The sequence below is a fragment of the Vibrio sp. Isolate33 genome, from assembly GCF_022397895.1.
Classification (GTDB): domain Bacteria; phylum Pseudomonadota; class Gammaproteobacteria; order Enterobacterales; family Vibrionaceae; genus Vibrio; species Vibrio pomeroyi.
In genome coordinates, this window is sequence record NZ_JAKEUP010000001.1 from 57,672 (window position 1) to 288,357 (window position 230,686).

193 protein-coding genes, 5 tRNA genes and 1 pseudogene (2 of these 199 only partly in view) are annotated in these 230,686 nt (G+C 43.0%); 112 read left to right on the forward strand and 87 right to left on the reverse strand.

Features of this window, described 5'->3' with window-relative positions:
• Nucleotides 1-1,251 carry the 5' portion of an endonuclease/exonuclease/phosphatase family protein gene (locus L1D37_RS00250; protein ID WP_239846450.1) on the reverse strand. The gene continues 120 nt to the left of window position 1, outside the view, so the window shows 1,251 of its 1,371 coding nt (coding positions 1-1,251); the start codon lies at nt 1,249-1,251; the stop codon falls past the left edge of the window.
• A gap of 279 nt (nt 1,252-1,530) precedes the next feature.
• Nucleotides 1,531-2,673 (reverse strand): fatty acid desaturase, encoded by a 1,143-nt coding sequence (locus L1D37_RS00255; protein WP_239846451.1) that lies wholly within the window; start codon nt 2,671-2,673, stop codon nt 1,531-1,533.
• A 166-nt stretch (nt 2,674-2,839) separates the two neighbouring features.
• Here L1D37_RS00255 and L1D37_RS00260 point away from each other — a divergent pair, with 166 nt between their 5' ends.
• Nucleotides 2,840-3,385, forward strand: a complete 546-nt coding sequence (locus L1D37_RS00260) for a GNAT family N-acetyltransferase (protein ID WP_017633065.1) — start codon at nt 2,840-2,842, stop codon at nt 3,383-3,385.
• 191 nt (nt 3,386-3,576) lie between these two features.
• Here the strand turns inward: L1D37_RS00260 and L1D37_RS00265 are convergent, their stop codons facing one another.
• From L1D37_RS00265 to L1D37_RS00285, 5 genes are all read right to left on the reverse strand, one after another.
• Nucleotides 3,577-4,602, reverse strand: coding sequence for a GGDEF domain-containing protein (locus L1D37_RS00265; RefSeq protein ID WP_239846452.1), 1,026 nt, complete (start codon nt 4,600-4,602; stop codon nt 3,577-3,579).
• A 274-nt stretch (nt 4,603-4,876) separates the two neighbouring features.
• Nucleotides 4,877-5,812: a ribosome biogenesis GTPase YlqF gene (gene ylqF, locus L1D37_RS00270; RefSeq protein WP_176679611.1), complete on the reverse strand. Its 936-nt coding sequence runs from the start codon at nt 5,810-5,812 to the stop codon at nt 4,877-4,879.
• 180 nt (nt 5,813-5,992) lie between these two features.
• Nucleotides 5,993-6,487 carry a hypothetical protein gene (locus tag L1D37_RS00275; protein WP_345779407.1) on the reverse strand — a complete coding sequence of 165 codons (495 nt, stop codon included), beginning with the start codon at nt 6,485-6,487 and terminating at the stop codon, nt 5,993-5,995.
• A complete protein-coding gene (locus tag L1D37_RS00280) occupies nt 6,478-7,137 on the reverse strand; it encodes a winged helix-turn-helix domain-containing protein (protein ID WP_239846454.1) in 660 nt (219 codons plus the stop codon). Before L1D37_RS00280 ends, L1D37_RS00275 begins: the two co-directional genes overlap by 10 nt.
• Before the next feature lie 300 nt (nt 7,138-7,437).
• Entirely contained in the window at nt 7,438-8,397 is a 960-nt protein-coding gene (locus L1D37_RS00285; protein ID WP_239846455.1) for a DUF2860 family protein, read from the reverse strand.
• 987 nt (nt 8,398-9,384) lie between these two features.
• Here L1D37_RS00285 and L1D37_RS00290 point away from each other — a divergent pair.
• From L1D37_RS00290 to L1D37_RS00310, 5 genes are all read left to right on the forward strand, one after another.
• Complete coding sequence (locus L1D37_RS00290) at nt 9,385-13,020, forward strand: transporter substrate-binding domain-containing protein (protein ID WP_239846456.1); 3,636 nt, start codon at nt 9,385-9,387, stop codon at nt 13,018-13,020.
• The gene (locus tag L1D37_RS00295) at nt 13,010-14,176 is read left to right on the forward strand and encodes an EAL domain-containing protein (RefSeq protein ID WP_239846457.1); all 1,167 of its coding nucleotides are present in this window, start codon (nt 13,010-13,012) and stop codon (nt 14,174-14,176) included. Before L1D37_RS00290 ends, L1D37_RS00295 begins: the two co-directional genes overlap by 11 nt.
• Nucleotides 14,173-14,760 (forward strand): response regulator transcription factor, encoded by a 588-nt coding sequence (locus tag L1D37_RS00300; protein ID WP_239846458.1) that lies wholly within the window; start codon nt 14,173-14,175, stop codon nt 14,758-14,760. The genes L1D37_RS00295 and L1D37_RS00300 overlap by 4 nt, the downstream gene beginning before the upstream one ends.
• Nucleotides 14,757-16,142 carry a diguanylate cyclase gene (locus L1D37_RS00305; RefSeq protein ID WP_239846459.1) on the forward strand — a complete coding sequence of 462 codons (1,386 nt, stop codon included), beginning with the start codon at nt 14,757-14,759 and terminating at the stop codon, nt 16,140-16,142. The genes L1D37_RS00300 and L1D37_RS00305 overlap by 4 nt, the downstream gene beginning before the upstream one ends.
• Nucleotides 16,143-16,324: 182 nt before the next feature.
• Nucleotides 16,325-17,209 (forward strand): LysR family transcriptional regulator, encoded by an 885-nt coding sequence (locus L1D37_RS00310; protein ID WP_176679619.1) that lies wholly within the window; start codon nt 16,325-16,327, stop codon nt 17,207-17,209.
• 97 nt (nt 17,210-17,306) lie between these two features.
• Here L1D37_RS00310 and L1D37_RS00315 read toward each other — a convergent pair whose 3' ends face one another.
• From L1D37_RS00315 to L1D37_RS00340, 6 genes are all read right to left on the reverse strand, one after another.
• The gene (locus L1D37_RS00315; protein WP_239846460.1) at nt 17,307-17,900 is read right to left on the reverse strand and encodes a response regulator transcription factor; all 594 of its coding nucleotides are present in this window, start codon (nt 17,898-17,900) and stop codon (nt 17,307-17,309) included.
• A gap of 174 nt (nt 17,901-18,074) precedes the next feature.
• Nucleotides 18,075-19,697 (reverse strand): response regulator, encoded by a 1,623-nt coding sequence (locus L1D37_RS00320; RefSeq protein ID WP_239846461.1) that lies wholly within the window; start codon nt 19,695-19,697, stop codon nt 18,075-18,077.
• A gap of 97 nt (nt 19,698-19,794) precedes the next feature.
• Nucleotides 19,795-20,049, reverse strand: a complete 255-nt coding sequence (locus tag L1D37_RS00325) for a hypothetical protein (RefSeq protein ID WP_239846462.1) — start codon at nt 20,047-20,049, stop codon at nt 19,795-19,797.
• 270 nt (nt 20,050-20,319) lie between these two features.
• Nucleotides 20,320-20,637 (reverse strand): cytochrome c, encoded by a 318-nt coding sequence (locus tag L1D37_RS00330; RefSeq protein WP_239846463.1) that lies wholly within the window; start codon nt 20,635-20,637, stop codon nt 20,320-20,322.
• Nucleotides 20,638-20,726: 89 nt separating this feature from the next.
• Entirely contained in the window at nt 20,727-21,731 is a 1,005-nt protein-coding gene (gene ltaE / locus L1D37_RS00335) for a low-specificity L-threonine aldolase (protein WP_239846464.1), read from the reverse strand.
• A gap of 17 nt (nt 21,732-21,748) precedes the next feature.
• Complete coding sequence (locus L1D37_RS00340) at nt 21,749-22,264, reverse strand: NUDIX hydrolase (protein WP_239846465.1); 516 nt, start codon at nt 22,262-22,264, stop codon at nt 21,749-21,751.
• Nucleotides 22,265-22,551: 287 nt separating this feature from the next.
• Between L1D37_RS00340 and L1D37_RS00345 the strand changes: the two genes are divergently transcribed.
• The 11 genes from L1D37_RS00345 (at nt 22,552) to cobA (ending at nt 32,089) form a co-directional block, all read left to right on the forward strand.
• Nucleotides 22,552-24,207 carry an ATPase RavA domain-containing protein gene (locus L1D37_RS00345; protein ID WP_017632334.1) on the forward strand — a complete coding sequence of 552 codons (1,656 nt, stop codon included), beginning with the start codon at nt 22,552-22,554 and terminating at the stop codon, nt 24,205-24,207.
• A 12-nt stretch (nt 24,208-24,219) separates the two neighbouring features.
• Entirely contained in the window at nt 24,220-25,665 is a 1,446-nt protein-coding gene (gene viaA / locus L1D37_RS00350) for an ATPase RavA stimulator ViaA (protein WP_132788140.1), read from the forward strand.
• Nucleotides 25,666-25,864: 199 nt separating this feature from the next.
• Nucleotides 25,865-25,938: transfer RNA gene (locus L1D37_RS00355), tRNA-Cys, on the forward strand.
• A gap of 37 nt (nt 25,939-25,975) precedes the next feature.
• Nucleotides 25,976-26,051, forward strand: a tRNA-Gly gene (locus L1D37_RS00360).
• An 80-nt stretch (nt 26,052-26,131) separates the two neighbouring features.
• A tRNA-Leu gene (locus L1D37_RS00365) sits at nt 26,132-26,218 on the forward strand.
• Between the two features lie 63 nt (nt 26,219-26,281).
• Nucleotides 26,282-26,368: transfer RNA gene (locus tag L1D37_RS00370), tRNA-Leu, on the forward strand.
• Between the two features lie 65 nt (nt 26,369-26,433).
• Nucleotides 26,434-26,507, forward strand: a tRNA-Cys gene (locus L1D37_RS00375).
• A gap of 678 nt (nt 26,508-27,185) precedes the next feature.
• Complete coding sequence (gene nirB, locus L1D37_RS00380) at nt 27,186-29,744, forward strand: nitrite reductase large subunit NirB (protein WP_086714084.1); 2,559 nt, start codon at nt 27,186-27,188, stop codon at nt 29,742-29,744.
• A gap of 15 nt (nt 29,745-29,759) precedes the next feature.
• On the forward strand, nt 29,760-30,083 hold the full coding sequence (gene nirD / locus L1D37_RS00385) for a nitrite reductase small subunit NirD (RefSeq protein ID WP_239846466.1): 324 nt from the start codon (nt 29,760-29,762) through the stop codon (nt 30,081-30,083).
• Nucleotides 30,084-30,206: 123 nt separating this feature from the next.
• A complete protein-coding gene (locus L1D37_RS00390; RefSeq protein WP_017062558.1) occupies nt 30,207-31,022 on the forward strand; it encodes a formate/nitrite transporter family protein in 816 nt (271 codons plus the stop codon).
• A gap of 296 nt (nt 31,023-31,318) precedes the next feature.
• Nucleotides 31,319-32,089, forward strand: coding sequence for a uroporphyrinogen-III C-methyltransferase (gene cobA, locus L1D37_RS00395; RefSeq protein WP_239846467.1), 771 nt, complete (start codon nt 31,319-31,321; stop codon nt 32,087-32,089).
• A 30-nt stretch (nt 32,090-32,119) separates the two neighbouring features.
• Here the strand turns inward: cobA and L1D37_RS00400 are convergent, their stop codons facing one another.
• Nucleotides 32,120-32,662, reverse strand: coding sequence for a DUF4174 domain-containing protein (locus tag L1D37_RS00400; protein ID WP_239846468.1), 543 nt, complete (start codon nt 32,660-32,662; stop codon nt 32,120-32,122).
• Nucleotides 32,663-32,928: 266 nt separating this feature from the next.
• Here L1D37_RS00400 and L1D37_RS00405 point away from each other — a divergent pair, with 266 nt between their 5' ends.
• The 3 genes from L1D37_RS00405 to L1D37_RS00415 all read left to right on the forward strand — a co-directional run bounded on the left by L1D37_RS00405 (nt 32,929) and on the right by L1D37_RS00415 (nt 35,530).
• A complete protein-coding gene (locus tag L1D37_RS00405; protein WP_004731130.1) occupies nt 32,929-33,402 on the forward strand; it encodes an NYN domain-containing protein in 474 nt (157 codons plus the stop codon).
• Between the two features lie 80 nt (nt 33,403-33,482).
• The gene (locus tag L1D37_RS00410) at nt 33,483-34,148 is read left to right on the forward strand and encodes a response regulator transcription factor (RefSeq protein WP_017630134.1); all 666 of its coding nucleotides are present in this window, start codon (nt 33,483-33,485) and stop codon (nt 34,146-34,148) included.
• On the forward strand, nt 34,145-35,530 hold the full coding sequence (locus tag L1D37_RS00415; RefSeq protein ID WP_239846469.1) for a sensor histidine kinase: 1,386 nt from the start codon (nt 34,145-34,147) through the stop codon (nt 35,528-35,530). Before L1D37_RS00410 ends, L1D37_RS00415 begins: the two co-directional genes overlap by 4 nt.
• Before the next feature lie 173 nt (nt 35,531-35,703).
• Here L1D37_RS00415 and L1D37_RS00420 read toward each other — a convergent pair whose 3' ends face one another.
• Nucleotides 35,704-37,008 (reverse strand): dicarboxylate/amino acid:cation symporter, encoded by a 1,305-nt coding sequence (locus L1D37_RS00420; protein WP_076651207.1) that lies wholly within the window; start codon nt 37,006-37,008, stop codon nt 35,704-35,706.
• A 560-nt stretch (nt 37,009-37,568) separates the two neighbouring features.
• On the opposite strand from L1D37_RS00420, the gene L1D37_RS00425 reads away from it, so the two are divergent.
• The 7 genes from L1D37_RS00425 to L1D37_RS00455 all read left to right on the forward strand — a co-directional run bounded on the left by L1D37_RS00425 (nt 37,569) and on the right by L1D37_RS00455 (nt 44,763).
• Nucleotides 37,569-39,665, forward strand: a complete 2,097-nt coding sequence (locus L1D37_RS00425) for a TonB-dependent siderophore receptor (protein WP_239846470.1) — start codon at nt 37,569-37,571, stop codon at nt 39,663-39,665.
• 178 nt (nt 39,666-39,843) lie between these two features.
• On the forward strand, nt 39,844-40,611 hold the full coding sequence (locus tag L1D37_RS00430; RefSeq protein WP_239846471.1) for a DUF3450 domain-containing protein: 768 nt from the start codon (nt 39,844-39,846) through the stop codon (nt 40,609-40,611).
• Nucleotides 40,611-41,987 carry a MotA/TolQ/ExbB proton channel family protein gene (locus L1D37_RS00435; RefSeq protein WP_239846472.1) on the forward strand — a complete coding sequence of 459 codons (1,377 nt, stop codon included), beginning with the start codon at nt 40,611-40,613 and terminating at the stop codon, nt 41,985-41,987. Before L1D37_RS00430 ends, L1D37_RS00435 begins: the two co-directional genes overlap by 1 nt.
• Nucleotides 41,987-42,547 (forward strand): MotA/TolQ/ExbB proton channel family protein, encoded by a 561-nt coding sequence (locus tag L1D37_RS00440; protein ID WP_010429842.1) that lies wholly within the window; start codon nt 41,987-41,989, stop codon nt 42,545-42,547. Before L1D37_RS00435 ends, L1D37_RS00440 begins: the two co-directional genes overlap by 1 nt.
• Nucleotides 42,544-42,948 (forward strand): biopolymer transporter ExbD, encoded by a 405-nt coding sequence (locus L1D37_RS00445; RefSeq protein WP_004739212.1) that lies wholly within the window; start codon nt 42,544-42,546, stop codon nt 42,946-42,948. The genes L1D37_RS00440 and L1D37_RS00445 overlap by 4 nt, the downstream gene beginning before the upstream one ends.
• A 19-nt stretch (nt 42,949-42,967) precedes the next feature.
• On the forward strand, nt 42,968-43,588 hold the full coding sequence (locus tag L1D37_RS00450; protein ID WP_008219721.1) for an energy transducer TonB: 621 nt from the start codon (nt 42,968-42,970) through the stop codon (nt 43,586-43,588).
• Entirely contained in the window at nt 43,585-44,763 is a 1,179-nt protein-coding gene (locus tag L1D37_RS00455) for a BTAD domain-containing putative transcriptional regulator (RefSeq protein ID WP_239846473.1), read from the forward strand. The genes L1D37_RS00450 and L1D37_RS00455 overlap by 4 nt, the downstream gene beginning before the upstream one ends.
• 130 nt (nt 44,764-44,893) lie before the next feature.
• Here L1D37_RS00455 and L1D37_RS00460 read toward each other — a convergent pair whose 3' ends face one another.
• Entirely contained in the window at nt 44,894-45,214 is a 321-nt protein-coding gene (locus L1D37_RS00460) for a hypothetical protein (protein ID WP_239846474.1), read from the reverse strand.
• 343 nt (nt 45,215-45,557) lie between these two features.
• Here L1D37_RS00460 and L1D37_RS00465 point away from each other — a divergent pair, with 343 nt between their 5' ends.
• The 9 genes from L1D37_RS00465 to L1D37_RS00505 all read left to right on the forward strand — a co-directional run bounded on the left by L1D37_RS00465 (nt 45,558) and on the right by L1D37_RS00505 (nt 52,263).
• Nucleotides 45,558-46,187: a PepSY-associated TM helix domain-containing protein gene (locus L1D37_RS00465; RefSeq protein WP_239846475.1), complete on the forward strand. Its 630-nt coding sequence runs from the start codon at nt 45,558-45,560 to the stop codon at nt 46,185-46,187.
• A 71-nt stretch (nt 46,188-46,258) separates the two neighbouring features.
• Nucleotides 46,259-46,777 (forward strand): DUF2271 domain-containing protein, encoded by a 519-nt coding sequence (locus L1D37_RS00470; protein WP_239846476.1) that lies wholly within the window; start codon nt 46,259-46,261, stop codon nt 46,775-46,777.
• A 118-nt stretch (nt 46,778-46,895) separates the two neighbouring features.
• Nucleotides 46,896-47,732 carry a DUF4198 domain-containing protein gene (locus tag L1D37_RS00475; protein ID WP_017062544.1) on the forward strand — a complete coding sequence of 279 codons (837 nt, stop codon included), beginning with the start codon at nt 46,896-46,898 and terminating at the stop codon, nt 47,730-47,732.
• Nucleotides 47,733-47,847: 115 nt separating this feature from the next.
• Nucleotides 47,848-48,183: a hypothetical protein gene (locus tag L1D37_RS00480; RefSeq protein WP_017062543.1), complete on the forward strand. Its 336-nt coding sequence runs from the start codon at nt 47,848-47,850 to the stop codon at nt 48,181-48,183.
• Nucleotides 48,180-48,776, forward strand: coding sequence for a hypothetical protein (locus L1D37_RS00485; protein ID WP_239846477.1), 597 nt, complete (start codon nt 48,180-48,182; stop codon nt 48,774-48,776). Before L1D37_RS00480 ends, L1D37_RS00485 begins: the two co-directional genes overlap by 4 nt.
• A 16-nt stretch (nt 48,777-48,792) precedes the next feature.
• Complete coding sequence (locus tag L1D37_RS00490) at nt 48,793-49,728, forward strand: zinc ABC transporter substrate-binding protein (RefSeq protein WP_239846478.1); 936 nt, start codon at nt 48,793-48,795, stop codon at nt 49,726-49,728.
• Nucleotides 49,728-50,462, forward strand: a complete 735-nt coding sequence (locus tag L1D37_RS00495) for a metal ABC transporter ATP-binding protein (RefSeq protein WP_239846479.1) — start codon at nt 49,728-49,730, stop codon at nt 50,460-50,462. Before L1D37_RS00490 ends, L1D37_RS00495 begins: the two co-directional genes overlap by 1 nt.
• The gene (locus tag L1D37_RS00500; protein ID WP_065206162.1) at nt 50,462-51,337 is read left to right on the forward strand and encodes a metal ABC transporter permease; all 876 of its coding nucleotides are present in this window, start codon (nt 50,462-50,464) and stop codon (nt 51,335-51,337) included. The genes L1D37_RS00495 and L1D37_RS00500 overlap by 1 nt, the downstream gene beginning before the upstream one ends.
• 2 nt (nt 51,338-51,339) lie before the next feature.
• Complete coding sequence (locus tag L1D37_RS00505) at nt 51,340-52,263, forward strand: ABC transporter substrate-binding protein (protein WP_239846480.1); 924 nt, start codon at nt 51,340-51,342, stop codon at nt 52,261-52,263.
• A 115-nt stretch (nt 52,264-52,378) separates the two neighbouring features.
• Here the strand turns inward: L1D37_RS00505 and L1D37_RS00510 are convergent, their stop codons facing one another.
• Nucleotides 52,379-52,588: a DUF2986 domain-containing protein gene (locus L1D37_RS00510; protein WP_239846481.1), complete on the reverse strand. Its 210-nt coding sequence runs from the start codon at nt 52,586-52,588 to the stop codon at nt 52,379-52,381.
• A 97-nt stretch (nt 52,589-52,685) separates the two neighbouring features.
• Here L1D37_RS00510 and L1D37_RS00515 point away from each other — a divergent pair, with 97 nt between their 5' ends.
• Nucleotides 52,686-53,201: a GNAT family N-acetyltransferase gene (locus L1D37_RS00515; protein WP_239846482.1), complete on the forward strand. Its 516-nt coding sequence runs from the start codon at nt 52,686-52,688 to the stop codon at nt 53,199-53,201.
• A gap of 2 nt (nt 53,202-53,203) precedes the next feature.
• A complete protein-coding gene (locus L1D37_RS00520; RefSeq protein ID WP_017060975.1) occupies nt 53,204-53,599 on the forward strand; it encodes a nitrous oxide-stimulated promoter family protein in 396 nt (131 codons plus the stop codon).
• A 102-nt stretch (nt 53,600-53,701) separates the two neighbouring features.
• Here L1D37_RS00520 and L1D37_RS00525 read toward each other — a convergent pair whose 3' ends face one another.
• A complete protein-coding gene (locus L1D37_RS00525; RefSeq protein WP_239846483.1) occupies nt 53,702-55,099 on the reverse strand; it encodes an MATE family efflux transporter in 1,398 nt (465 codons plus the stop codon).
• 50 nt (nt 55,100-55,149) lie between these two features.
• Here L1D37_RS00525 and L1D37_RS00530 point away from each other — a divergent pair, with 50 nt between their 5' ends.
• The 3 genes from L1D37_RS00530 (at nt 55,150) to L1D37_RS00540 (ending at nt 57,114) form a co-directional block, all read left to right on the forward strand.
• Nucleotides 55,150-56,043 carry an AraC family transcriptional regulator gene (locus L1D37_RS00530; RefSeq protein ID WP_132763437.1) on the forward strand — a complete coding sequence of 298 codons (894 nt, stop codon included), beginning with the start codon at nt 55,150-55,152 and terminating at the stop codon, nt 56,041-56,043.
• A 230-nt stretch (nt 56,044-56,273) separates the two neighbouring features.
• Nucleotides 56,274-56,618, forward strand: a complete 345-nt coding sequence (locus L1D37_RS00535; protein ID WP_076651188.1) for a winged helix-turn-helix domain-containing protein — start codon at nt 56,274-56,276, stop codon at nt 56,616-56,618.
• Between the two features lie 154 nt (nt 56,619-56,772).
• Nucleotides 56,773-57,114 carry a helix-turn-helix domain-containing protein gene (locus L1D37_RS00540; protein WP_017632411.1) on the forward strand — a complete coding sequence of 114 codons (342 nt, stop codon included), beginning with the start codon at nt 56,773-56,775 and terminating at the stop codon, nt 57,112-57,114.
• Between the two features lie 107 nt (nt 57,115-57,221).
• Here L1D37_RS00540 and L1D37_RS00545 read toward each other — a convergent pair whose 3' ends face one another.
• Nucleotides 57,222-58,373 carry an MFS transporter gene (locus L1D37_RS00545; protein ID WP_017632410.1) on the reverse strand — a complete coding sequence of 384 codons (1,152 nt, stop codon included), beginning with the start codon at nt 58,371-58,373 and terminating at the stop codon, nt 57,222-57,224.
• On the opposite strand from L1D37_RS00545, the pseudogene L1D37_RS00550 reads away from it, so the two are divergent.
• Nucleotides 58,363-58,542, forward strand: a pseudogene (locus tag L1D37_RS00550) (hypothetical protein); the annotation flags it as partial. The gene L1D37_RS00545 and the pseudogene L1D37_RS00550 overlap by 11 nt on opposite strands.
• Nucleotides 58,543-58,641: 99 nt before the next feature.
• Here the strand turns inward: L1D37_RS00550 and L1D37_RS00555 are convergent.
• A complete protein-coding gene (locus tag L1D37_RS00555; protein ID WP_239846484.1) occupies nt 58,642-59,667 on the reverse strand; it encodes an AraC family transcriptional regulator in 1,026 nt (341 codons plus the stop codon).
• 389 nt (nt 59,668-60,056) lie between these two features.
• On the opposite strand from L1D37_RS00555, the gene L1D37_RS00560 reads away from it, so the two are divergent.
• Together L1D37_RS00560 and L1D37_RS00565 are read left to right on the forward strand one after the other, a co-directional pair.
• A complete protein-coding gene (locus L1D37_RS00560; RefSeq protein ID WP_239846485.1) occupies nt 60,057-61,664 on the forward strand; it encodes a long-chain fatty acid--CoA ligase in 1,608 nt (535 codons plus the stop codon).
• Complete coding sequence (locus tag L1D37_RS00565) at nt 61,657-63,324, forward strand: GMC family oxidoreductase N-terminal domain-containing protein (RefSeq protein ID WP_239846486.1); 1,668 nt, start codon at nt 61,657-61,659, stop codon at nt 63,322-63,324. Before L1D37_RS00560 ends, L1D37_RS00565 begins: the two co-directional genes overlap by 8 nt.
• A 109-nt stretch (nt 63,325-63,433) precedes the next feature.
• Here L1D37_RS00565 and trxC read toward each other — a convergent pair whose 3' ends face one another.
• Nucleotides 63,434-63,868 carry a thioredoxin TrxC gene (gene trxC, locus L1D37_RS00570; RefSeq protein WP_239846487.1) on the reverse strand — a complete coding sequence of 145 codons (435 nt, stop codon included), beginning with the start codon at nt 63,866-63,868 and terminating at the stop codon, nt 63,434-63,436.
• 122 nt (nt 63,869-63,990) lie between these two features.
• Here trxC and L1D37_RS00575 point away from each other — a divergent pair, with 122 nt between their 5' ends.
• The 5 genes from L1D37_RS00575 (at nt 63,991) to L1D37_RS00595 (ending at nt 68,008) form a co-directional block, all read left to right on the forward strand.
• Nucleotides 63,991-65,088, forward strand: coding sequence for a ketoacyl-ACP synthase III (locus L1D37_RS00575; RefSeq protein WP_017097618.1), 1,098 nt, complete (start codon nt 63,991-63,993; stop codon nt 65,086-65,088).
• Between the two features lie 22 nt (nt 65,089-65,110).
• Nucleotides 65,111-65,575 carry a GNAT family N-acetyltransferase gene (locus L1D37_RS00580; RefSeq protein ID WP_239846869.1) on the forward strand — a complete coding sequence of 155 codons (465 nt, stop codon included), beginning with the start codon at nt 65,111-65,113 and terminating at the stop codon, nt 65,573-65,575.
• A gap of 97 nt (nt 65,576-65,672) precedes the next feature.
• The gene (locus L1D37_RS00585; RefSeq protein WP_239846488.1) at nt 65,673-66,905 is read left to right on the forward strand and encodes a glycosyltransferase; all 1,233 of its coding nucleotides are present in this window, start codon (nt 65,673-65,675) and stop codon (nt 66,903-66,905) included.
• A 210-nt stretch (nt 66,906-67,115) separates the two neighbouring features.
• A complete protein-coding gene (locus tag L1D37_RS00590; protein ID WP_239846489.1) occupies nt 67,116-67,577 on the forward strand; it encodes a YeeE/YedE family protein in 462 nt (153 codons plus the stop codon).
• The gene (locus tag L1D37_RS00595) at nt 67,577-68,008 is read left to right on the forward strand and encodes a YeeE/YedE family protein (protein WP_239846490.1); all 432 of its coding nucleotides are present in this window, start codon (nt 67,577-67,579) and stop codon (nt 68,006-68,008) included. The genes L1D37_RS00590 and L1D37_RS00595 overlap by 1 nt, the downstream gene beginning before the upstream one ends.
• A gap of 101 nt (nt 68,009-68,109) precedes the next feature.
• Here L1D37_RS00595 and L1D37_RS00600 read toward each other — a convergent pair whose 3' ends face one another.
• Nucleotides 68,110-68,985, reverse strand: a complete 876-nt coding sequence (locus L1D37_RS00600; protein ID WP_239846491.1) for an endonuclease/exonuclease/phosphatase family protein — start codon at nt 68,983-68,985, stop codon at nt 68,110-68,112.
• Between the two features lie 303 nt (nt 68,986-69,288).
• Between L1D37_RS00600 and nrdD the strand changes: the two genes are divergently transcribed.
• Together nrdD and nrdG are read left to right on the forward strand one after the other, a co-directional pair.
• Complete coding sequence (gene nrdD / locus L1D37_RS00605; protein ID WP_102435171.1) at nt 69,289-71,409, forward strand: anaerobic ribonucleoside-triphosphate reductase; 2,121 nt, start codon at nt 69,289-69,291, stop codon at nt 71,407-71,409.
• Nucleotides 71,410-71,565: 156 nt separating this feature from the next.
• Nucleotides 71,566-72,036, forward strand: a complete 471-nt coding sequence (nrdG, locus tag L1D37_RS00610) for an anaerobic ribonucleoside-triphosphate reductase-activating protein (RefSeq protein ID WP_012600613.1) — start codon at nt 71,566-71,568, stop codon at nt 72,034-72,036.
• Nucleotides 72,037-72,150: 114 nt separating this feature from the next.
• Here nrdG and L1D37_RS00615 read toward each other — a convergent pair whose 3' ends face one another.
• Entirely contained in the window at nt 72,151-73,536 is a 1,386-nt protein-coding gene (locus tag L1D37_RS00615) for an MATE family efflux transporter (protein WP_239846492.1), read from the reverse strand.
• A 132-nt stretch (nt 73,537-73,668) separates the two neighbouring features.
• Between L1D37_RS00615 and L1D37_RS00620 the strand changes: the two genes are divergently transcribed.
• From L1D37_RS00620 to L1D37_RS00635, 4 genes are all read left to right on the forward strand, one after another.
• Nucleotides 73,669-74,514 carry an AraC family transcriptional regulator gene (locus tag L1D37_RS00620; RefSeq protein WP_239846493.1) on the forward strand — a complete coding sequence of 282 codons (846 nt, stop codon included), beginning with the start codon at nt 73,669-73,671 and terminating at the stop codon, nt 74,512-74,514.
• A 222-nt stretch (nt 74,515-74,736) separates the two neighbouring features.
• Nucleotides 74,737-75,921, forward strand: a complete 1,185-nt coding sequence (locus L1D37_RS00625) for an amino acid aminotransferase (protein ID WP_239846494.1) — start codon at nt 74,737-74,739, stop codon at nt 75,919-75,921.
• A gap of 11 nt (nt 75,922-75,932) precedes the next feature.
• Nucleotides 75,933-76,619, forward strand: coding sequence for an ATP-dependent zinc protease (locus L1D37_RS00630; protein ID WP_048660146.1), 687 nt, complete (start codon nt 75,933-75,935; stop codon nt 76,617-76,619).
• A gap of 288 nt (nt 76,620-76,907) precedes the next feature.
• Nucleotides 76,908-78,515 (forward strand): ABC-F family ATPase, encoded by a 1,608-nt coding sequence (locus tag L1D37_RS00635; RefSeq protein ID WP_080967416.1) that lies wholly within the window; start codon nt 76,908-76,910, stop codon nt 78,513-78,515.
• A 91-nt stretch (nt 78,516-78,606) separates the two neighbouring features.
• Here the strand turns inward: L1D37_RS00635 and L1D37_RS00640 are convergent, their stop codons facing one another.
• The 3 genes from L1D37_RS00640 to L1D37_RS00650 form a co-directional block, all read right to left on the reverse strand.
• Entirely contained in the window at nt 78,607-80,493 is a 1,887-nt protein-coding gene (locus L1D37_RS00640) for a methyl-accepting chemotaxis protein (RefSeq protein WP_239846495.1), read from the reverse strand.
• Between the two features lie 310 nt (nt 80,494-80,803).
• Nucleotides 80,804-81,328 (reverse strand): hypothetical protein, encoded by a 525-nt coding sequence (locus tag L1D37_RS00645; protein ID WP_239846496.1) that lies wholly within the window; start codon nt 81,326-81,328, stop codon nt 80,804-80,806.
• Between the two features lie 110 nt (nt 81,329-81,438).
• Nucleotides 81,439-81,816: a NirD/YgiW/YdeI family stress tolerance protein gene (locus L1D37_RS00650; protein WP_239846497.1), complete on the reverse strand. Its 378-nt coding sequence runs from the start codon at nt 81,814-81,816 to the stop codon at nt 81,439-81,441.
• Between the two features lie 275 nt (nt 81,817-82,091).
• Between L1D37_RS00650 and L1D37_RS00655 the strand changes: the two genes are divergently transcribed.
• From L1D37_RS00655 to modC, 4 genes are read left to right on the forward strand one after another with little or no spacing between them, the layout of a single operon-like run.
• Nucleotides 82,092-83,558, forward strand: coding sequence for a cobyric acid synthase (locus L1D37_RS00655; protein ID WP_239846498.1), 1,467 nt, complete (start codon nt 82,092-82,094; stop codon nt 83,556-83,558).
• 56 nt (nt 83,559-83,614) lie between these two features.
• Nucleotides 83,615-84,373 (forward strand): molybdate ABC transporter substrate-binding protein, encoded by a 759-nt coding sequence (modA, locus tag L1D37_RS00660; RefSeq protein ID WP_239846499.1) that lies wholly within the window; start codon nt 83,615-83,617, stop codon nt 84,371-84,373.
• Nucleotides 84,374-85,072: a molybdate ABC transporter permease subunit gene (modB, locus tag L1D37_RS00665; RefSeq protein ID WP_239846500.1), complete on the forward strand. Its 699-nt coding sequence runs from the start codon at nt 84,374-84,376 to the stop codon at nt 85,070-85,072.
• Complete coding sequence (gene modC, locus L1D37_RS00670; protein ID WP_239846501.1) at nt 85,069-86,175, forward strand: molybdenum ABC transporter ATP-binding protein ModC; 1,107 nt, start codon at nt 85,069-85,071, stop codon at nt 86,173-86,175. The genes modB and modC overlap by 4 nt, the downstream gene beginning before the upstream one ends.
• Nucleotides 86,176-86,181: 6 nt before the next feature.
• Here the strand turns inward: modC and L1D37_RS00675 are convergent, their stop codons facing one another.
• Together L1D37_RS00675 and L1D37_RS00680 are read right to left on the reverse strand one after the other, a co-directional pair.
• Complete coding sequence (locus L1D37_RS00675) at nt 86,182-86,433, reverse strand: hypothetical protein (protein ID WP_239846502.1); 252 nt, start codon at nt 86,431-86,433, stop codon at nt 86,182-86,184.
• Nucleotides 86,434-86,477: 44 nt separating this feature from the next.
• Nucleotides 86,478-86,915 carry a DUF3069 domain-containing protein gene (locus L1D37_RS00680; protein ID WP_017632818.1) on the reverse strand — a complete coding sequence of 146 codons (438 nt, stop codon included), beginning with the start codon at nt 86,913-86,915 and terminating at the stop codon, nt 86,478-86,480.
• A gap of 131 nt (nt 86,916-87,046) precedes the next feature.
• Between L1D37_RS00680 and L1D37_RS00685 the strand changes: the two genes are divergently transcribed.
• Nucleotides 87,047-88,018, forward strand: coding sequence for a diguanylate cyclase (locus tag L1D37_RS00685; protein ID WP_176679666.1), 972 nt, complete (start codon nt 87,047-87,049; stop codon nt 88,016-88,018).
• A 77-nt stretch (nt 88,019-88,095) separates the two neighbouring features.
• Nucleotides 88,096-89,106: a Solitary outer membrane autotransporter beta-barrel domain gene (locus tag L1D37_RS00690; RefSeq protein WP_239846503.1), complete on the forward strand. Its 1,011-nt coding sequence runs from the start codon at nt 88,096-88,098 to the stop codon at nt 89,104-89,106.
• Between the two features lie 93 nt (nt 89,107-89,199).
• Here L1D37_RS00690 and L1D37_RS00695 read toward each other — a convergent pair whose 3' ends face one another.
• Nucleotides 89,200-90,441: a GGDEF domain-containing protein gene (locus L1D37_RS00695; protein WP_239846504.1), complete on the reverse strand. Its 1,242-nt coding sequence runs from the start codon at nt 90,439-90,441 to the stop codon at nt 89,200-89,202.
• Between the two features lie 394 nt (nt 90,442-90,835).
• Here L1D37_RS00695 and L1D37_RS00700 point away from each other — a divergent pair, with 394 nt between their 5' ends.
• From L1D37_RS00700 to L1D37_RS00740, 9 genes are all read left to right on the forward strand, one after another.
• Complete coding sequence (locus L1D37_RS00700; RefSeq protein WP_239846505.1) at nt 90,836-91,204, forward strand: late competence development ComFB family protein; 369 nt, start codon at nt 90,836-90,838, stop codon at nt 91,202-91,204.
• 39 nt (nt 91,205-91,243) lie between these two features.
• Nucleotides 91,244-91,525: an HlyU family transcriptional regulator gene (locus tag L1D37_RS00705; protein ID WP_239846506.1), complete on the forward strand. Its 282-nt coding sequence runs from the start codon at nt 91,244-91,246 to the stop codon at nt 91,523-91,525.
• A gap of 391 nt (nt 91,526-91,916) precedes the next feature.
• Nucleotides 91,917-93,467 carry a Re/Si-specific NAD(P)(+) transhydrogenase subunit alpha gene (pntA, locus tag L1D37_RS00710; RefSeq protein WP_239846507.1) on the forward strand — a complete coding sequence of 517 codons (1,551 nt, stop codon included), beginning with the start codon at nt 91,917-91,919 and terminating at the stop codon, nt 93,465-93,467.
• Between the two features lie 10 nt (nt 93,468-93,477).
• Entirely contained in the window at nt 93,478-94,875 is a 1,398-nt protein-coding gene (gene pntB / locus L1D37_RS00715; RefSeq protein ID WP_017632825.1) for a Re/Si-specific NAD(P)(+) transhydrogenase subunit beta, read from the forward strand.
• Between the two features lie 282 nt (nt 94,876-95,157).
• The gene (vxrA, locus tag L1D37_RS00720; protein WP_017632826.1) at nt 95,158-96,630 is read left to right on the forward strand and encodes a sensor histidine kinase VxrA; all 1,473 of its coding nucleotides are present in this window, start codon (nt 95,158-95,160) and stop codon (nt 96,628-96,630) included.
• Nucleotides 96,605-97,264 (forward strand): response regulator transcription factor VxrB, encoded by a 660-nt coding sequence (gene vxrB / locus L1D37_RS00725; protein WP_017632827.1) that lies wholly within the window; start codon nt 96,605-96,607, stop codon nt 97,262-97,264. Before vxrA ends, vxrB begins: the two co-directional genes overlap by 26 nt.
• Nucleotides 97,264-98,151 (forward strand): DUF2861 family protein, encoded by an 888-nt coding sequence (locus L1D37_RS00730; protein ID WP_239846508.1) that lies wholly within the window; start codon nt 97,264-97,266, stop codon nt 98,149-98,151. The genes vxrB and L1D37_RS00730 overlap by 1 nt, the downstream gene beginning before the upstream one ends.
• Before the next feature lie 50 nt (nt 98,152-98,201).
• A complete protein-coding gene (locus L1D37_RS00735) occupies nt 98,202-99,362 on the forward strand; it encodes a conjugal transfer protein TraF (RefSeq protein WP_239846509.1) in 1,161 nt (386 codons plus the stop codon).
• A gap of 41 nt (nt 99,363-99,403) precedes the next feature.
• Complete coding sequence (locus tag L1D37_RS00740) at nt 99,404-99,556, forward strand: YoaH family protein (RefSeq protein WP_004731009.1); 153 nt, start codon at nt 99,404-99,406, stop codon at nt 99,554-99,556.
• A 742-nt stretch (nt 99,557-100,298) separates the two neighbouring features.
• Here L1D37_RS00740 and L1D37_RS00745 read toward each other — a convergent pair.
• Nucleotides 100,299-101,567, reverse strand: coding sequence for a GGDEF domain-containing protein (locus L1D37_RS00745; protein ID WP_239846510.1), 1,269 nt, complete (start codon nt 101,565-101,567; stop codon nt 100,299-100,301).
• A 450-nt stretch (nt 101,568-102,017) separates the two neighbouring features.
• Between L1D37_RS00745 and L1D37_RS00750 the strand changes: the two genes are divergently transcribed.
• From L1D37_RS00750 to L1D37_RS00770, 5 genes are all read left to right on the forward strand, one after another.
• Entirely contained in the window at nt 102,018-102,281 is a 264-nt protein-coding gene (locus tag L1D37_RS00750) for a glycyl-tRNA synthetase subunit alpha (RefSeq protein WP_239846511.1), read from the forward strand.
• A gap of 618 nt (nt 102,282-102,899) precedes the next feature.
• Entirely contained in the window at nt 102,900-104,480 is a 1,581-nt protein-coding gene (locus tag L1D37_RS00755; RefSeq protein ID WP_239846512.1) for a site-specific integrase, read from the forward strand.
• Nucleotides 104,443-106,113 (forward strand): tyrosine-type recombinase/integrase, encoded by a 1,671-nt coding sequence (locus tag L1D37_RS00760; RefSeq protein WP_239846513.1) that lies wholly within the window; start codon nt 104,443-104,445, stop codon nt 106,111-106,113. The genes L1D37_RS00755 and L1D37_RS00760 overlap by 38 nt, the downstream gene beginning before the upstream one ends.
• Nucleotides 106,114-108,675, forward strand: a complete 2,562-nt coding sequence (locus L1D37_RS00765) for a hypothetical protein (protein WP_239846514.1) — start codon at nt 106,114-106,116, stop codon at nt 108,673-108,675.
• The gene (locus L1D37_RS00770) at nt 108,668-109,168 is read left to right on the forward strand and encodes a hypothetical protein (protein ID WP_239846515.1); all 501 of its coding nucleotides are present in this window, start codon (nt 108,668-108,670) and stop codon (nt 109,166-109,168) included. Before L1D37_RS00765 ends, L1D37_RS00770 begins: the two co-directional genes overlap by 8 nt.
• Before the next feature lie 66 nt (nt 109,169-109,234).
• Here the strand turns inward: L1D37_RS00770 and L1D37_RS00775 are convergent, their stop codons facing one another.
• Nucleotides 109,235-109,765, reverse strand: a complete 531-nt coding sequence (locus L1D37_RS00775) for a hypothetical protein (RefSeq protein WP_239846516.1) — start codon at nt 109,763-109,765, stop codon at nt 109,235-109,237.
• An 89-nt stretch (nt 109,766-109,854) separates the two neighbouring features.
• Between L1D37_RS00775 and L1D37_RS00780 the strand changes: the two genes are divergently transcribed.
• Nucleotides 109,855-110,061, forward strand: a complete 207-nt coding sequence (locus tag L1D37_RS00780) for a helix-turn-helix transcriptional regulator (protein ID WP_239846517.1) — start codon at nt 109,855-109,857, stop codon at nt 110,059-110,061.
• A 950-nt stretch (nt 110,062-111,011) separates the two neighbouring features.
• Here L1D37_RS00780 and L1D37_RS00785 read toward each other — a convergent pair.
• The 4 genes from L1D37_RS00785 to L1D37_RS00800 are packed head-to-tail and all read right to left on the reverse strand — an operon-like array spanning nt 111,012 to nt 117,016.
• Entirely contained in the window at nt 111,012-114,155 is a 3,144-nt protein-coding gene (locus tag L1D37_RS00785) for an AAA family ATPase (RefSeq protein ID WP_239846518.1), read from the reverse strand.
• A complete protein-coding gene (locus tag L1D37_RS00790; RefSeq protein ID WP_239846519.1) occupies nt 114,152-114,703 on the reverse strand; it encodes an ABC-three component system middle component 1 in 552 nt (183 codons plus the stop codon). The genes L1D37_RS00785 and L1D37_RS00790 overlap by 4 nt, the downstream gene beginning before the upstream one ends.
• On the reverse strand, nt 114,681-115,970 hold the full coding sequence (locus tag L1D37_RS00795) for an ABC-three component system protein (protein ID WP_239846520.1): 1,290 nt from the start codon (nt 115,968-115,970) through the stop codon (nt 114,681-114,683). The genes L1D37_RS00790 and L1D37_RS00795 overlap by 23 nt, the downstream gene beginning before the upstream one ends.
• Complete coding sequence (locus L1D37_RS00800) at nt 115,967-117,016, reverse strand: MBL fold metallo-hydrolase (RefSeq protein WP_239846521.1); 1,050 nt, start codon at nt 117,014-117,016, stop codon at nt 115,967-115,969. The genes L1D37_RS00795 and L1D37_RS00800 overlap by 4 nt, the downstream gene beginning before the upstream one ends.
• A gap of 690 nt (nt 117,017-117,706) precedes the next feature.
• Here L1D37_RS00800 and L1D37_RS00805 point away from each other — a divergent pair.
• The gene (locus tag L1D37_RS00805; protein ID WP_239846522.1) at nt 117,707-117,964 is read left to right on the forward strand and encodes a hypothetical protein; all 258 of its coding nucleotides are present in this window, start codon (nt 117,707-117,709) and stop codon (nt 117,962-117,964) included.
• Nucleotides 117,965-118,256: 292 nt separating this feature from the next.
• The gene (locus L1D37_RS00810; RefSeq protein WP_239846523.1) at nt 118,257-118,733 is read left to right on the forward strand and encodes a hypothetical protein; all 477 of its coding nucleotides are present in this window, start codon (nt 118,257-118,259) and stop codon (nt 118,731-118,733) included.
• Between the two features lie 400 nt (nt 118,734-119,133).
• Here L1D37_RS00810 and L1D37_RS00815 read toward each other — a convergent pair whose 3' ends face one another.
• The 3 genes from L1D37_RS00815 to L1D37_RS00825 all read right to left on the reverse strand — a co-directional run bounded on the left by L1D37_RS00815 (nt 119,134) and on the right by L1D37_RS00825 (nt 125,689).
• Nucleotides 119,134-123,399: a hypothetical protein gene (locus tag L1D37_RS00815; protein WP_239846524.1), complete on the reverse strand. Its 4,266-nt coding sequence runs from the start codon at nt 123,397-123,399 to the stop codon at nt 119,134-119,136.
• 1,606 nt (nt 123,400-125,005) lie between these two features.
• The gene (yciH, locus tag L1D37_RS00820; RefSeq protein WP_239846525.1) at nt 125,006-125,317 is read right to left on the reverse strand and encodes a stress response translation initiation inhibitor YciH; all 312 of its coding nucleotides are present in this window, start codon (nt 125,315-125,317) and stop codon (nt 125,006-125,008) included.
• Nucleotides 125,318-125,320: 3 nt separating this feature from the next.
• Nucleotides 125,321-125,689: a DUF3319 domain-containing protein gene (locus L1D37_RS00825; protein WP_102383143.1), complete on the reverse strand. Its 369-nt coding sequence runs from the start codon at nt 125,687-125,689 to the stop codon at nt 125,321-125,323.
• 100 nt (nt 125,690-125,789) lie between these two features.
• Here L1D37_RS00825 and L1D37_RS00830 point away from each other — a divergent pair, with 100 nt between their 5' ends.
• Entirely contained in the window at nt 125,790-126,758 is a 969-nt protein-coding gene (locus L1D37_RS00830) for a tyrosine-type recombinase/integrase (RefSeq protein ID WP_239846526.1), read from the forward strand.
• Nucleotides 126,759-126,910: 152 nt separating this feature from the next.
• Here the strand turns inward: L1D37_RS00830 and L1D37_RS00835 are convergent, their stop codons facing one another.
• Nucleotides 126,911-127,906, reverse strand: coding sequence for a D-alanine--D-alanine ligase (locus L1D37_RS00835; RefSeq protein ID WP_239846527.1), 996 nt, complete (start codon nt 127,904-127,906; stop codon nt 126,911-126,913).
• Nucleotides 127,907-128,086: 180 nt separating this feature from the next.
• Complete coding sequence (locus tag L1D37_RS00840) at nt 128,087-128,650, reverse strand: SPOR domain-containing protein (protein ID WP_017632853.1); 564 nt, start codon at nt 128,648-128,650, stop codon at nt 128,087-128,089.
• Between the two features lie 216 nt (nt 128,651-128,866).
• Here L1D37_RS00840 and L1D37_RS00845 point away from each other — a divergent pair, with 216 nt between their 5' ends.
• Nucleotides 128,867-131,551: a bifunctional acetate--CoA ligase family protein/GNAT family N-acetyltransferase gene (locus L1D37_RS00845; protein WP_239846528.1), complete on the forward strand. Its 2,685-nt coding sequence runs from the start codon at nt 128,867-128,869 to the stop codon at nt 131,549-131,551.
• Here L1D37_RS00845 and L1D37_RS00850 read toward each other — a convergent pair.
• Nucleotides 131,540-132,427, reverse strand: coding sequence for a LysR family transcriptional regulator (locus L1D37_RS00850; RefSeq protein WP_239846529.1), 888 nt, complete (start codon nt 132,425-132,427; stop codon nt 131,540-131,542). The genes L1D37_RS00845 and L1D37_RS00850 overlap by 12 nt on opposite strands.
• Nucleotides 132,428-132,653: 226 nt before the next feature.
• Here L1D37_RS00850 and L1D37_RS00855 point away from each other — a divergent pair, with 226 nt between their 5' ends.
• Nucleotides 132,654-134,789, forward strand: coding sequence for a TonB-dependent hemoglobin/transferrin/lactoferrin family receptor (locus L1D37_RS00855; protein ID WP_239846530.1), 2,136 nt, complete (start codon nt 132,654-132,656; stop codon nt 134,787-134,789).
• Between the two features lie 340 nt (nt 134,790-135,129).
• Here the strand turns inward: L1D37_RS00855 and galE are convergent, their stop codons facing one another.
• The 5 genes from galE to L1D37_RS23975 form a co-directional block, all read right to left on the reverse strand.
• Nucleotides 135,130-136,143, reverse strand: a complete 1,014-nt coding sequence (gene galE / locus L1D37_RS00860) for a UDP-glucose 4-epimerase GalE (RefSeq protein ID WP_239846531.1) — start codon at nt 136,141-136,143, stop codon at nt 135,130-135,132.
• An 81-nt stretch (nt 136,144-136,224) separates the two neighbouring features.
• Nucleotides 136,225-138,201, reverse strand: coding sequence for a diguanylate cyclase (locus L1D37_RS00865; RefSeq protein WP_239846532.1), 1,977 nt, complete (start codon nt 138,199-138,201; stop codon nt 136,225-136,227).
• Nucleotides 138,201-138,689, reverse strand: a complete 489-nt coding sequence (locus L1D37_RS00870) for a YfiR family protein (protein WP_345779415.1) — start codon at nt 138,687-138,689, stop codon at nt 138,201-138,203. The genes L1D37_RS00865 and L1D37_RS00870 overlap by 1 nt, the downstream gene beginning before the upstream one ends.
• Nucleotides 138,690-138,717: 28 nt before the next feature.
• Nucleotides 138,718-140,430 carry a TonB-dependent receptor gene (locus tag L1D37_RS00875; protein WP_275665422.1) on the reverse strand — a complete coding sequence of 571 codons (1,713 nt, stop codon included), beginning with the start codon at nt 140,428-140,430 and terminating at the stop codon, nt 138,718-138,720.
• Nucleotides 140,427-140,768: a TonB-dependent receptor plug domain-containing protein gene (locus L1D37_RS23975; protein WP_275665423.1), complete on the reverse strand. Its 342-nt coding sequence runs from the start codon at nt 140,766-140,768 to the stop codon at nt 140,427-140,429. Before L1D37_RS23975 ends, L1D37_RS00875 begins: the two co-directional genes overlap by 4 nt.
• A gap of 168 nt (nt 140,769-140,936) precedes the next feature.
• Between L1D37_RS23975 and L1D37_RS00880 the strand changes: the two genes are divergently transcribed.
• From L1D37_RS00880 to L1D37_RS00890, 3 genes are all read left to right on the forward strand, one after another.
• A complete protein-coding gene (locus L1D37_RS00880; protein WP_176679686.1) occupies nt 140,937-141,680 on the forward strand; it encodes a 5-oxoprolinase subunit PxpA in 744 nt (247 codons plus the stop codon).
• Between the two features lie 128 nt (nt 141,681-141,808).
• Nucleotides 141,809-142,570 carry a carboxyltransferase domain-containing protein gene (locus L1D37_RS00885; RefSeq protein WP_239846534.1) on the forward strand — a complete coding sequence of 254 codons (762 nt, stop codon included), beginning with the start codon at nt 141,809-141,811 and terminating at the stop codon, nt 142,568-142,570.
• Nucleotides 142,563-143,513 (forward strand): biotin-dependent carboxyltransferase family protein, encoded by a 951-nt coding sequence (locus L1D37_RS00890; protein WP_239846535.1) that lies wholly within the window; start codon nt 142,563-142,565, stop codon nt 143,511-143,513. Before L1D37_RS00885 ends, L1D37_RS00890 begins: the two co-directional genes overlap by 8 nt.
• A 143-nt stretch (nt 143,514-143,656) precedes the next feature.
• On the opposite strand, the gene L1D37_RS00895 is transcribed toward L1D37_RS00890, so the two are convergent.
• From L1D37_RS00895 to L1D37_RS00905, 3 genes are all read right to left on the reverse strand, one after another.
• Nucleotides 143,657-145,111: an FAD-dependent oxidoreductase gene (locus L1D37_RS00895; protein WP_239846536.1), complete on the reverse strand. Its 1,455-nt coding sequence runs from the start codon at nt 145,109-145,111 to the stop codon at nt 143,657-143,659.
• Between the two features lie 533 nt (nt 145,112-145,644).
• Nucleotides 145,645-148,083: an ABC transporter permease gene (locus tag L1D37_RS00900; protein ID WP_239846537.1), complete on the reverse strand. Its 2,439-nt coding sequence runs from the start codon at nt 148,081-148,083 to the stop codon at nt 145,645-145,647.
• A 1-nt stretch (nt 148,084) separates the two neighbouring features.
• Nucleotides 148,085-148,759, reverse strand: a complete 675-nt coding sequence (locus L1D37_RS00905; protein WP_004730959.1) for an ABC transporter ATP-binding protein — start codon at nt 148,757-148,759, stop codon at nt 148,085-148,087.
• On the opposite strand from L1D37_RS00905, the gene L1D37_RS00910 reads away from it, so the two are divergent.
• From L1D37_RS00910 to mrdA, 5 genes are all read left to right on the forward strand, one after another.
• Nucleotides 148,758-149,381: an arylesterase gene (locus L1D37_RS00910; RefSeq protein WP_239846538.1), complete on the forward strand. Its 624-nt coding sequence runs from the start codon at nt 148,758-148,760 to the stop codon at nt 149,379-149,381. The two genes, L1D37_RS00905 and L1D37_RS00910, sit on opposite strands and share 2 nt — an antisense overlap.
• A gap of 81 nt (nt 149,382-149,462) precedes the next feature.
• Complete coding sequence (fabV, locus tag L1D37_RS00915; RefSeq protein WP_239846539.1) at nt 149,463-150,662, forward strand: enoyl-ACP reductase FabV; 1,200 nt, start codon at nt 149,463-149,465, stop codon at nt 150,660-150,662.
• A 179-nt stretch (nt 150,663-150,841) separates the two neighbouring features.
• Nucleotides 150,842-152,749, forward strand: coding sequence for a GGDEF and EAL domain-containing protein (locus tag L1D37_RS00920; RefSeq protein WP_239846540.1), 1,908 nt, complete (start codon nt 150,842-150,844; stop codon nt 152,747-152,749).
• Nucleotides 152,750-152,869: 120 nt separating this feature from the next.
• A complete protein-coding gene (locus L1D37_RS00925; protein WP_239846541.1) occupies nt 152,870-154,525 on the forward strand; it encodes an ABC-ATPase domain-containing protein in 1,656 nt (551 codons plus the stop codon).
• 230 nt (nt 154,526-154,755) lie between these two features.
• Nucleotides 154,756-156,654 (forward strand): penicillin-binding protein 2, encoded by a 1,899-nt coding sequence (gene mrdA, locus L1D37_RS00930; protein WP_239846542.1) that lies wholly within the window; start codon nt 154,756-154,758, stop codon nt 156,652-156,654.
• Nucleotides 156,655-156,768: 114 nt separating this feature from the next.
• Here the strand turns inward: mrdA and L1D37_RS00935 are convergent, their stop codons facing one another.
• Both L1D37_RS00935 and L1D37_RS00940 read right to left on the reverse strand, forming a co-directional pair.
• Nucleotides 156,769-157,404 (reverse strand): DNA-J related domain-containing protein, encoded by a 636-nt coding sequence (locus L1D37_RS00935; protein ID WP_239846543.1) that lies wholly within the window; start codon nt 157,402-157,404, stop codon nt 156,769-156,771.
• Between the two features lie 163 nt (nt 157,405-157,567).
• Complete coding sequence (locus L1D37_RS00940; protein WP_239846544.1) at nt 157,568-158,407, reverse strand: 2OG-Fe(II) oxygenase family protein; 840 nt, start codon at nt 158,405-158,407, stop codon at nt 157,568-157,570.
• Nucleotides 158,408-158,606: 199 nt separating this feature from the next.
• Between L1D37_RS00940 and L1D37_RS00945 the strand changes: the two genes are divergently transcribed.
• Nucleotides 158,607-159,215: a DUF2238 domain-containing protein gene (locus L1D37_RS00945; protein WP_239846545.1), complete on the forward strand. Its 609-nt coding sequence runs from the start codon at nt 158,607-158,609 to the stop codon at nt 159,213-159,215.
• A gap of 107 nt (nt 159,216-159,322) precedes the next feature.
• On the opposite strand, the gene L1D37_RS00950 is transcribed toward L1D37_RS00945, so the two are convergent.
• The 5 genes from L1D37_RS00950 to L1D37_RS00970 form a co-directional block, all read right to left on the reverse strand.
• On the reverse strand, nt 159,323-159,574 hold the full coding sequence (locus tag L1D37_RS00950) for a hypothetical protein (protein ID WP_017632610.1): 252 nt from the start codon (nt 159,572-159,574) through the stop codon (nt 159,323-159,325).
• A 21-nt stretch (nt 159,575-159,595) separates the two neighbouring features.
• A complete protein-coding gene (locus L1D37_RS00955) occupies nt 159,596-160,504 on the reverse strand; it encodes a DMT family transporter (RefSeq protein WP_239846546.1) in 909 nt (302 codons plus the stop codon).
• A gap of 30 nt (nt 160,505-160,534) precedes the next feature.
• The gene (locus L1D37_RS00960) at nt 160,535-162,229 is read right to left on the reverse strand and encodes an SgrR family transcriptional regulator (protein WP_239846547.1); all 1,695 of its coding nucleotides are present in this window, start codon (nt 162,227-162,229) and stop codon (nt 160,535-160,537) included.
• Nucleotides 162,230-162,393: 164 nt separating this feature from the next.
• A complete protein-coding gene (locus tag L1D37_RS00965; protein WP_239846548.1) occupies nt 162,394-162,627 on the reverse strand; it encodes a DUF3389 domain-containing protein in 234 nt (77 codons plus the stop codon).
• An 88-nt stretch (nt 162,628-162,715) separates the two neighbouring features.
• Entirely contained in the window at nt 162,716-163,141 is a 426-nt protein-coding gene (locus tag L1D37_RS00970) for a hotdog fold thioesterase (protein WP_017074330.1), read from the reverse strand.
• 139 nt (nt 163,142-163,280) lie between these two features.
• Here L1D37_RS00970 and L1D37_RS00975 point away from each other — a divergent pair, with 139 nt between their 5' ends.
• Nucleotides 163,281-164,069 carry a M48 family metallopeptidase gene (locus tag L1D37_RS00975; protein WP_239846549.1) on the forward strand — a complete coding sequence of 263 codons (789 nt, stop codon included), beginning with the start codon at nt 163,281-163,283 and terminating at the stop codon, nt 164,067-164,069.
• 129 nt (nt 164,070-164,198) lie between these two features.
• Here L1D37_RS00975 and L1D37_RS00980 read toward each other — a convergent pair whose 3' ends face one another.
• Complete coding sequence (locus tag L1D37_RS00980) at nt 164,199-165,281, reverse strand: site-2 protease family protein (protein ID WP_239846550.1); 1,083 nt, start codon at nt 165,279-165,281, stop codon at nt 164,199-164,201.
• A 358-nt stretch (nt 165,282-165,639) separates the two neighbouring features.
• On the opposite strand from L1D37_RS00980, the gene L1D37_RS00985 reads away from it, so the two are divergent.
• The 3 genes from L1D37_RS00985 (at nt 165,640) to L1D37_RS00995 (ending at nt 170,127) form a co-directional block, all read left to right on the forward strand.
• Nucleotides 165,640-166,899, forward strand: coding sequence for an outer membrane protein transport protein (locus L1D37_RS00985; RefSeq protein WP_102352236.1), 1,260 nt, complete (start codon nt 165,640-165,642; stop codon nt 166,897-166,899).
• A gap of 13 nt (nt 166,900-166,912) precedes the next feature.
• Nucleotides 166,913-169,348: a VolA/Pla-1 family phospholipase gene (locus tag L1D37_RS00990; protein WP_239846551.1), complete on the forward strand. Its 2,436-nt coding sequence runs from the start codon at nt 166,913-166,915 to the stop codon at nt 169,346-169,348.
• A gap of 221 nt (nt 169,349-169,569) precedes the next feature.
• Nucleotides 169,570-170,127: a PhnA domain-containing protein gene (locus L1D37_RS00995; protein ID WP_239846552.1), complete on the forward strand. Its 558-nt coding sequence runs from the start codon at nt 169,570-169,572 to the stop codon at nt 170,125-170,127.
• An 83-nt stretch (nt 170,128-170,210) separates the two neighbouring features.
• On the opposite strand, the gene L1D37_RS01000 is transcribed toward L1D37_RS00995, so the two are convergent.
• From L1D37_RS01000 to aspT, 7 genes are all read right to left on the reverse strand, one after another.
• Nucleotides 170,211-171,362 carry a BamA/TamA family outer membrane protein gene (locus L1D37_RS01000; protein WP_239846553.1) on the reverse strand — a complete coding sequence of 384 codons (1,152 nt, stop codon included), beginning with the start codon at nt 171,360-171,362 and terminating at the stop codon, nt 170,211-170,213.
• Between the two features lie 309 nt (nt 171,363-171,671).
• Entirely contained in the window at nt 171,672-172,586 is a 915-nt protein-coding gene (locus L1D37_RS01005) for a LysR family transcriptional regulator (RefSeq protein ID WP_239846554.1), read from the reverse strand.
• 158 nt (nt 172,587-172,744) lie between these two features.
• Nucleotides 172,745-173,170: a hypothetical protein gene (locus L1D37_RS01010; RefSeq protein ID WP_239846555.1), complete on the reverse strand. Its 426-nt coding sequence runs from the start codon at nt 173,168-173,170 to the stop codon at nt 172,745-172,747.
• 16 nt (nt 173,171-173,186) lie between these two features.
• A complete protein-coding gene (locus tag L1D37_RS01015; protein WP_239846870.1) occupies nt 173,187-174,359 on the reverse strand; it encodes a patatin-like phospholipase family protein in 1,173 nt (390 codons plus the stop codon).
• Between the two features lie 225 nt (nt 174,360-174,584).
• On the reverse strand, nt 174,585-175,442 hold the full coding sequence (gene pdxY, locus L1D37_RS01020) for a pyridoxal kinase PdxY (RefSeq protein WP_239846556.1): 858 nt from the start codon (nt 175,440-175,442) through the stop codon (nt 174,585-174,587).
• A 201-nt stretch (nt 175,443-175,643) separates the two neighbouring features.
• Nucleotides 175,644-177,242, reverse strand: a complete 1,599-nt coding sequence (locus tag L1D37_RS01025; RefSeq protein WP_239846557.1) for a bifunctional aspartate transaminase/aspartate 4-decarboxylase — start codon at nt 177,240-177,242, stop codon at nt 175,644-175,646.
• Between the two features lie 152 nt (nt 177,243-177,394).
• A complete protein-coding gene (aspT, locus tag L1D37_RS01030; RefSeq protein ID WP_239846558.1) occupies nt 177,395-179,110 on the reverse strand; it encodes an aspartate-alanine antiporter in 1,716 nt (571 codons plus the stop codon).
• Nucleotides 179,111-179,582: 472 nt separating this feature from the next.
• Here aspT and L1D37_RS01035 point away from each other — a divergent pair, with 472 nt between their 5' ends.
• The 6 genes from L1D37_RS01035 to L1D37_RS01060 all read left to right on the forward strand — a co-directional run bounded on the left by L1D37_RS01035 (nt 179,583) and on the right by L1D37_RS01060 (nt 187,906).
• Nucleotides 179,583-179,795, forward strand: coding sequence for a DUF1656 domain-containing protein (locus tag L1D37_RS01035; RefSeq protein WP_010429574.1), 213 nt, complete (start codon nt 179,583-179,585; stop codon nt 179,793-179,795).
• Between the two features lie 10 nt (nt 179,796-179,805).
• Nucleotides 179,806-180,672 carry an HlyD family secretion protein gene (locus tag L1D37_RS01040; RefSeq protein WP_239846559.1) on the forward strand — a complete coding sequence of 289 codons (867 nt, stop codon included), beginning with the start codon at nt 179,806-179,808 and terminating at the stop codon, nt 180,670-180,672.
• A gap of 9 nt (nt 180,673-180,681) precedes the next feature.
• On the forward strand, nt 180,682-182,037 hold the full coding sequence (locus L1D37_RS01045; RefSeq protein WP_239846560.1) for an FUSC family protein: 1,356 nt from the start codon (nt 180,682-180,684) through the stop codon (nt 182,035-182,037).
• 326 nt (nt 182,038-182,363) lie between these two features.
• Nucleotides 182,364-184,022 carry a hypothetical protein gene (locus tag L1D37_RS01050; protein WP_239846561.1) on the forward strand — a complete coding sequence of 553 codons (1,659 nt, stop codon included), beginning with the start codon at nt 182,364-182,366 and terminating at the stop codon, nt 184,020-184,022.
• 130 nt (nt 184,023-184,152) lie between these two features.
• A complete protein-coding gene (locus L1D37_RS01055; RefSeq protein ID WP_239846562.1) occupies nt 184,153-186,360 on the forward strand; it encodes a carboxylesterase family protein in 2,208 nt (735 codons plus the stop codon).
• Nucleotides 186,361-186,448: 88 nt separating this feature from the next.
• Entirely contained in the window at nt 186,449-187,906 is a 1,458-nt protein-coding gene (locus L1D37_RS01060) for a phospholipase D family protein (protein ID WP_239846563.1), read from the forward strand.
• Between the two features lie 102 nt (nt 187,907-188,008).
• Here the strand turns inward: L1D37_RS01060 and L1D37_RS01065 are convergent, their stop codons facing one another.
• The 7 genes from L1D37_RS01065 to L1D37_RS01095 all read right to left on the reverse strand — a co-directional run bounded on the left by L1D37_RS01065 (nt 188,009) and on the right by L1D37_RS01095 (nt 197,177).
• Nucleotides 188,009-188,890 carry an amino acid racemase gene (locus L1D37_RS01065; protein ID WP_239846564.1) on the reverse strand — a complete coding sequence of 294 codons (882 nt, stop codon included), beginning with the start codon at nt 188,888-188,890 and terminating at the stop codon, nt 188,009-188,011.
• A 111-nt stretch (nt 188,891-189,001) separates the two neighbouring features.
• Nucleotides 189,002-190,720 carry an autotransporter assembly complex family protein gene (locus L1D37_RS01070; protein WP_239846871.1) on the reverse strand — a complete coding sequence of 573 codons (1,719 nt, stop codon included), beginning with the start codon at nt 190,718-190,720 and terminating at the stop codon, nt 189,002-189,004.
• A 198-nt stretch (nt 190,721-190,918) separates the two neighbouring features.
• Entirely contained in the window at nt 190,919-192,208 is a 1,290-nt protein-coding gene (locus L1D37_RS01075) for a DEAD/DEAH box helicase (protein WP_239846565.1), read from the reverse strand.
• 204 nt (nt 192,209-192,412) lie between these two features.
• Nucleotides 192,413-193,153, reverse strand: a complete 741-nt coding sequence (locus L1D37_RS01080) for a DUF1223 domain-containing protein (RefSeq protein ID WP_239846566.1) — start codon at nt 193,151-193,153, stop codon at nt 192,413-192,415.
• 151 nt (nt 193,154-193,304) lie between these two features.
• Nucleotides 193,305-193,493: a hypothetical protein gene (locus tag L1D37_RS01085; protein ID WP_017059812.1), complete on the reverse strand. Its 189-nt coding sequence runs from the start codon at nt 193,491-193,493 to the stop codon at nt 193,305-193,307.
• Nucleotides 193,494-193,805: 312 nt separating this feature from the next.
• Complete coding sequence (locus L1D37_RS01090) at nt 193,806-194,807, reverse strand: TerC/Alx family metal homeostasis membrane protein (protein ID WP_048662004.1); 1,002 nt, start codon at nt 194,805-194,807, stop codon at nt 193,806-193,808.
• 630 nt (nt 194,808-195,437) lie between these two features.
• On the reverse strand, nt 195,438-197,177 hold the full coding sequence (locus tag L1D37_RS01095) for a bifunctional UDP-sugar hydrolase/5'-nucleotidase (protein WP_239846567.1): 1,740 nt from the start codon (nt 197,175-197,177) through the stop codon (nt 195,438-195,440).
• A gap of 238 nt (nt 197,178-197,415) precedes the next feature.
• Here L1D37_RS01095 and L1D37_RS01100 point away from each other — a divergent pair, with 238 nt between their 5' ends.
• Complete coding sequence (locus L1D37_RS01100; protein ID WP_239846568.1) at nt 197,416-199,203, forward strand: ATP-dependent endonuclease; 1,788 nt, start codon at nt 197,416-197,418, stop codon at nt 199,201-199,203.
• A 184-nt stretch (nt 199,204-199,387) separates the two neighbouring features.
• Here the strand turns inward: L1D37_RS01100 and L1D37_RS01105 are convergent, their stop codons facing one another.
• Together L1D37_RS01105 and L1D37_RS01110 are read right to left on the reverse strand one after the other, a co-directional pair.
• On the reverse strand, nt 199,388-199,882 hold the full coding sequence (locus L1D37_RS01105) for a DUF1097 domain-containing protein (protein ID WP_017631155.1): 495 nt from the start codon (nt 199,880-199,882) through the stop codon (nt 199,388-199,390).
• A gap of 469 nt (nt 199,883-200,351) precedes the next feature.
• Nucleotides 200,352-201,257 carry a LysR substrate-binding domain-containing protein gene (locus L1D37_RS01110; protein ID WP_017631156.1) on the reverse strand — a complete coding sequence of 302 codons (906 nt, stop codon included), beginning with the start codon at nt 201,255-201,257 and terminating at the stop codon, nt 200,352-200,354.
• Nucleotides 201,258-201,530: 273 nt separating this feature from the next.
• Here L1D37_RS01110 and focA point away from each other — a divergent pair, with 273 nt between their 5' ends.
• Nucleotides 201,531-202,982 (forward strand): formate transporter FocA, encoded by a 1,452-nt coding sequence (gene focA / locus L1D37_RS01115; protein ID WP_017631157.1) that lies wholly within the window; start codon nt 201,531-201,533, stop codon nt 202,980-202,982.
• Nucleotides 202,983-203,346: 364 nt separating this feature from the next.
• Here the strand turns inward: focA and L1D37_RS01120 are convergent, their stop codons facing one another.
• The 3 genes from L1D37_RS01120 to L1D37_RS01130 all read right to left on the reverse strand — a co-directional run bounded on the left by L1D37_RS01120 (nt 203,347) and on the right by L1D37_RS01130 (nt 204,851).
• The gene (locus L1D37_RS01120) at nt 203,347-203,916 is read right to left on the reverse strand and encodes a YceI family protein (protein WP_132763107.1); all 570 of its coding nucleotides are present in this window, start codon (nt 203,914-203,916) and stop codon (nt 203,347-203,349) included.
• On the reverse strand, nt 203,913-204,452 hold the full coding sequence (locus tag L1D37_RS01125) for a cytochrome b (protein ID WP_239846569.1): 540 nt from the start codon (nt 204,450-204,452) through the stop codon (nt 203,913-203,915). Before L1D37_RS01125 ends, L1D37_RS01120 begins: the two co-directional genes overlap by 4 nt.
• 153 nt (nt 204,453-204,605) lie before the next feature.
• Nucleotides 204,606-204,851 (reverse strand): DUF2164 domain-containing protein, encoded by a 246-nt coding sequence (locus L1D37_RS01130; protein WP_017059821.1) that lies wholly within the window; start codon nt 204,849-204,851, stop codon nt 204,606-204,608.
• A gap of 290 nt (nt 204,852-205,141) precedes the next feature.
• Between L1D37_RS01130 and L1D37_RS01135 the strand changes: the two genes are divergently transcribed.
• Entirely contained in the window at nt 205,142-205,774 is a 633-nt protein-coding gene (locus L1D37_RS01135) for a hypothetical protein (protein ID WP_017631160.1), read from the forward strand.
• A gap of 577 nt (nt 205,775-206,351) precedes the next feature.
• Nucleotides 206,352-207,089, forward strand: a complete 738-nt coding sequence (locus tag L1D37_RS01140; protein WP_239846570.1) for an EAL domain-containing protein — start codon at nt 206,352-206,354, stop codon at nt 207,087-207,089.
• A 231-nt stretch (nt 207,090-207,320) separates the two neighbouring features.
• Here L1D37_RS01140 and L1D37_RS01145 read toward each other — a convergent pair whose 3' ends face one another.
• The 3 genes from L1D37_RS01145 to L1D37_RS01155 are packed head-to-tail and all read right to left on the reverse strand — an operon-like array spanning nt 207,321 to nt 212,520.
• The gene (locus L1D37_RS01145) at nt 207,321-210,380 is read right to left on the reverse strand and encodes an efflux RND transporter permease subunit (protein ID WP_239846571.1); all 3,060 of its coding nucleotides are present in this window, start codon (nt 210,378-210,380) and stop codon (nt 207,321-207,323) included.
• Nucleotides 210,377-211,432: an efflux RND transporter periplasmic adaptor subunit gene (locus L1D37_RS01150; protein WP_239846572.1), complete on the reverse strand. Its 1,056-nt coding sequence runs from the start codon at nt 211,430-211,432 to the stop codon at nt 210,377-210,379. Before L1D37_RS01150 ends, L1D37_RS01145 begins: the two co-directional genes overlap by 4 nt.
• Nucleotides 211,432-212,520, reverse strand: coding sequence for an efflux RND transporter periplasmic adaptor subunit (locus L1D37_RS01155; protein WP_239846573.1), 1,089 nt, complete (start codon nt 212,518-212,520; stop codon nt 211,432-211,434). The genes L1D37_RS01150 and L1D37_RS01155 overlap by 1 nt, the downstream gene beginning before the upstream one ends.
• A gap of 150 nt (nt 212,521-212,670) precedes the next feature.
• On the opposite strand from L1D37_RS01155, the gene L1D37_RS01160 reads away from it, so the two are divergent.
• Nucleotides 212,671-213,411: a TetR/AcrR family transcriptional regulator gene (locus tag L1D37_RS01160; protein WP_239846574.1), complete on the forward strand. Its 741-nt coding sequence runs from the start codon at nt 212,671-212,673 to the stop codon at nt 213,409-213,411.
• A 121-nt stretch (nt 213,412-213,532) separates the two neighbouring features.
• Here the strand turns inward: L1D37_RS01160 and L1D37_RS01165 are convergent, their stop codons facing one another.
• The 3 genes from L1D37_RS01165 to L1D37_RS23980 all read right to left on the reverse strand — a co-directional run bounded on the left by L1D37_RS01165 (nt 213,533) and on the right by L1D37_RS23980 (nt 215,773).
• Nucleotides 213,533-214,804 (reverse strand): DEAD/DEAH box helicase, encoded by a 1,272-nt coding sequence (locus L1D37_RS01165; protein ID WP_176679725.1) that lies wholly within the window; start codon nt 214,802-214,804, stop codon nt 213,533-213,535.
• Nucleotides 214,805-214,861: 57 nt separating this feature from the next.
• Nucleotides 214,862-215,473: an ACP phosphodiesterase gene (locus L1D37_RS01170; protein WP_239846575.1), complete on the reverse strand. Its 612-nt coding sequence runs from the start codon at nt 215,471-215,473 to the stop codon at nt 214,862-214,864.
• 171 nt (nt 215,474-215,644) lie between these two features.
• The gene (locus L1D37_RS23980) at nt 215,645-215,773 is read right to left on the reverse strand and encodes a hypothetical protein (RefSeq protein ID WP_017059831.1); all 129 of its coding nucleotides are present in this window, start codon (nt 215,771-215,773) and stop codon (nt 215,645-215,647) included.
• Between the two features lie 447 nt (nt 215,774-216,220).
• On the opposite strand from L1D37_RS23980, the gene L1D37_RS01175 reads away from it, so the two are divergent.
• The gene (locus L1D37_RS01175; RefSeq protein ID WP_239846576.1) at nt 216,221-217,444 is read left to right on the forward strand and encodes an aromatic amino acid transport family protein; all 1,224 of its coding nucleotides are present in this window, start codon (nt 216,221-216,223) and stop codon (nt 217,442-217,444) included.
• Nucleotides 217,445-217,592: 148 nt separating this feature from the next.
• The gene (locus L1D37_RS01180) at nt 217,593-219,017 is read left to right on the forward strand and encodes a methyl-accepting chemotaxis protein (protein WP_239846577.1); all 1,425 of its coding nucleotides are present in this window, start codon (nt 217,593-217,595) and stop codon (nt 219,015-219,017) included.
• A gap of 433 nt (nt 219,018-219,450) precedes the next feature.
• On the opposite strand, the gene L1D37_RS01185 is transcribed toward L1D37_RS01180, so the two are convergent.
• The 3 genes from L1D37_RS01185 to L1D37_RS01195 form a co-directional block, all read right to left on the reverse strand.
• Nucleotides 219,451-220,176: an HAD-IA family hydrolase gene (locus L1D37_RS01185; protein WP_239846578.1), complete on the reverse strand. Its 726-nt coding sequence runs from the start codon at nt 220,174-220,176 to the stop codon at nt 219,451-219,453.
• A gap of 289 nt (nt 220,177-220,465) precedes the next feature.
• On the reverse strand, nt 220,466-222,289 hold the full coding sequence (locus tag L1D37_RS01190) for an HD domain-containing phosphohydrolase (protein ID WP_239846579.1): 1,824 nt from the start codon (nt 222,287-222,289) through the stop codon (nt 220,466-220,468).
• Between the two features lie 60 nt (nt 222,290-222,349).
• Nucleotides 222,350-222,844, reverse strand: coding sequence for a hypothetical protein (locus L1D37_RS01195; protein ID WP_239846580.1), 495 nt, complete (start codon nt 222,842-222,844; stop codon nt 222,350-222,352).
• 248 nt (nt 222,845-223,092) lie between these two features.
• Here L1D37_RS01195 and L1D37_RS01200 point away from each other — a divergent pair, with 248 nt between their 5' ends.
• The 4 genes from L1D37_RS01200 (at nt 223,093) to L1D37_RS01215 (ending at nt 229,176) form a co-directional block, all read left to right on the forward strand.
• Nucleotides 223,093-223,572, forward strand: a complete 480-nt coding sequence (locus L1D37_RS01200; RefSeq protein WP_176679732.1) for a CreA family protein — start codon at nt 223,093-223,095, stop codon at nt 223,570-223,572.
• Nucleotides 223,573-223,701: 129 nt separating this feature from the next.
• Complete coding sequence (locus L1D37_RS01205; RefSeq protein WP_239846581.1) at nt 223,702-225,006, forward strand: inosine/guanosine kinase; 1,305 nt, start codon at nt 223,702-223,704, stop codon at nt 225,004-225,006.
• 271 nt (nt 225,007-225,277) lie between these two features.
• A complete protein-coding gene (locus L1D37_RS01210) occupies nt 225,278-227,026 on the forward strand; it encodes a formate--tetrahydrofolate ligase (protein ID WP_239846582.1) in 1,749 nt (582 codons plus the stop codon).
• A gap of 245 nt (nt 227,027-227,271) precedes the next feature.
• Nucleotides 227,272-229,176 (forward strand): diguanylate cyclase, encoded by a 1,905-nt coding sequence (locus L1D37_RS01215; protein WP_239846583.1) that lies wholly within the window; start codon nt 227,272-227,274, stop codon nt 229,174-229,176.
• Nucleotides 229,177-229,217: 41 nt separating this feature from the next.
• Here L1D37_RS01215 and L1D37_RS01220 read toward each other — a convergent pair whose 3' ends face one another.
• Nucleotides 229,218-229,823, reverse strand: coding sequence for a beta-phosphoglucomutase family hydrolase (locus L1D37_RS01220; RefSeq protein ID WP_239846872.1), 606 nt, complete (start codon nt 229,821-229,823; stop codon nt 229,218-229,220).
• A gap of 87 nt (nt 229,824-229,910) precedes the next feature.
• Here L1D37_RS01220 and arfB point away from each other — a divergent pair, with 87 nt between their 5' ends.
• Nucleotides 229,911-230,321 (forward strand): alternative ribosome rescue aminoacyl-tRNA hydrolase ArfB, encoded by a 411-nt coding sequence (gene arfB, locus L1D37_RS01225; RefSeq protein WP_239846584.1) that lies wholly within the window; start codon nt 229,911-229,913, stop codon nt 230,319-230,321.
• 69 nt (nt 230,322-230,390) lie between these two features.
• Here the strand turns inward: arfB and L1D37_RS01230 are convergent, their stop codons facing one another.
• Nucleotides 230,391-230,686, reverse strand: partial view of a helix-turn-helix transcriptional regulator gene (locus L1D37_RS01230; protein ID WP_017630398.1) — the 3' portion only. It continues 22 nt past the right edge of the window; the window shows 296 of its 318 coding nt (coding positions 23-318); the start codon falls outside the window, past its right edge; its stop codon occupies nt 230,391-230,393.

Here is a 230,686-nt window from a genome sequence, read left to right on the forward strand (position 1 = left end):
TGACCAATAAACACCAGATTCAACAATGTTTAAGGTAGCTGACGGCAGTGCGTAGTCTACAGCAAGCCCAAATGTCGAAGTGATCCGGTTTGGCTGTGGGTGAGGCAATGAATTATCTACCGCATGTTCATCGGCGCCAGAACTAGTAGGGTATAGACTGCCGTTGGTGACTTTTTGATTAACTAATGAGTCGTTATGCAGATCTTGCATTACAGAGCTAATGCCGTCGCCATCAACAGGATCTAGATTTTGGTCACCCATCATAACAAAGTGCTTACCTTGTTCTAGGCCGCCCGTTTTTCCAGAATCATCATAGATGAACGATTTGTTTTGGATGTATTGGTGCCAGAAGTCGACTTCTGCTGCATTTTGCTCAATGTTCTTACCCACATCAAAAGCCGGAGGAGTAGGGTGTGACATTAACAAGTGAACGGTTTCTGTTCCGTTTTTAGTTGGAATTAGGATCGGTGCGTCAACGTGGTTTTTTGACGATAGACGAACTTCTTCCCATTCAGCTGCTGTGTACCACTCGTCACCACAGTCCATGTCTGCAGGGAACTTACTAGGATCATCACACACTGTGATTGTTGGGATGGTAGCACCTTCAAGATCTTTCCATTTAAATTCTTGGAATGTGCGAGTGTTGGCCGTGTCGATTTCGTATTTAGACATCAAAGCGAACGCGTACTGGCCATGGTAGAAACCGAAGCCCCAAGCGTCACCGGGAAGCGTGCCAAAATTACCGTCATTGTCTAAATCAAAACCAAATTCGTTCAGCAAACCTGTATTGGTCGAATAGCTTTCAAAATATGGGTATGAAATTGGTTCTAGGTTCGCGTCACCACCCGCACCTTCAATACTTTGAGCGACAGAAAGGTAGTTCTTCTGGAAGCCTTCGAGCGCTGATTTGTCAGTACCTGTTCCGTCGTTGTTAAATTCAGCCATCATAAGCACATCAGGACGATTCTTTTGAAGCACGGCTGCAACGTTGCGGATCTGGATAACCTTGGCAGCTGTTACTTTGTCAGCGTCATCAATCGTGTTATCCAAATAGTCGGTCACTAATTTTGCTTGAGCGCTTGGTTCAATCTGCATTTCCGTTACAAGGTCTTCGAAGGTGGCACGATCAAAAGACAAGTTATAAGTCGCAATCTTTACTTCTTCAGGTTGAACGTAATCTGTGTCACTGCTGCAACCAATCAAAAGTGCTGAAGAGATGGCGAAAGCGATAGATGTTTTTAACAATTTCATAAAGTGGGTCCGCTAATTGCTGAAAGAAATTTGGGACGCGCATGTTATGAGATGGATATCATTCTGTAAGTGATTCTTGTCACAGGTGAGGTTCTGAATTGACATCATGTTGCATTGAAAATGTGACATTTGGAACTAATGTCTGCAATCAGAATAAAGACTTAAAATTCATGGATTTAATTAGAACTGTGAATTAAAAAAGCCCTCATAGCAATATGAGGGCTTTCGAATAATAAGCAAACAGCTTTGTTATTGGTGTGTTAAACGTATTGTTTTGCCTTAAGCATATTGCTCAACCGTCATCGCCCAATTTTTCTTCTGCTGTTCGAAGTTCATTTTGATTTGCTGATAACGAACTTTAAGTACAGAGTGTTCGTATTTTTTCACCACGTCTTCACGCTTGCTTTCAAGTAGCTGCTTTTTGACTTCGTAGTACTCGTTCATGTTTGACACTAGAGCATCGAACTCTTGTTGAAGCTTGTCTGCGATTTGTTGCTTGTCGGCACGGTGCATGATCTTTTGTTGTGTGCGCTTAAGTAGCATGGTCGCTTCGGCCTTTTCAATGCGGGCTTGAGGCGTTTTCTTTAGTTTGCTTGCTAAGCCCATCAATGAAGCACTCTTAATCAACCATTTCGTTGGATCGTATTGCCACCAGTAAATGCCATTACGGTAGTCGTTCTCAAAGATGTGGTGGAAGTTGTGGTAGCCTTCGCCGAAAGTGAGTACTGCTAGCACACCGTTATCACGTGCTGTGTTTTTGTCAGTAAAAGGTTGGCTACCCCAGATGTGAGCAAGAGAATTAATGAAGAATGTTGTGTGGTGGTTAAGTACCAAACGAACCGCACCTACGATTAACAACATGCCAATCACGTCACCGTATATCATGCCTAATGCGATAGGAACACCGAAGTTTATGATCAACGCCAGAAGAACATAGTGCTTGTGCTGCCACATTACGATCTTATCTTTCTTCAGGTCACGACAGTTTTCATAGTTTTCGTACATTGAAGTGCTGTAGTTACGAATCATCCAACCAATGTGCGAGTACCAAAAGCCGCGTTTTGCTGAGTACGGGTCTTTGTCATTGTTATCGACATGCTTGTGATGAACACGGTGATCAGACGACCAGTGTAGAGCACTGTTTTGCAGGGCAAAGGCACCACCCAAAGCAAATAGAAATCTTAGGCTTGAATGCGCTTCAAATGCCTTGTGTGACCATAAACGGTGATAACCCGTCGTGATCGACAGATTACAAAACGTAAAACAGATCGCTAGCCATACCCAGTGCTCCATTCCATAGCCAAAAAAGTAGCCATAAACGGGAGCCGCAACAACAGCAAGCAGCATACTAAACGAGAATACAAAGATATTGAGCCAGATTAACGGCGGCTTTTTTGTTGATGGTTTGTCGGCACTATTCATTAGCAATTTTCCATTGGGCTTACATCTGTGCGCTAGAATATCAGCGTACACGTGTAAGTCAATATTGAAAGTGTAAACGTGTATTAGTATGTTTTGCTTAAATATTGTATAAAGGTAGTGTGAAATGTAGTAGCAAGTCATAAATGGAAGTACTAAGGGCTAATAAATGGAAATTAAGGTAGCTGAATATAAAGATTATGAGCGGATTGCCCAATTACACGCGGATAGCTGGAAGCTATATTACCGTGGCATTCTTGCTGATGATTACCTAGAACATGATGTTTTGGAGGACAGATCTGTTATTTGGCAGACTCGTTTGATAAATCCTCCTTTCAACCAACATGTTTTACTGCTTGAAGAAGGCGGTTTACTGGTTGGTTTTGTTTGCGCGTTTGGTAATCACAACTTTGAGCGTGGGACGTTCATCGATGCGTTACATGTAGATAATAATTATCGCGGTCGAGGCGTAGGTAAACGTTTATTGTCTGAACTATCGAAGTGGTTGCAACAATATTACTCCGATTCAGGGCTCTACCTAGAGGTGATGTCTGAAAACCATCAAGCCATTGCATTCTATGAAGCGATTGGTGGTAAAGAAGAGTTGGAACAGGTTTGGAACGCACCGTGTGGTAGCCAAGTGAACGAAAAGGTCATCTCTTGGGGCTCTCCGGTCGAACTTGAACAGAAGACAGCCAGCGCAGCCTATTCTTAATAGCTTCTTATTGACTAAGAGTTTGTTGACTAAGAGTTGGCTGAATATAAGTTTGTTGCTTTAACGTAGGTTTCTCCTGAAGACACGATAAAGCTGAAACAAAAAATCAAAGCCCCGAGCATTTAATTGCTCGGGGCTTTTTAATAGCTGTAATCATTGTGAGAGGGAATAGTAGAGCTTGATAAAAACGGCTAATCACACCAAGTAACTTGGTTCCTACCGTTTTTCTTCGAAATGTAGAGCGCTTGGTCAGCATCGTCGATGAGCTGCTCGACAGAGCCAATAGCGAGTGGGGCATGCTTTACTCCTATCGAAATGGTTACTTCCAACCTAAGACGAGACGGGGAATCTAAAAGCGAGTCAACTAATGATTTTATTGATGTTTCCGTTTCACCTTGCACCATCACGAGAAATTCTTCACCGCCATATCGAAAACAGTTACTACTGCTTGGCAATCTTTTCTGAATCTCTGCCGCCAATTCTTTGATTACCATATCACCCATTTGATGACCGTAGGTGTCGTTAATTGATTTGAAATGGTCGATATCGATCATGATTGAAGTGATGGATAGCTGACGATTGATACTCGGTTCTATGACCTGGTGAAGATACAGGCGGTTGTAGCAACCCGTTAGTGCATCTTGATAGGAAAGGGCTTCAAACATATTAGATTGCTTACGAAGTTGTATCGCTTGTTTACGCAGTTGTTCTGATTGAGCGAAACGCTTATGCACTTCTAAGTCACGCCTAATACAAGCGGCCGAAATTAGGATGTAGGCAGAAAGGTAGACGGAAATAGTCTCTATCTCGTGTTTAGGCTCTGCGTCATAGAGTAAGGGAGCAAGGCCAATGAGATAGGAGGAAAAGATAAAGGAAAGCGTTGTGATGCTGTACTTGGCAGACAACCTTGAAAAGGTACCGATGTAGATCATGACGAGAATGATGCCACCTTGGTAATCGAAATTGTTTAGCTCAACAGCGAGTCGACCAACATAGATCAAAAACAGTGAGCTAATAACAAGAAATATGCTCTCGACAAGTTCTAAAACGTTGGGTTTGTTTTTTATGCAATAGCTGGCGACAGCCATCATTAATATAAAGAGTATGAATCGTGAAATGATGGGGCCGAGGCACTCTGTACCAAAATGGATGTAGTCGGTGACAATAAAAGCACAGAATATTGAGATCGGGATGTAGATGAAATTTATGTACGGCAAATAGATTTCATTATCGAAATAGGTTTTAAATCTCTGATTTTTGAACCCAGAATAGGAGCGCATTGAAAAGCTAGCCGTAATTGATACACAATAATTTGCGTAGTATGTCACAGTGTTTGTGATTGTAAACGGCAGTTTCTATAGATTTGTCAGTATGTTAGCTAGATCAACAAACCGTGGGGGCAATATTCACGTTCTAAAGTATATAGAACGTGAATATCTTAGAGGCTGGTGTGAGAGTGGTTAATAAAAACGCTTAGAAAGCTAATAGCGATTAACGCTTGTTCTTCAAGTAACGCTTACGACGCTCTTCTTTCTTCTTCGCTTGTTGTTCAGCTTTTAGTGCCGCCGCTTCTTCCACTTCAACTAATTCTTTAGTGATCATTTCAGGTAGCTCTAGAGTGACTTTACCTAGAGTACCGTTACGCAGTTCGTGAAGTAGAATCTCAGAACATTTGTGAAGGTCGATATGACCACCTGCACGAAGTGCACCACGCTTGCGGCCAATCGCTTCCATCAACTCGATGTCTGACTCTGGCAACTCTTCGATTTGGTAACGTTCTTGCAATAGGTGAGGGTATTGCTTTGCTAGATACTCAACGGTGTAGAATGCCACTTCATCATATTCCATCGCCGTATCTTTCACAGCGCCCGTTGCTGCTAGGCGGAAACCACTGTGTGGGTTTTCCACTTTAGGCCAAAGGATTCCTGGAGTATCTGAAAGGATCACGCCGTTCTGCAGGTTGATACGTTGTTGGCGACGAGTTACCGCAGGTTGGTTACCTGTTACCGCGATTGTACGTCCAGCCAAGCAGTTGATGATGGTTGATTTACCTACGTTAGGGATACCCATGATCATCGTGCGAATGTTTTTGCCCATCTGTTCGCGGTGCGGTGCAAGTTTGCGAACCAACTCCATGACGTGGTTAACTTCTTCTTTAACGCTGGTGGTGATTGCAATCGCTTTAACGCCTTGCTCTTTCTCGAAGTGCTCAATCCAACGTTGAGTCAGTTCAGGGTCTGCAAGGTCGCGTTTGTTCAACACTTTTACACAAGGCTTATCGCCGCGCAGTGAAGAGATCATTGGGTTTTCACTACTGAACGGAATACGAGCGTCCAGTACTTCGATGATCACATCAACCTGTGGGATAACTTCTTCGATTTCTTTGCGGGCTTTATGCATGTGACCCGGAAACCATTGAATAGACATAGAGATAAACCTTGATAAATATATTTGCTGCACATTGTAAAGGTTGGATAGGGCGTGTAAAGCCATATCTATAAAGGGACGATAAAGATTTAGGTTTATCGTCGCATCACTATGATTTTAGCCGATGTTAGATGGGCTGGGAGGGGGGATTAGGGAAGGATTAGTAACAAAGCTGATTACCTACTCTCTACGCTTAAGAATAACCCCCATCTTCTCGCCAAACGCGAGGGTTAAATACATGAAGATTTCATCATCATCGACTGCCCATGATTTGCCTGAAACTAGACTACCTGTTTGTGGTAACTGGCGGTTCAAGTAAGCTTCAAGTGCTTCTTTGTTAGTGTAATTCAATTCGGTTAGCGAGAAGGTGATCTTCGAGTCGACCCGCCCTTGAACTTGTATATTACTGGTGACGCTGGTTTGAAAAGGCGCAGCAGTGCTAGATTTTGGTTCGAACGTGGTAATTAACCGCGCACTCTCAGATTCGGGGCCATCAATGATGAGTTGAGTGCTGATGTTTAGTGAGCGCTCGCCATAGTCAACAGTCGTGTGACCGCTCCAAAACCCAGTAAATGGCTTCGTTGGTGTGTAGTTCAGCTGGAATAGCAAATAGCCAAGCACAACACATATCGTCCACATGGAGATCACTTTATAGTGCTTCGACTTTAATTGCATAACGTAACTTGCTCTCGATAAGCACAATGAACGGATTCTTCATCGTCTTTTAAATAGATCGCCACAACTTGTTGATTATTGTCGATAACCACTGTTGGTGTTTGGGATAACGTGTCTATGTGTTGAGCTTCTGCTTCGACCACTGAAACTTGTTCTAGATAACGTGCCGATGGAGCGAACCAAGAACCCAGTCCGTAACCTATGACTATCGCTAACAAACAGCCTATCACGGTCGCAGCGCCAAAACGTTGTAGGCGGCTTTCATCTTGCGGTTGAATAGAATGGGTGTTTACACGGTTCAGCTCTTCAACTTTGACATCATCAGGGTCGAAGTCTCCATGCTTTACAGCCAAATATTTTGCTGGTATTTCTGGTGAAGAATGAGGGTGTTTTTCGACTAATTTCGGTGCTATGGCTAACAAGTAACCTTGCTTTGGGGTTGTTCTAATCAGCGAGCGCTGGTCGTCTCCCATAGCCTTTATTAAACGTTTGACCAGTTGGTTGATCGTCGCATCTGTCGCATAGGTGTTTTCATACAGCTCTTGAACGATGTTCTCACGAGATAGAACGCCAGGAACTCGCTTAATCAATGCATTCAGCAAAGCCGATTCTTTTGCTATTAAACGAGTAAGGTTATCGTCCTTAGACAATACCCCTGATGTTGATGAATATAAGTATTCATCAACATCAGGTAAACAGGCGGTTCTAAAGTGAGTTTGGCCATAGGTAAATAACTGAATAGGAAGTGAATTTGTTATCGCATTTTAGTTACGTTATCGCCACCCATCGCCACTAAACCGAAATGTATCGCTGTAGCCCTTGTTTTGAAGCATTAGCCCACTATTTGTGCTCAAACAACAAGCAAGTAATAAAAAGCCGCTAGCTATGGAAGCTAACGGCTTGCTTAAAGTGAGTGTGATGTTGCTTAGGTTTGAAGTAGTTAAACTGGGTTAGAAAGCGTAGTTCAGTGACGCTGACAGTAGCCATTCACGGTGTGTGAAGAAATCGATATTAGATTCGTTTTTTCGTGTGCCAGTAAAGGTCGCAACGCTCCAGTTTTCCCAACTGCCAAGGTCTTTGTATTCGTAGGCGATAAACAATTTGTAGCTGTTATCTGCTCGGCTGCGTTCGAATACTGGATTGTCTGCACGGTAATCACTGTGCGCATAATTGCCTGTCACTGCTAATGCACAAGTAGAAGAAACAAAAAAGTATGAGGCTTCAACGGCATATCGATTATGTTGGTTGGCTTTACCTTCAGCATCATGAAAGGTGTAGCTCACTCCGTAGTTGATGCCAGATTGAGGGCTTAACATCGAGAGATATTGGGCTTTGATGAAATAAGCTTTGCTATCACGCTCTAGAAGCTCGTCAGGAACATGATCTTCTTCGACATCCGCGAAGGCATAAGCCATATCTAATGAAATGTTGGTTTGTGCAAGATTACTCAGTTTTACTCGTATCGCCCCTCCATCAACATCGGTTTTTTGTCTGGTTTCGTCCATGTTGTAAGGGTTTGTCCAAACTTCCCCTGGGATAACGGTTGGTAGATAGGCCAGATCAAAGGTGGTACCGGAATCCAGTTGTTTTTGGTAACCGAACTCGAATGCCAATGTACCGACGGATAAGTCATCACGAGAGGTACCCATGTATAAGCGGTGAGCTCGATCTTCGCCAAAATCAAAGTTAACGATACCAAGGGGAAACAACAGGGTTTTATCGCCGTTATCACCGCGGTTGGAATCTTCGCCTAGATTTGGGTTGCCCTCTGTGTAGAGGTTGGAATCAGAATGAGTATAGAGGGTAGCAAAAAGAATCTCGCCACTGAATTGGTCCCACTCTACAGCGTACGCGTTGTTTACTGTCGCTACAGAAATCAGGGAAATTAAAGACAATTTTATCGCGTTCATAACAATCTCAATAGTAGGCTTACTTTAATCGTCCTTGTTGGTGCTCGAGAGCATGCAGTCCTTGAAATCAATGCTTTATACACGTCACCCGGTGTTCTCGAAACCTCACGTTGATATTCATGCGCGTGACGAAACTGAAGGGTATTGGTGTGAATTCATGTGTTGGATGTGCATTATTCATAGGTGACGAAGGTAAAGCTAACAACAAAAAGTGACCTTACAAACTATGGTTAAGTATATGAATTTATGGGGTTATTATTTTTTGTCACTTTTGTTTATCGGTAGGGCTGGTGCATAATTTGAGATGATTTAGCTATTTTTAGATGCTTGAGAAAGAGAAAAAGTGCAGGTGGAGGAGATCCAGTAATTGCTGAGCGTCGTGCGGTGATTAGCGAAGATACTATTTAGGTACAGTGAGGTTATTGCAGAGTGAACCTAATATTTTACCACTTTACATATACGTATATTGTTAGCTTGTGATATAAGTTTAATATGCTTTAACTTTACTAATTGGTGATTATTCTGACGAGTTCTAACTAATACGGCTAGACAGATAACCCAAGAAAGAGCAAGTATGGTTTTGTACCTTAATGGATTAAGGAAGATAGTAGTTAAATATTCTTTGTTATTTTAATTTATGCCGATTTATACAGCATTTGTTGCTTTTGTCAGTTTTCGTTTTTGTAACAATACCGTACCAATTATGGTGTAATGGATTGTCGTTACCAATGTTGAGATCTTCATAAACTTGTATAATTACATATATTTTATTAATGAGTTTTTGAGTGCAGCTTTAATAGTATTGTTTCATGTCAAATCCTTAGAACCTTATTCGTAGTCCTTAGCGGAAAAGGTTGTGAGAATTTTCCTACTTATTCATATTAAGTTTTAAATAACAGTAACTTATTTTCACATGCGGGTTGTTGCCTAATTTGACAAATTAGATGTCAAGTTTAGGATGTCCGACCTGTTTTGTAGGAAAGTTACATGTTGAACTATAGAAATACAATCGCTTTTATTGCCATTACTTTGGTCTGTTTTGTCATTCCAGAGACCACTGTCGCATCTGAAGAAAGGGACGACAAAATTGTTGTGGGTGTGCTGTCAGATAATAGTCGTGATGAGCATGGTAACTTTGAGGCTATTTATGGTATCAGCTTAGATTACCTATCAAATATAAGTCACTTCTTAAATTTAAAATTAGAAATTAAGCACTACCAAAATATTCCTGAGCTGCTTGGCGATGTCGAAGCAAATAAAATTGATGGCGCATTAGGGTTTAGCAAAACAGCAGAACGAGAAAAGAAGTTTGCATTTTCGGCACCCATTTTTTCTACCACTTTGGCTGTTTGGTACCGAGATGCGTATCTGAAAAACAGTAACCAACAGCAACTGACTTGGGCGTGTGTCAACAAAAGCGTGTATTGCCAACTTATTGAGAAGCGTGGTGCGCAGCAAATCTATCAAGCTACGTCACGAGATGATGCATTCGAAGCAGTCTTGCAGGGTAAAGCCGATGCGCTTGCGACTACCTACGTTTCAATTAACGAATATCTCGATCATAAAGATGTGATGAGAGGTGCTGTTGATGTTCCTTCATGGTTACCTGAAGAGAAAATTCGTTTCATTTCCAGTAAGGATAACTCAGAGCTAATAGAAGACATCGACTCTATTCTTTTGTGGGAAGTCGAAGGGCGTGGTATTCGTTCGGTCGCCTCCAAGAACCCTTACCACGTTAGCGACAAGCTTATCTCGCAATTTAAAGCTCACCAGAACGGCAAAGATGTCATCACATACAGTTCAAATGGTGAGGCGTATCCGTTTCTTTTCGAGAATGAAAAGAGACAGCTCGATGGCATGCTGGTTGAGTATCTAGCGTTAATTTCTGCAAGAACAGGGTTGGGGTTTAATTATGTCGTCCCTGAGTTGAACCTAGAATCCAGTTACACCTCATACAACGCTGATATTGTTCCTGTGTTATATCGCGATAGGACGAAAACTAAAGCGGCCCAGTGGTTAATCACCAAACCATTTATGAGCGCGAGTTTTACCAAAGTAACCCATAACGAAGCCAGCACTCTGCCTAAAACAGAAAAGAAAGGCATTCTTCTGAGTGTCAGCAAGCAAGGCATCATTAATGTTGGTGAGCGTGAAGACAGAAACATCACACGCTATCGAGATATGAAAGAGATTCTGGATGACTTAAGAAGTGGTGAGCTCTCGGCTGCGTATGTGCCGAACGATATTACGTACTCTATGATTCTGAATGATTCGTCTGAAGGACTGACTTTTGATAAAGACGAGGGCATCACGTATTCAATCGCATTCGCAGTTTCTAAGAAAAATGTCGAGTTAAAGAATGTACTGAACAGCATCATTGATACGGTGAGTGTGGAAGAGATTGAAAAGCTTCGCCGTAACTATCGTAAATTCGATCTGGTCTATGGTTACGACAGCAGCAACGTGAACAAATTTGCGGCTTTGGTATCGGTAGTGTTCGTGACTCTGTCATACCTTGGTTATCTGCTTTTGGTGAATTTGCGCTACAAAGTCAAACTTGCGGAGTTGAATGCAGGTAATGAAGAGAAAGAGAAAATTTGGCTCTCTGAAATCATTCAAGAGATCAACAATATCGTTTTTATTCATAATGATAAGAACGAGATATTACTGAGTAACTGCCCTAAGTTCCAATCGAACGAATGTCAGGTTTGTACCATGAAGTCACAAGCGAGTGGGGCTTCATTGGTCGGAAATCAGATTGAGATCAAAACGATTCTTGATGGTAATAACCTCAACGATACTCACTTGGCCGAAGACTGCCGTCTAGATATCTCTCATGTTCACAGAGAGAGTAAAACGATTTCATCATCGAACAGTGATAAGCGCTTTATCCTGACGTCTCTGCTTGATGTATCTGCGCAAAAGAAACGTGAAAACGCGTTAATCAAAGCTGAGAAAGAGGCGAAACTTGCAGTTGAAGCAAGAGAGAACCTACTCACTACCATGAGCCATGAACTTCGCACGCCTTTATCTGCTGTGCATGGGTTGCTCGACATCATTAAGATCAATGCGGTTAACGATAAAGACAGCCATTTAGTCGACCAAGCTCTTCGTTCTCTCGATCACCTAAATAAGCTGGTGGATGGGGTACTTGATCTGTCGAAGATCGAATCGGGTGTGCTGTCTGTTAAAGCTGAAAAGGTCGAACTATTACCGCTTCTTTGTGATGTATTCAGAACCTTTGAACCGATTTCTAAAAGCAAGGACCTTCATTATCGTGTTGAGATTCATCCCTTTGCTGAACGATGGATCATGGTTGATGGCATTCGTGTGTCTCAAATACTCACGAACTTGCTGTCGAATGCAGTGAAGTTTACCTCAGAAGGTGAGATCAGTGTTGTGGTGGCGGCTGTCGATAATCAGTTAGTTGTCGAGATAACCGATACCGGTATTGGCATGACTTCAGCACAACAACAGCAAGTGCTGAAACCCTTCGTACAAGCTGATGACAGCATCACAAGACATTATGGTGGAACAGGGCTAGGGCTCAGCATTGTTGATCAGCTCCTGCAATGCATGGGAGGTGAACTGCACATAGAGTCTGAGTTGAGTCGCGGTACCACAATCAATGTTTCTATCCCGTTTGTACGATGTGGCGATGATGAGGGCTATTCCATCAGGAGCCTAACGTATTCGCGAGATCTCCCTGACAACTTAAAGGGTTGGTGTCATGAATGGAAGTTAACAGAGTCTGAGAATACACCTGATCTTTATATCACGGAGAGTTCGCAATCTAATCTTGTCAGCATGACGGTTCGCCGAAACTTGAATAACCAAATAACGATTGAACAAGAACAGTTGAAGTACCCAGACAGCTTGTTGAATTTGATCGTAAAACCAGATGAGAACACCGTTAATTTACTCACTCCAGACGCTGTGAGCGATTGGCAATATGGTGATGTTCTTATCGCAGAAGATAATCCAATTAACCAGAGTGTGATGACATTGCAAATGAACGAAATCGGCATCAAACCTGTGTTTGTGGATACCGGACTTCAGGCATGGGATTACATTAATCACAACTCGATTAAGATACTGCTTACTGATTTCCATATGCCCGAAATGGATGGTTATGAGTTGGCAAGCAAGATCAAAAACAGTGAACAATTTAAAGATATTGTCGTGATTGGTATCACTGCGGAAGACTCACGAGTAGCGCGTGAGAAAACCAAAGACATAGCGATCGATGACATTCTTTATAAGCCATACAGTGTGTCTAAGTTATTGGATATTTTGGAGAAGCACGCAACGCCTGCTGGCCGCGCTCCCAGTTGGTTAGAACGATTCGACAAAAATGACGCGATTGCGGTTGCCAATGTGTTTATCGATACCATGAGTGAGGATGTCGCGAATTTCGATTTCCATTCGCCAACCATCAACCGAACCGTTCACCGAATTAAGGGGGCGTTAAACGCAATCGGAGCGAGTGAAATATCTGCGCTATGCCAAGACGTTGAGTGTTGTGAACCAAAAGCGAATAAAGAAAAGTTAGAGAAATTGGTCGGGGCCATTGAGTCAGAAATTGAATTTACAAAAGCGTGGTTAGAAGCCAATGAACACTAATCTTAATATCATGATTGTCGACGATCATCCGATTCATCTGATCTTGTTAAAACAACTGCTAACCAAGTTAAGTTGCAAGGTTACCGTTTTCGACAACGCGTTAGAGGCTTGTGAAAGCGTTACTTCTACAAATTACGACATCATCTTTTGTGATATTCAAATGCCAGTCCATGACGGAATCGACATGATGTTTATGTTGGATGAAGCTAATTACCAAGGCAATGTTGTCTTTATCAGTTCCGTTGAACTGACGGTGATTTCTGCTATTCGTGCCATGTGTGAAGGCTTTCCATTTGATGTGTTAGACATCATTGAAAAACCCTATACCCAAAAGTCGATTGAAGATGTGTTAGCGATGAGGCTCAAGTCAGCCAACAAAGCTTTTCCTGCGAGAAAGAAAATCGAGGTTACCGACGAAGAGTTTCTGGTGGCATTAGCAAATGGCCAAATACAGAACTACTACCAGCCTAAAGTCGACTTTGTCACGGAGCATTTGTCTGGTTATGAAGCGCTGGCTCGATGGGTACACCCTGAATATGGCGTGCTCACACCAGATGTGTTCTTGCCTATTGTGACTCGATGTAAATTGTCAGCAGAGCTGTTTGATACTGTTCTAAATAACGCGCTAGACGACATCAAAATTCGAAATCTGGACAAGAAAATCGCCATTAATGTTGATCAGTTCAATTTAGAAGACAGCGACTTTGCGCAAACCTTTATTACTCGATGCCTAGAGCGAGACGTTAATCCTTCGGCGTTCATTATCGAGATTACAGAGCGTGACACTTACCGTAACAGTGTCTCTTTGTACAAGAACCTCACTAAGCTGAGGGTGAATGACGTGACTGTATCGATTGATGATTTTGGAACGGGTAATTCGACTTTGGAAAAGTTGGCTCAACTGCCGTTCAACGAAATGAAAATTGACCGTTCGTTTGTCTTTGAAATTAAAGATGACCAAAAGAAAAAGAATATCGTTTTATCAATATGTGGCTTAGCGAAAAACCTTGGCATTAAGCTTGTCGCTGAAGGGGTGGAAGACCACGAAACTTGGTCTTTGCTAAAGGAATACGGTGTAGAAGTGTGTCAGGGATATTTTGTCTCTAAACCGTTGCCGTTAGAACTAGTCAAACAAATAGATATAGATATCAAATGAACTGTTTAATTTTCGACGATCACCCTCTGGTTTGTATTGCGATCAAGTCACTTGTTGAGTCTTCACCTCATATTGATCAAGTCAACGTGGCTTCAGAGTTGAAAACTGCCAATGAGTTTGTTCGTAAATCAAACATCGACTTATTGATCTTGGATGTAAATTTGAATGATTGCGATGGCTTCGACTTTTATCGTCGCATTAGAGCGCATGGATTCAAAGGGCGAGTCGTGTTCTATTCTGCTGAAACCAGTGCTTACTACAGCGAAATGGCGTTCAAAGTGGGAGCTCATGGTTATGTGTGTAAGTCAGAGCATTACAACGTACTCAAAGACGCGATTGAAGCCATTGCAAAAGGCTACTCGTTTTTCAAAGAGATTAATGACCCACACAAGGCAAAACGAACGCTTAAGCTTTCTGCTCGTGAAGCCACGGTCGCTAAATTACTGCTTAAGGGAATGACGAACAAAGATGCCGCCGAGTTTCTCTCTATCAGTGAGAAAACAATCAGTACTTATAAAAGAAGGATGCTTACCAAGTACAGCGTTGACAGTATTGTCGAGTTGTCGAGAGTGATTGAATTATGACGACTAAACGAATCATCAAATTAATGCCAAAATTTAAAGTGGCGACGATCTCACTGACGTTTTCTTCCATGTCATTTCTCTTGTTTGTCGTCAGTTTTGGCACGGTAGCGATCAACAATGACATCAAAGAATTTGATCTAAGCACGTTGCAGTTAGATAGACATAAAGACAACTTAGTTCTGTTGGGCTTGTTTACGGAATCTCAGATCAATCAAACGTCTGACGTGGGTAGCCATGACTTCGACAGCGTTGATGAGATCAACTTTGTTGATAGCATTTATCCTCTTGGTGATCCTGAACTGAATAAAGCCGAAATCGCTGTTAGGCATTTAATGCATCAAATTTCGTTATACAAAAACCTCGGTGGTATCGACGATAATTTTGTCTATTTTTATCGTTCTTATTCGGGTTCAAAATACATATTCCCGAATAAATTTGAGAACTTCACTCCGTCAGAAGCGCATCTTTCACGAGATATTTGCCTTGGAAGTGAGGTGTGTTCGATCACCGCGAAAGAATACCAATTGACGGATAGGGTCATCATATCGCCGCCTCACATTGGGCTGATAAGCCAAAAGGAAATCATTTCGATTGTGACCCCAGTGTATGACGAGGGAAACATCATTGGTGATTACGTGTTAAACGTGAATATAGACCTTTATATAAGCGGTGGTTTAGATGTGGGTTACGAGACGAAGAATAACACCAACAACTTAATAGTCACGTATCCAGGTTACCCGTACTCCTACCTCAATTACAGTAAGACGACGGTTGCGGATAACCAGACCACTTATACGTATCGCTATCCATATTCCAAGTTGGTTATTGATTACTTTTGGGTGTTTGTTGTTTTGCTGCTCGCTAGCCTTAACTATCTCTTTTATGTCAATAAGGCCAGGATCGCTAAAGACGAATTAGTGGATGCGAAACACTCGGCGTTAAAAGATGAGCTGACAGGGTTGTACAACCGTCGAATTTATAACGAGCCATCTTTCAATCAAGCAGTGCAAGGAAAAGCGTGTTCGATTATCGCCATCGATGGTGATCGAATTAAAAAGATCAACGATAACCTTGGTCACAGTTGGGGAGATGAAGTGATTCAACACATCGCTCATTCAATGAAAGACGTTTTCCGCCGTGATGATTTCTTGATAAGAGTTGGTGGCGATGAATTTATCGTTATTATGCCGAATTGCAGTTTTGAAAATGCTAAGAAAGCTTCAGAGATCTTACAAAGGCAAGTGACAGAGTCTAAAGTCGCTTCATTGGGCTTTGATGTTTCCGTGAGTGTTGGCGTCGCCTTCAAAGGTGCAAGTGAGTCACTGGAAAGTGTGTTTCACAAAGCCGATGAAAAGCTATATGAGCAAAAAGCACAGCGCTAATTGGATGCTTACTTAATCTAACTTATCGATTTGATGCTTCGTTATGTTAGATGAACGTCAGATATAGCGGCTGGTGGAAAGGATAGCGTCAGCAATGGCTCGCTCCCTTGTATTGACTAAACTTAGATACTAACGTGTACATGTTAGCTAAGTTTATGAATTTACGATGAAGGGTTGTTGCTGTGAATAAAGATTTAGATCTAAATCTTCTACGTATCTTGGTGTTGTTGGATAAACACCAACAACTTAAGCCAGTGGCTAAGATTCTGGGCAAGAGCGAGGCTTCTATTAGTAAGTACCTTGCTCGCTTAAGAGAGCAGCTTGGTGATGAGTTGTTTATTCGACATGCACACCATTTTGAAAGTACGGATTTTCTTAAGAAACAGCTTCCCGTCATTCAGGCTGGATTAGACAGTCTTGAATCTTGTATGGGAACGAGTACTTTTGATCCGCTAACTTATGACAAACCTATCACTATCTCGATGCCCCAAGTTGCACAGTATTTTTTGGGTGAACTGATATTGAATGACCTGTTTGAACTGTTTCCTAACGCGCCCATTAGTATCGTTAGCCCAAGTGATCGCCCAATCGAAAGCATCTTAGATGGTAATGTGGACGTGTACATGCACAATTTTAATGAAGAATGTCCTAAGAGTATCTATCAACTACCTGTTGGTTCGTTACCAGTCGGCATCGTACTTCCTGATGATATGGAAGCAGACTCGTTAGAAACGGCATTGTCATTGCCCTTTATTTTCTTGGAGCTAAAAGGCTGGAAGGGCTCTAAGCAAGTGGTGCGAATGATTTTAGAGAAGAAAGGATTTGAAATTGAATCTAAGGTCACCGTCGGGGATGTTGGTCTATTACTCGGACTGCTAAAGCGTCGAAGATGCGCTACCATAATGATGAATTTTGGTCGCTCGATTGAAGGCTTTAAATCGATTGAAATACCAGAATCATATTATGCGACAGGTCGCCCCAAAATTGCGGCTTACATCAAGCAAACCCACCGCAACAACGCGTTACATCGATTGCTTATTGATGTGATGGAGAAGTACTTAAACTAGGCTCACTGGCTCAGCAGATAAGTAAATAGATCAATATCGCTGTAACTGATGAACGATCAATTATTTCAGCGAGGTTAAGTTAAAGTGAGCTAAGAGGCTAAAGTGCATCGTTCAGTTGGACCAGTTCAACGATGGAATTGGCTCTGTACTTGTTTAGGATTCGTGTTTTATAGGTACTAATAGTCTTGGCACTTAGAGACAGTTTTTCTGAAATAAGCTTGTTCGAGTGCCCTTGAATCAGATACTGAAACACGATCGCTTCTTTGTTCGAAAGCTTTGTGTTCTTGCCATTGTTCTTTTGGTCTGATTTGAACAACGAATAACCTTTCATGATGCTGGATAGAGCGAAGCGAATGGATTCATGGCTTTCGTTTTTACTCAGGAACCCATTGGCACCAAGTGATTGAGCCGCCTCTGACAAGCTTGAGCTATCTGAGGAAGAAACAAACAGTAGCTTTCCTTCATAACCGTGTGCTTTGATTATTTTAGCGAGGTTCATACCATCGTTGTTTGCCAAGGTCACATCAAGAACAATCAAGTCAATGCTTTGGCTTTTCACGAGCTTTAAAATTGTTTCGGTATCGCTGGTTTTATGCAGATCGTCTACCTCTAACGAGTCCATCACCAACTCTGCAAGGGCTTCACGATAAAGCGGTTGTTCATCTATGATTAGAACGTTCTGATTTTTCATAAGTCACCTAAAATATTGCTGTGTGACATCCTGTCTCTTTGAGTTCTAAGATTGTGATAGGCAATAATTCTATGTAAAAACAAAGTAGTTAGGGTGAAAATGACATTTTAATATTTTGAAAATCATGTTGTTTAAGTATGGGGTAGCTCATTGCTCTCCCGAAAACTAGCGTCACTAATAGGTGGCTCTACCACGGGCTTTATACAAGATTTGATTGTAATTGATACTATTTAGCTCTTCTTTTGTGTGTAAGTTAACCAATACGTCATTGCACTTGTTAATTTTGATACGAATATCGTGCTTGCCTTCATAGGGCGAGCTCAGCAAAGCTGAAAGTTTGATTATTGCCAAACAGGTCTTTTTTGAGTGTGGTAAAAGGTCGTGAATGTCTAAATAATAATCAAGGTGCTTGTCTTTCGTTAAACGATCTGACGATTTCATTAACACCATCTCTTTGCGGATATTACTCAATTGCTGTTGTGAGATCTGTAGGCGTTCCTTAAAACCATTAAGCATATGAATTTGGCTACGAATAATACTTGGGTGTTGGTCTTGATTAATGCTGTCTTCCAATCTTTTTACGAATGTTGGCGTTTCGCTCAAGAAAGAGCACTGTTCTAATAAGAAGCAGAGGTGGTAGAAGTCATAAAAGTGGAAATCAGAAGTATAATTCAACGCTTGTTTTATACTGAGTGTTGCTGTTTTTAGGTCGCCTTTGATCAATGCAATGTGAGCAGAAATCAGTTTGTCCTGAAGAATAAGCTCTGGTGTTTTGCTAATATCGTTGAGAATCGAATTGTACGAAGCAAGCTGCCTTTCAAAGAGGTTTATTGAACCACCAAGCGGTTGCTTGTAAAGAAACGTACGCATGTAGTTAATCTTGGTATAAAACCCACCACGGAACGTATTGATGTTTTTTTCGTAATACCTTTTCATATAGGTGAAGGCATCTTGATATGCTTCTGCAGCGATAGATAAATTCGCGATCACTAATTCACGGTGCGCCCCCGCATCCAGTAACATCGCTGACTGTTTTAAGTGGTCGATAGCGTTGGGTAGGTCGTCTTCAATCGAATATATGTTCGACATTTCGTCGTGAAAGTAGGGGTTGTTTTTCTTTGATTTAACTAGGCTGAGTATCTCTTTTGCTTCATCCACTTGGTCTGTTTCAATGAGCGTACTTGCAAGGCCTGTTTTGATCCAATCTAAGTCATCTTCTTCGAGCAGGCTTTCATACTCCTCCTGAGCCTTATTAAATTGCTTACTTTTCAATAAGGCAGAGGCTTTGTATTTTCGGATAAGCTTTGAGTATTCAGGATGAAATGGTTGGAGCTCATCGCACTCGCGTACAACGCCCGAAAAATCGAATTCAGTTAACTTTTCAAAGATTGGTGCAAGGACCAATTTTCGATTGAGGGCTGAAAATATTCGTTTGATAAAGAACTGCTTGTTAAACGGTTTAAGTAGGTAATCGTCGGGGTCAGAGTCAACGATTGAACGCACGACGTTGTAATCATTTTCGCCCGTGAGGAACATAAAAACCGTGGTCGACTTTAAGATTCGAGCGTGCTTGAGTTCTTCCAAAAGCTGATAACCAGTCAGTTGGGTTTGGAAGTTATAGTCACAGATAATAATATCAAACGCGTTCTGACGGCACTGATGAATCACGTCGAAAGGTTTGTATGCATAAGATATGGATTCAAAGCCGATTTGGCGCAAGATTGTGGTTACACTGCTTGTAACCAGACGAGAGTCGTCTGCAACCAATACCGTATATTTTTTAATATCTTTATTCATTATTTTAACTGTTGACCAAATTTAGCTAATTGTAACAAAACGGAAATAGTGAAAATCGATACTGAGTTAAAATAAGAAAAGTCCTACATCGATTCGATTAATTTCCTACGTTATGAATCTCTAGCCATTCTTCAACTAAATTAACGCTATGTGAAATTAATTTAATAGTGTTGAGGTTGGTTTCTTCAACACTATTATTTCCTAATTTCAATGCTGTCTCTTCTGCTTTTATTTGTTGCTCTAGCGAAAAGTGTCCGATTGATGAAAGGCCACCTTTCATACGGTGTATGACTTGTAAGGTCTTTGTGCGCTCAGGTCTTGCGCTCATTAGTTGCTCTAAGTCTTCGTTCATTACGCTCACGTAAACCTTCGCAAGGTAAGATCTTTGATCGTCAGGGTAGTTACTTAGCCAGTTAATTTCATGACCAATGTTAAGTTTGTTTTCCATGAAAAGGGGGTGTTGGTGAGTTATTTATTTATAGTAACGACAGGGTGGTATTAATAAAAATATCACCCACCTATTGGAGTTGGTTAATTCATATATCTAACAAACGTAGAGAGCTGATTAATTAACATAAAGATGATGGGTTTTATTTATTCGCTCTCGATATGGAATAGTTCGCTATTTGGACAATGAAGCGTAATAGGCCGCAATATCTTTTATATCTTGTTCAGAAAGTCGACTTAATTGAGCCTTCATCATGTCAGCATAGGCACCTTCACGTTGGTCGTTCTTATACATTTTCATTGCATTGAACAAATAGAGCGGATCTTGCCCTTTAAGGTCAGGGTAATTTTGATTCGTGTTGTCGCCGGTGACTGAATGGCAAAAAACGCAGCTCGGGGATTTCAGTTTACCGAGTTCTGGGTCGCCAAAGTCTTCTGCGTGAAGTGTGAAAGAGAGAGTAGCAATGAATAAAGCTAGAGACTTGTTGTACACGTATATACTCCTGTGAAAACAAGAGTGTAAAGCTTCCCCTTAGGGGAAGCTCAAGTATTAATAGCGATAGCTGAGAACTTTATTGAGAGTTACAGCGCTTTTTCTAATTCCGTTAGGAATCGAGAAATGTCTTCTGAGCTAATGTCACGGTGAGTAACAAAGCGCACTGGGTTACCTGGCGACATAGTAATGCCTTTTTCACCTAAATCTTGTGCGATGCGGTTGATATCAACAGACTCATCTAACTTAGCGAACACGATGTTCGTTTGGATGAAATCAGGGTTAACCGAGAAGCCCTCAAGCTTGCTTAGGCCAATCGCTAGGTTTTTCGCGTTCTCGTGGTCAGCTTTAAGTTGATTAACGTTCTCAGTCAGCGCCATTTTAGCTGCAGCAGCAAGGATGCCTGCTTGACGCATACCGCCACCGACCATTTTGCGTAGTCGACGTGCTTTAGCGATGTACTCTTTACTACCGAGTAGCAGAGAGCCAATCGGCGCACCTAAACCTTTTGATAAACAAATCGTCATCGAATCGAAGTGTTGTGCGATCTCTTTAACGTGAACGTCTAACGCTACTGCCGCATTGTATACGCGTGCGCCGTCTAAGTGCATTTGCAAACCGTGTTGGTTTACGAACTCGCGAGCTTCCGCTAGGTAAGACATTGGCAGTACTTTGCCATTAATCGTGTTTTCTAGACTCAAAAGCTTAGTGCGGGCGAAGTGGCTGTCGTCTGGCTTAATAGCAGCAGCAAGCTTTTTGAAATCAAGAGTGCCGTCTGGGTTGTTTTCGATTGGTTGAGGTTGAATCGAACCCAGTACCGCAGCGCCGCCAGCTTCGTATTTGTAGTTGTGCGCTTGTTGGCCACAAAGGTATTCATCACCACGTTCACAGTGTGCCATTAAGCCGAGTAGGTTGGCTTGCGTACCTGAAGAGGTGAACATAGCGGCTTCAAAGCCTGTTTCGTTGGCGGCCCAATGCTCAAGTTCGTTTACTGTTGGGTCGTCACCATATACATCATCACCGACTTCTGCGTTTGCCATTACATCGCGCATAGCTTGTGAGGGTTTAGTTACGGTATCAGAACGAAAGTCCATGTTTCTCTCCTAGAGTGTTATAGGTAGCCGCAGAGTTGGGCTTTACTTAAACAAGCGATAGTTTTTGTATCGGTGATTTGATCGTGTCGTATTTTGTCGTGCAGTTCTTCTAAGCTCAGTTCGATCACTTCTATGACTTCATCTTCGTCACATTCAAAGCGGGTAGTGAGGCTAAGGTCTTTTGCAACGAATAGATGCTGTATCTCATCGCAGAAGCCAGCTAAAGGCGTAACTTGCCCCAAGCTTTGAAAAGAAGTTGCACTGTAACCAGTTTCTTCTTCCAGTTCGCGCTGCGCGCATTCAAGAGGTGTCTCATCAATTTCCATGGTGCCCGCAGGTAACTCTAGAAGCCACTTTTTGAGAGAAGGGCGAAATTGGTTAATGAGGATAATCTTTCCAGACGAAGTGATAGGAAGAATAACGGCCGCGCCAGGGTGGTTGATTGTTGTATGTTTTACCACGACGTTCGTAGGGAGCGTCACGTTCTCTTCTATAAGAGAAATACTTTTCCATTTATGGATAACTTTACTCATGCAGTCTGGCCACATTCCTTGCCAATTTGTCGATAACTGAAGACGTGCACCACCATAACGTCTATGGTGTCGAAAATAAAAGAAAAATTGGGTTTAGTTTTAGATTTCGTTTTACGCCGTTCGTGATGTTACTCTCATATTTGGAATCTATGATTACATGAAAATTACGACCCTAACCATCTGATATAAATGCAACTCAATAATAAAATACACTTGTAACAAAGTGCTAACAAATGTATAAAAACATATCTACACTCTCAACAGTTAAAAGATTTCCGGAGTAACGCATGAACCCTTCTATTTCCTCACATGCTGACAAAGCGCTACTCTCTGAAAGAATCAATAAATTAGCGCATGCTCTATCCGATGGTGTCTATGAAAGAGAAGACACGATTAAGCTCTGTTTACTGGCGGCTCTCGCCGGCGAAAGTGTATTCCTATTAGGCCCTCCGGGCATCGCAAAAAGTCTTATCGCTAAACGCCTAATTCAAGCTTTTGACAATAGCAGCTATTTCGAATATTTGATGACACGTTTCTCAACGCCAGAGGAAGTGTTCGGCCCGTTAAGTATCCAAGAATTAAAAGACAACGGTCGCTATGTAAGGCTGACCGAAGGCTACCTACCAACAGCACAAGTTGTGTTCCTTGATGAGATCTGGAAAGCAGGCCCTGCAATCCTAAACACACTGCTTACTGTAGTGAACGAAAAAACCTTCAAAAACGGCAGCGACATTGAGCGTGTGCCAATGCGCTTGTTGGTTTCTGCCTCTAATGAACTCCCAGACGAAGACAGCGGCTTAGAAGCGCTTTATGACCGTATGCTGGTTCGCGTGTTTGTAAACCGTATTCAAAACAAGCAAAACTTCAAATCGATGCTGACGACTGGCACGTCTCAAGAAGCTGTGATTCCAAAAGGTTTGGCGATCACTGACATTGAATACCATCAATGGCAGAAAGAGCTCGACAAGCTAGAGCTGACCGATAACTCGTTTAACAAGCTGTATGAACTGAAAACCATGCTTGAGGAAACAGTTAAGAAGCAAGGTTCAGCATCAGAGTCTGATTTGTACGTATCGGATAGGCGTTGGAAGAAAGCCGTTAAGCTATTGAAAGCGAGTGCCTTCTTTAGCGGTCGAGACAGCGTAAACCCACTAGATATCATGCTTTTGCAAGATTGTTTATGGCACAGCCCTGAATCACGTGATGTGGTTCGTAGCGTGGTTAAAGACTTTGCATTGAACCGTGCGTTCGATCAGCAAGAATCAAAAGCGCAAATCGAAATGTCTCGTGAGGAGCTTGAAGAAATTCAGGACGACGTTGAATCGACGCTGTCTGTGTCTTTATCGATGGAGTCTACCAGTGGCTTGCTACGTAAAGACGTTTACCAGAACGATATCAAGAACGCGAAGATGTACAGCGTGGGTAGCGCGTACAACTTAGTGAAACTGGTTCTGCTGCAAAGCAACATGTCAGTGTCTGAATCTGAGAAAGGTGATAGTCGTTGGGTGTACGTCGCCAAAGACGATTTTGACCGTGTGCTTAAAGAAGGTCATGGCGACATTTACGGTTACGTGAACGAAAACAAAAATTTGTGTCGCTTGAAGTTGGATCTTGATGCATCGAACCAATTGGTTATTAAAGATATCGCGAATCGCTCGGTATTAGTTAGTGTGGTGACAACTGACGGTTTGGACCAAGAGCTTTACAACAAGTGGCTAACTGGCGCAGAGAGAGCGTTAGAGCAACTTACAGAGGCCGAGTTCAAGTTGAAACGAGTGCGTACTGAGTTCCATGATGCGTTACCTCATAACTACATTGACCCAGAGCTCCCTAAAGCGATGGAATCAAGCTTACAGGCGGTTACACAAGACTTAGAAACCACAAAGGTGAAGAGCAGCAAGATCGCACAACGCATTAAGTTTATGAGTCAGTACTTCGAGTAAGGGGAGACAAGTATGTTAGGAGCAGACGGCTTAAACCTTGCTTTAATGGTTGCTGACTCAGGCATCATAGATACAGCGATGAATGATCTCATCGCTCGTTCTCAGGTCATGATGGCGGCTGAGAATAAAGGCGTAAAAACGTCAGTAAAAAACCACTTGGTAAAATGGCGCGGTAAAGTTAAAAAACGCGTCACCAAGGTGTGTGAGACCGACCGATTCCAAGAAGAAATCGCACTTTACCAAGAAGTTATTCATTGGGATGAGCCTCAGTTTTTTGATGAGATTGATAGTGTCATCAAAAAATTGGAGTGGCACTCAGCGTTTTACCTTCAAGCCAGACGCCTGATGGAACACAACAAGGGCGTTTACAATGCGATGTTCCCGCACTATTTCTGCGATCAGTGGTATCAATCACTGTCCGACGCGATCAAGCAAGCGCAAGTTACCGAACTTGAAACCAGCAAAGAGAAAGTCTTAGCCGATCTATACCAGCGAATGGAAACCATGAAAAACATGGATAAAGTGACAGAATCTGGTGATGAAGGTAGCGTAGGGCGCTTGTGGGATATGGCATCGGCTAAGTTGAGTAAAACTGACTTAACAGTAATGAAGCGCCATGCTGAATTCTTAAATAAGCATAAAGGCCTACAAGAGATCGCCGAAAAACTTGGCCGTATGGCTGGTGAGGAAGATGATCCTTCGCTGCACAAAGCCCCTGTAGAAGAACTGCAGATGGTCGAAGAGAAAAGCGATGAAGCGGTTGATGATATTGTCGGGATTCACGAGAGTGATGACCTCAATAAGATGTTGCCAAATGAGACCATGTTCCTAGCTTATCCCGAACTCGAAGTTATCTTCTATAAGCATTTGGCCGACAAGCGCTTACTCAGCTACCGTTCGCAGGGTAAATCTCGCACGTTACGTAAAGTGAAGGCGCAAAAACCGGATAGCAAGAACGTTGATATCGAAAAAGGCCCATTTATCGTTTGTGTCGACGCGTCAGGCTCGATGAGCGGGTTCCCTGAGCAATCTGCCAAAGCAATGGCTTATGCTTTGATGCAAATCGCTCTCGCGGAAGAACGAGACTGCTACGTGATTCTTTTCTCTTCTGAGCAGATCACCTATGAGCTAACGCGACAAGATGGCTTGCGTGAGGCGAGTGATTTCTTAAGTTACTCATTCCACGGCGGTACGGATTTAGAACCTGTGCTGATGAAGTCGATTGATTTAATGACGGGTGATAAGTACAAAAACGCAGATTTGATTGTGCTTTCTGATTTTATTGCGCCTAAGCAGTCAGACGAGATGATCGCTCAAGTCGAAAAGCTGAAAGAGCACAAAAACCGTTTCCATGCAGTGAGCTTATCTAAGTACGGTAACCCTCAACTCATGACCATGTTTGACCATTGTTGGGCATATCACCCAAGCTTAGTTGGTCGTTTCATGAAGAAGTGGTAACGCCAATACACTTAAATTGAATCCATTTTGTTGTGTGTTTTTTGATAGAAGAGATCGAACATGCAGCAATTTGATTTAAATGTCAGCAAACGGAATTTAAATTCACTTTTTTGTTTGACTATCTCCTCTCAATCCGTAAAGTAGGCACCCGAACACAGCGGAGCAGCTTGCTTAAGTCTCTAAAGTGTTGAATTAAAAAGGCGCCTTGGCAGAGTGGCTATGCAGCGGATTGCAAATCCGTGGACCTCGGTTCGACTCCGGGAGGCGCCTCCATTCTCTCTTTCATTTTAGAAAGAAGCTGAATGAAAATGCGATACTAGCTCAGTTGGTAGAGCGCAACCTTGCCAAGGTTGAGGTCATCGGTTCGAACCCGATGTATCGCTCCAAATTTTGTAATGTTGATTCATTTCGACATTAAGATGGTGTTTTACTTTTCAGTAATCGGCATCGCAATAAAGAATTGCGTGCCCTGGTGGTGGAATTGGTAGACACAAGGGATTTAAAATCCCTCGACGTTCGCGTTGTGCCGGTTCAAGTCCGGCCCGGGGCACCATCTATTTGTAATTAAGATGGTGTTTTACTTTTCAGTAATCGGCATCGCAATAAAGAATTGCGTGCCCTGGTGGTGGAATTGGTAGACACAAGGGATTTAAAATCCCTCGACGTTCGCGTTGTGCCGGTTCAAGTCCGGCCCGGGGCACCATCTATTTGATTGTTACCTTTTATTGGTGATGCTCAAAAGAGTTGTTCTCTTAAAACACTATTGAAGGCGCCTTGGCAGAGTGGCTATGCAGCGGATTGCAAATCCGTGGACCTCGGTTCGACTCCGGGAGGCGCCTCCACTATTCAAAGTTGAAAGGCCAGCAGAAATGCTGGCCTTTTTGCTATCTGAAATGCCATTTCTTCCCGCTTCCTAATTTCTAACGCCGTCCATTCGTTGAATCCCACTTCTGGCTAGATGACTCAATCTGATAGCTCTGCTTTACGGAGTTCTGCGTTATCAAGGCGCTTTATTGCATAAGTTGTATGAGTTGGCCAAACGTATTTCTGAGAAGGTTGTTTGAAGAACACTGTTACTAACTCAGCAACACAACCCAAGTTAATCGAGTGTGCGATTTGTAAATGGAATTGATGGGGAGGGGAGCGGGACGACTGTATTTTTGGTCATCCAGTTCTTCACATTTATACACAGTTGCTCATGAACCTGTAACGCTTTCATGAGTTATTACACTTCTTATGACTGCAAATGAAAATGATTGTCATTTACTTGCGTTGTTGCTAGTCTATTGTGAAATATTACAACAAGCATACTTGTGTGTGAAATTGCCTATAAAACGCCTCTAAACCTTATCATACCTATGGTTATTCGTTTGCTATGGCGTAAAATTAGCCACTTCTACCTCTTTTGTTCTACCCCTTTTGGGTAGTTCGATTTCGTAATTGATTTACATCATATTTTCATTTTCTTTCATAATTCATTATTCGCTCAGTTAAGAAATATATAACCTTCAGGAATTCTTATGAGCAAGATGAAGCTAGTCGTAATCGGTAACGGGATGGTCGGTCATCGCTATATCGAAGATTTAGTCGAGAAGACAGATGTTGCTAACATGGACATTACGGTGTTCTGTGAAGAGCCTCGCGTAGCCTATGATCGTGTACACCTTTCTTCTTATTTTTCACACCATACTGCGGACGAACTTTCTTTAGTTAAAGAAGGCTTCTACGAGAAACACGGCATCAACATGCTGATCGGCGAACGTGCTATTAACGTTAACCGTGAAAAGAAAACAGTTTACTCAAGCACTGGTCGTGAAATCCAATACGACAAACTCATCCTTGCTACAGGTTCATTCCCATTCGTACCGCCAATCAAAGGCAACGAAGGTAAAGACTGTTTTGTTTACCGCACAATTGAAGATCTAAAAGCTATCGAAGCTACGGCTAAGAACTCTAAGTCTGGTGTTGTTGTTGGTGGTGGTCTACTTGGCCTTGAAGCGGCAGGCGCACTTAAAGCACTTGGTGTAACCACACACGTTGTTGAGTTTGCTCCTAAGCTAATGGCTGAGCAGCTTGACCAAGCGGGTGGCAACCAACTTCGTCAAAAAATCGAACGTATGGGCGTTAACGTACATACAAGCAAGAACACGCTTGAGATTGCTCCTGAAGGCACTGAAGCTCGTAACGTAATGCGCTTTGCAGACGGTACAGAGTTAGAAACTGATTTCATCGTATTCTCTGCTGGTATTCGCCCTCAAGACAAACTTGCTCGTCAAATGGGTCTAGGTATTGCACCTCGTGGCGGTATTGAAATTAACGATCACTGTCAAACGACAGACAAAGATATCTACGCAATCGGTGAGTGTGCGTCTTGGAACCAAACGTTCTACGGCCTTGTTGCTCCTGGTTACAAAATGGCGACAGTTGCTGTTGACCACGTTGTTGGCAACGAAAGCACATTTGAAGGTGCTGACATGTCTGCGAAGCTTAAGCTTCTAGGCGTGAAAGTAGGCTCTATCGGCGATGCAAACGGTCGTACTCCTGGCTGTAAGAGTTACGTTTACCAAAACGAAGAACAAGAAGTTTACAAGCGCCTAATCGTTTCTGAAGATAACAAGAAGCTTCTTGGTGCGGTAATGGTTGGTGATACATCTGACTACGGTGATCTTCTACAGCTTATGCTGAACGAAATCGACCTACCAGAACACCCAGATGCACTGATTCTTCCTGCACACGCTGGCGCTGAAAAGCCAACACTTGGCGCAGACTCGCTTCCTGAATCTGCAGTTATCTGTTCTTGTTTTGATGTGACTAAAGGCAAAATCGCTCAAGCGGTTGCTGAAGGTCACCACACCATTGGTGATATCAAAGCAGTAACAGGCGCAGGTACTGGTTGTGGTGGTTGTATTCCACTAGTGACTTCGGTACTAAACGCTGAGCTAGCTAAAGCTGGTGTTGAAGTGAAGAACGACGTGTGTGAGCACTTTGCGTACTCTCGCCAAGAGCTTTTCCACTTAATTCGCATCGAAGAAATCAAAACGTTCGATGAGCTACTAGAGAAATACGGTAAAGGCTACGGCTGTGAAGTATGTAAGCCTCTAGCGGGTTCTATCCTCGCTTCTTGCTGGGGTGAGCACATCCTTAAGCCTGAACTAGTGAAATTGCACGATACCAACGATAACTTCCTAGGTAACATGCAAAAAGACGGTACTTACTCTGTTATCCCTCGTATGGCGGGTGGTGAAGTAACCCCTCAAGCACTAAGCGTTCTTGCTGATGTTGCTGCAGAATACAACCTGTACACCAAAATCACGGGTGCACAACGTATCGGTCTATTCGGCGCTCAGAAAGATGACTTACCAGCTATCTGGAAGAAGTTAATCGCTGCAGGTTACGAAACAGGTCAAGCTTACGCAAAAGCACTTCGCATGGCTAAGACATGTGTTGGTTCTACTTGGTGTCGTTACGGCGTTCAAGATTCAGTTGGCCTAGGCGTAATGATCGAGAACCGCTACAAAGGCATCCGTACTCCTCATAAGATGAAGTTTGGTGTGTCTGGTTGTACTCGTGAGTGTGCTGAAGCTCAAGGTAAAGACTTAGGTATCATCGCAACTGACGCAGGTTGGAACATGTATGTGTGTGGTAACGGTGGTATGAAACCTCGTCACGCAGACTTACTGGCAAGCGACCTAGACCAAGAAACGCTGATCAAATACATCGACCGTTTCATGATGTTCTACATCCGCACGGCTGCTCCGCTACAACGTACTTCGGTATGGATGGATAACCTAGAAGGTGGTGTTGATTACCTACGTGAAGTGATTGTAGACAACAAGCTTGGTATCAATGATCAACTTGAAACTGACATTGCTGGCTTAGTAGATAACTTTGCTTGTGAGTGGACAGATACAATCAACGACGAAGCTCAACTTAAGCGCTTTGCACACTTCATCAACGCTGATGACCGTGATGAGAACGTTGTGTTTGTTGATGATGGCCGTGAACAACACCGTCCAGCGACATTCACTGAGAAACACCCTGAAGCGAAGGGCGATATCCTTCACGTTGAACTGGTTTAATTGGGAGACGACATCATGGCATTTACCAAAGTTTGTAAGATCGAAGACATTATCCCAGGTACAGGTGTTTGTGCGTTGGTTGGTGGTGAGCAAGTAGCTATTTTCCGCCCAACTAAGGCTGAAGAAGTATTCGCGATTAGCAACACAGACCCTTACTTCCAGTCTAACGTGTTATCACGTGGTCTGATTGTAGAGCACAAAGAAGAGCTTTGGGTGGCAAGCCCGCTCAAGAAGCAACGCTTCAACCTGACAACAGGTGCGTGCATGGAAGACGAGAACTTCAACGTAAAAGCGTACAAAGCTCGTGTTACCAAAGGTGCTGTAGAAATCTCTGCTTAATCTTTGGATGAGTAAGATTTGATAGTTCAAGGGTTCTAGTTCTCGATATTGCCTTAACTCGGTAACTAGAGCCTTTTCCTATCCAATTTTAACTTTTAATTTTACTTTTTTAAGGACAACATTATGTCTCCTGATTACAAACCAGCTGAATTCGTTCAAACGATGATTGATGTGGGTGAAGCGAAAACGAAAACAAGTACTCGCGATCTTCTGATTCGAAGCACTATGGCTGGTATCATCCTGTCTCTAGCGGTTGTTGTTGCTATTACAGCAATGGTACAAACAGGCATTGGCCTTGTTGGTGCACTAGTGTTCCCAGTTGGTTTCGTTATTCTAAGTGTTATGGGTTACGACCTAGTAACTGGCGTTTTCGGCCTTGCCCCTTTAGCTAAATTCGACAACCGCCCAGGCATTACTTGGGGCCGTATCCTACGTTGTTGGGGTATTGTTGGTCTTGGTAACCTTATTGGTTCTTTGATTGTTGCTTTCCTAGTGGCTGTTTCATTAACAGGTAACTTCTCTCTAGAGCCAAACGCTGTTGCTCAAAAGTTCATTGCTGTTTCTACAGGCCGTAGCTTAGGTTTTGAAAACATGGGTATGGACGGATGGATCACGTGTTTCGTACGCGGTATCTTCTGTAACCTAATGGTATGTCTAGGTGTGATTGGTAACATGACAGCGCGTACTGTGTCTGGCCGTGTAGCAATGATGTGGTTCCCAATCTTCATCTTCTTCGCACTAGTATTTGAGCACACAGTAGTAAACATGTTCCTATTCCCACTGGGTATGATTCTTGGCGCTGACTTCGGTATCGCGACATGGTTGAACTTCAACCTTATCCCAACAATCCTAGGTAACATCGTTGGTGGTCTACTAATGACATGTGTTCCTCTATACCTAACTCACGCTAAAACAGCTCCTTCTCTAGGCGCTAAGTAATTCTGAATACGGTGAAACGTAATTTAGTATGAGATTGAAAGCCCCAACGAAGTGTTTGGGGCTTTTTTAGTTCAAACGCCTTATCCATCACCAAGGTTTTGATTCTTATTGAGTAAAATACCTGCAATAGATCGTTTTGTTATAATTACTTCTATCTTCGTTAGTATTTAAACTGAATATTTATATCAACACCTGATAGTCTAAGGGTTAAGGATTTGGATAAGTCATCATGAATACAGTGACTTATCACATAGATTGAAGCTTGAGATAAAACAAGCAAACCTTCGGAGCACAGCATGTCAGAAGTATCGTCATCGAATGTTAAAGAAGTAAACAAAGGATTTGTTTCATTGGTAGGTGCAGGTCCAGGCGACCCAGACTTACTTACGCTAAAAGCAGCACGAGTGATTCAACAAGCAGACGTTTTGGTTTATGACCGCTTGGTATCAAAAGATATCTTGGCGATGGCTAACCCAGAAGCAGAAATGCTGTATGTGGGTAAAAAGCTTGATCATCACTGCGTGCCGCAAGATCAGATTAACCAATTATTGGTCACTAAAGCCCAAGAGAATAAGCATGTAGTACGCCTGAAAGGTGGTGACTCGTTTATCTTCGGCCGTGGCGGGGAAGAGTGTGAAACTCTGGCTGAGAATGATGTGAGATTTGAAGTTATTCCTGGTATCACGGCAGCCGCTGGTGCTACGGCTTATGCGGGCATCCCGTTGACTCACCGTGACCACGCGCAAAGCGTTCAGTTTATTACCGGTCATTTAAAGAAAGATGGCGAAGATATCGACTGGCAATCTCTTGCGCAACACAATCACACGATCGTGTTCTACATGGGTTTAAAAGAGAGCCCGAATATTCAGAAGAACTTGCTTGATAACGGTATGCGAGCAGACATGCCTGTAGCGATTATTGAAAACGGAACACGCCAAGAGCAGAAGGTGTATCGAGGTGGATTGAGTGATTTGGCTAACCTTGCGAGCGTCGCTAAAAGCCCGGCTTTGATCGTTGTTGGCAGCGTGGCTCAGCTTCATGAAAAACTCGATTGGTTTAACAAGTAACCAAGTCACACTTGATCGATTTGTATAGAGTTAAATACTGCAGCGGCTACTTTGCCGCTGCATTTCTTGTTGGCGCATGGGCATTTCGTCGATGATATTGGTGATTTTCTGCCAGTCTGTCTTACCGTTCCATCTGTGCTTCTCTTTTCCGTCTTTACCAATCAATACCGCAGTGTGTGACCCTTTAGGGATCTCATAAACGCTGGTTACTGCCTCTAAGTTAAACTCTTCTTCTAACCAAGTGGGTACGGTGTAGCCACTCTCTGCAATCACCATGATAACCACATCACGTTCGTCCAATTGGCAGTTGTTGATCAACACTTCGTTTAGAAACTCTTTGACCACTGAGTCTTCTGTTGGCGCGAAATATATGACGCTTCGGTGTGGGAGTGGACTGGAATGAGAATAAGCTGGGTAGGCAAGCACTGAGTTGATGGTTAAGCTCATGATTAACACCGTACTGATAGTTAGAACCTTTAAAACATGAGACCAAACGTTCGAGCGATTGACTGCTTGTGCCACTTTGGATGTTTCCATGCTTGTGCACGATTTGTGTGTTTGTCGGTGTAGCATAGCCAACCTCCTTTTAATACGCTAAGCCTGAGTACGATTCAGTTGTGACGAGAATGAAGCTCACGAAACAAGACGCCATCTAACTGCAGAAAAAATCGACTTGTTTTAAGCATAGTTAGGTTTACGCCAAAGGTGCTTAGGTCACCACTAAATATAATCAGATTTACGTTAACGATAGCCAACAGGTTCATTTTTATTGAGTAAAGCGACTCGCATTTTACAATTGAATAGAATAGGGTATACGGAAAATCTAAAGGTATGAATTTATGGAAAACATAGCAATTTTGGTCGACGTTCAGAACGTTTACTACACGACTCGCGATAAATACCGTTCTAACTTCGACTATAACCAGTTTTGGTATGTTGCCACGGAAGGGCGTAACGTGGTTGCCGCCAATGCTTACGCAATCTCTAGCCAAGATCCTAAACAGCGTCAATTTCATCATATCCTTCGAGGTGTCGGCTTTAATGTAAAGTTAAAACCATTTATCCAGCGCCGAGATGGCAGTGCAAAAGGTGACTGGGATGTTGGTATCGCTTTGGATGCTATAGAACTCGCTGAAACGGTTGATACGATCGTTCTGGTATCTGGAGACGGTGATTTTGAAATCCTCGTAGAGCGAATCAAGGAACGTTTTGGTAAGCCTGTCGAGGTGTACGGTGTTCCGGGATTAACTGCTCAAAATCTTATCGATTCTGCCTCAAAATTTGTACCGATTGAAAAAGATTTCCTTCTTTAGGGTTAATCTCTCATTTTATAATTGAAATCAATAATAACGATAATTAAAATGCAAACTATTATTATTTATCGGTTTGTATGATGTCGCGCGTTTTAGTTGTTGATGATGATATTCAGTTGTGTGAATTATTGGGTGAAGTGTTAGAAAATGAGGGGTATCACGTTGATACTGTTCACTGCGGTGAGTCCGCGCTTGAGTTTATTCAATCGAACCCTGTCGATTTAGTTTTACTCGATGTAATGCTTCCAAACCTAAGCGGTATTCAAGTAGCAAGACGCATTTGTCAGCGTTTTGCTACTCCTATTCTTATGTTGACCGCGCTTAATGATGACGCTTCAATGCTTGATGGCTACCAAGCGGGCGCCGACCAGTATATCGCCAAACCTTTCAATGTTCCTGAGCTCCTAACTCGTATTAAGGTGATTTTACGCCGAGTGGGCTTTGAGCGTCAGAGACAATCTTTAGCCTCATCAAACCATGGCTTGTGTGAACAGCTCTCTCGTTTACCGTTAACGGGCACTGAAAAAGATCTGCTTGATTATCTAATCAAAAATGACGGTATCGTTGTCTCTAAATCCGATCTTCAAATTCATGTTTTGAAGAAAGAGCTTTGCCCCTTTGACCGTAATTTAGACATGCACATCAGTAATATCCGTCGAAAATTGGTGCAAGCCGGCTTGTCTAAACAACACATCAAGACCGTTCGTGGTAAAGGTTACAGCTACCTAGAGTCTGTCGGCGCATGAGTGCCAAACTGATACGCTGCCCAGATTTTATCGCCAAGCGAAAAGATGGTTTAACCTTTCAACTGTTTAGTTACCTGACAGTGATTCTAGTGAGCATTTTGATCCTGCAAGGTGTGGCCGAAAGAGCCTTGATGAAGGCCTTACTGAAGGTGCCAGAATCCGTCAAAGCTGAAATGCTCGATCTCGCTTATCAAGCTAACGTGCTGATTGAAGAAGGTGACATGGATGAGCTTGCCGATTGGGGTAATGCTCAGCGCTATTATCTCTTTGTTATTGATAAAGATAACCGTCCAATCACACATCGACACATGCATCCGCACTTCGAATTTAAGCTTAAGTACCTGCGTACCTTAGATCATCAACTCAGTGATCGTGTGAGTAAGCCTATTTTTGGTTTGCCACTGGACAACGGTAAAACACTGGTGATTCAACTACCTCATCAATTTCACCCAGCTAAATCCTTTGCTCCGTATTCGTACATGTTGAAAGCCGTGATTGCTCTGATCGTGTTGTCGCTGTTCTCTATTATTATGGCGAAAAGCCTGCAACAGCCACTCGATCGTTTAAGAGAGGCCAGTCGAAGGCTCGCACAAGGGGACTTCTCGGTGAGTGTGGTCTCTGAACTCGACTCAACGACGAGAGAATTTAATGAACTCGCTCATGACTTCGACCACATGACGTTTGAAATCAAATCATTGGCCGAAAAGCAGCGCCGTTTGATTCGTGATGTTTCACATGAACTTAGAACGCCATTAGCAAGACAAAACCTCGCATTACATTTATTGCGAAGTAAGGTTGATGATAAGAGCATTGGATTACTTGAACGGATGGAAAGTGAAACAGAAGAGATGAATAAGCTGGTGGGGGAGATCCTCGAATTCAGCCGACTAGAAACGTCTCGTTATGATTCCAAATTAACTTTAATGCACCTTGAACACTATTGCTCGATGCTGATTGCTCAGATGCAAAGCGATTTGAAGCCGAACCAAACTCTAGTTGGTGATTTACTAACGCCAACATCGATGGTCAATGTTGATGAAAGGCTACTTTTAAGAGTGATTGGCAATCTGGTCGGTAACGCAATTAAATACGCAGGTGAACATGCTCATGTTGTCGTTACTACGTATGAACAAACGATAGATAAACGTTACAGTGTCATATCTGTAGAAGACGACGGTGACGGCATTCCTGATAACAAGATTGCAGGTATATTCGACCCGTTTACACGCATAGAGTCAGCTCGAGACAAACAGTCTGGTGGTTACGGCCTAGGGCTTGCGATTGTTAAAGAAGCGATGGGTGTGATGAATGGGCACGTTACTGCTGATAATAGAGAAGGTGGGGGACTCAGGGTCAATCTTATGTTCCCAATCGACGAGTAACTTAAGTACTTTTTTTAGAGATAGTTAATAGCGAATACAAATTAAAAAACGATACTCAATAAAAAACGCCACTGCATTTGCAGTGGCGTTTCTGTTTATGCGCTTTCTTGTGAGTTAAGGTGTAGCCATTAATTACATCTTAGCTCGAAGGCAAGAGCGTCAGAGAAGCAAGATTATGCCTGTTGGCGTGCTAGCTTAACTTCTTCTTCTTTCTCGCCGGCAGCTGGGTCGTTGAAGCGAGACTCATCAAGAGCACCTTCAGACTTCGCTACGATGATAGATACGGCACTATCACCTGTGATGTTTACAGCGGTACGAATCATATCAAGAAGACGGTCAACACCCATGATTAGAGCGATGCCTTCAAGCGGTAGACCAACTTGGTTCAATACCATCGCTAGCATAACAAGACCAACACCAGGAACACCTGCGGTACCTACAGACGCCAGTGTCGCCGTTAGGATAACCATTAGGTAATCACCCATTGAAAGGTCGATGTTGTATGCTTGTGCGATAAACGCAGTCGCAACACCTTGCATGATAGCAGTACCGTCCATGTTCACAGTTGCACCTAGTGGTACTGTGAAAGACGCTACTTTGTTGTCTACGCCCATGCGGTTTTTCGCCGTTTCCATTGTTACTGGAATCGTTGCGTTTGAAGATGCTGTTGAGAATGCAAACATGATTGCATCTTCCATCTTACGTAGGAACGTAATCGGGCTAAGACCTGTGAATCCTTTAAGCATTGCGCTGTAAGTAACCAGACCGTGTAACAGTAGGGTACCTGCAAGTACTAAGAAGTATTCTGCTAGGTTCCAAATCGCACCCAAGCCAAGGCCAGAGAACAGTTTCGCCATTAAGAAGAATACACCGTAAGGAGCAAGGTTCATTAGTAGCGCAACTAGCTTCATGATCACTTCGTTTAGATCAGAGAAAACTGCAGCGATACGTTCACCGGGTTTGCCCGCTGCACTGATTGCGATACCAAACAACACTGCAAATACGATAACTTGTAACGTTTTGCCCTCAGCCATCGCCTGAATAGGGTTGGTTGGGAACATGTCGATGATTACTTGGCCCAGAGAAGGGGCATCAGCTGATTTGAAAGAGCTCGCAGCAGTAAGATCCGCACCAGCTCCAGGTTGGAACAGGTTACCGATAGTAAGTGCTAGAGTGATAGCAACGGCTGTAGTACCGATATAAAGTGCAAGCGTTTTGCCACCCATACGGCCAAGGGTTGATAAGTCTTTAAGAGAACTTGTACCACACACTAGTGAAACGAAGACTAGTGGGACAACAAGCATTTTTAAACTGGCGACAAAAATTTGTCCGCCTACTTCAAAGAGTCCGTTAACGATGTAGTTATTAACAAATCCACTTTCTGCAAAAAGGGATTGAATGGCAAATCCCGTGAATATACCTACGACCATACCGAGGATTACTCGACCAGTCAGAGACATAGGTTTCTTGGTATTCATTTAGAACACTCCTTATTATTTATAACTTTGATACCTTTTCAAAGTGAGCAGGAGATTAGCAGTCGGATAATCAATTCGAAAAACAAAAAATGAGTTTGGAATTATAGATGTGATCAAAATCACTGATAATTGTGTAAATTAAACAAATAAAAACAAAATAATTCACCATTAATTTACATCTATCGAGGGTTTTATACATAAATTTGTCGTTTCAAAGGTAGTAAATAAGAAGAGATGATTTTCTTATCGATCTTCACGTCTTCAATTGACTGAACAAATACCGTTGTTTCAAAAAATTCGGTGAAGATAACCACTCGATTTATGTCCATGAGCCTTAACTATTTGTATTGAATTGGTTTTGTTGAACTCTCCAAATATGGCTCGCCGATAGGCCTTTACAAAACTTTACGAATGCAAAGAATGTAAATTTAATGCAAATGGTAATAGTTATCACTTATATTCACTCCCGAAATAATTCAGTGGTACCGGCAACGGTTCAGCGAACACATCGAATAAATAACAAAGTGTTCGTCTAAAAGAATAAAAGCGGAGTAAAGGACATGTTTTCAAAGAGCCCATTGGCTTTAGTGATCGGCGCAGTATTAGCTTCACCAGCAGTATTGGCAGAAACAGTAAAAACAGACGAGCACATGGTTGTTGAAGGTCGTGACTACGGTTACAAAGCCGACACGAACACAACAGCAATGCGCATGGAGGCGACTCAATTAGAGACTCCGGGACAAGTTTCAGTAATCGATGAGCAAATCATCGATGAACAGCGTGCAACAACGCTAGGTGACGTTCTTAAGAATGACGCGAGTGTAAGTGCGGGTGGTACAAGCCGTAACCGTGAGCGTTTCTCTCTACGTGGTTTCTCAGTAGAAAGCTCTTCAGGCTTCCTTAAAAATGGCCAGCAACATTGGTCTCACTATCGTCAGCCAATCGAATTACTTGAGCGTGTTGAAGTACTTAAAGGACCTTCTGGTCTTCTTTACGGTATTTCTGCACCAGGTGGTTTGATCAACATGGTAAGCAAAAAGCCTACTTATGATACACAAGTAAGCTTAAGCCAAGACATCGGCTCGAATGATCATACTCGTACAACTCTAGACGTAAGTGGCGCCCTGAACGATGCAGAAACGCTACGTGGTCGTGCAATTCTATCTAAAGAAAGCTACGGCTCTTGGAGAACATACGGCGACGGTACTGAACCACAAACAGAGCGTTTTGTTGGTGGTGTATTCGTTGATTACGATGTAACTGAAGACGTAATGGTTTCTGTTCACTACGACAAGACTAACGACGAAGGCAGCGTAGATTCTGGTGCACTATACACACTAGACGGCAACCGAGTGGGAAGCGACAAGCACATCTGGGATGCACAGTGGTCACAGATTGAAAACGATGTTGAGAACGTAGGTTTTGATATTGCTGCTAACCTGACTGACACATGGTCTTTAAAAACAGGTTTCAACTACCAAGATTTTGAACGTATCGATATGGAAAGCTACCCAAGCTTTCAAAATATGAACCCTGATGGTACCGGTACGGTAACTCAAGGTGGTAACTACCGTCACGATAAATGGCGTTTCAGAACAGCTTACGTCGACCTAACGACAACCGCTGATCTTGCTGGCACAGAGCACCAACTATTGTTTGGCGCGAACTGGTTAGGCTACAGCTACTATCGTGGTATGGATCGCTTTAGCAGCGGCGAATATGCACCAGATGCAACGGTACCAGCACCGTCAGTGGGTCCAACATCGCTAGGTAAGATGAGCACTTACGATACTTGGGGTTTCTACATTCAAGATCTGATTACTATCAATGACGAATGGCAAGTTCTTGCGGGCGCTCGTTTCGACCGTAAAGTAAGTGAAGGCGTTGCAGAAGAAAACGTAGCACCTAAGCTTGGCGTGATTTACCACCCAGCATCAAACGGTAGTATTTACGCTTCTTACTCTGAAAGCTTTGAACCACAAGGTGTTGTCTCTAGCGGTAGCCGTAACTACACCAACGATGGCGAACTTCTTGATGCCGCAACGGGTGTTTCTTACGAAGTTGGTACTAAGTGGGAACTGATGGACGAACGTTTATTCGTTTCTGGTGCGGTATTCGATATTACCCAAGAAAACATCTCAATGGATGTAGAAGACACTTCATCAGGCGATTGGACGAAGACACAAGGTGGCGAACAAGTTCACCGTGGTGCTGAGTTAGCCGCGCAAGGTTTTATCTCTGAAAAATTCTCTATGTCTGGCTCAGCAATGTACTTAGATGCTGAAATCACTAACCATGAAACATATGAAGGTAACCGCCCAGTTGACGTACCTGAGTTTGCAGCAAGCGTTTGGTCTACTTACGCAGCAACAAACGAAGTTGATGTTAACCTAGGCCTTATCTACGAAGGTTCTCGTTACGGTGACAGTGCGAACACTTTCAAGAAAGATGGCTATGCTCGTGTCGATATGGGTGCAGCGTATACGCTTAAGTACGACGATTCTCTAGACTTCGTTGCTCGTCTAACCGTAGAGAACGTATTTGACAAAGAATACCTAGCGGGTGGTGGTTCAACGTCTTCGAGCCACCAATTTGCAGAAGACGTAGTAATCGGCGAAGGCCGCAACTACATGGCGACTTTACAGGTAAAATACTAATTTGTTAGTAGGGTGCTATTGGTAGCCTAAATGCTAAGGGGAAAGTTTCGACTTTCCCCTTTCGTGATTCTGCTATTTGATAAAATATCCCTAGTAATGTGAGTGACTTTTAATGATAATGAGAGTGCTTATCAATAAAATTCATTTGACCTTCTTCTTATAGTAAATGACTACAATTATGAATCTTTTAAAATCTAGCCTAGCGCTTGCCATCAGTTTGGTTGCAACGTCTTCTATGGCAAACAGCTTGGATCAAGCTCAATCAATTCAAAACAAGACCAATAACGCGTCGGCTTCGAGTCAAAAGGTTATTGATAAAAGCTCACAAGCGACTTTAATGCTGCAAGCTGAGATTGAGCGTCTGCAAGAAGAAGTTAAAAACTTAGAAATTTATCACGATCACCTTGCTGCATTAGTTGAGAGCCAAAACCAAGAAGCTCAAAGCATTGAAGAGCAGATCGAAGAAATCAAATACACACGCCAAGGTGTCGTGCCATTGATGTATCAAATGATCGATGGTCTTCAACGGTTGGTAGAGAAAGACGTGCCGATTAAGAAAGAACAGCGTCTAGAAAGAGTAGAAAAGCTACAAGCAATGATGACTCGTGCTGACGTAAGTGATGCTGAGAAATACCGTCGCATCCTAGAGGCATACCAAATCGAGATGGACTACGGCATTAAGCTGGGTGTTTACCAAGGTCGTGTCGCTTTGGCGAGTGATAAAACAATCGAGGCAGATGTTCTGCACCTAGGTCGTATCTCTTTGGTTGCTCGTAACCTAAATGGCAGCCAATACTGGGCTTGGAATCAAACAGAAGCTCAATGGCAAGAACTTGATTCTTCTATGAAGTCAGAGCTAGATAAAGCGTACGATATTGCTGGCCAACAAGCTGCTCCAAGCTTGATTACTTTACCTGTTTCTTTAACTGTTGCGGAGGTTAAGTAATGAACTTAAAACCATTAGCAGCATTGCTTTGCATTACATCACTTTCATTTTCTGCTTTCTCAGCTTCAGACTCAACGGCTCAGCTCGTTAACAAAGCAAAATCAGAGAACCGTACTCAAGCTTCTCATAACGTAGTTCGTGAAGCGGACTTCAAAAAGACTGAACAAGAGCTTAAAGCGATCAAAGCAGAGCTTGAAGCGAAACGTACATCGGTTCAAAACGCAACAGACGTTCTTACTCAAACCTTCAGCGACAACGAAAACAAGCTTGCTCGTTTAGAAGAAAAATTGCGTTTAGAAACGGGTAGCCTTGGTGAGTTATTCGGTGTCGTTCGTCAAAACGCGAAAGAACTAGGCGCAGAGCTTAGCTCAACAGTAAATAGCGTTGATCGCGCTGAGCACACAGCGACCGTTGACCAAATTATCGATGCTAAATCCCTGCCATCAATGCCACAGCTTTCAGGTTTGTGGATGAGCATGGTTGAGCAGATTCAAGCGAGTTCTGAGCTTAGCAAATCTCAAATTGCGTTCATTAATGGTGAAGGTAATACAAATAAGGTTGACGCTTACCGCCTAGGTTCGATTGGTCTTGTTACAGAGCAAGGCTATGTAAGCTGGAACACTCAGCGTGAAGATGCGATCGCTTATCTTAAGCAACCACAAAATGGTCCAACGTTAGCGTCACTTTCTTCGTTAGCGAATGGTGAAGTATCTAACGTGGTTGTCGATCCTTCTCGCGGGTTTATGTTGGAGCAATTAGCACTTACGCCAAGTTTAACTGACCGCCTACAAGCGGGTGGTGTGGTTGGTAAAGTGATTCTTGGCCTACTAGCTATTGGTCTAATCATCGCCTTAGTTCGTGGTGTTTCATTAGCTATCGCACGCCAGAAAATCCGTGCGCAACTTAAGAACCCTGAGCAAGCGGGTAATAACCCACTAGGCCGTGTTCTTGCGGTGTACAACAAAGAACAAAACCAAACGGTTGAAGCATTAGAGCTGCGACTTTTAGAAGCGGTAGTTGATGAGCAGACTCACCTAGAGAAAGGCCTATCGATGCTTAAGCTATTGGCGGCACTAGCACCAATGTTGGGTCTTTTAGGTACAGTAACCGGCATGATCGAAACATTCCAAGTGATCACACAGTTTGGTAATGGCGACCCTAAAGTAATGGCGGGTGGTATTTCGATGGCGCTTGTCACTACGGTACTTGGTCTGGTTGCGGCAATGCCTCTTCTACTGGCACACAACATTCTTAGCACTCAAGCAGAGAACATTCGCAATATTCTTGAAAAACAAGGTATTGGTCTTGTAGCTGAGCAAGCTGAAAAGACCGTTGAATCAAACGCTGTTGTTTCACCAGTTGGGACTGCTGCGTAATGGATATTTTGTCGGGTTCTCTATTACCAGCGAGTTGGTTAACGAGTGACTGGCTGCTGTCTTTATCAAGCTTTATGGAGCAGGGCGGTTTCGTCCTGTGGTGGCTAGCGGCTGTTGTCCTAGTGTATTGGGTGCTTGTGGTAGAACGTGTGCTTTATCTTGCGTTTTACTTTCCTAAGCAACGCCAAGCTTGGATAGCGAAATGGCATGAAAGAGAAGATCACTCTTCTTGGCACGCCAAAGCCATTCGTGAAGGTTGGTTAGGGCAAGCGAGTATCTTGCTTAACCAAAACTTGAATTTTATTAAGCTGTTAGTCGCTATTTGTCCGATGTTGGGTTTGTTAGGTACCGTAACCGGTATGATCTCTGTTTTTGATGTCATGGCGACACAAGGCAGCAGTGACCCTAAATTGATGGCTTCAGGTATCTCGTTAGCAACACTGCCTACCATGGCAGGTATGGTTGCAGCGTTAGCGGGTATGTTCGTGCACGCTCGCTTAGCGAAAGTATGTAACCGCTTAGAATTAAAATTAGAAAAATCTTTAAGGAGTCAACGATGAGACTCGGTCGACGTCATTCTAAAAACGAAGAGGCTCAAATAGACCTTACTTCGATGCTTGATATTGTCTTTATCATGCTTATTTTCTTTATTGTGACCAGTTCATTTGTTCGTGAATCAGGGGTTGAAGTCAATCGCCCGCAAGCTTCTAACGTTGTAAGCCAAAAGGATGCGGGCATCTTTGTTGCGATTACTTCTGCGAACGACATTTTCATTGATAAGCGTGTCGTTGATGTTGAACGTGTTCAAGCAACGCTAGAGCACTTGTTGTTAGAACAACCTGATGCTTCTTTGGTTATTCAAGCGGATGAACACGCTTACAACGGTACCGTTGTTAAAGTGATGGATGCCGCGAAAGGTGCAGGTGTTAAAAACATTGCGCTTGCGGCTGATAAGCGATGATCTTGGAGGATCTTCATAAATGATTCGCCTATTTCTTGCTTTACCGCTCGCGGGTGCATTGGGTTTAGCTCTGTTTTCTTTCATGGCTTGGATGGTCGATAATGGTCACCAACGTTCACCGGATGATAGCGAGACGTTGAGTTTCAATATGGTGATGGTGGAACAAGAACAAGAAGTTCAAAGAAGACAACGTGCAGTTCCGGAAAAACCAGAAATGCCAGAGCCGCCACCGGAAGCGCAAACATCTCAGTCACAAGCTGAAGTTACGCCTTTGAATTCGATGTCTTCTTTACCTTCATTGGATTTGAATACATCCATTGATGGCTTAGCGATTAACGCACCTACATTCTCTGATTTTGGGTCAAACCAACAGGCAATGCCTTTGTATCGAGTAGAGCCTCGTTACCCAGCGAAAGCACTTAAGCGTGGAGCTGAAGGCCATGTGATTATGTCTTTTACTATCGATGAAACGGGACGCCCAATTGACATTCAAGTCACTGACGCAAACCCACGTCGTATGTTTGAACGTGAAGCGATGAGAGCACTTAAAAAATGGAAATATCAACCGAAAGTCGTCGATGGAAAAGCGATCGCTCAGGTTGGTCAAACCGTGAAACTAGAGTTTAAGTTGGCAAAATGATGAAACAGATATGGATATTAGTGGGCTTGTTGTTAATGCCCCTTACAACACAGGCACAAGAGCTAACCCAATATACTGCTATTCGTGTTCAAAAGGCGCATAAGCTTGCTCAAGATGAACAGGTTAAACAGGCCATTGACGTACTTGCAGGTTTAGATCTTTCTAAGGGCTACGACAAAGCGTACGTAGCTCGTATGCTGGGTGTTTTTTACTGGCAAGATGGCAAAACCGATAAGGCGATTAAGCAGCTTACATACGCCGTCGATACCAATTTGCTGGTGGATGAACAAGCTTGGATAACGAAGCGTATGCTTGCTGATCTGTTATTAAACGATCAACAGTTCAAAAACGCGCTTCCACATTACTACGAGTTAGTAAAAACAGCGCCAGAGGCAGAAAAGAAAGACGTGCTTTGGATGCGAATTGCACAAGCGGAATACCAAATCGAAAAATGGTCAAAAGTACTAGTAGCGATTGGTAATCGTGACAAGTTCAATGCGAAATCAGAACTGTCACCTCTTTCGCTAAAACTGGGTGCGCAACTACAGTTAAAGCAATGGAAGCAATCTATTCCAACACTGGAAAGCCTGATTGAACTTCAGCCAGAAAAAGACAACTGGTGGCGTCAACTTGTGGGTATTCAGTTAAGACTAGAGCGCAACCGCGATGCATTGAACACACTAGCGCTGGCTGATCTACAAGGTGTTGAGCTGAAAAACTCAGACCGCCGACTATTGGCTCAGCTTTATGCTAAACGTGGTATTCCAGAGCGTGCAGCACAAGAGATCGCTAAGTTAGATGATGCGAATAGCGATGTTCAACTTCTGGCTGAGCAAGCAACCTACTGGCAGTTAGCGAAAGAGTGGGACAGTGCTATTGAAGTGTGGACGTTAGCGTCTAAAAAAGACACGCAATATCATTGGAATGTGGCTCAGTTACTGGTTCAGCAAGGTTACTACGATCGTGCTCTGGTTGTTTTGGATAAAGTGAAAGACAAGAACAAGCAAGCCGATGTTGCTTTAGCGAAAGTACGTTCATGGTACAAGCTAAAGAATCTTGATAATGCTCTGGCTCAAGCGAAACGTGCAAACAACATTGAGCCTTCTTCTGAAGCAAAAGGTTGGATTAAATATCTGACTCAGCTAAGAACAGTGAGTGATAACGGCAACGTTTAACTGCTAATAGCACAACAGAAGACAAGAGAAAGTAATATAGAGAAAAGGGTGTCATTTGATGGTTCAAATGACACCCTTTTTAATTTTTGGCGGTTATAGCTTTTTAATGATTATCTTTCCAGTGTGTCGACTAAGGCTCGCACATTGTGCCGCGGGACGTCGCACTTTGAATCACGCCGCTGGTATCAGCAACCCAATTAATAGTGCAGTCACGATAAGGGTTTTTGAATGCGTGTACTGTATAACCATTGTCTAACGGCTTCTTGGTTTCAATCCAAGCATAGTTTCGAGACGCCCAAAAACTGATAGGGCGTGACCGTTCGGTGAGATAACGTTCTTGTACATCGGTTATGTCTGAACCGATGTATTGTTGAATATGTTCTTCCGTGTTGATTATTTGGCTGGTACACGCCGTCGCTAGCGCAGCAAAAGCCAAAACAAAAATACGCATTTCAAATCCTTTTAAGCTTCATTAGCTATCATCAAACCAGTGATCAAATAGTCCCAACTTTCTATCCTTAAAGCCACAACTGTTACCTTAAACCCATCTCAATCAAGCGTGTTGAGATTGAGCTTTTTTGAGTTTTGACCCTGTTATCGATAACCTCTAATAGAACGAATCAAATCCCTTTAGTACACGTTAGCAAGAATATGCATACAGTTCGATTACTTCTCATGTAATGTTATGTAAATTTCCTTACGCTACTCGGCAAACGTAAACAATGTAAATTGAATGCCAATACGAATGATTATCAACTAAATTGTCGCCATAAAATTTATAGGTATTGGTTTATATGTCGTTAAAAAGTAGGGCGGTTCAGTCATGGGCTCGTCGACTTCATGTTTATATTTCTATGGCACTTCTGTTCGTGGTTCTTTTTTTCTCAGTGACAGGTATCACTCTGAACCGACCTGAGTTATTTGAATCAAGCCAACCCAATATCCAACGCTCTACGCTAACGCTTCCTACAAGTTTATTTACGGTCCAAGACGGACGTTTAAAGGCTGACGAGACAGCCTTTGAAACGTTTTTGTTTGAAGAAGCCAACCTCTCCGGCGTTCCTTCAGGTTTGGACATCTACGCAGAGATTGAAGACGGTGAGTTGCTCATCGGTGAGGTATCCATGGACTTCAAGGGACCAGGCTACAACGCTTCCGTGTTTGTTGATGTCCCGTCTGAATTTGTAGAAGTCGAAACCACGAATTACGGCGTTATCGCATTGTTGAACGATCTACATAAAGGTCGTAACAGCGGTGAAGTATGGAAATGGTTTATCGATATCACTGCGCTATTGATGATCTTCTTTGTGCTTACTGGCGTGTGCTTACTGTTACCGAAGAAAAAGACACTTAATACTTCCATCAAATGGACGGTGTTTGGGTCTGCAATCTCACTAGTTATCTATTTTGTCGCCGTGCCTTAACGCTTGATTCGATTGATGAATCGGATTTAAGAACGAACTTAAGGTTAAACGGATTTAAAAGGTTGTTAAAAATGAAAAAAATGAACTGGAGCAAGGCGCTTCTTGCTTTATCTCTTTTGCCAAGCCTAGGTATGGCACAAGCGATTCCTGATACGGCAAAACTGGATGTCAGCTTTGAGCTTCCAAAGATTGATACCTCTATGTATGCACGTCCTTATGTGGCGGTGTGGGTAGAGAATAGCGAACGAAAGTCAGTGAAAACCATCGAGCTTTGGGTCGGTAAAGACGAATGGCTTAAGGATCTGCGTAGCTGGTGGAGAAAGGTTGGCCGTTACGATCGTGAACTGGTTGATGCTGTGACGTCTGCAACACGTCCTGCTGGTCAGTACCGTTTCGTTTGGGATGGCAAGAGCGACAGCGGTGAAACGCTAGAACAAGGCGAATACACGGTTCATATTGAAGTGGTTCGCGAACACGGTGGCCGTAACTACCTTCGCCAAAAAGTATCACTCACAGATTCAAACACATCTTACGAATTAAAAGCAACGGAAGAGACGGGTGAAATCACCCTGAACTACATCGTTAAATAGTAAGTGCGAACAGTAACTAGTAAGTACGAACTAAAACCAAGCTGAACAGAATAGACAGTGGTCATCGTAGGCTCAGATAGAGCGACACGGCTAACAATTATAAATAATGGAATTGAACATGATGAAACAGACAAAAATCAAAGCACTTGCTCTAGCGGGTGTGATGGCATTCGGCCTAGCTGCAACTACAACGGCACAAGCTCACCCACGTTGGATTTTGCCGTCTCACTTCACTGTATCTAAAGAAGGTGGTGATTGGCTAACGTTCGACGTTACTGCGTCTCACGGTACGTTTGTTTTTGATAAGCCTGCTGGCAGCGAAAATGCGCATGTCATCATGCCTGATGGTCGCAGCGAGCGTCCTAACTTTGTTATTCGTGGCAAGCGTCGTTCAATCTTCGACTTCTATTTTGAAGAAGAAGGTACACACAAAGTGGCGATCAACAACCAGCCGTCTTACTACACGCAATACAAGGCCGGTCGCCGTGACACGGTGAAATGGATTAAAGCAAACAAAGCCGAGCGTGATTCTGTTCTGCCTGAAAAGTCACGTGACGTGGTAACGCAGATCAGCTTCACTCGCGCAGAAAGCTACATCACAGTAGGTAAGCCAACGGATTCGGTGTTCAAAATTGAAGGCAAGCTTCTTGAAATGAAGCCTGTGACGCACCCTTCAGATATCGTTGAAGGCGAACCAGTAACATTCCAGTTCTTCTACAACGGTGAAATCCAGAAAGACGTGAAAGCCGAGATTACTCGTGAAGGTACGCTTTACCGCAACCACCAAGAGCAGATTGATGTGGTGAGTGATGAGAACGGTGAAATCACGTTTACTCCAGACGTAGCAGGTCGTTACGTGATGAAAGCGAACTACAAAGGTGAGTTGATTGACAACCCACTGGCAGACAAAGCAAGCGCGAACGTTCACCTAACGTTCGAAGCACTGCTTCAATAGTCTGTGATATCGGGGCTAGAGCCCTGATTAAGAACCAAAAAACTTAAGGGCTCATTTGAGCCCTTTATCGCTCAGTTTACTTCTGAGAATTTGCACTGTGGCTAGGGTACGAACCATGACAATAAAAACAAAACTTAACGCTTTAATGACTCCTTGCTTAGCACTGGGACTTGGTTTCGCTGCATTACCTGCGCAAGCACACTTTCCTCTGATGAGCTGCTGGTTTGAAGGCAAGACCGTTGCTTGTGAAGCGGGTTATTCGGATGGCAGCAAAGCGATTGATTACGCGGTTGAGATGTACGATTACGAAGACAACTTGATTGCAAAAGAGATGACAGATAAACGTTCTATCGTTGAATTCCCACACCCTGACACTGAGTTCTACCTTGTGTTCGATTCAGGCCATGAGTTTCCCGTTGAAGTTGATGTTGTTGAGATCAGCGAAAAATGATGATTCAAAGCGTACGTGCTGATACGGGCGGCAGAGAGGGCAAATGGGTAGGGCTGATCATTGTGTTCATCCTTTGCTTTGCAACCGTCGTGATCCCATTTCATCAGGCAGAATCCCACGTTAACGCAGTGCTTGATCATCAAATTCTTGTGACTGATGTTGAACAAGAAAACTTGGCGATGCTATCAGAGCTGCGTTTAGCTCATGAAGAAATTCGAGATCTGCGCATGGACTCAGACGGTGAGTGGCCGAGTGTTGCATCACTTAAAGATGAATGGGTTGCCCCGTTTGTAGAAGATCAGAGTTGGAAGCGCAAAGGCTCTCATGCTTGGGTACTGGATGAGCGTGGTTACTATTTCTCTGCTCCAAGTGAATCTGCGACACCAAGTGAACAAGCTAAACCAACCGATCATGGTTCTGCGGATTCCTTTATTTTAAACGCGAACAGCGTTTCTCCTGAAATCTGGATCTTCTTGGGTGGTGTAGCGAAACAGCCAGCTACTTTTGACCAACACACGCTTGAGTCTACTGGTTGGAAAATGGTTGTGAACGAATCAGAAATTGAACAGCATCATGAAAGCGATGCTCACTAATAATAAGAGAATTACTATGCGAATTATGACTCTGTTCATGTCGTTATTAGCGGTGTTCATGGCACCTAATGCATTGGCAAAAGAATATGAGATCGATAGCGACAAGCTGACGATTGGTATCACGCTTCAGCCTTACTACAGCTACGTGAAAGCCGTAGTAGGAGACAAAGTGAACATTCTTCCTTTGGTTGACGCAGGCTTCAACCCACATAACTATTTACCACAGCCCAATGATTTAAAGCGATTAAGCCAGATGGATGCAATCGTTGTAAACGGTATTGGTCACGATGACTTCGCGCTTAAAGTGATTTCAGCAGCGCAACGTGATGACTTAGTGGTGATCGAAGCAAACAAAGAAGTGCCTCTGCTTCCTGCTCTTGGTCAGTCTGTTGGTCAAGGTGCCGTAAACCCGCATACCTTTGTGGGGCTTTCGACAACGATTCAAAAGGTTTACACCATCGCCAGTGAAGTTTCTAAGCTCGACCCAGACAACGCTGCGTTTTATCGCAAGAACGCGCGTAAGTACGCTAAGCAATTCCGCTTTATGAAGCGTGACGCGATGCTGTCACTGGGCGAACTCGATACATCAGGTATGAAGGTCGCGACTACACATAATGCTTATGGCTACATCCTTCAAGAGTTTGGTGTGGATGTAGCTGCAGTAATCGAGCCGGCACACGGTGTTGAACCAAGTGCTAGCCAGCTGCAAGAGACGATCGAGAAGATCCGCGCATCAGGCATTGATGTTCTGTTCTACGAGCTAAACATGCCAAACCGTTTTGTTGACACGATTGAAGCGGAAACAGGCGTTCAGCTTTACCGTTTTTCTCACATGACGCACGGCGAATACGAAGACGATAAAGTAGAAGTTGAGATGAAGAAGAACCTTGAAACGCTAATTGAAGCCATGAAATTTGCGGCGGCGAACCAAGCTAAAAGCGGGAACGCATAATGTTAGGTCCATCAATCTCAATTAATAAACTCGGTCTGCAATACGACAACAACGTAATTCTTGATGATATCTCGCTCGAACTTAAAGCGGGTGAATGTCATGTGATCATGGGGCCAAACGGCGGTGGTAAAACTTCTTTGCTGCGCTCTGTACTTGGTCTTACGTCTTTCTCTGGTCAAATCAATATTCACTGGCCAGAAAAGCCGAGCATTGGTTACGTCCCGCAAAAAGCGACCTTCGAGTCGAGCTTACCTTTGACGGTAATGGACTTCGTACTGCTTAATCAAACGCGAATCCCGTTGTTCTGGCGTCGTAAATCTAAGCAATTGGATCTTGCACTCGCACAATTAGATCGCGTTGGCATGGCGACACGTAGCGACCGCCGCATGGGACAGTTGTCCGGTGGTGAGCAGCAACGTGTGTTGTTTGCCCAAGCACTGCTGGATAACCCAAGCCTACTCGTTTTAGATGAACCAACCACGGGTATGGACGAGCAGGGCGTTCGTTATCTTGAATCGCTGATTCGTGAATGTGTTAGTGAAGGTCGTACGATTCTTGCGGTACACCACGATGTGACGGCAGTGCGCCGACTTGAAGCGAACGTACATGTTGTGAATCGATTCTTGGTGGATAGTGGCCCACACGAAGAAGTCTTACATCCAAGTAAAATCGAGAGCCTATTCCAGCACTACAGCAGTGGCTCTGCCATGACCAAATCGAAGGAGGTTGCGTAATGGATTGGTTACGACAACTTGCCATTAGTGGTGTGGAAGCGGGCTGGTTATCAGACAGTTTCATGTATGCCTTTATGGTCAATGCTTTGGTTGCAGCGTTACTACTTGGTCCTCTGTTAGGTGGTCTGGGTACTTTGGTGATTGCCAAGCGTCTGGCTTTCTTCTCAGAGGCTGTCGGTCACGCAGCATTAACCGGTATTGCAATTGGTGTTTTGCTTGGTGAGCCGCCAGAAAACCCAATCATTGGCCTGTTTAGCTTCTGTATGATCTTCGCTCTGCTTCTTCACTTTGTAAGAAACAGAACCAACGTACCATACGATACCTTAGTGGGTGTTTTCCTTGCGTTAGCGTTAGCAGTTGGCGCGGCGTTACTGATGTACGTAGCGCGTAAGATCAACATCCACATGCTTGAAAACGTACTGTTTGGCTCGATTCTTACCGTAACAGACCAAGACTTAGCGATTCTTGCAGGTAGCTGCGCGATCATCATCTTGCTCTTGATACCGACGTTCAACCGCATTCTCTTGACTTGTATCAGCCCTGATATTGCTAAGGTTCGTGGTTACAACACCAGCTTTTACGATTACTTGTTTGTCATGATGATCACCTTAGTGACAATTGCGGCCGTGAAGATCGTGGGTGCAGTTTTAGTTGGCGCGTTATTGCTGATTCCAGGTGCGACAGCTCGATTGCTGACTAAACGTATGGGAAGCTTTGTACTGCTGTCGGCATTACTCGCAACCATCGCATGTTTGGTTGGAACAGTGTTGCCTATGGAGTTAAAACTGCCAGTGCCATCGGGCGCGTCAATCATCATCGTTTCTGCGACGTTTTTCCTAGCAGCAACGCTATACCGAATTGTAAGAAAGGCGTAATCATGACTTGTTTAATGAATCGTATCGCTAGCTCAGTAAAAGCAGCGGCTCAAGTGAGTGTACTTGGTAGTGTATTAATGGCTGGTTCTGTGATGTCACTGAACGTGAATGCAGAAGACATTCTAACCAGTACACCAGTGACTTATGCATTGGCGACAGAGCTAACCAAAGGCACGGACATTACGACCGAATATTTACCACCCAAGCGCTACGGTATTGACCGTCTGCCGAATTGGTTTGGTACCAAGGGTGCGAGTAAAGTGCTTCAATCGGGTGAAAAGGCGACCGTTGCGGTAACGTTGTCATCGATCTGGCAAGCGGATCCTACCTTTGTCTACGCAAGACAAGGCAATATCCGTTTGGTTGAAGTAGATGCGGCTCAAGCGATAACACCGCGTGCACAAGGTGTTGCAGCACTTACATTGTCGAATGGTGATGTGTCTAAATACGCGTGGTTAAACCCGACCAACTTAACGCGTATGGCGGCGATTGTGGCTGACGACTTTAAGTTGCTGTGGCCTGCGCAAGCTGAAACGATTGATAGCAACTTACAACGTGTGATGTTGGATGTTCGTGAACTGATCAACAAGCAGCAAGCAGTATTACTGGATAACGACGTAGATTCAGTATTGCTGCTTTCAGAAAGCTTGGAAGATTTTGCGTCTGGCAGTCAACTGTTTGTTGAAGAGCGTATGTTCAAAGCCGAGCTTGAGTGGACAGACGAAGACAAAGCCAAGCTTAAAGAGATGTTCTCAGAAGACGATGCTCTATGGTTAGTTACAGCGAAAAAGCCAAGTAACTTGATTAAATCATTGGTACCGAATGAGCGTATCTTAGTGGTGGATTCTGTTGATCGTTGGGGTAGAGCTGGGATTAATGGAAAAGCGCCGTTTGCCCGTTGGGAAGTGCAGCCATTCAAAGGTTAATCAGCGCGATTACAAATGGTAGGATCAAAAAAGCAGCCCAAATAAAGGCTGCTTTTTTTGTTCTTGCCTGTTGGCTCTGAAAAGAGTGTCAGACAAGAGGACTGCGAGTATAAACTTACTCTGCAGCTTTTGTCTCTTCAGCTTCAACAGTTGTTTCTACGGCACCTTCAGCTTGCTCTTGAGCTGCTTTCGCTTGTTCTTCAGCTTCCATTTTTGCACGGTCAGCTTTAGAAATGTAGCGAGGCTTGTTGCTACTATGCAGTTTAGAATTCGCCTGTTTCTGCTTCTTTTTTAGAATTTGATTGATTTTTTTCTTACGGTTCATTGCTGCATAGCCTTGTATTTAGTTTAGGCGGTGGAGGATAATCATTTTAGCTCTAGAACTCAATATTTACATGGTATTCAGCAAGGAAAATATCACTATGCAGGCAGTCGAGACCGAACGTTTAAGATTAAGAATGATCACACCTCAAGATGCGGCGTTTATTCAACGATTATACAGCTCAAAAGATTTCCTGCGTTACATTGGTGATAAGGAAATCAGCGACACTGACAAGGCTGTCGAGTACATCGAAAACAACATTCTTAAGATGCACGAAGAGAAGGGTGTTTGTTTGTTGATGGTTGAAATCAAGGAGACTTCAACGCCAATTGGTATCTGCGGACTAATAAAAAGAGACACCCTAGAGTCGCATGATATTGGTTACGGGTTTGTTCCTGAGTTTTATGGTCAAGGCTTTGCCCAAGAAGCAGCGGAGGCGATAATTGAACAAGCTAAGCAGAATGCTGATATCGATCATTTAGTTGCCATCACAACCTCTGATAACATTCGAAGCATCGCACTACTGACTAAGTTAGGCTTTGTGTTCGAGCGAGTTGAAGATGTGATAAGCGAAAGCGTTAATCTCAACTTGTACGGTTTCTCATTAGGTAATTAAACATGTTCCAACATAACAATATTCTACAAGGCGAGCTGGCAACGGAGTACAAAACCGTTATTGCGATGGTGCACATCTATTGCAAAGATCACCACGGTGAGGTTCGTCAGAATAACGCGTTATGTGAGGAGTGTGAGCAGCTGCTGCGTTATGCCGAAACACGGTTGGATAGATGTCCTTATGGCGAAGCAAAACCGACCTGTAACAAGTGTCCAATTCATTGCTATAAACCGGATCCGAAAGAGCAAATGCGATTGGTGATGCGCTATGCCGGGCCAAGAATGCTACTTAAGCATCCGATATTAGCGATCAGGCATCTGATTCATGAAAAACGAAAAGTGCCGGAAAAGCCATTGCCGAATGTGTCGAACCGCCATATTCGAATGAATAAGAAGTAACTTGCGCTTTAAAGTTGTTGCTGAAGAAGCGAAAAAGGTCTGATTTCTCAGACCTTTTTGTTTTTCTATCTTATTGTTCAGAGGGCAGTTAGCTTGATGAGGTTAAGCCGCTTGTGGTTCTTCGTAGGTCACGGTTAAGTTGTTGATCCAGCGTCTGCTCAGGTAACGGTGTGAACAGATGGCTAATTTCACGACTTCTTCTACTAACATCAGTCCATAGATGTATTTGAAGTCCCATCCAGCGACAAACGCGCCGTAAACACATACTGGAATGCCCACCATCCACATTGCGATGAAATCCATGCGAAGGCAGAACGCATTATCACCACCAGCACGAATAATACCGTTAATGATCACCATGTTGAGCATACGAATCACAACCGCAAAGCACATGATCATCATCGCTGGCGAAGCGAGCGGGTATAAAGCGTCTGTGGTCAGGTTTAGCCATGATAGAACATGCTCTTTACCCATAAACAGCATCAAACCGACAACCGCACCAAAACCAATCACGGCTTTGATGAAGGTCAGCCCCATACTCATAGCGTCATCAAACTCATCTCGACCGAGTGAGTGACCAAGCAACACTGAACACGCTACAGAAATACCAAAGAATATCGAGTAACACAGCGACTCAAAAGGCGCGAGCATTGAGAATACCGCGAGCTCCGTTGTGCCCATATGACCAAAGATCATTTGGTAAGCCATGGTACCCATTGCCCATAAAACGGCATTCATGGTCAATGGCAGAGCAATACGACGGTAAGACAACCACAATGACGGACGATGCGGTGAACTCGGCGTGGTTAACAGCCAGTGGTTACGCATACGCATGTAGCCATACATCAAGCCCACTTGAATCAAGCGCGCCAAAGTTGTTGCCAATGCCGCACCTGCAACACCCATCGCCGGAATACCGAAGGCACCTTTGATGAGCACGAAGTTAAGTGCGATGTTAAGAGCAATGGTCACCGCACCAAGTAATAGTGGTGTTACGGTGTCACCTGATGAGCGCATGCTTGCTTCTACCACGACCACAATGTGAGTCAGCAGCAGAACTGGGAATCCATACCAAAGGTAAGTTGCGCCAAGTTTAATCACGGTTTGATCGCTGGTTTGCAACATCATCAAAAACTGGGAACCAAGAGTGATGATTGCAGTCACAGGCAGCAGAACTTTTAAGCCAAATACCATCGCGATAGACGATACTGTGCGCGCGCTTTTACGGTCGTTCTTTCCCCAATATTGAGCGACTAATGTTCCGTTTGCTGAGGCCAACCCTGCCATAATCATAATAGCAACGAAGTGCCATTTTGATGCAATTCCCACAGCAGCAGCTGCTTCCATGCCAAAATCACTGACCATTAACACGTCAGCAAGGGCAAGAATAGCAACCAGTGCGCTTTGCAAAGCAACAGGCAAACCAAGTTTAACGATACGAGGTAAGATGCTCTCTGGCTTGTTATTCATAGATGAGTTAGGGTTGATGTTAGTTGTCATAAGCTCTCCGATTTATGGCAGAACTATAGTGATTTGAGCGAAGTAACAACATGTTTAAAAAACAACAAAACCTGTGCGAATCCGTCATTGATACCATGAAGCCTAAATCAACGTGGCAAGATGATGTTTTTCTCGCGGAACAATGTAAAGAACGTTTTTTGACCGTTGAAGATATCCCAGAGATGAAAAGCTGTGGTGTCTATATGGGTGGTATGGCAAAGCTGCATGACGCGTATTGGGTTGAACGTGAATCTGTCAATGTTCATACGTTGATTTTTACGCAAGAAGGGGGCGGAATCCTAACCACCGCAACCTCAGTACAAGCGATTACGCCATACACGCTGGTGGTTCTTCCTGCTGGAACCCCATTTCGCTTTGAACTCGATCCTCAATATAATTATTGGAAAATGGCGTGGATGCTGACGCCTGATACCCCACAGTGGCAACATATCGCGAGTTTAGGTCAGAGCATTGTCCCTTTCGGCGAGTGCGAACAAATCTGGTCGCTGATGAACTTGGTTCACTTTGAAATTGGTGGTAGGGCAAGTTACAGAAAGCTATTGATGAGCGAAATCATTCGCACGTTAACAGGGTTTGAACCTAAATCGACCAGCACCACGGCACGTGTTCAGGCGTTATACAACGAAATCGAAAGCAGTCTACATTTAGCGTGGACAGTAGCAGGCATGGCTGAGCGTGTGTTTATTAGTGAAGAGCAGTTAAATCGAGTCACGAAGTCGCTGTTCAATGTTTCTCCGCGCAGTAAATTGATTCAGTTGAGAATGGACAAAGCGACCAGTTTGTTGAAGCAACAAGATTGGTCGGTGTCGATGATAGCCAATCGTCTGGGTTATAAAGACCCATATAACTTCTCACATCGGTTTAAGAAGCATTTTGGATTATCTCCGAGCCAATATCGTAAAAGCCACCGCCTGACACGCTAACTTATTGATCTGAAAATCAAAGTAAAAGGTCGGTAGAAATGTGTCTGATATTCGGCCGAAATTTAACTTAAAATCCAATATAAAACAGTGTTCATTTACGATGTCTGATAACTGAAGAATGCAGTAGATTTACTGTATTGTTAACGATCGGGGTTATGTACTTTTCTCTTACTTTTATGGTCATGCCTATGCAAATCGGTATGGCTGATTCACAAAATAAGAGGTAAGTGATGCCACAAGATATAACGGACATGCCGGACTTTAGTTCTGAACGGGTAATCGTTCTTAACAGGCGAGAAGTGAATACTAAAACGAAATTGGTCCGAAAGGAAGAGAACGGGTCAATCGTCGGGACGCTATCTGAACCACACCGTAAGGTACTTTTCTATCTTTACCAGAACAAAGGCGTGGTCATCAGCAAGAATATTCTCAAGCGCGTAGGGTGGCCTGGTAAGTCTGTGACATCCGCTTCAGTGCTTGTTGCCATTTATGAAATTCGCAGAATGATAGACTGTAAATGCATCTATACCATACCGAATGAAGGCTATTTGTTAGAGCCCAGACCCTGCTGTTGATATTCTGTTCATATTCTTATAATAAAAATTTAATCTCTTTACCGTATACGCTGCTTTCATTATCTTCGATTTTAAGCGTCCATTTATAAGTGACGTTATTAAACACATCTCTTAATAAAGTTGTGTCGTTGGTTGCTCTATTAGGGAATATTATATGAATACGGACTCTTCCCCTGTAATTGAAGGTAAACGTGTAGAACAAAACGAGGTATTGGAGGTAAACGGAAAGGTTATTGAGCTGAACACAAAGCTCATACGCAATCTGGAAAATGGTTATATCGTTGGAACGATGCCATTAGCTTACAGAAAAATGATTCTCTCTATGAATCGTCATCGTGGACAACTATTCAGTGTCCGCCAGTTAAAAAATATCGGTTGGGAAGGTGAGAAGGTCACTAACTCTTCGGTGATTGTCGCTATTTCAGAGATACGCTCAATTCTTGGTGATGGATTGATCTTAACGATCACGGGAGAAGGCTATGTGTTTCAACCATAGTGTTCACCACTAAGTATCGCGTATAAAAAAGGGCGCTTCCTTGAGACTTATCGTCTTTGGTGAAGAGCCCCTCAGTGTATCGTTCAACCTTACGTGATTAGAACTGATTATTCGCCAGCGATTTGTAGTGGAGAGCGTTTTAGGCTTGCGATCAGCATGTAGATCGTTGTCGCTAGCAGAGACGCGAACAGGTAAGTGAATAACCCTGCTTGAGAATCCATGAAGCTGTCTGCCACAATTGGACCCGCAACTGAACCGATGCTGTAGCAAAGCAGCATGATTTGAGTCACTGACACCAAGTAGCTTGGATCTAAGTTACGGCAGCCCAAGTTAATTGCAATTGGGTAAAGTGCGAACGTCGCCATGCCTAGCACGAATAGGCTCATGCCTAGTACGTAGAAGTCATGATTGATCGTTAGTACACCAATGCTTGCCACACCTAGTAGGCAGAACAAAGCCATTAACAACACTTGTCCTACATGGTGAGATAACCACGTCACCATCGGCTGTACAGCCATCCCACCCATGATCACTAAAGCCATCAAACCGCCAATGTCTTCATGCGCAATGTTACGTTGAGCAAGCTCTACTGGCATTAAACCGTAAATAGCACCCAGTGTAAGCCCAGAAACGATGCAGCCGATTAAAGCGCTGTGGCTTAACTTGCTGACTTGTTTTAGAGATAAAGACTGAGCATCGTGGATCTGTGGTGGAGTCGCTTGCCCGTACATCAGCACAATGATCGCACCAAATAGCAGAGTGAACATCGCAATAAAAGGTACGCCACCAGTGATACCTAGGTAACCAATACCTAGCTGACCAACCGCAGAACCGCCGTACAGAGAACACATGTAAATCGCTAGGCGTTTAGCACGCTGTGATTCGTCACCGCTCATAAGCCATGATTCAACAATTACGAAGATACCTGCTACCGCCACACCAGCAACAAAACGAGCCAATAGCCATACTGCTTGATGTGGAATCAATGGTAATACAAGGATCGTTGCAATGAACACGCTCAGTGCCACTACGAATGCGTCTTTATGACCAATACGAGCAATGGCGCGCTCAATCAATAACGTACCCGCTAGAAGACCTGCATAAAAGGCACTCGCCAACCAACTCGATAGATTACTGTCTAGGCCATATTCAGACAGCATTAATGGCAAAGAGCTCATTAAGTAGCCTGAAGCGATCGCGTAGAAAGACAGTGCAATAACTGGAACGGTTATGCGAGTTGTTGGTTGGATGTTGTCCAATGCAGGAGCCTCCGATAGTGAAAGAAACGATGAATTTTCCGCGACTATGGGGGAGAAACTGAATTGGGTAAAACGAATAAAAATGGTCGTTAAGATAAAAGAAATTTATCGACTAGCGAAACTAAAATACCGTTGCGATATTTGGTTATTTCACGAGATTTTATGTGGTCAAAAAGCCGTTAAACCTTTGTTCATCGGTGATTTAATAGATAAGGCGACAGCATAATAATTCCTGCGACCAAAATTTAATTAAATGCGTGATTTTCTGTTAGACCGCCTCTTTACGGTATTGGTGTGGCGAGCTTCCACTCCACTTACGGAAGGCATGACGAAAGTTCGCGCTATCTGAAAATCCCACACGCTCAGAGATCTCCTCAATGCTCATTTTGGTCGAAGACAGATAGTGTCGAGACAGATGAAAGCGGACATGGTCGAGTATCTTCTGATAGCTGGTATCGGCCGCTTTAAGGTGTCTACGCAGTGTGCGAGAAGACATCCCCAATTCTGAAGAGATAGATTCTATCGATGGGTAACTTCCTGGTCTCTCAAGCAGCATTTGCGAGACCTTTTCTTTAAGGCTGGTGGACGCACTGACTTTTGCCAACATGTCATCACATGATTTAAGACACATCTGTAACGTGATGGTATTGGCCGTAGGAAGAGGCGAGTACAAGCTGGTTGCATCAAACTGCCATTCAAGGCGGTCACTATTAAATTCAACAGGACAACGGAAAATCTCGGTATAGAGGTCACCGTATTCTGGCTTCGGGTAAGGGAAGCGGATCACTTGGGATGGAAAGGGCTGTTGCAGGACTTCTTCACACAGGCTTTGAATTGCCGCGAACCAATATTCGCAACAAAATGGCAGCAGAGAGTCCAAGTCGATCAGCTGTTCTGCTCTAAAGTACCCAACGTTATCTTCTACCGACATAGTTTTTCTAAGTACCGGTCCGGCAAGTTGCAGGTATTTAAATCCAATCAATAAAGCATCTAATAGCGTTTCGCTACTGAAGACTGCATAACCTAGAACACCAAAGTCGCTAAACCGTGCTTGTTGCCCGACTCTTAACCCTAAACCGTCTTCATCACTGTTCGCTAGTGCATTGCTAAATACCGCCAACTTTTGCGCCAAGGTAATGTGCGTGTCTGGCGTGTTGAGCTGAAGGTCATCAATGTTACTGCCTTCCAACAACGCTTCGATATTAAGCGCGGGTGACATATAGCGATGCAGTAGTTGAAGGTCAAGAATACCGAATGCTTGCATATCGGGTTCGTAGACTGCGGTGTATTCCATAGGATGCCTCTTGTTGAATATCGTCATCTTAACCGAACTTTTAACATTTACGCCTGTTGCTTGTTCTCACTTTCCTAAGCTTGTTCAAACTTTTGCTTGATGTGTGCAAGGTTTTACAAGGTCTGATTGAGCTGTGTCCGAATATCACCGGTTTTTGTCTTTTTGAAACCTGTTCGATATGTTATCAAAATGTTGTAATTTGATGGGTTGCACATTGGAGCGTCTCAAACATTTTGCTCAATACCTACTGCTTCGCTCAATAAGTACTTTTACCTACATGACACGCCAATGTGCAGGCTCTGATAGCAATAAAGACAACACTTATTACAACGATTAAAACGTCTAAGGCGAATGTGACCGCTAGGTCTAGCCAAATAAGGAGATCATGGATGCACAATCTTGCTGTTAACTTGGAACGTAGCGCTTCGCTGTTTCCAACTAAAGCCGCTCTGCGTATGGGCACGGATGAAGTCAGTTTCGCTCAGTTGGAACAACTTGCTGGGAAGGTAGCTACGAATCTAGAGCGACTTGGCTTAAAAAAGGGCGATAAGGTCGCATTGTCATGCCCGAACGTGATTTATTTCCCTATTGCTTATTACGGCATTCTAAAAGCTGGCTGTGTCGTTGTGCCTTTAAACGTGTTGTTTAAGGCTCGAGAGATCGCTTATCACCTTAATGATTCTGACGCGAAAGCTTATTTATGCTTTGAGGGCAGTGAAGAGTTACCTATTGGGCGCTATGGATTACAAGGTTTTGCGCAGGCCGATAACTGCGAACATTTTGTGTCTATGCCAATACCAAATGGCGCAACATCCACACTCTCAGAAAACCATCAGCAGCAAGAAACGATTGCAGATTGGCTAGCACAACCTTTGGATACGTATGAGTCTGTAGCGTGTCATGGCGATGATACCGCGGTAATTCTTTATACGTCAGGTACCACAGGCCAGCCAAAGGGCGCTGAGCTTTCCCACACCAACATGCAAACCAATGCGATGTCGTCACAGTATCTTATGAGATTGGAATACAGCGACACGACCATGGCCACACTTCCTCTGTTCCATAGCTTTGGCCAAACCGTCATGATGAACGCGAGCGTGTTGACGGGGTCGACCATGGTTTTGATTCCGCGTTTTGAGCCGTCATTGGTGATCGACCAGATCATTAGCCATAAAGTGAGTGTCTTTGCTGGTGTTCCTACCATGTATATTGCGTTGCTAAAGGCGGGAGAAGAGTCTCCTGATAGTTCAGAAAAAACAAACAAACGGTCTGAACAGGTTAAACATAGCTTGAGGCTTGGCGTGTCTGGTGGTGCTTCCATGCCACTTGAGGTCATTCGTCAGTTTGAATCACGCTTTGAATTACCGGTATTGGAAGGATACGGGCTATCTGAAACGGCGCCAGTCGCGACTTTCAATCATATCGATGGTGATCGTCTGTCGGGCAGTGTTGGTCAGCCGCTGTGTGGTCACCTTATTAAAATTACTGATGTACAAGGCAACGCAGTGGCAATGGGAGAATTGGGCGAAGTATGCATTAAGAGCCCAAGTGTCATGAAAGGTTACTATCAAAGACCTGAAGCAACGGCAGAAGCGATCAGAAATGGCTGGTTTTTAACGGGTGATATCGGACGCGTTGATGAGCACGGTAACTTGTTCATTGTTGATCGTGTGAAAGACATGATCATCCGCGGTGGTTACAACGTTTATCCGAGAGAAATCGAAGAAGTATTGATGTGTCATCCTGACGTGGAAATGGTGGCAGTGGTCGGTGAACACCATGATCAGCTCGGTGAAGAGATTCACGCCCATGTGGTGCTTCACGAGCATACTCAATCTGACAGCAAAGCCTTGATGGCTTGGTGTCGTGAGCAACTCGCGGATTACAAATATCCTCGTAAAGTGTTCATTCGTAATGCATTACCCATGACGGCAACAGGTAAAATATTGAAGCGAGAGTTGCATCCTTTAGAAGTCGCGGAGGCAATCAATGGATAACTATGACTTTATTATCGTGGGCGGTGGCTCCGCTGGTTGTGTGATGGCTTCTCGGCTGTCTGAAGATCCAAATACGACCGTTTGTTTGTTGGAAGCTGGTGGTAAAGACACGAGCCCATTTATCCATACTCCAGTGGGTGTTGTGGCGATGATGCCAACCAAGCTCAATAACTGGGCTTTCGAGACGGTTGAACAGCCAGGATTAAATGGTCGTAAGGGCTACCAACCGAGAGGTAAGACACTCGGTGGCTCTAGCTCTATCAATGCCATGATGTACGCTCGTGGACATCGCTACGACTACGACACTTGGGAAAGCTTAGGTAATGTTGGCTGGAACTATGAATCGTGTCTGCCTTACTTTAAGAAAGCAGAGAATAATGAAGTCCACCAAGATGAGTATCATGGTCAAGGTGGCCCATTGAATGTGGCAAACCTTAGGTCGCCAAGCCCAATGTTGGAACGCTATTTAACCGCGTGTGAATCGATAGGTGTTCCTCGCAATGAGGACATCAACGGTGCCGCTCAGTTTGGTGCAATGCCGACGCAGGTGACTCAGCTGAATGGTGAACGATGCAGCGCAGCCAAGGCTTACTTGACGCCAAATCTCTCGCGTCCAAATCTCACCGTCGTGACCAAAGCAACAACACATAAGGTTTTGTTTGAAGGTAAGAAAGCGGTCGGGGTTGAATACGGCTCAAATGGCAAACGTTATCAGATCCGATGCAACAAGGAAGTCATTTTGTCTGCAGGTGCTTTTGGCTCTCCTCAGTTATTGTTGTTATCGGGCGTTGGCGCTAAAGATGAGTTGGCGGTTCATGGCATCGAGCAAGTTCATGAGTTACCGGGAGTGGGTAAGAACCTGCAAGATCATATCGACTTGGTTCACTCATACAAGTGCAGTGAAAAGCGCGAAACTTTTGGTATCTCGCTGCAAATGGCATCTGAAATGACCAAAGCTTTACCGCTATGGCATAAAGAACGCCGTGGGAAAATGAGCAGTAATTTTGCAGAGGGAATCGGCTTTCTTTGCTCCGATGATCATATTGCTGTACCGGATTTAGAGTTTGTATTTGTGGTCGCAGTCGTCGATGACCATGCGAGAAAAATTCATACTAGTCATGGGTTTACGTCACATGTCACCTTACTGAGACCTAAGAGCCATGGCACCGTGACTCTGAATAGCGCCGATCCATACGATCCGCCAAAGATCGACCCTGCGTTTTTCAGTCACCCTGAAGACATGGAGATAATGATTAAAGGATGGAAGAAGCAGTATCAAATGCTAGAGAGTGAAGCGTTCGATGATATCCGTGGCAATGCTTTTTATCCGGTTGATGCCAATGATGACAAGGCTATCGAGCAAGATATCCGTAACCGCGCTGATACTCAATATCACCCTGTTGGAACCTGTAAAATGGGTGTCGCTGATGATTCACTGGCGGTGGTGGATAGAGATCTTAAAGTCCATGGGTTGAATAACTTAAGAGTCATTGATGCGTCGGTTATGCCGACATTAGTCGGGGCCAATACCAATGCGCCAACCATAATGATTGCTGAGAAAGTCGCTGATCAGATTAAAAGCCAATATAACTTGGATAAGAAAGACAGTGTAAACGAGCAAGGCGCGAATGAAAGCGCAGAACATGGAATGACAGGTTAGAAGCACAGATTAGAGATAACAGGCGGATTTACAATAGGTTAGGGAGCCTTATCCATTAAGGGTCCTTAACCTATTTTGTTTGTTGATAACTCAAAGAGCCGAAACAAACTTACTTATTTAGAGCTTGATTAAGCCATTGATCAAATTGACCTTTGGGTAGCGCACCGTTGATCGTGTCGACACGTTTTCCGTCCTTAAATACCATCACAGTAGGGATGCTTCTGATTTGGTACATTGCGGCAAGTTGCTGCTGAGCTTCGGTATCAATCTTAACGAATCGAACATCTCCAGAACGTTCTTTTGCTACGTCGCTGAACACAGGCGCAAAGCCAACGCATGGGTTACACCATGTTGCCCAAAAATCGACAACCACAGGCTGTGAACTGTTCAAAATAGATTGGAAATTCAATGACGTGCCTTCGATTGGCGCACCGTCTAGCAATGCGTTTTTGCATTTACCACAAGTTGGGCTTTCTGAAATTCGTTCTGAAGGAACTCGGTTTACGCCACCGCAAGAAGGGCAACGTGTGTTGAATGTAGACATAACTTTCTCTTTTTATTGCAACTCCGTGTCTAACGCGATTTACGAATCACGCACGGAACGCTTATACTGTTTAAAACAAGAATACGATACTTAAATAAAAACAAACAATAAACAGGTAAATGATGACAAAATTTTACGCCGAGATTACTGGCTGGGGAAAGTGTCTGCCACCAGCCGTGCTGTCCAATGATGATTTAAGCACTTTCATTGATACGTCTGACGAGTGGATTCGTACTCGAACTGGTATCGAAAACCGTCGTATCAGTCATGTAAATACCTCTGAGCTAGCGACTGTTGCTGCTCAACACGCAATGGCGTGTGCTGGCCTTACTGCCGAAGATATCGACCTCGTGATCATCGCTACATGCAGCCCTGATTCTCTTATTCCAAATACTGCGTCTAAAGTTCAACAGAACCTAGGCATCAAGAGTGCAGCGGCTTTTGACCTTAATGCAGCATGTACTGGCTTCATTTACGGTGTTGAAACCGCGACTCGATTGATTCAAGCGGGTAACTACCGCAATGCGATCGTTGTGGGCGCAGAACGTCTTTCATTCTTCATTGATTGGACCAAGCGTGATACTGCGGTTCTATTTGGTGACGGCGCTGGCGCTGTGGTTCTATCTCGCACTGAAGAGCAAGTTGGCCTGCAAGAAGCGCAGATCGGTTGTGACGCCGAAGGCCGCGATATTCTAGCAGTACCAAAGTTCGGTACTTCTATGGATCGCTTCGCTGCTGACAACGGTTACTGGGACTTTGATTTCGTAGGTAAAGAGATCTTCAAACGTGCGGTTAAAGGCATGGGTGCGGCAGCACACACTGTATTGAGCCGTACAGGAATCTCAACAGACAACATCGATGTTGTGATTCCTCACCAAGCAAATATCCGAATCATTCAAACTCTGTGTGATATGGCGGGCATTGAACGTGAGAAAGCGTTCGTGAACATTCAAAACTACGGCAACACGTCGGCTGCGACTGTGCCAATTGCTTTATGTGAATCGTTAGAGCAAGGCTTTGTTAAACCGAACTCAAACATCCTTGTAGCGGCATTCGGTGCCGGTTTAACTTGGGGTGCTGGTCATATTAAATGGGGTAGCCGTGTTGAACCACTAGGTCAATCGGATGCTAAGCTACCAGAAGCGGATAAGTCGGCTTTAGAGCTTTTAGAAAGAGCCATTTTACACTGTAAAACGCGTCCTAATTCTGAGAACGAGTAGCAGCATGGTGCAAGTTCGTTTTATGACAGAAGCCGACCTTGATGGGGCGGCTTTAGTTCACCAAGCTACTTTTGTTCGACAGCAAAGCTCAAAAGTTTGGTTACAATGTAACTTAAATGCTGCGCCACGCTTTCTTAACTTCGTTGCCGAGAGCGAAGGCGAGATTGTCGGCTACATAATTTGGGTGCAAAAGAGTGGGTTTAGACCTGAAGCTGTTTTGGAACTAGAGCAACTTGCTGTGTTACCGAGCGCGCAGGGGCAAGGATTAGGCAAAAAGCTGATTCTAGAATCTTTGCCGCAAGTGAAGCAGAAACTTGCAGAGCAAGGCTCGACACTAAAATATGTATTAGTGACCACCAGAGCAGACAACTTTGCACAAAAGCTTTATCAATCGACGCTGGGTGCAGAAGTCGAAACCACGATTTCAAACCTGTACTCTGCGGATGAAGTGCTTATGATAGCTCGAAATGTGGGTGAACGAATCTGATCGCTGAGTTCTTAGAACAATTATTATCAGCGGCATAACTCGATTAACGTTTTATTAGGGGCTTCTGTGGCCCCTTTGTTATTTCTTAGGAAGTGTTTTGAAGAAAGTTTTAGCAATTGGCTACGTTTGGCCAGAACCGAATTCATCGGCGGCTGGCAGCCATATGATGTCTCTATTACGTCTATTTAAGAGACAAGGTTGGTCTGTTGAGTTCGCAACGCCAGCTCAAGAAACTGAGCACATGATTGATCTCTCTGAAGAGGGCATCACAAGCCAATCTATTCAGCTAAATTGCGATAGCTTTGACCAGTACATCGAAGAGCTACAACCTGATGTCGTGATGTTTGACCGCTTTATGATGGAAGAGCAATTCGGCTGGCGCGTCGAGAAGGTATGTCCGAATGCCTTTAAGCTACTGGATACTGAAGATTTACAGTTCTTACGCAATGCTCGACACGAAGCTGTTAAGAAAGAGAGTGAGTTAACGAAAGAGCACCTGTACAGTGACTTAGCGAAACGTGAAATTGCTGCGATTCTGCGCTGTGATCTTTCGTTGATCATCTCAAGCTACGAGATGGAATTGCTCCAATCTGAGTTCAATATCGATCCAAAGTTACTACATCATCTCCCGTTCATGGTTGACCTCAATACGCTGCCTGAAAGCACGAAAAGTTTTGAAGAACGTAAGCATTTCATGACGATAGGTAACTTTAGACATGCACCGAACTGGGATGCTGTACTTCAATTACAGAAGATTTGGCCAAAGATTCGTAAGCAGTTACCTGACACTGAACTTCATATCTACGGATCTTATCCGCCGCCGAAAGCAACGGCTTTGCATAACCCTAAAACCGGTTTCCATATCAAAGGTTGGGCGAAAGACGCTCAAGAAGTGATGGAAGATGCGCGTGTTTGTGTCGCGCCATTACGCTTTGGTGCTGGTATTAAAGGTAAGTTGCTTGATGCGATGAAGCTGCAAACTCCGAATGTAACCAGCGAGATCGGCAGTGAAGGCATGCTACCGCAAGGCGAACTGCAATGGCCGGGTGCGGTGGCAGATGATATCGACGAGTTTGTTGAACAAGCTGTCGCTCTCTATAAAGATGAAGAGAAGTGGATCAAGGCTCAAAGCCAATGTCACTCAATCCTTGAAGCGCATTACGAGCAGAATCAACTGGGCGACAAATTGATCGAGCGATTGACTACGCTAGATTCTGAACTTGAATCTCATCGACTGGATAACTTCTTTGGTTCGATGCTCAAGCACCACAGTATGGCGAGCACCAAGTACATGTCTCAGTGGATAGCTGAAAAGAACAAGACTAAGTAACTGACATACATACAGTTCAAATGAAACCATAAGCCCTTAGGTTAACGCCTAAGGGCTTTTTTTGTGGCTTTGTGCAGGCTGAGTAACAGGTCAAACACGCGTAAGGACAAGTAAGGTGATCTATATTAGCATTGACTAATTTATATTTATTAGTAAACTCTAATTTAAAGATTATCATGAGTTTATGATGTTTGTGGATAGGAGAGACCTGTGCTTAGTTTGATTCCTTGGGATGCTTTTTTCGGTGGCATGTTGTTAGGTGTGTCGGCCATTGTTTTAATGTTGGGCATTGGGCGAGTTGCAGGTATTAGTGGCATTGTTAGCCGTTTATTACCAGTTGGCACCAGCAACAAAGAAAGCGAAGGCGTGGATACCGATAAAACTGACAAGCATTGGCGTATTGCATTTGTTGTTGGAATGGTCGTAAGTGGTTGGTTGTTGATTCCTACCGGTTACCAGCTCCCTCAATTAGAAGAGATGAACCTCTTGGTAGTCGTTATTGCTGGCCTGTTAGTGGGTTTTGGCACTAAAACGGCGAATGGGTGTACTAGTGGACATGGTATTGTGGGAATGGCGCGTTTGTCTAAACGCTCGATTATCGCAACGTGTGTATTCATGGGTGTGGCAATAGCAACCGTGCTTATCAAGAACCTGATCGGGTTGGGGGCATAATGAGAAATTCTTCATTTACTATCATTGTCGGTTTGCTTGCTGGAATCTTGTTTGGCTCGGGTATGATCATTTCAGGTATGGTAGACCCGAACAAAGTACTTGGCTTCTTAGATGTGACTGGCGATTGGGACATCAGCTTGGCATTCGTCATGGGCGGTGCGCTACTGGTATTCGCTCCGTTTTATCACCTAGTCATTAAAAAGCGCGCTAAAGCATTCAATGGCGAGCCGTTAGATAGCCGTAACAACCCTCGAATCGACAGAAAACTGATTCTAGGTTCAACAGCGTTTGGACTCGGTTGGGGGCTGGCAGGCTTTTGTCCAGGGCCTGCGGTGACGAGTCTCAGTGGCGGTAACCCAACCGTGTGGGTGTTTATGATAAGCATGCTGGCGGGAATGTGGTTGGCAGGTCGAATGAATAAAACTTGCTAACGTTAAACCTACCGCTTATCGAGTAGGTTTGATATGAGCATTTGAGAGGCTGACGCGCTTTAGTTACAAAGCTAGTCAGCCTCTTTTTACATCTCTATCTACTATTTGATGGTCGTTGATACTGGGCAGTGGTCGCTGAGTTTGTAATCCAGCACATCTTGCGTTTCAAATACCTTCTGTTTCGCAGGTGACGCACTCAATGAGTCGCTAACCACAATGTGATCAATCACAGAGCGGAATTGGTGTGTGCGGTGGTTATTACGATTTGAGCGAACCTTACAATCCGCACGGGTCTTTCTTGTCGCCAAACGAGCATCCGTGTTTTCAGTTAAATCCTTCCACATCCAATCTCTTGAGTAGGATAGGTTATGGTTGAAGTCGCCAAGAATGGCGTAGTCTTCGTTATTGCGCTCTCTTTGCTTTATCCACTTGTTCAGTTGCTGAGCTTGGTCTTTTAGGCGTGAACAATCGCGGTTAGATTTATACGCCCCGCTGCAGCCTGCCTTTAAATGCACAGACAACATGTGAATTGGTTTTGAGTCAGTATCAACGACCACATAGCTGGCAAACCTAAGCTTGCTGTTAGAACTCGATTCAAGAGGAAAGTCAGCGTAGTCGGTAAGTGTGATTCCTTTACGAACTGCGAAGCCTGTGTATTGGTTCACTTCTTTGAACTGGCGGTTACTGTTTTCTGGTAATGCTCGGTCAGACATCAATATCTTGTATTGATCGCCAGCCACGCGTTGAATGGCATTTATGTCATCGACTTCTTGAAAGGCGACCACATCCGCATCTAAGGATTGAAAGTATTCTTCAAGTTTGTCGAAATCAGCTTGATCACGTTGGGCGGAAAACTTATTCACAGCCTCGTTGGTTGATAACCATTCGATATTCCAACTGGATATGGTCAAAGGTTCAGCAAATGCGTGGCTACTGAGTAAGCAACCCAACATTATCCAGTTTCGAAGTCGTTTCATGCCAAATATCCCTAATTTTGTCTTCCAATATTGATGAGCCGTTATCCTACAACACTTACCAAAAATTCAACTCTTTTTAGCAGTTTTTTTATTGTTACATTGTTTCTTTTCGACTTGAGAACTAGCGTAATAATATTGAATTGATCTTAGTCAGCGTTCTCTTTTTATTGATCCAAATCAATACTCAAAGTTGGTGGTTCTCGTTAAATACGCCACAATATCTAGTGTTAGTTAAACGATAAATCGCTCTATATAGTGTGTTTGTGGATAAGTCTGTGAATACCTCAAGAGTAAGGAGAAGTGGTGAAATCAATCGTAATCAAGCGTGATGGCTCAAGGGCTCCATTCAGTAGAGATCGCATCCAAGCTGCAGTGGAAGCAGCATCAGACAAAGCCGATAAGGAAATTGCTATTTATGCACTGAATGTGGCATTAGCAGTTGAGTTGAAGCTCGAAGACTACGATGAAGTTCATATCTCTGAAATTCAAACTATGGTCGAGAACGAGCTAATGCAGGGACCTTATAAGTCTCTGGCTCGTGCTTACATTGAATATCGTCATGACCGCGACATCGCACGTGAAAAGCAAAGTGCTTTAACTCGTGAGATCGAAGGTTTGATCGAAGAAAGCAATGTTGATCTGATCAATGAGAATGCCAACAAAGACGGCAAAGTGATCCCAACTCAGCGTGATTTGCTGGCGGGTATCGTGGCTAAACACTATGCGAAAACTCACATTTTGCCGCGTGACATCGTACAAGCTCACGAGTGTGGTGACATTCACTACCACGATCTAGACTATGCACCGTTTTTCCCAATGTTTAACTGTATGCTTATCGATCTGAAAGGCATGTTAACGCATGGCTTTAAGATGGGTAACGCAGAAATTGACACGCCTAAGTCTATTTCTACGGCGACAGCAGTTACAGCGCAGATCATTGCACAAGTGGCGAGCCACATTTACGGCGGTACAACGATTAACCGTATCGATGAGGTTTTAGAACCTTACGTAATGGCGAGTTACGAGAAGCATTTATCATTAGCGAAAGAGTGGGACATTCATAGCCCAGAAGCTTTTGCTATCTCTCGTACAGAGAAAGAGTGTTACGACGCATTCCAATCTCTGGAGTACGAAGTAAACACGCTGCACACAGCTAACGGTCAAACACCATTCGTAACGTTTGGTTTTGGTTTAGGCGAAAGCTGGGGTTCAAAACTTATCCAGCAATCTATCTTGAAAAACCGCATTGCAGGTTTGGGTAAGAACCGTAAAACAGCGGTATTCCCTAAACTGGTTTTTGCAATCAAAGATGGTTTGAACCACCAGAAGCAAGATCCAAACTACGACATCAAGCAACTAGCGCTAGAGTGCGCATCTAAGCGTATGTACCCAGACATTCTTAACTACGACAAAGTAGTAGAAGTGACAGGGTCATTTAAAACGCCTATGGGTTGCCGTAGCTTCTTGAATACTTACGAAGAAAACGGTGAGTTGATTCATGAAGGACGTAACAACTTAGGTGTAGTTAGCTTGAACTTGCCACGTATCGCGATTAACGCGAAGCAAGATATGGTTAAGTTCTACGAACTGCTTGATGAAAAACTAAAGCTAGCTCGTCGTGCTCTAGAAACTCGTATCTCTCGTCTAGAAAACGTGAAAGCGCGTGTTGCTCCAATCCTATACATGGAAGGTGCGTGTGGCGTTCGTTTGAAAGCAGACGACTCAATCGCTGATATTTTCAAGAACGGTCGTGCGTCTGTTTCTCTTGGTTACATCGGTATCCACGAAGCAATGACAGCCCTTTACGGTACTGACGTTCACTTGTACGACGATGGCGAAATGCGTACTAAAGCGCTTGAGCTGGTGGAGTACATGAAGCGTGAAGTGGAATCTTGGACGAAAGAGACAGGTTACGCGTTCAGCCTGTACGGTACACCAAGTGAAAACCTATGTAGCCGTTTCTGCAGCATCGATACCAAAGAATTTGGTGTGATTGATGGCGTAACAGACCGTGGCTACTACACAAACAGCTTCCACTTAGATGTACAGAAGAAAGTGAACCCATACGACAAGATCGATTTCGAGATGCCTTATCCTGAAATCTCTAGTGGCGGTTTCATCTGTTACGGTGAATTCCCGAACATGCAGAAGAACATCGAAGCACTAGAAAACGTATGGGACTACAGCTACACACGTGTTCCGTACTACGGTACCAACACGCCAATTGATGAGTGCTACGAGTGTGGATACAACGGCGAGTTTGACTGTACAAGTAAGGGCTTTACGTGCCCTAAGTGTGGCAACCATGACTCAACGAAAGTATCGGTAACACGTCGTGTCTGTGGTTACCTTGGTAGCCCAGATGCACGACCATTTAACTTCGGTAAGCAAGAAGAAGTTAAACGCCGAGTGAAGCATCTTTAGTCAGCTATAAGCTCATTAGCTAGCTTACATAGAAGAGCTAGGTTTCCAAGAAATATGATTGGTATCGGCGCCATGTCGATACCAATTCTTTCGTTTAAGTTGTGACAGCTTTTCACTTCAAACTATTAAACCATAACGAGTTTTCAATACTGCCTTATGAATTATCATCAATATCACCCAATCGACGTTGTAAATGGCCCAGGAACACGCTGCACCTTGTTTGTGTCGGGTTGTGTACACCAGTGCCGTGGGTGTTATAACCAGTCGACACAAAGGTTGGATTCTGGGCATTTGTTCACTCAAGAACTTCAAGACCACATTATTGCTGATCTGAATGATCCGCGAATTAAACGTCGTGGTTTATCGCTTTCTGGTGGTGACCCTCTGCATCCTGCGAATGTGTCTGAAGTGCTCAAGCTGGTTCAGCGTGTGAAAGCGGAATGTGAAGGCAAAGATATCTGGATGTGGACGGGTTATGAACTCGATGAGTTAGACGAAAAGCAAAAGCAAGTGCTTGAATACGTCGATACTTTGATTGACGGTCGCTTTGAGCAAGACAAAGCGGACCCGATGTTGGATTGGCGTGGCAGTTCAAATCAAATCATCCATCGATTTACTGACATATAACAGTTGTCGTGACTTCGCACACTCGTAAAACGAAAAAGGGCGTCATGGTTAGCGCAATGCAACCAATCGGCCCTTGGGTGTGAGTTCTTTTCGTTTATTCATTCAAACCGCCACTCAAGCAGCGATCTGATCTGGCTCTTCTATTAGGTTGTTGATCCATTTTTTAGAGTGAATCCGCTGGCTCGTTAAAGCGATCTTCACTAACTCCTCCAGTAACACAATCATCAACACCCATTCTAAAGACCAGCCCAGCACCAGAGCGGTGAAATAGGCGAGGGGAATACCAATGGCCCACTGGCCGAATATGTCGATGAAGATGCTGTAATTGATGTCTCCACCACTTTTTAACACGCCTCCGATGCCAACCATGTTGAATACTCTCAATATCATCCCAGCAGCCATGACTAACGCGACGTTGACCGCTGTATCTTTGAGTTTCAAGTGCGTTAAATCGATTAATTGAACAATGGCTGGCTTGGCGATAAAACACAGCACTGCCAATAACGTCGCAAGCGCACAACTCACAAGTACATAGCCCCAAGCGGTATTTTCAACACGTTGATAATTCTTTGCACCAATCTCATTGCCTAGAATAATTGAAGCGGCAACGGCAAAACCTAAGAAGGCAGAAATTAAGATGCTTTCTACTGGCGACAACAGTGAGATGATCGCCAGTTCGCCTACGCCAATCTGACCAACAATGACGTTGTATATCAGTATTCCACCAGCCCAAGCCGTATCATGAACTAACATAGGAATCGCGATCTTGAAGTACTTCTTTCTGTGCTTAGGTAAGATTGCGTCACGCCAACTGCTGATTGTAGGGAACAAATGTACATAGTGTTTTCTCGCCATAACAAGCAATGCAATCGTCTGAAAGAATCGAGAAACCGTGGTGCCAATCGCTGCGCCAACCACGCCGAGTTCTGGAAAGCCAAATAGTCCGAAGATCAGCAGGGCATTGAGAATCGCATTAACGATGATCGCCCAGATACTGATCTTGGTTGGCAATTTGGCTTCACCGACCGATCGCAATGCGCTTTCTAGCGGCACGACGATCGCGGTACCAATAAGGCTGGCTCCTGTTATCCAAAGGTAATCCGTTGCCAAGCGGACGTAATCAGGGTCTGAGGCCACTACAGATACGACTGATTCAGGAACCAATGTGTAAATCAAAACAAAAGGGATGATGGCAAAGATAGACAAAGCCCAAGATTGCGACAAGACACGTCGAATGCCATTGAAATCGCCCGCTCCAAAATATTGCGAAGCTAGCACACTGACTGCACCACTGATTCCCGATACCATGATCAAGTTAAAGAAGAAGATACGGTTGCCAACGCCGACTGCTGCGGTTGCTGCATCACCAAGCTGATTGACCATAAAAATATCGACCACGCCGAGCAATGAAAACAACATGGTTTGCAGTGAGACAGGTAAACCGATGTGTAATAGCTTTTGCCAAAATTCTTTGTCTAAATGACGATATGTCGAGAGCATCGCATTTCCCCTCTAGTGAATATGCGAAAAGTTTATCGGCATTTGTTTTAGCTGTATTGTTCAGGTTCATCACAAACTTTTGTCAAACTATCCACTTTAGTGGTTCGGCAACATGAACGAGCTAACAATGGTATGAGCGAGAAACAAGAACGGTATGAGATCTCTGAAAAGACCCATCAAGAGTTTGTCGATCAAAGCCATGTATTGGCATTCGAAGAGCTCGGTATCGTTCAATGTGGGACAGCATCGTGCCGCGATTTCTTTTCTGTTTATCGAAAGAACCAACAAAAGCACATGTTGCTGTACACCGTGAGAGGCAAAGGGTGGCTCGAAAGCGAAGGATGTCGATACATTCTAGAGCCGGGGTCATGCATCACTGTGCCAGCAGGCGTTGAGAATGGTTTTGGTATTGAAGAAGAAACATGGCAAATAGCGTGGATCTTTCTCTCGCCTGATAAGCAATGGGAGAATGTCGTCAGTGACGAGGTGAGTTATACGCTGTCTCCTGCAGCCGAAGTTGTTTCGTCTTGCATACATACCTTGCTGAGAAGTATTGCATTGCCGATTGATTTAGGCGGGGCGATTGCCATTCACAGCGTAGCCCAAATAGAGTTCATGATTAATGCGCCAGTCCCGCAGCAACAGTCTCGAAACTTGATTCGCTTGAGACGAGTGTTCGACAGTGTTCAAAAGCAGCTTCATAAAGAGTGGAATGTGCATGAGCTAGCAAACCTATTTCCTTGTTCAGAGCCGCACTTCCATCGCTTGTGCCAACGTTATTATTCTCATAGCCCGATGACTCATATTATGCGTATGAGAATGGAATACGCTGCAAGGCTGCTCAGATCGAGTGATTGGTCGATTCAACATATTGGTGAGATAGTCGGATATCCCAATGCCGCTAACTTTAGCACTCGGTTTAAGGCGTGGTCAGGAATGACACCAAGACAATTCAAACAGAGTGCTCAATCTCAATAGGGCATATGGCAATATAAGACGTATCGACACATAGAAATAAAGCGCTTTGAATTGTGCAATGGGTCATTAGGCGATTGAAATTTGCACTATTTATCCGTTTGAAACGACCAATCTCTGATTACTTATGGTAACTAAGCGCTTCTATTAAAAAATGTTTCTGATTTTAGTACGAAAATGTTAACGTGAAATCCATTACTTGAATTTCAAAGGGTTGTGACTTTCATGTTTTCACATCTACCAAAACCAACTTTAGATCCAATTCTATCTCTTTCTGTTGCTTACCGCGGCGATACTCGTACTGATAAAGTCGATTTAGGCATTGGCGTTTATAAAAACGACCAAGGCGAAACTCCGATCATGAAAGCCGTGTCTAAGGCTCAAAATATCGTTGTTGAGACTCAGAAAACCAAAGCTTACGTTGGCCTAGCAGGCTGTGAAGAGTTTAACCAGAGCATGGTTGATCTGCTGCTTAAAGGGACTTCTGCAATGGATCGCGTAGCAGCGATTCAAACACCGGGTGCAAGTGGTGCACTTCGTATGTTGGGCGACTTAATGAAAGTTTCTCAACCAGACACCACAGTTTGGATTTCAAACCCAAGCTACGTTAACCACAAACCGGTGATGGAAGCGGCAGGCTTAAAAGTTCGCTACTACAATTACTTCAGTCCTGAAACGAAGCAAGTTGATACTGAAAAAATGTTGGATGACCTTTCAAAAGCGGGTCCATCAGACGTGGTACTACTGCACGGTTGCTGCCATAACCCAACGGGTGCCGATATCGACTTTGAAGCGTGGCAGGAAATCACTAAGTTATCGCAAAAGAATGGTTTCTTACCGTTCGTTGATATTGCTTACCAAGGCTTTGGTGACGGCCTAGAAGAAGACGCGAAAGGTCTTCAACACATGGCGAATAACGTTGAAGAGATGCTGATCACAACATCTTGCTCAAAGAACTTCGGTTTGTACCGTGAAAGAACGGGTGCAGCAATCGTTATTGGTAAGAACAGTGAACACGTTGGTAATGCCAAAGGTAAACTGCTGACGCTTGCGCGTTCAACTTACACTATGCCACCAGATCACGGTGCGGCTTTGGTGAAAACAATTCTTCAGAATCAAGAGTTAACAACGATTTGGAAGCAAGAATTGAGTGAAATGCAGCAACGTCTGTTAAATCTGCGCCAAAGTTTATGTGATGAATTGCGAAATACTTATAACACGTCACAATTTGATTTCATTGAAAGCCATAAAGGTATGTTTACTGTACTAGGCTTTAAAGAAACTCAAATGAATCAATTACGTGAAGAATATGGCATCTACGGTGTTGGTGATGGACGCATCAATATTGCAGGTCTTTCTGAATCCCATATTCCTTATGTAGCAAAAGCGATAGCCAACGTATCAAAATAGAAGGTGACTGAATGTATAATTGGAAAGCGATTATTACCCTAATGTTAAGTGGCGGCTTGTTTGCTTGTTCGACGACGACTCAAGTTCCTGTCGAGCCAGAGCAAAAGCCTCAAATCGAACAACCTGTTGTAGATGACTCTTCAAAAACTGACGCAACAGAAGGCGAGAAAGTAACGGAACCTACTGAGAAGCCTGAAGAAGTAAAACCAACTGAGCCAGAAGTGAAACCTGCACCTGTTGAAAAACCAGTAGAGAAGGTTAGAAAAACAAGTGACGGCAAACTGATTCTTGGTGAAGAAGAGTGGGTGTTTGTTCCTGGTTTAAAAGAAGCGTTTAAAGCACGTGTCGATACCGGTGCCACAACCTCTTCAATCAGTGCAGTTGATATTGTTGATTTTGAACGTGACGGCAAAGACTGGGTTAAGTTCAAGATTGAACACGACGGCATCACAACTGAAGAGATCAGCTTACCAGTAGAGCGCTGGGTTAAGATCAAGCAATCAAGCGCAGAAGGTACACAACGACGCGCAGTGGTTGTGGCTTCAATTCAAATTGGTGACCTAAAAGACAAAACTGAATTTACGCTAGCCGACCGAACGCATCTTTCTTTCCCACTTCTGTTGGGTAGAAGCTTCTTTAGAGATGTTGCGGTTGTCGACGTAAGCAAAAAATACGTTCAGAAGAAAATCACTAAATAGATTTAAGTCTATGAGTTCTTACTCAATCTGACGTTTCTGTTTTGATAAATCGAATCCCTGCTAATGGAATTAGCGGGGATTTTTTCTATTTATGGCGTAATAACCGACGAAATGTATTTAATTGTGCATTGTTCGCTATCCGTTCAGTGTTTAACCTCGACAATGTGATCCTGATCTCTATATAATCCGCGCTTCGTTTTATGTTTAATCCATACTTTCGTACTTCTTATTTAGGCACGTCTTTCTGCCTAATAATTATCTGTCAGTACACGCTTAGGAATTAGTTCTTTGATATCTACCGCGAACATCACAATGCAATTTGGCGCAGAGCCGCTGTTTGAAAACATCTCTGCTAAATTTGGTAACGGCAACCGCTATGGTTTGATCGGCGCTAATGGTTGCGGCAAATCAACGTTCATGAAAATCCTAAGTGGCGCATTAACGCCAAGTTCGGGCAACGTTTCTATCACTCCAGGAGAAAAACTGGGTGTTTTGAGCCAAGACCAGTTCGCATTCGAACAATACAGCGTTATCGACGTTGTAATCATGGGCGACAGAAAGCTGTGGGAAGTAAAACAAGAACGTGACCGTATTTACTCTTTGCCAGAAATGAGCGAAGACGATGGTATGAAAGTCGCTGAGCTTGAAAGTGAATTCGCAGAAATGGACGGCTACACAGCAGAAAGCCGTGCGGGTGACATCCTGATTCAAGCGGGTATCGAAGAAGAGTTCCACTTCGGCCTGATGCAGCAAGTAGCTCCGGGTTGGAAACTGCGTGTGCTATTGGCACAAGCGCTATTTGCAAACCCAGATATTCTGCTACTTGATGAACCAACCAACAACTTGGACATTCACACGATCAACTGGCTGGCTGAAGAGCTAAACCAACGTAAATGTACAATGATCATCATCTCGCACGATAGACACTTCCTGAACTCTGTATGTACGCACATGGCGGACATCGACTACGGTGAGCTACGTATTTACCCAGGTAACTACGAGTACTTCCTAGAAGCATCTGGCTTGATTCGCGAACAACTTCTAGCAAGCAATGCTAAGAAAGCGGCTGAAATCAGCGAGCTTCAAGACTTCGTAAACCGTTTTGGTGCTAACGCATCGAAAGCGAAGCAAGCAAGTTCACGTGCTAAGAAAATGGACAAAATTACGCTTGATGAAGTGAAATCATCGAGCCGTATGAGCCCATCAATTGATTTCGGTGAAGGCAAGAAACTGCACCGTCAAGCACTTGAACTTCAAGAACTTGGTCACGGTTTCGATGGAGAAACACTGTTTGCTGGTGGTAATTTACTGCTTGAAGCGGGTACACGCCTTGCGGTTATCGGTGAGAACGGTGTGGGTAAAACCACGCTACTACGTTGTCTAGTTCAAGAGCTAGAGCAGAACGAAGGTATCGTTAAATGGTCTGAAAATGCCTCTGTAGGTTACTGCCCACAAGACAGCACTAAGGACTTTGATAACGACCTGAGCATCTTCGATTGGATCTCACAATGGCGTACAGCGAAGCACGATGACCTAATGGTACGCGGTATTCTTGGTCGTCTACTGTTTACGGCTGACGATGCGAACAAGAAAGCTCGTAACTGTTCTGGTGGTGAGAAGAACCGCCTGTTATTCGGCAAGTTAATGATGCAAGACATCAACGTGCTTGTGATGGACGAACCAACCAACCACATGGACATGGAAGCAATCCAAGCCCTTAACGATGCACTTAAGGTTTACACTGGCACGCTTATCTTCGTGAGCCATGACCGTGAGTTTGTATCATCATTGGCAACACACATCATCGATGTGAAAGACCAACAGCTAGTGAGCTTCCAAGGTACTTACGAAGAGTACCTAGATCACCAGAAAAAGATGTTGATGGTTAACCTATAACAGTTAACGCTTCATCGACATGAGAATATAAAAAGCCCCCGAACACATAAGTGGTCGGGGGCTTTTTGTTTGGGCTAGATCTAAATACCTACTAGTATTTGAACAACTGCACTTGGGTGTTCAACTGTTGGGCGATGCCGCGCAGCTCTTCAGAAAGTTGACGAGAGTTATCTGCCTCAGTCGACATATTGTCTGACACATCATTAACCAACTGAATATTCTTGCTCACTTCGCCAGTTACGGTTCTTTGTTCAGAAGCCGCGTTTGAGATGTGTGAAGCCATATCCGAGATCTGTTGGATCGATGTCGCGATCTCTTCAAGCGCTTTGGTGGCATTGTTCGCATCATCAACACTAGATTGAGCTAAGTCTTGGCTGCGTTGCATTGATTCCACGGCACTCACGCTGTTCTTCTGCAGAGTCTCAATCATTTCACGAATCTCGTCAGTTGAACTGTGAGTACGCTGAGACAGAACGCGAACTTCGTCTGCCACTACCGCAAAGCCACGACCTTGTTCGCCTGCACGTGCTGCTTCAATAGCCGCATTCAAAGCGAGTAGGTTGGTCTGTTCTGCAATGTCTGAAATTGTTGCCAATATCGCATTGATATCTAGCGCATTTTTCTCAACTTCTTGAATGATCCCTGATGCGTTCTCAACTTGCTGGGCGAGGTTGGTGATCGAATCTTGGTTACGAATGATCACTTGCTTGCCTTGTTCACAGTTTTCCGTAGAACCGATCGCGGAATCGGCCGTCATTTGAGCGTTGTTTGCCACTTCTTCTGCCGTTGCCGACATCTCGTGTACCGCTGTGGCAATTTGTGAAATCTCATGAAGTTGTACCGACAAGCCTTCACTGGTTTGGCGCGCAACATTGGTACTGACTTCAGATTGCTGATTAAGCTGATGAGAAGAATCTGCAATATCACGCACGATCTCTTGAAGCTTAGCGATGAAAGCGTTGACGTGATGCGCTAACGTGCCGATTTCGTCTTTGCTGTTTACCGTAATGCGCTGTGTTAAGTCGCCATCACCTTTAGACAGTGCTTCCATTGCCGAGCTTAGCGTCGTTAATGGTGCAAGAGCCTTCTTGATGATAAACATTGCCACAAAGGCGATAACGGCAAGTTGTATAAGGCCAAAGATCGCCGATTGACGAAGTAATGAACGGTAAGAGGCAAAAGATTTGGTTTTATCGATAACAACCGTGAAATACCAATCGGTGTGTGGGACTTTCTTTGCCGAGAGTAGAGATTCTGCACCGTCGATTGTCAGTTCTACAAATTCTGGGTCTCGAGCGAGTGATTGAATCTTTTGAGCTGATAGGTTGCTTGAAATGTTTGAAACCGATTTAAGCGTAAGATTGCGATCCCTATGGGCAACGATATTACCTTCGCCATCGACGAGGAATGCGTAAACGCCTGGCTGCTCGATACTCACGACATCTTTGATTAATGTATTGAGATTAAGGTCTGCGCCAATAACACCAGAGTAACCGTTAGTGTTAAATGGGCTAGCGATGGTCACCACAAGGTCATTGGTTGCCACATCAATATAGGGTTCTGTGACGACGGTTTGACCCGTTGCCATTGGTTTTTTGTACCAATCACGGGTACGAGGGTCGTAACCTTGAGGAACCGGCAAGTCTACACCTTGTAAAAAGCGGCCATCAGAAAGGCCAGCATAAGCAATTTGGAATTGACCTGCGTTGGTGCTTTGCGTGAAGTAACTGGTTGGGTCATCGGTGTACTTGAACGCATCTTTGGCGGCGTTAACCACGTTGATACGTCCTGCAACCCATTTTTCAATACCTGATACATTGGCATTGGTTAGGGTTGTCGAATACTGCTGAATAGAGCGGTAGGTTTCGTTAAGAAGTTGCTTCCCTGTTATATACGTTTGAATCATTGTCATCGCGAAAATAACGATGACAAACATCAATGTTAATTTGTTCTTAATTGAAATATTGCTAAAACCCATTTACGGTACTTCACTCTGTTTGAATTTCGGAAGAGAGTAGCAGTACGTCGTACTACCGTAAAGTGGTTTTATCAATTAGCTTTTATTAATAAATTTGTTATATAGAAACAACTTAAAAACAAAGAGTTAGTGCGGAGAAGGATCGAAAGGGTTTTAGGTTTTTGCATCAAAAAGATCGAAAGAAAGCAGGAGATAGTAAGAGGATAATTAAGGCTAATCAGTATCAAAATCGATTAGCCTTGAAGCTTGGTATAGTAATTTAACTTCAACTAAATTAACTACTTACCATACTTAGCTATTTGATTGGTTATTAGAAACCGAAGCGAGCGGACATTAGGATTTGGTGGCCGTAAGTACCGTTGTTTCGCATGTCTAGGCCAACAGAAAGTTGATCCGTAGAGTGGAAACGTGCACCAACACCAACAATTGAGCGCGTATCGTCGTTGTCGATCAGTTGACCTAGACGTGCGTTAACTTCTACGTTCGCCATTAACCAAGCTCTTAAACCGATGTTGATCTCAGTTTTGATGTGGTTGTCGTCATTACGTTCAATGTTGTGTAACAGCATTTGTCCTGTAATGTCAGCAAATTGACTAATTGGACCGTTAAATCCCATACCTACAGCCGCATCCCAATCGCTCTCAAACTCAGAATCGATACGTGCAACAAAGTGAGAGTTCTGGGTGAACATTGTCGTCACTTCACCACCGAAAGTACTCGGGCTTGTACCCATGCGTAGCTCGAATGTGTTGTAGTTAAAGTTGTTTGCAGACGCAGAGAATGAACACAGTGCAGCTAACCCCAGAAGGACAGTCTTGTTTGTGCGACCTAGCATGGTGACTCCATATAAATTGTATTTTCGGCAGTATATACAAAAAAGCCTGCAATATGCAGGCCAATTTATTGGAGCTCGTTATTTAAAGCGAGATCTTTGAGTTTTGAAGCTTACAACACTTGAATGTGGTCAACTTCGATCTCTGGTGTTTTACCACCTTCGTACTCACCGAAGATACGAACTTTAGTTTCTGCCGTTAGCGGTTGTGCTAGGTGGATATCGTCATCCAGCTCAATTTGAATTTCGCTCTGACCGTCAGAGAAGATAAACGTGTCATTCTTAAGCTGACGAACAATCTTACCGTCTACAATTGCGTCCTGCTCTGAGAACATGCTTGTGTCTGCAAGTAGTGTAGCAACAGATACGGTTTCAATTGGTCCAGTGTAAGCAATAGGGCTCTCGTGTTTGTTATCTTTGTGGTCACCAGCCATTGCGAAAGTAGGAGCAAGAATAATAGTGGTTGCGATAGCTAATACAGTTTTTTTCATGATGAATCCCTTAATGTTGTTTTTGTTAGAAACGTTGTTCTGAATTTGAAACATTTCTTTTCGTTAGTAAGTTGTTTGTTGGTGCGCTTATTTTCGTTAGTAAGCTGCGTTTCGATGGAGCTATTAAACAACACTAGGGTTGAATCCAGAGTGAGTAAGGTATTCATTTTCCATTCATTTTATTGAGCATCTACTCGGCAATGGCGTTAAGATGGTGGAAGTGAAAGATTGCCTATCGCTATAAATTGAATAAAACATTAAGGATTGAAGTACGAATGCGAGCACCATTAAGCGCCCTTATGGTTCAAGGGACAACGTCAGATGCCGGGAAAAGTGTTTTGGTGGCAGGTTTATGCCGTGTCTTGGCCAGAAAAGGCATTAAAGTGGCACCGTTTAAGCCACAAAACATGGCTTTAAACAGTGCAGTGACAAAAGATGGTGGAGAAATTGGTCGCGCGCAAGCGGTTCAGGCGCAAGCTTGTAATATCGAACCGTCGGTTCACATGAACCCTGTATTGTTGAAGCCAAACTCAGACACGGGCGCACAAGTAATTCTTCAAGGCCGTGCACTGAGTAATATGGAAGCGACGGGTTATCACGATTACAAGAAAGTCGCGATGAATACGGTGATCGATTCATTCGACCGACTTTCTGCTGAATACGAAAGCGTGATGATTGAAGGCGCGGGCAGCCCAGCTGAAATCAATCTACGTGAAAATGATATCGCTAACATGGGATTTGCTGAGAAAGCGGATATCCCAGTCATCATCGTAGCGGATATCGACCGTGGCGGCGTGTTCGCGCATCTCTACGGCACATTAGCTTTGTTATCTGAATCTGAACAAGCTCGCGTAAAAGGCTTTGTTATAAATCGTTTTAGAGGCGATATAGCGCTGCTTCAATCAGGTCTCGATTGGTTAGAAGAGAAAACTGGCAAACCTGTGATTGGTGTATTGCCGTACCTGCATGGTTTTAACTTAGAAGCGGAAGATGCCATTACCTCTGCTCAAGAGTCTGATGGAGAAGCTAAGCTTAAGGTCGTGGTGCCAGTGCTAACCAGAATCAGCAATCACACTGACTTTGATGCACTAAGACTCAATCCTTCGATTGATTTACGTTATGTGGGCAAAGGCGAGCGTGTTAACAACGCGGATTTGATCATCCTACCGGGTACAAAGTCAGTAAGAGCCGATTTGGATTACCTAAAAGAGCAAGGTTGGGATAAAGACATTCAACGTCACTTACGTTTAGGTGGCAAAGTGATGGGCATTTGTGGTGGTTACCAAATGCTAGGAAACATGATTCACGATCCCGATGGTGTCGAAGGCGAACCTGGTAGTAGTGAAGGATTAGGTTATCTTGATACTGAAACGACCTTAACACAGCAGAAAACCTTAACTAACGTGCGCGGCACCATGACGCTAGATGGAAAAACAGCGCAAGTAAAAGGTTACGAAATTCACGTAGGTAGGACCGATGTCAATGAAACGGCTTTACCGGTTCAGTTAGAATCAGGCTGCCTTGATGGCGCAGTAAATCAAGATAACTCTATTTTGGGTACTTACCTGCATGGCGTATTTGATAACAGTGATACGTTATCGCTGATCTGCGAATGGGCAGGAGCCAGTGATGTAACAGCGATTGACCATGAACAACTTAAAGAGTTGGGTATTAATCGAATCGCTGATGCTATCGAAGAGCACTTAAATCTTGATTTGCTTTGGCCTGAGCTTAAAGCCTAGGTTTGAACTGGAAATATCGATTAAGAAATCAAACGAACAATAGATAAGTGAGTACAATGAAAAAGCTAGTCACCCTTGTCACCTTAGCATTAACGACTTCGTTGAGTTCGACTCATCTTCTAGCGGCAGAAAAGCTACGAGTTTACGCCGCATCGTCTATGACCAACGCGGTTAACCTATTGGTTGAAGAGTTTGAAAAGAACCATACGGTTGATGTTATTCCTGTGTATGCCAGCACATCATCTTTGGTGAGACAGATTGAAAGAGGGGCACCAGCAGATATTTTTATCTCAGCCAATGAAAAATGGATGACGCATTTAGTCGACCGAAAATACGTTTCTAGTGACAATGTCACTAATTTGTGTGAGAACGAGCTTGTGCTGATCGCCCCTAAAGATTCTTCGGTATCGTTGGATCTCTCACAGAGTGAGCAATGGACTAAACTACTGACGAATGAAAGACTTGCAGTAGGCAACACAATGTCTGTTCCTGCGGGTATCTATGCGAAAGAAGCATTAGAAACGTTAGGTGTATGGGACGATGTGAGCACTCGATTGGCACCAAGTAACAATGTTCGTATGGCATTGGCTTTAGTCGAACGAAGTGAAGCGAAACTCGGAATTGTCTACAAAACAGATGCGCTGCTCTCTAAAGAAGTGAATCTAGTAGAAACGTTCCCTTCTGATTTGCATACCCCAATACGTTACCCTGTAGCTAAAATGAGCGACAAAGTGATTGCAGAAGAGTTCTATACTTTCCTGGACAGTGAAAAAGCGAAGGACATCTTGAACAGTTTTGGATTTGAAGTGCGTTAAATGAGTTACTTATCGGAATACGAATACCAAGCCTTAATGCTGAGCTTGAAAGTCGCTGGGTTTGCCATCTTATGGCTAATTCCTATCGGCATTGGTTTAGCGTGGCTGCTTGCTAAGAAACAATTTGTTGGCAAAAGCATTGTTGAGAGCATCGTGCATCTGCCTTTGGTTCTCCCTCCAGTGGTCATTGGCTATTTGTTGCTAGTGATGATGGGTAGACAAGGCATTATTGGTTCTTGGCTTAATGAAGTGTTTGGTATTGTGTTCAGTTTCAGTTGGAAGGGGGCGGCATTGGCATGTGTTGTTGTCGCGTTGCCATTAATGGTTCGCTCTATCCGACTTAGCTTAGAAACAGTCGACAGCAAACTGGAAGAAGCGGCAGCCACATTGGGCGCGTCACCTATTCGCGTGTTCTTCACAATTACATTGCCTCTTATGATCCCAGGGATCATTACTGGCACCATGCTTTCTTTCGCCAGAAGCTTGGGTGAGTTTGGCGCGACGATCAGTTTCGTTTCAAATATCCCCGGTGAAACTCAAACCATTCCTTTGGCTATGTACACCTTTATTGAAACCCCTGGTGCAGAGATGGAAGCGGCACGTTTGTGTGTGATTTCTATTGTGATAGCACTGGGTTCATTGATGCTCTCTGAATGGCTTAATAAGAAGTCGGCACAACGACTAGGAGGTAATGCATGAGTGCTTTGATCCTCCAATACCAACAACAGCTTGGCGAAACCTTCTTCGATATCGACTTAGAACTACCAAGTAGCGGTATTACGGCTATTTTTGGTCGTTCTGGAGCGGGTAAAACATCACTTATTAATGCGATTAGTGGCCTTAAACAACCAGATAAGGGATTGATCAGCGTATCAGGGACCACCTTATTTGATAGTGACAAGGGCATTAACTTGCCGACTCACCAACGTAACGTGGGCTATGTGTTCCAAGAGTCGCGATTGTTTCCACACATGAAGGTGTCAGCGAACCTCAAGTACGGAATGAAAAGCGTTGATAAGGCGCACTTTGAGCAAATCGTTTCGCTGCTATCTTTGAGCTCATTACTTGATCGTTATCCGGCTCGTTTGTCAGGTGGAGAGAAGCAACGTGTGGCGATAGGCCGGGCTTTGTTGTCTAAGCCGAGCATTCTGTTAATGGATGAGCCTTTAGCCTCTCTCGACTTACCTCGTAAGCGTGAGGTGATGCCGTTTTTGGAGAACTTATCCGAAACGGTGCAAATCCCAATTATTTATGTCACGCACAGTCTCAACGAGATCTTACGCTTGGCGAATCACTTGGTGATTATCGATCAAGGTAAAGTGATATCTTCGGGTGTAACGGAAGAAGTATGGGCATCAAGAGCTATGCAGCCTTGGCAATCCTTCTCTGAACAAAGTTCGTTGTTTGAAGCGACTCTCGCGGAGCACAATGATGATTATGCGCTGTCTCGTCTAACGCTTGGAAAATCGACGTCATTATGGGTTCAGAAGGTATCGAGCGAGCTTGGTGCGACAGTTAGACTTCAAGTTAGGGCAAATGATGTCTCAATCGCGCTAGAACAGCCGCAAGGCACATCTATACGTAACATCCTTCCTGTGACCATTAAAAGCGTAGAGACTCACCAGCAGGGCACAAACAAGCAGAGTGTTGCGGTTGAGTTAGAGTTGGAGCCTGGATGCTACTTATGGGCAACCATTACCTTGTGGGCATTGGACGAGCTTAATCTAGAAATTGGCCAACGCGTTTATGCGCAGATCAAAGGTGTGAGTGTTGCTCAACGAGATATCGCGGTGACACATTAAATCTGACTAGATCAGCTTTTCGATACCGCCGGTTCTAGGTTCTGAAAATACGATCTTGATTCCATGAATGGAGACATGCGTCATTTTTATACGGTATAACTGCCAGTTTTGAGCCACACTGTATGAGTGCAAAGTCATATTGCTTGCGTAATGACTTAGCGAGATAACACATCGACGAGTAAACAGATAAGTGACGCGAATAGAGAAAGTAACAGGTACAAAAAAGCCGCTTGTTGAAGCAACATGCGGCTTAGTCATCAGTCTTACTGTTGGCGCTAGCCTAAAGTTAGGCGCTTGGCGGCTTACTTAGTAAAAACTTCTTTAAAATCACGCTTCAAGATAGCATCACGACGAGCTTTCTTGATTTGCTTAGCCATGTCTTTTACACAGTTATGTAAAATTTGGTCTAGCAGTTGAGCTCGGTACTCTTCTTTTTCTTCGTCAGTCATGCCTTCTGGAAGTTTAAGAGTAGGAAACTCTTCCATCATGTTTACGCCAGCAAAAGCTTGGCTAACAGAGATTAGAGCGTGGAATTGCTCGAAGTTGTCCAAAACATTTTGTGCGCTTGCTGGAAGGCTGCTCCAAGTTTCACGCACTGCTTCTTCAGACACCTCATGAATTGAAGTAACCATGTTGTGCATCTCTTTAGGCACTTCATCAAATTCGATAACTTGGCGAAGCTCTGGCGAGATAGTGGTTAAATCGATTTCTTGTACTTCGTTGTTTGTAGCGTCTGACATAGTATTTCTCTTTAAAAAGAAACAATGCTAAAAAGATCTGTAAAAAAGTCAATATAATATAGAGATTAGGGCATGATTTAAGCCCAAATTTGAGCTACTTTGAATATTCAACACTAGATAAAGGTGATGTGATGATAGAAAAGGGATCTTCGATGCGCATATTGCTGGTTGATGATGTTCAACTAGACAGGATGCAACTTGCTATTCGACTCAAGCAACTGGGTCATATCGTGGAAGCTGTCGGTAGCGGAAAAGAAGCCCTGAATGTCTATTCTGATTTTGATCCTGAACTTGTTTTACTTGATATCAGCATGCCAGACATGGATGGTTTTGAGGTAGCTAACGAGGTTCGCCGACAATTCCCAGAGTGGGTGCCTATCATCTTCTTGAGTGGTCATGAAGAACCAGAAATGATCGCCAAAGCGATTGATGCTGGTGGTGATGATTACCTTATCAAGCCGGTCAATAAAGTGGTTCTCAATTCTAAATTGATTGCGATGCAACGTATCGCGCACATGAGGCGTGAGTTAAAACAAAGTACCGCGAAACTCGAAGAACTCAATATCCTCCTGCAACAACAAGCCAACGAAGACGGCTTAACCAAATTATACAACCGTCGATATATGGATACTAAGCTTGAAGAGAGCATTGCGTGGCACGGAAGACGTAATATATCCATGACTGTCATACTTCTAGATGTAGACTTTTTTAAACCTTACAACGATAATTACGGCCACATTCAAGGGGATAAGTGCTTACAAGGGCTTGCCAATACCTTGAAACAACTATTCGTTCGTGCGGGAGAGTTTGTTGGCCGCTACGGTGGTGAAGAGTTTGTTTTGATCTTAAGCGACACGGACAGCGAAGCCGCTAAATTACACGCGACTCGAGTAAAAGAAGCATTGCATGAGATGAACTACGCCCATGATCACTCCACCGTATCGGATAGAGTGACAGCGTCACAAGGCGTGCTCTCATTTGTGCCGGAAGGTGATGAGTCCATCGCTTCTATATATGAAAAGGTCGACCAAGCGCTTTACCAAGCAAAGCAAAGTGGCAGAAACACCTTCATACAACGCAACATTTTGGAGCTTGCTCGTTAGTTGGCGAGCTCTTTTAGAAATTTGAATTTATACTTCTATTAGCGTTTGAGCTAGGAAGTACTTTAGTGATAAGAGAAATGCCACATTCAAAGCCATTTTCTTTGGCTCATTCATGTTGGACACTGGTTGTCCCTGTACTCTATTTATCTGTTCCCGGTATTGCTTCTGCAAATGAGATATCTGACCTCATTCGCAAGGAGATTGAGCGAAATTTTGCAACCAGCGTGCTTCTTAACGACACCGATGTATTTACTTTTGGTATCAATAACTTTGACCCAAATGAAGTATTTCGCCTAGACAATGAAGAGATTGGTTCGAGTGATTCGGTAAGCCGAAGACAAAATATGGCCTCTCTCAGCCTGCCTTATACTTTCAAATTACCCGCCACTATTGAAGATAACCACCAAGAGGTGACACTGCGTCTGTCTGCATTGCGCACAGAGAATGAAGTCAATTATTCATCAGCGTCCGTGTCTGATTTTCAAAAAGAGACAGTCATTTCGGGGTATGTTGAGTTTTCGAATGTTGCCCAATTAGATGAATACTGGAGCTTTCATTCTGGTATTGGCAATCACATCTCATATTATCGCAATGAATACGATTATCGCGGTAATGTACCCCAGCCTTTGGTTGATGCGATTGATGGGGTTTATCTCAATACTGACGCTTGGGCTTACATCGTAGAGCCTAAGATTAAATTGATCTATGAAGACAAGAATAACTGGGGCAAATATAAACTCAGCACGAGTTGGCATTATTTCAACGGTCTCGGTTGGGGAGACGCCAATAACGGTAATGTAGGCCACCCAGAAGGTTGGTACATCGCCAATGAAGCGAAGATATTTTATGACTTAGTTCGTTGGGATAAGAACATTACGTCCATGTATTCGAGCATCAAGAGAATTGATATTGGTGGTGATACCGTCGTGCCTATGGGTACAACGTCGTATTACGAGGGCAGTGTAGGCTGGCTGCTTAACCCAAACCTATTTAACGAATGGGTCGATAATGTGGGGATTGGCTTTACCATCAATTACGGAAGCAGTTTGAAAGGCGGGAGCTTGGTGATCTTCTTTAACCAAGATTAAACACTAACCAAGTGCCACCAACTTCCATCAAGCGCAAGCTGCCTTACAATGAATAGTTTGGCGTTATAGTGACTCGATCTTTTTGCTATAACGTTAACTATTAACGCACAGTTTGTTTCGTCCGGTTTCTTTCGCTTTGTAGAGCGCGTTATCGGCAAGCTTCAATACTTCTTCAGGGTGTCTGGTGGTTGTACTATCAGACAGCCCAATACTGATAGTCACATTCACTACTTCATTTGGCTTGCCATTCTTGCCACGCTTTTTCATACCTACTTCATGGTCATCAGGGCGGTCGTTTGTGTTACGAATGATCATGTCGTAATTCTGAATCTCAGAAATCAAAACTTGCAGGTGCTCTTTTACTTGCTCGGTGTGCTTACCTTTGAAAATGATCGTGAACTCTTCACCACCATAGCGATAAGCTTTTGCGCCGCCAGTTGTTTCTCTCAATATACGAGCGACTAGTTTCAATACATCGTCGCCAATGTCGTGTCCGTAGGTATCGTTAAATTTCTTGAAGTGATCGATATCGACCATCGCCATTGAGTACTTACGCCCTAAATGCTTCATATCCACTTCTAAAGCATGACGGCCGGGGATGTTAGTCAATTGGTCATTAAAGGCCATGTCGTGGCTTGCAGACATCACGTAGATGATAATCAAGGTCCCTGATAGGGAAAACATAGTGCTTGAGATGTACTGCACGTCAAAAAAGATGAATGTACATGACGCGAGCAAAATAGCGCTGTAGACCACAACATCAATCGCTCGGTTGTACACCAGAACCAAAATTGAAGTTAAACCAAGCAAGCAAAGGCTATAGAGAACCAATACGAAGGGCAGTTTTGAGAAATCTCTGACAATGAACAGAATCCCTTCGCTCCATGATTCAAAACCTCCGGCATGGAAGTGAGACACAATCAGTTGCGCCCAAACCATAAATAGAACAAGAACCAAGGCATATAGAAACATCGACTTTGAGTTAACGCCGTTATCAGGGAAGGCGTACACCAGTAAACAAGTGACAGGTACTAGAGCAGCAAGCAGCGATAGCTCTAATAGTGTTGTGCCAGTATTGAGAGGCGTTTGTAAGCGAACTTGGATGATCAGGTAAGCGAGAAGCATGGTGACAGACACCATAGCCATTCGACCTTGTTTAAATGTGTGGCACAGTAAAACCGCAACGCTCAATAAAATATATGGGAGGTTGCTAGCAAACCCTAAGTTTGAATCCGTCACGAGAATGACGTTGTTCATACCTGCAAGTAAAATTGCTAGAAGGAGTAAAGGGAAGCAAAATCGAAACATGCTCGACGTTACAAAAGATGATGCCATTTATGTGGTGAGCCTAACTATAATGATGATCTTATTAATTAATACTATACGTAGGATACGGTTAAACAAGCGATTGCCAAGCATTTTGCTTAAATGAGAGTAAAAACATAGCCATAGGTCGCTATTGGTGCAACCATTTTTATATGTATTTGAGTTGCTATTAACCATAGAACGAACTACACAGTATATATGAGAAATTAATTAGTCGTTATAGATACTTAACAAAACCTAGGTGGTTTGTACTTAATGGTTACATGATGACCAACAAGCAAGAAATGTAAATCTGTAATCAAGTTCGAGTAAGGTTTATAACGGAGTTACAGTGTGTTTTGCGATTAGGTTGTTCATTGCTTGATATTAGGTCATAAACAATCGCTACAAATGGAGGTGTAGTATGCAAATAAGTGTGGATGTACACAATTATATGGAAACTCTGGTCGGCCACGTGTTGGCTACCGAGGAGTATGTGTCTAGTTATACCAACGAACAGTTGGCGGATCTTGCGTGTCTGGCTTTAGGCCAGCTTAAACCGATCTATATTCGTTTCGATATCGATTTTCTTTCAGCGCTGCCGGAAGACAAATTGGTGCTCTACAAACGCAATAGTGAGATCGCGGTCAAAAATGCAGAAAGTATGATTATTGACGATCGAAGACGTGAACGTAACGACAATGTGCCTGTTATATTTAGTCAACACAATTTTGATGATGACTTAGAATTGCAATGGTATGAAAAGCCATTGTTGAACCGTAAACAGTCATGATAGTTTAGTGTCAGTACGGTCATTTAAGGAGTAAAAAACGTGGGATTCTTTTCTAGATTATTTGGTGGCAAAGAAAAAACCGAACAAAAAGTAGAGATTGAGCCAGTTGAATATAAAGGCTTCAATATCTATCAAGATGCCATTGCTGAATCTGGTCAATACCGTGTTGCTGGGCGAATCGAGAAAGAAATTGACGGTGAAATTAAAACTCATCGTTTTATTCGTTCAGATGTTGTTTCAAACAAAGAAGACGCCAATGAATTGATGCTCAAGAAATCGCAGATGTTCATCGACCAAATGGGCGACAACATATTTAGCTAGCCAATTAGGGTTAGAATTGATGTTGGTCATAATTTAGAGAGCTTTCAGTGTATATGCTGAAAGCTCTTTTTAGTTTTAGGGATAAAGAACAGCTAGTCGGTTGTTATTAAAAGGATTATTGGCAAGTGGTTTGACCTCTTTATTCGAGAGGGCCTTCATTTATCGAAATTAAGCGCTCAAATTCTATCCAAATCGTTATAAGTAATAACTTTTTCTGTTCTTTGAACAAAACGCTTGAAGTATTAGTTGTCGTTAGATACAAACGAATAAGTCATTGTGCCAATAGTTGAAGTGTCGCTATGCAAATTGGTGTAGCCAAGTGCGCTTACGACCTCTTTAATTTGTCTTTGGTAAGAATAATAATCACAAATTGATACACAAGGAGTCTAATTTGTTGATAGGTGTACCAAGAGAAACGCTCGCTGGTGAAACGCGAGTCGCTGCATCGCCGAAATCGGTCGAACAGCTTCTAAAGTTAGGATTTGAAGTTTGTGTTGAATCACAAGCAGGTGCGCTAGCAAGTTTTGAAGATTCAGCTTATGAACAAGCTGGTGCAAAAGTTGTAAGCGCAGATGAAGCTTGGAAATCCGATATTATCTTTAAAGTTAACGCCCCGATTGTTGACGAATCTAAAAATGAAATCGATCTACTTAAAGATGGCGCAACATTGGTCAGCTTTATTTGGCCTGCTCAAAACCCAGAATTAATGGAACAATTGTCCAGTCGTAACATCAACGTGATGGCGATGGATTCTGTGCCTCGTATTTCAAGAGCTCAAGCTCTCGATGCGCTAAGTTCTATGGCAAACATTGCGGGTTATCGTGCAGTTGTTGAAGCGGCACATGAATTTGGTCGATTCTTCACAGGTCAAATTACAGCGGCAGGKAAAGTTCCACCAGCGAAAGTACTGGTTGCTGGTGCGGGTGTTGCTGGCCTAGCGGCAATTGGTGCAGCAGGTAGCTTAGGTGCGATTGTTCGTTCATTCGATGTTCGTCCTGAAGTAAAAGAGCAAGTCGAGTCGATGGGTGCTGAATTCTTGGAAGTTGATTTCCAAGAAGACACCGGCGTTGGTGATGGCTATGCGAAAGAGATGTCTGAAGCATTCAACAAGAAAGCGGAAGAACTCTATGCGGCTCAAGCAAAAGACGTTGATATCATCATTACAACGGCACTGATTCCAGGTCGTCCTGCACCTAAGCTGATTACCAAAGAGATGGTAGATAGCATGAGTGCGGGTAGCGTGATTGTGGATCTGGCGGCTGCGAATGGCGGTAACTGTGAATACACGGTTGCGGATCAAGTCATCACTACTGCGAATGGCGTAAAAGTTGTTGGTTACACCGATATGGTTGGTCGTTTGCCGACTCAATCTTCTCAGCTGTACGCGACTAACCTCGTTAACTTACTGAAACTGCTTTGCAAAGAGAAAGATGGCAACATCAATATCGACTTTGAAGATGTTGTGCTGCGCGGTGTTACTGTGGTTAAAGAAGGCGAGGTGACTTGGCCAGCTCCACCAATTCAAGTTTCTGCTCAACCCCAACAACAAGCGAAACCAAAAGCAGCGAAACCAGAGCCTAAAGTTGAAGAACCTGTTTCTCCAATTAAGAAAGCGGCGGGTATGGCGGTTGCTGTTGGTGCATTCGCTTGGATAGCGTCGGTTGCTCCTGCTGCGTTCTTATCTCACTTTACCGTTTTTGTTCTCGCTTGTGTGGTGGGTTATTACGTGGTTTGGAATGTTAGCCATTCTCTTCATACACCTTTGATGTCTGTAACAAATGCGATTTCAGGGATCATTGTGGTAGGTGCGCTATTACAGATTGGACAAGGAAGCGGCGTCGTCACTTTCCTATCTTTCATTGCCGTTTTAATTGCAAGTATCAATATCTTTGGTGGCTTTACCGTGACCAAACGTATGCTTGAAATGTTCCGTAAAGACTAAGGAGTAACAGATGTCTGAAGGATTAGTACAAGCAGCTTATATTGTTGCTGCTGTATTCTTTATTATGAGCTTGGCTGGATTATCGAAGCAGGAATCTGCACGTGCAGGTAACTATTACGGTATCACGGGTATGGCAATCGCGTTGATCGCGACGATCTTTGGCCCTCACTCAGCGGGTATTGTGTGGATCATCATCGCTATGGTGATCGGTGGTGGTATTGGTATCCACTATGCAAGAAAAGTAGAAATGACTGAAATGCCTGAGCTGGTGGCTATTCTGCACAGCTTCGTAGGTATGGCTGCGGTACTTGTGGGTTACAACAGTTACATCGATCCACCAGCGGCAGTGTCACTTAACCCTGCTGATATTCATGCAGAGCACGTGATTCACCTAGTAGAAGTGTTCCTTGGCGTGTTTATCGGTGCTGTGACGTTCACAGGTTCGATTGTTGCGTTTGGTAAGCTTCGCGGCGTTATATCTTCGTCTGCACTGAACATTCCTCACAAGCACAAATGGAACCTAGCGGCTATCGTTGTTTCTACACTGCTTATGATCATGTTCGTGAAAGCAGACGGCAGCATGTTCGCACTGATGGTGATGACACTTATCGCGTTCGCATTCGGTTACCACCTAGTGGCGTCGATTGGTGGCGCAGATATGCCAGTGGTTGTTTCTATGCTGAACTCGTACTCTGGTTGGGCAGCAGCAGCAGCAGGTTTCATGCTTGCCAACGACTTACTTATCGTAACTGGTGCTCTTGTTGGTTCGTCAGGTGCAATCCTGTCGTACATCATGTGTAAGGCGATGAACCGTTCGTTCATTAGTGTTATCGCTGGTGGCTTTGGTCAAGAAGTCACAGTATCTGATGGCGATGAAGAGCAGGGTGAACACCGTGAAACTTCAGCTGAAGATGTGGCTGACATGCTTAAGAACTCTAAATCAGTAATCATCACACCTGGATACGGCATGGCAGTAGCTCAAGCTCAGTACCCAGTGCACGAAATCACTGAGAAACTAAGAGCACAGGGCGTAAATGTTCGATTTGGCATCCACCCAGTTGCGGGTAGGTTACCGGGTCACATGAACGTACTGCTTGCTGAAGCAAAAGTACCTTACGATATCGTTCTTGAAATGGACGAAATCAACGATGACTTTGATGAGACAGATACTGTATTGGTTATTGGTGCTAACGACACCGTGAACCCTGCAGCACTGGAAGATCCAAACAGCCCAATCGCTGGCATGCCAGTTCTTGAAGTTTGGAACGCTCAAAACGTTATCGTGTTCAAACGTTCTATGAACACAGGCTACGCAGGTGTTCAAAACCCGCTGTTCTTCAAAGAGAACACACAGATGCTGTTTGGCGATGCGAAACAGAGCTGTCTAGGGATTCTAGAGCACCTATAAGGTCTGCTCTAAAATTACTTGTAAACGAAGGAGCTCATTTGAGCTCCTTTTTTTGATCAGCGGAAAGTCATTCTTTGATAATCATTCACATATAATCGCCAAGATATCATCAAGAAACCCCCGCGCTTGGATTGAAGTGTTATTAAATCAACGAACTAGTACGCATGCACAGTACCACCGCATTAACATGGAATTAACCGCTGATAGTCGCCATTCTCACTGTTTTTCATGCGGTTAAAAATTTATCTTTGATAGCGAATGGTATATATTTGATTGATCTATATGAATTTGCGCTGGTTTGTGATCATCAAAAGAAAATTTACGCTTCTTATCGCTACATTGTCAGTGTCAGTAAACGCGTTTGCTGACTCTTTGCCTGAGCGTATCGATAACTTCACCAAACTCTTTGATCATGAAACGGCAGTTGAATCTTATGATATTCGACTGCTTCAGGCTGATTACCCAACTCGCTTGATCATGCCGTCTTCAATGCTGCCACAAACGGCAGAGTATCCATTAAAAGACATCCAACGCTTATACCAGTTATCAAAAACGTGTAGCGGAAAGTTGCCGTTAAGCCCTTTGATTACGGAGCCTTTGGTTTTTACTCGTGCGATGTGTAAAGGCACCAAGCTTTCGGACCGTTGGTTTAGTCGTAGTGGTTTGATTCACCCAGGTGGTGGTTCTTACGCTGCTCGTTACGTTGAGAAATACCCAGAAAAGTTCGATTCTTTGAAGCGCTACATGCACATTCAAGAGCGACCAAACGCTGAACATGACGAATTGCTGTCTCGTTTGCAGCAGATGGATAACGAAGCCATTACTGCACTGTTAGCTGGTGCGAGCATGTTTGTTGAACTGGACGAAATGTGGGTAAAACGCGGCGACAGATATTACCTGTATAAAGAATCAGTCTGGAACGAAAACGCCACGCTTGCAGGGTTGTCGTTCAGTTTGTCTTCAGAAGGCAATAGCTGTTTTGTTCAACGTGGCAACGTTTGTTGGGAAATAGAAGATCATTCTGAACTGCTGCAAGTCGCTATGTTTATCTTGGTGATTGCCAACATCATGCTAGTGCTTGGTTGGGCCGTTTATCGTTGGAACAGTAAGAAACAAGAGATGAAGAGCCGTATGTTGGTTCTTCAAATTCTAACACACGAATTAAGAACGCCTATTGCGAGTTTGTCATTGACGGTTGAAGGGTTTAGACGCGAATTCGAACACTTACCAGAATCGGTATATGATGAGTTCCGTAGATTGTGTGAAGATACTCGTCGTTTAAGACAGTTAGCTGAAGCAAGTAAAGACTATTTGCAGTCAGACAATCAACCGCTCGCGACAGAATGGGTACCGAGTGTTGAAGAGTGGCTTCAATACAAAGTTGAAGAAGATTTTGCACCGGGAATTGAACTGCGTGTAAACAAAGATATTGCTGCAAAAGTAAACGTATATTGGTTAGGAACGTGTATCGATAACCTGATCAGGAATGCTGTTAAATACGGTGTCGCACCAGTGATACTAGAACTGAATACTTCTGACAAGAAGCTGACATTCAAAGTTATAGATAATGGAGACTTGTCCCGCAAAGATTGGGGGCAACTAAGAAAGCCATTCGTTAGTAAGAGTGGACTCGGTTTAGGTCTGACGATAGTGGAATCTATGGTCGGAAAAATGGGCGGTCACATGACGCTTATCGGCCCCCCAACAACATTTATTTTGGAGATACCTTGTGAAACAGACATTGCTTCTCGTTGAAGATGATAAAAATTTAGCTGACGGTTTATTAGTTAGCCTTGAGCAAGCTGGATATGAATGTTTGCATGCAGAACTGATCTCTGAAGTTGAAGGCTATTGGGAACAAGCGGATCTGGTTATTCTAGACCGTCAACTTCCTGATGGTGACTCAGTAGATTCACTTCCTGGTTGGAAGAAAAAGAAAGATATCCCTGTAATTTTGCTAACAGCATTAGTTACAGTAAAAGACAAAGTAGCGGGCCTAGATTCAGGCGCTAACGACTACCTAACTAAGCCATTTGCAGAAGCAGAGCTGTTTGCTCGTATTCGTGCTCAACTTCGCTTACCAGATGCTGAAGAACAAGATGCATCAAAAGTCATCGCTCAAAATCTTGTTATCGATAAAGCAACTCGTGAAGTCTTTTTCAACGAACAAGAAGTAACGCTAACACGCACTGAGTTTGACCTACTATTGTTCTTGGCAAGCAACCTTGGTCGAGTTTTCACTCGTGACGAGCTGCTTGATCACGTATGGGGTTACAATCACTTCCCAACAACACGTACTGTAGACACTCATGTTCTGCAACTTAGACAGAAATTGCCGGGTCTAGAAATCGAAACGCTACGTGGCGTTGGCTACAAGATGAAAGCGTAATGAAAAAAGCCTTACTTCCACTATTATTGCTGTCTGGCGCGTTCAATAACGCGCACGCTGCAGATTGGTTTAAGGACAGTGATGCTCTAACCCAAGTACACAAACATCTACTGGATAACGATTTGTCCCAGATGTTTGATTCATTAGTGGAAGTTTGGCAGATCAACGCTTCTCAGTCTCGAGAAGATCACCTCAATGAACTGTTCGACCAAGCGTTGAATAAAGATTGCGGTAAAACCCTCACCAAAAATACATTACCGGATTGGGTCAGTTCGGTGGTTGTAAAAAGACACGTAATTCAAAGCCCGGGACGCGATACATTCCGTGTTGCGATTGAGATCGAATCTGATAACAACATTCAAGATATCACCTTCGAAAAATGGGTCGATAAAGTTGTCTCTTCTGATAGCGAATTCACCAAAGAAAACGAAGTCGTCAACAACGCCTCAGTTAACTTGTATCGGAAGCGCTATAACTTAGCGTCTCAGCTCGATTCTGGACTGTATCGCTTAAACGTGAAAGGCGATGGCGGTAACTCTTGGAGTACTTGGGTTATTCTTGGTGAAGTTGCCATGCGTCAGCAAGTTCGCTGGGCATCTAAAGACACGTGGCGTATCGATAAGAAAGAACTGCTCAACCCTTATTGTCCACTTCCTAAACTTGAAGTTGGTTTGTACGATTATGTCGACGAGCACTATGAACAGGTCTGGGGAAAGAGTTATGAATCTGATTACCCGATGAATCTTACGGGGGAAGATCTACCCAATGATCGCTACGTACTTGCCGTTTCAATGGTGCATTCGCGTTGGCAAGGCGACATAGCGATAGAACAAGCACAAACTATCAGTAAAACTTATGATATTTCTAGCGAAGAAGAGTTAAAGTAATTTAAAATTGTGCCGTTAACTATGTAAGGGATCTCACAAAGATAAACGGCATGAAAAAAACTACTAAACTACTCGCAACGTCAATTGCATTCGCCAGTCTTCCTCTTTCAGCAGCAAACTACGCCATTGAAGCGCGTGGTGATGCGATGGGTGGTGTTGGTGTTGTTTCTGCAAACTTCCTAACCGCTCCATTCTATAACCCAGCACTGGTTGCGATCTATCGTCGTAACGATGACATGGGTATGATTACACCAAGTTTAGGTGGTAATTATAATGACCCAAATAACTTAGTTGATGGTATCGATAGCTTAGTTGACAGTATTGAATCAGGCACTGTGACTGGTTCTGACATAGATGCTCTTAATGGTGATAGTCTGAATGTTGATTTAGGTGGTGTAGTAGCATTTGCTTTACCAAATCAATATATTGCGGCAAACGTATTTGCAAAAGCATACACTGAATCTTTTGTAACTCCTGACACATCTAACGACGCGGCTAACAGTGACTTAGTTAATGCTGAGTTAACAGCTGTTAAAGCCGTTTCTATCGGTATTATGGAAGCTGGTATTTCGTTAGCAAAATATCAAACATTCATGGGACAACACCTGTCTTTTGGTATATCTCCAAAACTCCAAAGAATCTATACGTACAATTACATTGCTTCAGCACAAAACTACGATTTAAGTGACGTTCGAGAAAATGACACAGCTGAAACTACATTTAATATTGATGCTGGTGCACTTTGGTTTTACGGCCCATTTAGAGTAGGTTTTTCTGCTACGAATATTATCGATCGAGAAATTGAAACTAAATCAATAAGCCAACAAATTACAAGTACTAGCAATCCAGGTGCTTCGCGTACAATTACGTCAAGTCACTCATATAACCTTGGTCCGGTTTACACTGTTGGCGCTGGTATTGTTTCAGATTATTTTACACTGAGTGTTGATTATGATTTGAATGAAGCTGAAAAGTTTACTTCATTCGATGATAACGAACAGATGATTCGTGTGGGTACTGAAGTCGATCTACTACGTCAGCTTAAGCTAAGGGGAGGGTATTACAAGAACCTAGCTTATTCAGATTCGGAAGGAACAGTCACAGCCGGTATTGGTATCTCGCCACTCAACTTGTTCCAGTTAGATCTAAGTGCTAACTACACGAATGAAAATGCGATGGGTGCTTCAATCAATTTCCTTGCTAGTTACTAATAGTCCTTATATAGTTCTGCTCCTAAATAAAGGAGCAGAGCATGCTAAACGACTTACCAACCCTTTCTCACGAAGAGCAACAGAAAGCTGTTGAACGAATTCAAGAAATGATGACTCAGGGCATCAGTACAGCACAAGCTATCAAAATCGTTGCTGAGCAAATTCGTGAAGAAATGAGTAATAAAGAAGAGTAGGGCATCAGCCCTTCTTTTTTACCCATTTAATGCACTATAACTAAATATATTAGCTTCTAGTATATTATCTCGTTCATACCAATACTTTATCCATCCTAAGTCCCGGCCCATCCGAGACGCTTAAATCGAGCTTATTCAGTTAGTTACATCAGGGCAATCCACTCCAATGGCTTTTATTGGTTTCCATTTGTAATTAAATTACAAATGAATCTGAAAGTAAAACAACTGCCACCTTAGGTGTCAGTATTTGTGTCACCATGTCTAAGTAGTTAAATATATGGCGTTTTTTCAGTCTAGTGACGCTGTGACTTTGGTTTTGAAAGCAAATGATCAGGAGAATGGTGCGCGAATAGATGATTGGCATTTGAACTAAGAACAGAGCTAAATAAGTAGTAACCGAACTGATTAATACCGATAGCGGGATCGATTTAACTCGGCTTTACCCAATCTTAGTTGGTCAAATATGCGAATTTGAGAATAGATATTTAGGAACATAGAGCGTAAAGAAGCTCTTATTAGGGCTGTGATCTGGGAGGATACGATCACCCTGAGAGTCGTACTGTCGCGTTATTCCGGGTAAGAAGAGGGAGCTTAAAGGTGTGAGTCGATTGGAGTAGCTATGTCGAGTCAGCAAAGCTTATTTATGACTTAGTTTAATCAGCTGTTGAGAATCTATTGGCTTACCAGATAGCAACAGAGAATAAATGAGTGTTGTACAGCTTTAGCTGCAGTCTCACGAGCCTTAATAAGACGTAACGACTTGGTTTCGTCCGTTGTCTTTGGCTTGGTAGAGCGCCTGATCTGCGCGTTTAATAGCAGAACGAATTGATTCATTCTGTGTCAGTTGTGTAAATCCAGCAGATGCAGTGATCGCAAGTTTAAATGGCCAATAACTTTGCTCAAGCGCATCATAGAGATTAGTGATACTTTCGTTACACTGTAGCGTGTTTTGATCGATGCAGACAAGTAAAAACTCCTCACCACCCCAACGATACAATAAGTAGTGCTCTCCGAGGCTATCGGTTGCTGTAGAGACAAACAGAATCAGAACCTGATCACCCACTTCATGGCCGTATTGGTCGTTTACTTGCTTAAAATGGTCTAGGTCAAATAGAGCGATATGAATCGACTTACCTTGTTGCGCAAGACGTTCAAAATCATAGAAGGTATCCAACGCTTCTGTTCGGTTTCTGCAACCTGTTAAAGGGTCGGTTGTTGCCTTTACCTTTAACTCTTCGATCTCTTGGGTTAACAAATGCCTTTGTTCTGCTGCAACTTTTTTCGCTCGCTTGGCGATGTATAAAGCACAAGATATGTAATAGAGCGCGTACATCACCCATAATCCGATCAACATCTTTCCTAGCACAACACGGTCCATCGTCTTGCCATGGAATACAATACTTTTCACCGTGAGCTTATGGTGACCGTCAAGTGTGCTAGCGCCAAGTCCAAGCTCAACGGACACGGCATTGGTAATGTCTACCGCGCTATTAGTAATAGGGTGGTTGTAATAGTCAATCCACCAAAGCGGAACATTGAAGTAATCTAAATCGATGTTGCCTATATCGGGTAACGAGAAATCTAAGCGATTGAACTTGTTAGACATCGCGTCCCCTTGAACGCTGTAGTTCTCATCGTAGTTACGAATGTAGAAGCGAAATCTAGGGTTCTCTTGGCCTTGGTAATCCATGTTGATAGTGACTGAATCATAGGTAGAGAGATCGAGCCCTTTGCCCTCTGTCGATATTACGAATTCAATCTCGCAGAATGGAGCGCTATAAGTTCGCTTAAAGTCACACTGTAACTCAACCTCATCTTTTGACTTGTACAGTGAGCCTATCGTGCCACCATCATGGTCTCTGTCAGTGTTAACAAGGGTCGGGTATCTGTCTGGTGTGATGATGTAGTTCTTATCCATGATCGTACGAAAAGAGATCAACGACAGCAGGGTGACTGCCAGGCAAAAAACAGAAAGGAATATGTTGAGTTGTCTGAAAGCTTTATCGCTCATAATATTAATCCGTACGCATGACTGTGTGATTATGCGCGATGCCTTATTTTGGCGCAACCAAAGATTACTTTTGAATAGCGGTGTTGTGGAATCGTAGCATCCAAAAACGAATAAACAGCCGACTTTTATACAGGAAACAGACTTATTAAACTCATAATGAGATCAAAGCGCTCTCGTATATTGTTGTTTTTGCTTGATATTTAACCAGTGAATGCGGTTTTTACGGGGTGAACAATTTAACTGTATATGCATACAGTTAAATTGAAAGAGCATGTTTTAGTTGCAGTGCAGAACTAAGAGAACGGTTATGGAGTCAAATTTGCCCCGATGTAATGGATGTTCAGTCATAATACTTATAATTCTGGAGTACATTTTCGTTGCAGTGTCACTTTTCTACATGAACGGAAGCAGAGGACTATTGCTCAGAACAGAACGGAATTTCTACGCGGTGTGAATAACATTAGAAATCGACTGTCGCATAAGCTTGGTACTCCAATAACTTTTGATGAGGCATTTAAACTGGCAGGATTAGCCGCTGCTGGAGGTGTCGATTTTTCTGATAGCGCAATTTATTTGGATAAATCGAGGTCTTTTCATGAATATGGTATTGAAGGTGTAATTCAAGAAGTTTTCCAAAATGTAGCTCAAGATTTATTGTACTTGCTGGATGATGAGAGTTTTCTCGAGAACTGTGTAAGCGTACGAAATTCCTAACGAGTCTGAATTGGCAGGTAACTCTAAACACAATTCAGCGTGTGGAGTTGATTCAAAACACGCTCGTGTGTGTGAAATCTGAAGCGAAACGAACAGCGATACAAACAAGATTGACACACAGTACCTCGAATCATTGGTTTAAATAGAAGTAGTGATGAGTTGAATCAGGCAGAACAAAAGTTCTCGTTATTAAAGTTGCTGTTTAGAACGTTGGCCACGTTAACGCGTGTAAACGGACAAACAAGATCCATAAAACCCATGACATGGAAGACTTAATCAAGCGTTGTGTGCAAAACCCGCAAGAACTAAGGTTCTGACACCGCTCCGATTTTAATGTCCACAACTGCGTATTATGTACGTTATGTTAAATATGTTGGGGTTAGCCTTAAGTTCATGACCGACGCTAAATCAAGGACTTACCCACCTTCGATCTACTTGTCAATTTTATATGACGCGCTTACGATAACTACATGATTACGCATTGTGTAGTTTTTGCTGGGTCCATAAATTCGGTAAATTTAACAATATTCCGATTTACCATAAAATAGCTAATAACCATTAATATTTCTGCATTGTGAATGCTTAGCATTCTCTTGCAACAATATTTTTGGTATTAGCATGGCAGCCAAACAAAAACTTCTAATTTTTGAGGTACTTGTTAGCTCTATGACTTTTTCTAATTTACACCTTTCACGTAACGGACAGCGGTCACATGTCATGATAGATGACGTTACAACTTTGCCGTCCATGTTTGTTTCTATTTACGGAAGAAACGAACTTAATAAAAAAAGCTTGGGGACTCAGGAAAACCACTATGTTTCTCTACGGTTTTTCTACATCTATTATTACAAGAAATATAAGACAACTTTTGATTACGACTTTTATCAGCGTAAGTACAACATCTCGACTTTCATTCATGAACTCGGTGGTTTTTTCAATTACTTACTTGGTGAGCAACATCTTAACAATGAGAAAGACGTTATTGGACTTGGGCATCTAGATACTGTCATTACGAAGGTCAATAAGACTACGTATGGTAATCATGTACGGTGCATTGGTCGCTTCTTTCGATATCTTAATTTTAGATACATGAATTTGAGATATCAAAATTTGAGCCCAATTGATGCTCATGAGATCTATACTTCCAACTTAAAAGATCTTACTGAAGTTTTAAAAAGCTTTAACAGCATTAAGGTTGAACAAAAAAAAACTGCAAACAGATATAAAAGTATTTCTCAGCAGCAACTCATCGACCTTAATAATATGCTTATTCCATCGACTCCTGCTTTTACTGACGCGGAAACAGGTGAACATTTTGAGGAAGTGAACAACCCTCAGAATCCATTTAAAAAAGGTTTTCTCCAATATCGCAATTACCTCATTAATAGATTGATGTACACGTACGGCTTACGAGTTGGTGAGGTTTTATTAGTTTCACTTGACTCGATTGGGGAGACACAACCAGATGCACTTGGTAATACTCGATTTGTTCTAATCATCCAGAACCTCCCTGATGATGCAGTAGATCCCAGAAGAAGAGTCCCCTCAATTAAGACACAACACTCTTATCGTCAGATTGAGCTGACTGGAGATGATTTCATCTTGTTGTCGATATACGTCGATCACTACCGTTTTTCTTTGTTTGAACATACCGGTATTGATGACCATGGTGTTTTATTTATTAAGGGTACAGGTAGCTTAGCTCCAATTTCTTATGACGGGATTCGGTCAATCTATCGTGACAAAATAGATCCTCATTTCATCGCCCTTCACCCTCATTACAGGAGAGAAAAAGATAAAAGTATAGATTATATGGTTACTTTGACTCCACATGTTGGTCGACATACATGGGCTTATATCACCTTAGAGTTTCTTTATAACGAAATCTTACAAGAGGGTTTTTTGACTGCACGAGATTATGGGATTAAAGCAAGGATGAATGGTGAAATGGATGCTGCGTTAGAAAAACTGCGTACATTAGGTGGTTGGTCTGTGAATAGTAAAGTCCCTCTTATGTACGCTAATCGATTTTTGGAAAGAGTCAGTAATCAAAGCAATATTAGACGTATTAAGAGCAATAATTGTCAAACTGCGATATGCAATGTTCCTAACGAACAATACACAGCAGAGTTAACTTACAACACTTTAGAAGATAATCGATATGATGAAGACACCTTATTCGACGACTTATTCAACTAATAACTTTTCTCCTGAACAGCGCCCAGCGAGCCAGTATTCTCCCCTATTCACACCTGAGCAACGCCGGTTCGTTGAGGAAATTAAACTACCCTCAAGGTTGTATTTAGTTAGTGCGACAGAGTTTGATGATCAGTTTTTGAGCTTGACTCCTGGGGATTGGCGCTATCGATTCTCGGGAAAAAATAAAGCTATTCTTTTTGCTAGCGGTTCGAATTTTCAAAAATTTTCACCAGAAATAATTACTCTACTTAAATATCTAACTATCGAGTATATAAAGGAAAATTCCGCGAGTGTTGCAGATAGTTTCGCGCACTTTGTCGGAAGGACTTTATCTGATTTAGATAGTTTTAGTCGCGATACTTTTGTAGCTAAGTTAGAGCAACTTGTCGTAGAGGTTGAACGCAAAAATTCTAATAATAGCCAGTTCTACTACACGCTCTATGCCTTACGTAAGCTCGAGCGTCGTAAGTTCTTTAAATCTAAGGGTGATAAAGGAGATCTTGAAGACTTGTTATTGGAAGTGCCCCGCCCTCGAAATCTTAACTGGGGTCGTTATCAAAACCTAGATCTAGTTGTCCCCAATGAGGTTTGTTTTATGATTGAGAACGGTGTGCAGCAATGGGCATCTAAGTTATGCCCAAAATTGGACAGCAAAGAAGCTAAGATCGTGCACCTAAACCGAATTAAAAGATTGGTTAAGCCTGGTATTTTAATGGATTGCATTATAACGGGTATAGTTTACTACACTGGAGCTCGGCCTGTTCAAATAAGTAAAATGGCCGGTGGCGATTATGTCGTAGATACTGAAAACAAACATGGGATGCGCTACTCGTTCCTAGTCCCTTATGCTAAGAAGACAAAAATAAATATCGACCGCGTACGTATCGCGATTCCAGAAGAACTCGGAAAGCTGATTACGTTGTATAAGCTAATCTCTGGAATTGGTGAGCATGATGCTCTTTTTCCAGTTAGAGCATCATCTATCCAAATGGTTGATCAGGCAATTAAAACTATGCTCTTCGAATTTTCTTCCCAGGATATTAAAGAGGCCGTGAAAAATCATGGTTATGAATTGCCTTCATACCCAGCGAGTCTATTTCGACACAATGTTGGACACTCGATGGCAATGAATGGTGCGAGCGCTCCTGAGATAGCTTATATCTTGGGTCACTCAAACTATGTAGTTGCAGACAGGTATATCGCTGCAACCCCAGAGATGACAGATATTCGGGAGCAGGCTTTGGGTCGAAACCCTGTGTTCAAGAATATGATGGCTTTGATGCTAACAGGAAACATAACACATAGTTCTGAGTGGCAAGGACGTCGTGTCGCTGCTTCAATTGGCGGTAAGCTGCATCACAATATCGGTGGTTGTAATTATGGTGAAAACATTTGCCCTTTTTCCCAAGGGCGCGGATGTTATGGATGCCTTTATTTCATGCCTTTTACAGATGGTAGTCATAAAGAAGTTCTTGATTCATTCTTTGATGAGATAGATGAAGTTCGTAACGTTGCTGATGATGCAGGTTTAATGAACCACCCGTTAATGACGGAATTAGTTCGTAGAAAAGACCACGTGATTCAAGTCATTGTGCGTATCGAAATGCTTAAAACTAAAGAAGAGATCGTTTAAATGGAGTCACTAATTAATATAAAGCAGGCACAGAACCTCGACGTATATGTAAATAAATACAAAGCCAAATTTGAAGAGCGCCTGGTCGCCTACAATGCAGCTGGACAATTAGACTGGGATGCTCCGGCCTGGCAGTTTGGTGAGAAAGGAATCGCATGGTTAAAAGAAGCCAAAAATCATGCTTTTAGGTGGTCATCTATCTCTAATAAAGTTAAGGGTCTAAGTAAGGTGGATATTTCTTTGGAGTATCAGGGCTTTATGAAAGCGTATAATATGCACTTAGTATGCTCTTCAAGTGGACTTATATCGGGCGCAACATTAGATAAACCAATACAAATAATGAAACGCTGGTACTGGGAGATGCATACAACCACCGGTATGACTCATCCTATGTATTTAACTTCGGATATTATCCATGCCGCGATGAAACGTCACAAAGATCACTCAACTAGTTCGTCAAACGTGAGTGACTATTGTGATGTTGCCGTAAATATCATCAAAAAGCTTCGCCAGTACGACTTGTTCGTCGTAAATGTGGAAGTAGAAAATAAGTACCCTTGTCGAAACAGCTCAGTTAGTACGCTCGAAAAGAAAAAAGCTAGCCAATTAAGTCCAGAAGATACAGACGATAAGAAGTTGTTGTCTATTCGTGCTCTCATGGCAGTTATTGAGTTGATGGGATTAGCTGAAAGCGAATATCAGCGCATCTTTTATAACATGCTGCTTCTATCTATCATTTGTGGCTTACGTTTCCAAGAAATCATGACGTTGAATATGGATTCTTTGATAAAAAGAGAAATCATTGATGAAAGTAAACGTCAACACGCAATAGAGAAAGGCTGGCCTACATACAGGCTCGGCATTCAGTATCTCGGTGCAAAAAAAGCAGGTTGGCGTATACATTGGCTGGCACCTACCTCTTATCAAGTCGTTGAGATGATCTACAAACAGGTTCAAGACTTAACAGCCAGTTCCCGAGATAAAGTCAAAGCTTTCAGGGATTCTAATTTCACGAACTTTTTACCAAATGAAATTCAAAATTTTCCTGATGATCAAATTGAATGTAGAGAACTTGACGGACTATTGTTTACTGGTACGGGAGGCATCCGTAACGTTCTACATAAGTCAATTTGTACCTCAATATTGAAGTACTCTGGCCACAAACCTGTAGTTGTTTCTACTGGGAAAAAGTATAAAAATTATTATTTTTCAAAGCACCAGTTGAATGATTATATTTATCGGCGCTATGCCAAAACCAAAAACTTTGAAGAAGGACATCAGTGTATACTTTCGGTCAAAGACAGCGGTAACTGGGAGCATTTTAACTACGAGGACTTGATGTTTATAATGCCAGAAGGAGCATATGGTATCGTTAATGATTTCGTTTCTTTGCAACACATTTATCCATTGTCATTTGGTGCAATAGATGTATGGCTTGGGGGATCGAAGAAAAGTAAATCGATTTTTGACTATTTCAATTTATTTGAAGATGACGGTAATCGTATTGTAATTAAATCGCATGTACCAAGGCACAATATCAACACTTTTTTAGCCATTGCAGGAGTGACTGATCATATACAAGCTATCTTGATGGGACGTGTTGACATTAGTCAGAATAAGCATTATCAGCATCAAGCTCAATCGCAGTCATATAAGACCGCTTCACTAGCGATCAATATGCTCGAAAAAACTTATGATGAGAACAAAGGGGTTTTATCGGTAGAACAGCAGTTATCTCTCTTTGACTTTGAAGTTGCCCCCGAACTTAAACCGACTCTTCCAGAAGTCAAAGCGCCCTCCCAGTTGGAGGTTAGCCGCAGAATGATAGCATTTTCTAAATCATCTATAAAAATGAACAATACTGGTGTTTCATGCGTTAAGGCATCTGCTTCTATGGCGATAGCTCCCAATCTAAGTAAGGAACACAACCTAAAGCAGAATATGCAGACTTTTGGCGACAACACAATCGAAGTTTCAGGTTACATAGAAGGCGCAATGTCGGAAAAGTTCCTCCCTGAACTTATGACAGCTCACAATAAGCTTATAAAACAAGGATTAGCAGCAAAAGCTAAACAATTGATTGAGCGGCATGCGAAGCTTCATCCTCTTGGTTTTGGTGCTTGTACACGTGATGTTGCTCGTTGGGGATGCCCTCATGCAGTTAAATGTCAATCTGGATTGCCTTGTGGGTACTTCTCACTTACAGGCCGCATGGGTGAATCTGAAGACGCATCTCGACGCTTAGCTATTAAACAAGCAGAGGTTATTGAGCTGCGTCGACTTGCAAGAGTTGACCCTAACTACAAGTTCGCATTGGAAGAACAAGAGCAAGCTCTACTTGTACTTAAAGCTCTAGAGAATGATGCCTCTGAGACACAAAGTGCGAAGAAGTTGGTAGACCTCTTGTCTAGTGATGACGATAACCCATTGGGTCCAATCATGGCGCGTATTAACGAACAAATGATAATAGGTAAGACCCCTAAAACCCTTGCTGACCTTTTCTTTATTGAACAAAAGCGTATAGAGAGAAATCAATCGCAGAACGGAGACAATAATGACTAAAACACCACGTAGTCGCAATTCTGATAATAAAGTCATTCAAGGGGCGGAGCTTTCAGCTTACATAAAGGCAGAGCTGCAAGCTATGGTATTGGAGGGGCTCGATAAGTCCCCTATTCAAGCCTCAACACTCCATGCTCGCCTCAAGGCTAAAGGTATTATAAAGGGGGGAATCAGTACTCTGAGTTCTCGACGAGAATTAGTTGAAGAGTATAAACTTCGCCAGCACAATAACCATGAAAATGGCAAACGTTTGTTGACTGCAGAAGAAAAAGACATGTTGGCTAAGGGACGAACGGGGGCTGCGTACATCAGTAAGGCAGATCGGCTTGAGGAGGAATTGAAGGATTATAAAGTACGGTATGAACGAAACATATTGTCTGTCATGGATATCATCCAATACGTCGATAACGCTACTGCGATAAAGGTGGAGGATATGCTCGCGGGCGAGCTTATTAGAGAGTTAGCTGAACGCAAAAAGCGTCTCAAACCATAATATATAGCAAGAGACTCTGACATATTTTCCAATGGATGCTTGTTGAATAGTATATGTTGTTTTGATTCATTGAACCTTTTTGGTTATAAGATTTAGGGCTTTATTTCTCACGTTTAATTTTGCTACAAGGGAAGATGCTTTGTTGTTTGCCTCATTGTAAAAAGGAGTTAACAATGGTTTTAACTCAATGGAACGTTCCATTAACAAGTTGTACTCATCAACCTCTGTAAGTGCTGCAGCTAACTCTAGCTCAATATCTGAACGCTCCCTTTCTAGCTCTTCAAGTAGGTTTATCTCACTTTGCTTCCTTGAATAATTTCTACGTTTCGTCAGATAAAAACTAGCTTCATAAAACTCCAAAGTCTTGTGATAGATTCTGTAGGCTCCATAACCTCTGCCAACCAGGAGTCCTACTCTTTCAAGCCTTTTTAGCTCTCTAGCTATAAAGGCTCTCATCGTTGACTGCTCTTCCCCAACCCTTGTTGAGCGGACTGCAAACTCTCTTCTTATGTCTTGAACTGATATTTTTGAAGCCGTTCTTGGAAAAAGAATTTCGTATATATCTTTATTTATTCGATATTTGTTTGATTTTTTCATGGGATTGTCGGGATTTATAATTATACGGATTATAGTCCGTGGTTATCTTGGCATCAAGGGTAGATAGTCTTTCATTTTGCGAATTATAAATGAAAGAGATAGCAAAGCAGTTCGGTTTGAACTTGAAAGCTGTTAGAAAGAAGCGTGGTATTTCACAGGATAAATTGGCTCTCTTATCTGACATCGATCGAAGTTATGTTGGAAGAATAGAAAGAGGTGAAGTCAACGTTACATTGGAGAAAGTCTATCAATTATCTGAAGTTTTAGAATGTGACCTCGGCGACTTATTACCATAACATTTCTACTTGACCTTAAGGGTAATCTTGAGAGCTTAGGGCATCTTTGCGTTTTTCTGTTTGGTTAGAAGTAATAGTATCAATTTTGTTTTGGTGCGATCGTAGAGCATCCCACCGAGAACAGACGATAGGCTAGTCTTGACCAGAGGTATCATGACAAGAGAAGCTAACAGTGGCTCATGTCGTTTCTGGTATTCGGAAAAGAGAAAGCTCCGCATATGCAGAGCTTTAATATTAATAATTTATTAGTAGTACTGATTGCGCCGTTTGGAATTATGTTTCCAACTTTTTGCTAAGTCGTGTACACACGTAGGATAGTCATCCCATGGGTTAGCTAGAGCCGTCCCTCGCGCAGCTCGTAGCTTTATACGATAACCTTTACACTCAATCTGATGCAGAAAGAAATAGCTTTTTTCCTGTTTCGTTGAAAAGTGTTTATGAATGCAACTTCGAACATTTTGATAGACATCACAGGTATATCGACCTTGGTGTTTAACACGTTTTCGGTACTGCGTTTTTATCTTTTTCATTTACCCTCCTAGGTTTACATTACCTAGAAGGGATCCTCTGCAAAATAGTCCATTCGTCCAACTTGATGTACTGTTTACCTAAGTCTAGCAAATAAGGATAGTGTCGGAAATTATTACCAATGCTAATATCTGAAAGATAACATGCACTTTTTAGAAGCAATCGGAAAATAGTTTTTAAAACAGACTGTTATGTCTGTTAATCGCGATTTATTTGTCTCTTTGAATGTTGATGTCACCCACCCCACTATACTCTGACAACGCTTTGGTTTTATGAAGCTTGTCAGGGTTAATGGAAGAAAACAAACACATATCTTTTATCGGAAAGTTGTTTATTCTTAATAATATCTTAAATGGTATGTGTAGAGAATGAACCTGTTAAAAGAAAGCCACTAACAGGTTCTATTTTAGAAGCAGGGTAACCTAGAAGGCATTCGAAAAGTCGATTTTTTTTCCAACCTTGCCATAAGACTCTAACTCGATGAATTTAGACTCAAAGATAGTGCTCGGTACTTTCCTCTTTAATAGTTCGAAGAAATTTTCGTCATGAGTTGAAAGTATGATTTGTTTGTTAAAGTTGACCGTTATACTTCTCAACAAGTCAATAACTGACAAAATGTTGATGCTATCCATAGCTTGTATAGGATCATCGATAAAAATGCTGTTTACATCTGTGTCAGAATCGGGATTCTTAACATTGATGGCTTTAGCCAAAAATATACTTAGACTCAAAGCATTTAGTTGAGCAGAACTAAAGTAAAGCGTCGGCACGATTTGTCTTTCTTCTGAAGCCACAAGTACGTGAAGCTTTGGTTTTACTGAAGAAAAATCGCATTTGAACGATATTTCTTTATATTGTGGATGAGGGTCTATTTTCTTGTAAAACTTATTAATAAGGTCTTGAAAAAAGAAAGATTGTACTTCTTTTTCGATAAAGGCAGCTATGCCCTTCCTTTCCTTTTCTAACTTTTTACCTAGGAAGTTAGTCAAGAAATCCATTTCGTTGGTTATTTTGTTATATTCGTTAAAGTACTCATTATGCTTAAGGAATGGAATAACTCTTTCTCTATATTGTTCAATAGACGTAATGTTTGCTATAGTGTTCCCTTTTTCCTCAATCAATATCTGATGATTTTTTTTCTTTTCCAAGATTAAACTAAATAAATGTTCTGAATTCTTATTGTTAATTTCTATTTTTAGTTCTTCTTCAATAAAATACCTAATAAACTTTATTTTGTTGCTAATTTGACTCTTGGTATTTTTGAGATATTCGATTTCATTTTCTACATCTGTTAGTTCAAACTTTGCATGTTTCAAATCTATTTCTTTGATTTCGTTATGCAGGTTATCGATTTCTATTTCTTTTTGTGATAGGTCAGATGCAATGTTCTTAGTCATTTCAACAATTGAAGATTTGGATATCTTCCCGATGTCTGTTGAACCAATTAACTCTTGCGCATGAAGCAGTAATGGATCTTTAGATATATTTCTTATATCTTCTAAGAACGACTCCGTATTCGCTTTATTTACATTGATTTGGGAGGTAATAGTCGATGCCGACGCTTTGTTTTTAGAGATAGTTAACCTTAACGCTGAAATATCAAACTCAACCTTATCTATTTTTTCATTAAGGTAGTCTTCGTAATCGGATAATTTTTTAGATTCAGTCTCTCTAGTAAATGTATTAATTATGGATTGGATACTCTTTAATTTAATTTCGCTATTGTGTTTTTCTTGTATAATTTCAATACGTAAAGATTCGATCTTGTTGATATTGATTTCAAAGCTATCAATCAGATCATAAAGGAAAGCTAGAATAGACTTTTTAGCTAATGAAAACTTTTCTCGTTCTTTAATATAAGAGAGTTCAATTGAATTTTTATGAGCAACTAAGGCCTTTAATTTGACATCAAATAACAAGTTAGACTCAATTGCATTAAGAAGTTCTCTGAAGTCTGAATATTCATTAGAACATAAAGGACAGCTTGAAAGAGAGTTTCTTGATATTAGGTTTGTACCTGACTTGACTAAGTTCTTGATATCCGCGTCTAAAGCTTGAGATTGTTCCAGCTCCAATTCCAATGAGTCTAGCGTTTTTTTGAGCTCAGAAGATTTCTCAAATGAATTAACTGCTAAAATAAACTCATCTGTTACCTCCGGGTATAACTCAACCAGTTTATTATTAAACTTATTTTCTTTTAGCTCATTGGCTCGCTGTTTTGTAATTGTTATCAATTCATCTAACTTGAACTTCTCTTTCTTTTTAGTTTCCGCATCCCTTTTGTTGTTTTCAATATTTTTAATTAATTGTTCTAATTCTTTGAGGCGTGAGTCATTTAGCTTATATTCTAATGAAGCGTTTTCAAGTCTATAGACTAATTCGTACTTTACTGTTTCTAATGAGTCACTTTTTATCTGCGCTTCTCGAGTAAGTTTTTTTACTTTATCAAATTCTAATTGTATAGATTTTTGCTGAGCATTTAGACTTTCAACTTCTTGTCTTAGCTTTGTTAGAGACTCTTTGATATACTCAATCTCTTGAATATTAATGCTCAAATCTAAAAATTGCTCTCTAAGCTCTTTTAATTCTTCTAGGTCTAGCTTTTCTGAGTAAATCCTTCTTTCTTTAGATTTCTTTTTATTAAGATCTGATAGGTAGACCTTGTGTTTGTTAATCTGTTCATCTATTGATTTTATCTGAATATTATATTTATCAAATTTAACTATTAGCTCTTTATTTTCATTTGATATAAAGTTATCGATTTTACTTATAGTGTCATATAGAGAGCTTATTTCAGATTGATATGTGTTTAATAGATTAATTATTGATATTTTTAATTGTGAATCATCTTTATCTGAGTAGCTAAAATTTATGTTTGGTAGATTACTTCCAGATTTATTAACTTCATTTATCATTGAATTGATAGTTTTTAATATATCTCTATCAACATCTTGGTTCAAAAGAACTTTAAGTTCTTTTGTTCTATCTTTTAACTTTTTGATCTTCTTCTTGTTTAAGTTAACTAACTCGGTAATGTGTTTGTAGTTTTGGTCTATTTTTTGATCACCAAATGTGTCTGTGAATTTTTCATACCGTAAGCTAGCATCATCTTCTTTTAAAAAAGCTGAGATTTGTTCCTGTGACAACATTACATCTAAAAAGTATCTGTTGTTATCTTCCGTTAGCTTTTCGTCAAACTTTGCATCTCTCTGATTTGACTTAAGCTTATGACAAAGAGACCTATAAAAAGTCTTGTCACTATCGTCAGTTGAAATCTTTACGAAACTTGGTGTGTCCTCACTTGAGTTGTTATGACGCCAGATATATTTATTCTTTTCAGCTTTAGCTGCGTTTTCATTTTCGGTTTTTTTTCTTAAAAAACGACTGATGTTGTTAGTAACCCCCCACTCTACTGCGTCATAAAATGATGTTTTGCCGAATCCATTTGGCGCGTACAGTGTGACAAAATTCGCAACGTTACCTTTGTCTGATGTAAAATCGAAAGTTCCATCTTCTACTTTGTCATAGGCTCGAAATGCTTGTATTTCGACTTTTTTTATTTTCATTTTTTACCCCACTCAACAAAGAGTGTGTTATACAAATCATCGTATATATCATTTACTTGAAAATCTTCACTTGAATTTACTAATTCATAGATCGAAGATCTCGGTTTGTACAACTTCCTTTTTCCTAAGTTTGTTTTTGGAAATTTGATATCGTAATTCATAATGTAGTCATCGATATATTTAGTCATTAGATCATCATTGAACTCAGAGATTTCTTCATTGATAACTATTTTTCTACAAAAAAAGGTATCATTTTCTATTTTATATTGAATCGAGGGCTTAGTTTTCCTATTTGTAGATAAGAATAAATACACATTCCATCGTTCAAAGTCATTATTTAGCTTATTGGATATTCTTGAAGCAACTACACTGCTTATTTTTTCCCACAGATACTCCATACTATTGATATCTTGAAATGAGCAAAAAAGTACATACATTCCACCCAATTCGTTGACTTTTACAAATTTAATGTCTGATAGGTTATATTCATTCTTAATATTCAAAGATATTTCTTCGAATACGTGATCAAATGATGTCTTTTGTTTCATTTTTAAGTATATCTTCTATGTTAGTAGCATTTGCTTGTATGAAAAATCGTCTTTTATCAATTATTTTCTTTTGAATATCATAAATATGTCTTAATCTAATATCTTTAAATGGGTCACGAACAGATGCACGATTTACCTTTACTCTTGTTGGTGATACCGTCGCGATACTTTCAATAATCTCTGGCTCTAGTTGAGTAATTGTTGGATTCTTGTCATTAGACGTGACAACAAATATGTTCCCATCGCAATTTAGATCAGATAAATCAGACTTGTATATAGATGATATAAGTTCTTCCCAAGATTTCTCAACGCTCCCATAGATTATAATGCTCTTTTTACTAATCTCAGGGATATGATCAATCGTGATTTCGGTTTCAGACAACTCCTGTAATTTTAGAATTGTAAAAAGCTCTAGCATGCCGACCCAGATACATTTCTGATATATACTATTAACAGGCTCACCATTAACAAGCATCTTCCCCCCAAAGTGCTTTATTATGTCTTTAGGGGTTAGGCAAGAAGATGCTTCTTTTGCAATTTCTTGGAGTTCATTTTTGACTAGTTCTTCATTTATCCGGAAACTATCGAGGATATAGACATTATCAATCAAGTCACTAAAAGTAGTGATGAAAGGTGGGATTAGTTCGTCTAGTTCGTCGTTATTTTCGCTTATGATCTCTTCAAAAAAATTGATGGGCATGTAGCGCACTCTAGACAATGTCTCTAACTCATCATCCTCTGCCATGCCTTTCTGTATACCTAGTAAAAAATGTGTACCATTACTAAAATGTAAAACACCGCCCCCAGATTGCCCTGAAACTTCTCTTTGATTTACCATCGGGGTCAATTGCCCTTCAATGTAACCATGCTCTACTGAGTTTAACGCTTTAATATTATTCATTCTAAAGCGGTCATTGCCCTGACGGACGGCTGGATAACCACATAAATACGTCGAATTACCGCTTGTGTCTGATTGGTTACATTTTACTAAATGCGGTACACCAAGCTGCTTACGCACTTTTATTATAGCGGCATCTTTATTTATATCTTGATGGTAATATGGCCTACCTATAACATCAATTGTATCAGCGTTTAACTCACCTTCACTCGATAAATAAAACCTTGTGATAGTTATATCATCTTCGTCTTCAATATTATGTCGAGCCGTTAAAACATATGTATATTCACTGGTAGCTACCTGAAATAGACAACCACTACCTCCATTAACCGAAACGGTTAAATCTCTGAAGAATCGTTGGTCGTTCATAATATATCTTCGTTCTCAAAAACACTTATGTTTAAGTTTGGATATTCTATGAGGTCCTCCTTACTAAACATACTCTGTGGTATTTTTTTATAATTGAATATTAATTCAGCGTCTGGAACCTTATTTATAATACGAGATACGCAGTTTTTATGAGGTAAATTGTGCCCATCCCCGTTGCTACTAAACACAAACCTTTTGGTATCGATCAGTTCTAACAGTTCATTGTTTGTGTTGAATTTGCTCCCGTGATGTGAAACCTTAACAAATTCTGTCTTTAATGGTTTATCAGGAGTTATGCCTAGGTTATTCAAGCTTTCTATGATTACACTTGGATGAGAGTCAGATAGGAATAGATAGTTCTTATCTTTATTCTTTATTATAAAAGAGATAGAGCTCCCATTTGGTATCGACTTATCTTCCTTGAATTTATCTAATGTAATATGCTCTTTAATAGAAACTGAATAATCATTCTTTGCAGTTGTGTTTAGTGATTTTCGTTCCTTCTCCCATTTTCCAAGTAAACGCTTTAGTTTTTCTTCATTGGGCGATATTATTATAATTTCTAAACCAAATAAGGGATGAGTTTCGACTGATTTTATAACTTGTCTATCCCAGATACCGGCCTCTTCTATTAGCTGAACGAACTTTAAACCTTGTCTAACGCTCGTATCTTTGTCGAAAATCTTTTGAATTAGCGGATCTTCTTTAGTTACTTGAGGTTGTTTGAAGTAGTCTGACAACAGACAGCCACCATTGAACCAAACTTTCTTCACTTTCGTTAAAGCATTGTCATCACACTCGAACCAGTTGAGCAAACCAGCTATGTGGTCATCATCGATATGAGTAAGCACGAGAAGATCGATTTGTGGAACTCCATCGAGTGCTTTTTTCAATGCCCCGCTTTCGTAGCTTTCTTTTTTACTTTTTGCTTGGTACGTACTTGCAGTCCCGCCATCGATCAAAATATGTCGTTCAATGTCTTGTGGATCAAAGAAGGATAGTAATATTGCGTCACCATTTTTTGCCTGTAAGAACTTGGCTTTCATAACTTAAAATCAAATAAAACTTTAGATAAGTATATGATACCACTATATGTTATTGATTACATAGCAACAGATTCAACAATATCTCGTTTGATCATATTACTTAATGAAAAAGTTTGCCTGATTTTGTGCTGAGAATGCTTCGATTTAGCACTACTATTAGTTTCAAATTCAAATCAGTGAACTTATTTGCAAAGACTCATTTTATAGATTAGGATTTACTGTTTATCCATACAGTTGTTTGATGGTGTATATAATTTGTGCAGAAAACTACAAACGAACTAAGGTTTCTGAGAGTGGTTTAACTAACAAAGGGCTTCGTTATCGTGCTTTAGCACTTAAGCGTGATGGTGAGTTAGTTACAAGAGATTTTATAGGATTTGTAGATAGGAGTTCTCTGTACCAGCCACGTCTCGTTAAATTAGTTAATATCGTCGCTGTTTATAATGACATTGAGGTTATCGAGATACCCACCGATCACTGGGTCTTAGGTTTGTTCGATAGAGGCGCATTTTCAGTAGTACTCGAATGCAATGAACCGCTATACCACCCAATTGACTACGAGAAATATTCAAAGCGATATAAAAATAACGTTATAGGTCTTGGTTCATTTGGACAAAGTTAATGCTTTTATCATACGAAATAGTTCGTAAGTGTTGGTAGGGTTAATTCACGTTCTATTGGAGGAAACTTATGACTAGCAAAACAGGCTTAATACTATTGATTCAAAATAGAAAGCGACAAACGAAAGGTATACCTGAAGTACAAGATTTCTTCGATTTCCTTATCGACGAGTTAACCGAGTTGAGTGATAAAGAGTTTGGAGAATATAACTACTACAGTAAATCAAACTCAGATGTACTGAGACTAGTGGCGTGGCAATCGGTGCCAATAAATATTGAGTTTAGTGAACGCTTTGTCGACGAAGTGCTTATGCTTTCCGAACTATAAATCGTTTAATTTTGTGATTAATTTTTCAATTTTAAAGTTTTATCTTATGAACATTAATCTGCGATTTGGCTGCTCATTATGTTCTTTATTCGATAGACATGAACTTGACATTAAGTTTTGTAGGGAAAACGCACGCTCCTAAAATGTTTAGAGCATTTGAACTAACGAGTTTTGGGGCAAAATATTGCTAGTGCGTTATTACATTAGCTAAAGCTTTGTGAAGTGGTGGTGCATTGACTACTCATGATTTATCCTATTAGTTGCAACCATAACAACCTTGGCTGAGTTTAGATTGGATAAAAATAAAGAAAATCCCCTGCAAGAGAATCAAATAACTCCTGAACTTTTCGTGCAACACACTTGGGATATGGACTTTAGGATTTCTGCCGCTGACTCCGCGGTAATTCACTCTGATTTCATCAAACATGCCTCCATACTCGCCGATAAAGAAGGCATCGATGTTCACTATTTAGACTTTTCAGAATACGGCACTGCAGCGGCAGCATTATCCGCAAAAGAGAATTCAGGTTTTCTTGAAGCGCTTGAAGATGGGAGCAAAAAATCTTTACTGTGGTTTGTTAATTGCGACTCGCTCGCGCCTTTGAATGTCGCTGTTACATACTCACTTCGTACAGCTTTAACGACGAGACAAACAAACAACACACAGTCAGTATTCATCGCAACTAAAGCGTCACTATTAATGATGTTTGCAAATCGTGAAGCTCCTTTTTATCAAAGCCATTTTAGATTAACAGGCTATAGCAGCTAAGCGAGTAGTTCATTCAGCTTGAACGTATTTAGTCAAACTGATGAACGAATAAGTCTGATTAAAGGTACTAGGTTTAGAAAGAGGCAAAAACAGGAAGCATTCGACAAAAGACCACCCAGCTTCCCCCCTGTTAGCCAAGACAATTGAAAAGCTGCAGAAAGCCGCTCGTTAAGAGCGGCTTTTTAAAGTGATGCTTGCAACATAAGGCTGCATATTTGTAGAGCGGTTAAAATTCAACGTAGTACATTTACTTTACCACGCTCCAATTAATCCTCTAGCGACACAATCGACATGTGTATAACAAACTTTTGGACAAAATTAAGTTGGAGTTTTAGCTCCAAGCTCATCGAGTCGTATAAAGAAAAGTAATTTTAATTTGCTTGAGCAAAAGTGATTTCGTCTATTTATCAGAGAACAGCGCCCTCTTCGCCAAATCGATTACTATCACTTCTATAGCATCTATGCCTGAATATTCATGTGAAATCTCTAACCAGTAACATTTAAGTGCAGCAGCGAGTTCATCCAACCCGACTAGACTCCCATTGAACAGCCATTTTTTGGTCACGTTTTGTGAGACCAGTAGAAACACGCCACATCCGGCACTTTCTTCTCGAAGATAATCTCCTGCCAACTGATTGCGTAGTCGCTCACAAAGGTCCGGTCCGCTCCACTCTTTATCTAGTAGTTTCAATTCGATAGGTACAGGTGAAAGGACATTGGTATTGTGCAGCCAGATATCCATACGTTGGCCATTTGCAAGTTCAGGCTCTTCTGCGATCGTATACTTGTTGTCACAACGCTGTCTTAACCAACCTGCGATTAACGTTCGCATCTCTGTTTCCCCCCCTGCACGCTGCCAAGTAAGCCAAGGACTATCATTACCTCGCTCTAACCAGTTCTTCAACTCATGCAGCCGATGGACAGCTAAATCAAAAAGCTGACGATGCGTTGTCGGCTCAATACATTGCGACTTGGCGAAGTCTCTTACTTGCTGCTCAGACCAAGGTTCGAGATCACCGTCTTTTTCAGCATGCTTATACGCTTGCTTTGCCATCCAAGGGCGATAATCTGGATTAGGGTGATCATGGATTAGCTGCTTGATTGCTGTATAGCTTTCTTTACCTGGTATTTCTGATAGAAGGTTAAACAGTCTATCACGTGCATCTTGTGCGTCATCCCGTAGCTCTGGAGAGAACACTTTCCCACTAGTTCGGTCGATGTCATCTTCTACTTTAACGTAGCTATGCATCAGGGAATAAAGTGATTTCAAATGTTCTGCTGTACGGAAACAACCAATATTGGGGTTTGTATAACGCGAACTTCGCCCCCCCATCAATGCTGTTATAAAAATCTGCGCTGCACGCTTTGCTGTATCGTCATCTAGTTCTGATAACCATTGTTCAACTTCTAAGATGCCTTTCTCTGGGTAACAATCTACACGGAGTGCATACCACCAAGATAAGTCATCTGGATTGCTCGTATTAGAAAGTTGCTTGATAGCCAGAGCTGATAGTTTCTCAGGTTCTATCTCTCCATTGACTAAAATTTTCAGACAGTACTCTCTGATAGATCTGCGGTGACCAGGGTTAATGTCAATCCAGTTGAGAATAACAGAAGCTATATAAGGGTGTAGCCAAGGTGCATGATATGTTAAATCATGTAATACCCTAGTCGACTCTGTCTTTTCGAGTTCCCAAACCAATTCTTTAATGACCACTTTTTCGACCAATTGTGGAAAGGCTTTGTGCATCCGTTCCAACCATGTGGGGTAACCGTTTAATTCCCAAAAAATATAGCGTAATGAATGCCGAACGTTTTCTTCGCTTAGATTCAGGGGGAAATCAAAAGATTCAGCGGCATAAATTTCCAATCCAGTCATCGCAAAAATAAGAGAGTATGGAGTATTGTTTTCCTCCCCCCCCTCTGAACGCAGTGGTGGTTTGTATTGCGACCAATGTTTTATCGCAGCTTTACGATACCCCTGAGCGACAGCCTCCCCAAATTCAGGTATCAATGCCTGCCAATCAGTGTAACCCCAGCGACTAGTTCCCTGGTTAAGTTCTTGTAGCTCCAACATCAGCCAGTATTGATCCCAGGAATATTCACCTGGCTCAAGATTCGGAGAATTATGAATTCTTTCTGGGTTTGCTCGTAAGTCTGCTATCCATCTTTCTCTGTCTAGCTTTTTTCGCTCTTTTTTTTCAGTAAGTTTACGCTGGCGCTCGGCTGCGTTTTTTTCGTACCTTTGCATCTCTTTTGATACAGGCGGTTCGAGCAATGTGTTCAACCGCTCTCGTAGAACAGGTTCATCAGCCACGGCATCTCTTAATAAAGCGAGAATGTTCTCTGATCTGTCAGTTTGCAAGTAGACTCGAAAGGCGGTACTAAGCGCAACCAGACTATCATCTTCCAAAGAGCGGATGTGCATGTAATTGAGAAGTCTCGGGAGACTAGTCGTATCAAAATGCCAAAAATGACCAAGCCATGAAACAGTCCAATCATCCGTTACCTTTTTGTCTGAATTTGAAATCTCAATATTTCGTGCATGTTGGATACTGTTCCAATAAAGCGAATCATTAAGCTCGGGCCAACTAGGTACAAGCGCCTTCAATTCGTCCTTATGCTCAGTACAATCATCTCCACGCCAAAAACGTAGAGCTGGAACTTTCAACAAAATAGATTGCGATTTATTACCGAGAGCTGCATCGTGGCGTGCTTTAATCAATCTTTCTATCGCATGCATAGCGATATCTAGCAACCATGCATACTCTTCTGAAACGTGGCATTCCTTACGTTCAACAAATGGCTGTCTTTCTAGATAAGAGTCCAAGCCCTCAACTAGTTTAGGGAGTGACTCTAGGCATATTCTCTCTACATATGAATGAAGCGCACCACGCAGAGCACTATTTTCAAACCGTTCATAAGCCGGTAATTTACCCAGCGATATCAACAACTGCTCAATACTATGACTGTTGGTGTCAGCTTCCTCTACCAACTCTAAAAGCAATTCTCTTGGAATCTGAGCATCATTTTCATTTAGTTTTAGCCATAGATTTTGTTTTTGCTCGAATGAACCACAAGTCATCACAGCACGTGTTGAAGCAATTCTTGCGTAGATATCTCGCGAACTATTTTCTGCAATGTGAACCAAAGAGAAAACACAGGAAGACATTTCACCTTGCCATACTAACCTGCCAAGGAAGAAGATTACATCGTCGTTATCGCTGTATCTTTCAATAAGCCGTAGTGTATTTTCCGAAAGGTCAGTGTTAGCAATCCTAGCAATAGCACTATTATCTCGAGCTGAGTGGTCATCTTTATTCGAAGAAATCCGCTGGACAATGTCTGCTAGAATGTTCGCTCTTTCCTGAAGTGGTAATCTTGATGGGTCGCCACCCTCAACGGCAATATCGGGGTTAATATTTAGCGCTTTAAATCTAATTTCTGAATCAAATAAAATAAGCCATGGCAAAATTGGACGTAGCAGCGGAGTAATAATTTTCTCACCGTATTGCTCGCGGAAAAACAAAGTTTCGATTAAATAACGACTATTACCGAGCTTCAATAGTCTATCAAACCACTCAGCCGCAAGTAGTTCTCGCACATCTCTGTGTCTAAAACGTACAGCTCCGTATATAACGTCATTAAAGATCCCACGTTCCAGTAACGCACTGACTTCACTTGGATCCCAATCGAAAAGCACGGTTTCTGCATTGATACCTGGTTTGACAGGTGCTGAATCGGGAACATTAATGCCAGCTTGGCCAGTAAGTACAACAGCGGCAGCCAATCGTTGTGCACCTTCTCTTAACTTCTCTCCATTGACAGGCTGAAGCTGGGCACGATCAACGTTATGCTCATCACGAAGCCGTTTAATAATGTTATGGCGAAGAAGATCTAGGCGACCACCTAATTCACTTCCCTCTGCCCACTTTGCTAGAATACCGTCAAGATCAAATGGCCGTTCTGCTAGACTCCAAAGGTTGGTTCGTGCAATTTCATTGATTAAACGGTCAATATCCTTTACTGAACGAGTCATACAAAAGCGGCGAACTCTCTCTTCATCCAAGTGACGCAGAGTATAAACTTTTAGTGAACTCTGTGCTTTGACTGCCTCATTTTCTTCGACTTTATGTACTTCCGATGAAGATGGAAGAAAGAGCCACTCATCCATTAACCTTCGATCTTCTTTAGGTCGCCAGCTATAAGGGCGACTGGAAACATATATATGCGCTCTGTGCGCGCATTTCTTTATACCTTTCGCAAATTGTCGAATAGCTTTTTCGAAGGCTCTCGGGCTTGCGAGCCTTGCTTCATCGACAGAGTCTAAGAAGAACCATGCCTCGCTGGTCGAATTCAGCCATAACTGAAATTGGCTTTCTTCACCAACATCGAAGGCCTCATAAAAATCTCTATCGATATCTTCGATACGAATAAAGAAAGCTGCTTTCCCTTGGGCCTGGAGTATTCTTGCACGTTGTCGAAACTCCTCAGTCTTTCCTGCACCTGCCTCAGCTAAAATGACACAACGAAACTCACAGTCTAAATTATCCCATGAATTAGGTTTACCATACCCCCAACTAAAAGAAATTTCGTCTTTTTCTGCATCTTCATGACTTTTGGGCACAGGTGAAAACTGCCTGTTTAATGGGATGTGCTTTTCCATATGTGTTCCTATCAAAGAGACTATTTACAGAGGGGGATGGATATTTTCGTATGAGCTTAACCCGCAAACAGCCATTCCAAGCTAAAAAATGATTAATAATCAAACGTATAATAACAGAAGACCTAATCATTCAGCATAATTGAATATAAACCGAATTCACATTTTAAGATTAGAATTACTTATGTGGGAAAACAGACACCGTAACTCACAATGGGGCAACAGTGGTCGTCCATTGTTAAAATATACGCAATGTTACTCCAACTGAACTAGGCCAACCTATGAGATATTTTAGTAAGCGCTACAATGCTCCATCTAGCAAAGATTAATGATCTTCCCCTCAATGTCGTGTTCGATGCTCTAAAAGGTCTGTCCGACACCAAGCAAGATAAGCGTGACAAAAATCGGGAAGTTGAACGTATTATTTGGATTGAAGCAAGCATAAGAAGACACTCAGTTGCTTTTCCTTTGGAAACCTAAAGGGTAAGCGCTTAACTTCTCTCTGCGCATGTTTCACCGTAGAGCATTTTCACGCCCTAGAAAAAACTATGATAAGTGTCCTGACCATATCGCTAACAACGTAATCACTGTACTTTCTGAAGAATGATAAGCACACATTAGCTAGTTGACTAGCCAAAACAACACGTTCTGAAACGGTTTGGGAAGCAATAATTCACTAAATAGATTGCTTCGCAATTGTGCAACAGCTTGTTGCACAAATAAACCTCATGATGGGACGCTTTGGACACGAAACAAGTTAGAGTAATCACTTAATTCGATGACTGTCGGATTAGTTGCATTATCACAAATCTAAACCTTGCAACTTGACTTGAATGCTATATACCCAGCTAGTCATACACAATGGCCTTTTGAGCTAGGTAAGTCAGCTAAGCTTTCACTATATGTGCGTGCGGTATGCCATTTATAGTGTTTGCATCAATCTGTAAGCTATTGGCTTCCATATGGATGCTTGCGTGTTAAAGGCTAATCATCCTTGCATCGAACAGTTGCAGAGTGGTGTTGTGAACTAACTAGGCGAATACTTACGGCCAATAAAGGGTAAATTAGGTGCTAGTAATGTCTTGGGGGCTAAACTTTGCTGAGGTGAAAGAAATACAGCTCCTACTTCACCGCTACTACTGAATTACTGTAATGAAAATTCATGTATAAGTATGTACGTGTATTCGTCATGTGCGCGTTGCGTCTTGACAGTATTTTGTCCATTAAGTGGTGTGACAAAGATCAGATTTTTAAGAATATAAATTCATGAACTTGGTGAATAATAGTTGTTCGATTTTAGAGGCGATGAGAACAGAGATATGAAGTGATATAAGGTTCATGAGTTGAAAATTGTGTATCAATCTTTCATTAGGCTAGAAAAAACAAAAGGTTAGATGTTATCGTGTGTTATGAACTAAGTGCAAACCCATAATTGTTAAATTGCATTTGGTGTTTATAAGGCAGGTATCTTTATGTGATGCCCTGCCTTTATTTGTTGTCGATATTCTCTAATTTATACTGTGTATTTAACCATAATGGTTATTTACCATAAAATACCTAATATCCAGTGATAATAATCTTCGATTTTAACCCTGGTATTAGTTAGAGATTAACCGCCTGCGAATTTAACTTTGTAGCCTTTCTTTTCAAGGTGCGCTTTGATCTTGTCGCGCGCGTCGCCTTGAATTTCGATGTTGCCATCTTTTACTGAGCCGCCACAACCGCAAACTTTCTTAAGTTCTGCTGCCATGAGTTTTAATGGTGCGTCATCTAGGTCTAAGCCAGTTACGACAGAAACGCCTTTGCCTTTACGGCCTTTGCTTTCTTTTTGGATTCGAACAATCCCATCGCCTTTAGGACGTTGGACTTTCTCTTCTTCAGGCTTAATACGACCTGTTTCTGTTGAATATACTAGGCTCATAATTTACTTCTTTTGTTGCTCTGCTTTTTGTTTTGCGAGTAAGTAAGCTTCTATATGACGTTGGATAGCAATCTTGCCGCCTTTAATTAGGCGACCGTTAAACATGCAATACCACGCATTAGGCTCACCGGTGTCATTCTTGATTTGGTAGCCGTTGAAGTTTTCCGTCGAACCACCAGTTCCTCTCGACTTATTTAACGCAGTGAATTCTTTTGGATCAATAATAGATGCGGTTTCAATCCACCAATCAATACTCTTCTTAACGGCAGCTAGGTTGCCTTGAATAACATTATTTTTTAACTTCGCACGCCAAACCGTGTTAGTGGCATCCGTCGATTGAAGATGGATGCTTCGGTAAATTGAATTAGCCATATCTATTAATCATCTTTTTGTTTTCGCTGCATTAATCATAAGTATACTTTTAATGATATCAAGCATAATATGGCAAAAACACCTGCTAAGGTACGGTAATTTGAGAAAAAAAGTCCCTATTTTATCTGACTCTGTGATAATTAATTCATTTGTTGAAAAATTGAACAGCACTGCGTCAATTGAAATTATAGATGAGTTAACAGGGTACCAGTATTCTCGCAATTCACTGTTAGGCATCTACAGTGATTGGAATCGCTACCAAGCGTTCTGTAATAAAAACCGTATCAATACGCTCCCTGCATCTGTGACCGCAATTCGTCGTTTTCTTGAGACTGAATCCAATGACAGAAAATATGCATCGCTAAAACGTTACACTGCAACGCTTAGCTTGTTACACACGGTGCTTGGCTTCGCTAATCCTATCAAACATCGACAAGTTCGCTTTACCCTGCTCCACTTGCAAGCTCGAATGGCGGGCGATTCAAAGCAAACTAACGCTATGACATCTTCACATCTCACTGAGTTGAACACATTGCTCTCGCATGACAAGGCCAACTTAAAAGAGATTCGTGACATCGCTATTTATAATGTGATGTTCGAGTGCGCTTTGAAGCGTTCAGAGCTTAAGTTGTTATCGACGAATGACATCGAGAGTACCGATAGCGATTATCAAATCACGATTAAGGACTCTATGTACCAGCTTTCACAAGTCGCGAGTTTCGCTCTAGGTCGTTGGCTTTCGTATATTGGAACGCAAGAGGATTTGCCCGTGTTCCGTGCAATAGATAAGCATGAAAACATCGGGATTCAACCTTTGGATGATTCGTCTATCTATCGAATTTTACGCAGAGCGAGTGATTTACTTCAGCTCGCAGAAAACCACCACTTTTCAGGTAACTCGATTCGTGTTGGTGCTGCACAAGAGCTCTCGAAACAAGGTCTTAAGGTAAAAGAAATTCAGGATTTTGGTCGTTGGCTCAGCCCTGCTATGCCAGCGCAATATGTGGGTTATTCTGGGACTGCTGAGAATGAGAAAATGAAATTCAAATCGCTAATACCTTGGCAATAAGCTTTGGTCGTCAGGTCACTAAACTCCTCTAGGGAATTACGAACAGCATCATCGCCGTTAAAAAATTGGCCTCTTAAAACTAATAATGCCTTGGCGGAAAGCTCAAGGCATTATGTTGTTGGGTTCAGGTAAGCGAAGATTCGTTAGATGAACTAAGCAATGCTCGTTCTAACGCAGTTCTCTAGGAACTGACTGAACTTGTGACCATCATGTTCCACCATTTTAGGGAACATTGAAATTGGCGTCATACCTGGGAAGGTGTTTACTTCGTTTAGGTAGATCTCGTTGTCTTGTGTCAAGAAGAAATCGATACGAGACAAGTGGCGAAGTTTCATCTGTGTAAACACTTTACGCGCGCTGTCTGCGATCAAATCACGCTGTTCGTCAGTTAGGTTACTTGCTTCAACTTCAGTGATTGAGTGGCTGTCTGCACTGTACTTCTCTTCATAAGAGTAAAACGCGCCATTCGGTGCAATCACCTCGCCCGGCTTACTAATGTGTAGCTCGCCGTCGATTTCATATGCTGCTACTTCTAGCTCTCTTGGTACCACTGATTTCTCAACAAGTACTTGATCTGAGTAGGTAAATGCTTTGTTGATCGCTTCGCTTAAATCTTCGATTTTGTTGACTTGGTAACAACCAACAGAAGAACCTTGACGTGCAGCCTTTACGAACACTTTGCCCCAAGTTTCAAAAGCTTGAGTTGCTTGTGAGTGAGCTTGTTCCGTGTTGTCCGATAAGAATAGGTATGGTGTGTTTGGAATGCCCAGTGCGTCATACCAAAGTTTTGATGTGATTTTATTGAAGCTGTTGTTGCTCGCCTCAGAACCACAGCCTAGGTATGGAATCTTAGCCATTTCAAATAGTGATTGGATATCACCCGTTTCACCAGGGAAACCATGGATACAAGGTACGATGAAATCAACTTTCGATTCTAGATCGTCGCCACGTAGGGTTTGATCGTTAATATCAAGGTAAACCAATTCACCTGAATCAAGACACCAGCCTTCGTTCTTTATCTCAACTCTCACAACGTTGAAATCGGCAACGCTATTGAGTTGTTCAAAAAGGTAATTGGCTGAAACTAAAGACACTTCATGCTCTGAAGATCCACCGCCGCAAAGTAGAAGAATGTTTGTGGTGTTCATGGGTAAAATCGGTCCTTGAAACTAGGAATACTGACTTCAATGATAAACAAAAGTCGAGATAGGTACAGTGTTTTGATTGTCAAAATTGCGTTCGAAAGATTGAGCGATTAACTATTAAACAAAACAACGAGTCTTAAAACAAAAGAAGGAGCATTTGCTCCCTCTTTTATGAATCAAAACTTAATTTAACTTGTTAAGCGTAGGGTATTCAGAGTTTTTGATGTCATCAATACTCTTAACGAACGGCTTCAAGTTTTGGAAAGTGGTTGGCAGTGTTGAAATCGCCTTTTTCGCTTCTAAGCGTGTTGCGTAGTCACCGTAAAGTACTGTGAACCACTTCGTGCCGTTTACCATTTTGTAGTTTTCCCAAACTGGTTGAGAAGTTGTTGGTAGCATTTTCACGAAAGAGTCGACTTTACTTTGGCTGCCAACAGCAACAACTTGAACCGTGTAACCAAAGCGCTGGTTCATGTCCTGTTGTTTCTTCGTCGGGCCTGTCACGGTTGCAACTGGTTTAGCCCTAGTTGTTTGAGTGACTTTCTGTTCTACAGGTTCAGTTTTGATAACGTTAACAACGTTCTCTTCAACAACGCCTGTTTGCTCAGATTGAGATACAACTGGAGCTTCAACTTTGGCAGTTTTGTACTCTTCTTGATAACTGTCTGAAGTCACATCCGTGATGTAGTTTTCAGATACACATGCAGCCAAGAGCAGAGGCAAAGTCGCAATTGCAATTTTTTTCATGGAAAGCTCTATGTCCTTAATAATAATTACTATAAATCATGCCGATACGTCGGTTTAGAATCAAGTTAACTTTGAGATTATACACCATTAGTGGGTGACCTATTTCACAAACTTTATGCAGTGTTTGCTTATTCATCTTAATTCGGTGAATTTGCCATCAACCTGTCATCGAAAAGTAAGTTACGATGAACTTACGTGCATTGCTAGGATATGTCTATGAATCATCTTGATCCCCTACTTAAACCCCGCTCTATCGCTGTTGTTGGCGCTTCGCAACGAGAAACGCGCGCGGGTTATATCGTTATGAATAATTTATTGCACGGGGATTTTAAAGGTGCGGTGATGCCGGTTACACCGAAATACGATTCTGTGGCAGGCGTACTCTCTTATAAGAACATCTTGTCACTGCCTATCGTTCCCGATCTTGCCATCTTATGTACTAACGCGACACGCAATGTCGCTATTTTCGAAGAGCTGGCCGAGAAAGGCATCGCGTCTGTTATTGTCCTTTCTTCAGACATGCAACAGCTAAGCGATAATGGTGAGACGTTTGATGAAAGATGCCTAGCGATTGCCAAAAAACACAATATTCGCGTACTCGGTTCAAATAGCTTAGGGGTTATCGTCCCTTGGCTAAACCTAAACGCCTCTTTCTCTCCTGTTACTGCACTTCCCGGAAAAATCGCGTTTGTTTCTCAATCTGCAGCGGTTTGCACCACCATACTCGATTGGGCCAACGACAAAGAGATTGGCTTCTCTGCGTTTATATCCATCGGTAATGGCAGTGACATTGAGTTTTCTGAACTGTTGGATTACTTGAGTACCGATTCTCATACTGAAGCAATCTTGCTCTATGTTGATAGCATAACCGATGCGAGGCGCTTTATCTCTGCTGCTCGAGCAGCATCACGTAACCGACGAATCCTCGTATTAAAAGGCGGCCGCACCGCGAAAGGCAGAGCTGCTGCAATGGCGCACACTGGCGGCGCTGACACTTTAGATATTATCTATGACTCCGCAATCCGACGTAGTGGCATGTTGCGAGTAAAGAACTTACATGAGCTGTTTGCTGCGGTAGAAACCCTAACTCATTCTGTACCACTTCGTGGTGAACGTCTTGCCATTGTCACTAACGGCGGTGGCCCTGCAATTATGGCGGTGGATACACTGTTTGATCGTGGCGGTAAATTAGCTGAACTCTCAGATGAGACACTTGATAAGCTCAGCAAGGTGTTACCATCAAGCTGGTCTCACAGCAATCCTATCGACATTGTTGGTGATGCTGGTGATCAGCGTTACATCGATACGATCAACACTCTGCTTGATGGTGATGAAGCCGATGCCATTCTTATCATGCATAGCCCTTCGGCTGTCGCGCATTCGGCTCAAACCGCTGAACGAATCATCGAAGCGATTAAGAAACACCCTCGCCATAAACGATTCAATATCTTAACCAATTGGTCTGGTGAGCTCACCGCAAGGCCTGCGAGAAAGCTGTTTACTGAAGCGGGAATCCCAACCTATCGGACGCCCGAGAGTTCGGTGGTTGCCTTCATGCACTTGGTCGAGTACCGACGTAACCAGCGTCAGTTAATGGAAACGCCAACCACGGCTGAAAAAGTACATATTGAAGACTTGGCCGATGCGAAAAGTTGGATTGAACGCCAACTACTGGATAAAGATACAGTTAGCCTTGATACCCACCAAAACAGCCAATTTTTCAAACACTTCAACTTGGACGTTCTACTGACTTGGATTGCTTCTGACCCAAGTGAGGCGGTACATATTGCTGAAACGATCGGTTATCCTGTTGCGGTAAAACTCCGTTCACCTGACATCGCGCATAAGTCAGATGTACAAGGTGTGATGCTCAATTTGAGAAACAGCAGCGAGGTCGCTAACGCTGCTCAAGCGATTCTCGACCGATCTCAGTTGTCATTCCCTACCGCCCATATTCACGGTTTGTTGATTCAAGGAATGGCCAAGCTAGCTGGCGGCCAAGAGCTTCGAGTTAAAGTAACAACCGATGAAACCTTCGGGCCGATCATCCTACTCGGCCAAGGGGGATCTGAATGGGATGAATCGATCGACGCGGCAGCCGCATTTCCACCGCTCAACATGACACTGGCTCGTTACTTGATTATTCGAGCAATCAAGAGTGGCAAGATCCGTTTGCAGAAATTACCTAACCCGATCGATATCGAGGGGCTTTCTGAATTGCTGGTTCGTATATCTCAAATGGTGGTAGATTGCCCTGAAATTCACGATTTGGATATCCATCCAGTACTTGCCAATGGAGATAAATTCACGATATTGGATGCCGATATCATCTTGAAAGCGTATGAAGGCGATCCTCAGGAGCGACTCGCGATTCGTCCGTATCCTGTGGAGCTTGAAGAGACGATACAGTTGAAAGACGGCACTGAAGTACTGCTGCGCCCTATTCTTCCTGAAGACGAGCCGCTTCATGCTGACTTTATTAACCGAGTATCAAAAGAGGATCTCTATAAACGCTTCTTTAGTGATGTCGGTGAGTTCAATCACGAAGCATTAGCGAACTTTACTCAAATCGATTTTGATAGAGAGATCGCTTTTGTTGTGGTGCGTAAGGAACAAGGCGTTCCGGCTATCATTGGTGTATCTCGAGCGTTGATTAACCCAGAGAACACAGATGCCGAGTTTGCGATACTGATTCGTTCAGATCTGAAAGGTGTTGGCTTAGGTCGTATTTTGATGACTAAAGTAATCGATTACTGCCGTGCGAAACAGACCAAGCAGATGTCTGGAATGACGATGCCAACTAATAGAGGAATGCTGACACTAGCTCAAAAACTCGGTTTTAAGCTAGATATCAGTTTTGAAGATGGCACGGCAGATATGGTGTTACCGTTACTTGAGTGACCATGTCTTTTTAAGGTGTTGAATACACCAAGACTTGGCGTCGCCCATTTTATTGCGTCGCCAAGCCATCACAATGTCGATTGGCTGCGGTTCGGTACCGGCAATCTGTGTTAAAACGCCCGATTCGATCAAAGGTTTAGCAACACTACAAGGCAAGGTTCCTATACCTAGTCCAGTTGTTAACGCATCTACTTTTGCGGAGAAGCTTGTTACTGTTAACCGCGGCTGCTTCTCTAGAATATTACGACTTAAAGCAGGTTGATCTCGGGCTGTATCCGCAATTGCGATTACCCTGTAACTTTCTCTTGCTGCTTGGTCAAACTCACCAGAACGTTTGTGAACATAGTGGCTTGATGCCGCAACCCAAACCATTTCCATTTTACCAATTACGTCACTTTTCATATCGTTTGGAATCGTGTCGACCTTTGGGCACACCAGTAAATCTGCGCGGCCATCGGTCAGTGACTCCCAACATCCTGCTAGGATCTCTTCTTGCAATCGAACACGTGTCTTACTAATTTTGCCTAGTTCATCGACAAGTGGAAAGAAGTTGGCAATTGGGATGATTCCATCAAAGGCGATGGTCAAATCCAGCTCCCAGCCATTGGCTAGAATGCTCGCCTCGTTTACCAATCTCTCTGTCGCACCAAGAATTACTCTGCCTTGCTCAAGTATCAATTGCCCCGCTTCCGTGAAGTTTGCACGGTGACCTGAACGGTCAAAAATCATGATATCTAGGTCTTGCTCGAGCTTTTGAATTTGATAGCTAAGTGATGAGGGTGCTCTATCCATTTCATTTGCCGCGGCGGCGAAACTTCCACGTCGATCAATGGCATCTAGGATGTGTAACGCTTCAAGTGTTATTGGGCTATGCATCAGTTTCCTACTTTATAAATGAGAGGTTAATCACAAAAATGGAAGCATTCACCAGATAAATGGAACCATTAAAGGTCTTTCAATACAATGAGTTATACGGTTTAAGCATGTTTTTAATGATAAAAGTACAAATAAATTTAAATGCAAATAATAGTAATTATCATTTAGATCCAATATTATCTTTCGCGAAATCAAGATAATACTATGGAATTAAGGTAACTATCAGATGTATAAGCAATCACTACTCTCTGCTTCAATCGTTTTAGCGCTTTCATCAACATCAGCTTTTGCTGAAGATTATGCCCTATTTGACGAGGTTGTTGTATCTTCAACTCGTACGAATCAACAACTTGAAGATGTTGCTGCGTCGGTAACTGTGATTAACGATAAAGATATCGAAAAGAACATGGTAACGGATGTAGAAGACTTATTTAAGTACACGCCAGGAGTCACGGTAACTACGAATTCTCGTCAAGGGATTCAAGGTATTAATATCCGAGGCATGGAAGGTAATCGAGTTAAGGTTATCGTTGATGGCGTCTCACAAACTAGCCAGTTCACACCAAGCGGTACTCAGTCATATAACTTCATCAACTCTTCACGTATTGATGTTGATACGGACATGTTGAAGTCTGTAGAAATTGTTAAGGGTGCGGCCTCTTCTTTATACGGTTCAGATGCAATTGGTGGTATCGCTGCGTTCGAAACAAAAGATCCAAGTGACTTCTTGAAAGGTAGAGATTTCGGTGGCCATGCTAAATTCAACTACTCTTCTTCTGATAACACATTTAGTGAGTCTGTTGCGTTAGCTAATCGTATTGGCGATCTCGAAACTTTAGTTGCTTACACTCGCAGAGATGGTGAAGAAATTGACAACTTCGGTACACCTGACGAGCAAGAAACTCAGAACAATAATTTGTTGGTTAAGCTTCAATATCAATTGAACGAACAACACCGTTTAGAGTTTTCCGGTAACTTTATCGAGAATTCTGGTGATACCGATTTAAATAGTGCAAGTTACACCGATTACACTGGCGAAGACTCAACTAGCCAACAGCAAATTGGTATCAAACATATTTGGGATGCTAACCTAGCGTTTGCTGATCGCGTTACTTGGCAGGCCGACTGGTTGAGTAAAGAAGAAAATGGTGTGACTAATCGTACATCTAACGGCGGTAGCATGTTCTTACCACCTGCAGGTAATGTTCAGAAAAAAGACTATATCTATGAAGATGAAGGTTATCAGTTTGACGTGCAATTCGATAAGTTCTTCATGACGGGTAACGTAGAAAACTACTTCATTTATGGCGCTTCATACTCTGACAAAGATATTAAAAACGTTAATAATGAATATAACTCTATCAGTGCAGACCAAGTTATTTTCTATATCCCTGCCGCATCTGAAAGAAAGTATGGATTCTTTGCACAAAATGAAATGACGATCGGAAATTGGATGATTACTCCTGGCGTTCGCTTTGATGGTTTTGAAACGGATCCAGGTGATACAAGTCAAAACCCAAGTGGTAACCCTGCAGAAGATTATGCAAAATACTCTGATTCAGCAGTAACGGGACGTTTGGGTACAACTTATACTCTTAATGATGAGAATAAGATCTTCGGTCAAATCAGCCAAGGCTTTAGAGCACCAGATTTCCAAGAGCTTTACTATTCATTCGGTAACCCAGCGCACGGCTACGTAAATGCCCCTAACCCAGATTTAGAAGCGGAAGAAAGTATTTCATACGAGCTTGGCTGGCGCCACAATACTAATCACTCATCAAGTGAGATTGCGATTTTCTACAGTGACTACGATAACTTTATTGATACTATGCCTGTTAGTGGTTCAGGTTCTCCTATGGACCCAACAATATACAAGAATGTAAATATTGATGAAGCAGTAATCAAAGGTATCGAGGCTTCAAATACGTTGTCTTGGAACAGCTTCATGCCTGTACAAGGTGTGAGTACTCGTGTTGCAGCCACGTACACAGAAGGCGAAGACGGTGAAGGTAATCCTCTTAACAGCGTGAACCCTTGGAACGCAGTAGTTGGATTTAACTATGATGCTCCTTCAGCAATTTGGGGTACATCCCTGAACATTAGTTACACTGCTGGTAAGAAGTCTAGTGATATCAATAGTGTTGGTTTGTCTGATGAAATTTTACCAACTGATTCAGCAACAGTGGTCGACCTAACTGCATACTACTTGCCGATGAAGGATCTTACGCTTAGAGCTGGTCTTTTCAATGTTACGGATGAAGAGTACTACTCGTGGAATGACGTTCGTGGATTCTCGCAAGAAGATAAGGATTACACACAAGCTGGTCGTAACTGGTCTATTACAGCTAAGTACGAATTCTAATTCGTTACAAACCTGAATTGCAGATACTAAAAAGCCAGCTTTATGCTGGCTTTTTTCTATTTCACTAAAAATTGTATAAAAAAGGTATAAAGTGAAATTACTTCTCTGCCATTTCTTTCTTAACCATTACTGCAGCAGCAACGATGAAAGTGATGATTAGGCCTAGTTCCATGATTAACTCCAAAGAAAATTAACATTAAACATATAATTCGCGTGCATAGTAACACAACGAATACAGAATGATACTTTTTAACCTCTAATTTACTTTTTATTCGATTTAGATCAAAAAAGATGCCCTAAAGCATCTTTTTATAAGTTAATCATTCATGAAACAACTAGATTAACTAGGGAAACCATCAGGGTTAGTTGACTGCCAGCGCCATGTATCTTCGGTCATTTCTGTCAGTGTACGTGTCGCGTTCCACCCAAGCTCCTTCTGAGCTTTAGCCGGATCTGCCCAGCACTCTGCGATATCGCCAGGACGACGCTCAACAAGTTTATATGGGATTTCCTTACCACTCGCTTGTTCAAACGCCTTAACCATGTCTAAAACACTTGAACCATTGCCTGTACCAAGGTTATAGATATGAAGACCGTCTTTACGCCCTACTTTCTCAAGAGCTGCAATGTGTCCATCAGAAAGATCCATAACGTGGATGTAATCACGAACGCCAGTGCCATCTTTAGTTGGGTAATCGCTACCAAATACCGATAAGAATTCACGTCGGCCGACGGCTACTTGAGAAACAAACGGCATTAGGTTGTTTGGAATGCCTTGTGGATCTTCACCTAGCTCACCACTTGGATGTGAACCAACAGGGTTAAAGTAGCGAAGTAGCGTGATGCTCCAGTCTGGATTCGCTTTTTGGAAGTCAGTAAGACACTCTTCAACCATTAACTTACTGCGCCCGTATGGGTTAGTCGCGCTTGTTGGGAAGTCTTCTGTAATAGGAACACTAGCAGGATCGCCATATACTGTTGCTGATGAGCTGAATACCAGTGTTTTTACACCAGCTTCGCGCATCGCATCAACCAGGACCAAAGTGCCGTTCACATTGTTGTCGTAGTATTCAAGAGGCTTCTCAACGGACTCTCCTACAGCCTTTAGGCCTGCAAAGTGGATAACCGCTTCGATATTATGTTGCTTCATTGTTTCAGCTAAGAGTGCCTTATCGCGAATATCGCCTTCAATGAAAATAGGGCGAACACCAGACACCTTCTCGATACGATCAAGAACGCTTGGCTTACTGTTGTACAAGTTATCGAAAAGAACAGGTGTCATGCCTGCGTGAATCATCTGGATACTTGTATGGCTGCCAATGTAACCCATGCCACCTGTAACTAAAACATTCATGTTTAGTAGACCTTAAATTTAAAATACTCAACCTATCACTTATGATACAACAACTTAGGTGCTGGTCACAAACCTATGGAGTTATTCGCTCTCATCAGAGAACACAAACTGACCTTTTCCTTTATGTTTCGCTTGATACATCGCCTCATCGGCAAGTTTCAATATTCCATCAAGGTCTCGTTCTACCCCGTCAACCAAATGGATGCCTAGGCTTGCTCCAACATGCAGTGAGCGCTGCTTATAACTCACTTCTTGCTCGATAAGCCCCAACAAACGTTCAGCTAACTTAGCTAACAAGGTCTTGTTTGTCTGTTTAATAATAAGAACAAATTCGTCGCCCGACAAACGAGCCACTAAATCACCGGCGCGCACTTGTGATAAGAGGCGACTAGAGACTTCTTTGAGTATTTCATCGCCTGCATCATGACCATAGGTGTCATTGACGTGCTTGAAACCATCTAGATCTAAGTAGATCACAGCAAAGTGTTGATTTGAATAATGGGTAGACGTGACAACATCATCTAAAAACTTGTACAGTTGTGCCCTATTGGCTAAGCCCGTTAATGCGTCGTGATGGGCTAAATGTTCAAGCCTCTCCATCTCTTTGACATTAGATAAGTCAGATAAAGTCAGAACCATATCAAACTCACCTTTTTTATTGTCAGATAGAACTCGGTTCACTTTGACGAACATCGGAACCACGGTGCCGGATACATTTTTCTCCCACACCTCCCCTTGCCATTGACCATAATTTTCCAATGAGCTTCGAATTGTAGGCATTAACGATGAAAACTGTTGCCAAGAGAAGACTTCAAACGGTGTTTTGCCCACCAGCAGATCTGCGTGATAGCCAAGTAGCTGTGTGATTGCTGGGTTAACCATGGTGATCACGTTTGACGAGTTCAGCACGATCAATCCATCTTTACTGTTCTCAAAAACACCGGCCGCAATACGTTGACGGCTCATAGCCGTTTCTATATCGGTTACGTCTTGTATAGCAAACAAAGTATTCCTGTTTTTGGATAGCGATCGGCTGCTAATCTGAAGCCATTGTTTATTTTGAAAGAGATCGGTAGCTTCGATTAACTCATCGTTTAGCTCTATGTTAGAGTCGATGATTCCTTGTAAGAAACCGGCCTGCTTAGTTTGGATTAACTCTTGAATGGTTAGGTTTTCAAGAAACGCCTCCGTGCATTTGAATATGTCACGCGTGGCCATGTTGGCATGTACAATCATTCCTTTGTTATCGACAACGAGGAGCGAGTGTTGAACAGTCTCGATTACTTCATTCGCAAAAGCTTTCTCTTCTTGCAACTTATCAAGAGTGAAATTGATTTGGCTGTCGCGATGCTTTAACCGCTCTAACATGGTGTTGAACGCGCGAACCAATTCGCCAATCTCGTCATTATTGGACGTAATCAGTCTAGGTTGCTCAGCGCGACGTTCTACAAACGCCTGCATTGCTTCGTTAAGTTCGAACATCGGGTCAATGATAAAACGTTGAATGAGCTTAACTAACACGCCTCCGAGCACGATCAAAAGAACAAGGTAGATCCCTGCGACTTTAAAGATATTGGTGAAGATCTTGGAAAAGGTTTGTTTAGAAATGGTCACACGTAGATTTGCGATGTTTTCATTATCGAGAATCACGGGCACCAACAGATAGATATAGTTCTCTGAAATCGCGAACTGTTGAGTTCCAATATCTTTGCGCTCCTCGGCAGTAGGCCTTGGTAGTTCGATCTCGCTGACTTGATAGCTAGCGAATAGCTCACCTTGCTTATCAAACAGTTTGACTCGAACAATGTCTCCATCAGCTACGAATGCCGATAGAATCTCGTTAGCCGATGTTTTATCTTCAAATAAGATGGCGGCTTGCAAGTTATAAGCAACGCCCTGCGCCAAGACTTTCACTCGTTGTATTAGGTTATCTTTCTCTCGCTCAAAAGTGACAGTGTAATTTATTGATTGAATCGTAATAAAGGCAACCGAGATAAACAGAATGATCGGCAGAATAAGCTTGTTCTTAATGGAGATGTTATTGATGAAAGACAACATTACTTACCCTCCACAATTGAGATGCGTAAAAGGTTTGAGCCGATAATGTAGTTGCCTCTTTTAGCATTGGTTAAGTTGATCTTGGGCTTGATTTTATTGTTGATGCGAGTGAGTTCTATGACTCCCCCTAGCTCAGTAAAATTTAATGTATCGCTAATGGTAACCATATTGGGCGATACGTCATTGCTATTGAATTCAGTCTCAATCGAACCGCGTTCGACATCAGATAGATAAGTGATGTTACATTCGGGAGAAATGTTTTGTTGAACGTGAATCGGCAACGAGCGAATCGACTTTCCATTCGTGATAGAAATTAAAGTATCGGCGACTTTCTGATTCCCCATTACGCAGAACTGAACAGAGTCCATCGAGCTTTCATTGTGCCATTGAATAAAATTGGCAATCCTAAATAGGTAAACCGCTTTAACTTCATAAGGTTTAAAGCCCTCGGCGCTAACAATCGGCGAGAACGTTATTGCAAAAACCATGCAATAAATAAGTCGGCTTACTAACCGTCTAAAACTCATGAGATACCCTTACATAGACAGACTCTTGATTGACACTTTTATCGGAAGTCATTTCAGCCTGATAGCCATTATCTTTACCAATGTTCTCGAAGACCAATTCAATTAAAGGAGCGGCTTGTGATTTCTTCCACGCCAATCGGGCATCAAAGGTCACCTCATGAGGGTAAGATTGCCATTCATATTGAGTTCCATCTTCAGCGACCCAGTAATCAGGATAATTCACATTGATGTATTGTCCAATCACATCAAATTGCCAGCTATCAGTAATGTTCCACATCAGTTGCGCCGTCGCTAAGTGCTCATTATCGATGTCATAGTACACGCTATTCTGTGGATTTGACTTAGGGCCGTTTCCTTTACTTTCGCCCTCTAACGTCGAGTAGGCGTAACTAAAATAGCTGGTAACGTCTTTCGTCAGTTTGTAAGTCGCACCGAGTTCTAAGCCATAGGTTTGAGCTTGGTAATCATCAGACAATGCACCGACATAAACGTGATTGGCCGGAATATCCGTAGGATCGTAACTATGAAAACGAAGGTTTAAATAGACCGTCGCATCTAGCTCAAAATCTGAATCGTTGGTGTAGCGATAACCCATTTCAAACGTAACAACACTTTCGTTATCAAGATTAGAATTCGATTTATAGACATCTAAGTAGCTCGCACCAGTCTCAGGATAGTGGCTATTAAAGTAATATGCGGAGTTACTGTCCATATAAGAAGGTGCAACTACCGCCTTACTGACACCTGCCCAAATAGAGTGACGAAGATTGAGTTTAAATAATCCGCGAATTTGAGGCGAAATCTCAGAAGAATGGTTTTGAGTGAAATGCTCTAATTTTGCGCCAATCGTGATTGAAAGTGCTTCTGTCCATTGCATTTGTGACTGCACGAACGCATTGGCGATGTAATCGTTGGCCGTTTCTATGTTGTAGGCACGCCCGTAATAGCTAGGGTTATACCAATCGACGTCACTTAACTGATTGGATGAGAAATCGAGGTGCATGTATCGTAGCCCACCGCCTAATGTTACTTGATGGCTCGGTGATAACTGATTGATCAACGTCGAGTCAAAATCAAAGGTGGTATAACTTCCCGGCGCGTCGGGTGCGTTATCTTCATTGTATTCGCCCCATAACGAGTATGAGAGCGTCGAGTTGTCACTGATGCTTTGAGCATTATTAAACTGCAGGTAAAAAGAGTGGCTTTCGTTATCAAAATCATTAGCTTGATAATCAATGAGAGTACCAGAGGTATCGTATTGAACAGAATACAGCTCAGATTCATAAAAGCTCTTTTCTCCGCCAATCCTTAAAGACCAATGTTGTTCTGCATCACTTGGCTGAAATACCATTCCAGCAGATTGCGCTTTCCATTTTTCAGATTCGTTAGAGCGGTAAGAAGGTTCTTCGCGGTATTTGTAAAACGCACGCGCATTCACATCCGCATTTAAGCTTAAACCTTGTCTTACGCTGATTTCATAGTTATCAGTATTAGACGCCAAACCAGAAATATAAGTGCCTTGAGTGTCGCTAGCAGATTTCGTGATGATGTTGACCACACCATTGACGGCATTACCGCCCCAAATCGTGCCACCCGGCCCTTTAAGCACCTCGATTCGTTCAATATCAGCAAGAATATAGTCAACGTCGCTCCAATAAGTGCCACCATAAACAGGGCTGAACAAGCTACGTCCATCCATCATGACGAGCATTTTATTGTACAAACCGTCGTGAAAACCTCGAGTGACACAAACCATGACGTTTCATTGAACTTAGTGACTTTTAGCCCCGGCACCAACATCAAAACTTCTGCAATGCTTTTCGCGCCGCTGCGTTGGATTCTCTCATTCGAAAGTACGTACACAGATGATGGAATATCTGTGAGTTTTTGTGTGACCTTAGATGCCGTTTCCATTTCAACATCGAGCATCGACAGCTCTTCAAGGCTCATAGACATGAGCTGATCTAAGGAGTTTTCCTGAGCCATTACACAAGCAGGTGTGGTTAATGCCAATCCTAAGCAAACTGGTCGGGAAATCATGCGCTCACCTAATCTACAAATAAATAGTATTCTTTTTTGATATGCGAACTATATATGAAATGCCGTACCAATAAATTATCAATAACAAAACTTTGAATTGGGTCACTGTTTAATTCTGTCATTTATACGAACGTCTTTAGATACCACAACGTAAAGGATTAGCACCAAGTGACAACGAAGATTTTGCTTAATTGCGACATGGGAGAAAGTTTCGGCAACTGGAAGATGGGAGATGATGAATCTGTCATGGAATGGGTCGATATGGCTAACATCGCTTGTGGTTTTCATGCGTCCGATCCTCACGTCATGTCCAAGACCATAAAGCTTGCGCAGCACTACAACACGCAAATTGGAGCTCACCCGGGTTATCAAGATCTTATTGGGTTTGGACGTCGCTCAATCCCCCACACCATGGACGAGATCAGTGAGTTAGTGTGTTATCAGATTGGTGCACTACAAGCCCTTTGTCGTTATCACCATACCACGGTTGGATATGTGAAGCCTCATGGGGCCCTTTACAACGATATGATGGCGAACACAGATGTGTTTAATGCCGTTGCTCAAGCCGTGGCTGAATTCAATATTCCACTGATGATCCTGTCATCGTCTGACAATCAACAGTATCTGGATATTGCTGATGATCATGATTTACCGCTTCTATTTGAAGCCTTCGCCGACAGAGCCTATTTAAACACTGGTCATCTCGCGCCTCGAACACAAAAAGGCTCGGTGTACGTCAATCAAGACGATATTTATAACCAAGTCATGCAAATCATTAACTATGGCTCTGTCACAACCATTGAGGGTGAACGGTTACCTATTGAAGCTGATACCATCTGTGTTCACGGAGATAACCCTCAATCCATCGCATTAATTAGAAAAATCCGACAAGATCTTAACGCTTTTAATTGATATCAATGCTTTTAATTAATATCAATGCTTTCAATTTATACCAGTGTGACTCTGCTCGTTGGCCAAGAACACTTTGCAAGCTGATACTGCGCTCAACATGGAAGTTGAAATAAATGTATGGAAAGGAAATGACGAAAAAACAGATTGAATTCAATATAGAGCCTATCGCTGAGTGTAGCGTTCTGGTTACGCTACTGCCTTCAAAGCCTCACTCTAGTGCTATCGATGCGCAGTATATGGCGCATTTTTCCAACGTTATTCGCCAAGACCTAGCGTCAGTCTTAATGAATGTGACGCCAGCCTACCACACAATACTGGTTGACTACCTACCTTATAGAATTTCAGAACAGCAGTTTATTACACAGCTAAACTCACTGTTAACTCAGGCCTTGTCTTCATTTTTGAATACCACCGATAAGGCGAACATTATTGAACTTCCCGTCTATTATTCGTCTGAAACAGCGCTCGATTTAGATAGATATCAAGAGAAAGGATTATCGCTGGACGACATCATTCAACATCACACCTCACAGACATACTGTGTCAGCGCGATAGGGTTCATTCCCGGTTTTGCTTTCATGTCTGACGTGGTCAGTGAACTGGCTTTACCTCGTCATTCAACGCCACGTTTAAGTGTACCTAAAGGCAGCATTGCGATTGCAGACTCGAAAACTGCGGTTTACCCATCTGATTCACCAGGTGGTTGGAACATTATTGGTAACTGCCCTTTATCGCTGTTTGACCATAGCCAATTGAGTAAAGCAGATATCACACAAGGTCCATTATCCCTGCTTAATGTCGGCGACAGTGTGCGTTTCAAATCGATATCAAAACACGAGTTTATGGAACTTAGGTCTATGGAGATTAGTGGAGGTGACGATCATGGGTAAGTTAAAGGCTAATCCGACCCTCACCGTCATCAAACCCGGACCATTGAGTCTGATTCAAGACTTTGGCCGTTTTGGCGTTGCTCACCTCGGGCTTACACAAGGTGGTCCGGTTGATGACTATTCTTACAGTTGGGCGAACCACTTACTTGGAAACCCAGTCAACCAAGCGGCCTTAGAAATCACACTTGGACAATGTGCATTAAAAGTCGACTTAGATTGCGAGATGGCGTTGTGTGGCGGCGATCTACAAGCCTCGCTAGATGGAAAGCCATTAGATAATTGGAGTACCTTCCAAGCCTTTAAAGGACAAGTCCTCTCGTTTGGATTGCCTAAGAATGGGTTGCGAGCATATCTGGCGATTAAAGGCGGCTTCAACGTTGCCAATACTCTCAATAGCAGCTCGACTGTGACGCGAGAAAAAATTGGAGGCTTGACGCAAGACGGGCAACCTTGCCAAAAAGGCCAAAAGATAAGTTTTACTCAACATGACCTATCTACCCCTTTCAAGGCTCTCAGCGTCACTTTCCGGTACAAACCCGATTACAACTTACCAGTTAACTTACGCGTGATTGAAGGCTATCAAAGCGAGCTATTCTCAGAGTCAGCAAAAGAGACCTTCTACAACTCTCAATACATCGTTGACCAAAACTCGAATCGAATGGGTTACCGGCTCAATGGCGATGTGGTTGAGTCTCCAAATATTTCCTTATTGTCGGAAGGCATTGCGCTTGGGGCGATTCAAATCCCCCAAGACGGGCAACCTATAGTGTTGCTCAACGACCGACAAACCATTGGTGGTTACCCAAAGATTGGTTGTGTTGCGAGAATCGACTTACCGCGCTTAGCACAAGCTAAACCTGGGAACGAAATGTCGTTTAGTAGAGGCGACCGATTGGGCCTACAAGATGTGTGGTGTCAGTGGGCGCAATTTTTCGGTTATTGATGTGTCCCTGTAGATAAACATCAGTCAGTTAAAATCACAATCCAAGACGTATAAACTAAAAATCCAGCTTACTGTATCAGCAAGCTGGATCTTGTTTTTGGTGAGCCAATCATTATTTAAATGCTAAATGTATAAGCGTAGCTTTAACCGTGTTCTTGGCCTGATACCTTAGCAAGCGCTTCTGGGTAGCCGCGTTCTTGAGTCAAACCTATCGCTCTGTTTTCAATATCATTGAAGCTAAGTGACATTGTCACTGAGTGAGTATCTTCAATAGAAACCGCTTCAGCAATATCAAACCATTGTTCTGCCACTTTTTGTGCTGCTTCTAACGTTGAAGACGCCTTGACCACTTCAAGTCGAGCGTAACGTTCACCACAGAAAGACACGTCAGAAGCCCTTAAACTAGGGTCGGTTCCAGGGATTTGCTGCGCCCCAAACAGAGGCTTACCACCAACTTGTGCAGAACGAAAACTTGGTATGAACTGAGACATGTGCGTAATGGCAGCGCGAGTTCTTAGCTCCAGTTGCTCTTCGCTCCAACCTGATACGATCTTCTTAAGAAGCTTTGAGGGTAACTGAGGCTGTGATGAATCCGTTGACGATGAAACAAGCCCACCTTCAAAGAGTGTTATCCCTTCTGTCATACCATGAAGTTGGAATACACCATCAGCATACGGCGTTAATTGAGCCATGCCTTGTGGTGTGCCTCTAGGACCATGAAAGATAACCTCGGGCCACTCTTCCTTACACTCTTGCGAGAATGGCCACTCCGTCACGTATGCGGCTTTAAATTCGACTAATCGCTGTTGCTTAGAGCCTACAAAGTCATCAACAATGCCCGTTTCGAAGCCACTTGCATTGATTAAGTAATCAGTTGTTAGATTGCAGTTTTGGTTTTCACGATCGGTGTAAGTCAAAGACCAACCTTCACCTGTCGATTCAACAGACTGTAAACGGCTGTTGGTTAACACGGTGCAATTTGATTGCTGACCTAAAGACAGTTGAGCAGTGGCAGAGAGTCGGAATACGCTCCAACCATACTCTTGAACCATCGCAACTGGGTATTTCAGCGTGTCTAAATCTGTGTGCTTAGCAAAAGGAATGCACCAATCATCGAGCGACATTGGTTTTAGGGGTTGAGTTCGTTCAGCTATCTCTAACAAGTCTTCTTTGCTGTAGAGCTTGTAGTACTCTTCCGGGGCACCAAGCACTTGGTTGCTTTTATCTTGTTTAACAAGCTCAGCGTAAGCGCTTTTGATTATCTTGAGACGAGGAAGTAGATCCATAGGTTCACCGCCATCACTATGCGGCACAGCGATGATTGTCGGGCGAATGTTGATGGTATGAGGGAATAAGCGGACGGTATCAATTGACTGTGTGAGCAACTGAAGACACTGCTCTACAGAAATATCTCGATACAAATTACCGCCAGCGTGCAGGTGGCAAATTGGTGGACCATTAACCAAACTCGGCCCTTTTTCCAAGATAGTGACCTTAAAACCTAACTCACTAAAGTGAATCGCGCTTGTGGTTCCGGCAATACCACCACCAACAATGGCAATAGAAGGTTGATTTGTATCCGTTTTGTTGTGGTTCATCGTGTTCTGTAGAATAAGATTAACTAACGCTATTCTACTTTTGTTCGGCGTCGAATTAAAACACATTTTTATCAAGGTCTTAGCTTGGTGCTAATTAATATCTATGTAAAAAACATAAATAATCTCTTGACTCAATAACTCGATATGAAGGTTTAAAGGTTATTCTAACAGTCAAATTTGTCCTAAGTGACGCCACATAAAGGCTGTCTCAATACTCTTAAAACACAGATGTTAACTTATCCCTAAAGTTATCCACCGTTTTTGTGGATAACTGTTGATAACGTTCTTGCTAAGTTGCGCAAACCCTTTGTTTACAGGGACTAACCGCTGTTCATTAAATCGGCATTATTGGACAATGAGTTTTAAATTGTGCTGAAAACCGATGAGATTAGGGTGTGATATCTCTTACTTATGCTACCAGTTGGTGAAATAAAAAACGGCCTATCGCTTGGTTTTATAAATAGCTTGCTACTACCCATAAAATATTCGCGACTAGGCCGTTTCATTCAGTGAATTGACGCTCTAGTGGTTAGTTAACCGAAATCCTTGTTTACTGGCGCCAATAAGCGCTTAATCAAGCTGTTTACGACGGCAGCTAATGTCATAAACGTGAGCACTGGTAATGTAATCCAAAGCATCGGGTGAAGTGATGGTTCTAGCTCAAAACCAAAGTTCATCACTCCTGCAACACTGAGCTCAGAACCCAGCGCCGCAATCGAACCAGCCACAAGCGCCATCAACCCATATTCACACCAAATGGTATTGAGGATACGTTTCTTGCTGGCCCCTAAGGTTCGATATAAGCGAATCTCTTGTTGCCTTTGAGATAAGCTAAGGCGTAACAGAGTAAAGATAAGCAATAACCCAGCAACAACACCAAGCGCAGCGAGCACCGTGATTGACCAAACAATCTGCTTAAGCAGCTCCTGGATCTTGCTACCCATCACACGGATATCCATCAAACTCACGGTTGGGTGATTTCGAGAGAGCTCGTTGAGCATTTGATCGTGTTTATCTTCGAGTCTGAAGCTCACCAACCAAGTTGATGGAATCGAACTCAATACGTCCGGAGTAAAGATGAAGTAGAAGTTTGGCTTCATTTCACGCCACTCTACTTTTCGGATGCTATTAACTTTGGCTGACACATTTTGGCTGTTAATCGTGAATGAAAGTTCATCACCAATTTTCAAACCAAGTTGTTCAGCGACATCCGATTCAACAGACACGCCCTGCTCTTGCGTCCAACTGCCTTCAAGCACTTCATTGTACTCAGGTAACTGATCACCCCACGTGAAGTTGATTTCACGGCTCAATGCGTCAGTTTGTTCAGATGTATCACTGTATTCCGCTGCTTCTACGCCGTTAATGGTCGTCAGTCTTCCGCGGATGATTGGGAACGCTTGAGTACGTTCCACTTCATTTGAGTCGATGGTTGCTAAGTAACTGTCTTTCTCATAGCTCGCAATGTTAAGCGCAAACGCATTCGGTGCGTTTTCAGGCAAAGTTTGTTGCCAATCGGATAGCAGATCACTTCTCACCAACCAGATAATCGACAACAACATCAACGAAAGAGCTAAAGAGCCAAACTGAATACCTGTTGCTAGTGGAGTGCGATTGATTCGGCTTAACGCCAAGCGCATTGATGTCGACGTCGGTAACTTGCCGAACAAGCGCAGAACAACTGTGCTCACCGCTGCCAACACCAAAAACAGACACGCTATACCGGCTAGAACAATCCATACCAATAGGTTATCGCCGTACATCAGCATCATCGGAATAATGGGTACTAGCAGCAGCGCGAACTTTTTGTAGCTGTCGTGTGATTGATGACTTGATTGAATTACGCTGATGGCTGATGTATTAACTAAGCCAATCAATGGGACCCCTAAAGCAGGCACACCAATAAGAATGCTTGATAAAATCGCCAAGATAGCGGGCTCAATGCCATAGCTTGGAAGTGGCGAAGGTAACAAGTCACCCAGTGGGATTCGAAGCAAAAATTCTAAGCCGATACCAATCGTGATACCTAGCACAGCGCCAATAACGACCAATAAAGACACCTGAACCGACAGCCACTTAATGATCCACTGTTTGCTTGCGCCCAAACTTTTCAGCATGGCGATGGTTTTACGACGGCTTGCCACATAGTGTTGGCACGTGAGTACCAGAGTCGTCGCCGCCATGATCACAACAATAGCAACAGTTAACGATAAGTATTGAGTCGTGCTTTCAAACATATCATTAGTACGACTTGCTGAATCTTGTGTGCGCCAGCGATCACTTGGTGTTAGCTCGATACTGTCTTGTGCCGCTTTGAGCTTTGTATCATCACCGTTCAAGAACAATCTGAAGCTCACACGGCTTCCCGGCTGGATTGCCCCCGTCGCGTCGATATCACTTTTGTGTATCAACACGGCAGGCATTTGCTGGAATGGATTAAAGCTCAAGCCTGGCTCTTGAGTGATGCGCCCTGTTATCGTTAAATCGGCATCGCCAATAGTGACATTGTCACCGACTTCAACTTCAAGCTGCGCAAATATGCGTTCATCGAGCCAAAGCTCACCCGGTTCCACGTGATTACTCGACGCATTATTAGCGCCTTCTAGTATCATTTCACCACGCAGTGGATAGTTACTTTCAACCGCTTTCACCGTCACCAACTGCATTGAGTTATCGCTGAATGCCATGGTGGAGAAACGGGTCAACTCTGAACTTTCTAACTGCTCAATTTGAGTCAGGTCGAGCAAAGCTTGTGGAATTGGATTTGCTGAGATAAACACGCTATCAGCAGTCAGTGCATCTTTACCCTGCTTAACAATCACCTGCTCCATACGCTCGGCGAGCGCCGACAATGCGAAAACACAAGCAATGATCAAGGTTAACGCGATGGATACAGGCCACAGCTGACCATGTCGAATTTCTTCGATACTCCATGAAAACAGGCGTTTGTTCAGTCCGTTTGATGAGTTCAATTTAAACTTCCTCTATTTGACCGACATGCATCTTAAGCGTTCGTTGGCAGCGTTGCGCAAGCTTAGGGTCGTGTGTCACCAATACTAGAGTTGTGCCGTGCGAAGAGTTCAATTCAAACAACAACTCCACAATTTTGGCCGCAGTTTGTTGGTCTAGGTTGCCTGTAGGTTCGTCAGCAAATAGGATTTTTGGCTTGATCATAAAGGCACGTGCTAGAGCGACCCTTTGTTGTTCGCCACCTGAAAGCTGAGACGGCAAGTGATCAAGCCTGTCTTTTAAGCCAACCGATTCAAGTAGAGCTGTCGCTCGTTCAATGTCTTCGTCTTCACCCTTCAATAAACAAGGAAGCGTGACGTTTTGTAGTGCGGACAAGCTTGGGATTAACAAGAAGCTTTGAAATACGAACCCAACGGATTCGCTACGGATTTTAGCCCTTGCTTCATCATCAAGTTGCGAAAGTGGTTGTCCTAATAAGCTAATCTCACCTTTGGTTGGTACGTCAAGCCCTGCTAACAGCGTCATTAGGGTCGATTTACCTGCACCTGACGTACCGACGATCGCGACCGTTTCGCCTTCACGAATATCGATATCAACGTGCTCTAGGATTGTTAAATGTTCTTGATTAGTAGAAACTGTCTTGGAAACAGCTTCTGCTTTAATGATGGATGTATGCATGACTCGACTAATTTCCTTTTTATTCTTTATTTTATTTTCAACCGCTTCTTTAGCTCAAGGCTCTACGTCAGCTAAAGATTCAAAGTTATTGGTACTTGGCGATAGTTTGAGTGCTGGTTACAACATGGATATCAAACAGAGTTGGCCAAGTTTGTTGCCAGACGCGCTAGCAAAACATGATAAAGCGGTTACCGTAGTTAACGGGAGTATCTCTGGTGACACAACGGGCAATGGTTTAGCTCGTTTGCCTCAACTACTTGAAGAACATGCTCCAGACACCGTTCTTATTGAACTAGGAGCGAATGATGGACTTCGTGGTTTTCCACCTAAGCTGATGTCTGCGAACCTAGATCAAATCATTGAGCAGATAAAAGCTGCAGGCGCAAAACCAATTATGATGCAAATTAAAATTCCGCCAAATTACGGTAAGCGTTATAACCAACAATTTGAGTACGTTTTTGCGGCTTTAGCTGATCAACAAAATGTGCCGCTTCTGCCGTTCTTTCTAGAACATATCATCCTTAAACCTGAGTGGATGATGAACGATGGCTTGCATCCTAAACCAGAAGCTCAACCTTGGATCGCTGAATTTGTCGCCGAAGAATTATATCAGTATCTTTAGGTTTTAATGGTCTAGCTCAATAAATTTTACACAGCTTTACGTTAGCCTGAATGCATATCACCGTGAACTGTAAGGTTATTTATGCTGATCGAACCTGTTATCAAGGGTGTGGTAGCTAAAAGCGCTCACCCTATTGGCTGTCAAGAAGCCGTAAAGCAACAAATCAAGTTTGTTAAGAGTGCGCCGCAAATCAAAGATGGCCCTAAACGAGTACTGATCATCGGCGCTTCCTCTGGCTTCGGCCTTGCCGCTCGTATCGCCCTTACCTTTGGCGGTGCAAAAGCTGATACCATCGGCGTCTCATTCGAACGCGGTCCCAACGAAAAATCCCTCGGTAGTGCCGGTTGGTACAACAACATCTATTTCAAGAAAGAAGCCGAACGAGAGCAGCGCACTGCTATCAACATCGTTGGCGATGCATTTTCTAAAGAAACACGCTCCCAAGTTGTCGAAGCCATCGAGACCTACTTCGAAGGTGAAGTCGATCTGATCATCTACAGCTTAGCCGCGGGTGTGAGACCAAAACCGGATTCTGAAGTATTTTGGCGCTCGGCTATCAAACCGATTGGCGAAAGCGTTACTGGCGCGACGATTTCTCTTGAGCACGACAACTGGGTGACCAACACGCTCGACGCTGCAACAGAAGAAGAAGCCGAAAGCACACTCAAAGTAATGGGTGGTGAAGATTGGGAAAACTGGATAGATGAACTGATCAACGCGGAGTCGATTGCTCCGGGTTGTAAGACGATCGCGTTCTCCTACGTTGGCCCTGAAGTGACGCACCCTATCTACCTAGACGGTACTTTAGGTCGCGCTAAGATCGACCTTCACCAAACCAGTCACGCACTCAACCTTGAACTAGCTAACTTCGACGGCAACGCTTACGCTACCGTGTGTAAAGCGTTGGTAACAAAAGCAAGTGTATTCATTCCAGGGTTAAGCCCTTACCTGCTTGCTTTGTACAAAGTGATGAAAGAGAAAGAAACCCACGAAGGTTGTATCGAACAGATGCAGCGCTTGTTTAGCAGCAAACTGTATGGACAAACCAAAGTTCCGCTTGATGGTGAACGTCTGATTCGTATGGATGATTGGGAGTTAGATCCTGAAACCCAAGCACATGTGACCGAATTGCTGGATAAAATGGACGAAAGCAATTTCCAAACTTTGGGTGATTACCAAGGATTCAAAGATGAGTTCTTACAGCTAAACGGGTTCGCGCAACCATCAGTAGATTACAGTAAGAAACTGAATAGCGAAGACTTTATAAAATTAAAGCCCTAATCGAAATTTATCTCATTACTGAGACCCGTATTCACATTTGAAAACCTCTGCAAAATTGCCGAGGTTTTTTTGTGCAACATTTCTTATACTTACTTAACGTAAGATTCACAGTTTTCTTTGGTTCATAATAATTAACACAGGATGTGTTGATGCATTTAGCATAATTGACTCGGAGTCATATGAAGAAAATAAAAACTCTCGATTTAGATATCCCAGACGATATGGAGCACGGTTGGCAGAATATTGTCGACCTCTTAGCTCAAATTACTCAAGTGCCCGCGGCACTGATCATGCGTGTTCACGCCAATTACATTGAAGTCTTCTCAACCAGCCGCAGCGAGAATAACCCATACAACAAAGGCGATTCTGAAACGTTGGGGAATGGGCTGTACTGCGAAACCGTGATGGAAACTCAACGACAGCTTCTTGTGCCTAACGCGCTTGCCGATCCTAAGTGGGAAAACAACCCAGACATCAAACTCGGTTTAGTCTCCTATTGTGGTATTCCATTACTCTGGCCTAACGGTGAACTGTTCGGCACCATTTGTATCTTGGACTCGAAAGAGAACCACTACACCTCGACTTATATTAAACTGTTAGAGAGCTTTCGCACTTCGATCGAATCTCAGCTTAAAACCCTATTCCAGCACGCTAAACTTACCCAAATGAATCGCGATCTAAAAAACCGCGTTTACAATCGCACTAAAGATCTCGCGAGCCTTAATTACTCATTGAATCAAGAAATTGATAAGCGAAAAGCGGCTGAACAGAAGATTAACTTCCAAAAGAATCATGACCTCGGCACGGGATTTTTAAACCGAAGTGCCTTTGAATCTCGCTTAAATCACAAGCTGATCGCACAACGAAGGCTGACTGAAGGCTCGTTTGCCGTTATTCATATTGGATTTACCAATGGCAGGAGAATTCAAGCACGCTATGGTTACAACGCACTAGACCAAGTGCTTGTCGAATATCGACAACGTATCAACAGCATTACTGACATCGAGGTATTAACGGCGCGCCCTACTTCTGTCGATCTTGTTCTCGCATTCAGTGTGAAAGATCTCCACCATCGCCTTGAAGAGCTCAGTCAAACGTTAGTGCGAGTTGGACATTCCGAGTTTGATATCGAAAGCGATAAAGTTCATTTGCATGCCTATATTGGGATTGCGATTACGGACAGCGAAGATGATGCAGAGAGCATTCTTCAAAAATCATCTGAAGCGATGCTTGCTTGTAAAGATTCTGGACAAAAATACGCTTACTACTCTCAGTCTCACACAGAAGAACAAAGCCACATCAATAAGATTGAAGGCTATTTACTACAAGCCGTTCGTAATGATGACTTGATGCTCTACTTCCAACCTAAAGTAAGCCCTGTGACTCATCGCTGGGTTGGCGCCGAAGCACTGCTCCGCTGGAGACATCCCGTGTTAGGCGATATCTCCAATGAAACCCTGATACATATGGCCGAACAAAATGGCTTGATTTTCGAAGTGGGCAGCTTTGTTCTACGCAATGCGATTGAAAAAACCAAAGAGTGGTCTGAATACGTTGAAGACTTCAAAATGGCGGTTAATGTGTCTGCTGTGCAACTCAAAAACGCGCATTTTGCAGAGCAAGTGATTCATCTATTGGAAACCTATCACCTCGAGCCCCGCTTCTTAGAGCTTGAAGTTACCGAAAGCGGTTTAATCGCAGATGAAGTCGTAGCCAAAAACACGTTGGAATCTTTGCATGATATAGGTGTTACATTGTCACTGGATGACTTCGGAACTGGCTACGCCTCTTTCAGTTACCTGAAGAAATTCCCATTCGACACGATTAAGATTGATAAGAGCTTCATTGATCAAATGCTCAACTCAGACGGAGACTCAGAAATTGTTCGTTCGATTGTCCAAATCGCGAAAAAACTCGACCTCAAAGTTACGATTGAAGGCATAGAATCAGAAGCTCAGGAGAAGTTTATTGTCGATGAAGGCTGCGATGTTGGCCAAGGTTACCTCTATGGTAGACCAATGCCGAGTCAAGAATTCGAACACAGCTTAATCAATCAAAACTATTTGGGGACAACTCGTTACGCTTAAAGCGAAAAAGAGCAGTTAGTTTTGGATTTAGGCCTACTTTCTCTTTACTCTAAAGGTGGTGATTTTTATAATCGCCGCCTTTCTGTTTTTATCTTTCCCCTTATATAGGCATTCCTCGTTATGGATCAGTTGACTGCAAAGCTTAAAAAGCTCGAAAAACAAAACTACCGTGCATATCAACAAATTAAAGGTCAATACGACTTTGCTGATTTTGAATTACACATCGACCACATCCAAGGCGACCCGTACGCGTCAGCTTCTCGTTTTCGCGCAACACGCGCGTGGTCGTTAACTGGGTTAGATTGGCTGAAAGAAAAGTCTTACGAATACCAAGTTGCTGCTCGTGACTTTATTGCGCGCAGCTTTTCTGAATTCGCTAAGCAAGAATCGACTGTTTCAATCGCTCTTACTGGCCAAACGGTTTTAGACAGCACATCGGTTGTGTTCACTGAGCAAGGTATCGAACTTCGTTTCCGTATCAACCTGCCTGCTGATGGCCGTAGTATTCTTGCTAAGAAAGCAATCAACATAATCACTTTCTACTTACCGAAGTTTATTCGTCGTGCAACGCTTGAACGTGAACTGAACATCGATGCGATGATCAAACATTGTGAAACGATTGAAGACCAAGAAGCGCTTCGTGCTCAATTAGACGAGCACAACCTAGCTTCATTCGTTGCGAACGGTAGTGTGCTACCACGTATCGCGGGTAACTGTGACCTTCCAATGAAAGATGCCGTTCCTTTTTCAGCGCCAGAATCATTGAGCGTAACATTAAACACGCCAAACCAAGGTGATGTGACTGGCCTAGGCATTCCTAAAGGCATCACATTGATCGTTGGTGGTGGTTTCCATGGTAAATCGACATTATTGAATGCTGTTGAACGCTCTATCTACAACCATATCCCTGGTGATGGTCGTGAAGGTATTGTGACTGCGATTGATACAATGAAGATTCGCGCGGAAGATGGCCGATGTGTGCACAGCTTGAACCTGTCGAACTACATCAACCATTTACCAATGAAGAAAGACACGTCTGATTTCAGCACTCAAGATGCTTCGGGTTCAACCTCGCAAGCGGCTTGGTTACAAGAATCAATCGAAGCCGGTGTGCAAACGCTACTTATCGATGAAGATACGTCAGCGACTAACTTCATGATTCGTGATGAGCGTATGCAGGCGCTTGTGTCTAAAGGCGACGAGCCAATCACACCGCTTGTTGACCGTATCGGCCAGCTACGTGAAGAGATGGACATCTCAACCATCGTGGTTATGGGCGGTTCTGGTGATTACCTAGACGTAGCAAACACTGTAATTCAAATGCACGACTACCAAGCGGTAGACGTAACTGAAAAAGCAAAAGAAGTGATTGCTCAACACCCTACTCAACGTACGAACGAATGTGAAACAGCATTAGAGATGTTTGTGCCACGTTCATTGAACCGCGCATCACTGATGAACATCCTTATGGATGGCAAGTTCCGTGTTAGCGCGAAAGGCAAAGAATCACTGCGCTTTGGTAAAGAGTTCGCCGACCTTTCTGCGTTAGAGCAACTTGAGTCAACATCAGAGGTCAATGCGATCGGCTGGGCTTGGTTCCAGTTTGCACAAACTCCAGGTTGGTCAAACAACCCAGCGAAAGAGTTCAACACTATTTTAGACAACGAATGGTACGCTAACATGCCGAAATATGGTGACCTAGCGAAACCAAGAACGTTGGATATCATGGCTGCCTTGAACCGTATGCGTAAATCTCAGTTCAAACCTTCGAACTAAGATTTAGCTCAACATCAGTAATTCCTATCTACGGCTCTCATTTTTGAGGGCCGTTTTTTCTTCATTTCTCTAGTATCCTCCATTTACCTTCTAGCACTTCTAGGTAGGCTCCAGCGTTACTTATCTTGGAAATACCAAGAATCATGACACAGCTTTTACAAAGCCATGGTGATATTCGGATAAAGTCCCGACTCTACAAATGTAACTAAATGTAAAAGCCTGAGGTTTTGATGAACCACCAACGCGTCAAAATGCGTGATCATAAAAGCGAAGTAAACCTGTTTCGAAACCGAGTAATCGTCGCGTTTGCAGGGATTTTAGTCTTCACCCTCGTTCTGATTGGAAACCTCTACAGGCTCCAAGTACAAGATTTCAAAAGTTACCAAACCCGAGCTGACGGAAACCGAATTAAGGTGCTTCCCATCGCCCCTACGCGCGGTTTGATCTACGATCGCAATGGTGTGTTATTGGCCGAGAACCAACTCGTGTTCGATTTAACCATGATCCCCGAAAAGACTGATGATGTTGATGTCATGCTGAGCAAGCTCAATAAATTCATCCCTCTCAATGATGAACAAATCGAGCGATTCAAACAGCGTTATCACAACACCCGTCGTTTTAAGCCCGTCACGATATTAGAAGGTCTTAACGAAGAAGAGATCGCTAAGTTCTCTGTTCAACAATATCAATTCCCCGGCTTATCGATCGATACCAGCCTTAAACGTTTCTACCCAAATGGTGAAATACTTACCCATGTCTTAGGTTATGTAGCACACATCAACGACAGCGATTTAAGAAAGCTTGATGAGCAAGGTAAAGAGTCCAATTACCAAGCGACAACCGTGATCGGTAAGCTCGGTGTAGAGCGATACTATGAAGACCTACTTCATGGCACCAAGGGTTATCAAGAAGTCGAAGTGAACAGCCGTGGTCGTATTGTTAGAACAATTCAGTATGTTCCTCCTGTCGCAGGTAAAGACATTGTTCTTAACATCGACATCGAGCTACAAAAATATGTGTTCGACCAACTCGATAATCGAACTGGCAGTGCTGTTATTCTAGATCCGAAAGACAACAGTGTATTAGCGATGGCATCGAGCCCTAGCTATGACCCAAACTTGTTTGTAGACGGCATTTCGAGCAAAAACTACCGAACATTGCTTAACGACCCTGCACACCCATTGGTGAACCGCACAACACTAGGGGTTTACCCACCCGCTTCGACCGTAAAGCCTTTTATGGCCGTTGCTGGTTTGCAAGAGCATGTTATCTCGGAACATACCATTCGTGATGACCACGGTTCATGGCGTATCCCCGGTTCTAAACCTAACTCAAAAGCCTGGCGAGATTGGAAGCGTTGGGGTCATGGCCCAGTTGATGTGACACAAGCGATTGAGGAGTCAGTGGATTCATTCTTCTACCAAACGGCCTTTGATTTGGGCATCGATCGTATTTCAACGTGGATGAACCGCTTCGGATTTGGTAAACCGACAGGTATCGACATCTACGAAGAAAGTACTGCCAACATGCCGACTCGTGATTGGAAGATGATGCGCTATCGTACGCCTTGGTATCAAGGTGATACCGTGCCGATTGGTATCGGACAAGGTTATTGGACTTCTACTCCACTGCAATTAGCCAAAGCCACTTCTGTGCTCGTGAATCACGGTAAGGTGATGCCTCCGCACATTCTAAGAGCAACACTAAATCACGGTGAAGACTTTGATACGCAAACGCCTGTTGTACCAAAACAGATGGCATCAATTGACGAAGTTCCCGATGAAATTTGGGACGTACCAATTAATGCAATGAGGCTGGTAAACAACGGGAGTCGAGGTAGCGGTCGAAGAGCATTCAAGGGCGCTGACTACGTCAGTGGTGGTAAATCGGGTACGGCACAAGTTTTCGACTTGGCGAAGGATCAGGTTTATAACTCGAAGAAGTTAGCACGTCACCTACTCGACCACGCGCTTTATACTGCTTTTGCACCTTATGATAATCCTGAATACGTTGCGACAGTGGTTATTGAACATGGTAACGGTGGTTCAAAAGTTGGCGCGCCTTACATTCGTAAGGTACTCGATTACGCATTTGAGCATAAAAGTGGAGTGAGTAAAGACCACTCATAGTTCATTACTTATCATTAGCGATAAACATAAAGCCCCACTAGTCGCATGTGGGGCTTTCTTTTGTCTTCTATCTTCTGGGGTCTTATTAAATCGAGTAGGCCAGCTTGAGTATTGTTAGCCGCGCAATACATTCCACGCTTCGCATAGCGTTTGAAACTTAGCCGTGTTGCCTTCGTCTCTATCGGGATGCCAACGCAGCGCGAGGCGTCTCCATCGTTTTCGCATATCCTGTTGGGTCGCGTCCAGTGGTAATTCGAATAAACCTAGCGCATGGGTCCTGTCCATGTCCGTTTCACTGCCACCGACAAACTTCTTGTAGCGCGTCCAAAACTCATTCAACAGCCGCTTTACTTCACCTTCATTAGCTTCATAGTTGAGCCAATTGATATAGTAATCACGCAGTGGGTCTTCAAGATCGATTGTATGGGTGCTGCCATGATAACGCCCGTTCATCAATTCAATGTCCATGGCTTGGACCTGAAGCCAGCTGTCTGGGTATAAGGTCCCTTGTAGCTGATAGAGCGCATTCATGATCAAGAAGTTTTTCTTAAACAGTTCTTTTTCAGGCACGCTATCTAAAACAGGAATAAAACCGAGTTCGTTGAGGTGCGTAGCCAAAGTATGCACTTTCCATCCACTCGGCTTTTGTTTGAGCACTTCCATGATAGGCCACAGCAACGGGTTTTCCATATGAGCCTGAAACTGAGGGCTAATATCTTGGTGACTCGATGATTCGGTGTTGTCTAACATGATTAATTGAGTCCATTGGCATAGGCATTTATGTATCTTATTAATTGAAAGCGATCTGTTGCTGTTTGTCGAGTTTCAAACTAAATAAATTTCAATCAGTTATGCGCTTATCAAACAAAAAGGCCAGCATTATGCTGGCCTTTAGAGTATGAAATCTGACTAATTAGATAACGCCAAGCTCTCTTAGACGTTCCATTAGGTATTCATTTGCTGTGTACTTCCCAGACAGAACCACTTCTGGTTTCGGGTGCAAGAACAGAGGTAAAGAAATACGAGATTTCTCTTGGCGAGCACCTGATGGATTGATTACACGGTGGGTCGTTGATGGGAAGTAACCACCAGACGCTTCTTGCAGCATGTCACCAATGTTGATGATCATGTTACCGAAATCACACGGCACATCTAACCACTCATCATTTTGAGCTTTAACCTGAAGGCCAGGTTCGTTTGCAGCAGGAAGAACAGTTAAAAGGTTGATGTCTTCGTGTGCAGCAGCACGGATTGCGCCCGGCTCTTCATCACCCTGCATTGGTGGGTAGTGAAGTACGCGAAGCAGAGTTTGCTCGCTACCATTAATCATTTCAGAAAGTGCGATTGAGAACTTCTCTTGTACTTCTTGAGGCGCGTGTGCTTCAACCCAACCTAATAGCTCTTGAGCAAAAGCATTAGCGCGTTGGTAGTAATCTAGAATTTGTTCTTTCAGCTGTTCAGGAATCTGACCCCAAGGGTATACGTGAAAGTACTCTTTAATATCTTTTACAGTGTGGCCCTTTGCAACTTCCGACACTGAAGGTGGAAAATATCCATCTTGTGTTTCAACATTAAAGTGGAAGTTCTCTTTCTCTTCAGAAATGAAGAATTGGTACCAGTTTTCGTAAATTGACTCAACAAGCTCTCTCGGGATTGGGTGGTTTTTTAGTACACCAAATCCAGTTTCACGTAGAGAGCGAACAAATTGTTCTGCTGCGTCGTCAGCAAGATAATCGACAGTTTCCAGTTTCATGACTTTCTTTCTTGTTATGTAGTGATAGAGGGATTTTATGGTTCGCTTTGTTGTAAATCAAACTTTTGTGAAACTCTCGCAACCGTTTGTCTAGATACTGGGCGATAACGCTACTTTTCAACAAATTTGGTGATAAAACCACAATTGAACGCTGTTCATTATTGTGTAACTATGGATGAAACTTATATAGGATCTGATGATGACAATTACGCCACTTGCTCAAAATAGACCTCTACTTTCACTGACTGCTGTCTATCTTGTTATCTTTCTTTTTTCAGCGTTTGCCCCCTCTTCTCGAGCCGTTTGGATTGCTGAGATCATTCCTGCGCTCGGTATTCTTGTCGGGATATGGTGGCTCTCTACTAAGCTCACCTTTTCAAAGACGGCTTACGCTTTAATGTTCATCTGGTTGGTTCTACATACGATTGGCGCTAAGTACACCTTCGCTGAAGTCCCCTTTGATTGGTTTAATAACCTGATTGGATCTGAACGTAATAACTTTGACCGCGTGGCGCATTTTTCGATTGGTCTTTATGCTTACCCGCTCGCTGAGTATTTGATTCGTAAGAAGTTGGCTCAACCAGTGTTGGCGTGTTTCTTTGCTCTGTTTGCCATCATGAGTGTTGCAGCAGGTTATGAGATTATTGAGTGGTGGTATGCGGAGATTGCAGGTGGCGACGAAGGTATCGCATTCTTAGGCTCACAAGGTGATATTTGGGATGCTCAGAAAGACATGCTTTGCGATACAACCGGAGCGATAGTCTCCTTGTTACTTCTCAAGCTGCAAGGGCGAGTTAGAGTTCATTGATACTCGCCTCTGATTCTGAACATCAAGAGCAGTTCTTAACTTCAATAACATTTCTTAACTTCAGAAGCAGGTCTGAAATGCCACACACAATTCATGCTGTGGCATTTTTATTTCATCGTTACTTTGCCGCCAACAAACTTGTAGGCTGGCGTGCCTCGAACTAAGGTATCACGTGCGAACTCTATACCGCATTCAGGGCAAATGCAGGGCTCTGTCGTGAAATCTTCAACAATGCGTTCTTTAAAACACTTAACGAGAGCACCTTTGCCACCTTTCCGGTACTTGAAAAGTTGTGTCTTACATTTCGCACAGAAAATCTGAACCGTCTTGGTCGGTTGTTTCTTGTTTGGTTTAGCCATAACAGTTAATGATTGAACTCTTTATTTCTTAAGTTTAGGGGCGACAAGAACCAAGCTTATCCCCAGTAAAATGACGGTCGAAGAGATAACAAATTGCATGGTGACCGGTTCAGATAACAGTAAGACACCACCAAGTGTTGCGATAACTGGAACAGAGAGCTGTGCAATGGATGCAACCACGGTGTTTAGTTTCTTCACAACGTAATACCACAAGCTATAGCCGACTCCAGAAGCTACCGCTCCCGACAATACTGCGTAGATCAAACCTTGCTCGGTTATGGATATTTGTGCCGTGACGCTCGGAATGAAAGCTAGAAGACTTAACAACGCAAGAATGACTAACGAACCAAAACCAAAATTGGCCGTAGTCGATTGAAGTGCGTTCTTAGATTTCTTGCCTGCCAGTGTGTAAACGCCCCACCCAACTCCAGCTAATACCATTAATATGATGGAGATTAGATCTGGTGAGCTTGTTGCGCCCGTCGGCATGAGCAAATAAACAAGCCCTGTAACAGACAATAAACAGCCACCCCATTCAATCGACGACATTCTGTTGCCAGCGAATAGGTGTGCAGCAATCATGGTGAACTGAACCGCAACAAACAGTACCAAAGCTCCAAGCCCTGCACCTAATGTGAGGTAAGCAAACGAGAAGCCAAACATGTAAACCAGTAGAGCCAATATCGCGGTTAAATCGAGCTCAGAGCGAATCTTAGTATACATAGAAGTGTTACCTTCTACTTTGTCTTGTTTGCGTTTAGCGTTTGAAGATAAGGTCAATAAAATCAACAGTGTGAGTGCACCGGATAAGATACGTATGACCGAAAAACTCAAAGGATCAATCGTTTGATCCATTAAAGCCCAACGACACAATACTGAATTGGCAGCAAATGCCACCAGCGTAATGAATGTGATAATCACGGTTTGCATTGTGTTGTCCTAATCGAGTTATCTTCAGTTTCAATCAACTTCTGGTTTTACCCAAACTTGGCTAAAATCGAACCATCCGAGTGCATTACACTTAGCGTTTTGCAGCGTACCGCATTGGTCTTTATTGACGCCTAACCAACAGTGAAACATTGGGATCAATTGGTTGCTTTGTACCAGCTGCTTGCCAAGTTGTCTTGCTGGGAACTGCTCAAACTCACCGGACCGCCAACGATCTATCATGTGGCACCATTGATCGAAGTCTTCTGCTGGGCTCGATTCATCCAGAAAGCTGTAATCCATCAACCAACCGGCCAGTGCATCGTCTCTGTTGTTGGCAATCCCCATCGGGTTGATCCAAATATCGACATCATCAGCGTGTGGCGGATCGGTTTCGTAACCAAATAGCTCAACATCGACATTGTACTGCTTCAACACAGTGACAATCGCTTTTGCAAGGGTTGGAAACATCGGGTGCTGGCATTGATACGCCAATTTGATACTTGGTTTAACACTTGCTGGTGGACAAACAGGCACCTTTAACTTGATGTCATACCAACCGGGTTTAATTCCGTAAGCATGGAGTACACCCAAGTCGATAACGGTCTCTTTAGGGATATGCACAAACAAATCAGACGCATTCAACGCGTTCGAAAGAAACTCAGCCCAAGCTGGATCTTGTGCGATACCCTTCTTTCTATTCAATAGTAAATATGTACAACCCGGATCAAGCTCTACTTCGTCATCGCTATCACCACGGTCTGCCATTATCGGCTTAGAAAGGCTTGGGTAAACCATCGACGAATAGGCTTCATCAACCACCCAAACTTCCACACGATCGATCAGCGGTCTAAAACCAAAGTATCCATTGAAAGCCGTTAACACGAGTTGTTTTTCGTCATTCTTTTCAATGCGATAAGGGCCTGTACCAATTGGGCGAATATCGTAATCTTCTCCACGTAAAATCATTGGTAGAGTGACTTTTGCGACTGATTCGGTTAGCGCAAGTGGGAAGTATTTATCTGGGCGCGTTAAAAAGACATCAACCACGCAATTTGCCGGCGAAGACACGTCTTTAATATGCGAGAACATATTGAGCGGCTCGAGCAAAAGCAGCGTATCCACAACGTGGCTCGTTAACAACGGTTCACCATTATGGAAACGGACACCCGGCCTTAAGAAAAATCGCCATTGATGGTCGTTTATCTTTTGCCATGAATGCGCGAGATCAGGCTGCAGTTGATCGTTCTCATCCAAGCGAGTTAAGCCACTGAATACCTGACAAGCGATGTGTTGTTCAGAACGTCGCATCGATTTGGTTGGATTAAGCATCGAAAGCGGACGGTAGTAAGGTAAACGAATAACCTGTTCACCCTCTTGATACTGTACGCCCAAGTAGTTTTGAATCACTTGAGTAAGTTTGGCGGCATTTTGGTCAAGTACCGACAAGGCTTGACCAATTTTACCTTCTTCTAAGTAGCGGCGTGCTAGGTTTTCACTAACATCGCAACGATTCTGCTTAAAGATAAGTTGAGATAACTTACCGCGACCCGCTGCAGGTAACCACTCTACCCAGCCTTCTTCTTCGAGCTTGTTCAGTACCATTCTGGCATTACGACGTGTACAACAGAGCACATCCGTTATGTCATCAAGCTGAACATCAGAATCTTTGCCATCGAAGTATTCAAACAGGGTTTCAAATTGAACGCGAAGTCTTGGGCTACTCATAAAGAGGAAAACTTATTCAAAGGATATTAAATTCAGTTTCCCTATTTTATGAGTCAAAATCAATCGAACTTAATACTATTTTGCGAAGGGATTACGAATGTAGGTTGATTTAGTGCCTCTAATCGAGAGTTAAAAGCCAAAATAAACACAGTGATAACCGCTAATTACATCACATCACAGCCGATTTCATTGGCGATGTCACGAAGTTGCTGTTCGTTGTCTAGTTTAATCGACCATTTGCACTCAGAACCATTAGCCGAAATTACATTTGCCCCTTTTCCGATCAGCTGAATTGCATCAACTTGAGCTTGTAATGTGACTCTATGCTCTCCATCCAAACGAACAACCAACTCATGCGCGGTTGCGACGACTTTTCCACTTTTAAACGTTATGACCATGGATTTCTCTAACTAAAATAACAGTGTGTAAATGAGGTTTAATAAGGTGTAGCTAGGATGACTACTGCGCCTCAACTTGATTAATGAACTAACGTTTGTGCTTCTTCACTGCAATGGTCAAACGGCTTGTACAAACCAAGCGTTGACGTTCATCAGTGATGTTTATCTGCCATACTTGAGTAGATACGCCAAGGTGAATAGGCTCAGCGGTGCCAATAACGTGCCCTTCACGCATAGAACGAACGTGGTTAGCGTTGATGTCTAGCCCTACGCAATAGTATCCATCGGGTACGCAAAAGTTTGCAGCGAGTGAGCCAAGTGTTTCTGCTAGAACCACCGATGCGCCGCCGTGAAGCATGCCCAGTGGTTGGTGCGTGAAATGACAAACTGGCATGGTTGCCACCAAGGAATTATCGTTAACCTCGGTGTAAACGATATTGAGGTGCTCAATTAAGGTATTTTTTGAGGTCGCGTTGAAGGTGTCTAGGTCAACGGGCTTTTTCCAAATACTCATGTGGGGTCCTTAATTATTGATCTTGTTATCGCCTGCATAGTTTTTTCTATACTACTGGCTGTTAGTTATCTTACAGCCCTTAGTTATTACGCAAGTTGATGTTAACATGCATAAAAACCGAATACACAGAGGATATTGTATGACGTCATGGACGAAGTTTGCCTCGCTTCTCACTCTTGCAGGCCTAACTGCGTGTAGCGCTTCCCCGACAGGAAGAAACCAACTGCTGCTTTTTTCAGATCAAGATATGTCTCAGCTTGGGGCACAGTCTTTCGAACAAATGAAGAAAGAGCAACCCATCAGTAAAGATGCAAAAACCAACGCGTATGTTCAGTGCGTAGCGAACAGTATTACTCAACACATTCCTAAGCAAGGATTTAGTGAATGGGAAGTAGTGGTTTTTGATAGCGACCAAGTGAACGCGTTCGCTCTGCCAGGCGGAAAAATTGGCGTCTACACGGGTTTACTCAATGTTGCAGTAAACCAAGATCAACTGGCAACGGTTATCGGACATGAAGTGGCGCACGTTCTTGCTGACCACAGTAACGAACGCCTATCACAATCACAACTCGCCAATACAGGTTTGTCGATCACCAGTGTTGCTCTAGGCTCATCAGAATACAAACAGTATCAAGGCATGACCATGGCCGCATTAGGCTTGGGTGTTCAATATGGTGTAATTCTGCCTTATGGTCGAACTCAAGAATCTGAAGCTGACATTGTCGGCCTAGAGTACATGGCGAAAGCTGGGTTCGATCCAAACCAGAGTGTTGATTTATGGAAGAACATGGCGAAAGCATCAGGCGGCAGTCAACCACCAGAATTGCTTTCGACACACCCTTCTCACAGTACCCGTATTAAAGATCTGCAAACTAAGATCACGACACTGCCTCAATCGAACGTTGCTAAACCAAATTGCAAAATTTGATTTGACGAACGTACAAGTTAGAACCGCAGATATTAAAACGCCCTATCCAAATGGTTAGGGCGTTTTTCGTTTTGTTTGTATTGGGTGACCCTGCGCTTTATGAACCAGTCACTCAGTTATAGATATGCGTTAAGTGCCTAGAATCTGTAACGGTAGGCTCAGTAATTGGTCGCCGGTTGAAGCGAAGTACCAGATAACACCGATCAATCCCGTTACTAAGCCCACATACCAAAGGAAGGATACAATTTGGCCGTATCTGTCTAATGGCAATAAATGGCTATGATGACGGCCTCTCCATTCGAACAGAATCTCGACACTACCCATGATCAATAAGAAACCAAACAGGGTTAAGTTCAATTGGTAACTCAACACGACACCTGCTACGGCTGCAGCGACACACAGTACAATGCCCAACACGCTGTTCATCGAAAAACTGATACTTTTCAACACGTGGCCACCATCGAGTGGCAAAATCGGCAGCAAATTGAATAGGTTCAGCAAAGCGTTAAACACGGCAAGACCAGCGAAAAACATCTCACCAGTTGCCCAATACAAAACCGTAAATATCAACGACAGTATCAGACCAAACAGTGGTCCCATGATCGAGATAACCACATCTTGCCATCGAGTATTAATCTTTTCGTCTGAAAGCGCTAATCCGCCAAGGAACGGAATTAAGTAGATCCCTTTTGTCTTCATCCCAAAGTACTTCATCGCTCTGATATGACCGTACTCATGGAACATTAGACAAGCGATCAAGGCTAATGCGAACTGAATAGAAAACAGCCATGAATATGCCGCTAAACTGGCAGAAGCAAGCACAACTTTTATTAACTTAGCACTCTTCAGCGCTTTCATTCCGAGTGACACCAAACCAATCAAACTAAAACGTTTTTCAGGCTTAGGTGCTACAACCGGTGTTTGCTGTTCGATATCTTTAGTGCTGCGATTTCCTTCGGTAATGGTTTGCCCATTAACCGATGCTTTATATGTCATCTCAAAGGGTTGCCATTGAACCGAAGACTCAACGTGACACTGCAATGTTTCTTCACCAGAACGAAGCGTAAATGTGTGTGTTCTCACATCGTCGTCTTCTGAAGTCGCATCCAGTTGAGACACTAACGTGTTGTCCCAAAACAACTGCTGCCACCCTGCCATTGATCCTTCTAAACGAAGCGGTTTACCAAGAAACTCTATCGCGAGTAATTCCAAACTAAAAATTCCAATTTAATGACTATCAAAATGAGTCGATATTATGCCGATTTAGCGAATGGCGGTAAACAGAAACAAAGTTGTTACATATTGAGCTATTGAACACTATTTATACCGTAACGATGCATAAACACTCTGGTCACACCTCCAACCACAAATAAATCATTGATTACGTTTATATTATTGATGTTAAAGTGCCGCCCCTTTAAAACATAACCTCACAAAATAACAACTCTTTCTTTGACTTTATATAAAACATGAATTTAACATGCCATTTACATTAGAGCTTCAACAACAAAAATGCTCAGTGTGTTTTCAAAACATAATAACGAAATTCGATGCCCTAGGAGGGTCAAGGATGAAAACAATACAACGCTCTCTCGTTTCACTTTCAGTACTATTTGCATGTAACTCACTTGCAGCTGGTTTCCAAGTTGCTGAGCATTCTGCCTCAGGTCTTGGTCGTGCCTTTTCAGGTGAAGGTGCAGTAGCTGATAACGCGAGTGTACTAGCGAGAAACCCCGCCGCAATGACCCTATTTGATACAGCACAGTTTTCAGGCGCGGTTTCTATCGTTGATCCCGAGGTAGATATCACTCAAAACAATGTCCCAGGCTCTGGCGGTCAAAGCCAAGTCTCGAAAGATGTTGCACCTTTGCAAGTGGTTCCGGCTGCTTACTACATCAGCCCAATCAATGACAAATGGGCATGGGGCATTGGTATGTTCTCTAACTATGGAGTTGCTACCGATTACCCAGACGATATTTATGCGGGTGATCTTGCCGGTGATACTTCACTTGTGTCAGTGAACCTGAACCCGAATGTGGCGTATCGAATTAATGACCAATTCAGTGTTGGTGCTGGTGCAAACCTTGTTTACGCAGAGGCAGAACTTAATCGTCACCAGGGTTCTATATCAAACATCACTGGCGATCCTGCTTCTACCAAACTGATTAGCATGACAGGTGAAACCTTTGCGTTTGGCTGGAACGTAGGCGCGTTATATGAACTGAATGAAAACAATCGATTCTCTATCGCATATCGTTCAGAGGTTGACCTAGATTTTGATGATGGCGACTTCAGCGATTACACAGGTAGCATCGTCCAAGGGAGTGCAACGACCACAACAGGTCGTCTAAAAATTACATTACCTTCGATCATTGAGATTTCAGCTTTCCATCAACTCACCGATCAATGGGCTATCCATTACGGCTGGCAACAAACGGGTTGGAGTAGCTTTAAAGAGCTCAAAGCGACGAGCTCAGATTGCGCAAATGGCGAGTGCTTTAAAAAGACCGAAGATTACGACGACAATAACCGTTACTCACTAGGTGCTACTTACCAATTGAACCAAGCATGGACATTAAGAGCAGGTCTTGCTTATGACGAACAAGCAGGTGAAGCGACGTTGAGTATTCCTGATAGCGACCGTTTCTGGTATAGCGCAGGTTTGACTTACCAATACAGCCCTAACCTATCTATTGATGCCGGTTTTGCCCTTGTACAAAGCAAAGATGGTGATTTCACAGAAACGAACGAACTTGGCCAAGAGCTTGAGTTCTCTGGTGACGCAGTTGCCTACCTTTCTGCAATTCAAATGAACTACACCTTCAACTAAACGGACTTAAAACATGAAAAAGTTATTTAATGTTTCGCTGCTTGCGTCAGCTATGTTTCTTGCTGGTTGTGGTGATGACACATCGAGCTCGGGTGCTTCAACAACGATTCAATATGAGCAATATATTCAAGATTCACTTGCACAAGCAACGAGCATCAAGTTTCAACTAACCGGTGCTGATATTGCAGTTCCTCTTCCTAGCTTCGCATTAATGGATACTACCGATGGGACGCTTGGCTTACCGACTGGCGGTGACGACTCACTAACCAACCCTATTGCCGCAATGAATACAATGGATGGCTGGTCAACTTCAATGCCAATCATCATGGACTTTGAAGGTACTGGCTTAGCTGACGGCGTAGCTACTGGTGGGGTTTACCTATTAAAGCTTAGTGGTTCGCTGACTTCAGACACAGCACCAAGTGTTACTGGCGTATTGACTTTAGGCGTTGATTTCAACGTTCTATCTAGTGCCTCAACTGATACCTTCACAATTGTGTTCAATGATTCCTTAGATGCTTCAAGTGAATACGTGTTGGCGCTATCAAATGAACTCACGGATGTTAATGGTGATCCTGTTGGCATGTCGGCAAGTTATGCTGCACTGAAATCTAGTGCGGTGACGTACACCGAAGGTAGCCTAGCTCAAGCACAACAAGTAACTCAAGGTGTTGAAAAGATCTTTGCTGGAGCGACGGCTGCTGGTGCTATTAACCTTGATACTGAAAACATCATTTATTCGACGTGGTTTACGACTGAGTCTGTCGGTGACTCCCTTTTCGCTACCAAGGCGGCAACGGCAACAGGATTGGCTACAGCAAACCTGAATAGCGTTTGGACAGGGAGCGCAAACCCTAACTCTGTTGATCTGTCGACAGCTTATGCGATGCAGTTTGGTGCTACAGAATTGTTCAAAACAGCGCTAGCAAACGATACTGACTTTGATCAGTATGTTGCCGGCGGCGACGCGACAACTATCGCAACCTTGAAAGGCGCGATAAATGGCTTGTATGGCGGGACAGACAACGTAGATGTGACTCAAGGTTTTGTTCAACTACCTTATTATCTAGAAACAAGTGCTACTGAATGGAACTCACAGCCATTCGAATCGGGTATGCCTAGCTTAGCCAAAGTTTCAAATGCTTTGAGTGATGCTAACGAGCAAGCTAACATGGCTGCTCAATTAGTTGCCGCAGGTATCGATACTAGTGTATTAGCGACGGACCAAACAGAACAGCTCAAACTGGTTGGCCTAAACCTTACTCTAGCAGATGGCTCACCGCTTGATAGCGAGAGAGTCGTTACGAAATATTCACCAGTCCCTCAAGTTAAGTTATTAGAATCTGTAGAGTTTTTGTTATTTACACCTAATGGTGCGGATCCTACTGATGTGGTTATTTACCAACACGGTATAACCTCTGCTAAAGAAAATGCTTATGCGTTCGCTTACAACTTGGCGAGAGCTGGCGTTGCTGTTATCGCGATTGACTTACCAATACATGGTACGCGCAGTCTAGATGATACCCGTTCAGCAAATGCAGATGTGTTGGCTTATTTGAATCTCGCTAACCTGCCTGTAGCTCGCGACAACGTTCGTCAAAGTGCGTTAGACGTAATGGGCTTAAGAGCTTCGTTAACCGCTTCTTTACAAGCAGGTTTACTTGCTAGTTCACCTTTGAAGGGATTTAACATCGCGACAGGCTCACAAGTTAAGTTTCTAGGTCATTCGTTAGGTGGAATTGTTGGAACAACTGCAGTTGCATCCTCTAACCGCACGTTAGGTAGTGCAACTGCGGATGCTCTCTATTCATTCAGTGCTGCCGCTATTGAAAACTCTGGCGGACAAATATCTAACCTTTTGTTGGGTTCACCATTCTTTGGCCCACAAGTTAAGCATAACGTTGCACTAGGTGCTTCTACTGAATACGCAAGTTTCGCTAGTGGCAACTGTACAGGGTTAACAGATCAAGTTTGTTACAACACGTTTTATGATCATGCGACTGAGACACAAAAAGCAGCAATGACCGCAGCATTTCAACAGTTTGCGTATGCGGCACAAACCGTGTTAGATACCATTGACCCTTACACAAATGCTGATTACTTGCTAGCAGCTTCTACTCAGATGCCTATTTATATGGGGCAAGCACAAGACGACCAAACAGTGCCAAATACTGTTGCGGATGCACCTTTTGCTGGCACAACACCGCTTGCTACGAAACTTAGCCTAGAAGTGGTAGATGGAAATAATACAACACCAAATGGTACTAAAGACTTTGTTAAGTTTAGTGATGTGGCTTCGCACAGTACATTTGTCGCTCCTCAAGATGACACTACACCTATGCCACTAGATTTAAACCATCACATTAGCATGCAGACACAAGCGACAGATTTCTTGGTAAACAACGCTTTATCAGCAGGCTCAATTAATGGAGCAGTATTGGAACAATAACTCTTCCTTACTGAAACCAAATGCCAGCCTAACCGCTGGCATTTTTGTTTCTATGACTGCCCAACCTTCCCTAGTTAACCGTTTGCATAAAACTTTAAAACACAAATGGTTGATCTCAGCTAAAATTAATCAAGACAGAATACCGTACGACCTCTTTCTTTATTGTAAATAAAGTGGATAATAGCCCCGTAAATTTAATACCTAATAAATGTGAGTCCATTATGTCTTCTGAAGCTACTATGCTAGAACGCTGCCAATCTAAATGTGAACTATGTGGTTCTGATTCTTCTCTTACTGCATACGCAGTGCCGCCACACAGCCACGTAACAGTGGATCACGGCATCATGGTATGTGACAAATGTCTTGGTGAGATTGACGCTCCTAAAGATATCAACCACTGGCGTTGTCTAACTGACAGCATGTGGAGTCAAGAAGCGCCAGTTCAAGTAACTGCATGGCGTCAACTTACTCGTCTGAACACTGAAAGCTGGGCTCAAGACGCGCTAGACATGATGTACCTTGAAGAAGAAACGTCAGTTTGGGCACAAATCGGTATGTCTGCTGATGACAAACCTCTTGACGTGAACGGCGTTGAACTTAAGAAAGGTGACGACGTAACAGTGATCAAAGACCTACCAATCAAAGGTACTAACCAAGTGATTAAGCAAGGTACTGTTATCCGTGGTATCAGCGTTGGTGATGATCCTAAGCTTGTTTCTGGTAAAACAAACGGCGGTCAATCAATGTACGTAATCGCTGAGTTCTGCCGTAAGAAGTAATCTTACTGTAGTAAGTGATAACAAATTAAAAAGGCGCTGACTAGCGCCTTTTTTCTTGGGAAAAATTCAAGTTTTGGGTTGTTTTAAAAACCACTACCGATATTAAAATAGATAGCGCGTTCTTCATGGCTTTGCGCGTAGTCCATTCCAAGGTGTAAACCGTAACGTCTTGCGATTTGGTATCGAAACCCCACACCTCCTGCATTCACGGTATTATCGTGACTTATACTGCTATCTTGTTTTGCAGTTCCAGAACCGTAGAACCCTGAAACCTTCCAACGATGGTTAATGCTATACGTCAATTGACCTTGGATTGTTTCAATCTCATCACCTTGATAACGGTAAGACGACACACCACGCAAAGACACATACGGTTTTGCTGTGGGCGATACAAACAGATCTTGCTGTTCGAAATTTTGATAGTTTGCGGCCAAACCTAATGTCCATTTATTGGTAATTGGGATATAGGCTTCCCCTTCAATATTCAAATTACGGTAATTGTAGTCACTACCAATCGCATCATCATAAATCATGTAATCCGCGGACAACTTATAGCCTTTGGTTGGATAAAATAAGTTATCTCGCGTGTCATATTCAGCTTCTAGTCCTAAGCCTGATGTGACCGATTCATTGCCCAAAAGTTTATCTAAAAGTGTATTCTCAAATTCAATCTCAGACTTTGCTAGTAATTGTTTTATACCTAACATCCAAGGCGTATTGCCGACTCTAAACTGTACCTTTTGAGACAGTACCGCAACGGAGGTCGATGTGCCTATTCTTATGTCTTGGTCAATCGGCGCCCAATTGATGGATGTATACAAATCCAAATTCGCAACACCGAAGCCACCACCACCTGTATAACGGATGGAGTCATTCATCCATGAACGTCTGTGACCACCAAAAACAAACCAAGTCTCGTTTTCTGTACCCACTGCGCCAACCACTGACATGGCAGAAGGAACAAGCTGCGCACCACCATCAATAGCAGATAGCGCTGCCTGCTTTCGTTGTCGCTTCTCTTCATCGGTCTCGTGCAAGAACAAGCCAGCTACACCACCACCGTAGCCGACTGCTGGTTCGGTAATTAAAATGGGAATAGGCAAAAAACCATGGGCATTTTCTGCAAGGTGATGCCCCATATCAAATTGACCATCAACAGGATCGTAAAACGATGCTAAAGAAGAAGTGGTAAACAGAGAGCAGGAAAGAAGAACAAAGCCGCCGCAGCGAGTCATAAGATTGGCCTCATAAAAAAGGCCGGGTAATGAAACCCGGCCGAAAGTCTGCGTCCTTGCAATAAACATAGAAATTAACACTTATTGCCAATAAAGGGGGGCCTTAATCGACAGGACTAGAATAGGCCAAACGGTGGTATTGCCCTACTCTCATATAGAGGGTCAAACCCATCAAAACATGACCTTTACTAACGAAATAAGGCTCAATTTTCGGATACAAAAAAAGGCTCTGAGTGAGCCTTTTGGGGAAATAACTGTTTAAGTAACGGTAAACAATCAATACATATAAACCATTCAAATAAACACAAGTTATGGTCGGTAGTTACTGATTAATCGCTCTCGGTATTCTGAAATCACTGAAGTCAAAGAGCCCTTGATATCACTGACCTGTTTCGAATGAGGACACCACAATGCGAAGCCAAATTTGAACCCTTCAAATAACTCTGCTGCTTGAATAGGTTCAATTTCGTGTTGAGAAAACTCTGGGTCAGAGAAAAATGATTTAGGTAAAAGTGCCCAACCCAAGCCTTCTTCCACCATTTTGATCACCAACGCGAGTTGATCGATCTCTTCGTGGTCTGAACTTACAACGATTTTTTCCGACATCCCTTCTTCAATCAGAGATCTCAGTACAAACTGTTTCGAGTTTCTTAAAGCAACCAGTACGTCTTCTTTGTCTAAATTAGTAAATTCACCGCCCTTTTGTACGAACGGATAGAATTCAATATGACCTAAAAAGGTGGCGTCTAAACTGTGCATCGCACGGCTATCGTGAACATTCACCAAACCAAAGTGATACTCACCGTCCTGTATTCCTTGCTTGATCGCTTTCTTATTACGAACCAGAAAGTTAACTCGCATCATTGGGAAATCACGTTTGAGCTGCTTTCGAATATCGACAAGGACACGTTGAGGAATCACGCTCGAATACGCGATAGTAATGTTTTCTAATCCCCCATAAGAGAGGCTCAACGCAACCTTGTCGAAGGTGCGTGCTTGCTCAATGGTTTGCTTGGCATAGTGATAAAGAAGATGCCCGTCTTCTGTGGGTTCTACCGAGCGACCGACTCTTTCAAAAAGGTTTACCGCGAGCTGGTCTTCGAGGTTTGTAATTACCTGACCGATTGTCGTTCTGTGCTTGTTGAGCTTAACAGCAGCTTTACTGAAAGAGAGCTGGTCATAAACGGTAACGAACGCGAGAAGTTGTTCAATGCTGAAATTCATTTTGTTGTGCTTACTTTTAGTCGTTATGTATTTAAATTATCACAGGTTGACGAAATATCTACTTTGTTAGAATAATAATAGTGAAATGAATTCGTCTGTTTGAAATAAAAAAACCTACTTAAGTCAGTAGGTTCCATCATTAATGCGTAACGAATAACTTAAATGTACTCGATCACTCGAGCTAGGTAGTTGAAGTCGCCTGAGTCACCGTGGTAATTGCGGTAAACATCGACACTGAAGTATCTAGGCTGATCCGCTTGAATGTGTTCAGCAATACGTTGCTCAATCGACTCTAGAGTTTCACCCGTTTGCGAGTAAATGTATTTCTTGGTGCTCTTTTGAAGCTGGCGTTGCTTGGCTTCTTTATGTGTGACGTAATTGTTCACCTCAACCCACTGACCAATGTAATCAATCGCCACGTAGTCTGAATTCTCTTCGACCATGATCAACGCCGCTTCTTGCTGAACGTCGGCCAGTTGTAGCATGTCGTTATCGACTTTTTGCTGGTCCATTGAGGTTGCGTTTTGTGCCATTGCAGCGCTAGACGTTGCTAAGATAAGTAGCGTTAATGCTGTTCTTTTCATTTTATAATGTTCCTAATTAAGGCAATTCGGTTACCCAAGGTTTGCCTTGAGTTGCTTTGTGATAACCATATTCGTATATGGTTAATAGGTAATGTTCATCAAACATGTCTTTGGTTCGTTTGGCGTAACCAAAGTCGTGCTCGATGTAAGTAAATTGCATATCGATGTTGTTGATTTCACTGATGTATTTCATTCGATATAAGTCACCTCGCGTTTGTGCAAGCGTCAGGCTTGAGACACTCTTTGCTACCAAATCGAGCCCCTTATCTTTCAGCGAGTGATACGGGGCTTTTAGCGCGCCATTTCGTATAACATCAAGCTGTGGTGGTGTTTCTAACCCAAGTGCGTCTGAGATCTGTTGATAGTCGAAGTTAGATGGATTGAAGAACACTTGAGTCGCTAAACCTCCATCGACGTGCAGTTCTTCAAAGATTTCACCTTCATGCTCTACATCGATGAACTGTGGCGGGAACACACCAGGAATAGATGCACTTGCGGCCAACACTTTATATATGAGCTCAGACTTATCTGGCATGTCGCTATTTGCTATTGCACCTACATTCCAAATGACAAGCTCACCAGAATCAAAATGAGTGCTACCAATAAACAGACGCTTACCGCTACGATGTTGTGCTGCGATTTGCTCAATCATCGGTTCTGGGAAAGCTTCAGCAATAAACTGATACAAGTTTTCGCCATCGGTAAAAGCATCTTTAAAGACAGTGTTCAAAAAATTCTTTTTACCGAGTACGGATTTATCGTTTATGTTCAACATCACGTCCTTCATCTTAGAGAACGCATCTCCTCCGATGAACACAAACGGTGCCATTAAAGCGCCTGCGCTGATCCCAGTTACTATCGAGTAATCTTTCAGCTGGCCTGATTCTTCAAGCCCAATCAAGATACCGGCACCAAAGGCTCCGTTGGCACCACCTCCCGACAAGGCCAAGATGTTCAATTGGTCGCCTGACACGGTAATCGGCGTGGTTTGATCGGCTGGAGAGTATAAGAAGTCTGGCGACTCACTAGCCCAAATACGCAATGGCTCAGAGACTGATGATGCATCTTCTACAGTGACTTCTTTGTAATTGTCTTTGTTTACGCGTACGTCTAGCGTGTGAGGTGAACTACAAGCCACTACCAGGAATGACAAAGCAACGGTAAGACCCGAAGAGATTAGACGGTTCATATTTAGGCTCATTTAGTGCTCTCTAAAGTGATTCAGAGACTCTGTTTAATAAATAAGAAAACTAAAAAACAGAGAGGTTAATAAATAGGGATAAAGTGAAGTCCATCTCTTTGTGGTCGTAATATAGCTAGTATCCGGCTTAACTCGTAATCTCGTTTGTAGGACGCTATCCATCGAATAGTCGCTCTTCTTAGACGACCTTAACCACTGTTGGAGTTAATCGCTCTAGCCTATTTTGACCACGTTGAAATCGTGGGTAGGCTCTACAAATTCATACTGTGCATTAATGGTTTGTAACTCCCAAGTGCCATAGCTCTTAGTCAGCTCCAACACACCATAAACCGCGTTGTTTGCATGACGGAATGCAGCCACCGGTGACATTCTTTTCATTAATCCCGCTGCAAATAGTCCGGAGATAAGGTCGCCAACACCAACTGGCTGTTTATCAAATTCGATATTCGGGCGCTGGGCTAAATAGCATGCTTTTTTCGTTGCGAGGATCATGCTGAACGCATCATCGGGTAAAGAGTGCAAATGCTTCACGAGCACCATTTTAGGCCCAAGTTCCAGTGCCTTCTTACAGGCTGTAACCGCATCATAAAGCGAGTGGATTTTGGTATCGGTCAATTCGCTCAACTCAAATTGGTTAGGCACGATGACATCAGCTATGGGCAGCAAATGTTGGGCAATAGCCGCTTTAACGCCATCATCAACAATGCAACCTTTATCTGGGTCGCCCATTACAGGGTCACAAATGTAGAGTGCGCTGTGGTTCTTTTCTTTGATGAGGTTAACCGCCTCGGCGACCGCTTTGCATTGGTCTGCACTTCCTTGATAACCCGAAAGGATCGCGCCACAGTCTTTCAATGCACTGATATTGTCTAAGCCTCGAATTAAGCTTCGAATATCATCTGAACTAAATGTCTTTCCTGTCCAACCTTGCTCATATTGAGTGTGATTCGAGAACTGAACAGTATGGATTGGCCACACATCGAGTCCCATTCTTTGGATTGGAAAAACCACAGAGCTGTTGCCTGCATGGCCATAAACCACGTGAGATTGAATAGAAATAATACTTTTCATACGCCGCTCTTCTGATTTTGTCGGAATGAATTTCGCTTGGATTTGGCGACTAAATAAACACAACGATTGCATCCAATAGATAGCTACTTGAACACTGTGCTTATTTGGTCGGAATAGCCTCGACATCGCCGAGGCTTATTCTTAGTGATTTGAACATCGTTAGCTTAAAATCATGAATTCGATTCTAAGCCTGATTAGAACTTATGCGCCTTGGAACTCAGCGAAGTGCTCGTCCAACACCTTGCGAGTTGCGCGGCCAATCAGTTCGTACTCATGGTGAGTCAGGTTAGCTAGCGATACACGAACAGAAGCGTGTACTACATCGAAGCCTTTGCCAGGAAGCAAGATAACACCAGTTTCATGTGCAAGTCGGAACAAGAAGTCTTTGCCCTTCTCGTTCGCTTTGAACCATTCAACGAAAGCTGGTCCGTACAATTTGCCGCCCAAAGTGTCGAGCTCAAGCAGTGTGTAATAGTCCACACGATCTTTGTTTTCTTCAATTTCGACACCCATGTTTTTGTACAACGTTTTGTAACGCTCGCGAATAATGCGTTTGCACGCTTCTTTGTAGTTTTGCTCTGAATCCATTAGGCAGTTCAATGAGAACAATGCCATCTGAACTTGTTGTGGTAGTGAAAGACCTGCAGTGTGGTTTAGTGCAACACTGCGGCTATCTGCAACAATACGGTCGATGAATTTAATACCGCGTGGTTCTGGATCTAACGTTTTGTATCGACCATCCAGTTCCAGTTGACGAGATTCTGGTAGGCTGCGCATTGCATCATCGAACACGTTGTTGTGTTGAATCGCAATTGAGCCAAGGCGCCAGCCTGTCGCACCGAAGTACTTAGAGAATGAGTAAACACAAAGCGTGTTGTATGGAAGTTTGGCAAACAGAGAAACGAAATCGTCTGCGAATGTGCCGTACACATCATCGGTGATGATGAACAGATCACTACGTTGTGTGTTGACGAAATCTGATAGGTTATTCAGAGTCTCATCAGAGAACTTCACTGATGCTGGGTTTGCTGGGTTTACCACACACAGCAGTTTAATGTCTTTGTCTTCAAGTTTTTCGATTTCAGACATAGGTAACTGCCATGTTGTCTCATCCAAACGAAGTTCTACAATCTCAAGTTCGTATTCTGAAAGCTCAGGGATTTCTAAGTAAGGTGTGAAGATTGGTGTGATTAGCGCAACCTTATCGCCTTTCTTTAGTAGACCGTTGTGAAACATGGTTTGGAACGTGTACGTCATTGATGCCGTACCACCTTCCGTTGCAAACAGATCGAAATCTGTCGTCATTGGCATTGGGCCGTACATCTCTTCTGCAATGTATTGTTTTACAACGCTTTCGATATTCGTCAGCATGCGTGGTGGTACTGGGTAATTACATGCTAAGTACGCATTAACAAGCTCATTTAAGAACACTTGCTTCTCGATACCTAAGCGGTCTTTTGCGTAGCTCAGCGCTTTTTCAATGAACTGAACACCTGGGTTCTGTTGATTACTGTTTGCGTAAGAATCAAAACGCTCAACAATACCAACACCATCTGGAATGCCGCCAAAGCTACCGTCTAAATATGAGTATGTACGCTCCGCTTCCATTACTGCGAATTCACCTAAACGAATAAATGCTTTACGTGGCAGTGTTGCTAGGAAGTTTGGGTTACCACGTCCTGCATCTAATAAAGCACGGTCTGGCACTGTTTGCGCGACTTCAATTAATTTGTCTTTTAATTCAAATGGGCTTAAATCAGCGAATTTTGAAAAGTCGATAGTAGTATTTTGTGTAGTCATGATATTTACCTAATAATTTAATCTTAAACACTTCTAATTAAATAATGTGTTTTACTTAAGCGTGATTATTCAGGCCTACCCTTTTTTTGATTGGGTAGGTCTGTTAATAATCTGATAATTGATTTAAATCTATAATGAGTTCGCGGTTTTAATTACATACCCGCATTAACGGTAATAATGCCGACGATAATTGGTCCCCATAGCGTCAGTAACACGTTGGCTACTGCGTAAGTCACAGTGAAAGAGAATACTGGCGTTGCATTGCCTGTTTTTTCCATCAATGCTGCGAATGCTGGGTTTGCACTTCGACCACCAGTCACACAACCTAACGCTTCTACTGGGTTCTTGATCTTCAATACAAAGTACGAGAAAAAGAATGAAATAATCTGTGGAATGATGGTAACCGCCATACCCAAGAACAGAAGCGACATACCATGTTCTTTTATGGTATCAACTGCTTGAGGGCCAGCTTCTAGGCCAACGATGCCAACAAACGCTGCTAAACCAAAGTCACGAATGAAGTTTGCTGCACCCGCTGGGAATTGAGCCACATGTGGGTTTCGGCTACGTAACCAGCCAACAAGCAAGCCAGAGATCAAACAACCTGCACCAGATCCGATCGTTACTGGAATACCTGCAATCTTGAAGCTGATTAGGCCGATAAGTAGGCCCAACACCATACCGAAACCCAGTACGATGAAGTCAGTCATAGTCGCAGAACCCATGCGCTTACCGATGTGTTTTTCAACTCGGTTGATGTCTTGTGCGGTACCCGTTAACTGGATAACATCGTTCTTCTCAACAATCAGGTCTTCGGTAATAGCCACTGAAGTACCAGCACGCATGTAGTCTGTAACATACACACCACGGAACGAACGTTGATTTGAGCTATCTTTGATCTCTCTTAGCGAACGACCAATCAGTTTGCGATTGTCAGCGATAAGTTGACGATTTTCTTCAATAACTTCATAGCTTTCCGGTAATGCGACTTCATTACTTTGCACCTTGCTCTGTAGCTCATGAACCGCATTTCTACGGCCGGTAACCACAACAAGGTCGCCCGCTTTAAGTGCTGTGAACTTGTCTGCACTCAGCTCTTTTCCGTCGCGTTCAATAAGTTCGATACACGCGGCTAGTGATGATTGGTTCAATTGCGCTAATGTTTTACCAACAAGTTGGTCGTCGTTAGTCACTTTGAAAGCACGCGTAACTAAAGCCGTGACTGCGTTAAATTCGCCGTCCGCTAAATCACGTTTACCGTTAGAGTTTTTCTCTTCTAGTGCGATAGCTTCAGATCGGATATCCCACTTCATCAACGTTGGGAATACCCAGGTCACCATCAAGATTGGACCTAATGAACCAAAGATATATGTTACCGCGTAACCAACCGCTACGTTTGTTTGCATCAGGTGTTTGGCTTCTTCAGATACGCCGCCTAAACGTGCAATCGCATCACCTGCAGTACCAATGATCGCAGATTGAGTTAAGCCACCAGCCGCTAGACCTGCAGCTGTACCTCTATCTAGGTCAAATAACCACGCAGCGGCAAGTACACACAATAAACCTGAAACCGTCATCACAACCGCAGAGAGCAGAATGTTGATGGTTCTGAAGTTAAGTGCTTTAAAGAATTGTGCACCGCCTTGATAACCCACAGCATAAATAAAGAGCGCAAAGAAAATACTTTTTACGCCGGGATCAATCTGAACACCAAATTGCCCAATAATTACGCCCATTAATAATGTTCCGGCTACTCCGCCTAAAACAAATCGGCCGATAGTAATTTTACCAACCATATAACCCAATGAGAGTGTAATAAATAGTGCGACAAATGGTGCCATGTCAAACAGATTAGAAATAATGTCCATGACAAATTTACTCTTGTTGCTAAATATAAGGAGTAAATAATCTAACGAATAACTTAATAATGATATTTGTTGGATTATTCAAAATAAATAAAGCATCTCGTTGCTTCGAACCGAATATTAAGAACAAAAGGTTTTATTATGTAATCCCATTTGATGGATCAAATCATCACTTTAACTGTTTGTAAGGTTATTGGAGTTCAAATCTACATCTGAAGTCACTGTTTTAAATAGATTTATCTTAAAACAGCAAAAGTAGATAATTTTCGAAATCAATTTCAATTAAGTGTTTTCACTTCAAGAACGACAACCTACCTACCCTTGTTTTACTGGCTTACGGCTCTCAACAAAGAGGCAATTAGCATAATCACCGAATAAAGTTGGATTTTGATGGATCCGATCCTCTATAAGCGATTATCACAATAAATCGAACTCCGTTATCGTTGCATTCATCAAACAAATAGAGAACAGAACCATGAACACAATGCCACATGAGCTTGTGTGGGGTGAAGTCTACTTCCCACCGCTGTTATTGGTTATCGCACTGGCTTACATACTGACAATGCTAACAGGGTCAATCGCGACACGGTTTGGCCTTCATAAGTACGTCGCCTTTCCTGCAATAGCAGAACTGAGCTTGATCGTGATTTTTACTGGCGCTATCGGCCATTTTATTACCATTTTTTGAGGCACTTACTGTGATCAAACGTTATCTCATCACACTTTTATTATTGGCTGCTGCGTGCACTGTGGTTTATAGCTATTACCAGTCGTACTCAAGTAACCCATGGACCAGAGACGGACAAGTCAGCGCTTATATCGTCTCGATTACACCTCGAGTCACGGGTCAAGTCATTGAAGTGCATGTCGAAGACAACTCGAAGGTAAAAAAAGGCGATCTTCTTTTTGAGATCGATCCGAGTATTTACAAGGCGACCTACAGAAAAGCACTTGCGACTCAAAAACAAGCATTTGCCCTACTCGCCAAAGCCAAAAACGAAGAGCAACGCGCGTTGAATTTAGAGAAAAGAACGCCCGGTGCCGTGCCCGTGCTGACACTAAACAACTTGAACAACGCGGTAGAAACCAGCGCCGCAAATGTCGAACTGGCAAAAGCGAACGTAGAAGAAGCACATCTCAACCTTGAGTACACCAAGGTATATGCGCCTACTAACGGCTATATCACCAATCTGAACCTACGTGTGGGCTCTCAAGTTGTCGCGAATTCACCTGTGGTTGCGCTAATTGATGAAGATAGCTTCTGGATCGAAGGTTATTTCAAAGAGACTGATTTAGTCGGTGTCGATGCTCAGGACACTGCCTATGTGACCTTAATGATGCACAACAATGTTCAACTAGAAGGCCATATCAAAAGTATTGGTTTTGGTATCGCGAAGCAAGACGGCAGCACAGGTAATGATTTATTGCCAAACGTGAACCCAAACTTCCAATGGATACGTTTAGCTCAGCGCATCCCTATCAAAGTTAAGTTGGACAAAATACCAGAAGACGTACAACTGCGTGTTGGTATGACTGCCTCGATCAAAATAATCAAAAATAGCTAGGTGATTCTTATGTTCACTGCATCGACTAAAGACGCGATTAAAGCCGCACTCTCTATCGTTATCGCAATCTGCCTAGCGTTGTGGTTTGGTTGGGAAAAACCGTATTGGGCGGCGATAGCCGTTGCAGTGATGGCATTGAACGAGAGTTTCGCCCATTCAATAAATAAAGGCCATAACCGGTTAATGGGAACCTTGTTAGGGACCGGTTATGCCTTTTTCCTTATCGCCATGTTTTCTCAAGATCGCTTCTTGTTTCTAACATTTTTCACCCTGTTCCTTGGGGTATGTATCTTCATGTCGAGCGACGAGAAATACGGTTATATCTTTTCAATAGGATTCGCCGTGTGTTCGATTGTTGCTTGTATGGGCGGGTTTGATAGCCAAACCACCTTTCACTTTGCTGTACTTCGACTTCAAGAAACACTATTAGGGGTTGTTGTGTTCTCTATTGTGTATCGCATCGTGTGGCCTGTGAATACTGAACTCAACTTTGTACAACGTTTCGAAACCAGTAAACAAGCATTGTTAGATGCGATGGAAAATACAGACAACATCGACATTGCCGCACTTGAAATCAATACCGCAAATATTGATAAGCTGTATCAACTTTTAGATCTGCCACTGACCGGAAGTTACCACCTTAAAGAGAACATCCAAACATGGCGCTTGCGTATCGATGAAATGGCACATATCCAAGATACATTACTCAAACAAATTAACAGCGAATCAGACTTAGATATCCAGTGGGCAGTTCTTACTCACAACTTGAAGACGTTCGATGTATTAACACCAGATCAATCTCTTGTTGAGGGTGAACTCAATGTCATGGGCGCTCATAAAGACGTGTCTTGGCATCATGCTCATCGGACGTTTGTTGAACATTTGAATGAAGATGGGCGAAAAGTGCTGCAAGGCGTGTCGATGTTTATCACATCGCTGTTCATTTGGATTTATCTTCCAGTTCCAGGTGGTTTCATATTTCCTATGTTAGCCGGTGTATTCTCTTCTATGGTGCCGACCATGCCACCAAGCGTTATTAAGGATGCTTTTTATGGTGTGTTGGGTACAGGGTCGGTGATTCTGTTGCAATACATCTTTGTGATGCCATTAATGACAGAACTATGGGAGCTGGGGCTGTTCTACTTCCTTAACATTATGGTGATATGGAAAGTGTTCGCGACACCTAAGCTCATGGTACATCGAATTTTGGGTATCAATTTGTTGGTTGTTCTTACATCTGGTGCGCTTAACCTCACTCCGGTTTATAGAATAGAAACGCCACTGTTGATGTTGGTGAATATCTTGATCATTTTAATGATCGCGAAGCTGTTTACTGATCTATTCAGAGTAAAAGTAACCGCTTAGAACTGGATGCAGTAAATCTCTCATAACAAAACGGCCTGCTAAGTATTTTTACTTCGCAGGCCGTTTTTGTCTCTATTGAAAATCATTATAAATCAGTTGATTAACGCTAATTATTGTTAAGTGAGGATAGCGTCCATCAAACGCGATTAACGCGATCTGCCACCTCCTCTTAAAATCCTCTCATTGATTGACGCAATGCATTTTTAGTCGCGACATTCACACTAGCAATCCTAACGGATAAATACATAACAACTGAACACGACGTTCAGTATTACATCGACTGTTTGAGTCTCGAAGGTTTGAGGCCACTCAGCGTGGAAACCGTCATGAGTTTTTTTGAAATACGCACCAGCGCCTGTAAGACCCATACTCTTTCTGTGTTAGCGAGCGCCCTATTACTTACCACACCCAATTTTGCGTCTGCAGCAGAAACCAAGACTTACAGCGAAGTCATGGAAAAAGGTCGAGCACTGTTTGACAAATATGGCATCAGTCATGATTTACCAAAGCTAGCAATCAGTTCACTCGTACAGGGCGAACACCTAGTTGAACACGCACATCGTACTCTGCAAATTGGTGATGAAGTTCGTGACTCAAGCGTCTATCTCGTTAAGAACACCGACACTAAAGGCAACATCGATCTTCGTATCAAATATAACCTAGAAGAACTGGATGATAACGAAAACCTGCTCGATGAGATAGAAGCATTCACACGTACCGAATATCGTTTACGTGACTATGCAGAAAGCTTTGATTCATCTTCGGTTCGCGTAAAAGAAATCGACGATAACAAAGTAATCATCAGCTTCGATTATTCGAAATATGGTCTCCCTCAAGACATCGCATATTTCCGTTTTTTGAATGTCGACATTGAATTAATCGACGGTGAACCAAAGCGCATGCTGATCAGCAATGAAAAGCCATTCAAGCACCATACCTACAAGGTAGAAAGCTATAAGCAAGAGATTGAGTTTCACTCTTTACCGACGGACAAGTTAGTCATCGCGAGAAAAACAACTGAAGTGGTTGGTACAACCAAGAATAAACCAATGAAGATGACGAGCATCGTCGAGCCAGTCGCGTTTTATGAAGAGGATAACGGCGTACAAGTGGTCAACGAAGCGAGGCTTCAAGAAGTATCAGATCCAAGAATGTTAGAAGCGAGCGTCAAGCTAGACCGTATCTTCCCGTTAATGGGCGATATGGTCCGGCGCCAAGGTATCGATTTACCCCTTCCATTCGGCGTATCAGTGGCTTATCGAAATCAAGACATGGATATTCCGATGACAGATTACGTGATTGGTGGAGTGCGCTTGAATGACTTATTTGACCCGGAAGACAGTGTTGCGACGGTCAAAGCGGAAAGTGTTTCGATACGCGGTGACGTAAATATCCTGCCATTCTGGAATGTATTCGGATACGTAGGAAAGGTAAACGTTGATGCGAACGTGGACGCCTCTTATACCGGCGCCGCAGGAGAATACTTAAAAGACAAGCTCAATGACCAATTTGATGGCGCTGGAGATCTGCTTTGTAGAGAGGTTTCGGCTCTGTGTAACCGTGGACGTTTAAATGTCCCATTGCACCTCGAATATGACTTGCGCGGTGTAGGTACAACATTGTCTGTTGGTTACAAAGAGTTCTTTGCTTCTGTTACTGGCACTTACTCACAAACCCGTCTTAAAGGACTAGACGATTGGGGCGATGGCATTGTCACGGTTCAACCCATGTTGGGTTACCAATTAGTCGATTATCGAGCTCAATTTTTCGTTGGTGCCGAATACCAAGGTTTAAATTCACGCATGCAAGGTACCGTAAAAACCGATGACATCGAATTTGATTATGACGTTGGTGTCGACATCGATCAGTGGGCATTCCTCACTGGCCTTAACAAACAGATCGGCAAGCATTACAACATGACTGTGTTGTACAACAAAGGTGAAACTCGTTCGGCTGTAACGCTGAATCTGGGTTACCGATTCTAGTCACCGAACTTTGATTACCAGCCTCGCACTTACAACCAGGTTGTTCTTAATAAGAAATTTTGTAGCTCTGTTATCTACACAGATGACGATTAAACAGACTACGCCGAATACTATTGTGGAAACTCTTTTTATGACTATTGCATACCGTTCAATGATCGCTCTTACAATTACTGCTGCCTTAGCAGGTTGCGATACTGATACTGCCCCTACTGTTCCATTACCAAACGAGCCAGAACCGTTAATGCCGGCACCTGCTAAATCATTTGATGCTCAAATCGGTGACGTAACGATTAAAGCGACCATAGAAGAACTAGTAATAAGTTCGAATACGGATGACGACAAACTGGCTTCTGTTGAATCTTTCAAAGGGATTCAATATGCCGAGGCTCAGCGCTTTGAGCACAGCAATATGCTGCCTTTATCAGATAATACAGATGAGTTTGAAGTTATTGACGCAACTCAATTTGGGTATGCATGTCCGCAAAATAAATCGACAAACTTTGGTTCAGGGCTTGAATTAGAACAAAGTGAAGACTGCTTGAACCTGAATATCTGGCGACCTGAAGGGACCACAGAGCAAGACGAGTGGCCGGTTTATGTCTTCATCCACGGCGGTGACTTCGAATACGGTACTGGTTCCAACCCGATGATTCATGGTGACACGGTTGTTGCACAAGGTGCAGATGAAGGTAATGAATTTATCGCGATCACCTTTAATTATCGTTTAGGCTTACTGGGGTCACGCTGGAAAAAAGGAACAGAAGGTATTGATTCAGAAGGAAACTTCAACGATGGCAACTATGGCATTGGTGATCAAAAGTCACTGCTAGAATGGGTACAAAAAAATATTGGTGATTTTGGCGGCAATGCAGACAAAGTTACCATTATGGGGCAAGGCGCAGGAGCTATGTCGATTGAAATTCTTCAGCATAAAATGACATTAGGCCAAATGGATGATTCACTGTTTGAGCGTGCAATCATGCAGAGCGCACCAACAGGTTTTGAATATCAAAGTTACAGTGCAGCAAAGTCACGCTATGACCTTATGGGTTTGGGTAACCTTCCGACAGATAAAGAGAATCAAGAAGAGCTCCAACAAATTACAGACCGACAATCTGATATAACAAACCCTATTTCCAAAATTGAAAAATGGTTACTTCGTAATGCCGGTGGCTTAGTCAATCACTTGATACCAGAAGAACCTGAACAAGAAGTCGGCGACGATACTGAGTTACCAGAATTACCCGAAGGTGTTCTAGATTATTTATTGGAACATTCTCTATTTATCTTAAATGCCGATAAAACACCAATGGCTGAACTAATGCCGTTTGCTCCTTACTTGGAATGTTATGAGACAAAACTACTTGGTAGCTGCAAAGACGGTAAAGGGGTGAGTCAACCTGCGATGTCGAGTTATCAAGTCCCGACAGTGACTGGGGTTAACTCTGGTGATTCAAACACCATCGCGATGTTGCCAAGTTTGACTTTCTTGATACCAACAATCTTGAAGAACTGGCCAAGCTCAGAACTGTATATGAATGAAAAGGACAGCGCTAATGAAATGTTGAAGTCATTACTGTCATCGTTTGCAAATGACTCAACTAAACAGCAAATGCAAAATGAACTTAATGATGCTCTGGAATCTCGTATCCAATCACAAGATGAGGATATAGAGCTTAACTTAACCGCTTACAATGCAGTTTCTCAACTATTCCTAGGCTTGGGTAACTTTGACCAAAATACCAAAACATTGGGCCTAACCGATTATTATGTAAATGATGAACTCGAGCTAGGCAATGCGATTGAAAATATGAGCCAATTTAAAACCATGCTTAACGACTTGTTATTCACTGGCCCTGCTCGAATGAAGGTTTCGAAACAGTCACTGGCTAGTACTAACAACATAAACACGTTCTACTATTTTGATTATAAACCAGGCTTTAATATCTGGACTTTTGAATGGACTGCTGAAGATAGAGACATCTTGGGTTTAATTAGATCAATCAGTTGTATCTCAGGTTCATGTAATGGATCAGAACTTCCATTTGTATTTAACAAAGCACTAAAAATGGATGGCTCAGGTACTCATCCAGGCTCTAAAGACAAACAGATGATGAATGAAATGTCTCGAGCTTGGTTTAACGGAACACTTTTTTCTGAAGAAAATAAATACGTTGAGAGCGAAGACAAAGTACTAGTTATTAACAAAGATGGTATCTCACTTTCAGATTTAGATTGGGATCAGACAACGAACGAGGGTCAAGATCCCAAATTGAGAAATGGACGACTTAATGGATTGGAGAATTTAGAACTAATGGCTCACTACCTACAGAATTAAACCCTAGTTCATCGAAAACCACGAATAATCGCTAGATTAAGGCCAGCTTGCTGGCCTTTTTATTGACCAAAATTCCATGAGAATTTCTATGCTAAATAATAACCTACGTACTTTATATGCCATGTTTTTCGTTGCCTTACTCGCAGGCTGCGCCCAACCTTACCCCGATGTTGAACCTGACTTTGAAGCAAACTGGCAAAGCACTGAACATCACGCTGAAGTGTACCTGATCCCGACTGCACCAGAAGCCTTCGCTCGTCGTATCGAGCTTGTTCGCCAAGCACAACACTCTATTGATATGACCTACTTCTCTTGGGAGCCTGACACGCTTGGGTTAATGCTTCTAAACGAGCTAAAGCAAGCGGCGGATCGTGAGGTTCATGTCCGACTGACTTTAGATGACCTAATGGTTTTTAATGATAAATGGTTAGCGGAATTGGACTCACACCCTAATATTGAGATTCGACTGTTCAACCCTTTTGAATCACGTAAAGCTGGCTGGATTGGTCGTGCGTTCAACTTCTCCACTCATCAAAAACAACTCGATAATCGGCTTCACGAGAAGTACTTCAATGTTGATCATCACTCGATGATTTTAGGTGGAAGAAACATTGGCAATGATTATTTTGGCTATAGCGAGAATGCCAATTTCTTTGATATGGACGTTTTGTTTCGAGGTGACGTAATCGCGTCTTTCGACAACAATTACCAAGCGCTTTGGGATAGCGAATATGTGGTGCCAATTCAAGAGCGAATCAAAGTAAAAGAACAAGGCCAATACAAAGCGTTTACCAAGGCAATAAATAAAGGCGAGAAGAATAAAAAGCCGATCACTTCCGATGTTGAGCAACAGATAAATCGTCTGAGCGAACCAAGATTTATTAAAGCATCGGTAACGCCTTTATTTGATTCATTAGAGAAGCTCAATAACAACAAGCCCTACTTTCGTCAACGTACAGAGCACTTAATGAAGCAAAAAGTACCGACGCCTTCTAAAGCTGTTATTTCTACGCCTTACATGGTGCCAAGCGATAACCAGTTTGTGTTTATCGATGCACTCAAAGAGCACAAAGCCGAAGTCACCTTACTGACGAATTCATCGGCTTCTAATGATTCGGGCTTTGTTCCTGCGTATTACGAAAAACACCGTGAGACTTTACTCGACAAGGGCGTAAGTATCTATGAGTACAAAAGCCAAGCGATCAACGATGACCACTACTTTCATGTTGATACCTACTACCACAACAAGACAGTAATTTTAGACGACCGTGTCACCTATATTGGCTCTTCTAACTTCGACCCAAGATCAGACTTTCTCAACGTTGAGTTTGGTGTGTTGATTGAGAGTGAAGAGTTTGCGAAGCAAGTGACACACTACTTAACACGTCAGAAAGAGGATGTGTTCTGGGCTGTATCGCGAGAACAATCAGGTGAGACGAGCTGGGCTTCAGGAGATCAACTCCATACTAAGAACCCGAACTACAGTTCATGGAACAAGGTACCAGATTGGTTATTTCGAAAAATGAATGGTGAGTTCGAGCTTTAAGTGTCGAGCTTCGAATTTTAGTTTTTAATCTTTCACCTGTCCAAATGCAAAAAAGCCGCGTAATTCGCGGCTTTCTCATGCTTCAAATACACGTATCTGAGCTTATAGACGGTAGGTCATCGCTCTTTTGGCTACGTAGTTCACCATATCAAGCGTTGTGAAGATCGAATTAACATCATTAATGTCGTAATCCACATGTCCACGCTCCACATACTGCTCAGCGAGACGGTAAATATCAACGACACGCTCAGCTACCGCTTCCATAGGATCAATAAAAGTGACTGTTGGAAATGCCGTTTCGAGTTGCTTTCTAACCAAAGGAAGTTCCGTGCATCCCAAAATAACTGTATCAACGCCCTTCTCTACGATGCTTTGAACCGCGACAGCGAGAAGTGCCGCATTACGGTCAAACTCGCCCGCTTTAATGCCGTTGGTCTCTCGGATTGCTTGCCCACATGCGGTCATCTCGCCTGTCACTTCGCCATAGATAGCGCTATGAACATTATGTTCTTGCTCAAAAGCATCTGGCTTAACGAATACGAGATTGGCGTCAGTTAGGTAACGATCATAGATTCCCGAGTTGTATGTACCGTTGGTGCACAAAATACCAACAATGGATTCAGGGTTCTGCTCTTTGATTTGATCAACCGTAGTTTGAAGCATATCGACGATATAAACATTGGTATGTTTTTGAACTTCAGGTCTGAAATAATGAGCGGTGTTGCAGGTCATTACACCAAATTGAACATTGGCGTGTTCTAAAATGCACGCGGATTCAATCAGCTCTGGAACAGGGTCGATACCGCCTTCGTTAATGGCTTCAGAGCGGTCTGGGATATCTGAATTTTTAACCACAATCATGGCCATGTGGTCTTGGTCTTTAAGCGCGCCGTGTTCAATCTCTTTCTTAGCGACGATATCTTGAAACAGAGCATCCGCTTCAGGGCCCATGTTACCAAATACACCAAATCGTACCTTTTTCATTGTTTTTACCTTTGTGTTTGCTAGAGCACAAAGGTTATTACGCTCTGTCGATTTGCTTGAATCCCATTGGATGGATCGTATCCTCGCGAGAGCTTAAACAGTGTACAGATATTAGAACTGAGTCCCCAAAGAAAAGTGAATACGAAACTCATCGCCTTGAGGCGCATCTAACCCGTAAGCAAAGTCGAGTTTCACAGGCACCAATTGTGAGTTCCAAATCAGACTAAGGCCTGTGCCGCGCTTCCAATCCGCTTCATCATCAAACGCATCACCGACATCAAGAAATGCGCCCATCCAGATTGAGCGGTAAACCTGATGTTGGTACTCAAGCCCTGCTGTTAGCATATAACGCGCACCTGTTAATTCACCGTTGTCATCTTTTGGAGAAATCGATTCATAACCATAACCTCGTAAATTCCCGTCGCCACCAGCAAAATAACGCAGTGACGATGGCACATCCGACAAGGATTTAGCTATGTTAATACCAACATTTGACCGGAAATGGAGCTTCTGACTTTCGCTAATATCCCACGAAAGCACGCTGTTTCCTTCCAACCGCAACAGTCTTGAATCAGAGAACAGATTAGGGTCAGAATACTCAACAGAGTAGATGTGTCGGTGATTGAGCTCCAATTGATCATTCTTACGATCAACCTGCGAAAAACTGATGCCAGGTAACAGTAATTGCGATTGGTCTTCCTCAGAGGCCTGACGGTACTGTTCGTGCAAGTATTTGACGTAGATGGTGCTTTGCCAATCGCTGTCTAATTGCCAATAACGTTCAAACTTAAGATCGTTTGAAAAGCTATTGGTGTCTCGATGATCAATTCGTTTCGATTCAAACTGAATACCAAAGTAATCGGTCGTGACTTTCTCTGTGGGGATTTTGTACCCTAACTGCAGTGATTGCTCTTGTTCAGACAAATATGTCTGTGTTTCAAAGCTGTGCCCTCGTCGGTTATACCAAGGCTTTGACCAATTTAAAGACGCTCTTAAACCGAGGTCGGTAGAGTAACCGCCACCCACCTGCACAATGTTGCGAGAGCTTGGCTCAGCAATGATTTCGACTGGTACTTCTAGATTGTCATCAAGATGATTAAAGTCACCGTGAACCACGACACTCCGAAACCACTGAGTTTCAAACAAGTCAGACTGCAGCTCACCCAACTTGATAGTGTCAAAGTCGTCCCCTTGTTTGAATGTGGGAATTTTCTCGATACGCCCAGGTTCAACACCATCATCAGGAATACTGATAGCCCCAAACTTGTAGCGTGGGCCACTTGAAAAATGCAGGTGAATATTGGCGATGTTTTCGCTAGGAATCACTTCGATCTTAGACTCGACAAACCTTCCGTCGAAATAGCCTTTACGCTTTGCCAAAGAGAAAATCGCCCGTTTAGTTTGGTCGTATTCTTGATGGGATAATGGTGAGTCTGAATCTAACTGGCTTTCCGTGAGTATTTTGATGAACTCTTCATCTTTACTCGCTTCTCCGGTGACTTTTACAACCGATTCGGCAATGTACATGACAGGGCCAGAATCGACGTTCAAGGTGAGGTTATCACTGTCATCAAGTTCAATATCTATCTGAGGATGATAGTAGCCATAAGGGTTGAGCGCGTCTTGAACTCGTTTCAATAGCTTAGTATGCGATAACTGTGAAGCTAGGACATCAACCAAAGGTTCTAAGTATAACTCTACATTTTCAGTGAGAGTTTTGTTCAACCCTTTAACTTTAAAGTCTGCGCCTATCGCCGCGGGATGAGTAACGATGAAGAGTGAAGCTGTCAATATTACTTGTTTAATCGAGGTCTTCACGCCGTTACCCAGTTGCTTAGAACCCGAATAGGTTATGAGCAAAGCGTGAAATCACGGAATCTCTTATGAAGGACGTAACCCTACGAACAAACTTGGCTGATTTTGAATACCAGCATAACGTTACTCTAGCTACTTATAGTCCTCGTATTGCAGATACAAAAAAGGCGCAATTAAGCGCCTTTAAAATATCGATGATTTATTGAATCAGTATCAGTTGTTTTTCAGCCACACATCTTGGTTTTGTGCTGCTTTCTTCTTCTTTTTCTTCTTGCCTGTGCCAGCAGGTGGCGCAACAGGTTTAAGCGCGGCAATCAATTCAGCAACCGCTTCTGCATCGACTTCAAAACCTTCGATTTGCTCACGTTCAAGACGAATCTTGTTCTTCTTCTCGATGATTTTGAAATGGTGGTAATCTTCGTGATCGATCAGAGATAACGCTAGGCCAACCTCACCCGCACGACCACTTCGGCCAATACGGTGCATGTAGTCTGATGGACTACGCGGTAAATCAAAGTTGATAACCACTGGAAGTTTTTCAATATCCAGACCACGAGCCGCAATGTCTGTCGCAATCAGAACATCAATCTCACCAGATTTGAAATCTTCAAGGATACGAGTACGTGAACCTTGGCCTTTATCACCGTGGAATACTTCTGCAATGATACCGCGCTTGTAAAGCTTGTCTGCTAAGTGTTCACAGCTGTTCTTTGCATTCACGAAGATCAGTGCTTGGCGCCATTCGTGTTGCTGAATTAAGTGAGCTAACAATGCTGTCTTACGGCCTTTTTCCACTTCGAATACACGCTGAACCAGTGTGCTCGCATTAGCACTTTGAAGTTGAACTTCAATTGGATCAGTCAGCAGTTCGTGAGTAAGCGTTTGAACTTGCTCTGGGAACGTTGCAGAGAACAACAGAGTTTGCTTCTTACTTGGCAGTAGCTTCAAGATAGCGTCTAGTTCTTCTGTAAAACCAAGGCTTAACATGCGGTCAGCTTCATCAAGCACAAGCGTTTTCACTTTATCAAGCTTGATAGCATTGCTTGAAATCAGGTCAAGTAAACGACCCGGTGTCGCCACCAAGATATCTGTGCCGCCACGTAATGCTTGCATCTGAGTGTTCACAGACACACCACCGAATACACAAACAGTCTTGATCGCACCGTTAAAATGCACTGCGTAAGATTTAACGCTGTCAGCAACTTGCTTAGCCAGTTCACGAGTAGGCACTAAGATAAGGCCAGACACGAAGTTACCTTTGCCCGAACGACGGTCTAAAGGTGCATCTTCATGAATCTGTTGTAACAGAGGAAGTGCAAATGCAGCAGTTTTCCCTGAACCCGTATTTGCGCCTGCAATTAGATCGCGTCCTGCTAACACACTTGGAATAACTTGCGCTTGGATAGGCGTTGGCTGTTGGTATTCAAGCTCGGTAAGACGAGCCATCAAAGGAGGAATTAAGCCAAGATCAGAGAAGTTGGTTGGTGTCGTGGTGTTAGTCATTAATTGCAGGAACTCAAAGCTAAAATAATAGCGCGCTATATTAACGTATTTCAGCTGTATTACGTAACTAAATCGCCCCTTTCAAGCCTCTAACAGCAATTTAGACCAAGCAATACGGGACAAAGGTGACACAGTAATGGTGAAGTGTCGCCCGAATTGCTTTGCTCATAACTCATTGCACTGCCGAAGTTGCGCACATTGAGTTTAATTCAACCACCCTGCTACCGTCTGTTCAGGTGCATACGAGTTAGGTGCGGTTAACCATACCGCTACGGCATCGGGCGCAGCGACTAGAGGATCAAAGTCCACATTGAATTGCCACTCAGATTCACCACGTTGGTAACCATCGTAAACCACGACAAAATCGTGTTCGAGTTTCTTACCTCTGTTTTCGCCCGCTTTGACGCTGGTAACTTCGTTCATCGCTAACAAGGCAATATGAGCCACATAATTACCTTTACCTTCGTAATTCACGCTGAACGTGTCGCCTTTATGATTGACCGTCAGCTTGGGATTATTCTGTTGTGGAAGCGAAGGTAACGTTCTATCGAGCCAATTGAAATAACCGCGCCACTCTTTTCCATCAACAACAAAACCTGGAGTATAGACCCCGCTCGTTACACCATAAGCTTTATACAAACGTTGCTTCTGACTGAAGGCTTTGCTTGCGAACTTATCCCCCCAGCCGAGGTAATCCCAGTAATCGACGTGATACGCGAGTGGGATGACTTGTGTCCAGAGTGCTGGGTCATCTTCAAAAGTACTGAGGTAGGCATCAGCAGGTGGACAACTCGAACAACCTTCAGAGGTGAACAGCTCGATAACCTGCGCAGGTTGCCCTTCGTTACTCCAGGTTTGTGCATTCGACACTGAAGAATAGAAGCCGATCGGTAAGGCAAATAAGCAGAGTTTGATCAATGATGTGTTGTGTTTGGCGTGTGACATACCGTGATCCTCATAGAAGCTACTTATCTAAAGACCGCGGTACTTAACGTTTTCTTTCAAATACAAATTGTTTCAGATACAAAAACGCCAGCTAAGAAGCTGGCGTTTTTTAAATTCTGTCTTTCTTTTATTCTATGCGTTTACGCTGAGATTAACGGTTGATACCGATATCGCGTTGCATGTGACCAGATAGGTCGCTTGCGTAGTAACTACGTGGAGAGTTGTCTACGAAAAGAATATCGAAAATGTGTGCAATCAATCCTTTGAAGTTAACCGAGTAGGTCTTCTTATCCATAGAGTTAGGAACAGCGATAGTATTCATTTGTACTGCTTGAGCCATGATTGCCTCTCTATAAATTTATTTGTGTGTTTCGTTCTGATGACAAGAATAATAGGTGATCTTTTGCAGGTTAAAAAATGACTAAAATTGGATGTTCAGATTAGTTTTTCTAATAAAACAAACCATTAACAATACATCGAAATACATATGCATTAACAGTGATTTAAAATTCAATATGATGCTTAAATCATGCATTTAGTACAAATTCCCCTCAAACAAAAGTGGTCGACGTCACAGAAATTTTACATAAATAAATTTCCTGCTTCATCGACCACGTGTCTCTTATCGAGTTTTCGATAAGTTATATTTGTTTTAATTTACTTGTTCAATGTCTGGCTTCTTTGCATAAATCGACGCTATAACCGCAATCGTCATCGTTGAAATCAGCACCGCTAAAGACCAGTAAGTTGGGATAGCCCATTCACTGTCAACCAATAGCATTTTCACACCAATGAAGACCATGATGAATGCCAATGCTGGCTTCAAGTAGATGAACTTATCCATCATGCCTTGAAGTACAAAGTACAACGAGCGAAGACCAAGTAACGCAAACACGTTAGCAGCAAGTACCAAGAACGGTTCTTGTGTTACCGCGAAGATTGCAGGGATAGAATCCAGTGCAAACATCACGTCCATGACTGCGATAGCACCAATAACCAACATCATTGGTGTTAGTACCCATTTGGTACCCTGCTTAATCATGAGTGCTGGGCCATGAAAGTCTTCTGTTACCGGCATGATTTTACGAAGTAGCTTTTCAGGCAGTGTATTCACACTCTCTTCTTCGCCTTTATCTAACGCCAGTTTAATACCTGTACCAATCAAGAACGCAGCAAACACGTAAAGTACCCAGTGGTATTCAGCCAATAGTTGCGCGCCTAGTGCGATCATAATTGCACGAAGCACCAATGCGCCAATTACGCCCCAAAGAAGCGCACGAGGTCGTAGATGCTCAGGAACTTGGTATTGAGCGAAGATCATCGCGAATACAAACAGGTTGTCTACGCTCAGTGATTTCTCTAGTAAGTAACCGGTAATAAATGACACTGTTGCTTTTTGCGCTGTGTAGTCGCTATTAGGCGCGTAAATGTCCCAAAATAGGTAGATAGAACCTGCAAACAAAAACGCAAGTACAAACCAGAAAACACTCCAGATTGCCGCTTTCTTGATAGTGACGTTGCCACCACGAGTCTGATAGATATCAATAGAGACAAGAATCACCGTCAGCAGGAAAAAGCCCGCATAAGTCGTCATGATCGGCGATGAAAAAAAGGATTCACTATTTGTAGATAATAGAGATTGAGTTGAGTTCATTATTCCTCCGGGCGGAAGAACTGTACAAAGACCTTCCGCAAACAAAGCATATCAAGCTCCATTACGGATCTTGACTGTGATTGCGTTGGTCTCGTTGAAGTGAAATATGGGATTTCACCTTTACATACCGGATAGACACTTGGCCTAACGAGATGACGATATGTAAACTTGCGCTAACTACTCCCCAAACGCGTGGATAATATTCCCCTAACTTTGTTTCGTCTAGATAAATTTTCAGAAATAAATAAAAAAGGAGCAAAACGCTCCTTATTTATTTCTATCGGCTTGTCAAAACGACACTCGCATTGATTCCAAGAATACGATGAACAGGTTTTGCCCTATTCCCGTTATTCAATCAAACTGCTCACGAGTACCTTTTGTGTGCACCTTTCCAGAAAGTGCATCTCAAACCGCATGTGTTATAAACCTGTTGTTATAAACCTGCTGTTGGTACTAAGTACACTAATGCAGACCAAACAGACACCCAACCAACAACGGCAGCCGCGTCTAACCAATCTTTCCTATCCATGCTTTGCCTCCACAGGAAGTTACCCCGGAAATAAAGCATAAACAGTGCCAATTTTATAAATCACTCAAAGTAATGATACTAAGCGAAAATATTAGATGCGATTACCTAAAACACTCCATGCAATTCAACGGTTCGTTGTGTTGAAGTGATTCAGGGTGCTCTTGTAAAAACGCAATGAAACAGTCTGCCATTGAGTCGGTTGTGACGATGCCATCTCCGATCATATCCAAGACTGCGTTATAACCTTCTTTCCCTTTCATTGTATAGGCCGACGATGCGCCGCGATAAATACGTTCGCGCGAAACTTCCTGCCAACCACCCTCTTCAGAGTGGATTTCAAGGTGATGAATTCTGTGCCCTAGAGGTGCTTCTTTGTGGTAACAGAACCTTAGGTTGTGTGTGTAAGGGAAGCTGCCCGACCCTGTACCAACCACACCATTATCCAATGCGTTATTGATAGCACCTTCCAACATGCCTGCGATCGTTTCACCTCTGACTTCATACACACCAATAGGTACGGCAAACGGTAGTAGTTTTCCGGCAATATCGGCAACCGAAACATCACCGCTATTCAGTGAATTTCTTACACCGCCAGAATTGTGGATAGCAAAATCTACCTGATGACCTTTCTTGTTCATCAAGTAATGGAATGACTGAGCCACCAATGGCGCAAGTTGACTTGGCCCTTGTTCATCAGGGATACGTACATGGCGAAGTTTACTGTCAGCATGAGCAATGACTTGCTGCTGAAGCTTACGAACTCTAGGCTGATACTTATCCGTCAAAATACTCTGTAGTTCAGGATCTTTCTTACACACTGCGATGTTCTGGTGATTGTTCAAAAACTCACACGCCATCTCATGTGCGTCGCCTTGCCCGACTTCACTCAGTTTCGCGTCTATAAAGAGTCGACGACCTAATAACAGTTCGTTCTTGCCATTAAAGTGCGTCACTTTACCTTGAGCATCGAACTCGATTTCACAGTGGCCTAGGCTCATTGCGTGGAAACCGGCTTGCACAACATAGGTGTCGCCAATTTTTACGCCGTAGTCATCGTCTTTTACTAAGCCGATATCCGAGAAATCACCTTGCAATCGGTGACTATGACCACCAACAATCACACCGATGCCTTGCACATTCGCAGCTAGCTCTAAATCTGCTTCATAACCAAGGTGACTAAGCAGCACTATCTTGTTAATACCAGCCTGGTGAATTTGTTCGATCGTTGCTTTTGCCGTTTCTAATGCGTTTTCAAATGGTGTATCAATATCTGGGTTAGCAATACCTGCCATTTTGTCGATGCTTAAGCCGAAAATGGCAACCTTCTCGCCATCAAACTCTTTCGTTATATAAGAAGCACTTCTTGTTTCCGTCAGGTAAGGCTTAACAATGTCGTTGTCCGCTAAGGTATGAGTTTTATTGATATCCTCATTCGATAGATTCCAGTTACCGGCCAACAGTGGGAATTTGATTCTTTTCGCGAAAATCGCGACGGGCTCATTACCCATATCTAGCTCATGATTACCAAGTGTCATGGCATCAATATTGAGCGCATTCAAAAGATCGGCGTTGGCTTTCCCCTTGAACAGAGAAAAGTACAAGGTGCCTTGAAAGCAGTCCCCAGCATGCAGGAACAGGGTTCCAACCTTTTGTCGTTGGGCATCTTGTTCTATTTGTTTAAAGCGCGTTGAAATTCGAGCAAAGCCACCAGCACTGACATAAGGTTCAATGATGTGGTTGTTCATTTTAAGTGATAGCTGTAATGAGGTTGGTTCGAAGTATGAGTGGGTGTCGTTGATGTGTGCCAACACTATTTTTGTCGGCTTATTCTTTTTAGTCATATTTTCTTCTCTCTTTGTCCCTTCATACTAGGTCGAGAATCATGACAGAATCGTGAATTTTATGAAACTGCACTGCAAAAAAATACTCGAGATAGATCAAAAATCTCATTTTGCGCCGTATAAATAATCAATGGGTTTTGTGACCAATGAGCATACCGAATTGCTAATTTTCGATTATGATTAAAGATATCTGTTAGGTTTCAAACAATTAGCAGAGCCTTCCGTTAGGAGTAAGCCTATGCAACTAGAAAGAATCGAGATTTCTGGCTTTCGAGGTATCAAGCGCATGTCACTCGCGTTTGACGAGCTAACCACGCTTATTGGTGAAAATACTTGGGGTAAGTCTTCCTTATTAGATGCCCTTTCCGTCGTCCTTCCTTCAGACGGTGTGCCATATCACTTTGAAATGACCGATTTTCATGTCGATTACTCTGTTTCACACCCACAGTCTCAACATCTTCAAATTGTTCTCGCATTAAAGGCCAACGACAAGAGCGAACTCAACGCCGGTCGTTATCGTAAACTCAAACCGATTTGGGTTCAGGACGAGTTCGGGGTCTATCGTATTTATTACCGAATCAGCGCCACATTAGAACAGTATGAAACTACCACTCACTACGCATTTTTAGGTTTGGACGGTAATCCGCTCAAGCTTCACCATTCTGAAAAGCTCGCTCAAGAATTAATGACCTTGCACCCCGTGATTCGCTTACGAGATGCAAGACACTTCGATCGCCCATTCAATGGCAAATCATTGAACCATAATGGCCATATCCATGGTAATGCAAACGGCAATGGAACAAATGGTAATGGTGGGAATGGCGCTAATAATACCAATGCCAATAGCAATAACAGCAGCAGCAACAGCAACGGTAATGGGCACGCTTCTAATGGAAATGGAAATGGAAACGCTCGTCAGGCTCGAATAGAGAAACGCATTGATAACACCTGCCGACGTTTAATGGCGATTCCTGGCCACGTAAACAAAGGCGAGATGCGCAGCAGTTTAGAATCAATGCAAAGCCTGATTGAACACTACTTTTCTTTCAAGAGTAATTCTCGTCGTAATCCTAGAAAGCAGCGCGATGGCTTACTCTATTCTGCAGGTGCTAATGATCAGAGCATTCATCAGCTTGTCGAAGAAACGAAGAACAAACAAACTCGTTTATTATTCATGGGGTTACTGAACGCTTATCTACAGGCTAAAGGGCCAAATGACTTAAGACGATGTGCGCGCCCTCTTTTGATCCTTGAAGATCCCGAAGGTCGATTGCATCCAACCCACTTGGCAAGGGCTTGGAGTTTGATGCAAAAACTGCCAATGCAGAAAATCCTCACCACCAACAGTGGCGATCTACTCGCAGCTGTGCCTCTTCAATCGATTCGCCGATTGGTACGTCAGTCCGACAAAACCATCGCTAATCAACTCAACATGAACCACTTCAGTAAAGATGAGCTAAGACGAATTGGTTTTCATATTCGCTTCCACCGTTCAGGTGCACTGTTTGCACGTTGCTGGCTATTAGTAGAGGGCGAAACAGAAGTATGGTTGTTTAATGAGTTAGCCAACCAATGTGGCTACAACCTTGCGGCGGAAGGTGTGCAAATTATAGAGTTTGCTCAATCAGGCCTCAAAGCACTGATTAAGGTCGCGCAAGAGTTTGGCATTGATTGGCATGTGGTGACTGACGGCGACGCGGCAGGTAAAAAATACGCCGCAACGGTACTCTCAAAACTTGGTAACGACCAAGAACGTCATCGCTTAACTGAGTTACCGGACAAAGACATCGAACATTACTTATACATGAATGGATTCGAGAACTTTTTCAGGGACATGGTTAAGATCCCGTACGACCACCCTATCCCTCCTAAGAAAGTCGTCGCTAAGGTATTGAAGAAACACGCTAAGCCTGACCTTGCACTGGCTATCGTCTCGCACTGTGAAAACCAAGGACAAGAATGCATTCCATTGCTACTAAGATGGACGCTAAAACGTGTTATCACCATGGCAAACGGGAATACCTAAGCCTTTAGCTTTTCTGATAGACGCTATAAGTTCTTCTGCAATTAAGATCATCGTACTTTTAGAGTAACCAAAACCAAAAAAGGCACACCAAGTGGTGTGCCTGTATAAATCGATATACAAATTAATTGGGGGTTATCTTGCAAGAGTTCACAGTGACTAAACTATCGTTTGCTTAATGTATACATCAAGCCTTTGCTTGTTTAGCGTGTTGTTCAACAACTTCCGAAGATTGGGTCGATTTCTCGTGAAGCCATAGCCCAGTTGCTTTCATTAAGTATCCAAATACACCACCAAGCAGTAAAGATGGTACTACAAGTTGCCAATCGCCACCTGCGGCAAACGTTGCACAGCAACCAATGAAGGTGCCTGGGATATAACCTAGCCACGCTTGTTTTGCTTGGATACACATAAAGAAAGCGACAATAGCAGTAATCACATAGCCTAAAATCTCTAACCCTGCGAAGGTTGAGCTTTCGATAATCACCATTGCCCAGAATACGCCTGTCATGTTGGTTAGTAAGCTACCTGCCAATCCTTTTACGCCGCCTGTTGGCGAAGCAAAGTAACTGGTGCAACCTAAGAAACCTGCCCATGACAATAAGCCGAAAGAGATAGCTATCCATCCCCAAAGACCTGACAAAATACCTGTTGTTAATGAAATCGCGACTAATGTACTCATACTATTTCTAAAGCCTAATTACGTAATTGAACGCAACCGGATTTAGCCTCACTTAAAATCAAGTAAGCATACTATGGTAAGAACGCCTTCTTTTAGCCGATCGTGATCACATTAATAATGTACACGAATGTGCATTTATCACTAGATAGAGACCGACATCGCTTATTCAACACATTTGGTTATAAGGGGCTGTTAACCTTTCGAGCTTGATTTTGCAGCCTTTGTGGGAAATTTATACAAGACAGAGGCTTTGACGTGTAGCTAGCCTACATGAAAAGGCGATAACGCAGTAGAAATGAACCACAAGGGCTGCCCGAAGGGTTCGGTTAAAATCGCTTTATACTTTGTTGAAGAATATTTGCTTAGAATGACTAGGCTACATACTCTTCGCCGCGTCTAAAACGATTTTACCTCGAACAAAACTTAACCACGAAAGGTCAACAGCCCCTAGCCTTTTATCAAATTACCGCTATAGAACTGACGGTTTGCCTTTCATCATACGCTTGCCTTCACGCTTAATGCATTCAGCAAGTGGGTTTTCTGCCATGTCGGCACGCCAAATGAATGAAAGCGTACGTTCCATCTCAAGCTCTGGAACATTCAAGGTAACGAGTTGACCTGATTCAACAAACTGCTCGACGTCTAGATAAGGTAAACACGTTAAATATGGGCCGTTTGCTACCAAACTTCTTAAAACAGGAACGTGTTCATACTCTCGCCAAACATCAAGATCACCAATTAAATGATGAATAGAGCTATCAAAAACTTTGCGAGTACCCGAACCGTGTTCGCGTAATACCCACTTCGCTTGCTCTAGTTGCGCCAAACTCACTCTTTCACGCTTCGCAAACGGGTGATGAGCGGATGCAACTACCGTTAAATGGTCCGTACACCACACTTCTTGGTGAACTCGGCTGTCGTCACAACGGCCTTCGATAACACCCAAGTCATATTTGTAATCTAATACGCCATCGATAACGGCGTCGGTACTTTGTACACCGAGCGAGATTCTCATCTCTGGAAAGTCGTTATCAATAATACTGATGAGGTCTGGAACCAAGTGTTCAGCGGGGGTTTGGCTCGCACCTAATTTGAGCTCTCCGCTCAGTAAATGCTGCTCATAGAAACCCATTTCTATTTGCTGTGCGTCTTGCAGTAAACGCTTCGCTTTTGGCCTTAGCCACATGCCCCAATGAGTAAGAGCCATTTGCTTGCCCTGCCTTTCAAATAAAGGCCTGCCGAGCATTTTTTCCAACTGTGCAAGAGACATACTTGTCGCTGATTGAGTCAACGCCAACTTGTCTGCCGCAATACTAACACTCCCGGAATCTGCCACTGCATCAAATACCGCGAGTTGCTTTAATGAATAACGCAAAATTCATCCTTAATGCTTTTAATTATTTGTGTCCTGATGCTCGTTTTTTATCAAGCCGATGAGCAATCGATTTCATTCTACTCGTAACCCAAGCTATATCAATAAATTTGATGTGGTTTTTAAAAATTATCAATTTTACCTCTACCTCGCTACCCCCTAATCTGGAATGGCAGGACACAACGAGCCCTGCAAAACATTACTGATTAACCATTACGGATTAACCAAGTCATTAACACTAGGAATTACACATGACGGATTGTTCAAGGGGGGGATATGGCAACCAGCACTTCTGAAAATCATCAACTGTTCTCACCAACAGAAATGATGGCGGAAGCAGAGAAGTTTGCATTAAGCAAAGCAAATAAAACCAGCAGCATGACATTGAGTTTGGCAATCATGGCTGGCGCATTCATCGGGCTTGCTTTTTTATTCTACATCACGGTAACCACGGGCAGCGCTGATGCTGGATGGGGATTGAGTCGCTTAGCTGGCGGTCTTGCATTCAGTATGGGTTTAATCCTGATTGTGATTTGCGGTGGCGAGCTGTTTACCAGCTCAGTGTTATCAAGCATCTCATGGGCTAACAAGCAGATTACCTTCACTAAGATGCTGTCTATTTGGGGCAAGGTCTATGTCGGTAACTTTATCGGTGCCATGTTCCTTTTGGCTCTAGTAAGCGCAGCTGGCTTGTATCAATTGGATGGTGGGCAATGGGGCTTAAATGCTCTGAATATTGCTCAACACAAGCTACACCACAGCCCTGTTCAAGCTTTTGCTTTGGGTGTGCTTTGTAACTTATTGGTGTGTTTAGCCATTTGGTTAACGTTCAGCTCTGCTAATGCGATGACCAAAGCCATGATGACTGTATTACCCGTGGCGATGTTCGTTAGCTCAGGCTTTGAACACTGTGTGGCGAATATGTTCATGGTTCCACTAGGCATCACGATTCAAGCATTCGCACCAGAAAGTTTTTGGATGCAAATTGGCGCAACACCAGCCCAGTACGCAGACCTAAACATAATGAAATTTGTCACCGCAAACTTGGTGCCAGTAACAATCGGCAACATTGTAGGTGGTTCGGTATTGGTCGGCTTAGCCAATTGGAGCATCTACCGCCGCCCACAACTTAAAGCAGCAAAAATTACTGCAATTACACAAACAACAGAAATTACGTCAGTTAAGGAAATCACTATGAACACAGCAACGACTATCAAGCAAATCATGAACACTCAACCAATTACACTAAGCGTAGAAATGCCTACATCAGTGGCAATTGATTCACTTTTAGACGCTCAACTTGTTAGCGCTCCTGTTTGCGATGTTGAAGGTCGTCTTGTTGGTATCTTCTCTGTTCACGACGTAATGGTTGACCTTTGGTGCCAAGACTACATCCCAACTAAAGGCCAAAAAGTCGTAGACCTAATGAGCCGTGACGTTGTGGCAATCGATGCAAACGACAAGCTGGTTGATGTAGCTGAGTTCCTATGTATCGACAAAGAACAACTGTACCCTACTACAAGCATGGGCTTCGCAACTCGCCTGACTTCTCTTTCTCTAGAAGAGCGTGCAAAAGCGATGAAAGTGAGCCAGCCACATATGCTTCCAGTATTGGAAAACGGCGTAATGGTAGGTGTTCTTACTCGTACTGAGGTGATGCAAGCACTTCGCCCAATCTACGGTGACCGCCTAAACGTAGTACCAAAAGCAGAACTAGAAACGGCTTAACTGGCTAAGGGTTTAACTTACAACGGTTTAACTAGGAAGCGTTTAGCTAACGACTGTTTTACTAGGAAGTGGTTAGCTAACTAGGACAAGGTTGAACAATTAGGGATTAGTTGTTCGCCTCGAAAATCAGTCATGGCAACGTTGACTGGCTAAAAGTAAATGGTGGCTTAAAGCGCAACTAAAGGTTTGACACAAAACAGATCGAAACGCGTTACCATTTACCATAATAAAAAGGCGCAAAGTGAATACTTTGCGCCTTTCTCTTTTTCTAACTGTTGCTTTTGCTTTCTAGGTATCAGGTATCGATTCAACTTTTGGTGTTACATAAAAGATTGATACCAGCCAGCAATCATCAATAGCTAGATTACTTCTTTACACCTTCAACGTGTAGATCCATATCTACGTAGCTTGAAGCGCCCATTACTGGAATGTTGAAGTCAGCAAGTTCTAGACGAGTTGTACCAACGAAACCAGCACGCTCACCGCCCCATGGGTCTTGACCAGCACCGATGAATTCAGCTTCGATAACGATAGGCTTAGTTACGCCGTGAAGTTTAAGGTCACCCATTACTTCAAGTTTGCCGTCGCCTTTATCAACCACTTTTGTGCTGTTGAAAGTAGCGTCAGAGAATTTACCTGCATCAATGAAGTCAGAGCTACGGATGTGCTTGTCACGTTCTGCGTGGTTTGAATCAAGGCTTGTTGTATCAATAGTTACGTTTACTTTTGATGCTTCAACGTTGCTTTCATCAAATGAGAAATCACCTGAGAATGTGTTAAAACGGCCTTGGATAAAGCTGTAACCTAGGTGGCTAACTTTAAAGTTAACTGAAGCATGCGCACCTTTTGTATCAATCACGTAATCAGCGGCGTTCGCAGCGAAAGGCATTGCCATAGCAAATGCTAATCCTGTAGCGATAATTGACTTTTTCATTTTGAAGCTCCTATCATTTTTCGTAGCGTATCGTCTTTGTCGATAACGTGGTGTTTTATCGCCGCTAAGGCGTGCACTGATGCCATAATGATCAGTACCCATGCAGCATAGTAGTGAACCGTACCTGCGAGATCAGATTGGTTTGCAAACAGTTCGCCCATACTTGGTACAGTGAACCAATTGAATACCTCTATCCCGCGGCCATCTGATGTCGAAATCAAATAACCTGAAATAAATAAAACCGCTAAGTTGATGTACATGAAGCCGTGAGCGATCTTCGCTGCTGCAACTTCATAGTTTTTACCTTCGACTTTAGGTGACGCGGTAACTAATTTCCAAACCAAGCGGATAACGGTAACAGCAGCCAAAAGAATGCCTACCGAACGGTGGTAGTCTGGCGCTGTTTTGTACCACTCGCTGTAGTATGAAAGATCAACCATCCACAGGCCTACACCAAATAAGCCAAATACCGCGAGAGCTGAAATCCAATGCATCGCTCTTGCTAAAGGGTTGTAATTTCTAACGTTGTTGTCCATGCATCTCTTCCGAATGTTAACGAGTAGTGTAGTTTCGAAAAGCGTACCCTACACCAAGTTTGTGTAACATATTATTTACCAAGCTTTACATTGGTAACATCATTTCAAATTAAACGAGTTATTCAAATTATTTGAACAAGTTTGGGCTAAACGTTAGATTTCAACGATTTGTTCGATCTCGTAAAGCTCGTCTGAGATATCTAACATTTTACGTTCCATGACTTTTTGGGCGTCTTCTATCCCTTTGTTGTAGTAAACCGCACCAAACTTTTTACTTATGAAGTCGACCAAGAATTCCGTGTCGAACTGGCCGAGCTCCACATCGAGTTCATCTTGCAGGTATTTTTGAAGAGTATGGGTAAGCTCAGACTTTTGCTTCGAATCTAGTTGAATGGTCATGAATGTTTCCAAGTAAAGAGTAAATAAATCCATCGTGAACAGCTGACTAAACTATAATCTAGCTAACTCACTGGTAACTTTGCTGCTAAAGATAGTCTTTCTAACTGATTAGAATTCCTCATAATTTAGAATACAGACCAGCGAAGTGCCAGTGCTATCCATAAAATCGCTCCGCAATCGCTAATTTTGATAGAGGGATCAAGAACTCGCACTTTGGCAATAGGTAATGACACATTAATTACCGTACTATTGCCCATCAATAAGATAGTAACTGTGTATAAGGGACTTCATTGTTATTAGATCTCGTGATTAAAAGCGTCAATCAGTTTCAAGACGATTGTCTAAAACTCTGTGAGCGTCATTATCCTACGGTGCACAACCAAGGGATCAGTGAGCATCACATCGGTAAAGCCTTCGCCCGACGAATGGAACACACCTTCGTAAGCTTTAATCATGCAAGTAACATCAGCCCATTAGAAATGCTCTCCTCTCGAGAAACGCCCCGCCACTTCCGAATCTCTTCTGAAATCGGCACGGTTTGGATGATTAGCCATCATATGGTGAGCGCGGGAAAAACGTGTCGTAAAAAGTTGATGCTAGATATTCATAACTGGCAGCAAGAGTACGGATTCGCCATTCAACCCAATGACGTTTTGATCATTGTTTCTGACCATTGGATAAGCCGAAGTAAGAACAGTGGTGAGTTGTTGCACTGGTGGATGGGAGAACTCCCAGACGAGATAACCGAATACAGCCAACAAGGCATCACGTTAAGAGAGAGTGATTCTCAATTCGCGGCCGATTTAAATAATAACTTTAGGATCAGTCCGTGCTTTATTAAATTTGGTCACCCACTAAAACGGTCAGGGAATCAACAATTGGTTCGTAAATACCTGCAACTTTATGCCGTACTTCAATGGTAGGGATAATACGGGTCAACTTTTTCAATCAATATTGAAAGCAAATTGTTAGACCTTCATCCCAATATTTTATAAAAGACACTCAATCATTGCTCATTAATTATTCGAACGTTCTAATCGAATTATTAATAACGGTTCTTCCGATGCTATCGATTTTGAGAGATAGATATCACTTCTATGTAACCAGTTAAGTATCTTTATTTTCTAACTTTGACATTCACCCATAATCTAAGCCTTTAACCCTACTTTTCGCTGGTGTATCGCTGGTCTAGCTTTATATTGGTTGGGATTGATATGTAAAGCGTTACTCAGCCATTAAATTCACAGCAACTATCAAAGCTAGTGAATGATAAGTTAAATTAATGGTTAATATCATTTATCATGCTGATTTTTCGTTAATTATATTTATTTAAATATTGACCCTGCAAATGAGTTTTTATTAATTGACAATTTACTAACACCTGTCAATATTGTGACAGCCATGACGTATATTTTCGTCATTGAATAAACACCTTTATTAGCGACTATGATTTTATCAGACAGAAGTGAATTTATTAGCTGTATATCTGTGGATGCCGATATGCAGTTTATTGCGAGATATCAAGATCTAACACTGAGAAGTGTCTATCAACCTATATTTGACGACTCAATGACTCAGATAGGCGTAGAGGCTTTGGTGCGTATTTCGAATAGCAAAGGGGATATTGTTCGTCCTGATCACTTCTTCCATTCCGATGACACCTCATGCACAGATAAGATCAATGTAGAGAGACTCAGTCGCGCTATCCACATTCGTAACTTCGCACAGTCAACTATCCGTCATTTGCACCTATTCTTGAACGTTCTTCCAAACGTTGGTGAGTTATTTGCTGCAGAAAAAGTCAGTGATAGCCTTCTGGCAAAACGTCTTCATGAGCTGAACCTTTCATGTGAGCAGATCGTGATGGAATTGGTAGAGCTGAATGCCGAAAGTGAAGAGCGCTTGAAAGATGCAGCCCTCTCTCTTGCGGAGAATGGTTTTCAGATCGCGGTCGATGATTTCGGAACGCAAGCATCAACAGAACAACGTGTTCGCCACATTAATCCTCATATCATTAAGATCGATCGCTCAGTGATGTTAGATTTTGAGCAAGGTGACACACGAGAAATGGAATTAGTTCTAGATCTCGCGAAGCAAATCGGCGCGAAAACTGTCATCGAAGGCATAGAAACAGAGCATCAACTCGCGGCAATGCAAAGCTTGGGTTTCGACATGTACCAAGGCTACCACCTAGCGATGCCTAAGCCGATTGAATTAGATATCCGTTTAGCAATTTAAAACCGCCCCTACTCTTCTTAAAGCCGCTGACTACTTGTTAGCGGCTTTTTTAATACCTGTCCCTTAACACACTCCTTTGTTAACGAAGTGCTTTGTTCGTGTAGCGGTCTTCACATCGTTTTCTCTGCATAAAGATGTTCACTTAAATCAGTGTTGTGCCAAATTACGCGCATAAAAAAGCCCAGTCAAAATGACTGGGCTGGCTTAAAAGAATCTGTTTTATATCAATCCCTAATAACCCGCAGTGGACGGTTTGATTCTATATAGAATAGCGAACATCACTGGTACTACTATTAGCGTTAGTACTGTAGCAAAGCCTAAGCCTGCCATGATGGTAATCGCCATCGAACCGAAAAATGCATCGAATACCAAAGGAATCATACCCAAGATAGTCGTTAGTGCTGCCATAGATACCGGTCGTACACGACTAATCGCACTGTCGACAACCGCTAAGTATGGGTCTTTACCTGTTGATAGCTCACTGTTGATCTGGTCAAGCAATACGATGCCGTTCTTCAAAATCATGCCGCTTAGACTCAACAAGCCTAGGAACGCCGTGAAGCTGAATGGCATATTGGTACCTAACAAACCAATTGAAACACCAATGATGGAGAGTGGAACCGTAAACCAAATAACAAGAGGCTTACGAACCGAATTAAACAGAAGCATCGTGATGATAAACATCAGCAAGTAACCCATTGGCAGTGAGCCAAACAGAGATTCTTGCGCATCTTTAGAGCTTTCGTACTCACCGCCCCAGCTAATGCTGTAGCCTTCTGGTAAATCTAAAGCTTCTACCTTTGGTTTAACACGAGCAAACAGACTCGCTGGCGTTTCATCACCAAGAACATCGTGGTCAGCCAATACCGTTAGCGTACGTTTTCTGTCGCGACGCTGAATCAGTGGCTCAGACCATTGAAGCTCTACGCCATCAATCACTTGCTCAACTGGGATGTAAGTTTGTAGCGATGGGCTCCAAATTTTCACATTGTTTAGCGATTCGAAATCAAAACGCTCTTCTTCCGGTAAACGCGCCACGATAGGTAACATATGAGTACCATCACGCAGTAGGCCGATGTTGTAACCACCAAACGCCATCTGTAACGTCTCAGACAAGTCAGTTTTTGAAATGCCTAGGCGACGAGCCTTAGATTCGTTGAACAGCGGTACAAGTTCTTTAGTCCGTTCACGCCAGTCGTGACGCACATTTCGAGAGCCTGGGTCAGCAAGCAAGATGTCTTCGACTTCAACCGCAATGTTACGCAGTACTTGTGGATCGGCACCGATAATACGCGCTTCAATTTTTGAAGCCGGTGACGGGCCAAACTCAATCAACTTGAACTGGAACGTTGGTTGTTCAAATTCGTTTGCTAAGTCTTTGTCTAACGCCGCTAGAGCCTTAAACATAGTGTCACGGTCAGTCGTTCTTACTTGTAACTGGGCATACGCTTCGTAGCTCTTTTCTGGTTGGTATGTCAGTGCGAAACGTTGCATGCCCTGCCCAACCGTTGTGGTTACAAACTCCACGTCGTCTTGTTGACGAATATAGCTTTCAACTTTTTCAGTCTGCTTAATGGTTTCACGAACATCGGTGCCTTCTGGCATCCACATGTCGACGTAGAACATTGGTGTGTTTGATGGCGGGAAGAACTGTTGCTTCACCATACCAAAACCAACAATTGATGCCGCTAGCAGAGCAATCATGCTCACTACTGTTAACCATCTGAAGCGCAATGCAAATTTCAGAGACGCGCCGAATACAACGAACAGAATGCCTTTGTATGGGTCTTCGTTCGCATCAACCTTGTCTTCTTCTTTCAGCATCATTTCTGCAAGGAACGGAGTCAGTGTAAGTGCCGTAACCCAGCTTAAGAACAATGAGAAACACAGTACCCAGAACAGTGAGCCCATGAACTCGCCTGATGCGTCTTTCGACAAACCGATCGGCGCAAAGGCTGTGATAGCGATAATGGTCGCACCCAATAGTGGCCATTGTGTTTGTGTCACGATATCTTTTGCTGCTTGAAGTTTGGTCTTACCTTTCTTCAAGCCAACCAGAATACCTTCAACGACAACAATCGCATTATCCACCAGCATACCCAGTGCGATAATCAGTGCACCCAGCGAGATACGGTGCAGTTCGACATCGTTGTAGTCCATCAAGATGAAGGTACCGAATACCGTCAGTAGAAGAACCAAGCCAATGATCAAACCACTGCGTAAGCCCATTGCGAACAACAATACAATGATAACGATGGCTACCGCTTCAACTAGGCTGATTAAGAAGTCAGCCACTGATTTATCGACTTCTTGCGCTTGGTTGTAGAAGTAGTTCAGCTCTACACCCGCTGGTTTAATGCTTTCTAGGCGATCCAGTTCCGCATCCAATGCTTTACCAATCTCAACCACGTTTACGCCTGAAGAGAACGCAATTCCTAGGTTGATTGCTGGTTTACCGTTGTACGTTAATACATTGCCCGGCTTTTCTTGAATACCGCGAGTCACTTCAGCGACGTCTTTCAAGCGAATCAGGTTACCTGTATCGCGACCATGAATGATGAGGTTTTCTAGCTCTTCAACCGTGCTTAATGTGCCGTTTGGCTTGATCGTTAGGCTTTGACCATTCAGCATCACCTCGCCTGCCGATACCACACTGTTTTGTTGTGCTAACAGTGACGTAACCGTCGACATATCTAGGTTTAATGCCGCTAAGCGTTCCAGTGACATCTCAACAAACAGTTGTTCTTGTTGGTCACCGGCAATGCTTACTTTACCGACACCGTCGACCAGTTCGATTTCACGCGTTAGGTAATCTGCGTACTGTTTCAGCTCAACGTAGTCGTAGCCGTCACCGGTCAGCATGATCATCACACCGAATACGTCACCAAAATCATCAATGATCTGAACCGAATTCACACCACTTGGTAGTGTTGGCTGTAGATCGTTAATCTTACGACGCATTTCATCCCAGATTTGTGGTAGCTCGTCTGGACCGTAGTCCATCTTCATGCTGACCATAATTTGAGACATACCATTCGATGAGGTCGATGTGATCTTATCGATGTAAGGGAGCTGTCTTATCTCTTTTTCAAGCGGGTAAGTCAGTTCTTCTTCAACTTCCATAGACGTAGCGCCAGGGTAAGTTGAAATAATCATTGCATCTTTAATGGTAAAAGCTGGGTCTTCTAAACGGGATAGATTACCAAAAGACGTCACACCGCCAATGGCCAAAATGACTAGAAACAGCCAGCTGATTACTTTGTTCTTTATTGAATATTCTGCGATGTTCATTCTGCTTTTCCTGACAATTGGATTCCGTCACGGAGTTTTCTTAGATTCGAATTTACGAGTAGCTCACCTTGCTCAACACCATGAGCGATTAGTGCACCTTGGCCGCTGATCTTGTCGACTTCCACTTCGCTTTTGAATGCTTGGCCGTCTTCCATTTTCCACACGTAAAATTGGTTCGCTTCAGCGCCGGCTTGCAGAGTCGTCATTGGTAACTGGTAGCCTTGAACATCACTTAGGCCTGCTTTCGCCATGTCGACATTGACCGTAACGCTCGTACCCGGCAGAATTTCACTTTCAGGTTGCTGCATCTGCATCCAAAACTCGTATGTACGAGATTGTGGGTGCAATTCACTGGTGTGCTCTAGATACGTCAGAGGATATTCTCCAGAGTGACCACCATAGCTCGCTTCAGGACGGTAGCTACTTGAACGCATGTCAGGGCTGATCGACGCTAAGATCGAATCAGATACTTGGATTCGTACGTAGACCTTATCGTTCTGATATAAACTAAGGAGCGTTTCGCCCGGTGTCGTGTTTTCAAAACGCTGCTTATCAACGGTAGAAACCGTGCCTGAAAATGGTGCTAACAACTCTGTGTAGCTCAGTTTGCGTTGTGCCGCAGCCAAATTAGCCGATGCCAGTTTGTAGTTAGCGGTTAGTTGGTCGTGTTCCGATTGCGACAACATCTTGCTACCAAACATCTCTGTACCACGAGACAATTGCTTGCTCGCCAATTCAAACTGAGATTGAGCGTCTGTTAGATCTTGTTTGTATGTCGCGTTGTCTAGGGTCGCCAGTAGCTGACCTTTTTCAACTTTGTCACCCGCTTCAACCAATACTTGCTGAATCTCACCAGAAAGCTTAAATGCCAACGGTGTAAGTTCTGCTGGCATCACCTGTCCGTTAAAACTTCTGAATTGATCAGTAAGTGGTGCGCCAACTTCAAAGGTTGAAACCAAAAGTGAAGGCTGTTCACGGTGGTCTGTTTCGTTATTACAAGCTTGAAGTAATAACGCAGATGCAACCACAACTGATAATTTGGAAAGGTTCATTAAATACCGCCCTCACGTAACCAAGCTTTTACTTGCTGTCCATCTGATAACACATCTACACCTGCTTCTACGATTAGGTCGCCAGAAGAAAGGCCATCAATCACCTTGCCTTGTTCATCAAGGGTGACTTGTACTTTAGAAATCAATTGTGACTCTGGGTTGTAGCGCCACAGTTCACCGTGGTCTGCTTCTTTGCTTAACCAAGCTGAATCAACAATCCCGATACCGTAGTCGGATTTGTTTTTCTGAACTTCCACTTGCGCTGTCATGCCAGAAAGCAGATTGATGTCTTCAGGCTTTTCGATAGACACAACCGCTTGATAGCTGTTGGTATCTTCGTCTGGCTGAGTTGAAATCTCTTTAAAGCGCGTTGGGATACGAATGCCGCGATGGCTATCCATCACAACCCACATGTTTGAGCTTGTTAGGTCTTGAATTGAACGGTCTTCAAGCTTTGATACCGGAATAGAGAAAGTCACATCCATTTCGCTGTGATTCAAAATGTTAAGTACCGGCTGCTTTTCTGCGATCAATTGATATTGCTTACCAAACACCATCGATACCACACCATCGAATGGAGCCACTAATGTGGTGTAACCAAGGTTTGTTTTCGCTTGGTCCAACTCAACTTCAGCGGCAGTAAAGGTGTTTACGGCTTGGTCGTAGTAATCCGTGCTCACAAGCTTCTTCGAGTACAACTCAGACGCTTGCTTATATTGGCTGTTCGCCAGATCAAATTTTGCTTGTGCTGCATCAACGGCAATACGGTAATCCGTCGCATCTAACACGGCGAGTACCTGTCCTTTCTTCACTTCTTGTCCCATGCGAACAGAGAAAGTTTCAATATCTCCACCCACATTGAAAGAAAGCGCAGCACGGTCGGTCGCATCCACTTTTGCGATAAAACTATCAAGCTCCATATCTGTCTGTTGAGGGATCTCAAACAGCTTTACTGGCTTAACAACTTGAACGGTTTCTTCTGACTGAACCTTATTACATCCGGCCAAAGAGCCTGCGAGTAAGAGTGCGGCAAACGCCACGCCTATCTGCTTACTGGTCTTGGCTTGAATAGACAACTTGGATTGCATGATGCTTCTCCATTTAATTATTATGATTTATTACACAGGTGGGCAGTATATTGAAAATTTTAGATTCCACAAGCTTTACTTTCCACCTGTGCAGTATTTTTTATTTCAGTAAAAACAGTGTAGAATGTGGTAATCAGGTAAATGTGTGAAATGAAGATGACTGAAAAGAAACAAGGTAGAAGAAGCGCGAAAGACGCTGAAGAAACTCGATTTCAAATTATGGCGGTTGCAGCGGATATGTTTTGTGACTGTGGCTATGACCGTGTATCACTGCGAAACATCAGTGAAAAAGCTGGGGTATCCCATAGCCTTATCCGCCACCACTTTGGTAGTAAAGAAAAGATATGGCATGCAATAAGTGATTGTTTACATGACTATTTTCAGTCTTACATCGGTAAGATTGTTCAAGAGTTGCCAAAAGGTATTGCACCGAACATCTCTATCTATTTATTTAGTATGCGTCTTTTCACCAACATGATTCATTCACGCAGACCAATGCAGCTAATTTCAGATTCTGTTCGACAAGAAGACAACTTGGTTGATTATTTTATCGACAACGTTGGTGATGTTGAGAAAGAAATTAATGAACTAGCAAAACAATATAACGACGTTAATCCAGACAATCTGATCAATATTTACGAAGTTAAATGGCAAATGATCATTTACGCTAACGCTGCGGTCTGTTTAACCCCGTTCATGGAAAGCACATGGAACGAAGGTGACATGAAAACTTCACCTGAAGAATCCCTACTCAAGCATTGGCAACTCTTCAACTCACAAATGGTTAGTAAGTTTCGAATCGAGGATGAGTGGGTACTTAATCCAACTGCATTAGAAGAGCTGATTTACGAAGTACCTTGTGTGTGGAAGTGCAATCAAGAACATCATTAATCCGATACTTTTGTTTGCCCTGCCCATAAATTAATTTACTTGATATAAAAAAGCGCCGTTACAGAATCAACTGTAACGGCGCTTTTTAGTATCTTATATTGTAGATCTTTAATCTGGCTGATTAACGACGTGCTTTGCCACGGTTTTGGTGGATCTTAAGCTTCGCTTTCATCTTACGTTTTTCTGACGAGCGACTTTTGCTACGGCCGCTGCGATCAGGTGCAAGGTCTTTTTCAAGGCTTGGTTCAAAGCCGTCTAACCACTCTTGAGGCAAGCGCGTATCCAGTAGTCGTTCAATGTCACCCAATAGGTAAGCTTCGTCTTGGCTCATCAATGAAATCGCAAGGCCGCTGTTACCAGCACGACCTGTACGACCAATACGGTGAACGTAATCTTCCGCTTTAAATGGCATATCGTAGTTCACAACTTGTTCCAGCTGCTGAATATCGATACCACGCGCTGCTACATCCGTTGCAATCAACGCTCGAACTTTGCCTGATTTGAAATCGTCCAATGCTTTTTGGCGCGCACCTTGGCTCTTATCACCATTGATTGATGCCGCTTTAATGCCGTCTAGTTTAAGCTCTTTTACTAGCGCATCCGTACCCTGCTTAGTTTTAGTGAATACCAACACTTGTTGCCAGTTCTTTGAACCAATCAAGTAAGCCAGAAGTTCGCTTTTACGCGATTTATCAACCGGATAAACCATTTGAGTCACAGTGTCGGCTGTGCTGTTTTTCGGCGTCACTTGAATTTCACTTGGCGACTTCATCATGCGGTACGCAATCGCTTTGATTTTGGTATCAAACGTTGCCGAGAAGAACAAGGTTTGGCGAACTTCATTCATACGCGAAAGAATGCGTTTGATGTCTGGCATGAAGCCCATGTCCAACATGCGGTCAGCTTCATCCAATACCAACACTTCTGTTTGGCTTAACATGATGTTCTTAGTGAACATGTGGTCAATCAAGCGGCCAGGTGTCGCGACTAAGATATCTGCGCCACCACGTAATTTGTCGGTTTGAACCTTCATGCTCACACCGCCGTACGCTACAACCACTTTAATGTCAGTACCCTTCGCGTAGCTAGTGAGGTTGTCAAACACCTGCTGTGCCAATTCACGTGTTGGTACTAATACCAATGCACGAACTAACTTAGGGTTTGGAATCACGTTATCTTTGGTTTCGATTAATCTTTGGATAATCGGTAAACCAAACGCAGCCGTTTTACCCGTACCCGTTTGAGCACCAGCCAGTACGTCTTTGCCTTCTAATACCAATGGAATCGCTTGTTCTTGAACACTGGTTGGAGCCGTAAAGTTAAGCTCTGATAGCGTAGCAAGAAGGTGCTCAGACAATCCTAGTTGGTTAAAAGATTTAGTAGATTCAGACATAGTATGATGCTCAAAGATTAAATAGGCGCGGATTGTAGCAAACCTGCATTACGCTGTTTACCTTTCCTTTTGATTTTTCTTCAATTGAAGCGCATTAAATTGGTTTGCTTCTTCTAAAACACTCGGATAAAGCTCATTAAAGTGACACTGCAACGTATCATAGTGGCGTTCGAGGTCGTCATAGCAAGATTTAAGCATACCAAGCTTTGGCCGTCTTAAGGCCATTCGTTGCAATACCATTTGTATGGATGGCATCTCTTGATAGCTCTCTAACCACCTCTGCTCAGCCATTTTCCGGTGAACAGTAATGAAGTGCTCAGGCCAATGTGGCTCTTGGTGTTCAAAGATCTGCTGATGGCTGTCGGAGCAAAAATGCTCAAGTGATTGTGTCGAGAACTGAGCCCAATGATTAGCTAAGCAGTGGTCCCAGAATACATCGAGTGCAATAGGCGCAAAGCGCTTTGTTTGGTCTGAAAAGAGAGATTTTGCTGAGCGAGACACATCATGTCGGTCTGTATAGCTATCGACAAATCGATGAAGTCGAATGCCATCAGAAAGTGAGTCTGAATAGAATTTATTTGGGTCGCCTTTAACGAAGTCACCTAACAGGTTACCTGCTAAGTTGCTGTTACAGTGCTGAGCGATGTGAAGGTGTGCGAGAAAGTTCATTGAACCTCATTAAAGTATCGAGAACTAAGTAACATGGTAAACGTACTCGTTTATCTTCGCGAACTTTAATGAGGATAGTTTTGGTATGACGTGTGAGCGAATGAGATTTGCTCAGTCTAAGAATTGTCTCATTTGAGAACATTGAACTCTAAAATCTTAACTACGGAAAACCTAGTTAGAAGATTTGAACAATTCTTCTGCTAATTGTTTAACTGTCTGCTCATAGTCAGACAAATCAATGCCAATTTCCATAGCATCTAACAACTCAAGACTTTCGTCATTATAAGATTGGTCACTCATTGTGCCCCCTCTATTCCTTGGTGTGGACATGATGTCCTGTTAACTAGTGCACCATCTTGGACTTATATTATGTCACTTTGATGAACGCACTCTACTCTACCCATTCCATATTTATAGCTTGAAGCTACTCGCGATCATTAACGCTTGTTTACGTTAAAGGGGTATACGCGAACGACATATGTACTGCCACCTTACACCAAGTACAACAAATTACTCTACAAATTTTGAAGCAGATCATGGTCAAACGTTTGCTTCGCCCTTTTCAGCACCTAACCCTAAAATGCGCGTAAATTAATATTTACAGTGGATATTTTTAATTACATTAGATATTGCATTTGGAATTAAACTCAATCAGAATACTTCAAAATCGAGATATTCTTTGGGTTTATGCGCTTAAGCTAGAAGAATTACAATGAAAACACACCCTAACGTAAAGAATTATATACAATGAATAAATCAAAGGTTTTTGGTAGTACTTTGATCATTGCAGGCACAACGATTGGTGCTGGCATGCTCGCTCTTCCACTTGCTTCTGCAGGTATTGGCTTTTCAACTTCACTTTTCTTAATGCTTGGTTTGTGGGCTTTAATGGCGTTCACTGCTCTGTTAATGGTAGAGCTTCACCAATTCGCAGAATCTGATGCCACCCTACACACTTTAGCTCACACAATTTTAGGGACGAAAGGAAAATGGATTGCGAGCTTCGCAGTGATGTTTCTATTTTACGCTTTATGTGCTGCATACATCGCGGGCGGTGGCGCTCAGTTTAACCAACGTATTTCGGATATCGCGGGCATTGAACTCAATGGCCAAGTCACGACTCTTCTGTTTACCTTGTTGGTTGCAGGCGTTGTGACGATTGGTACACACAGTGTCGATAAAGTTAACCGAGTTTTATTTGGCTTAAAGTTGGTTGCAATGGTTCTAGTATTGAGCTTCCTAGCGCCTAACATTACTTCTCAATACCTATTGAGCATGCCTTTACAACAAGGTTTGATTGTCGCTGCTATCCCGGTTGTGTTTACCTCTTTTGGTTTCCACGGTAGCATCCCATCGATCGTTCGATACCTAGATGGCGACGTTCGCTCTCTACGTAAGGTAATGATTGTTGGTTCTGCGTTACCTCTGGTTATCTACGTATTCTGGCAGAGCGTCACCTTGGGCGTAGTCAGCCAAGAACAACTGTTGTCAGACACAAGCTTGGGCGCGCTTTTAGTTTCGCTTTCGCAAACCGTTCATCAATCAAATCTCAGCGTGATTGTTGGTGTGTTCGCTGACCTTGCACTTCTTACCTCATTTATTGGCGTGAGCTTAGGTCTATTCGAATTTATGGGTGACTCGCTCAGCAAAAAACTAGGCAGTGCAAAGCGCATTAAAACCGCTGTTATTACCTTCTTACCGCCATTGGGCTTCGCCCTGTTTTACCCACAAGGTTTCATCATGGCGCTGGGCTATGCTGCGATTGCACTTTCAGTACTAGCGATTCTTCTACCTACCGTAATGGTTTACAAAGTTCGCTACACAGATTTCTCGGCAAAACCTCAAGGTACAGAAGCGACTTACCAAGTATTGGGTGGAAGCAAAGCGCTATTTTTAGCGGGTAGTGTTGGCGTATTTATCATTGCGATTCAAATCCTTATATCAGTAGGGTTACTGCCTTCTTTAGGCTAATAAACCTATACAGAACTAATTTACTTGATATAGATCTCATAATTGACATATCACTATCATTAACTTTCACAATTAGTCGATTGAAGTCACATTTTTATTGAGGTCGGTTATTTAGAGTCCACGGTAAAGGATTTACCGTGGAGTTTTTATGAAAGAAGTACAATTTCGAACGATAGACAAACTGTTTATTAAAATGTCTATCAACGATAAGTTTTGGGTCATTTTCTTAATCTTTTTCGCCGCTGTGGCGAGCCTAGCTGGACTCAACTACGTCAACAAAATGGAACAAATTGACGCAAGTGCAAAACAACAAGTTGAGTATCAACTTAAAGGTATTTTATCAGCGTCAGATTCCGCTGCCTCTGTTCGTTCTGTTAGCCAACAAACTCGTCCTCAAGAGACCATCATTTCGAACAATGGCGCGGTTACCGCAACGGCTATTGGACAAGATGGTAATTACTATTCTCTTACCGTCTCAAATAACGATACACAAAACCAAAAGCAGCAAGCACTGTACACTTTGTTAATCAGTCTTTTATGGTGTGTGCCTTTTGGTCTTTTCTGTTACTGGGTAGCAACTTTCTTAGGTGGCGCTCTTTGGGTACTTTATTCAACGACTCAAAAGATTGGCGATGGTGATTTAACTTCACGCCTTGGTTTCCACCCTGGCCGTGATGAGTTTGGTACGATTGGCTGTGCACTTGACCGTTCGATGGACACGCTTAGTGAACTAGTAAACAACGTAAACCACAATGCCACGACGCTAAGTGAAACGTCAGCCTCTTTCGAAACAGAGATGAAACGCAGCGAAACACAAATCATGAGCCAGAACGCTTCTTTAGACTCTGTTGCTACTGCTATGGACCAGATGACCGCATCTGCCAATGAAGTGTCTAATATCTCTGCTCGCTCAACTGAGCAAACAGAGCAAGACGCACAGCAGATCAACGACAGCCACGCGAAGGTTCAGCAAGCTATTTCAGAGATTACTACCCTGTCTTCTTTGATTGAGCAAACTTCTTCTTCGGTAACTAGCTTGAATGTGAACACTAGCCAAATTAACGAAGTGATCACCACAATCAATGCTATTTCAGAGCAAACAAACCTACTTGCACTGAACGCAGCCATTGAAGCGGCTCGTGCAGGTGAACAAGGCCGTGGTTTCGCAGTCGTTGCTGATGAAGTTCGAACGCTTGCGAGCCGAACTCAATCCGCGACGGTAGAAATCCAGGCAATGATTGAACGCTTACAACAAGAGAGCCAAAACATTGCGAAGATCACCGAACAAACGGTCGATCAAGCACAAACCAGCAGCCAGTTGATTTCAAACATCGGCGACGACGTAAACTCTATTGCTGATTCAGCTCAAGCGCTAATGGATATGAGTATTCAAATCGCTACATCGGCTGATGAGCAAAGTAACGTAGCAAACACCATTGCAGCAGAGCTGAACGATATCCGTAGTCAATCTGATGTGATTAAAGAAGTCGCTCAAAACTCGTCAAATGGCGTATCTAAGCTAACGGAAGCATCAGTTTCGCTATCACAAACTTTGTCTAGATATCGCACTTAAGCTCAAGTGATATCGTTCAAAGCCAAGGTTAAAGTGGCTGACAGTTAACGTGAATAGAAACCAAACTAATAAGGACTCGCATGAGTCCTTTTTTATTGGAGGGCGTTAATAACATTACAAAAATCATGGTCACTAACGATGAGATTATCATTACCATGAAGCAAGTCGCAAAGGAGAGATTAAGAAGTGTCAAAACTGTCTAATAATCGAGCTTAGGAGTAATCTACTTAAACGGGTCTTATTTTCGCTTACCCTCTTGCTGCAGGTGGACACATAATGAATAAAACAAAAGTACCAAACACCGACGACATCACATGCCCTTTATGCCAACACGACGAATATCTGCTTTCAGAAAGCGGAGAGAAGTTTACTTGCGCATCATGCGGTTTCCACACCAAACAATTTAGTAAAGTAGTCAGCCTTCAATTAGGCGCTAACCCACCAAAGCTGCAGAGTTCGGTATACCACCACTTGAGCAGTGCTTGCCATTAATCCAAACAGAAATTTCTTCCAAACTGTAGATATCCTGAGCCGCTAGCTCTGCTGAGTCGGCTTCTGGATCTACAAGTGATTCATCAATGCTTGGGCGCAATCTGAATGATTGTATGCCTGCTCGAACGCCCGCCTCTATTCCCTTCAAAGTATCATCCACATAGATGCACTCATTGGGTAAAAAGCCCATGTTCATTGCAGTGTACATAATTAGGTCAGGCTCAGGCTTCCAGCTGTTTGCATCAAATGCCGAAAACACTTTGCCTTTAAAATCGTCGAGCATGCCGGTCATCGCTAATGAGGATTCAACTCGAGATTTGGGTGCATTAGAAGCAATACAAAACTCAATGTCTTCACCCTTGAGGAACTCAATCAGCTCTATCGCGCCATCCATTGGTTTCAAGTGGCGTTGGAACAAGGCTTCAAGTTCAGTGCGATATAGTGGCTCAAGTGTATCAATCGATATAGAAAGACCTAAACGCTGTTGGGTATCCATTAAGATGTCGGCCAACTTACCGCCTTGAAAGTGTGCATAGCAGTCGTTCACGTTTAACTCAGCCCCAAAGCCAGCAAATACGTTCACCAAGGCTTGGCAACACAGCTTCTCGCTATCGATAAGTGTTCCGTCACAATCGAAAATTACACATTTAGTCTGTTCTAACCGCATAGCTCACTCACTCCCATTGAATCCAAGCTTTATCCTATAGGGTTATGAAAGTAGTCGGGATGATTAAGGTAACACTTTACCGAGACTTGCTTATTTCTCTTCGCGAAATATGCAGTAGATCACCTTATGGTTCAAGATAAGCAACAGTTTTCACCGAATTGGTGAGGAATGAGCAGCACCAAACACTGCTTGGTTTACAAAAACCGCAAATGAACAGTTAAAAATATAAATTTACACGGGTTAATTTCTACAAGGCTGAAAGAAACCATGCGTTAAGTAACTTCAAAATCTAATTAACAGCCAACTCTTCAATGGCTTTAGGTTCGCTCTTTTTAGTCGTGAGATTATCTAAGCTTGAAGCCTCAAATGTGCCACTGTCAGGGTAAGTATCGCGGATCGCGACGAATTCAGGTAAGTGTTCTAACAGAAGCTTGGTCAACTGGGGATCAAACTGATAACCGCACTCTCGCTCAAACAAGTCGACAACCATCTCTAATGACCAGGGCTCTTTGTAGCAACGTGCACTGAGCAACGCATCAAACACATCCGCGACGGCAGTAATACGCGCAAACAGGTGAATCTCCTCACCTACTTTGCCATTCGGATAACCAGCGCCATCCCAACGTTCATGGTGCTCATTGGCAATAATTGCAGCAAGGTTAGTAATATCACCGGCACCACTTTTCAATAAATTGTAACCTGCGGTGGTGTGAAGTTTCATCACCTCCCACTCTTGTTCGGTTAGCTTACCTGGCTTGTCGAGAATGGATTCCGGCACCGAGATCTTACCCACATCGTGCATTGGGCTGATGATCTCTATCATCTCGACTTCTCTGTGGCTCAAACCACTATGCTTCGCCAGCAGTGCTGACAGTTTAGCAACGCGCTTAACATGGTTCCCTGTCTCTCCTGAGCGAGTTTCAATCGCCTCACCCAGTACATGAATCATGTCTTTTTGAACATTCAGTGTTTGCTTCTGCAGAGCGAGAATGCGCTTGTTCTTCTTCGCCAACTCTTTCTTCTGGCGCAAGGTAACAAACTGCATCAGGATAATCAGGCTTAATCCGGCAATGACCATGGTCAAACCGATTAACAGTTGAAAGTTCTTGCGGATAAAAGAAGAAGGCTCATTAACGACAACCGATTCTTCCGGAAGAGCACTCTCACTGATGCCAAACTTTTCCAAAGCTGCGTAGTTGAAGACAAAGCGAATATTGTCACCCGGTACTAGCGGAGTATTGAAGTTAAGTGGTATGTACTTATCTAACGCATCAACTGCCTCTTCACCCATACTCTGTGAGTGATTGACATAACCGCCAAACACATCACCTAAGATATTAAACTGCCAAAGCGCAAACACAGGCGCGGCGCTTGATGCTGATAAAGTTTCGGCCACTTCTTTATAAGAGTGATAAACACCTTGAGTCAGCTCAGTGTTGTAGTGACTGAGTAACACGGCATCATCAGCTGAGATGGTTTGTAAAAACTGACTCGCTTGCTCAAGCGTTTGATTACTGACTTCGACCAGATTGATCTTTGGAAAGTCAGCCATCACTTTGTACACTTCTTTTCGAATTAGCTGAGACGTGACACTGTAATCATTTACAAAGTATAAGTTCTTGATGTTTGGTCTTAGCTGAGAAATCAGTTCAATATTAATATCGATATGGTCATTCTCGTAAAGCACGGTTGCTCTATCGGTCACGGCATACATGTCAGTGCTAATGTCGTTGATACCCGCCGCAACAACGGGTGTAGAGCGATCAATCAATGTGCTCAGCGATTCTAGGAAATTGGCGGCATTGTCATCGGTCGCAATTACACCATCAAATTCATAACCAGCGTATTTTGCTTGTAAGTAGTTGGCAAGAGACTCGTAGTATTCAGGGCTATGGATACGCTTGGTATCTAAGTACTCGATTGAGAGCTTTACTTCAGATTGAGAGTGTTCAAACGCGCTGTCGATGCCCTTTTGGAAATCCGCGGTCCATTGATAGGAAGGTTCGTAGGAGTGCAAAACTAGGATTTGTTTGATATCCCAGTCGTTAGCATAAATCGCAGGAGAAAAAGCGCTAACACACAATACAGCGATTGAGATCAATAGCTTGTACATACCGAACCCTTTTTAAAAGACGGTGTATTGTACTCAGATTAACGCTTTCTCAAAGAATCTTTAGTTCTCGAACCATACTTTATGGGTAGAAACTTGATCTTGTGCCCAAAAATCATGTAACTGTTTAGCAAAGCCGACAATATTTTGATCGTCTTGGTTAACAACATCCGATATCAATAGCTCTTCATCCGTTGCTGTCACTACCGCGCTTGCGACAACTTCGCCGTTTTTTGTACCGACATAAAGCTCATGCTCATCCGATAACATAATCTGGCTTAAGAACTCCAAGATGTTCGCCCTTTCAGCTTCATCTTGATAAGCACTTGCTTGGTTTAATGAGAAAAGTACGGTCAGCTTATGGAAGTCGACTTTATGCAGTTCGTCAATTTGAGTGGGAGTTTGGTCTTGCGGAAGAAGTTGGTAAGTCTTTTGGGAAAGTTGTTTTTTATAGATATCTAAACCGAGAAGGCTCTCTTTTGCGGGGTAAGCAATATCGAGCTGGCTAAATAGCCATTGGTTTTTATTATGTGCAATTTCAGGTATTTCGTTATTCATTCTTTTAGTACCTACGGTTAGTATCCCCAAATATCACAGTTATTTGGAAGACATATGGTCGGCTGAGGTGCCGAGCTACAAGCAGAGAGCATACAGAGCATGACCAAGGCCAACAAGTACTTTAAATGCTTCGTATTTTTCATTATCCAACAACATCCTTTAAGAACTTAACGAAAAGCTCTACACTCATATTCATGCTTTCAATATCCTTATAGTAAACAGAACTATATAAATAAAAAGGACTTCTTATGAAAAAAGCCTTAATAGCAGCAGGTATCATCACAATGTTAGCTGGCTGTTCGGACAACGAGGTTGGCGACGTCTCTCTGGGTTTCTTCACAATGAAGGACATCAAAATGTCTTCTCTTGATGACGATAAGATTGCAGGTGTGACTTGTCATATCGCATCCATCGAAGCGAACCTTAGCCTTTCTGATCCAAGCGATAGTTCTATCTCTTGTCGTCAAACTGGCGAAATCACACCAGAAATGATTGCTACGATCGATAAAAGCAAGTCAGGTGAAGTGGTATTCAAGAAATCGAAAAGTATCTTCTTCAAGACAATGAAGGTTCGCCGTATCTATGATGCAGAGAATCAATCACTGCTTTACTTGTCTTACACCACTAAAGAAACAGAAGGCAGCTTCAAACACAGCCTTTCAACTGTTCCACTATGGGGTACAGAGGCTTACGTTGATCCAGCGACGTTAGTCCAACCAACCGAGTAGTTTCAAACGGATAGTTAGTCGAATCACCTGTACAGACATTGTGCAGGTGATTCAAAATGTAATAAAAATGAAAGAAACAGAAACAAAATGTGATATCATGCGGCAAAATTTTTTCACTGTATTTTTCATATGAAGTTTCCTGGACAGCGTAAATCTAAGCACTACTTTCCAACTCACGCACGTGATCCGTTGGTCAACCAAATTCAACAAACACCTAAGCTTCACCGCGCAACGATTGTCGGTGTGGGTCAAACTATTGTTGATATCGAAGCCCGTGTTGACAGCGCGTTCCTAGAAAAATACGAGCTAAGTAAAGGTCACTCGCTTGTATTGGAAGAAAGTAAAGCAGATTCGTTGTATGAAGAGTTAGTTGCGCGCGGTTTGATCACGCATCAATACCCTGGCGACACTATCGGTAACACACTGCACAACTATTCCGTACTTGCAGACAGCAAATCTGTACTGCTTGGCGTTATGTCTAAGAAAATTGAAGTTGGCTCGTTCGGTTACCGTTACCTTTGCCGCACTTCCTCTCGTATGAACTTAAACCACCTACAAACTGTTGATGGTCCAATTGGTCGTTGTTACACGCTGATCACCGAAGATGGCGAGCGTACGTTTGCGATCAACGAAGGACACATGAACCAACTTCTTCCTGAAAGCATTCCTGAAAAGATTTTCGAGAAAGCATCTGCGTTAGTTGTGTCTTCATACCTAATGCGTGGCAAGCCTGAAGATCCGATGCCAAAAGCGGTACAAAAAGCGATTGAATACGCGAAAGCGCACAATGTGCCTGTTGTACTGACGCTTGGCACTAAGTATGTGATCGAAGGTAACGCTGAATGGTGGCAAGAATACCTGAAAGAAAACGTAACCATCGTTGCGATGAACGAAGACGAAGGTGAAGCGTTAACAGGCGAGAAAGATCCATTACTAGCAGCGAACAAAGCGCTTGAGTGGGTTGACCTAGTACTATGTACTGCAGGTCCAATTGGCCTTTACATGGCAGGTTACACAGACGAGCTAGCGAAGCGTGAAACAACGCTGCCACTATTGCCGGGTAACATCCCAGAATTCAACAAGTATGAGTTCAGCCGTGCAATGCGCAAACAAGACTGCCAAAACCCAGTGAAAGTGTACTCTCACATTGGCCCTTACTTAGGTGGTCCACTTGAGATTAAGAACACCAACGGTGCTGGCGATGGCGCGTTATCTGCTCTACTACACGACATGGCAGCAAACAGCTACCACCACGTGAACGTACCAAACTCTGAGAAGCACGAACACGCTTGTCTAACGTACTCGTCACTGTCTCAAATTTGTAAGTACGCTAACCGCGTAAGCTACGAAGTACTGACTCAGCACTCTCCTCGCCTTTCTCGTGCACTGCCAGAACGCGAAGATAGCTTAGAAGAAACATACTGGGATCGTTAATCTTTTAGACGACGTCTAAGTCGAATTACGAATCCTTTAAGGGCTGCTATATGCAGCCCTTTTTGTATCAACCATCAATGCAATCCAAATCGAAGGTAATCGAATCAAATATTTTGCCCGTTTAAGATTTGATCTCGCGCAATGACTCTTTAGATCTGTTATCTTCCAGCACATAATTCGTGTGGTTTGCCTTTACTTGGCAAATTTATGCAGTAGTATCGCCACGCAAACGTTTACGTACCACCTTTCGGTTCTGATATAAGGATCAAATATGCTGTCTGATATTGATATTTGTCGCTCTACTCCCCTTAAAAACATCAGTGAGGTTGCCAAGCAAGCTGGCCTGCAACACAACGAACACCAGCCATTAGGCGAATTCAAATCTAAAGTGTCTCTAACGGCACTAGAACGCCTCGCTAACCAACAAGATGGTAAATTAGTGGTAGTCACGGCAATTACACCCACACCACTTGGTGAAGGCAAAACAGTGACCACCATTGGGCTCGCTCAAGGTCTTGCCAAAATTAACCAATCAGCGATGGCGTGTATTCGTCAGCCTTCAATGGGCCCTGTATTTGGCGTTAAAGGTGGCGCAGCTGGCGGTGGCTACTCTCAAGTCGCTCCTATGGATCAATTGAACCTGCACCTAACTGGCGACATTCATGCCGTAACAGCCGCTCATAACCTGGCGTCTGCAGCGATTGATGCACGTTTGTATCATGAACAACGTGAAGGCTTAGAGGCATTTGAAGCGCGTTCTGGCTTAAAAGCCTTGGATATTGACCCAAGCAGAATCGTTTGGCGACGTGTACTCGACCACAATGACCGCGCACTACGCATGATCACTGTAGGCAAGAATGAAGCGAACAAAACAATTAATGGCTTTGAACGCGAAGACGGATTTGATATCTCAGCCGCTTCAGAGCTCATGGCAATTCTTGCACTGGCTGACGACTTGCAAGACTTACGTAAACGCATTGGCCGTGTTGTGCTCGCCTATAATCATCAAGGCTTGCCACTAACCGCGGATGACTTCGGCGTTGCCGGAGCGATGACCGTCACAATGAAAGACTCTATTGAGCCAACGTTAATGCAAACCCTTGAAGGTGTTCCGACACTTATTCACGCAGGGCCATTTGCGAACATTGCACACGGTAATTCTTCAATTATTGCCGACAAGATTGCCTTAAAACTGAGTGATTTTGTGGTGACCGAAGGTGGTTTCGGCTCAGACATGGGTTTCGAGAAAGCGTGTAACATCAAGGTTAAGGCATCCAACAAGAAGCCTGACTGTGCCATTGTTGTTGCGACGCTACGTGGATTAAAAGCGAACTCAGGTTTATACGATTTAAGACCGGGCACCCCACTGCCGGATTCTATCTTTAGTGATGACAAAGATGCACTCGTTGCCGGTTTTGAGAACCTCAAATGGCACATCAACAACGTTAAGCAATACCAAGTACCAACCGTCGTTGCTATCAACCGATTCCCACAAGATTCAGACCAAGAACTTGACGCATTAAAACAGATGATCGCCGCTTTCGATTCAAGCGTGAGCGTTGAAGTCAGTGAAGCGTTTGGTCAAGGTGGCGAAGGCGCGATTAAGTTAGCGAATGCAGTAGTAAAAGCTTGCCAAGTTGAAAGTGAATTTAAGCCTTTGTATCAATCAGAGCAAAGCTTAGAAGAAAAGCTGATGGCGGTCGCTGAAGTCGGTTATGGCGCAGCGAGCATCTCACTGTCACCTCTAGCAAAAAAACAACTCGCTGAATTCAAACAACATGGATACTCAAACCTATCCATGTGTTTAGCAAAAACGCCTTTATCTATCTCAACTGAAGCACATATAAAAGGTGCTCCAACACAGTTTGACGTTCCGGTTAGAGAACTAAAACTGTGTGCAGGTGCCGGTTTTATTTACGCTTTATGCGGCAATGTCATGACCATGCCAGGCTTACCTGATAAACCTGCGTTTATGTCATTAGACATCGATGACAAAGGGAATATCATCGGGTTAAGTTAATGATTACAGGCCTTTAAGCATAATTCATCACTCGCCTACTTATGTCATAACGAAAAATACTGGCATGAGTAGGCATTATTTTGGTGGTGATTCTTAGTTATCCAGATGCTCAATAAGCAAGCTTAATTGCAAAAAGTTGCAGTAAAACCTTAATAATATGCAAATCTTGTTTTAAGTTCTGGGTGAAGATCACATTAAAAACCCTATAAAATATATAGTATTGCGCTGATTCTTTGAGGACAGTGATGAATACGAGTATAAAGAAACTAGTCAGCCAATTTCTGTGCACCATATTTGCCCTAGGATTAGTCCCTGCCCTCTATATCAACTCTGAATTCGACAGAGTTGAAGCTCAGCACACGCTAAATATCAAACAGTCTAGCCAAAACCAAATCGAATACAGCTTTCACGAGCTCGCTGTAATTGTTGAGCAAATCTCAAACTCGGTTCCCTCTATTGCAGATTCGCAAACCTTACTCCGCGCAATCAACGAACCGTCAACCATCCATAAAGAAACACTGCAAGATCTCTGGGTGATGCTCGCTCGAGGCCAAAAGTACTATTCTCAGTTACGCTACCTCGATATAAAGGGCAACGAAGTATTCCGTGTTAACTACAAAGACGGAAAAGCAATCGTAGTCCCAGATAACGAACTGCAGAACAAATCTTCGCGCGATTATTACAAAGCGCTACAAGAACTAAAGATTGGTGAGGTGAGCTCTCGCGGCATTGACCTAGAAGTTGAAAATGGAGAAATCGTTCGCCCTTTGATTCCAGCGCTTCGCATTATGACGCCAGTCGCTGAAAACAACCGCATTATTGGTTACTTCATCGCAAACCTGAATATGCTTGAGATCTACAAGCGCCTTCACTATCAAATTGGCGCATCGTCTGCTGTTCCTATTATTCTCAACAAAACCGGACACATCATTATGGGGCCGGATCCTACGGAATCTTTCGGGCATGTGATTGAGTCACGTTCAGAACAGACTTACGCAAAGTTATACCCAGAGCTTTGGACAGCGATTCAAGACAAGACATCTTCGAGCTATTTTGACGGCAAGAACTGGTATTTCCATTCTGATATCAGCCCGAAGATAAAGCAGTTCGAAGGCCCAATCTACATGGTTCTTCATATTGAAAATCAACAGTTTAATAGCCAATACCAACGTGAAAACCACGCGATCTTTGTGCAGATAGTGACCCTAACGATTTTGATCTCAATGATTTCAGCAGGCTTTGTGCTCTGGAATCAAAACCACAAGAAGAACAGCATTGAAAGTCAGTTAGCAAAAGCCGCAATGAACGGTATGTCTGCCCTAGTTATCACTGACAGAAACAACCGTATCATCAAGGTAAACCAAGAGTTCACGCGTGTCAGTGGCTATGAGCTAGAAGACGTTAAAGGACGCCAACCATCGATGTTTGCGTCTGGTCGTTATAATCAAGAGTTCTACATTAAGATGTGGAGCATCATCAAGAAACAAGGCATGTGGGAAGGCGAAGTCGTTAACCGACGTAAAGACGGCTCGTTGATAACGGAAATACTCCGAATCCAAACCATCAAAGACTCGAAAGACGTGATTCAATTTTATGTCGCATCATTTGTCGATATCAGTAAGCACAAGGAACTCGAAAACAAGCTGAGAAACCTCAGTGAGAAAGACGCGCTAGCCGGATGTTGGAACCGACGTAAATTCGACCTTGAACTCCGCGACGAGTGTTCTCGTGTCAACCGTTACCCTACCCGCGAACAATCTTGTTTAGCTATCTTAGATATCGACCACTTCAAACGCATTAACGACAGATTTGGTCACGACTATGGTGACCGCGTGATTCAAACCGTCGCTCAGGTATTGCAACGTGAATGCCGTGAAACCGATTTTGTGGCTCGTATTGGTGGTGAAGAGTTTGGCGTCGTCCTGCCACACACAACCACAGAAGAAGCCGAATACGTGCTTAACAGACTACGAATTGCCGTTAGCCTTGAATTAGACAACATCGTTACTGTCAGTGCTGGTATCACTAACCTGACGAGCGATCCTGCCCTTAACTACAAATGTGCCGATCTAGCGCTGTACGAAGCGAAAGCCGCAGGCCGTGACAGCGTGTGCCTGTTCCTAGACAGTGAGATGAGTGAAATCGCCTAGCTCGAATCTAACAACTAGGCGAACATTACACTGATTTCCAATCAGTTAGGTGCCGGATGGAACTCTAACTTATTCCCCTCAACCACTAGAATACAATCCATATTTGCCGCATGAGCGGCTTGCTTACCTAAGTTTGTATCTTCAAACACAACGCACTGCTTGGGTTGTAGTCCCATACCGAAACACGCATCTAAGAAAGTATCAGGGTTTGGCTTATGATTCTTAACATCGGTCGCTGTCACTAAGATATCGAGCTTACTCAGAATGTCTGTTTTATCTAAGAGTTGCTCTGCGCTTTTACGCTGGCTACCAGTACCGACTGCGATCTTCTTATTACCGAGATGTTCTAACAACAGAGAATGCGTACAAGAGATAACGTCACCTTTGTCTTCAATGGCAGCAAACGATGCCATCTTGAATGTAGAAACCGCTTGAGGGTCGAGCGACAAACCGTACTTGCTATTCACCTCACCCGCTATCTTATAACTCGGCATTCCGCCTAAACTGTGCAACCAAGACGCTTCAAAGTGAAAACCGAACTCTTCTGCTGTCTGCTGCCATGCTTTCACATGAGCAGGCATTGTATCGATCAACGTACCGTCCATATCAAAGATTAATCCTTCATACGCCGTTAAATCTATTATCATCACTACTACCACTCTTTAAGAAAGTTACTGATACCATAACCAATATTCAGTATCATGACCCCATATTACCGTTCAAAATGGATGTTTATGTTACAAATATCTAACTCTGTTTCGATTCAGGACTGGGAACTTCAGTTAACTGCGATCAGAGCACAAGGAGCAGGCGGTCAAAACGTCAATAAAGTATCAAGCGCGATACATTTACGTTTTGATATCAAGCACTCCACCCTACCTGATTTCTGTAAAGAAAAACTCCTCGCACACAAAGATAGCCGCATCACCAAAGATGGTGTCATTATCATTAAGGCGCAACAATATAGAACTCAGGAACAAAACCGAGACGATGCTTTGGTGCGTTTGAAAGAGTTGATCTTGGAAGCGACAAAGGTTCAAAAAGTAAGAAGAGCTACAAAGCCAACACGTGGCTCTCAGAAAAGACGTTTAGAAAGTAAGAAACAAAGAAGTACGACCAAACAGCTACGCAGAAGAGTGAACTGATTGTTTCATGTCCCCCAGTGAGCCCATCACCCATGAAACAACCGTTCTAACTCTGTTATCAGAATAAGACTACTTCTGTTTTTTGACCGATAAGATCAGTTTAATCAACAACATTCTCTCTTCGCTGGTCAGTAAGCGACTGACCGCTGCTACATCTTCTGCAGTCGCTTGCGATGCTCCCACAATATCAAGCACGACATCTAAATCAGTCACTTTTAGAGTTCTTGTGATCGAACGGTATTGAGACATTTTGATGTCCGCTTCTCCACGCTCAATACGTTGATAAGTCTTTAAGCTCATTCCTGCACTTGAGGCTAATTTTTCTTGCGACAAATTAGCTTGCTTTCTGCGCTCAATCAGCGCCA

What these genes read in the sequence shown, in the direction of transcription:
- L1D37_RS00255 (WP_239846451.1), bottom strand. Translation starts at nt 2,673, where the DNA reads ATGAATAGTGCCGACAAACCATCAACAAAAAAGCCGCCGTTAATCTGG.
- L1D37_RS00260 (WP_017633065.1), top strand. Translation starts at nt 2,840, where the DNA reads ATGGAAATTAAGGTAGCTGAATATAAAGATTATGAGCGGATTGCCCAA.
- ylqF (WP_176679611.1), bottom strand. Translation starts at nt 5,812, where the DNA reads ATGTCTATTCAATGGTTTCCGGGTCACATGCATAAAGCCCGCAAAGAA.
- L1D37_RS00275 (WP_345779407.1), bottom strand. Translation starts at nt 6,487, where the DNA reads ATGCAATTAAAGTCGAAGCACTATAAAGTGATCTCCATGTGGACGATA.
- L1D37_RS00285 (WP_239846455.1), bottom strand. Translation starts at nt 8,397, where the DNA reads ATGAACGCGATAAAATTGTCTTTAATTTCCCTGATTTCTGTAGCGACA.
- L1D37_RS00290 (WP_239846456.1), top strand. Translation starts at nt 9,385, where the DNA reads ATGTTGAACTATAGAAATACAATCGCTTTTATTGCCATTACTTTGGTC.
- L1D37_RS00295 (WP_239846457.1), top strand. Translation starts at nt 13,010, where the DNA reads ATGAACACTAATCTTAATATCATGATTGTCGACGATCATCCGATTCAT.
- L1D37_RS00300 (WP_239846458.1), top strand. Translation starts at nt 14,173, where the DNA reads ATGAACTGTTTAATTTTCGACGATCACCCTCTGGTTTGTATTGCGATC.
- L1D37_RS00305 (WP_239846459.1), top strand. Translation starts at nt 14,757, where the DNA reads ATGACGACTAAACGAATCATCAAATTAATGCCAAAATTTAAAGTGGCG.
- L1D37_RS00315 (WP_239846460.1), bottom strand. Translation starts at nt 17,900, where the DNA reads ATGAAAAATCAGAACGTTCTAATCATAGATGAACAACCGCTTTATCGT.
- L1D37_RS00320 (WP_239846461.1), bottom strand. Translation starts at nt 19,697, where the DNA reads ATGAATAAAGATATTAAAAAATATACGGTATTGGTTGCAGACGACTCT.
- L1D37_RS00325 (WP_239846462.1), bottom strand. Translation starts at nt 20,049, where the DNA reads ATGAACGAAGACTTAGAGCAACTAATGAGCGCAAGACCTGAGCGCACA.
- ltaE (WP_239846464.1), bottom strand. Translation starts at nt 21,731, where the DNA reads ATGGACTTTCGTTCTGATACCGTAACTAAACCCTCACAAGCTATGCGC.
- L1D37_RS00340 (WP_239846465.1), bottom strand. Translation starts at nt 22,264, where the DNA reads ATGAGTAAAGTTATCCATAAATGGAAAAGTATTTCTCTTATAGAAGAG.
- L1D37_RS00345 (WP_017632334.1), top strand. Translation starts at nt 22,552, where the DNA reads ATGAACCCTTCTATTTCCTCACATGCTGACAAAGCGCTACTCTCTGAA.
- viaA (WP_132788140.1), top strand. Translation starts at nt 24,220, where the DNA reads ATGTTAGGAGCAGACGGCTTAAACCTTGCTTTAATGGTTGCTGACTCA.
- nirB (WP_086714084.1), top strand. Translation starts at nt 27,186, where the DNA reads ATGAGCAAGATGAAGCTAGTCGTAATCGGTAACGGGATGGTCGGTCAT.
- nirD (WP_239846466.1), top strand. Translation starts at nt 29,760, where the DNA reads ATGGCATTTACCAAAGTTTGTAAGATCGAAGACATTATCCCAGGTACA.
- L1D37_RS00390 (WP_017062558.1), top strand. Translation starts at nt 30,207, where the DNA reads ATGTCTCCTGATTACAAACCAGCTGAATTCGTTCAAACGATGATTGAT.
- cobA (WP_239846467.1), top strand. Translation starts at nt 31,319, where the DNA reads ATGTCAGAAGTATCGTCATCGAATGTTAAAGAAGTAAACAAAGGATTT.
- L1D37_RS00400 (WP_239846468.1), bottom strand. Translation starts at nt 32,662, where the DNA reads ATGCTACACCGACAAACACACAAATCGTGCACAAGCATGGAAACATCC.
- L1D37_RS00405 (WP_004731130.1), top strand. Translation starts at nt 32,929, where the DNA reads ATGGAAAACATAGCAATTTTGGTCGACGTTCAGAACGTTTACTACACG.
- L1D37_RS00410 (WP_017630134.1), top strand. Translation starts at nt 33,483, where the DNA reads ATGTCGCGCGTTTTAGTTGTTGATGATGATATTCAGTTGTGTGAATTA.
- L1D37_RS00415 (WP_239846469.1), top strand. Translation starts at nt 34,145, where the DNA reads ATGAGTGCCAAACTGATACGCTGCCCAGATTTTATCGCCAAGCGAAAA.
- L1D37_RS00420 (WP_076651207.1), bottom strand. Translation starts at nt 37,008, where the DNA reads ATGAATACCAAGAAACCTATGTCTCTGACTGGTCGAGTAATCCTCGGT.
- L1D37_RS00425 (WP_239846470.1), top strand. Translation starts at nt 37,569, where the DNA reads ATGTTTTCAAAGAGCCCATTGGCTTTAGTGATCGGCGCAGTATTAGCT.
- L1D37_RS00430 (WP_239846471.1), top strand. Translation starts at nt 39,844, where the DNA reads ATGAATCTTTTAAAATCTAGCCTAGCGCTTGCCATCAGTTTGGTTGCA.
- L1D37_RS00435 (WP_239846472.1), top strand. Translation starts at nt 40,611, where the DNA reads ATGAACTTAAAACCATTAGCAGCATTGCTTTGCATTACATCACTTTCA.
- L1D37_RS00440 (WP_010429842.1), top strand. Translation starts at nt 41,987, where the DNA reads ATGGATATTTTGTCGGGTTCTCTATTACCAGCGAGTTGGTTAACGAGT.
- L1D37_RS00445 (WP_004739212.1), top strand. Translation starts at nt 42,544, where the DNA reads ATGAGACTCGGTCGACGTCATTCTAAAAACGAAGAGGCTCAAATAGAC.
- L1D37_RS00450 (WP_008219721.1), top strand. Translation starts at nt 42,968, where the DNA reads ATGATTCGCCTATTTCTTGCTTTACCGCTCGCGGGTGCATTGGGTTTA.
- L1D37_RS00455 (WP_239846473.1), top strand. Translation starts at nt 43,585, where the DNA reads ATGATGAAACAGATATGGATATTAGTGGGCTTGTTGTTAATGCCCCTT.
- L1D37_RS00460 (WP_239846474.1), bottom strand. Translation starts at nt 45,214, where the DNA reads ATGCGTATTTTTGTTTTGGCTTTTGCTGCGCTAGCGACGGCGTGTACC.
- L1D37_RS00465 (WP_239846475.1), top strand. Translation starts at nt 45,558, where the DNA reads ATGTCGTTAAAAAGTAGGGCGGTTCAGTCATGGGCTCGTCGACTTCAT.
- L1D37_RS00470 (WP_239846476.1), top strand. Translation starts at nt 46,259, where the DNA reads ATGAAAAAAATGAACTGGAGCAAGGCGCTTCTTGCTTTATCTCTTTTG.
- L1D37_RS00475 (WP_017062544.1), top strand. Translation starts at nt 46,896, where the DNA reads ATGATGAAACAGACAAAAATCAAAGCACTTGCTCTAGCGGGTGTGATG.
- L1D37_RS00480 (WP_017062543.1), top strand. Translation starts at nt 47,848, where the DNA reads ATGACAATAAAAACAAAACTTAACGCTTTAATGACTCCTTGCTTAGCA.
- L1D37_RS00485 (WP_239846477.1), top strand. Translation starts at nt 48,180, where the DNA reads ATGATGATTCAAAGCGTACGTGCTGATACGGGCGGCAGAGAGGGCAAA.
- L1D37_RS00490 (WP_239846478.1), top strand. Translation starts at nt 48,793, where the DNA reads ATGCGAATTATGACTCTGTTCATGTCGTTATTAGCGGTGTTCATGGCA.
- L1D37_RS00495 (WP_239846479.1), top strand. Translation starts at nt 49,728, where the DNA reads ATGTTAGGTCCATCAATCTCAATTAATAAACTCGGTCTGCAATACGAC.
- L1D37_RS00500 (WP_065206162.1), top strand. Translation starts at nt 50,462, where the DNA reads ATGGATTGGTTACGACAACTTGCCATTAGTGGTGTGGAAGCGGGCTGG.
- L1D37_RS00505 (WP_239846480.1), top strand. Translation starts at nt 51,340, where the DNA reads ATGACTTGTTTAATGAATCGTATCGCTAGCTCAGTAAAAGCAGCGGCT.
- L1D37_RS00510 (WP_239846481.1), bottom strand. Translation starts at nt 52,588, where the DNA reads ATGAACCGTAAGAAAAAAATCAATCAAATTCTAAAAAAGAAGCAGAAA.
- L1D37_RS00515 (WP_239846482.1), top strand. Translation starts at nt 52,686, where the DNA reads ATGCAGGCAGTCGAGACCGAACGTTTAAGATTAAGAATGATCACACCT.
- L1D37_RS00520 (WP_017060975.1), top strand. Translation starts at nt 53,204, where the DNA reads ATGTTCCAACATAACAATATTCTACAAGGCGAGCTGGCAACGGAGTAC.
- L1D37_RS00525 (WP_239846483.1), bottom strand. Translation starts at nt 55,099, where the DNA reads ATGACAACTAACATCAACCCTAACTCATCTATGAATAACAAGCCAGAG.
- L1D37_RS00530 (WP_132763437.1), top strand. Translation starts at nt 55,150, where the DNA reads ATGTTTAAAAAACAACAAAACCTGTGCGAATCCGTCATTGATACCATG.
- L1D37_RS00535 (WP_076651188.1), top strand. Translation starts at nt 56,274, where the DNA reads ATGCCACAAGATATAACGGACATGCCGGACTTTAGTTCTGAACGGGTA.
- L1D37_RS00540 (WP_017632411.1), top strand. Translation starts at nt 56,773, where the DNA reads ATGAATACGGACTCTTCCCCTGTAATTGAAGGTAAACGTGTAGAACAA.
- L1D37_RS00555 (WP_239846484.1), bottom strand. Translation starts at nt 59,667, where the DNA reads ATGGAATACACCGCAGTCTACGAACCCGATATGCAAGCATTCGGTATT.
- L1D37_RS00560 (WP_239846485.1), top strand. Translation starts at nt 60,057, where the DNA reads ATGCACAATCTTGCTGTTAACTTGGAACGTAGCGCTTCGCTGTTTCCA.
- L1D37_RS00565 (WP_239846486.1), top strand. Translation starts at nt 61,657, where the DNA reads ATGGATAACTATGACTTTATTATCGTGGGCGGTGGCTCCGCTGGTTGT.
- trxC (WP_239846487.1), bottom strand. Translation starts at nt 63,868, where the DNA reads ATGTCTACATTCAACACACGTTGCCCTTCTTGCGGTGGCGTAAACCGA.
- L1D37_RS00575 (WP_017097618.1), top strand. Translation starts at nt 63,991, where the DNA reads ATGACAAAATTTTACGCCGAGATTACTGGCTGGGGAAAGTGTCTGCCA.
- L1D37_RS00580 (WP_239846869.1), top strand. Translation starts at nt 65,111, where the DNA reads ATGACAGAAGCCGACCTTGATGGGGCGGCTTTAGTTCACCAAGCTACT.
- L1D37_RS00595 (WP_239846490.1), top strand. Translation starts at nt 67,577, where the DNA reads ATGAGAAATTCTTCATTTACTATCATTGTCGGTTTGCTTGCTGGAATC.
- L1D37_RS00600 (WP_239846491.1), bottom strand. Translation starts at nt 68,985, where the DNA reads ATGAAACGACTTCGAAACTGGATAATGTTGGGTTGCTTACTCAGTAGC.
- nrdG (WP_012600613.1), top strand. Translation starts at nt 71,566, where the DNA reads ATGAATTATCATCAATATCACCCAATCGACGTTGTAAATGGCCCAGGA.
- L1D37_RS00615 (WP_239846492.1), bottom strand. Translation starts at nt 73,536, where the DNA reads ATGCTCTCGACATATCGTCATTTAGACAAAGAATTTTGGCAAAAGCTA.
- L1D37_RS00620 (WP_239846493.1), top strand. Translation starts at nt 73,669, where the DNA reads ATGAGCGAGAAACAAGAACGGTATGAGATCTCTGAAAAGACCCATCAA.
- L1D37_RS00625 (WP_239846494.1), top strand. Translation starts at nt 74,737, where the DNA reads ATGTTTTCACATCTACCAAAACCAACTTTAGATCCAATTCTATCTCTT.
- L1D37_RS00630 (WP_048660146.1), top strand. Translation starts at nt 75,933, where the DNA reads ATGTATAATTGGAAAGCGATTATTACCCTAATGTTAAGTGGCGGCTTG.
- L1D37_RS00640 (WP_239846495.1), bottom strand. Translation starts at nt 80,493, where the DNA reads ATGGGTTTTAGCAATATTTCAATTAAGAACAAATTAACATTGATGTTT.
- L1D37_RS00645 (WP_239846496.1), bottom strand. Translation starts at nt 81,328, where the DNA reads ATGCTAGGTCGCACAAACAAGACTGTCCTTCTGGGGTTAGCTGCACTG.
- L1D37_RS00650 (WP_239846497.1), bottom strand. Translation starts at nt 81,816, where the DNA reads ATGAAAAAAACTGTATTAGCTATCGCAACCACTATTATTCTTGCTCCT.
- L1D37_RS00655 (WP_239846498.1), top strand. Translation starts at nt 82,092, where the DNA reads ATGCGAGCACCATTAAGCGCCCTTATGGTTCAAGGGACAACGTCAGAT.
- modA (WP_239846499.1), top strand. Translation starts at nt 83,615, where the DNA reads ATGAAAAAGCTAGTCACCCTTGTCACCTTAGCATTAACGACTTCGTTG.
- modB (WP_239846500.1), top strand. Translation starts at nt 84,374, where the DNA reads ATGAGTTACTTATCGGAATACGAATACCAAGCCTTAATGCTGAGCTTG.
- modC (WP_239846501.1), top strand. Translation starts at nt 85,069, where the DNA reads ATGAGTGCTTTGATCCTCCAATACCAACAACAGCTTGGCGAAACCTTC.
- L1D37_RS00675 (WP_239846502.1), bottom strand. Translation starts at nt 86,433, where the DNA reads ATGACTAAGCCGCATGTTGCTTCAACAAGCGGCTTTTTTGTACCTGTT.
- L1D37_RS00680 (WP_017632818.1), bottom strand. Translation starts at nt 86,915, where the DNA reads ATGTCAGACGCTACAAACAACGAAGTACAAGAAATCGATTTAACCACT.
- L1D37_RS00685 (WP_176679666.1), top strand. Translation starts at nt 87,047, where the DNA reads ATGATAGAAAAGGGATCTTCGATGCGCATATTGCTGGTTGATGATGTT.
- L1D37_RS00690 (WP_239846503.1), top strand. Translation starts at nt 88,096, where the DNA reads ATGCCACATTCAAAGCCATTTTCTTTGGCTCATTCATGTTGGACACTG.
- L1D37_RS00695 (WP_239846504.1), bottom strand. Translation starts at nt 90,441, where the DNA reads ATGGCATCATCTTTTGTAACGTCGAGCATGTTTCGATTTTGCTTCCCT.
- L1D37_RS00700 (WP_239846505.1), top strand. Translation starts at nt 90,836, where the DNA reads ATGCAAATAAGTGTGGATGTACACAATTATATGGAAACTCTGGTCGGC.
- pntB (WP_017632825.1), top strand. Translation starts at nt 93,478, where the DNA reads ATGTCTGAAGGATTAGTACAAGCAGCTTATATTGTTGCTGCTGTATTC.
- vxrA (WP_017632826.1), top strand. Translation starts at nt 95,158, where the DNA reads ATGAATTTGCGCTGGTTTGTGATCATCAAAAGAAAATTTACGCTTCTT.
- L1D37_RS00730 (WP_239846508.1), top strand. Translation starts at nt 97,264, where the DNA reads ATGAAAAAAGCCTTACTTCCACTATTATTGCTGTCTGGCGCGTTCAAT.
- L1D37_RS00735 (WP_239846509.1), top strand. Translation starts at nt 98,202, where the DNA reads ATGAAAAAAACTACTAAACTACTCGCAACGTCAATTGCATTCGCCAGT.
- L1D37_RS00740 (WP_004731009.1), top strand. Translation starts at nt 99,404, where the DNA reads ATGCTAAACGACTTACCAACCCTTTCTCACGAAGAGCAACAGAAAGCT.
- L1D37_RS00745 (WP_239846510.1), bottom strand. Translation starts at nt 101,567, where the DNA reads ATGAGCGATAAAGCTTTCAGACAACTCAACATATTCCTTTCTGTTTTT.
- L1D37_RS00755 (WP_239846512.1), top strand. Translation starts at nt 102,900, where the DNA reads ATGGCAGCCAAACAAAAACTTCTAATTTTTGAGGTACTTGTTAGCTCT.
- L1D37_RS00760 (WP_239846513.1), top strand. Translation starts at nt 104,443, where the DNA reads ATGATGAAGACACCTTATTCGACGACTTATTCAACTAATAACTTTTCT.
- L1D37_RS00765 (WP_239846514.1), top strand. Translation starts at nt 106,114, where the DNA reads ATGGAGTCACTAATTAATATAAAGCAGGCACAGAACCTCGACGTATAT.
- L1D37_RS00770 (WP_239846515.1), top strand. Translation starts at nt 108,668, where the DNA reads ATGACTAAAACACCACGTAGTCGCAATTCTGATAATAAAGTCATTCAA.
- L1D37_RS00775 (WP_239846516.1), bottom strand. Translation starts at nt 109,765, where the DNA reads ATGAAAAAATCAAACAAATATCGAATAAATAAAGATATATACGAAATT.
- L1D37_RS00780 (WP_239846517.1), top strand. Translation starts at nt 109,855, where the DNA reads ATGAAAGAGATAGCAAAGCAGTTCGGTTTGAACTTGAAAGCTGTTAGA.
- L1D37_RS00785 (WP_239846518.1), bottom strand. Translation starts at nt 114,155, where the DNA reads ATGAAAATAAAAAAAGTCGAAATACAAGCATTTCGAGCCTATGACAAA.
- L1D37_RS00790 (WP_239846519.1), bottom strand. Translation starts at nt 114,703, where the DNA reads ATGAAACAAAAGACATCATTTGATCACGTATTCGAAGAAATATCTTTG.
- L1D37_RS00795 (WP_239846520.1), bottom strand. Translation starts at nt 115,970, where the DNA reads ATGAACGACCAACGATTCTTCAGAGATTTAACCGTTTCGGTTAATGGA.
- L1D37_RS00800 (WP_239846521.1), bottom strand. Translation starts at nt 117,016, where the DNA reads ATGAAAGCCAAGTTCTTACAGGCAAAAAATGGTGACGCAATATTACTA.
- L1D37_RS00805 (WP_239846522.1), top strand. Translation starts at nt 117,707, where the DNA reads ATGACTAGCAAAACAGGCTTAATACTATTGATTCAAAATAGAAAGCGA.
- L1D37_RS00815 (WP_239846524.1), bottom strand. Translation starts at nt 123,399, where the DNA reads ATGGAAAAGCACATCCCATTAAACAGGCAGTTTTCACCTGTGCCCAAA.
- yciH (WP_239846525.1), bottom strand. Translation starts at nt 125,317, where the DNA reads ATGAGCCTAGTATATTCAACAGAAACAGGTCGTATTAAGCCTGAAGAA.
- L1D37_RS00825 (WP_102383143.1), bottom strand. Translation starts at nt 125,689, where the DNA reads ATGGCTAATTCAATTTACCGAAGCATCCATCTTCAATCGACGGATGCC.
- L1D37_RS00835 (WP_239846527.1), bottom strand. Translation starts at nt 127,906, where the DNA reads ATGAACACCACAAACATTCTTCTACTTTGCGGCGGTGGATCTTCAGAG.
- L1D37_RS00840 (WP_017632853.1), bottom strand. Translation starts at nt 128,650, where the DNA reads ATGAAAAAAATTGCAATTGCGACTTTGCCTCTGCTCTTGGCTGCATGT.
- L1D37_RS00845 (WP_239846528.1), top strand. Translation starts at nt 128,867, where the DNA reads ATGAATCATCTTGATCCCCTACTTAAACCCCGCTCTATCGCTGTTGTT.
- L1D37_RS00850 (WP_239846529.1), bottom strand. Translation starts at nt 132,427, where the DNA reads ATGCATAGCCCAATAACACTTGAAGCGTTACACATCCTAGATGCCATT.
- L1D37_RS00855 (WP_239846530.1), top strand. Translation starts at nt 132,654, where the DNA reads ATGTATAAGCAATCACTACTCTCTGCTTCAATCGTTTTAGCGCTTTCA.
- galE (WP_239846531.1), bottom strand. Translation starts at nt 136,143, where the DNA reads ATGAATGTTTTAGTTACAGGTGGCATGGGTTACATTGGCAGCCATACA.
- L1D37_RS00865 (WP_239846532.1), bottom strand. Translation starts at nt 138,201, where the DNA reads ATGTTGTCTTTCATCAATAACATCTCCATTAAGAACAAGCTTATTCTG.
- L1D37_RS00870 (WP_345779415.1), bottom strand. Translation starts at nt 138,689, where the DNA reads ATGGTTTTTGCAATAACGTTCTCGCCGATTGTTAGCGCCGAGGGCTTT.
- L1D37_RS00875 (WP_275665422.1), bottom strand. Translation starts at nt 140,430, where the DNA reads ATGATGGATGGACGTAGCTTGTTCAGCCCTGTTTATGGTGGCACTTAT.
- L1D37_RS23975 (WP_275665423.1), bottom strand. Translation starts at nt 140,768, where the DNA reads ATGATTTCCCGACCAGTTTGCTTAGGATTGGCATTAACCACACCTGCT.
- L1D37_RS00885 (WP_239846534.1), top strand. Translation starts at nt 141,809, where the DNA reads ATGACGAAAAAACAGATTGAATTCAATATAGAGCCTATCGCTGAGTGT.
- L1D37_RS00890 (WP_239846535.1), top strand. Translation starts at nt 142,563, where the DNA reads ATGGGTAAGTTAAAGGCTAATCCGACCCTCACCGTCATCAAACCCGGA.
- L1D37_RS00895 (WP_239846536.1), bottom strand. Translation starts at nt 145,111, where the DNA reads ATGAACCACAACAAAACGGATACAAATCAACCTTCTATTGCCATTGTT.
- L1D37_RS00910 (WP_239846538.1), top strand. Translation starts at nt 148,758, where the DNA reads ATGACTCGACTAATTTCCTTTTTATTCTTTATTTTATTTTCAACCGCT.
- L1D37_RS00905 (WP_004730959.1), bottom strand. Translation starts at nt 148,759, where the DNA reads ATGCATACATCCATCATTAAAGCAGAAGCTGTTTCCAAGACAGTTTCT.
- fabV (WP_239846539.1), top strand. Translation starts at nt 149,463, where the DNA reads ATGCTGATCGAACCTGTTATCAAGGGTGTGGTAGCTAAAAGCGCTCAC.
- L1D37_RS00920 (WP_239846540.1), top strand. Translation starts at nt 150,842, where the DNA reads ATGAAGAAAATAAAAACTCTCGATTTAGATATCCCAGACGATATGGAG.
- L1D37_RS00925 (WP_239846541.1), top strand. Translation starts at nt 152,870, where the DNA reads ATGGATCAGTTGACTGCAAAGCTTAAAAAGCTCGAAAAACAAAACTAC.
- mrdA (WP_239846542.1), top strand. Translation starts at nt 154,756, where the DNA reads ATGAACCACCAACGCGTCAAAATGCGTGATCATAAAAGCGAAGTAAAC.
- L1D37_RS00935 (WP_239846543.1), bottom strand. Translation starts at nt 157,404, where the DNA reads ATGTTAGACAACACCGAATCATCGAGTCACCAAGATATTAGCCCTCAG.
- L1D37_RS00940 (WP_239846544.1), bottom strand. Translation starts at nt 158,407, where the DNA reads ATGAAACTGGAAACTGTCGATTATCTTGCTGACGACGCAGCAGAACAA.
- L1D37_RS00945 (WP_239846545.1), top strand. Translation starts at nt 158,607, where the DNA reads ATGACAATTACGCCACTTGCTCAAAATAGACCTCTACTTTCACTGACT.
- L1D37_RS00950 (WP_017632610.1), bottom strand. Translation starts at nt 159,574, where the DNA reads ATGGCTAAACCAAACAAGAAACAACCGACCAAGACGGTTCAGATTTTC.
- L1D37_RS00955 (WP_239846546.1), bottom strand. Translation starts at nt 160,504, where the DNA reads ATGCAAACCGTGATTATCACATTCATTACGCTGGTGGCATTTGCTGCC.
- L1D37_RS00960 (WP_239846547.1), bottom strand. Translation starts at nt 162,229, where the DNA reads ATGAGTAGCCCAAGACTTCGCGTTCAATTTGAAACCCTGTTTGAATAC.
- L1D37_RS00965 (WP_239846548.1), bottom strand. Translation starts at nt 162,627, where the DNA reads ATGGTCATAACGTTTAAAAGTGGAAAAGTCGTCGCAACCGCGCATGAG.
- L1D37_RS00970 (WP_017074330.1), bottom strand. Translation starts at nt 163,141, where the DNA reads ATGAGTATTTGGAAAAAGCCCGTTGACCTAGACACCTTCAACGCGACC.
- L1D37_RS00975 (WP_239846549.1), top strand. Translation starts at nt 163,281, where the DNA reads ATGACGTCATGGACGAAGTTTGCCTCGCTTCTCACTCTTGCAGGCCTA.
- L1D37_RS00985 (WP_102352236.1), top strand. Translation starts at nt 165,640, where the DNA reads ATGAAAACAATACAACGCTCTCTCGTTTCACTTTCAGTACTATTTGCA.
- L1D37_RS00990 (WP_239846551.1), top strand. Translation starts at nt 166,913, where the DNA reads ATGAAAAAGTTATTTAATGTTTCGCTGCTTGCGTCAGCTATGTTTCTT.
- L1D37_RS00995 (WP_239846552.1), top strand. Translation starts at nt 169,570, where the DNA reads ATGTCTTCTGAAGCTACTATGCTAGAACGCTGCCAATCTAAATGTGAA.
- L1D37_RS01000 (WP_239846553.1), bottom strand. Translation starts at nt 171,362, where the DNA reads ATGACTCGCTGCGGCGGCTTTGTTCTTCTTTCCTGCTCTCTGTTTACC.
- L1D37_RS01005 (WP_239846554.1), bottom strand. Translation starts at nt 172,586, where the DNA reads ATGAATTTCAGCATTGAACAACTTCTCGCGTTCGTTACCGTTTATGAC.
- L1D37_RS01010 (WP_239846555.1), bottom strand. Translation starts at nt 173,170, where the DNA reads ATGAAAAGAACAGCATTAACGCTACTTATCTTAGCAACGTCTAGCGCT.
- L1D37_RS01015 (WP_239846870.1), bottom strand. Translation starts at nt 174,359, where the DNA reads ATGAACCGTCTAATCTCTTCGGGTCTTACCGTTGCTTTGTCATTCCTG.
- pdxY (WP_239846556.1), bottom strand. Translation starts at nt 175,442, where the DNA reads ATGAAAAGTATTATTTCTATTCAATCTCACGTGGTTTATGGCCATGCA.
- L1D37_RS01025 (WP_239846557.1), bottom strand. Translation starts at nt 177,242, where the DNA reads ATGACTACACAAAATACTACTATCGACTTTTCAAAATTCGCTGATTTA.
- aspT (WP_239846558.1), bottom strand. Translation starts at nt 179,110, where the DNA reads ATGGACATTATTTCTAATCTGTTTGACATGGCACCATTTGTCGCACTA.
- L1D37_RS01035 (WP_010429574.1), top strand. Translation starts at nt 179,583, where the DNA reads ATGAACACAATGCCACATGAGCTTGTGTGGGGTGAAGTCTACTTCCCA.
- L1D37_RS01045 (WP_239846560.1), top strand. Translation starts at nt 180,682, where the DNA reads ATGTTCACTGCATCGACTAAAGACGCGATTAAAGCCGCACTCTCTATC.
- L1D37_RS01050 (WP_239846561.1), top strand. Translation starts at nt 182,364, where the DNA reads ATGAGTTTTTTTGAAATACGCACCAGCGCCTGTAAGACCCATACTCTT.
- L1D37_RS01055 (WP_239846562.1), top strand. Translation starts at nt 184,153, where the DNA reads ATGACTATTGCATACCGTTCAATGATCGCTCTTACAATTACTGCTGCC.
- L1D37_RS01060 (WP_239846563.1), top strand. Translation starts at nt 186,449, where the DNA reads ATGCTAAATAATAACCTACGTACTTTATATGCCATGTTTTTCGTTGCC.
- L1D37_RS01065 (WP_239846564.1), bottom strand. Translation starts at nt 188,890, where the DNA reads ATGAAAAAGGTACGATTTGGTGTATTTGGTAACATGGGCCCTGAAGCG.
- L1D37_RS01075 (WP_239846565.1), bottom strand. Translation starts at nt 192,208, where the DNA reads ATGACTAACACCACGACACCAACCAACTTCTCTGATCTTGGCTTAATT.
- L1D37_RS01080 (WP_239846566.1), bottom strand. Translation starts at nt 193,153, where the DNA reads ATGTCACACGCCAAACACAACACATCATTGATCAAACTCTGCTTATTT.
- L1D37_RS01085 (WP_017059812.1), bottom strand. Translation starts at nt 193,493, where the DNA reads ATGGCTCAAGCAGTACAAATGAATACTATCGCTGTTCCTAACTCTATG.
- L1D37_RS01090 (WP_048662004.1), bottom strand. Translation starts at nt 194,807, where the DNA reads ATGAACTCAACTCAATCTCTATTATCTACAAATAGTGAATCCTTTTTT.
- L1D37_RS01095 (WP_239846567.1), bottom strand. Translation starts at nt 197,177, where the DNA reads ATGACTAAAAAGAATAAGCCGACAAAAATAGTGTTGGCACACATCAAC.
- L1D37_RS01100 (WP_239846568.1), top strand. Translation starts at nt 197,416, where the DNA reads ATGCAACTAGAAAGAATCGAGATTTCTGGCTTTCGAGGTATCAAGCGC.
- L1D37_RS01105 (WP_017631155.1), bottom strand. Translation starts at nt 199,882, where the DNA reads ATGAGTACATTAGTCGCGATTTCATTAACAACAGGTATTTTGTCAGGT.
- focA (WP_017631157.1), top strand. Translation starts at nt 201,531, where the DNA reads ATGGCAACCAGCACTTCTGAAAATCATCAACTGTTCTCACCAACAGAA.
- L1D37_RS01120 (WP_132763107.1), bottom strand. Translation starts at nt 203,916, where the DNA reads ATGAAAAAGTCAATTATCGCTACAGGATTAGCATTTGCTATGGCAATG.
- L1D37_RS01125 (WP_239846569.1), bottom strand. Translation starts at nt 204,452, where the DNA reads ATGGACAACAACGTTAGAAATTACAACCCTTTAGCAAGAGCGATGCAT.
- L1D37_RS01130 (WP_017059821.1), bottom strand. Translation starts at nt 204,851, where the DNA reads ATGACCATTCAACTAGATTCGAAGCAAAAGTCTGAGCTTACCCATACT.
- L1D37_RS01140 (WP_239846570.1), top strand. Translation starts at nt 206,352, where the DNA reads ATGCAGTTTATTGCGAGATATCAAGATCTAACACTGAGAAGTGTCTAT.
- L1D37_RS01145 (WP_239846571.1), bottom strand. Translation starts at nt 210,380, where the DNA reads ATGAACATCGCAGAATATTCAATAAAGAACAAAGTAATCAGCTGGCTG.
- L1D37_RS01150 (WP_239846572.1), bottom strand. Translation starts at nt 211,432, where the DNA reads ATGAACCTTTCCAAATTATCAGTTGTGGTTGCATCTGCGTTATTACTT.
- L1D37_RS01155 (WP_239846573.1), bottom strand. Translation starts at nt 212,520, where the DNA reads ATGCAATCCAAGTTGTCTATTCAAGCCAAGACCAGTAAGCAGATAGGC.
- L1D37_RS01160 (WP_239846574.1), top strand. Translation starts at nt 212,671, where the DNA reads ATGAAGATGACTGAAAAGAAACAAGGTAGAAGAAGCGCGAAAGACGCT.
- L1D37_RS01165 (WP_176679725.1), bottom strand. Translation starts at nt 214,804, where the DNA reads ATGTCTGAATCTACTAAATCTTTTAACCAACTAGGATTGTCTGAGCAC.
- L1D37_RS01170 (WP_239846575.1), bottom strand. Translation starts at nt 215,473, where the DNA reads ATGAACTTTCTCGCACACCTTCACATCGCTCAGCACTGTAACAGCAAC.
- L1D37_RS23980 (WP_017059831.1), bottom strand. Translation starts at nt 215,773, where the DNA reads ATGAGTGACCAATCTTATAATGACGAAAGTCTTGAGTTGTTAGATGCT.
- L1D37_RS01175 (WP_239846576.1), top strand. Translation starts at nt 216,221, where the DNA reads ATGAATAAATCAAAGGTTTTTGGTAGTACTTTGATCATTGCAGGCACA.
- L1D37_RS01180 (WP_239846577.1), top strand. Translation starts at nt 217,593, where the DNA reads ATGAAAGAAGTACAATTTCGAACGATAGACAAACTGTTTATTAAAATG.
- L1D37_RS01185 (WP_239846578.1), bottom strand. Translation starts at nt 220,176, where the DNA reads ATGCGGTTAGAACAGACTAAATGTGTAATTTTCGATTGTGACGGAACA.
- L1D37_RS01190 (WP_239846579.1), bottom strand. Translation starts at nt 222,289, where the DNA reads ATGTACAAGCTATTGATCTCAATCGCTGTATTGTGTGTTAGCGCTTTT.
- L1D37_RS01195 (WP_239846580.1), bottom strand. Translation starts at nt 222,844, where the DNA reads ATGAATAACGAAATACCTGAAATTGCACATAATAAAAACCAATGGCTA.
- L1D37_RS01200 (WP_176679732.1), top strand. Translation starts at nt 223,093, where the DNA reads ATGAAAAAAGCCTTAATAGCAGCAGGTATCATCACAATGTTAGCTGGC.
- L1D37_RS01205 (WP_239846581.1), top strand. Translation starts at nt 223,702, where the DNA reads ATGAAGTTTCCTGGACAGCGTAAATCTAAGCACTACTTTCCAACTCAC.
- L1D37_RS01210 (WP_239846582.1), top strand. Translation starts at nt 225,278, where the DNA reads ATGCTGTCTGATATTGATATTTGTCGCTCTACTCCCCTTAAAAACATC.
- L1D37_RS01215 (WP_239846583.1), top strand. Translation starts at nt 227,272, where the DNA reads ATGAATACGAGTATAAAGAAACTAGTCAGCCAATTTCTGTGCACCATA.
- L1D37_RS01220 (WP_239846872.1), bottom strand. Translation starts at nt 229,823, where the DNA reads ATGATAATAGATTTAACGGCGTATGAAGGATTAATCTTTGATATGGAC.
- arfB (WP_239846584.1), top strand. Translation starts at nt 229,911, where the DNA reads ATGTTACAAATATCTAACTCTGTTTCGATTCAGGACTGGGAACTTCAG.